200 protein-coding genes, 1 tRNA gene and 1 pseudogene (1 of these 202 running past the window's edge) are annotated in these 230,115 nt (G+C 63.1%); 102 read left to right on the top strand and 100 right to left on the bottom strand.

Annotation, left to right across the window (positions count from 1 at the left end):
- From DS839_RS09800 to DS839_RS09815, 4 genes are all read right to left on the bottom strand, one after another.
- Positions 1-941 carry the 5' portion of an ABC transporter substrate-binding protein gene (locus DS839_RS09800; RefSeq protein ID WP_119270129.1) on the bottom strand. It extends 88 nt beyond the left edge of the window, so only the first 941 of its 1,029 coding nucleotides appear in the window; its start codon is at positions 939-941; the stop codon falls past the left edge of the window.
- A gap of 89 nt (positions 942-1,030) precedes the next feature.
- Positions 1,031-1,768: a FadR/GntR family transcriptional regulator gene (locus DS839_RS09805; protein WP_162918420.1), complete on the bottom strand. Its 738-nt coding sequence runs from the start codon at positions 1,766-1,768 to the stop codon at positions 1,031-1,033.
- A gap of 6 nt (positions 1,769-1,774) precedes the next feature.
- Entirely contained in the window at positions 1,775-2,506 is a 732-nt protein-coding gene (locus DS839_RS09810; RefSeq protein WP_119270131.1) for an SDR family NAD(P)-dependent oxidoreductase, read from the bottom strand.
- Positions 2,507-2,514: 8 nt separating this feature from the next.
- On the bottom strand, positions 2,515-4,602 hold the full coding sequence (locus tag DS839_RS09815) for an oxidoreductase (protein ID WP_119270132.1): 2,088 nt from the start codon (positions 4,600-4,602) through the stop codon (positions 2,515-2,517).
- Positions 4,603-4,694: 92 nt separating this feature from the next.
- On the opposite strand from DS839_RS09815, the gene DS839_RS09820 reads away from it, so the two are divergent.
- Positions 4,695-5,069, top strand: a complete 375-nt coding sequence (locus DS839_RS09820) for a EutQ-related cupin domain-containing protein (RefSeq protein WP_119270133.1) — start codon at positions 4,695-4,697, stop codon at positions 5,067-5,069.
- Positions 5,070-5,072: 3 nt separating this feature from the next.
- Here DS839_RS09820 and DS839_RS09825 read toward each other — a convergent pair whose 3' ends face one another.
- On the bottom strand, positions 5,073-5,651 hold the full coding sequence (locus DS839_RS09825; protein ID WP_162918443.1) for a TetR/AcrR family transcriptional regulator: 579 nt from the start codon (positions 5,649-5,651) through the stop codon (positions 5,073-5,075).
- Between DS839_RS09825 and DS839_RS09830 the strand changes: the two genes are divergently transcribed.
- The 9 genes from DS839_RS09830 to yacG all read left to right on the top strand — a co-directional run bounded on the left by DS839_RS09830 (position 5,614) and on the right by yacG (position 10,843).
- Positions 5,614-6,645, top strand: a complete 1,032-nt coding sequence (locus DS839_RS09830) for a shikimate dehydrogenase family protein (protein ID WP_368911432.1) — start codon at positions 5,614-5,616, stop codon at positions 6,643-6,645. The two genes, DS839_RS09825 and DS839_RS09830, sit on opposite strands and share 38 nt — an antisense overlap.
- A gap of 32 nt (positions 6,646-6,677) precedes the next feature.
- Positions 6,678-6,830, top strand: a complete 153-nt coding sequence (locus tag DS839_RS36385) for a hypothetical protein (protein WP_162918421.1) — start codon at positions 6,678-6,680, stop codon at positions 6,828-6,830.
- Between the two features lie 133 nt (positions 6,831-6,963).
- Positions 6,964-8,256: a UDP-N-acetylglucosamine 1-carboxyvinyltransferase gene (gene murA, locus DS839_RS09835; protein ID WP_119270136.1), complete on the top strand. Its 1,293-nt coding sequence runs from the start codon at positions 6,964-6,966 to the stop codon at positions 8,254-8,256.
- 9 nt (positions 8,257-8,265) lie between these two features.
- Positions 8,266-8,688, top strand: coding sequence for a DUF2948 family protein (locus DS839_RS09840; protein ID WP_119270137.1), 423 nt, complete (start codon positions 8,266-8,268; stop codon positions 8,686-8,688).
- Positions 8,689-8,728: 40 nt separating this feature from the next.
- Complete coding sequence (locus DS839_RS09845; RefSeq protein ID WP_119270138.1) at positions 8,729-9,217, top strand: UPF0262 family protein; 489 nt, start codon at positions 8,729-8,731, stop codon at positions 9,215-9,217.
- Positions 9,218-9,226: 9 nt separating this feature from the next.
- On the top strand, positions 9,227-9,673 hold the full coding sequence (locus tag DS839_RS09850; RefSeq protein ID WP_119270139.1) for an arsenate-mycothiol transferase ArsC: 447 nt from the start codon (positions 9,227-9,229) through the stop codon (positions 9,671-9,673).
- Between the two features lie 95 nt (positions 9,674-9,768).
- Positions 9,769-9,987: a translation initiation factor IF-1 gene (infA, locus tag DS839_RS09855; protein WP_111197504.1), complete on the top strand. Its 219-nt coding sequence runs from the start codon at positions 9,769-9,771 to the stop codon at positions 9,985-9,987.
- A 14-nt stretch (positions 9,988-10,001) separates the two neighbouring features.
- Positions 10,002-10,640 carry a Maf family nucleotide pyrophosphatase gene (locus DS839_RS09860; protein WP_119270140.1) on the top strand — a complete coding sequence of 213 codons (639 nt, stop codon included), beginning with the start codon at positions 10,002-10,004 and terminating at the stop codon, positions 10,638-10,640.
- The gene (gene yacG / locus DS839_RS09865; protein ID WP_119270141.1) at positions 10,637-10,843 is read left to right on the top strand and encodes a DNA gyrase inhibitor YacG; all 207 of its coding nucleotides are present in this window, start codon (positions 10,637-10,639) and stop codon (positions 10,841-10,843) included. Before DS839_RS09860 ends, yacG begins: the two co-directional genes overlap by 4 nt.
- A 12-nt stretch (positions 10,844-10,855) precedes the next feature.
- On the opposite strand, the gene DS839_RS09870 is transcribed toward yacG, so the two are convergent.
- Both DS839_RS09870 and DS839_RS09875 read right to left on the bottom strand, forming a co-directional pair.
- Positions 10,856-12,223: a diguanylate cyclase gene (locus DS839_RS09870; RefSeq protein ID WP_162918422.1), complete on the bottom strand. Its 1,368-nt coding sequence runs from the start codon at positions 12,221-12,223 to the stop codon at positions 10,856-10,858.
- Positions 12,224-12,334: 111 nt separating this feature from the next.
- Positions 12,335-13,525, bottom strand: coding sequence for a fumarylacetoacetate hydrolase family protein (locus DS839_RS09875; RefSeq protein ID WP_119270357.1), 1,191 nt, complete (start codon positions 13,523-13,525; stop codon positions 12,335-12,337).
- Between the two features lie 147 nt (positions 13,526-13,672).
- On the opposite strand from DS839_RS09875, the gene DS839_RS09880 reads away from it, so the two are divergent.
- The 7 genes from DS839_RS09880 (at position 13,673) to DS839_RS09910 (ending at position 20,866) form a co-directional block, all read left to right on the top strand.
- A complete protein-coding gene (locus DS839_RS09880; RefSeq protein WP_119270143.1) occupies positions 13,673-14,569 on the top strand; it encodes a proline iminopeptidase-family hydrolase in 897 nt (298 codons plus the stop codon).
- 25 nt (positions 14,570-14,594) lie between these two features.
- Entirely contained in the window at positions 14,595-16,253 is a 1,659-nt protein-coding gene (locus DS839_RS09885) for an ABC transporter substrate-binding protein (RefSeq protein WP_119270144.1), read from the top strand.
- Positions 16,254-16,267: 14 nt separating this feature from the next.
- Positions 16,268-17,281 carry an ABC transporter permease gene (locus DS839_RS09890; protein ID WP_119270145.1) on the top strand — a complete coding sequence of 338 codons (1,014 nt, stop codon included), beginning with the start codon at positions 16,268-16,270 and terminating at the stop codon, positions 17,279-17,281.
- Positions 17,281-18,252 (top strand): ABC transporter permease, encoded by a 972-nt coding sequence (locus tag DS839_RS09895; protein WP_119270146.1) that lies wholly within the window; start codon positions 17,281-17,283, stop codon positions 18,250-18,252. The genes DS839_RS09890 and DS839_RS09895 overlap by 1 nt, the downstream gene beginning before the upstream one ends.
- Positions 18,252-19,205, top strand: a complete 954-nt coding sequence (locus DS839_RS09900) for an ABC transporter ATP-binding protein (protein ID WP_162918423.1) — start codon at positions 18,252-18,254, stop codon at positions 19,203-19,205. The genes DS839_RS09895 and DS839_RS09900 overlap by 1 nt, the downstream gene beginning before the upstream one ends.
- A complete protein-coding gene (locus DS839_RS09905) occupies positions 19,202-20,185 on the top strand; it encodes an ABC transporter ATP-binding protein (protein ID WP_119270148.1) in 984 nt (327 codons plus the stop codon). Before DS839_RS09900 ends, DS839_RS09905 begins: the two co-directional genes overlap by 4 nt.
- A gap of 126 nt (positions 20,186-20,311) precedes the next feature.
- The gene (locus DS839_RS09910; RefSeq protein ID WP_119270149.1) at positions 20,312-20,866 is read left to right on the top strand and encodes an AAA family ATPase; all 555 of its coding nucleotides are present in this window, start codon (positions 20,312-20,314) and stop codon (positions 20,864-20,866) included.
- On the opposite strand, the gene DS839_RS09915 is transcribed toward DS839_RS09910, so the two are convergent.
- The 5 genes from DS839_RS09915 to DS839_RS09935 form a co-directional block, all read right to left on the bottom strand.
- On the bottom strand, positions 20,859-21,782 hold the full coding sequence (locus DS839_RS09915) for a carbohydrate ABC transporter permease (protein ID WP_119270150.1): 924 nt from the start codon (positions 21,780-21,782) through the stop codon (positions 20,859-20,861). The two genes, DS839_RS09910 and DS839_RS09915, sit on opposite strands and share 8 nt — an antisense overlap.
- A gap of 1 nt (position 21,783) precedes the next feature.
- A complete protein-coding gene (locus DS839_RS09920) occupies positions 21,784-22,902 on the bottom strand; it encodes a carbohydrate ABC transporter permease (RefSeq protein ID WP_119270151.1) in 1,119 nt (372 codons plus the stop codon).
- Positions 22,903-22,986: 84 nt separating this feature from the next.
- Complete coding sequence (locus DS839_RS09925; RefSeq protein WP_438816510.1) at positions 22,987-24,597, bottom strand: sugar ABC transporter substrate-binding protein; 1,611 nt, start codon at positions 24,595-24,597, stop codon at positions 22,987-22,989.
- A gap of 143 nt (positions 24,598-24,740) precedes the next feature.
- Positions 24,741-25,673 (bottom strand): ribokinase, encoded by a 933-nt coding sequence (gene rbsK, locus DS839_RS09930; protein ID WP_119270153.1) that lies wholly within the window; start codon positions 25,671-25,673, stop codon positions 24,741-24,743.
- A 17-nt stretch (positions 25,674-25,690) separates the two neighbouring features.
- Positions 25,691-26,755: an ABC transporter ATP-binding protein gene (locus DS839_RS09935; RefSeq protein WP_119270154.1), complete on the bottom strand. Its 1,065-nt coding sequence runs from the start codon at positions 26,753-26,755 to the stop codon at positions 25,691-25,693.
- A 122-nt stretch (positions 26,756-26,877) separates the two neighbouring features.
- On the opposite strand from DS839_RS09935, the gene DS839_RS09940 reads away from it, so the two are divergent.
- Entirely contained in the window at positions 26,878-27,576 is a 699-nt protein-coding gene (locus DS839_RS09940; RefSeq protein WP_119270155.1) for a GntR family transcriptional regulator, read from the top strand.
- Positions 27,577-27,581: 5 nt separating this feature from the next.
- Here the strand turns inward: DS839_RS09940 and DS839_RS09945 are convergent, their stop codons facing one another.
- Complete coding sequence (locus DS839_RS09945) at positions 27,582-28,256, bottom strand: B3/B4 domain-containing protein (protein WP_119270156.1); 675 nt, start codon at positions 28,254-28,256, stop codon at positions 27,582-27,584.
- Between the two features lie 178 nt (positions 28,257-28,434).
- Here DS839_RS09945 and nanR point away from each other — a divergent pair, with 178 nt between their 5' ends.
- The 13 genes from nanR to DS839_RS10010 all read left to right on the top strand — a co-directional run bounded on the left by nanR (position 28,435) and on the right by DS839_RS10010 (position 44,663).
- Positions 28,435-29,172, top strand: coding sequence for a transcriptional regulator NanR (nanR, locus tag DS839_RS09950; RefSeq protein WP_119270157.1), 738 nt, complete (start codon positions 28,435-28,437; stop codon positions 29,170-29,172).
- A complete protein-coding gene (locus tag DS839_RS09955; protein ID WP_119270158.1) occupies positions 29,169-29,477 on the top strand; it encodes a putative quinol monooxygenase in 309 nt (102 codons plus the stop codon). Before nanR ends, DS839_RS09955 begins: the two co-directional genes overlap by 4 nt.
- A gap of 17 nt (positions 29,478-29,494) precedes the next feature.
- Positions 29,495-30,277: an HpcH/HpaI aldolase family protein gene (locus DS839_RS09960; RefSeq protein ID WP_119270159.1), complete on the top strand. Its 783-nt coding sequence runs from the start codon at positions 29,495-29,497 to the stop codon at positions 30,275-30,277.
- Positions 30,278-30,286: 9 nt separating this feature from the next.
- A complete protein-coding gene (locus DS839_RS09965; RefSeq protein WP_119270160.1) occupies positions 30,287-31,333 on the top strand; it encodes an NAD(P)-dependent oxidoreductase in 1,047 nt (348 codons plus the stop codon).
- 169 nt (positions 31,334-31,502) lie between these two features.
- Positions 31,503-33,158 (top strand): extracellular solute-binding protein, encoded by a 1,656-nt coding sequence (locus DS839_RS09970; RefSeq protein WP_119270161.1) that lies wholly within the window; start codon positions 31,503-31,505, stop codon positions 33,156-33,158.
- A 222-nt stretch (positions 33,159-33,380) separates the two neighbouring features.
- Positions 33,381-34,292, top strand: coding sequence for a carbohydrate ABC transporter permease (locus tag DS839_RS09975; protein WP_119270162.1), 912 nt, complete (start codon positions 33,381-33,383; stop codon positions 34,290-34,292).
- Positions 34,289-35,119 (top strand): carbohydrate ABC transporter permease, encoded by an 831-nt coding sequence (locus DS839_RS09980; RefSeq protein WP_119270163.1) that lies wholly within the window; start codon positions 34,289-34,291, stop codon positions 35,117-35,119. Before DS839_RS09975 ends, DS839_RS09980 begins: the two co-directional genes overlap by 4 nt.
- Before the next feature lie 9 nt (positions 35,120-35,128).
- Positions 35,129-36,217, top strand: coding sequence for an ABC transporter ATP-binding protein (locus tag DS839_RS09985; protein WP_119270164.1), 1,089 nt, complete (start codon positions 35,129-35,131; stop codon positions 36,215-36,217).
- Positions 36,214-38,172 carry a D-apionate lactonase family protein gene (locus DS839_RS09990; RefSeq protein WP_119270165.1) on the top strand — a complete coding sequence of 653 codons (1,959 nt, stop codon included), beginning with the start codon at positions 36,214-36,216 and terminating at the stop codon, positions 38,170-38,172. The genes DS839_RS09985 and DS839_RS09990 overlap by 4 nt, the downstream gene beginning before the upstream one ends.
- 399 nt (positions 38,173-38,571) lie before the next feature.
- Positions 38,572-39,585 (top strand): UDP-glucuronic acid decarboxylase family protein, encoded by a 1,014-nt coding sequence (locus DS839_RS09995; protein ID WP_119270358.1) that lies wholly within the window; start codon positions 38,572-38,574, stop codon positions 39,583-39,585.
- Between the two features lie 156 nt (positions 39,586-39,741).
- Positions 39,742-40,050, top strand: a complete 309-nt coding sequence (locus DS839_RS36390) for a hypothetical protein (protein ID WP_162918424.1) — start codon at positions 39,742-39,744, stop codon at positions 40,048-40,050.
- Positions 40,051-40,297: 247 nt separating this feature from the next.
- On the top strand, positions 40,298-41,398 hold the full coding sequence (locus DS839_RS10005; protein WP_162918425.1) for a glycosyltransferase family 2 protein: 1,101 nt from the start codon (positions 40,298-40,300) through the stop codon (positions 41,396-41,398).
- Complete coding sequence (locus DS839_RS10010; protein ID WP_162918426.1) at positions 41,385-44,663, top strand: DUF6212 domain-containing protein; 3,279 nt, start codon at positions 41,385-41,387, stop codon at positions 44,661-44,663. Before DS839_RS10005 ends, DS839_RS10010 begins: the two co-directional genes overlap by 14 nt.
- Positions 44,664-44,687: 24 nt before the next feature.
- On the opposite strand, the gene DS839_RS10015 is transcribed toward DS839_RS10010, so the two are convergent.
- The 4 genes from DS839_RS10015 to DS839_RS10035 all read right to left on the bottom strand — a co-directional run bounded on the left by DS839_RS10015 (position 44,688) and on the right by DS839_RS10035 (position 50,298).
- Positions 44,688-46,424 (bottom strand): SPASM domain-containing protein, encoded by a 1,737-nt coding sequence (locus DS839_RS10015; protein ID WP_119270169.1) that lies wholly within the window; start codon positions 46,422-46,424, stop codon positions 44,688-44,690.
- Between the two features lie 564 nt (positions 46,425-46,988).
- A complete protein-coding gene (locus DS839_RS10025; RefSeq protein WP_119270171.1) occupies positions 46,989-47,522 on the bottom strand; it encodes a hypothetical protein in 534 nt (177 codons plus the stop codon).
- A 227-nt stretch (positions 47,523-47,749) separates the two neighbouring features.
- Entirely contained in the window at positions 47,750-49,582 is a 1,833-nt protein-coding gene (locus DS839_RS10030) for an aromatic amino acid ammonia-lyase (protein WP_119270172.1), read from the bottom strand.
- 110 nt (positions 49,583-49,692) lie between these two features.
- Positions 49,693-50,298, bottom strand: coding sequence for a LysE family translocator (locus DS839_RS10035; RefSeq protein WP_438816507.1), 606 nt, complete (start codon positions 50,296-50,298; stop codon positions 49,693-49,695).
- Between the two features lie 67 nt (positions 50,299-50,365).
- On the opposite strand from DS839_RS10035, the gene DS839_RS10040 reads away from it, so the two are divergent.
- The gene (locus DS839_RS10040; protein ID WP_119270173.1) at positions 50,366-51,235 is read left to right on the top strand and encodes a LysR family transcriptional regulator; all 870 of its coding nucleotides are present in this window, start codon (positions 50,366-50,368) and stop codon (positions 51,233-51,235) included.
- 3 nt (positions 51,236-51,238) lie between these two features.
- Here the strand turns inward: DS839_RS10040 and DS839_RS10045 are convergent, their stop codons facing one another.
- On the bottom strand, positions 51,239-53,392 hold the full coding sequence (locus DS839_RS10045; RefSeq protein WP_119270174.1) for a glycoside hydrolase family 3 N-terminal domain-containing protein: 2,154 nt from the start codon (positions 53,390-53,392) through the stop codon (positions 51,239-51,241).
- A gap of 343 nt (positions 53,393-53,735) precedes the next feature.
- Here DS839_RS10045 and DS839_RS10050 point away from each other — a divergent pair, with 343 nt between their 5' ends.
- The 4 genes from DS839_RS10050 (at position 53,736) to DS839_RS10065 (ending at position 60,301) form a co-directional block, all read left to right on the top strand.
- Positions 53,736-55,562: an ABC transporter ATP-binding protein/permease gene (locus tag DS839_RS10050; protein ID WP_119270175.1), complete on the top strand. Its 1,827-nt coding sequence runs from the start codon at positions 53,736-53,738 to the stop codon at positions 55,560-55,562.
- An 89-nt stretch (positions 55,563-55,651) separates the two neighbouring features.
- The gene (locus DS839_RS10055) at positions 55,652-57,472 is read left to right on the top strand and encodes an ABC transporter ATP-binding protein/permease (protein ID WP_119270176.1); all 1,821 of its coding nucleotides are present in this window, start codon (positions 55,652-55,654) and stop codon (positions 57,470-57,472) included.
- A complete protein-coding gene (locus DS839_RS10060; protein WP_368911437.1) occupies positions 57,469-58,767 on the top strand; it encodes a glucoamylase family protein in 1,299 nt (432 codons plus the stop codon). The genes DS839_RS10055 and DS839_RS10060 overlap by 4 nt, the downstream gene beginning before the upstream one ends.
- Positions 58,768-58,981: 214 nt before the next feature.
- On the top strand, positions 58,982-60,301 hold the full coding sequence (locus tag DS839_RS10065; RefSeq protein ID WP_119270177.1) for a glycoside hydrolase family 15 protein: 1,320 nt from the start codon (positions 58,982-58,984) through the stop codon (positions 60,299-60,301).
- Positions 60,302-60,398: 97 nt separating this feature from the next.
- On the opposite strand, the gene DS839_RS10070 is transcribed toward DS839_RS10065, so the two are convergent.
- The gene (locus DS839_RS10070) at positions 60,399-64,670 is read right to left on the bottom strand and encodes a translocation/assembly module TamB domain-containing protein (RefSeq protein ID WP_119270178.1); all 4,272 of its coding nucleotides are present in this window, start codon (positions 64,668-64,670) and stop codon (positions 60,399-60,401) included.
- Positions 64,670-66,610, bottom strand: coding sequence for an autotransporter assembly complex protein TamA (locus tag DS839_RS10075; protein WP_162918427.1), 1,941 nt, complete (start codon positions 66,608-66,610; stop codon positions 64,670-64,672). Before DS839_RS10075 ends, DS839_RS10070 begins: the two co-directional genes overlap by 1 nt.
- A gap of 393 nt (positions 66,611-67,003) precedes the next feature.
- Here DS839_RS10075 and DS839_RS10080 point away from each other — a divergent pair, with 393 nt between their 5' ends.
- The 6 genes from DS839_RS10080 to DS839_RS10105 are packed head-to-tail and all read left to right on the top strand — an operon-like array spanning position 67,004 to position 73,077.
- Entirely contained in the window at positions 67,004-68,104 is a 1,101-nt protein-coding gene (locus DS839_RS10080) for an extracellular solute-binding protein (protein ID WP_119270180.1), read from the top strand.
- Between the two features lie 43 nt (positions 68,105-68,147).
- The gene (locus DS839_RS10085) at positions 68,148-68,972 is read left to right on the top strand and encodes an ABC transporter permease (protein ID WP_119270181.1); all 825 of its coding nucleotides are present in this window, start codon (positions 68,148-68,150) and stop codon (positions 68,970-68,972) included.
- Entirely contained in the window at positions 68,969-69,766 is a 798-nt protein-coding gene (locus DS839_RS10090; protein WP_119270182.1) for an ABC transporter permease, read from the top strand. Before DS839_RS10085 ends, DS839_RS10090 begins: the two co-directional genes overlap by 4 nt.
- Before the next feature lie 23 nt (positions 69,767-69,789).
- Positions 69,790-71,427: an amidohydrolase gene (locus tag DS839_RS10095; protein WP_119270183.1), complete on the top strand. Its 1,638-nt coding sequence runs from the start codon at positions 69,790-69,792 to the stop codon at positions 71,425-71,427.
- Positions 71,424-72,530 (top strand): ABC transporter ATP-binding protein, encoded by a 1,107-nt coding sequence (locus tag DS839_RS10100; protein ID WP_119270184.1) that lies wholly within the window; start codon positions 71,424-71,426, stop codon positions 72,528-72,530. The genes DS839_RS10095 and DS839_RS10100 overlap by 4 nt, the downstream gene beginning before the upstream one ends.
- Positions 72,520-73,077, top strand: coding sequence for a cupin domain-containing protein (locus DS839_RS10105; protein WP_368911439.1), 558 nt, complete (start codon positions 72,520-72,522; stop codon positions 73,075-73,077). The genes DS839_RS10100 and DS839_RS10105 overlap by 11 nt, the downstream gene beginning before the upstream one ends.
- Here the strand turns inward: DS839_RS10105 and DS839_RS10110 are convergent.
- A complete protein-coding gene (locus tag DS839_RS10110) occupies positions 73,074-74,036 on the bottom strand; it encodes an alpha/beta hydrolase (RefSeq protein ID WP_119270186.1) in 963 nt (320 codons plus the stop codon). The genes DS839_RS10105 and DS839_RS10110 overlap by 4 nt on opposite strands.
- Positions 74,037-74,532: 496 nt before the next feature.
- On the opposite strand from DS839_RS10110, the gene DS839_RS10115 reads away from it, so the two are divergent.
- On the top strand, positions 74,533-75,501 hold the full coding sequence (locus DS839_RS10115) for a transcriptional regulator GcvA (RefSeq protein ID WP_119270187.1): 969 nt from the start codon (positions 74,533-74,535) through the stop codon (positions 75,499-75,501).
- Positions 75,502-75,505: 4 nt separating this feature from the next.
- On the opposite strand, the gene DS839_RS10120 is transcribed toward DS839_RS10115, so the two are convergent.
- Positions 75,506-75,973 carry a cupin domain-containing protein gene (locus DS839_RS10120; protein WP_119270188.1) on the bottom strand — a complete coding sequence of 156 codons (468 nt, stop codon included), beginning with the start codon at positions 75,971-75,973 and terminating at the stop codon, positions 75,506-75,508.
- A gap of 151 nt (positions 75,974-76,124) precedes the next feature.
- Between DS839_RS10120 and DS839_RS10125 the strand changes: the two genes are divergently transcribed.
- From DS839_RS10125 to DS839_RS10150, 6 genes are read left to right on the top strand one after another with little or no spacing between them, the layout of a single operon-like run.
- A complete protein-coding gene (locus DS839_RS10125) occupies positions 76,125-77,180 on the top strand; it encodes an isopenicillin N synthase family dioxygenase (protein WP_119270189.1) in 1,056 nt (351 codons plus the stop codon).
- 26 nt (positions 77,181-77,206) lie between these two features.
- Positions 77,207-78,541, top strand: coding sequence for an O-acetylhomoserine aminocarboxypropyltransferase/cysteine synthase family protein (locus tag DS839_RS10130; protein WP_119270190.1), 1,335 nt, complete (start codon positions 77,207-77,209; stop codon positions 78,539-78,541).
- Positions 78,542-78,558: 17 nt separating this feature from the next.
- Positions 78,559-79,563: an ABC transporter substrate-binding protein gene (locus tag DS839_RS10135; protein WP_119270191.1), complete on the top strand. Its 1,005-nt coding sequence runs from the start codon at positions 78,559-78,561 to the stop codon at positions 79,561-79,563.
- A 5-nt stretch (positions 79,564-79,568) separates the two neighbouring features.
- Entirely contained in the window at positions 79,569-80,609 is a 1,041-nt protein-coding gene (locus tag DS839_RS10140) for an ABC transporter permease (RefSeq protein ID WP_119270192.1), read from the top strand.
- Positions 80,609-81,406 carry an ABC transporter ATP-binding protein gene (locus DS839_RS10145; RefSeq protein WP_119270193.1) on the top strand — a complete coding sequence of 266 codons (798 nt, stop codon included), beginning with the start codon at positions 80,609-80,611 and terminating at the stop codon, positions 81,404-81,406. The genes DS839_RS10140 and DS839_RS10145 overlap by 1 nt, the downstream gene beginning before the upstream one ends.
- Complete coding sequence (locus tag DS839_RS10150; protein WP_119270194.1) at positions 81,403-81,696, top strand: hypothetical protein; 294 nt, start codon at positions 81,403-81,405, stop codon at positions 81,694-81,696. The genes DS839_RS10145 and DS839_RS10150 overlap by 4 nt, the downstream gene beginning before the upstream one ends.
- Here the strand turns inward: DS839_RS10150 and DS839_RS10155 are convergent.
- The 12 genes from DS839_RS10155 to DS839_RS10210 all read right to left on the bottom strand — a co-directional run bounded on the left by DS839_RS10155 (position 81,689) and on the right by DS839_RS10210 (position 95,994).
- The gene (locus DS839_RS10155) at positions 81,689-82,792 is read right to left on the bottom strand and encodes an amino acid ABC transporter permease (RefSeq protein ID WP_119270195.1); all 1,104 of its coding nucleotides are present in this window, start codon (positions 82,790-82,792) and stop codon (positions 81,689-81,691) included. The genes DS839_RS10150 and DS839_RS10155 overlap by 8 nt on opposite strands.
- Positions 82,793-82,796: 4 nt before the next feature.
- Entirely contained in the window at positions 82,797-83,972 is a 1,176-nt protein-coding gene (locus DS839_RS10160) for an amino acid ABC transporter permease (RefSeq protein WP_119270361.1), read from the bottom strand.
- Between the two features lie 17 nt (positions 83,973-83,989).
- Positions 83,990-85,033: an amino acid ABC transporter substrate-binding protein gene (locus DS839_RS10165; RefSeq protein WP_119270196.1), complete on the bottom strand. Its 1,044-nt coding sequence runs from the start codon at positions 85,031-85,033 to the stop codon at positions 83,990-83,992.
- Between the two features lie 533 nt (positions 85,034-85,566).
- The gene (locus DS839_RS10170; RefSeq protein ID WP_119270197.1) at positions 85,567-88,239 is read right to left on the bottom strand and encodes an ATP-binding protein; all 2,673 of its coding nucleotides are present in this window, start codon (positions 88,237-88,239) and stop codon (positions 85,567-85,569) included.
- Between the two features lie 13 nt (positions 88,240-88,252).
- Positions 88,253-88,822 (bottom strand): potassium-transporting ATPase subunit KdpC, encoded by a 570-nt coding sequence (gene kdpC / locus DS839_RS10175; protein ID WP_119270198.1) that lies wholly within the window; start codon positions 88,820-88,822, stop codon positions 88,253-88,255.
- Positions 88,823-88,833: 11 nt separating this feature from the next.
- Entirely contained in the window at positions 88,834-90,888 is a 2,055-nt protein-coding gene (gene kdpB, locus DS839_RS10180; RefSeq protein WP_119270199.1) for a potassium-transporting ATPase subunit KdpB, read from the bottom strand.
- 14 nt (positions 90,889-90,902) lie between these two features.
- Positions 90,903-92,591 carry a potassium-transporting ATPase subunit KdpA gene (gene kdpA, locus DS839_RS10185; RefSeq protein ID WP_119270200.1) on the bottom strand — a complete coding sequence of 563 codons (1,689 nt, stop codon included), beginning with the start codon at positions 92,589-92,591 and terminating at the stop codon, positions 90,903-90,905.
- A gap of 25 nt (positions 92,592-92,616) precedes the next feature.
- Positions 92,617-92,706, bottom strand: coding sequence for a K(+)-transporting ATPase subunit F (gene kdpF / locus DS839_RS10190; RefSeq protein WP_119270201.1), 90 nt, complete (start codon positions 92,704-92,706; stop codon positions 92,617-92,619).
- A 263-nt stretch (positions 92,707-92,969) separates the two neighbouring features.
- The gene (locus DS839_RS10195; RefSeq protein WP_119270202.1) at positions 92,970-93,731 is read right to left on the bottom strand and encodes an SDR family NAD(P)-dependent oxidoreductase; all 762 of its coding nucleotides are present in this window, start codon (positions 93,729-93,731) and stop codon (positions 92,970-92,972) included.
- 20 nt (positions 93,732-93,751) lie between these two features.
- Positions 93,752-94,351 (bottom strand): dimethylsulfonioproprionate lyase family protein, encoded by a 600-nt coding sequence (locus tag DS839_RS10200; RefSeq protein ID WP_119270203.1) that lies wholly within the window; start codon positions 94,349-94,351, stop codon positions 93,752-93,754.
- Positions 94,344-95,198, bottom strand: coding sequence for an SDR family NAD(P)-dependent oxidoreductase (locus tag DS839_RS10205; protein ID WP_119270204.1), 855 nt, complete (start codon positions 95,196-95,198; stop codon positions 94,344-94,346). Before DS839_RS10205 ends, DS839_RS10200 begins: the two co-directional genes overlap by 8 nt.
- A 16-nt stretch (positions 95,199-95,214) precedes the next feature.
- Positions 95,215-95,994 (bottom strand): SDR family oxidoreductase, encoded by a 780-nt coding sequence (locus tag DS839_RS10210; protein ID WP_119270362.1) that lies wholly within the window; start codon positions 95,992-95,994, stop codon positions 95,215-95,217.
- A 278-nt stretch (positions 95,995-96,272) separates the two neighbouring features.
- Here DS839_RS10210 and urtA point away from each other — a divergent pair, with 278 nt between their 5' ends.
- The 5 genes from urtA to urtE all read left to right on the top strand — a co-directional run bounded on the left by urtA (position 96,273) and on the right by urtE (position 101,780).
- On the top strand, positions 96,273-97,529 hold the full coding sequence (urtA, locus tag DS839_RS10215; protein WP_119270205.1) for an urea ABC transporter substrate-binding protein: 1,257 nt from the start codon (positions 96,273-96,275) through the stop codon (positions 97,527-97,529).
- An 80-nt stretch (positions 97,530-97,609) separates the two neighbouring features.
- On the top strand, positions 97,610-99,208 hold the full coding sequence (urtB, locus tag DS839_RS10220) for an urea ABC transporter permease subunit UrtB (protein WP_119270206.1): 1,599 nt from the start codon (positions 97,610-97,612) through the stop codon (positions 99,206-99,208).
- Entirely contained in the window at positions 99,205-100,329 is a 1,125-nt protein-coding gene (gene urtC / locus DS839_RS10225; RefSeq protein ID WP_119270207.1) for an urea ABC transporter permease subunit UrtC, read from the top strand. Before urtB ends, urtC begins: the two co-directional genes overlap by 4 nt.
- Before the next feature lie 3 nt (positions 100,330-100,332).
- Positions 100,333-101,082, top strand: a complete 750-nt coding sequence (gene urtD / locus DS839_RS10230) for an urea ABC transporter ATP-binding protein UrtD (RefSeq protein WP_119270208.1) — start codon at positions 100,333-100,335, stop codon at positions 101,080-101,082.
- Entirely contained in the window at positions 101,079-101,780 is a 702-nt protein-coding gene (gene urtE / locus DS839_RS10235; RefSeq protein ID WP_119270209.1) for an urea ABC transporter ATP-binding subunit UrtE, read from the top strand. Before urtD ends, urtE begins: the two co-directional genes overlap by 4 nt.
- Positions 101,781-101,790: 10 nt before the next feature.
- Here the strand turns inward: urtE and DS839_RS10240 are convergent, their stop codons facing one another.
- Entirely contained in the window at positions 101,791-103,053 is a 1,263-nt protein-coding gene (locus DS839_RS10240) for an ankyrin repeat domain-containing protein (protein ID WP_119270210.1), read from the bottom strand.
- A gap of 269 nt (positions 103,054-103,322) precedes the next feature.
- Between DS839_RS10240 and DS839_RS10245 the strand changes: the two genes are divergently transcribed.
- Genes DS839_RS10245 through DS839_RS10260 form a run of 4 tightly spaced genes read left to right on the top strand, consistent with a single transcriptional unit; the run spans position 103,323 to position 107,280 of the window.
- Entirely contained in the window at positions 103,323-104,444 is a 1,122-nt protein-coding gene (locus DS839_RS10245; RefSeq protein ID WP_119270211.1) for an ABC transporter substrate-binding protein, read from the top strand.
- Positions 104,445-104,452: 8 nt separating this feature from the next.
- On the top strand, positions 104,453-105,379 hold the full coding sequence (locus tag DS839_RS10250) for an ABC transporter permease (protein WP_368911443.1): 927 nt from the start codon (positions 104,453-104,455) through the stop codon (positions 105,377-105,379).
- A gap of 4 nt (positions 105,380-105,383) precedes the next feature.
- On the top strand, positions 105,384-106,187 hold the full coding sequence (locus DS839_RS10255; RefSeq protein WP_119270213.1) for an ABC transporter permease: 804 nt from the start codon (positions 105,384-105,386) through the stop codon (positions 106,185-106,187).
- A 1-nt stretch (position 106,188) separates the two neighbouring features.
- Positions 106,189-107,280 carry an ABC transporter ATP-binding protein gene (locus tag DS839_RS10260; RefSeq protein WP_119270214.1) on the top strand — a complete coding sequence of 364 codons (1,092 nt, stop codon included), beginning with the start codon at positions 106,189-106,191 and terminating at the stop codon, positions 107,278-107,280.
- 1 nt (position 107,281) lies between these two features.
- Here the strand turns inward: DS839_RS10260 and DS839_RS10265 are convergent, their stop codons facing one another.
- Genes DS839_RS10265 through DS839_RS10295 form a run of 7 tightly spaced genes read right to left on the bottom strand, consistent with a single transcriptional unit; the run spans position 107,282 to position 117,055 of the window.
- The gene (locus DS839_RS10265) at positions 107,282-108,220 is read right to left on the bottom strand and encodes a choline ABC transporter substrate-binding protein (RefSeq protein ID WP_119270215.1); all 939 of its coding nucleotides are present in this window, start codon (positions 108,218-108,220) and stop codon (positions 107,282-107,284) included.
- Between the two features lie 24 nt (positions 108,221-108,244).
- Positions 108,245-109,072, bottom strand: coding sequence for an SDR family NAD(P)-dependent oxidoreductase (locus DS839_RS10270; RefSeq protein ID WP_119270216.1), 828 nt, complete (start codon positions 109,070-109,072; stop codon positions 108,245-108,247).
- Between the two features lie 7 nt (positions 109,073-109,079).
- Positions 109,080-110,660: an ABC transporter substrate-binding protein gene (locus tag DS839_RS10275; RefSeq protein ID WP_119270217.1), complete on the bottom strand. Its 1,581-nt coding sequence runs from the start codon at positions 110,658-110,660 to the stop codon at positions 109,080-109,082.
- Positions 110,661-110,688: 28 nt separating this feature from the next.
- Positions 110,689-112,206, bottom strand: coding sequence for a choline-sulfatase (gene betC, locus DS839_RS10280; protein ID WP_119270218.1), 1,518 nt, complete (start codon positions 112,204-112,206; stop codon positions 110,689-110,691).
- A 14-nt stretch (positions 112,207-112,220) separates the two neighbouring features.
- Positions 112,221-112,715: an acetone carboxylase subunit gamma gene (locus tag DS839_RS10285; protein WP_119270219.1), complete on the bottom strand. Its 495-nt coding sequence runs from the start codon at positions 112,713-112,715 to the stop codon at positions 112,221-112,223.
- A gap of 4 nt (positions 112,716-112,719) precedes the next feature.
- The gene (locus tag DS839_RS10290) at positions 112,720-114,915 is read right to left on the bottom strand and encodes a hydantoinase B/oxoprolinase family protein (RefSeq protein ID WP_119270220.1); all 2,196 of its coding nucleotides are present in this window, start codon (positions 114,913-114,915) and stop codon (positions 112,720-112,722) included.
- Between the two features lie 10 nt (positions 114,916-114,925).
- A complete protein-coding gene (locus DS839_RS10295) occupies positions 114,926-117,055 on the bottom strand; it encodes a hydantoinase/oxoprolinase family protein (protein ID WP_119270221.1) in 2,130 nt (709 codons plus the stop codon).
- 107 nt (positions 117,056-117,162) lie between these two features.
- Here DS839_RS10295 and DS839_RS10300 point away from each other — a divergent pair, with 107 nt between their 5' ends.
- Complete coding sequence (locus tag DS839_RS10300) at positions 117,163-117,945, top strand: helix-turn-helix transcriptional regulator (RefSeq protein ID WP_162918428.1); 783 nt, start codon at positions 117,163-117,165, stop codon at positions 117,943-117,945.
- Positions 117,946-117,948: 3 nt separating this feature from the next.
- On the opposite strand, the gene DS839_RS10305 is transcribed toward DS839_RS10300, so the two are convergent.
- Positions 117,949-118,554 carry a gamma carbonic anhydrase family protein gene (locus DS839_RS10305; protein ID WP_119270223.1) on the bottom strand — a complete coding sequence of 202 codons (606 nt, stop codon included), beginning with the start codon at positions 118,552-118,554 and terminating at the stop codon, positions 117,949-117,951.
- Between the two features lie 49 nt (positions 118,555-118,603).
- Positions 118,604-118,960: a hypothetical protein gene (locus DS839_RS10310; protein WP_119270224.1), complete on the bottom strand. Its 357-nt coding sequence runs from the start codon at positions 118,958-118,960 to the stop codon at positions 118,604-118,606.
- 160 nt (positions 118,961-119,120) lie between these two features.
- On the opposite strand from DS839_RS10310, the gene DS839_RS10315 reads away from it, so the two are divergent.
- The 7 genes from DS839_RS10315 to DS839_RS10345 all read left to right on the top strand — a co-directional run bounded on the left by DS839_RS10315 (position 119,121) and on the right by DS839_RS10345 (position 126,448).
- The gene (locus DS839_RS10315) at positions 119,121-120,290 is read left to right on the top strand and encodes an ROK family transcriptional regulator (RefSeq protein WP_368911445.1); all 1,170 of its coding nucleotides are present in this window, start codon (positions 119,121-119,123) and stop codon (positions 120,288-120,290) included.
- Between the two features lie 151 nt (positions 120,291-120,441).
- Positions 120,442-121,722: an ABC transporter substrate-binding protein gene (locus DS839_RS10320; RefSeq protein WP_368911447.1), complete on the top strand. Its 1,281-nt coding sequence runs from the start codon at positions 120,442-120,444 to the stop codon at positions 121,720-121,722.
- A gap of 281 nt (positions 121,723-122,003) precedes the next feature.
- On the top strand, positions 122,004-122,891 hold the full coding sequence (locus DS839_RS10325) for a carbohydrate ABC transporter permease (RefSeq protein WP_119270225.1): 888 nt from the start codon (positions 122,004-122,006) through the stop codon (positions 122,889-122,891).
- Positions 122,888-123,718 carry a carbohydrate ABC transporter permease gene (locus DS839_RS10330; RefSeq protein WP_119270226.1) on the top strand — a complete coding sequence of 277 codons (831 nt, stop codon included), beginning with the start codon at positions 122,888-122,890 and terminating at the stop codon, positions 123,716-123,718. The genes DS839_RS10325 and DS839_RS10330 overlap by 4 nt, the downstream gene beginning before the upstream one ends.
- A 35-nt stretch (positions 123,719-123,753) precedes the next feature.
- The gene (locus DS839_RS10335) at positions 123,754-124,671 is read left to right on the top strand and encodes an N-acetylglucosamine kinase (RefSeq protein WP_119270227.1); all 918 of its coding nucleotides are present in this window, start codon (positions 123,754-123,756) and stop codon (positions 124,669-124,671) included.
- Positions 124,668-125,672, top strand: a complete 1,005-nt coding sequence (locus DS839_RS10340; protein WP_119270228.1) for an SIS domain-containing protein — start codon at positions 124,668-124,670, stop codon at positions 125,670-125,672. The genes DS839_RS10335 and DS839_RS10340 overlap by 4 nt, the downstream gene beginning before the upstream one ends.
- 92 nt (positions 125,673-125,764) lie before the next feature.
- The gene (locus DS839_RS10345) at positions 125,765-126,448 is read left to right on the top strand and encodes a GNAT family N-acetyltransferase (protein WP_438816508.1); all 684 of its coding nucleotides are present in this window, start codon (positions 125,765-125,767) and stop codon (positions 126,446-126,448) included.
- On the opposite strand, the gene DS839_RS10350 is transcribed toward DS839_RS10345, so the two are convergent.
- Genes DS839_RS10350 through DS839_RS10365 form a run of 4 tightly spaced genes read right to left on the bottom strand, consistent with a single transcriptional unit; the run spans position 126,443 to position 130,808 of the window.
- Entirely contained in the window at positions 126,443-127,279 is an 837-nt protein-coding gene (locus tag DS839_RS10350; protein WP_119270229.1) for an N-acyl homoserine lactonase family protein, read from the bottom strand. The genes DS839_RS10345 and DS839_RS10350 overlap by 6 nt on opposite strands.
- Positions 127,280-127,291: 12 nt before the next feature.
- Complete coding sequence (locus tag DS839_RS10355) at positions 127,292-128,287, bottom strand: ABC transporter permease (protein WP_119270230.1); 996 nt, start codon at positions 128,285-128,287, stop codon at positions 127,292-127,294.
- Between the two features lie 12 nt (positions 128,288-128,299).
- Positions 128,300-129,838, bottom strand: a complete 1,539-nt coding sequence (locus tag DS839_RS10360) for a sugar ABC transporter ATP-binding protein (protein WP_119270231.1) — start codon at positions 129,836-129,838, stop codon at positions 128,300-128,302.
- Between the two features lie 25 nt (positions 129,839-129,863).
- The gene (locus DS839_RS10365) at positions 129,864-130,808 is read right to left on the bottom strand and encodes a sugar ABC transporter substrate-binding protein (RefSeq protein ID WP_119270232.1); all 945 of its coding nucleotides are present in this window, start codon (positions 130,806-130,808) and stop codon (positions 129,864-129,866) included.
- Positions 130,809-130,964: 156 nt separating this feature from the next.
- Here DS839_RS10365 and DS839_RS10370 point away from each other — a divergent pair, with 156 nt between their 5' ends.
- Positions 130,965-132,002 (top strand): LacI family DNA-binding transcriptional regulator, encoded by a 1,038-nt coding sequence (locus tag DS839_RS10370; protein WP_119270366.1) that lies wholly within the window; start codon positions 130,965-130,967, stop codon positions 132,000-132,002.
- On the opposite strand, the gene DS839_RS10375 is transcribed toward DS839_RS10370, so the two are convergent.
- The 3 genes from DS839_RS10375 to DS839_RS10385 are packed head-to-tail and all read right to left on the bottom strand — an operon-like array spanning position 131,974 to position 134,233.
- Positions 131,974-132,417, bottom strand: a complete 444-nt coding sequence (locus DS839_RS10375; RefSeq protein WP_119270233.1) for a MaoC family dehydratase — start codon at positions 132,415-132,417, stop codon at positions 131,974-131,976. The two genes, DS839_RS10370 and DS839_RS10375, sit on opposite strands and share 29 nt — an antisense overlap.
- A 2-nt stretch (positions 132,418-132,419) precedes the next feature.
- A complete protein-coding gene (locus DS839_RS10380; RefSeq protein WP_119270234.1) occupies positions 132,420-133,568 on the bottom strand; it encodes an acyl-CoA dehydrogenase family protein in 1,149 nt (382 codons plus the stop codon).
- Positions 133,565-134,233: a TetR/AcrR family transcriptional regulator gene (locus DS839_RS10385; protein ID WP_119270235.1), complete on the bottom strand. Its 669-nt coding sequence runs from the start codon at positions 134,231-134,233 to the stop codon at positions 133,565-133,567. Before DS839_RS10385 ends, DS839_RS10380 begins: the two co-directional genes overlap by 4 nt.
- 132 nt (positions 134,234-134,365) lie before the next feature.
- Between DS839_RS10385 and DS839_RS10390 the strand changes: the two genes are divergently transcribed.
- From DS839_RS10390 to DS839_RS10415, 5 genes are all read left to right on the top strand, one after another.
- Positions 134,366-135,466 carry a sugar ABC transporter substrate-binding protein gene (locus DS839_RS10390; RefSeq protein ID WP_119270236.1) on the top strand — a complete coding sequence of 367 codons (1,101 nt, stop codon included), beginning with the start codon at positions 134,366-134,368 and terminating at the stop codon, positions 135,464-135,466.
- Positions 135,467-135,771: 305 nt separating this feature from the next.
- A complete protein-coding gene (locus DS839_RS10400; protein ID WP_368911450.1) occupies positions 135,772-136,731 on the top strand; it encodes an ABC transporter permease in 960 nt (319 codons plus the stop codon).
- The gene (locus DS839_RS10405) at positions 136,731-138,242 is read left to right on the top strand and encodes a sugar ABC transporter ATP-binding protein (protein WP_119270238.1); all 1,512 of its coding nucleotides are present in this window, start codon (positions 136,731-136,733) and stop codon (positions 138,240-138,242) included. The genes DS839_RS10400 and DS839_RS10405 overlap by 1 nt, the downstream gene beginning before the upstream one ends.
- Position 138,243: 1 nt before the next feature.
- Positions 138,244-139,194 carry an ABC transporter permease gene (locus DS839_RS10410; protein ID WP_119270239.1) on the top strand — a complete coding sequence of 317 codons (951 nt, stop codon included), beginning with the start codon at positions 138,244-138,246 and terminating at the stop codon, positions 139,192-139,194.
- Positions 139,195-139,204: 10 nt separating this feature from the next.
- Positions 139,205-140,173: a M28 family peptidase gene (locus DS839_RS10415; RefSeq protein ID WP_119270240.1), complete on the top strand. Its 969-nt coding sequence runs from the start codon at positions 139,205-139,207 to the stop codon at positions 140,171-140,173.
- Here the strand turns inward: DS839_RS10415 and DS839_RS10420 are convergent, their stop codons facing one another.
- The 3 genes from DS839_RS10420 to ggt all read right to left on the bottom strand — a co-directional run bounded on the left by DS839_RS10420 (position 140,174) and on the right by ggt (position 144,587).
- Complete coding sequence (locus DS839_RS10420) at positions 140,174-141,187, bottom strand: aldo/keto reductase (RefSeq protein WP_119270241.1); 1,014 nt, start codon at positions 141,185-141,187, stop codon at positions 140,174-140,176. It abuts the gene before it with no gap.
- Positions 141,188-141,266: 79 nt separating this feature from the next.
- Complete coding sequence (locus DS839_RS10425) at positions 141,267-142,823, bottom strand: GMC family oxidoreductase (protein ID WP_119270368.1); 1,557 nt, start codon at positions 142,821-142,823, stop codon at positions 141,267-141,269.
- Positions 142,824-142,856: 33 nt separating this feature from the next.
- Positions 142,857-144,587, bottom strand: a complete 1,731-nt coding sequence (gene ggt / locus DS839_RS10430; RefSeq protein ID WP_438816511.1) for a gamma-glutamyltransferase — start codon at positions 144,585-144,587, stop codon at positions 142,857-142,859.
- A gap of 188 nt (positions 144,588-144,775) precedes the next feature.
- On the opposite strand from ggt, the gene DS839_RS10435 reads away from it, so the two are divergent.
- Together DS839_RS10435 and DS839_RS10440 are read left to right on the top strand one after the other, a co-directional pair.
- Positions 144,776-145,090 (top strand): hypothetical protein, encoded by a 315-nt coding sequence (locus DS839_RS10435; protein WP_119270242.1) that lies wholly within the window; start codon positions 144,776-144,778, stop codon positions 145,088-145,090.
- Between the two features lie 127 nt (positions 145,091-145,217).
- Complete coding sequence (locus DS839_RS10440; RefSeq protein WP_162918429.1) at positions 145,218-145,850, top strand: response regulator transcription factor; 633 nt, start codon at positions 145,218-145,220, stop codon at positions 145,848-145,850.
- Between the two features lie 53 nt (positions 145,851-145,903).
- Here the strand turns inward: DS839_RS10440 and DS839_RS10445 are convergent, their stop codons facing one another.
- The 6 genes from DS839_RS10445 to DS839_RS10470 all read right to left on the bottom strand — a co-directional run bounded on the left by DS839_RS10445 (position 145,904) and on the right by DS839_RS10470 (position 154,251).
- Entirely contained in the window at positions 145,904-147,781 is a 1,878-nt protein-coding gene (locus DS839_RS10445; protein ID WP_119270244.1) for a S8 family serine peptidase, read from the bottom strand.
- Between the two features lie 113 nt (positions 147,782-147,894).
- Positions 147,895-148,470 carry a hypothetical protein gene (locus tag DS839_RS10450; RefSeq protein ID WP_119270245.1) on the bottom strand — a complete coding sequence of 192 codons (576 nt, stop codon included), beginning with the start codon at positions 148,468-148,470 and terminating at the stop codon, positions 147,895-147,897.
- 219 nt (positions 148,471-148,689) lie between these two features.
- Positions 148,690-149,466, bottom strand: coding sequence for an ATP-binding cassette domain-containing protein (locus DS839_RS10455; protein ID WP_119270246.1), 777 nt, complete (start codon positions 149,464-149,466; stop codon positions 148,690-148,692).
- Positions 149,450-151,714 (bottom strand): ABC transporter permease, encoded by a 2,265-nt coding sequence (locus tag DS839_RS10460; protein ID WP_368911453.1) that lies wholly within the window; start codon positions 151,712-151,714, stop codon positions 149,450-149,452. Before DS839_RS10460 ends, DS839_RS10455 begins: the two co-directional genes overlap by 17 nt.
- Positions 151,715-151,823: 109 nt before the next feature.
- Positions 151,824-152,912, bottom strand: a complete 1,089-nt coding sequence (locus tag DS839_RS10465; protein WP_162918446.1) for a substrate-binding domain-containing protein — start codon at positions 152,910-152,912, stop codon at positions 151,824-151,826.
- A 346-nt stretch (positions 152,913-153,258) separates the two neighbouring features.
- Positions 153,259-154,251 carry a substrate-binding domain-containing protein gene (locus DS839_RS10470; RefSeq protein WP_119270248.1) on the bottom strand — a complete coding sequence of 331 codons (993 nt, stop codon included), beginning with the start codon at positions 154,249-154,251 and terminating at the stop codon, positions 153,259-153,261.
- Between the two features lie 299 nt (positions 154,252-154,550).
- Between DS839_RS10470 and DS839_RS10475 the strand changes: the two genes are divergently transcribed.
- The 3 genes from DS839_RS10475 (at position 154,551) to DS839_RS10485 (ending at position 157,103) form a co-directional block, all read left to right on the top strand.
- Positions 154,551-155,291: an ATP-binding cassette domain-containing protein gene (locus DS839_RS10475; RefSeq protein ID WP_119270371.1), complete on the top strand. Its 741-nt coding sequence runs from the start codon at positions 154,551-154,553 to the stop codon at positions 155,289-155,291.
- A gap of 23 nt (positions 155,292-155,314) precedes the next feature.
- Positions 155,315-156,313, top strand: coding sequence for an ABC transporter permease (locus tag DS839_RS10480; RefSeq protein ID WP_119270249.1), 999 nt, complete (start codon positions 155,315-155,317; stop codon positions 156,311-156,313).
- Positions 156,314-156,380: 67 nt separating this feature from the next.
- Positions 156,381-157,103 carry a FadR/GntR family transcriptional regulator gene (locus DS839_RS10485; protein ID WP_368911491.1) on the top strand — a complete coding sequence of 241 codons (723 nt, stop codon included), beginning with the start codon at positions 156,381-156,383 and terminating at the stop codon, positions 157,101-157,103.
- Positions 157,104-157,107: 4 nt separating this feature from the next.
- Here the strand turns inward: DS839_RS10485 and DS839_RS10490 are convergent, their stop codons facing one another.
- The 8 genes from DS839_RS10490 to ehuR form a co-directional block, all read right to left on the bottom strand.
- A complete protein-coding gene (locus tag DS839_RS10490) occupies positions 157,108-158,019 on the bottom strand; it encodes an acetamidase/formamidase family protein (RefSeq protein ID WP_119270251.1) in 912 nt (303 codons plus the stop codon).
- 66 nt (positions 158,020-158,085) lie between these two features.
- Positions 158,086-159,267 carry an ectoine hydrolase DoeA gene (doeA, locus tag DS839_RS10495; protein WP_119270252.1) on the bottom strand — a complete coding sequence of 394 codons (1,182 nt, stop codon included), beginning with the start codon at positions 159,265-159,267 and terminating at the stop codon, positions 158,086-158,088.
- Entirely contained in the window at positions 159,254-160,069 is an 816-nt protein-coding gene (gene eutA / locus DS839_RS10500) for an ectoine utilization protein EutA (protein WP_119270253.1), read from the bottom strand. The genes doeA and eutA overlap by 14 nt, the downstream gene beginning before the upstream one ends.
- Entirely contained in the window at positions 160,066-160,725 is a 660-nt protein-coding gene (gene ehuD / locus DS839_RS10505) for an ectoine/hydroxyectoine ABC transporter permease subunit EhuD (protein ID WP_119270254.1), read from the bottom strand. The genes eutA and ehuD overlap by 4 nt, the downstream gene beginning before the upstream one ends.
- Entirely contained in the window at positions 160,725-161,384 is a 660-nt protein-coding gene (gene ehuC, locus DS839_RS10510) for an ectoine/hydroxyectoine ABC transporter permease subunit EhuC (protein WP_119270255.1), read from the bottom strand. Before ehuC ends, ehuD begins: the two co-directional genes overlap by 1 nt.
- A 185-nt stretch (positions 161,385-161,569) precedes the next feature.
- Entirely contained in the window at positions 161,570-162,415 is an 846-nt protein-coding gene (gene ehuB / locus DS839_RS10515) for an ectoine/hydroxyectoine ABC transporter substrate-binding protein EhuB (protein WP_119270256.1), read from the bottom strand.
- Between the two features lie 64 nt (positions 162,416-162,479).
- Positions 162,480-163,265 (bottom strand): ectoine/hydroxyectoine ABC transporter ATP-binding protein EhuA, encoded by a 786-nt coding sequence (gene ehuA, locus DS839_RS10520; protein ID WP_119270257.1) that lies wholly within the window; start codon positions 163,263-163,265, stop codon positions 162,480-162,482.
- Positions 163,266-163,361: 96 nt separating this feature from the next.
- A complete protein-coding gene (ehuR, locus tag DS839_RS10525) occupies positions 163,362-164,747 on the bottom strand; it encodes a MocR-like ectoine utilization transcription factor EhuR (RefSeq protein ID WP_119270258.1) in 1,386 nt (461 codons plus the stop codon).
- A gap of 112 nt (positions 164,748-164,859) precedes the next feature.
- Between ehuR and DS839_RS10530 the strand changes: the two genes are divergently transcribed.
- Complete coding sequence (locus tag DS839_RS10530) at positions 164,860-165,909, top strand: alcohol dehydrogenase family protein (RefSeq protein ID WP_438816512.1); 1,050 nt, start codon at positions 164,860-164,862, stop codon at positions 165,907-165,909.
- A gap of 49 nt (positions 165,910-165,958) precedes the next feature.
- Here the strand turns inward: DS839_RS10530 and DS839_RS10535 are convergent, their stop codons facing one another.
- Together DS839_RS10535 and DS839_RS10540 are read right to left on the bottom strand one after the other, a co-directional pair.
- Positions 165,959-170,002, bottom strand: coding sequence for an FG-GAP-like repeat-containing protein (locus tag DS839_RS10535; RefSeq protein ID WP_119270260.1), 4,044 nt, complete (start codon positions 170,000-170,002; stop codon positions 165,959-165,961).
- Between the two features lie 192 nt (positions 170,003-170,194).
- Positions 170,195-172,501, bottom strand: coding sequence for an Orn/Lys/Arg family decarboxylase (locus DS839_RS10540; RefSeq protein ID WP_119270261.1), 2,307 nt, complete (start codon positions 172,499-172,501; stop codon positions 170,195-170,197).
- A gap of 165 nt (positions 172,502-172,666) precedes the next feature.
- On the opposite strand from DS839_RS10540, the gene DS839_RS10545 reads away from it, so the two are divergent.
- A complete protein-coding gene (locus DS839_RS10545) occupies positions 172,667-173,860 on the top strand; it encodes an N-acetylglucosamine-6-phosphate deacetylase (protein WP_119270262.1) in 1,194 nt (397 codons plus the stop codon).
- Here the strand turns inward: DS839_RS10545 and DS839_RS10550 are convergent.
- Together DS839_RS10550 and DS839_RS10555 are read right to left on the bottom strand one after the other, a co-directional pair.
- Positions 173,855-174,265: a MarR family winged helix-turn-helix transcriptional regulator gene (locus DS839_RS10550; RefSeq protein ID WP_368911457.1), complete on the bottom strand. Its 411-nt coding sequence runs from the start codon at positions 174,263-174,265 to the stop codon at positions 173,855-173,857. The two genes, DS839_RS10545 and DS839_RS10550, sit on opposite strands and share 6 nt — an antisense overlap.
- Positions 174,266-174,306: 41 nt before the next feature.
- Complete coding sequence (locus DS839_RS10555; RefSeq protein ID WP_119270264.1) at positions 174,307-176,610, bottom strand: cytochrome c3 family protein; 2,304 nt, start codon at positions 176,608-176,610, stop codon at positions 174,307-174,309.
- Between the two features lie 276 nt (positions 176,611-176,886).
- Here DS839_RS10555 and DS839_RS10560 point away from each other — a divergent pair, with 276 nt between their 5' ends.
- The gene (locus DS839_RS10560; protein WP_119270265.1) at positions 176,887-178,551 is read left to right on the top strand and encodes an arylsulfatase; all 1,665 of its coding nucleotides are present in this window, start codon (positions 176,887-176,889) and stop codon (positions 178,549-178,551) included.
- A 252-nt stretch (positions 178,552-178,803) separates the two neighbouring features.
- Entirely contained in the window at positions 178,804-179,304 is a 501-nt protein-coding gene (locus tag DS839_RS10565) for a hypothetical protein (RefSeq protein ID WP_162918430.1), read from the top strand.
- Between the two features lie 85 nt (positions 179,305-179,389).
- Here the strand turns inward: DS839_RS10565 and DS839_RS10570 are convergent, their stop codons facing one another.
- The 3 genes from DS839_RS10570 to DS839_RS10580 are packed head-to-tail and all read right to left on the bottom strand — an operon-like array spanning position 179,390 to position 181,366.
- A complete protein-coding gene (locus DS839_RS10570; RefSeq protein WP_119270267.1) occupies positions 179,390-180,499 on the bottom strand; it encodes a hypothetical protein in 1,110 nt (369 codons plus the stop codon).
- A 17-nt stretch (positions 180,500-180,516) separates the two neighbouring features.
- Positions 180,517-180,972 carry a hypothetical protein gene (locus DS839_RS10575; protein ID WP_119270268.1) on the bottom strand — a complete coding sequence of 152 codons (456 nt, stop codon included), beginning with the start codon at positions 180,970-180,972 and terminating at the stop codon, positions 180,517-180,519.
- 10 nt (positions 180,973-180,982) lie between these two features.
- Positions 180,983-181,366 carry a hypothetical protein gene (locus DS839_RS10580; protein WP_162918431.1) on the bottom strand — a complete coding sequence of 128 codons (384 nt, stop codon included), beginning with the start codon at positions 181,364-181,366 and terminating at the stop codon, positions 180,983-180,985.
- A gap of 147 nt (positions 181,367-181,513) precedes the next feature.
- Here DS839_RS10580 and DS839_RS10585 point away from each other — a divergent pair, with 147 nt between their 5' ends.
- Complete coding sequence (locus DS839_RS10585; protein WP_119270270.1) at positions 181,514-182,905, top strand: multicopper oxidase family protein; 1,392 nt, start codon at positions 181,514-181,516, stop codon at positions 182,903-182,905.
- A 20-nt stretch (positions 182,906-182,925) separates the two neighbouring features.
- Here DS839_RS10585 and DS839_RS10590 read toward each other — a convergent pair whose 3' ends face one another.
- The 7 genes from DS839_RS10590 to DS839_RS10620 all read right to left on the bottom strand — a co-directional run bounded on the left by DS839_RS10590 (position 182,926) and on the right by DS839_RS10620 (position 191,039).
- Entirely contained in the window at positions 182,926-184,287 is a 1,362-nt protein-coding gene (locus DS839_RS10590) for an MFS transporter (RefSeq protein WP_368911459.1), read from the bottom strand.
- A gap of 297 nt (positions 184,288-184,584) precedes the next feature.
- Positions 184,585-185,025, bottom strand: a complete 441-nt coding sequence (locus tag DS839_RS10595) for a hypothetical protein (RefSeq protein ID WP_119270272.1) — start codon at positions 185,023-185,025, stop codon at positions 184,585-184,587.
- Positions 185,026-185,367: 342 nt separating this feature from the next.
- Positions 185,368-186,483, bottom strand: a complete 1,116-nt coding sequence (locus DS839_RS10600; RefSeq protein WP_162918432.1) for a helix-turn-helix transcriptional regulator — start codon at positions 186,481-186,483, stop codon at positions 185,368-185,370.
- 769 nt (positions 186,484-187,252) lie between these two features.
- Positions 187,253-187,328 (bottom strand) — tRNA-Ile (locus tag DS839_RS10605).
- 56 nt (positions 187,329-187,384) lie between these two features.
- Complete coding sequence (locus DS839_RS10610; RefSeq protein WP_119270274.1) at positions 187,385-188,836, bottom strand: amidase; 1,452 nt, start codon at positions 188,834-188,836, stop codon at positions 187,385-187,387.
- A gap of 256 nt (positions 188,837-189,092) precedes the next feature.
- Positions 189,093-189,632 carry a cysteine hydrolase family protein gene (locus tag DS839_RS10615; RefSeq protein WP_119270372.1) on the bottom strand — a complete coding sequence of 180 codons (540 nt, stop codon included), beginning with the start codon at positions 189,630-189,632 and terminating at the stop codon, positions 189,093-189,095.
- 102 nt (positions 189,633-189,734) lie between these two features.
- The gene (locus DS839_RS10620; RefSeq protein ID WP_119270275.1) at positions 189,735-191,039 is read right to left on the bottom strand and encodes an adenylate/guanylate cyclase domain-containing protein; all 1,305 of its coding nucleotides are present in this window, start codon (positions 191,037-191,039) and stop codon (positions 189,735-189,737) included.
- Positions 191,040-191,087: 48 nt separating this feature from the next.
- On the opposite strand from DS839_RS10620, the gene DS839_RS10625 reads away from it, so the two are divergent.
- The 8 genes and pseudogenes from DS839_RS10625 to DS839_RS10660 all read left to right on the top strand — a co-directional run bounded on the left by DS839_RS10625 (position 191,088) and on the right by DS839_RS10660 (position 202,380).
- Complete coding sequence (locus DS839_RS10625) at positions 191,088-192,569, top strand: AMP nucleosidase (protein WP_119270276.1); 1,482 nt, start codon at positions 191,088-191,090, stop codon at positions 192,567-192,569.
- Between the two features lie 98 nt (positions 192,570-192,667).
- Positions 192,668-193,276, top strand: coding sequence for a TetR/AcrR family transcriptional regulator (locus tag DS839_RS10630; RefSeq protein WP_119270277.1), 609 nt, complete (start codon positions 192,668-192,670; stop codon positions 193,274-193,276).
- Between the two features lie 100 nt (positions 193,277-193,376).
- Entirely contained in the window at positions 193,377-194,453 is a 1,077-nt protein-coding gene (locus tag DS839_RS10635) for an efflux RND transporter periplasmic adaptor subunit (protein ID WP_119270278.1), read from the top strand.
- A gap of 240 nt (positions 194,454-194,693) precedes the next feature.
- Positions 194,694-197,834 (top strand): efflux RND transporter permease subunit, encoded by a 3,141-nt coding sequence (locus tag DS839_RS10640; protein ID WP_119270279.1) that lies wholly within the window; start codon positions 194,694-194,696, stop codon positions 197,832-197,834.
- Between the two features lie 69 nt (positions 197,835-197,903).
- The gene (gene ku / locus DS839_RS10645; RefSeq protein WP_119270280.1) at positions 197,904-198,737 is read left to right on the top strand and encodes a non-homologous end joining protein Ku; all 834 of its coding nucleotides are present in this window, start codon (positions 197,904-197,906) and stop codon (positions 198,735-198,737) included.
- Positions 198,738-198,740: 3 nt separating this feature from the next.
- Positions 198,741-201,201, top strand: a pseudogene (ligD, locus tag DS839_RS37195) (DNA ligase D).
- A gap of 72 nt (positions 201,202-201,273) precedes the next feature.
- Positions 201,274-201,996 (top strand): SIMPL domain-containing protein, encoded by a 723-nt coding sequence (locus DS839_RS10655; RefSeq protein WP_162918433.1) that lies wholly within the window; start codon positions 201,274-201,276, stop codon positions 201,994-201,996.
- A gap of 81 nt (positions 201,997-202,077) precedes the next feature.
- Entirely contained in the window at positions 202,078-202,380 is a 303-nt protein-coding gene (locus DS839_RS10660; protein ID WP_119270282.1) for a hypothetical protein, read from the top strand.
- 67 nt (positions 202,381-202,447) lie between these two features.
- On the opposite strand, the gene DS839_RS10665 is transcribed toward DS839_RS10660, so the two are convergent.
- Together DS839_RS10665 and DS839_RS10670 are read right to left on the bottom strand one after the other, a co-directional pair.
- On the bottom strand, positions 202,448-203,473 hold the full coding sequence (locus tag DS839_RS10665; protein ID WP_119270283.1) for an alpha/beta fold hydrolase: 1,026 nt from the start codon (positions 203,471-203,473) through the stop codon (positions 202,448-202,450).
- A 76-nt stretch (positions 203,474-203,549) separates the two neighbouring features.
- A complete protein-coding gene (locus tag DS839_RS10670; protein WP_119270284.1) occupies positions 203,550-204,872 on the bottom strand; it encodes a purine-cytosine permease family protein in 1,323 nt (440 codons plus the stop codon).
- Between the two features lie 294 nt (positions 204,873-205,166).
- Between DS839_RS10670 and DS839_RS10675 the strand changes: the two genes are divergently transcribed.
- Positions 205,167-206,132, top strand: coding sequence for a hypothetical protein (locus DS839_RS10675; protein ID WP_368911468.1), 966 nt, complete (start codon positions 205,167-205,169; stop codon positions 206,130-206,132).
- Here the strand turns inward: DS839_RS10675 and DS839_RS10680 are convergent.
- The 4 genes from DS839_RS10680 to DS839_RS10695 form a co-directional block, all read right to left on the bottom strand.
- Complete coding sequence (locus DS839_RS10680) at positions 206,105-206,404, bottom strand: antibiotic biosynthesis monooxygenase family protein (protein WP_119270285.1); 300 nt, start codon at positions 206,402-206,404, stop codon at positions 206,105-206,107. The genes DS839_RS10675 and DS839_RS10680 overlap by 28 nt on opposite strands.
- Before the next feature lie 3 nt (positions 206,405-206,407).
- Positions 206,408-207,043 carry a carbonic anhydrase gene (locus DS839_RS10685; RefSeq protein ID WP_119270286.1) on the bottom strand — a complete coding sequence of 212 codons (636 nt, stop codon included), beginning with the start codon at positions 207,041-207,043 and terminating at the stop codon, positions 206,408-206,410.
- 372 nt (positions 207,044-207,415) lie between these two features.
- Positions 207,416-209,353, bottom strand: coding sequence for a PhoX family protein (locus DS839_RS10690; RefSeq protein ID WP_119270287.1), 1,938 nt, complete (start codon positions 209,351-209,353; stop codon positions 207,416-207,418).
- A 169-nt stretch (positions 209,354-209,522) separates the two neighbouring features.
- Positions 209,523-210,218: an ArsR/SmtB family transcription factor gene (locus tag DS839_RS10695; RefSeq protein ID WP_119270288.1), complete on the bottom strand. Its 696-nt coding sequence runs from the start codon at positions 210,216-210,218 to the stop codon at positions 209,523-209,525.
- 134 nt (positions 210,219-210,352) lie between these two features.
- On the opposite strand from DS839_RS10695, the gene DS839_RS10700 reads away from it, so the two are divergent.
- Positions 210,353-211,273 carry a DMT family transporter gene (locus tag DS839_RS10700; protein WP_119270289.1) on the top strand — a complete coding sequence of 307 codons (921 nt, stop codon included), beginning with the start codon at positions 210,353-210,355 and terminating at the stop codon, positions 211,271-211,273.
- Between the two features lie 56 nt (positions 211,274-211,329).
- Positions 211,330-212,049, top strand: coding sequence for an oxygen-binding di-iron domain-containing protein (locus tag DS839_RS10705; protein WP_119270373.1), 720 nt, complete (start codon positions 211,330-211,332; stop codon positions 212,047-212,049).
- Between the two features lie 85 nt (positions 212,050-212,134).
- On the opposite strand, the gene DS839_RS10710 is transcribed toward DS839_RS10705, so the two are convergent.
- A complete protein-coding gene (locus DS839_RS10710) occupies positions 212,135-213,106 on the bottom strand; it encodes a DUF4424 family protein (RefSeq protein ID WP_119270290.1) in 972 nt (323 codons plus the stop codon).
- A complete protein-coding gene (locus DS839_RS10715; protein ID WP_368911469.1) occupies positions 213,107-213,565 on the bottom strand; it encodes a hypothetical protein in 459 nt (152 codons plus the stop codon). It abuts the gene before it with no gap.
- On the opposite strand from DS839_RS10715, the gene DS839_RS10720 reads away from it, so the two are divergent.
- A complete protein-coding gene (locus DS839_RS10720) occupies positions 213,552-214,424 on the top strand; it encodes an AraC family transcriptional regulator (protein WP_162918434.1) in 873 nt (290 codons plus the stop codon). The two genes, DS839_RS10715 and DS839_RS10720, sit on opposite strands and share 14 nt — an antisense overlap.
- A gap of 72 nt (positions 214,425-214,496) precedes the next feature.
- A complete protein-coding gene (locus DS839_RS10725) occupies positions 214,497-214,934 on the top strand; it encodes a VOC family protein (protein WP_368911471.1) in 438 nt (145 codons plus the stop codon).
- A 3-nt stretch (positions 214,935-214,937) separates the two neighbouring features.
- On the opposite strand, the gene DS839_RS10730 is transcribed toward DS839_RS10725, so the two are convergent.
- The 4 genes from DS839_RS10730 to DS839_RS10745 are packed head-to-tail and all read right to left on the bottom strand — an operon-like array spanning position 214,938 to position 218,807.
- On the bottom strand, positions 214,938-216,884 hold the full coding sequence (locus tag DS839_RS10730; RefSeq protein ID WP_119270292.1) for an oxidoreductase: 1,947 nt from the start codon (positions 216,882-216,884) through the stop codon (positions 214,938-214,940).
- A gap of 55 nt (positions 216,885-216,939) precedes the next feature.
- Entirely contained in the window at positions 216,940-217,461 is a 522-nt protein-coding gene (locus DS839_RS10735) for a GNAT family N-acetyltransferase (RefSeq protein ID WP_119270293.1), read from the bottom strand.
- Positions 217,462-217,471: 10 nt separating this feature from the next.
- A complete protein-coding gene (locus DS839_RS10740) occupies positions 217,472-217,825 on the bottom strand; it encodes a GFA family protein (protein ID WP_119270294.1) in 354 nt (117 codons plus the stop codon).
- 34 nt (positions 217,826-217,859) lie between these two features.
- Positions 217,860-218,807: a LysR family transcriptional regulator gene (locus tag DS839_RS10745; protein ID WP_119270295.1), complete on the bottom strand. Its 948-nt coding sequence runs from the start codon at positions 218,805-218,807 to the stop codon at positions 217,860-217,862.
- 107 nt (positions 218,808-218,914) lie between these two features.
- Between DS839_RS10745 and DS839_RS10750 the strand changes: the two genes are divergently transcribed.
- Together DS839_RS10750 and DS839_RS10755 are read left to right on the top strand one after the other, a co-directional pair.
- Positions 218,915-219,562 (top strand): FMN-dependent NADH-azoreductase, encoded by a 648-nt coding sequence (locus DS839_RS10750; RefSeq protein WP_119270296.1) that lies wholly within the window; start codon positions 218,915-218,917, stop codon positions 219,560-219,562.
- A 62-nt stretch (positions 219,563-219,624) separates the two neighbouring features.
- Positions 219,625-220,257, top strand: coding sequence for a UdgX family uracil-DNA binding protein (locus DS839_RS10755; RefSeq protein WP_119270297.1), 633 nt, complete (start codon positions 219,625-219,627; stop codon positions 220,255-220,257).
- Between the two features lie 5 nt (positions 220,258-220,262).
- Here the strand turns inward: DS839_RS10755 and DS839_RS10760 are convergent, their stop codons facing one another.
- On the bottom strand, positions 220,263-220,682 hold the full coding sequence (locus DS839_RS10760; RefSeq protein WP_368911474.1) for a secondary thiamine-phosphate synthase enzyme YjbQ: 420 nt from the start codon (positions 220,680-220,682) through the stop codon (positions 220,263-220,265).
- A gap of 57 nt (positions 220,683-220,739) precedes the next feature.
- Between DS839_RS10760 and DS839_RS10765 the strand changes: the two genes are divergently transcribed.
- Positions 220,740-221,201 (top strand): baeRF12 domain-containing protein, encoded by a 462-nt coding sequence (locus DS839_RS10765; RefSeq protein ID WP_119270299.1) that lies wholly within the window; start codon positions 220,740-220,742, stop codon positions 221,199-221,201.
- A gap of 76 nt (positions 221,202-221,277) precedes the next feature.
- Here the strand turns inward: DS839_RS10765 and DS839_RS10770 are convergent, their stop codons facing one another.
- Entirely contained in the window at positions 221,278-221,478 is a 201-nt protein-coding gene (locus DS839_RS10770) for a hypothetical protein (RefSeq protein WP_119270300.1), read from the bottom strand.
- Positions 221,479-221,535: 57 nt separating this feature from the next.
- Positions 221,536-221,838, bottom strand: coding sequence for an HlyU family transcriptional regulator (locus DS839_RS10775; RefSeq protein WP_119270301.1), 303 nt, complete (start codon positions 221,836-221,838; stop codon positions 221,536-221,538).
- A 188-nt stretch (positions 221,839-222,026) separates the two neighbouring features.
- Here DS839_RS10775 and DS839_RS10780 point away from each other — a divergent pair, with 188 nt between their 5' ends.
- The 4 genes from DS839_RS10780 to DS839_RS10795 all read left to right on the top strand — a co-directional run bounded on the left by DS839_RS10780 (position 222,027) and on the right by DS839_RS10795 (position 225,154).
- Positions 222,027-222,278 carry a type II toxin-antitoxin system ParD family antitoxin gene (locus tag DS839_RS10780; protein WP_119270302.1) on the top strand — a complete coding sequence of 84 codons (252 nt, stop codon included), beginning with the start codon at positions 222,027-222,029 and terminating at the stop codon, positions 222,276-222,278.
- A gap of 4 nt (positions 222,279-222,282) precedes the next feature.
- Entirely contained in the window at positions 222,283-222,615 is a 333-nt protein-coding gene (locus DS839_RS10785; protein WP_119270303.1) for a hypothetical protein, read from the top strand.
- Between the two features lie 34 nt (positions 222,616-222,649).
- Complete coding sequence (locus DS839_RS10790; protein ID WP_119270304.1) at positions 222,650-223,504, top strand: hypothetical protein; 855 nt, start codon at positions 222,650-222,652, stop codon at positions 223,502-223,504.
- A 243-nt stretch (positions 223,505-223,747) separates the two neighbouring features.
- Positions 223,748-225,154 (top strand): hypothetical protein, encoded by a 1,407-nt coding sequence (locus tag DS839_RS10795; RefSeq protein WP_119270305.1) that lies wholly within the window; start codon positions 223,748-223,750, stop codon positions 225,152-225,154.
- On the opposite strand, the gene DS839_RS10800 is transcribed toward DS839_RS10795, so the two are convergent.
- The 3 genes from DS839_RS10800 to dnaG all read right to left on the bottom strand — a co-directional run bounded on the left by DS839_RS10800 (position 225,048) and on the right by dnaG (position 229,901).
- Positions 225,048-225,518, bottom strand: coding sequence for an MbtH family protein (locus DS839_RS10800; protein ID WP_119270306.1), 471 nt, complete (start codon positions 225,516-225,518; stop codon positions 225,048-225,050). The genes DS839_RS10795 and DS839_RS10800 overlap by 107 nt on opposite strands.
- A 197-nt stretch (positions 225,519-225,715) precedes the next feature.
- Positions 225,716-227,785: an RNA polymerase sigma factor RpoD gene (gene rpoD / locus DS839_RS10805; protein ID WP_368911476.1), complete on the bottom strand. Its 2,070-nt coding sequence runs from the start codon at positions 227,783-227,785 to the stop codon at positions 225,716-225,718.
- Positions 227,786-227,939: 154 nt separating this feature from the next.
- On the bottom strand, positions 227,940-229,901 hold the full coding sequence (gene dnaG, locus DS839_RS10810; RefSeq protein ID WP_119270308.1) for a DNA primase: 1,962 nt from the start codon (positions 229,899-229,901) through the stop codon (positions 227,940-227,942).
- Positions 229,902-230,115 lie beyond the last annotated feature (214 nt).

A 230,115-nucleotide genomic window follows, 5' to 3' on the forward strand; every position in this document is an offset into this window, starting at 1 on the left:
TCGGCATGGCCGGGCGTGGTGATGAGGAACTGCTTGAGCACATCATTGGCGTTGGGCGTGGCCTGGTCATTGACCGGCGCATAGCCGACGAAGTCGGTTATCTTGCTTTGCGCCTCGGGGCTGATCGCTTCGGCGATCATCTTCATGCCGGTCTCGCGATGCTTGCTGCCTTTCGGCACCATAAGCACATCATAGGTGGCCAAGGGCTGCGTCCATACGGGTTTGAATTTGGCGCCGTTCTTGACGGCATTATAGGCACGGCCCGACCAGGAGACGACCATATCGACCTCGCCCCGTTCCATCATCTCCTGCATCTGCGCGCCGGTGTCGAAGAACACGAGGCTCGATCCGAGCGTATCGAGCTTCTTGAAGGCGCGGTCGTAATCGAGCGGGAAAAGCTGGTCGGGAGCGACGCCGTCGGCGAGCAAGGGGACCTCCAGCGTTCCCGCCCAGGCGGCATTGTACATCGCCCGCTTGCCGGGGAATTTCTCGGTGTCGAAGAAATCGCCCCAGGTCTTCGGCGGATTGTCTCCGTATTTCTCCGTGTTGTAGACTAGGAGGAAGGCGTACTGGAAGATCGGGACGGCGCAGTCGGATACCATCTTCTTCGGCAGATGGCTGACATCGACGACCGCCGTGTCGATCTTCTCGGCATAGGTGCCGCAGGAGCCGACCGGGAAGAACGGATCGGAATGGAAGACATCCCAGGTCACCCGGTCGGCGTCGACCATGGCTTTGATCTTCGCATAATTGCCGTCCATGACGTCCTGTTTCACGCCGACGCCGGTCCGTTGCGCGAAAGGTTCGATCATCACCTTGGTGAACATCTCCTGGCTCGCTCCGCCCCAGCCGACGAACGTGATCTCCTCCGCAGCGAGGCTCGCGCTCATTCCGCCCGCCAGGGCAAACGCTATCGTACTGGCCGCCAAAAATCGCTTCATCGTCTCTCTCCCTGTCGTTTTTGTTTCATACTTCCGAGTATCATGAAAGCATTGCGGCGATTTTCTGTCAACAGTCACGCGGTCTGTGATCAGGTTTTTTGCGGCTTTGCCGCCTCGCGATAGCGCTTGAGGCGCTCGGCGGAATTGCGCAGGTGGATGGCCGCGGCGGCGCGCGCGGCTTCCGGGTCGCGCCGTTCGATCGCATCATAGATAGCCTGATGCTCGGCCAGGACGTCGACCATCAGCCCGGCATAGCGCGCCGTATTGGCGCGCGCGGTGCGAATCAGCCGCCGCACCTCGTCTTCGAGAAATCTTCCGAAGCGCACGATGTGGCGGTTATGGCTGGCGCGGAGGATCTCATAGTGGAACTGCATGTCCTCATCGCTGCCCGAGCGCTGCTCGGCAACGGCATCCTTGAGGTCGTCGAGCGACATCTTGATCCGCTTGAGCTCGCCCGCCGTTCGCCGGCCGGCCGCCAGTGCCGTGTATTCGCTCTCGACCGAAATCAGGAACTCGATGAGCTGGGCGAGATCGTCGCGATCCTCGAAATCAGGATGCAGCCGGAAGCCCGGATGGTTGCGGGCCACCAGACGGCCATTGCGGCTCGCGACCACCAGGCCTTCGGCGCGCAGGATGTTCAAGCCGTCACGCACGGCTTTCAGACCGACGCCGAATTTCGTCGCGAGATCGCGGTCCTCCGGCAGGAGGCTGCCCGCTTTCACCCGTCCCGATTCAATGTCGCGGCGTAAAGCCACGGCGATGTGATCGGGCAGCGTGCTTGATTTCGGAAGCTTGGATCGACGGGTCACTGTCTCGGGCCTTTTCATCAGCACTCAACCTGCCATATGGAGACCGCCATTTACATGCAAAACTTCGCCGGTGATGAAGCTGGCGGCGGGGCTGCTCAAGAACAGAACCGCTTGCGCCACTTCGTCGGCCGTTCCCAGCCGATGGAGCGGCGTGTCCGAGACGAGGCGGGAAAGCTGGTCATCCGCCAATTGCCTGATCATCCTGGTGTCGATGAGCCCCGGCGAGACGGCATTGACGCGTATGCCTGGCGCCAGCTCGCGCGCGAGGCTGCGGGTCAAGGCCAGGACACCGCCTTTCGCCGCGGCATATTGCGCGTGCTCGAAGCTGCCGCGATGCGCCGCCATCGAGGCGACATTCACGATGCTGCCCGGCGAGCGCAAATGGGGATGAAGGGCCTTGAGCGTCAGGAAGACGCCGTCGAGATTCACCGAGATGCCGGCATCCCAGGTTTCCGGCCGCATCGCCCCGAACGGCGCGTGCTGATAGAGCCCGGCAGACGTCACGACGACATCGAAGCCGCCGAACGCAGCCGCGCCCTTGGCCGCGACATTCGTGGCGTCATCGAGCCTGGTCACGTCCTGGCGGAGGGCGATGATCCGGGCGGAAGCCTGAGCCTTGACCTCGGCGATGGCCGAGGGATCGAGATCCGTCAGCACGAGATTGGCGCCTGCTTGCGCGAAGCGCCGGGCGATCGCCATGCCGATCTCGCCGCCGGCGCCGGTGACGAGAACGGTCTTGCCGCTGAAATCCGCCATGCCGTCACTCACGGATCGGTCTTCTGCACTTCGCGCTTGACCATGATGCTCTCCGGGCTCTCGTCGAGCTGGCGTGCAAATTTGTGACCGGAATAGACCGACTGGGCTATGGTCGAGGGCGACAGGCAGTCGCCGATCCGGGTCAGCGATTTCAGTTGCGGCGGTACCTTCTCGTCGGACCCGACGAGTTCCCGATAGAGCCGGTCATCGGGGATGCGCGACGTCACCGGGATGAAGATCCTGGCTTCGATCTCCCGCCGCCGTCCCGTGAAGATGCATTCTGCCGTCACCGATCCATCGCCGATCGCCATGATGTCGGTATTGGGGACGATCTCTATCCCCGACTTGAGCAACCGCTCCTGGATGAAGCCCTGATCGCCGGTGAACATCGTCCAGCTCGAGGCCAGCGCCGCGGCGGTGACGAGCGTGACCGCATGTCCCTGCTTGACCAGCACTTCGGCAAGCGAGCCCCCCATGAAATAGTGATCATCATCGAAGATGACGACTGGTCCTGGCACCTCGGCGCCGTTCATGATGTCGTCGGGCGACATCACCACGCTCCTTTCATGTCGCGGCAAGGGAAAGGCATGGCGCCGGCCGACACCGTCGGCGCGCCACTGCGCGCCGGTGGCAAGGGCGACATGATCGAAACCGAATTCCAGGACCTGCCCGGCTGTGAGCTCGCTGTCCAGGAAGATCTCCACATTCGGCTGCTTCTGCACTTGCGACAATCGGTAATCGCGCACCCTGATCCATTCGCCGAGGCCTGGCAGCTTGGTGACTTTCAGCAAATGGCCGCCGAGCTCGCGGGAGGATTCGGCGAGCGTCACGGCATAGCCGCGCTTGCCGAGCGCCTGCGCCGCCTCGAGCCCGGCCGGTCCCGATCCTACGATGAGAACGCTGCTCGCCGAACGTGCGATGTTCATCCGTTCCGGATGCCAGCCGCGCCGCCACTCCTCCATCATCGTCGGATTCTGCGTGCATCGCACCGGCGTCACCATGAATTGGCTGGCGATACAGATGTTGCAGCCGATGCATTCGCGGATGTCTTCAGGCCTGCCTTCCTTGATCTTGTTGGGAAGAAATGGATCGGCGATCGACGGCCGGGCGGCGCCGATGAAATCGACCAGGCCACGCTTGACCAGCGACACCATGGTGTCGGGCGAAGTCAGGCGCCCGACCGACACGACCGGCTTGCTCGACACTTTGCGCACATGCGCAAGCCACGGTTCCATCCAGTTCTCCTCGGCGAAACGCGATGTCGGCCAGTCGATATAGCCGACCGTCAGGTCCCAGAGATCGGGAAGCTCGGCGAGCAATTCCATGGCATCGCGGGCCTCTTCCTTGCTCATGCCGCGGTCGGCAATGACTTCGTCGAGCGAGAACCTTATGGCGACCGCGCCGTCATCGCCGATTTCCTCGCGGGTCTCCTCGAGGATCTCGCGGATGAGCCGCGTGCGGTTTTCGAGGCTGCCGCCATATTCGTCGGTCCTCTGGTTGGTGCGCGGCGAAAGGAAATCATGCAGGATGCTGACGCCATGGGCGACGTAGAGATAGACGATATCGAAACCCGCCTGCCTGGCGCGGCGCACGCCCTGCCGGTGCCAGCTGCGGATTTCCTTGATCTCGGCCTTCGACACGGTACGTGAATGCGACGGGAAATCACCAAGCGGCGATGGCCTCGATGTCGGGCTGTAGGCGATCTCGCGACTGTCCCGGTTATGCGTATAGGCGCCCGTGAGTACGGTCTCGCAGCCGGCAAGCGAGCCGTGGCGGTGCACGGCATCGACCATCAGCGCATTCGCCCTGACATCATCGTCATTCCACAGCCTGGCATGTCCCGTCGGCGAAGGATCGCCCGCCGGATGGACCGAACAGAACTCGGTGCACACGACCGCCCAGCCGCCTTCCGCCTTCACGCCGCGCATGCCGGCGACCGTATTGGGATAGCGATAGCCGGCACCGTTGCAGTGCGGGACCTGATAGAACCGATTCCGGGCGATAAGCGGACCGATCTTCACCGGCTCGAACAGGATGTCGTAACGCGGATCGCGTCTCGCTTCGTGCTTCGGCTTGAGGGCGGCTTCGACATCCATTCGGCAGACTCCCGGCGTTCGATTGACCAATATCATACTCGGTAGTATGTACATCCCGCAAGCGTCAACATGAAGGAAAATGGAGAAGCTGGATGAGCGTCACCCTGTATCGCCGAGCCGAGGTCGATTTCACCCTCGTGGACCCCGCAGCGACGCCTGATGGCGAATATGCGCTGGCCCGGCTGATCGGCGTGAAGCAGAGCGCGACACTGGGCGGCGGGCTTGTGAAATTCGACAATTGCTCCATCGAATGGACGCTCCTCTACGACGAGATTCTGGTCGTGCTCTCCGGGCGGTTCCGGCTGCGCTATGGCGAGCAGCTGGAAAATACCGTGGAAGCGGGTCCGGGCGACGTCCTCTGGCTCCCCAACAAGACCCGCCTCGCTTATGAGGGAGAGAAGGCGGAGCTGTTCTTCGCCGTCTATCCGGGCAACTGGCGCACACTCAATGGCTATCCGGAGGTTTGAAACTCACTCCTTGTGCTTCTTCCATCCGGGCTTGGGCTCGAGCCCGAAGATCAATTGATTGACCACCGCTTCCGCGATGAACAGCCGATCGACATCCATTTCATTCGCCTTCGGGCGATACCAGTTGGAGACCGAGTCCAATCCGCCGATGAGTGTCTTGGTGGCGATCTCGACGCTCGGCACCAGCAGGCTTCCCTCGCGTGTGCATTCCTCGATGACGTGGGCGAACAGATGCTCGTAGCCCGCCCTGAGATTGGTCAATTGCCGCAAGGCGCTCCGTTGCTGCGGCGTCAGTGCCCGGTCGACATGCACATCGACCGCCTGCTTGATCACATGATGGTAGGACAGCGTGCGCATCAGGAGGAGCGTATGGGCGATCGCCATCGCCTTGAGACGGGCGAGCGGCGCGAGCCCGCTGCGGGCATGCGGCTGGACGGTGTCGCGGGCAAGCTCGATGCCTCTCTGATAGACGGCGAAGAACAGATCGATCTTGGATTTGAACTTGTAATAGATGAGGCCCTTGGTGGAATTCAGCCGCTCGGCGATGTCGTCGATCGTGGCGGCGTCGAATCCCGATTCCATGAAGCAGTCGGCGGCGGCGTCCAGTATTTCGATAATTCGATCGGAAGAGTCTTCGCGGCCGTTGGCATTGCCCCCTCGCCCGCCAGAACTTCTGCGTCCCCGCATTCCGCCTCGCTCATCTTGCCGACTGAACATACGACTGCGTATCATTACAATTAGGCCAATGAAAAGTCATCACCCAACCGGGACCATAAGCGGCGCGACCACGCTCGTCGGCATCCTCGCCGATCCGATCGCCCATATTCAAACGCCGCAGCGCCTGAACGCGTGGTTCAGGGACGAGGGCTGCGATGCCGTTCTCGTTCCGATGCATGTAACGGCGAACGACCTCGAGCGCCTGGTTGAAGGCGCGCGAAGGATCCAGAATCTCGGCGGCCTCATCGTGACGGTGCCGCACAAGGAATCGATGACCCGGCTGTGCGATCGGCTCGGCGAGGAGGCTGCGATGACGGGAGCCGTGAATGCCGTTCAGCGAATGCCCGACGGGCGGCTGCTGGGTGAAAACTTCGATGGCAAGGGCTTCGTCGGTGGCTTGCGAGGCAGAGGAATCGATCCCAAAGGCCATGACGTGCTGCTGGCAGGTGCCGGCGGCGCGGCGCGCGCGATCGGATTTGCGCTGGCGCGGGAAAGGATTGGCTCGCTCGTCATTGCCAATCGCAATCGGGATCGGGCGCAGGAGCTTGCCGATTCGATCCACAGGAATTTTCCGCAGCTGCCGATTGCCGCCACCCGTGACGAGGCGCCAGGGCCATTCTCCCTGATCGTGAATGCCACCACTCTCGGCATGAAGGAAAGCGATGAAATACCCGTGGCGGAAAGCCTGCTGCGGCCAGGCATGGTGGTGGCGGAAGCGGTCATGAAGCCGGCCCGGACGAAGTTGCTCGACAAGGCCGAACGTCATGGCTGCCACGTCCATGAGGGTCGCCACATGCTTGAAGCGCAAATCGAGCTGCTCGGCCGGTTTGTGCTGGGCAGCCGGCAATCCCAATCTTGACCGTGGGGCGTGCCCGACCCCATAGCTTCCTCATGGCCAAGCCGCCGCCCAAAATCACGAAGCCCGCCAGCCGCGCCGAGCGCCTCGCCGAGGCGCTCAGGGCCAATCTGAAGCGCCGCAAGGCCCAGGCCAGGAGCCGGGCCGACACCAAGACCCCGCCGGAACGGCCGAAGCCCCGCGGTTAACCAGGGTTCCCGTCAGGATTTGCCGCAGAGGTAAACAATGACGATGATTGCCCTGACCCTGCCATTATGCTTGTTAAACTTGATCTAGGGCCATAGCTGCCCTTAGGGGAATTTTTCAGGGGAAATCGCACGCATGGATCGCATCCGCATCAGGGGCGGCAATACGCTCAACGGCACCATTCATATCAGCGGCGCCAAGAATGCCGCTTTGCCCCTGATGATCGCAGCTCTCCTGACCGAGGACACGCTCACGCTACATCGCGTGCCGCGCCTCGCCGATGTGCGCCTCCTCCAGCGTATCCTGGGCAATCACGGCGTCGACATCACCGTTGCCGGCAAGAGGTCCGGCCAGAACGGCCGTGACGGCGAAACCTTGCGCATTTCCGCCAAGGTCATCGCCGATACGACCGCCCCTTACGAGCTCGTCTCCAAGATGCGGGCGAGCTTCTGGGTGCTGGCCCCCCTCCTCGCCCGCTGCGGCGAGGCCAAGGTCTCGTTGCCGGGCGGCTGCGCCATCGGCACCCGTCCCGTCGACCTGCACATCCTCGCCATGGAGAAGCTCGGCGCCGAGATCGCGATCGATGCGGGCTATGTCGTCGCCAGGGCCCCCAAGGGCCTGAAGGGCGGCCATATCGCTTTTCCGAAAGTGTCGGTGGGCGCCACCCATGCCGCCCTGATGGGGGCGGTCACCGCCAAGGGCGACACGGTCATCGAGAATGCCGCGCGCGAGCCCGAGATCGGCGATGTCGCCCAGTGCTTGGTGAAGATGGGCGCCGTTATCGAGGGCATCGGCTCGTCCACCCTCAAGATCAAGGGCGTTCCGCGCCTCCACGGCGCCGAGCATGCCGTGATCGCCGACCGCATCGAGGCCGGCACCTATGCGATGGCCGCCGCGATGACGGGGGGCGTCGTCAAGCTCGCCGGCGCCCGCATCGACACGCTGGACGAGGTGATGACCGTGATGCGCTCGTCGGGCGTCGATGTCGAAGCCGCTAATGACGGCCTCAAGGTGAAGCGCAACGGCTCAGGCCTCGCCCCCATCAAGGTCGAGACCGAGCCCTATCCGGGCTTCCCGACCGACCTCCAGGCCCAGCTCATGGCGCTCACCACCAGGGCCCGCGGCACGTCGATCATCCGCGAGACGATCTTCGAGAACCGCTTCATGCATGTGCAGGAGCTCGCCCGGCTCGGCGCCGACATCCAGCTCCATGGCGACACCGCCGAGATCCGCGGCGTCGACAGGCTGACCGGCGCCCAGGTGATGGCGACCGATCTGCGGGCTTCGGTATCGCTCGTCATCGCCGCCCTGGTCGCCGAAGGCGAGACGACGCTCCACCGCGTCTATCATCTCGACCGCGGTTTCGAGACGCTCGAGGACAAGCTCAAGGCCTGTGGCGCCGATATCGAGCGCCTGTCCAGCCATTGATAGAACGCCATGTCGAAGCTCAAGCTGAGCGCCCTTGATCCGGCCGATCTCGAGATCATTTCCGCCCACATGCAGGATGCGGTCATGACCATTGGCGATATCCGCTACCTGAAGCAGGAGCGCAAATTCGCCCTCATCGCCAACCGCTTCCTGTGGCAGACGGAGAAGCCGCCTTACGAGCGCCGCCGCGCCGGCCTGTCTTTCGACCGCGTTATCGAAGCGAAATCGCAGCGCATCCGCCAGGGCGCGAACGATGCCGTGCTCGAGCTCCTGGCGATCTCCTTCGTCCCCGGCGAGGAGCCGTCCGGCACGGTCGTGCTTGCTTTCGCAGGTGGCGGCCAGATCAATCTCGAGGTCGAATGCATCGAAGCGCGCCTCGAGGATTTGGGTCCCGCCTGGACGACCCCCAACCTCCCCTCGCATGACCGCTGATCCTCGCTTTCGGAACTGATCTCGCCTAATTTGCCGAATTATGACCGGGTCAGATCAAGCACGCCGCAACCGCCTGTCCGCCGTCGAGATCGATGAGAGCATCGGCTCGGGGCTCAGCGCCGACGTCGATCACGAGCGCCGGGTGGCCATCTACGACCTGATCGAAGACAACAGATTCACCGTGATCGGCCATCAGGCCGGTCCGTATCGGCTGCAGCTCTCGGCCGCCGACAACCGCATCATCTTCGACATCTGGAGTGAAGGCGAGGAGCGCGTGTCGATGATCGGTCTTTCGCTGTCGCCCTTCCGGCGCATCGTGAAGGACTATTTCATGATCTGCGAGAGCTACTACAAGGCGATCCGCACCGCGACGCCGAGCCAGATCGAGACCATCGATATGGCGCGCCGGGGCCTTCACAACGAGGGCAGCGATCTCCTCAAGGAGCGTCTCGAGGGCAAGGTCGAGGTCGATCAGGCGACATCGCGCCGGCTCTTCACCTTGCTCTGCGTCCTGCACTGGCGGGGTTGAGCGCGACAGATGACGGCGGATCTTCCCGGGGCCTTGCTCTTCGCCTGTACGCACAATGTCATCCGCTCGCCCATGGCGGCGGCCATTGCCAGGCATTTCTACGGCAAGCGGGCCTTCATCGCCTCTTGCGGGGTGAGGCCCGGCGAGCCCGATCCTTTCGTCGCCTCCGTCATGGATGAGATCGGCATCGATTTGCGCAAGCATCGTCCGCAGGGCTTTGCCGATCTCGAGGATTCGAGCTTCGACGTCGTCGTCTCGCTGTCGCCCGAGGCGCATCACCGGGCGCTCGAAATGACCCGCACCATGGCGATCGAGGCGGAATACTGGCCGACCTTCGACCCCTCGGCGACCGTCGGCAGCCGCGAGCAGATCCTTGATTCCTATCGCGATGTCCGCGACGGGCTGATGCGGCGCATCAGGGCCCGATTCGGCGCGCTCGGCGCTCGCGGTGTATGATCTGATTCGGCGTTTTCCGCCCGCCAACCGCAAGCTTGATTTTGCCGGGCAACCGGTTCATGGGTAGCGCCACCGCAAACCAGCCAGGGAACCATATGGCGAAGGAAGAATTGCTTGAATTCGAGGGCACGGTCACCGAGCTCCTGCCCAATGCTACATTCCGTGTGAAGCTCGACAACAATCATGAAATCATCGCCCATACCGCCGGCAAGATGCGCAAGAACCGCATCCGGGTCCTGGCCGGCGACCGCGTGATGGTTGAAATGACGCCCTATGACCTGACCAAGGGCCGCATCAACTACCGCTTCAAGTAGGGGGCCCAGGCGGCATGACGGACGCTCGTGTCAAGCTTGTGCTGGCCAGCGCCTCGCCGCGCCGGCTGGCGTTGCTCGAACAGGTCGGCCTCAAGCCCGACCTCCTGATGCCTGCCGACATCGACGAGACACCGCTCAAGCGCGAGACGCCGCGCCGGCTCGCCATCAGGCTTGCCAATGAGAAGGCGCGCACCGCCGGCGAAACGCTCCTCGTCAAGAAGCTCGGCAACAAGACCTTCATCCTCGCCGCCGATACCGTGGTCGGCCTAGGCCGGCGCATCCTGCCCAAGTCCGAGACCGCCGATGAGGCGGAAGCCTGCTTGTGGCTGCTCTCCGGCCGCTCGCACTGGGTCTATTCCGCCGTGACGCTGCTGGCGCCCGGCGGGCGGTCCTGGCGGCGCTGCTCGGAGACCAAGGTACGCTTCAAGCGCTTCTCGCGCGAGGATGTCGAGAGCTATCTCAAATCGGGCGAATGGCGCGGCAAGGCCGGCGGTTATGCCATCCAGGGTCGGGCCGAATCATTCGTGCGTTCGCTCAGCGGCTCCCATTCCGGCGTGGTCGGCCTGCCGCTCTATGAGGCGATCCACCTGTTGCAGGGTGCTGGCTACCCCGTGCATTACACTTGGGCAACCGCGCCGCTCAGCGGCGTATGACCGGCGAAACGCATCCCGTTCGCTTGCGGCCCAGGCGCCCCTGCCCGCTTTGCGGCAAGCCTTCGCAGCAGAAATATCATCCCTTCTGCTCGGCGCGCTGTGCTGATGTCGACCTCAACCGCTGGCTCGGCGGCCACTATGCCGTGCCGGCCGAGGAAGAGCCCGATCCGGGCGATGAGCCGCCGCCGGAGAAAGAGCCCTAACCCGGTACTCGGCTAATGTATGTTGAGCCATTTCGACGGGTGCGGAAAGCTGCCACGCGCTACCGTCTTGTGCTTCGGATTGTGGATGATCACTTGCCCGCGGCCTGAGTTCTTGGCGAGGTAGCATGCCTGGTCGGCCTCATGCAGAATGTCCTCAAGGCAGGCAGAGGCGTCGGTGATCATGGTGGCGCCGATGCTGGCGCCGATGCGGAAGAGCTGAGTCTCCCAGCGGAACTCGATATTGCCGATGGCATGCGCAATTTCGCTGGCGGTCCTTTCCGCCTCGCTCACCGTGCAGTCGCGAATGAGCACGGCGAACTCATCGCCGCCGAGGCGCGCCGGCACGTCCTTGCTCGAGCAGCTGAGCGCGATGATCTTGGCGACATGGGAGAGCAGCGCATCGCCGGCGGCATGCCCGCCGCGGTCGTTCACCAGCTTGAAACGATCGAGGTCGATGAAGCACAAGGCGTGCACCCGCCCTTCCTCGCGCGCCTCGACCAGGGCGACCGCCAGCTTCTCGATGAAGGCGCCGCGATTGGGCAGGCCCGTCAGCCCGTCATGCAGCGCGGAGCGCGCGACCTTTCGGCGATCCGCATTGATCTTGGTCAGGTCGTTGAAGACGGTGATCGAGCCCAGTATCCCCTCGGCCGTCCTCACCGGCGCCGCCGAGAGGCCGATATCGAATGCATCGCCCGTCCGGCTCAACAGGATCGTTCCGGCCTCGACGGTCAGCGCCCGGCGCTCCTCCATGCATTGATCGATCAGGTTGACGGGCGGCCTGCCGGACCGCTCGTCGATGAGATTGAAGACTTCCGCCGCCGCGCGGCCGGTGGCTTCGGCGACGGTCCAGCCGGTAAGCCTCTCGGCGACCGGATTCATGAAGGTGATCAGCGACTGGGTATCGGTGCAGATGACCGCATCGCCGATCGAATTCAGCGTGATGTTGAGACGCTCCTTTTCCAGAGCCATTTGCTTCAGAGGCGTGACATCGGTGATCAGATAGGCGAGCAGCGGCGGCTCGTCCCTCTCTCGGTCGCGGAACAGCGATATCGACCCTTTAGTCCATACCAAGCGCCCGTCTTCGCGCATATAGCGGCGCTCGAAGTCGAGACCCTTGGCTTCGTCTTTCATGAGCAGGCGGCGATCATCGCCGGCAGCTTCGCGGTCGTCGGGATGGAGGATTTCGTCAGCCTTGCGCGCGATGAGTTCAGCTCTCGCGCGCCCAAGCATCCGGCAACAGGCGTCATTGGCAAAGACGATTTGCCCGTCCAGCGCGACCAGCAGTACACTGATCAATCCATTTTCGAGAATGCGCGTCAGAACCGTGTCACGGTCGAGACGGCCAAGCACATCCGTCAATATCCGGTCAGGCCTTGCCATGGCCCGCTTATCGTAGGGGATATTTAAGACTTCCTCTAGGGCGGACATGCCGCACTGCAAATTTTCCCTGCGCGTAAAAGACGATTAAAATCTGTTCAATTCAACCTTTGTTCACCCTAACAGTCCGCGTTTCGCCAGATTACGCATCAGATGGCTGACGCCGAACGTCCAGGGCGGGCATTCATGGCTGCGCCGCATGCGATTGGTGAGGCTGCCGAGCTTCTCGGCGGCGATGGTGACGATATCGCCGTCCTTGTGGGTGAAGCCTTTGCCCTTGGTGTCGCGGTCTTCGACCGGCGCGAACATAGTGCCGAGGAAGAGCACGAAACCGTCCGGATACTGATGATGCTTGCCGATGGTCTGGCCGACGATGTCGGCCGGATCGCGGCTGATCATGGCAAGCGACGATGATCCCTTGAGGGTGAAGCCCTCTTCTCCCTCGACCACCAGGGTGACGTTCGCCTGGCGAACATCATCGAGGCTGAAGCCCTCATCGAAGAAGCGCAAAAAGGGTCCGACCGCGCAGGACGCATTGTTGTCCTTGGCCTTGGAGAGGAGAAGAGCGGAGCGCCCTTCCACATCGCGCAGATTGATGTCGTTGCCGAGCGTCGCGCCGACGATTCTGCCGGTCGATGCGACCGCGAGCACGATCTCGGGCTCGGGATTGTTCCAGGTCGAGATGGCATGGAGCCCGCCATCGGCGCCGGTGCCGACCGACGACATGACTTGCGCCTTGGTGAAGACCTCGGCATCGGGACCGATGCCCACTTCGAGATACTGGCTCCAGGCGCCTTGCGCGATCAGCGTCTCCTTAAGCTGCATCGCTTGCGGCGAGCCGGGCTTCAGCTTCCTGAGATCGTCGCCGACGAGCGCTTTGACTGTTTTGCGGATCTCCGCCGCGGCGTTGTAGTCTCCACGCGCGCGTTCCTCGATGACGCGTTCCAGCATGGATATGGCGAAAGTGACGCCGGCCGCCTTGATCGCCTGGAGGTCGATCGGCGCCAGGAGCCACGGCTCCGCTGTCTTGCGCGCATCGGCCGGCGTATTGGCGAGGATGGTTTTGAGCTTGCCGACCGGCTCGCCTTTGGCCGCCTTCAGAGCCTTTGCCGGTTCGGGCGCCTCGCACAGATCGCGCATGGTCGGAAATTCGCCGCTCACATCGAATAACTCGTCACCGCGAAGCGTAACGACAGATGGTCCTGCAAGCTCCGGCCGCCACAAGCGGCCGGCCAAGGTGGCGCTGTCGTAATCGACAGGCAGGACATTTTCCGGTTTCAGATGATCTTTGAGGGCGAGGGTCATGTGATCGAAGAGCAGCCTTTGTTTGAATGTCGGGCATTGTGCATATTTGCCAGACAAAAGAAACAATGTCGCATATGGTCTGAACTGCCGACCATTGCCACGTGATGGAAACCGCTATAGCGTCGCCGGACCGGGGAGACCGCTTGCATGCGCATATATACCAAGGACGGCTACGCACCTTTTCGCGATTATGTAACCTGGTACCGCATAACGGGTGACCCGTCCTCGGCCAAGCCGCCCGTGGTCATTCTCCATGGCGGGCCGGGTGCTGCGCATGATTATGTCGACGCCTACAAGCTCCTCGCCCGTCATGGCCGCCAGGTCATCCATTACGATCAGCTGGGTTGCGGCAAGTCCACGCTTCTGCCCGACAAGGGCGCCGACTTCTGGACGCCTCAGCTTTTCGTCGCCGAGCTCAACAGCCTGATCGATCATCTGGGCATTCGCTCCGCCTATCACGTGCTGGGCCAGAGCTGGGGCGGCATGCTCGGCGCCGAATTCGGCATCACGCGGCCTTCCGGACTCAAATCCCTGACCATCGCCAATTCACCGGCGTCGATGGAGCTGTGGGTTTCGGAAGCCAACCGGCTGCGCGGCGAGATGCCGGAGAAGATCCGTTCCGCCCTCGACCGGCATGAGAAAGCGGGAACCGTCACCGATCCCGAATATCTTGCCGCCACCATGGCCTTCTACGAGCGCCATGTCTGCCGCGTCGTCCCGTTCCCGCCGGAAGTGGCGCGGACTTTCGATCAGGTTGCCCGCAACCCGACCGTCTACAACACCATGAACGGCCCCAACGAGTTCTTCGTGATCGGCAGCCTCAAGAACTGGAGCGTCATCGACAAAGTGCATGCGATCAACGTGCCGACGCTTTTGATCTCGGGCCGCTATGACGAGGCGACGCCCAAGGTGGTGCAGCCCTTCGCCGACAACATCAAGGGCGCGCGCTGGGAAATCTTCGAGAAATCGAGCCACATGCCGCATGTGGAAGAAACCGGGAAATGCATGAAGACCGTCGCGGAATTCCTCGACGAGAACGACTAGAAACCAAACCCTAGGGAGACGTCCAATGAAGAAATGGTTGCTGGCAGGCGCCGCGGCCCTGCTTTTGACTGCAATGAGCGGCACATCCTTTGCCGAGTATAAAGCCGAGCATCGCGGCGGCACGATCCGTCTTCTCGCCAAATCTGCCGGCGGGTCGCTCGATCCGCATATCAACTACACTTTGCAATACTGGAGCCTCTATCAGCCGACCTATGACGGCCTCGTCACCTTCAAGAAGGCGGCGGGCGAGGAAGGCTTCAAGATCGTCGCCGATATCGCCGAAGAGCTGCCGGTGCCCGAGAACAGCGGCAAGACCTATGTGTTCAAGATCCGCAAAGGCATCAAATTCTCCGACGGCCGCGAGCTTGGCGTGAAGGATGTCGTCGCCTCCTTGCAGCGCATCTTCAAAGTCTCGAGCCCGACCTCGGGCTCCTTTTTCGCCGTCATCGTCGGCGCCGACAAGTGCCTGGCCGATCCCGCCAACTGCACGCTCGAAGGCGGCGTGATCGGCGACGAGGCGAAGGGCACGGTCACCATCAACCTCAACCAGCCGGATGCCGAGTTCTTCCAAAAGCTGGGTCTTCCGCATGCGGTGATCCTGCCGGCCGATGCGCCGACGAAAGATGCGGGCACCGAGATCATTCCCGGCACCGGGCCTTACATGTTCACCTCTTACGATCCCAACAAGGCCCTGGTCATGGAGCGTAATCCGCATTTCAAGGTGTGGAGCGAAGAGGCCCAGCCCGACGGCTATCCCGACAAGGTCCAGTATGATTTCGGGCTGAGCGAGGAAGCCGCGGTGACCGCCATCCAGAATGGCGAGGCCGACTGGCTGTTCGATGAAATCCCCGCTGACCGCCTGGGCGAGATCGGCACCAAGAACAAGGACCAGGTGCATGTGACGCCGCTCACCGCCTGGTGGTATCTGCCGATGAACACCAGGCTCGCCCCGTTCGACAACGAAAAGGCGCGCCAGGCCGTGTCCTATGCCATCGACCGCAACGCGCTGGTCAAGATCTTCGGCGGCCCGGTGCTCGCTTCACCCGTGTGCCAGGTCCTGCCCCCGGGCTTCCCCGGGCATGAGCCCTATTGCCCCTTCACCAAGGACCCGGGAACCAAATGGTCGGCGCCCGACATGGATAAGGCCAAGAAGCTGGTCGAGGAATCGGGCACCAAGGGCCAGAAGGTGACGATCATCGCCGAGGACAAGGCAATATCGAAGTCGATCGGCGTCTATTTGCAGAGTGTTCTGAATGAGCTCGGCTATCAGGCGGAGGTCAAGCCGATCTCGGCCAATATCCAGTTCACCTACATCCAGAACACCAACAACAAGGTGCAGATGTCGATCACCCAGTGGTACCAGGACTATCCTGCGGCCTCCGACTTCCTCTATGTGCTGTTCGGCTGCGAGAGCTTCCACGAAGGCTCCGATTCATCCGTCAACATCGCGGGCTTCTGCGACAAGGAGATCAACGACAAGATGAAGAAGGCGCTCGATCTCGGCGTCGAGGATCCGGCGGCCGCCAACAAGATGTGGGCCGAGATCGACAAGGCGGTGACCGACAAGGCGCCGGCTGCGGGCCTGTTCACGCCGAAGCATCTCGATTTCGTCTCCAAGCGCGTCGGCAATTTCCAGTTCAACTCGCAATATTACTGGATGGTGACGCAGTCCTGGGTGCAGTGATCCAGGATTGATTTATGACCGACGCGGTTGCGTCCGTGCGTTTTAGCCGTGGCCCCTGGGCCACGGCTCTGCGCAAGCTCTCGCGCGACAATGCCGCCATGGTCTGTCTCGCGGTTTTCTGCCTCATCGTCGTGCTCTGCCTCCTGGCGCCGGCCTACGCGTCCTTCGCCGATACCGATCCCTTCCGCTCGACGCTTGACGCCACCGTCGAGATCAACGGCCAGCAAGTGCCGGTGATGGAGCAGTCGACCGAAGGCTTGGGGCTAGGCTACACCCCGATCGGTCCCACCTGGCAAATCGGCAGCTACTTCCTCGGCGCCGACAATCAGGGCCGCGATGTCATGGCGCGGCTGCTTTATGGCGGGCGCAACTCGCTCCTGATCGCCGGCGCCTCCACCATCATCACGCTTGTCGTCGCCACGATCGTCGGGCTCGTCGCCGGCTTCTTCGGCGGCATCACCGACACGATCCTGTCGCGCATCCTCGATGTGCTCTGGGCCTTCCCGGTCTATCTTCTGGCGATCTCGCTCTCGATCGTGCTCATCGCCCACGGCATCGATCTCGGCCTCATCGTGCTCGAGGCGGGCAGCCTGTGGCTGCCGATCTTCATCATCGGCATCGTCTACATTCCCTACATAGCGCGCCCGATCCGCGGCCAGGTCCTGGCTTTGCGGCAGAGCGAGTTTGTCCTCGCCGCCATCGGCCTCGGCGTGCCCGAGCACCGCATCCTCTTGCGCGACATCCTGCCCAATGTGTCGACGACGCTCATCGTCTTCGCGCCCTTGATGCTCGCCATCAACATGCTGACCGAATCGGCGTTGTCCTTCCTGTCGATCGGCGTGCAGCCGCCCGATGCGAGCTGGGGCACCATCATCCAGGACGGCCAGGGCCTCCTCTATACGCGTCCCATGGTGGCGCTGGCACCCGGCATCGCCATCGCGCTCACCGTGCTCGTCCTCAATGTGCTGGGCGACGGGCTTCGCGATGCGCTCGACCCGCGCTCCAAGGTCAGGCTCGGGGGCGACTGATGCTGCTCGCCCTCATCCGCCGCTTCGGCCAGATGGTCTTCGTGATGTTCGGCATCAGCGTGCTGGTCTTCCTGATCTTCTTCGTGACGCCCGGAGCCGATCCCGCCTCTCGCATCGCCGGCCGCAACGCCTCGCCCGAGACCCTGGAGGCGGTGCGCAAGAGCTTCGGTTTCGATCAGCCGATCTGGGTCCAGTATTTGACCATGATGAAGAAGATATTCGTCACCCAGGACTTGACCTCCTTCGTCAATCGCGGCTGGAAGGTCGTGCCGGCGGTCTTCGACACCATCCCGGTGACGCTATCGCTGGTGATCGGCGCCGCGGTCCTCTGGGTCGTCTTCGGCATGCTGGTCGGCATCCTCGCCGCGGCGACGCGCGGCAGCATCATCGACAAGGGCCTCATGGCCTTCGGCCTCATCGGTTGCGCCATGCCGGTCTTTTGGCTGGGCGAGGTCATGAATCTCATCACCCAGAGCCGCTATCACGATACCTGGCTGTTCTCCTGGGTGCCGCCGCTCGGCTACAAGCCCTTGAGCCAGGATCCCGAGGGCTGGTTCCTGACGCTCGTCATCCCGTGGATCACGCTCGCCATCCTTTATATCGGCCTCTATGGCCGCGTCCTCAGGGCCAATCTCATCGAGGCGATGCAGGAGGATTATATCCGCACCGCGCGCGCCAAGGGCCTGTCGGAGACGCGCATCCTCCTGCGCCATGCCTTGCGCACCTCGCTCATCAGCTTCGTCACCCTGTTCGGCCTCGATTTCGGCGCCCTGGTCGGCGGCGCCGCCCTTCTGACCGAGGTCGTCTTCGGGCTGCAGGGTGTCGGCAAGCTCACTTATGACGGGCTGCAGAATCTCGATCTGCCGATCATCATGACGACCGTCATCTATGCGTCCTTCTTCGTCGTGCTCGCCAATGCGCTGGTCGACATCGTCTATATCGTGCTCGATCCACGCGTGAGGTCGGCCTGATGCTCGAGGTCAGGGATCTCAAGATCTCCTTCCGCACCGAGCATGGCCGCGTGCGCGCCGTCGACGGCGTCTCCTTCGACGTGGCGGAGAGCGAGATATTGGGCGTCGTGGGTGAATCGGGATCCGGCAAGACGATCTCGCTCATGGCCGTCATGGGCCTGATCAACGATCCCAATGCGGTGATCGAGGGCTCGATCAAGTTCCGCGGCCGCGAGCTCTTAGGGCTGAAACCGCGCGAGATGCGTTCGCTCCGCGGCCGCGAGATCGCGATGATCTTCCAGGATCCGATGACCGCGATGACACCGGTCTACACGATCGGCTGGCAGATCGCCGAGCAGATCATGGCGCATGAGAAGATTGGAAGGAAAGCCGCTCAAGCCCGCGCGATCGACCTCCTGGCGGAAGTGAATATCCCGAAGCCTAAGGAAGCCATCCACCGCTATCCGCACCAGCTTTCCGGCGGCATGCGTCAGCGCGCCGTCATCGCCATGGCGCTCTCCTGCAATCCGGCCCTCCTCATCGCCGACGAGCCGACGACGGCGCTCGACGTCACGGTGCAGGCCCAGATCCTCGACCTCATCCGCAAATTGCGCCGCGACCATAAATCGGCCGTCGTCTTCATCACGCACGACATGGGCGTGATCGCCGAGATGGCCGATCGCGTGATGGTGATGTATTCGGGCCGCATCGTCGAGCGCGGCACCAAGCCCGAGATCCTGCTCGAGCCCCGCCATCCCTACACCAAGGCGCTGCTCGATTCGATTCCGCCGCTCGAGGGTGAGAAGCCGCGGCGTCTCAGGTCCATTCCGGGATCGCCGCCTTCCCTCTTCAACCTGCCCAAGGGCTGCTCCTTCGCGCCGCGTTGCCCGTCGCGCTTCGAGCGCTGCGGCGAGAAGCCGGCGCTGGAAGGCGGCGCCCATGCCGCGGCCTGCTTCCTGAAGGCCGCCCCATGACCGGGGCCCCGCTGCTCGAGACCCGCAACCTGTCGAAGGAGTTCCTTATCGGCAGCCGCTTCTCCGCGCTCGGCATTCGCACCGTCCATGCCGTCGACAATGTCTCGCTCAAGATCATGCCCGGCGAAACCGTGGGGCTGGTGGGCGAGTCGGGCTGCGGCAAGTCCACGCTCGGGCGCTGCATGGTGCGCCTCTATGACATAACCGAGGGCGAGCTCTATTTCGAAGGCGTCGACATCTCGCACAAGAGCCTGCGCGAGATGCGGCCTTTGCGCCGGCGGATGCAGATGGTGTTCCAGGACCCTTACGCTTCGCTCAACCCGCGAAGGCGGGTACGCGATCTCGTCGCCGAGCCGTTGCGCGTCCATCTGCGCCTGAGCGAGCGGGAGATCCGAGAGCGCGTCGCGAGACTTCTCGACGTCGTCGGCCTCCTGCCCGATCACATGGAGCGTTTCCCGCATGAATTCTCCGGCGGCCAGCGCCAGCGCATCGGCATTGCGCGTTCCATTGCCCTCGAGCCGAGCCTCATCGTCGCGGATGAGCCGGTCTCGGCGCTCGATGTCTCGGTGCAGGCGCAGATCGTCAATCTGCTTGCCGATCTCCAGGAGCGCCTGAGCCTGACCTATGTCTTCATCGCCCATGATCTGAGCGTCGTGCGCCAGGTATCGACGCGCATCGCCGTCATGTATCTGGGCTCGATCGTCGAGCTTGGGCAGGCCGGCGACATCTTCGCCAAGCCGAGCCATCCCTATACCCAGGCCTTGATTTCGGCGGTGCCGCAACCGGATATGAAGAAAGCGGGCCAGCGCAAGCGCATCGTGCTGACGGGCGACGTTCCGAGCCCCATCGATCCCCCGCAAGGCTGCCGCTTCCATCCGCGCTGCATCTACGCGACCGACAAATGCCGCAACGAGCGCCCGGCTCTCTTACCCCTCGCCTCCGGCCGCACCGTCGCCTGCCACTATCCGCTGAACGTCTGAATTCTCCCTCCCGCTTGCGGGTACGCCCGGAGGGCGGGGGTGGGGTCTTCCCGCTGGAGAGAGCCCCACCCGGCGCTTCGCGCCACCCTCCCCCGCTTCGCGTGGGAGGGAGATCAAGGAGACCGCATGTCCCAGAACACCGATCGCTTCTTCATCGTCACCGGCGGACCAGGCGCCGGCAAGACGACACTGCTCGATGCCCTGGAGAAAGCCGGCTTCGCCCGGACCATCGAGGCTGGCCGCGCCGTCATCCAGGACCAGGTCGCGATTTCGGGCCCCGCCCTTCCCTGGCACGATCCAAGCCTCTTTGCCGAAGCGATGCTGGGCTGGGAGATGCGCTCCTATCGCCTGGCGCTCGAAGAGCCGGAGCTCGTCTTCTTCGACCGCGGCATTCCCGACACCATCGCCTATTTGCGCCTCATGGATCGTCCCGTGCCGGCGCATCTGACGACGGCGGCATCGGTCTTCCGCTACAATCCGCTGGTCTTCGTCGCCCCCTATTGGGCCGAGATCTTCGCCAATGATGAAGAGCGCAAGCAGACGCCGGAGGAAGCGGAACGGACCTGTCTGAAGATCGTGGAGACCTATCGCGAATTGGGCTTCGAGCTTGCCATGCTGCCGCTCGCCCCGGTCGACGAACGCCTGCGCTTCGTGCTCGACAGAACTGGCCTCGCTATTTGACCGCGCCCGCCGTCAGGCCTTTGACGATATAGCGCTCGAGGAACACGCCGATCACCACGAGCGGCGCGATCGCCGCGGTCGCGAGCGCCGCCATCGACCACCAGTTGATGCCTTGCGAGCCGGTCTGGCTCGCCACCATGACGGGCAGCGTCTTGGCATTGGTGCTGGTGAGGAGTGCGGCGAAGAAATATTCGTTCCAGCACAATATGACCGAGAGGATGAAGGCCGCCACCATGCCGGGGAGCGCGATCGGGATGACGATGCGCAGGAACGCGCCCCACACCGAGCAGCCGTCGACAAGGGCCGCCTGCTCGAGCTCGATCGGGATCGTGTCGAACTGGTCGCGCATGATCCAGATCACGATCGGCAGCACCATCAGCGTATAGATGAGGATGAGCCCGATGCGGGTGTCGAGCAGCGCCAGCTCCTTGTAGAGGACGAGGAACGGCATGGCGAGCACCACCGGCGGCAGGATGAGCTGCGACAGGAAGAAGAAGGAGATGTCCTTGTTGCGCATCCAGCCGAATTTGTAGTCGAAGCGGCTCAGGCCGTAGGCCGCGAGCGAGCCGATCACCACCGCCAGCGCCGAGGCGCCGAGCGAGGCGACGATGCTGTTCTCGAAGCGCTTCAGGAATTCATCGCGGACCGTCGAGATCTGGCCGATCGTGTCGGGCGACAGGCCGAGCGAGCGCCAGCCCTTCCAGTCGGGCGTGAAATCGACGAAGGGAATGAGATGGCCTTGCGTGACATTGACCGCGGTCTTGAACGACGTCGTCAGCGTCCAGTAGATCGGGAACAGCGAGATGAAGGTCCACAGGATGAGCGCGCCATAGATCAGGACGCGCGTCGAGATGCGCGCCGCATCGGCTGTGCCGCTCTGCGCGCGTTTCGCCTGCCTCTCCGCGACGGCGCTCATGTCAATTCGTCCTCTGCATGAAGCGGCTCACGAATTTGAGCAGCAAGGTCACGAAGATGATGATGATCACCAGATAGAATTCCGCCAGCATCGTGCCATAGCCGACATTGGAGCGGTCGCGATATTCGCGGAAGATGAAGCTCGACACCGTGTCGGTGGCCCCGCCCGGACCGCCCGCCGTCACGTTGATCACGATATCGGCAAGCTTGAGCTGGAAGATGACCTTGAGCACGATCGCCGTGACGCTGACCGGCAGCATGAGCGGAAAGGTGATCTGCCAGAAGGACTGCCACGGGCTGGCGCCGTCGACCTTGGCCGCTTCCTGCACTTCCTTCGGCAAGGCCTGGAGGCCGGCGAGCAGCAGGATCATGATGAAGGGTATCCACACCCAGGCATCCATGAGGGCGATGCTGAGGCGCGCGATCCAGGGCGTGGTGAAGAAGGCGGGATTGTCCCAGCCGAGATGCCGCGCCAGGGTCGCCGCCGGGCCGAAGCGGTATTCCATCAGCGATTTGCCGATCATCCAGCTCACCGCCACGGGGCTCAGCATGAACGGCAGGAGGAAGGCGACCCGGAAGAATTTGCGCGCCTTGATCTCGGCATTGAGGAGCAGCGCCAGGCCGAAGGCGATCGCATATTGGACGAGCACGAACAGCACGTAATAGACCATGTTGCGCAGCGCGTTCCAGAAATAGGCATCGCCGAGGAGTGCCCGCAGATTGTCGAGGCCGTTGAACTGAGGTCCCGCCAGCGAGCTCAGGTTCCAGTTCATGAAAGCGAGATAGAGACCGAAGAAGGTCGGGAAGATCACCATGGCGACGGTGAAGGCGACGGCCGGCAGCACGAAGAGCGCATGCTTGCCGCGCTCGCCACGGATGAGCACTTGCGCGGCGCCGACGGCCACCGCCCACAGGAGGAAGGCGTAAAGGACGGGGCGCCAGTTGTCGAAGCCCGTCGCCACCACTTGCGCCTTGAACAGAACCTGCCAGAGCACGATGGCGGCAAGGCCGAGCGAGGCCGCCCACAGAAGCGATCGCCCTAAGGGTGCGGCAGGCTCGACGGCGGCGCGCGGTGGCGGCTCATGCACCTTGCCGGCGGTTTCGGGCAGCGCTGTCGTCATGAAAACCAGAATATCCGAATGGAATAGGGAATTCTGGTGGCGCAGGCTGCGCCACCAGAATGATGCATGTCAAATGCGTGTGCTTCAGGCGCCGGCGCCGAGCGACGCCTTGTAGAGCTTGATCTGATTCTCGCGTCCGATCTGGTCGGTGATCTTCTCCCAGGCGGCCGCGATCGCATCGGCTCCCGCTTGCGCCGTGGCGCCGCCGGCAAAGATCTTGGCGAGTTCGTCCTCCGCGACGCTGTAATATTGGAAGATGCCGGGGATACGGGGCTCGATCGCCGCATTGGGATGATTGTAGGAGTCGGACTGCGACTTGAGATAGGACGAGATGAAGGCCTCGTCATAGCCCGCCGCCACCCATTCCGGGATGTTGAAATGGCTGTTGCGGTAGGGCTGGAAGCCCGACGGATAGGCGGCCGTCCACAGCGAGATGTCCTTGCCGCCGAGGTGGGCCGCGGCACTCCAGGCCGCCTTCTGCTTGACCGGATCGCTGTCGACTCTCGCCATCACATAGACGCCCCAGCCGATATAGGCCATGTTCGGCGCGAAATTCGGACCCGTTGACAGCTTGTCCCACTGGCCGGTCTTCGCGTTATAGACATCGTCCGAGCCCGGCAGGATGGAGAAGGCGACGGTGTCGCCGATGACCGAGCCGTCGCTGGTCTTGGCCATCGAGCCGACATCGCCCCACCAGGCGAGCATGGAGCCCGTTCCGGCGAGGAACTGCTGGAAGGCGGTCGTGCCCGGATCGGCATTGAGCTGGTCCGCAGGCTCGGCCGGCAGCGCATCGATCACATCCTGGATGGCGCGCACGAAGGCCGGGTTGTTGACGCGCGGCTTCATCGTGTCGATGTCGAAGAGCCAGGCCTTGTCGTCCGGATGCTTGGCGTAAGCCGTGGCGCGGCTTTCGAGGAAATAGAAGCCGAAGCCGCCCCAGCCCTTGGCCGGATCGAGATAGCCATAGGCGTCCTGCCCGGCGGCCTTCTTGCCTTTCAGGAACTTGGTGACCTCCTGCACCTTCTGCCAGGTATTGGGAACGGCCCATTCGCCCTGATGGCCTTCGTCCTTCCAGGCCTTGGCGAGCTCGGCATCGGAGAAGACGTCGGTGCGGTAATTGAAGGTGTGGCAGTCGCCGTCGATCGAGATGCGATAGGTCTTGCCGTTCCAGGTGCCGACCGGGGCTTTCAGATAGCCGACATAGTCGTCCATCTCGATCTGCGTCTTGACCCAGTCGGGCATCTCGGAAGCGAGGCCCTTGCCGCAGACATCGCCTTCGAACGGCGCTCCCATCTCGACAATGTCGAAATCGACCGTGCCGGTCGCGATCGATTGCTGGAGTCTCGCATTGTAGTCGGCCTGGGCGAGATCGATCCAGCTGATCTTGGCGCCGGTATAGGCTTCCCATGGCTTGAGGAAGCCGCGGAACAGGAGATTGTGCAGGTTCTGATTGTTGAGGCCCATGAAGGTGAGCTCGACGCCCTTGAACTCGCCCTCCTTCACATTGGCCTTGGTGGCGCCGAGGCACAATTCACCGACCTTCTGCCAGTCGGCATCGGTCGGCGATCCCTTGCCGACACCCGGAACCTTCAGGAGCTCGGTGCGCAGATCCGATTGCGCGAAAGCCGGGGTGCTGAGAGCGGTGACCCCGCCGGTCGCGGCGAGCGCCGACAGGGCGGCAGCACCTTTGAGCATGGTACGGCGGCTGGCTTGCAGCGCCAGCAGCGTTTCATATTGGTTGAGCTTCACGATAGTCCTCCCTTTGCAATCTGTTCTTGCCTAACATGTTAGTATGTGCAGCACGCCTGTCAATCGAAAGCGAGAACGGCGGCAGCGGATCAGATAGCTTTCTTCAGCAGCGCGTCGACTTCGTGGCGGCTCGGCATGGAAGGCGCTGTTCCCGCCCGCGTGACGGAAATGCCGGCGACCGCCGAACCGAAGCGTGCGGCTTCGAGCGCCGAGGCGCCTTCGGCGAGCGCCGCGGCAAGTCCGCCATTGAACGCATCTCCTGCCCCCGTCGTCTCGACCACGGGGCCCGCCTTGAACGCCGGCACCAGCACCGATTGGCTCGCCGAATGGAGATAGGATCCGGCCTCTCCCAGCGTGATCAACGCTGCCTTGGCGCCTTTCTTGAGAAAGACATCGCCGGCCTTGCGCGCGTCATCGGCGGTCCTGACGGTGATGCCCGTCAACAGGGTGGCTTCGCTTTCATTCGGCGTGACATAGTCGCATAGGCCATAGAGCGCATCGTCGAAGCGCTCCGCCGGCGCCGGGTTGAAGATGGTGATGGCGCCCGCGGCCTTGGCGATCTCGAGGCCGCGCCTGGCGGCCGCGACCGGCTGCTCGAGCTGGGTGATGAAGACCGACGCCTCGCGGATTGCACTTTCCGCCGCTTCGACGTCGCTCGCGCCGATCGTCGCCGCCGCCCCCGGCACGACGATGATGGCGTTGTCGCCATTCACCTCATTCACATAGATGAAGGCGGCACCCGTCGGCTGATCCGTCATCTCGATGACGCGCGGCGTGATTCCTTCCTTTTTCCAGGTGGCGAGCGCGATGGCGCCGAATTCATCGCGGCCGATCTTCGAGATGAAGGTTACTTGGGCTCCGGCGCGCGCCGCGGCGACCGCCTGGTTGGACCCCTTGCCGCCGGGACCGACCTTGAAGCCTGAGCCCGCGATCGTCTCGCCGATGCCCGGCAATCGCCCGGCGCGGAAAGCGAGGTCGGCGACGAAGATTCCGAGGATGGCGACGCCTTTGCGCTGGCCCATGGTCGCTTCGCGCGCGGTCAGTTGAGCCTGAGCCCGGTCTCCTTGTCGAAGAGATGGACGGATTTGGGATCGGGCGCCATCGGCAGGTCCTCGCCCGGACGCGCTGCGATGCGCTCGCGGAACACGCCGACGACCTTCTGCCCGCCGAGCTTGGCGAAGACCTGGGTTTCCGATCCCGTCGGCTCGATCACCGATACTTCCGCCTTGAGGCTCTGGCCGCCAAGCGCGAAATGCTCGGGGCGGATGCCGTAGATCGCCGGGCGGCCATCCGAATCGCGCGGCGCCGCGGCGAGCGGCAGGTCGAGGCCGTCATCGGTGACGAAGCTCGCTTTGCCGTTGACCTTGATCTTGCCCTTGAGAAGGTTCATCGCCGGCGAGCCGATGAAGCCCGCGACGAAGATATTGGCGGGGCGGTCATAGAGCTCGAGCGGCGAGCCCGACTGCTCGACGATGCCGTCATGCATCACCACGATGCGGTCGGCCATGGTCATGGCCTCGACCTGGTCATGGGTCACGTAAACGGTTGTCGTCTTCAGGCGCTGATGCAGCTCTTTGATCTCGGCCCGCATCTGCACCCTGAGCTTGGCGTCGAGGTTGGACAGGGGCTCGTCGAACAGGAACACCGCCGGATCGCGCACGATGGCGCGGCCCATGGCGACGCGTTGGCGCTGGCCGCCGGAAAGCTGGCGCGGATAGCGGTCGAGATAGGGCACGAGGTCGAGGATCTCCGCCGCCCGCTTCACCCGGGTCTCGATCTCGGGCTTGGGGGCGCGGCGCATCTTGAGCGCGAAGCCCATATTCTCGGCCACCGTCTTGTGCGGATAGAGGGCATAGGACTGGAACACCATGGCGATGTCGCGGTCCTTGGGCGGCAGGTCGTTGACCACTTTCTCGCCAATGCGGATGTCGCCCGAGGTGATGGGCTCGAGGCCGGCGATCATGCGCAGCAAGGTCGACTTGCCGCAGCCCGAAGGTCCGACCAGGATGACGAACTCGCCGTCCGATATGCCGATCGACACGCCATGGATCACTTCCTGGTTGCCATAGGCTTTGCGCACATCAACGACATCGACCGAAGCCATAAAGCTCCTCCCACGCATATTTTTTGAGCCCGCGAACGTTATTGCATCTTTTCCGGATGGTCCAGCACGGATCGCAGGGACCCGAGTGCCAACCTGCCCGCAAATCGCTAGACTGACGAATCATGGCCGGACCCGCCCCGAAGCGAATGATCATGCCGCCGACGCGCGCCTCGGCCGCCGCCGATGAATTGCGGCGCCGTATCCTCGAAGGCGAATATCCGGCCGGCATGCCTTTGCGGCAAGCGGTCCTGGCCGAGGAGCTCGGCATCAGCCGCATCCCCTTCCGCGAGGCCCTGATCCTGCTCGAGGCCGAGGGCCTGGTGCAGATGGAGGCGCATAAGGGAGCGGTGGTCGCCGGCTTTTCGCCCGAAGAGGTCGAGGAGCTGTTCGAATTCAGGGCGCTGCTCGAGCCGGCGCTCCTGGAGAAATCGGCGCCCCATCTGACCGATGCCGATTATGAGAAGCTCGACGCGATCCTCACCGAATATAGCGACGAGCTCAGGACCCAGAATCCGGGCCGCTGGGGCGCCCTCAATACCGAGCTCCACACCGTCCTCTATCGCCGCGCCAGAAGTCCGCGCATGCTGGCGACCGTCGATCAGCTGCTCACGAGCACCGACCGCTTCGCGCGCATGCAGCTGGCTTACACCGATGGGCGCGAGCGGGCCGAGCGCGAGCATCGCGAGATCGTGACCGAGTGCCGGGCGGGAAACGTAAAGAAGGCGTCGCGGCTCTTGCGCCAGCATATATTGGCGGCGGGAGACGCCCTGGTCAGGCTGCTGCGGGAGCGCCAGCAGGCCGCCGAACTCGCCAAGGCTTGATCCGTTCAAATGGGGAAAGACTGGCGTTCCATGACATGGACGCCGTTGATCCCGGTGAGCGCGGCTGCGACAGCGTCGATCAGACGCTCGACATCCTGCCTGCCCGTGGCATGCATCGCTTCGGCGACTATCAGCGCCGTTGCGGTCGTCGCGCGAATGGCGGAGCGGCCGCTTTGCCGGTTCGTCCACCGCCGGGCGTGGGCATTGCCGCCAGCATCGGCATAGATGACTTCCTCTGGCTCCGGATGCTCGATCGCGCCCGAGAAGCTTTCGTAGATCTCGGTCCCTTTGGCGCGGCGCACTTCGAGCCGGCCTGTCATCATGGCCATGTCGATGACGGCGACGGGAATTGCAAAAGCGAGCGAGATGGCGTTGCAGAGATCGACCAGTGGATGGATTCGGGGCAAGGCACCCTCCTTGCGCAACCGCCGCAGCAGGGCTTCCGAGGCGCAGCGATATTGTGTGGGCTTCAATCCCATCTTGGCGAAAGCGCGCCGCCAGGCCTGGATCTCCGGCAGATCGGATTCCGTTCGGGGGCCCAGGCGCTCAGTCGCCACTGCGGTAAAGCGGGAAAGCTGACCTGAGACCTCCGTGCCGGGCGTGATACCGCCGACCAGAAGCGCCTCCACCGCAAGCTCGGGGAAGTCCGCCCTGATCTCATCTGCATAGCCGAAATCCATGGGCCCTTTCCTCGCAAGGCCGAAGCTCGTCGTCTTGTACGAAATTGCACCGTCGCAACTTCCAGGATCACTTTCGCTTCTTCCCACAACTTCCTGAAAAGAATCATCGTTTCCGGTCCCGCGAGATTCCCGCTTTTGCGCTCTTGACGCCGTCCCGGCTTCGGTTAACGTAGCTGGTATGACAGGTATACCAGCCGAGAGCCGGCCCATACGCCCGCAGAAGCTCTATGAGCAGGTCGCGGCGCGGCTCGAGGCTCGCATCATCGAGAGGACCTATGACATCGGTGACCTGCTCCCGTCCGAACGCGACCTGATGCGCGAATTCGGCGTCGGCCGCCCCGCGATCCGCGAGGCCCTCGCTCACTTGCGCAATATGGGACTTGTCGAGCTGCGCTCGGGCGAGCGCGCGCAGGTCATCCAGCCGACCGCCGAGGTGGTGGTCGAGGCCTTGTCGGGCGTCGCCAAGCATATGCTTTCCGCGCATGACGGCGTGCGCAATTTCCAGAATGCGCGCCTCTTCTTCGAAGTGGGCCTCGCCCGCCATGCCGCTGCCCATGCGACGGAAGATGACATCGAGCAATTGCGCTTGGCGCTCGAGATCAATCATGCCGCTTTGAGCGACCTTGCCCGGTTCGAGAAGACCGACGTCGCCTTCCACTATGTGCTGGCGATCATCCCGCGCAATCCGATCTTTCCGGCGATCCATGCGGCCATCGCCGAATGGCTGGTGCAGCAGCGCCACATCACGCTCAACTGGCGCGGCCGCAAGGGCACGGCCGAGAAAGCCTACAAGGCCCACAAGGCCATCTATGAGGCGATCGCCGCGCGCGATCCGGAGAGGGCCGAGAGAGCGATGCGCGATCACCTCGCTCATGTCGAAAGCGTGTTCTGGGAAGCGATGGAGTCCGATGCATGACCGGCTATGTGATCCTGGTCGATTTCCTGCTGAAGCCTGGAAGCAAGGCGGAGTTCCGCCGCGCCATCGACGTCAATGCCCGGGCCTCCTGCGCGACCGAGCGCGGCTGCAGCCGCTTCGACGTGGTCGAGCCGCAAGGCGAGCCCGACCGCATCCTGCTCTACGAGATCTATGACGACCGCGCGGCCTTCGAGGAGCATCTGAAGACGCCGCACCTCGCCGCCTTCGAGGCGGCCAGCAATCATCTGGTGACGAAGAAGACGGTGATTGCCGGCGATCTCGTCTGTGAAGGTTCAAGAGAATAGATTTGGGAGGATAAAGTATGAGTGTTTCCGGCCTCAAGGCCATGGCCAAGACGAAATCGCCGAAATTCGGGCATTTCATCGTCGAATTCGCCACGCCGGGCATCGGCCATATCATGAAATCGGCGGGCTGCGACTTCACTCTTTTCGACCTCGAGCATTCGGGCTTCGGCTTCGAGACGGTGAAGAGCGCCTTGCGCTATTTCGAGGCCGCCGACCTCCCGGCAATCGTCCGCGTGCCGTCGCGCGAATACCATCACATCGCGCGCGCCATGGACATGGGGGCCGAAGGCCTCATGCTGCCCATGGTCGGCAATGTCGATGAGGTGCGCCACATCGTCAATTCGATGAAATACCATCCGCAGGGCAAGCGCGGTGTGGCGCTGCAGGTGGCGCATGACCGCTACCGCCCGGGCAGCGTTGCCGAGAAATTCACCGCCGCCAACAGCCGCACGACCCTGTTCTGCCAGATCGAGACGGCGGAAGGGGTCGAGAATGCCGAGAAGATGGCGGCGATCGACGGCGTCGACTGCCTGTGGGTCGGCCATTTCGACCTGTCGGTGTCGCTCGGCATTCCCGGCCAGTTCGACCACAAGGATTTCAAGCGCGCCATCGAGCGCACCATTGCCGCGACCAAGAAGCACAAGAAGGCGTTGGGCCGTCTGGTGCCCAATGTCGAGCTCGGCATCGACATCTACAGCCAAGGCTTCGATTTCGTCTGCTATTCGGGCGATGTCTGGCTGCTGCATGCGGCCCTCGAGGACGGCATCAAGAAGCTGCGCGCCGGTTGCAAGAAGAAATAGGAGGCATCGATGCCGGCACCTTTCCGCGTCGCACTGTCCGGTGATTTCAAGAAGGCCGACGGCTCGCCGACCTATCCCGATTTCGACCTGGGCCCGCTCACCTCGGCACCCAATGTCGAGATGGCCTTCCTCGAGCCGAAGAACCCCTTGCGCGCCGAGCAGCTCGAGGATTTCGATGCGCTGATCCTGCTCGCTCACCGTTTCACCCAAGACAGCGTGCCCAAATCGGGCCGCCTCGCCGCGGTGGCGCGTTTCGGCGTCGGCTATGACACGGTCGACGTGCCGGCCTTGAGCAAGGCCGGTATCGCCCTCGTCATCACGCCCGACGGCGTGCGCCGCCCGGTCGCCGTCTCGATCATCACCCTCATGCTCGCTCTGACCGGCAAGCTCATGATCAAGGACAAGCTGACGCGCGAGGCCGCGGCGGGCTTCGCCAAGCGCTCGGATCACATGGGTGTGGGCCTCGTCGGGCGCACTTTGGGATCGGTCGGCATCGGCAATATCGGTGCCGAGATGTTCCGCATGGCGAAGCCTTTCGACATGAAGTTCATCGCCCATGATCCTTTCGCCGACCGGCAGGTCGCGGCCGAGCTCGGCATCGAGCTCGTGTCGCTGGAGGATGTTTTCCGCAAGGCCGACATCGTCTCGGTGAGCTGCCCGCTGACATCCGAGACCCATCATCTGGTCAATGCCGAGCGCTTGGGCCTGATGAAACCCACGGCCTATTTCATCAACACGGCGCGCGGTCCCATTGTCGACCAGAAGGCGCTGACCAAGGTTTTGCAGGACAGGAAGATCGCCGGCGCCGGCCTCGATGTCCTGGAGCAGGAGCCGCCCGACGCGGACGATCCCATCCTCAAGCTCGACAATGTGATCCTGGCGCCGCATGCGCTGTGCTGGACCGACCAGTGCTTCGCCGGCAACGGTGCCGCCGATGTCAAGGCGGTGCTCGACATCCAGAAAGGCCTGGAGCCGCGCGGCATCGTCAACCGCGATGTGCTGAAGCATCCGGACTGGCAGCGGCGCCTCGCCGATTTTCGCAAGCGCTACGCATGATCCGGAAAAGTGGGTACCGGTTTTCCGAAAAGATCATGCGCAAGCAAATGGAGATCAATAAGAAGAAGAGTCGTTTTCAAGAAACTCATACCGGCCCAGCAGAAAGCCGGTTCGATCCAAGAAACACAGCGTGCCGAAACGGACACTCAAACTGGGAGGATTGACCATCATGAATGATCGCGAGAAACGTGATTTCGAAGCCGGCCTCAATGCCGAGGTCGACGCCTGGCTTCGCGGCGACAACACCCGCCGCAGCTTCATCAAGAAATTCGGCCTGATGACCGGGCTTCTCGCCACATCGGGCGCCATATTGAGTCCTTGGGCCGAGAATGCCCTGGCGCAGGCTGCCGTCGATCTGGCCGACCCTTCGACGCCTCTGGGCAAGGCGCAGGCCGCGGCGATGAAGGCCTCGACCGAAGGTCCGGCGGATGGCTCGGCCTATCGCGCCGTCCAGGCGGCCAAGCAATATGGCGGCATCACCCTCAACATGACCTATGAAGCGGGCCTTCAGGCGCTCGACCCGCGCAACTATTCAGGGCCTGTCTGGGAACAGCTCACCGGCATCAAGTCGAATGTCGTCGAGCTCTCCAACCCCGATCAATATTCGAAAGCCGTTGCCGAGCATATTGCCGGATCCGGCGCCTATGATGTGCTCGACATCTCGCCCGCCTGGACGCCGTCGATGGCCGATGGCGGCGTGATCGCGCCGCTTGATGACTACATCGCCAAATACATGAATCCGGCGGACCTCGAGGACTACCATCCGCTCTACAAGGCCTTGCCGACCTACAAGGGCAAGATCTGGGGCTTCTTCGACGACGGCGACATGTTCGCCCTCTATTATCGCAAGGACATCTTCGAGGATCCGAAGCTCAAGGAGGCCTATCAGGCGAAATTCTCGAAGGCGCTCGAGCCGCCCAAGACCTGGGAGGACTATTCGCAGGTCGCGCAGTTCATCACCGACAACCTGGCGCCAAATGTCTATGGCGCGGGTCATTTCCGCAAGGCCGGAAGCCCGGGCAACCAGTTCGACTTCCTGCAGCAATACCGCGCCAATGGCGGCGTGCTGTTCGGCGACGACATGAAGGCGGGTCTCGACTCCGATGCCGGCATGAAGACGCTGACCAACATGCTGGCGGCGAATGCGGCCTCGATCCCCGGCAATAACGAGCTCGATGCGGTCTCGCTGTGGGCGGCGTTCCTGCAGGGCAAGGTGGCGATGATCTATTCATGGCCGCCGACGGGACGCATGTGCGCGAACTATTCGCAAAGCGCCAAGGCCATCAACTTCATCCCGCAGTCTTCCATTGCGGGGAAAGTCGGCTATGCCGTGGTGCCGGGCAACCCCGAGCATGCGACGGGCTACAACAAGGCCTTGTCGGCGGATTCGCCCAATGCGGAAGCGGCCTATCTTTTCATGCAATGGGCGACTTCGCCGCCGGTGTCGCTCGCCCGCGTGATGCTGCCCTATGCGCTGCGCGATCCCTATCGCCTGTCGCATTTCAAGTCGGACCTCTATGGCGATCTGTTCCCGAGCGCCAAGGAATATCTGATCAACCTCAACAACTCGGCCAATGTCGGCCTGCTCGACATCATCATGCCGGGGGCCCAGGATTATTTCCTGAGCCTCGACCGTCTGTGCACGTCGGTCTGGGCCGGCACCGATCCCAAAGCGGCGCTGGCGACGGCTGCCGCCGAATGGGACCAGACGACGGAGCGCCTCGGCGTCGATCAGCAGAAAGCCTTCTATGCCGAGTTCAAGAAGCTTCCCGGCGCCACGGCCGACAATACGGTCGAGAAGCTCGGCATGGCCGTGAAGCTCTGAGGCTTCTCACAGTGAGCGAGCCCTCACCGATTTTTCCCCTCTCCCGTTGCGAAGCAATGGGAGAGGGTGCCCGAAGGGCGGGTGAGGGCTCTTCGTCTCAGCTGAGAATATTCGTCGAGATCAGAGCACACGGTACGAAAGAGCCCTCATCCGGCCTTCGGCCACCTTCTCCCACGCTGCGCGCGGGAGAAGGGAAATGATGGAGAGTGCGGGATAAGGTTTATGAACGACACCCACACCACCCACCTCGACTCCCTCTCCGAATGGTCCGACCGCCATTTCAAATGGCTCCTGGTCGCGCCCGCGGTGCTCCTGATCCTGGCGCTCTCGGTCTATCCCCTGCTGTTCTCGGTCTGGGTGCTGTTCGTCAATTACGACTTCACCGTGCCGGGCCACGCTTTCGTGGGCTTGCGCAACTTCACCCGGGTGCTTGCCGATCCGGTGGCGCGCTGGTCGCTGTGGGTGACGGTGCTGCTCTCCACCATCAATGTCGCCCTCGAATTCCTGCTCGGCCTCGCTCTGGCGCTCGCCATGGTGAAGAATTTCCGCGGCCGCGGCATCATCATGTCGCTTCTGATCATCCCGCTCTTCATCAGCCCGGTGATCGTCGGGCAGGCCTGGGCGCTCCTGCTGCAGCGGCCTTTCGGACCGACCAACTACATATTGAGTCAGATCCTCGGCTACGAAGTGACCATTGGCTGGCTCACCCAGGCGCCGTGGAACTTCATCGCCCTCATCCTGGCCGATGTCTGGCAGTGGACGCCCTTCATGTTCGTGATCCTCTTGGCCGGACTCACCGCCATCCCGCCCAATCTCTACGAGGCGGCCGAGCTCGACGGCGTCGATGGTTTTCGTGCCTTCTGGTGGATCACGCTCCCCTTGCTCGGTCCCATGATCCTGCTCGCCGTCACTTTCCGCATCCTCGATGCGGTGCGACTGTTCGACACGATCTTCGTCATGACCGGCGGCGGCCCCGGCACCAACACCTATACGAGCTCCTTCTATCTCTACACTCTGGGCTTCACCCAGTTCCATCTCTCGGAGGCGACCGCCGGCGCCTGGATCTTCCTCGTCCTCACCGCCATCCTCATCACCTTCCTGGTGCGGCGCCTGCTCAAGGCGGAGCCGACATGAGGAAGAGCTCGTTCACCCGGGCCAACATTGCAAGGACGCTGCTCCTGGGCGGCTTCCTCGCCTTCACCTTCGTGCCGCTCTATTGGATGTTCATCACCTCGATCAAGCCGAGCGATGATTATCTGGCCGTGCCGCCGGTGTGGTTTCCGACCGAGCCGACGATTTTGCATTACACCGCCGCCCTCTTCGCCTATCGCGGCTTCGACGGCCTGATCAACAGCATCATCATCTCGCTCGCCGCGACGATCCTGTCGACGGCGCTTGGAACACTGATGGCCTATAGCCTCGCGCGCTTCAACACCGGCGGGCAGCATCTTTCCTTCTGGGTGCTGTCGCAGCGCTTCCTGCCGCCCATCGCGACGGTGCTGCCGATCTTCCTGATCTACCGCGCGGTCGGTCTCCATGACACGCATTTCGGCCTCATCATCGCCTATACGGTCTTCACGCTCCCGGTGACGGTGTGGATGATGTTCGCCTACTTCCGCCAGATGCCGAAATCGCTGGAAGAAGCCGCGCTCGTCGATGGCTGCACGCGCTGGCAGTCGCTGTGGCGGGTCGCCATTCCCTTGGCCGCCCCCGGCATCGTCGCCGCCGCCGTCTTCGCCTTCATCGCCTGCTGGACGGAATTCTTCTTCGCCCTCATCCTGACGAGCCGCACCGCCTTCACGCTCCCCACCGTCTTTCGCGCCTTCCTGGGCTTCCAGGGCGCCCAATATGGCGAGGCGAGTGCCCTGGCCATGGTCTCGCTCGTCCCCTCGATCATCTTGGGAATCCTCGTCCAGCGCCATCTGGTGCGCGGGCTGACGCTTGGCGCCGTGCGCGGTTAGGAAAAGAAAATGGCTCACGTCACCATCAAGGGACTGCACAAGCACTTCGGCGCCGTCCATGTCGTCAAGGGCATCGACCTTGCCATTGCCGATGGCGAATTCGCGGTGCTGGTCGGTCCTTCCGGCTGCGGCAAGTCGACCCTGCTGCGCACCATTGCCGGCCTCGAGACGGCGAACGAGGGCACGATCGAGATCGGCGGCAAAGTTGTCAACGACATGCGCCCGCGCGACCGCGACGTCGCCATGGTGTTCCAGGATTACGCGCTCTATCCGCATATGACGGTGGCCGAGAATATCGGCTTCGGCCTGCGCGCCCGCAACTTTCCCAAGCCTGAGATCGAGACCCGGGTCAAGCGCGCCGCCAGGATGCTGAATATCGAGCAATTCCTCGAACGCCTGCCGCGCCAGCTCTCGGGTGGCCAGCGCCAGCGCGTCGCCATCGGCCGCGCCATCGTGCGCAATCCGCAGATCTTCCTGTTCGACGAGCCGCTGTCCAATCTCGACGCCCAGTTGCGTGACGAGATGCGGAGCGAGATCAAGCGCCTGCATCAGGAGCTCGGCGCCACCATGATCTATGTGACGCACGACCAGATCGAGGCGATGACGCTCGCCGATCGCATCGTGCTCATGAATGCCGGCCAGATCGAGCAGTCGGGAAGCCCGCTCGAGCTCTATGAAAGGCCGCGGACGCGCTTCGTCGCGGGCTTCCTGGGCTCGCCCAAGATCAATTTCATCAGGGCCACGCTGGCCGAGTCGGGCGTCGTCTTCACCGACGGCCAGACGCTCCGCCTGCCGCAGAGCGCAATCAACCGTTACAAAAATCATCTGGGCAAGGCGGTCGTTTTCGGGATAAGGCCACAGCATATCGATCGTGCGGGCGATGGCAGGACGGCCAGTATCACAAGCCGCATCGATCTCGTGCAGCCCACGGGCGCGCGCACCTATGTGACATTCGCGATAGGCCAGGAGCCCGTGATGGCGGAGCTTGACGCACATGATGCGGGCAAGCCTGGCGATGAGCTGAAGGTCGCCTTCGATCTCGATCACTTCATTCTGATCGAGCCGGAAAGCGGCAATGTGCTGGGGAATGGGTCATGAGCCAGAAAGAACCTTCGCGCGCGGTGCGCCTCTGCGGCACCGAGGAAGACGTCGCAGCCCCGCAGATCGTCAAGGCGGGTGAGCTAACCGCTGAATTCGAGGCCGGCAATCTGCGTTACATCAGATTTGCCGGCCTGGAGATGATCCGCGCGGTGTCCTTCATCGTGCGCGATCGCAACTGGGCGACCTATACGCCGCAACTCTCCAATCTCCTCATCGAGCAGGACAGCGACGGCTTCGCCATCAGCTACGACGCGGAGACGAAGGACAAGGAACAGGCCTTCCGCTATTCGGCGAAGATCACCGGCTCGGCCAAGGGCACAATCGAATTTGCCGCGGTTGGTGTCGCGGTCAGCGATTTCGTCACCAACCGCACCGGCTTCGTCGTCCTGCATCCGATCGCGGGCGTGGCCGGCGCACCGGCCGTGGTCGAGACGGCCGACGGCAAGAAGCTCGACACGAAATTCCCCGAGCTCATCTCGCCCTCGCAGCCGATCATGAACATGCGCGCCATCACCCATGAATTCGCGCCCGGCGCGAAAATCGTCTGCCGCATGGAAGGCGACGTCTATGAGATGGAGGACCAGCGCAACTGGATGGACGCGTCCTACAAAACCTATGTCCGCCCATTGGCGAAGCCTTGGCCCTACACGCTGAAGGCGGGCGAGCGCGTGGCGCAGAAGGTTTCGCTGAAGCTCGAGGGCAAGCTCCCAGCGCCATCCAGGCGGACGAAAGCCGTGCAGCTCAAGATCGGCAGGCGCATCGGCGTGGTGCCGCCGCTCGGCGTCGGCCTTAGCCCAGAGGATGCGGCGACGGCGCTCAAATCGGCAAGTACCTTAAGCAAGATCAAGCCGGCCTATGTCATTTGCCATTATGACACACGTCTCGGCCATGATCAGAAGTCCTTGAAGGACATGCTGAAGGTCGCGGCCGCCCTCAAGGCCGAGGCCTGGCTCGAGGCGGTGGTGACGACGGTCGACGGCTTCGAGACGGAGATCGCCAAGCTGGCCAAGATCGTCAGCCGGCTGAAGTCACCCTTCAGGGCGGTCTTCCTGTCGCCCGCTTCCGACATGAAGAGCACCCAGCCGACCGGGCCCTGGCCGCCCTGCCCGCCTTTGGCCGATATCTACAAGCTCGCCCGCTTGCTGTTCCCGGATACGCGCATCGGCGGCGGCATGATGAGCTATTTCACCGAGCTCAACCGCAAAAGGCCGCCGGCCGGATTCGCCGACTTCATCACCTTCACCAATTCCGCCCTCGTCCATGCGGGCGATGACCGCTCGGTGACCGAGGGCCTCGAAGCCTTGCCCGCCATGGCCAAGAGTGTCGGCGCTTTCGGCGGCGGCAAGCCTTTCGTTGTGGGTCCGAGCGCCATCGGCATGCGCTTCAATCCCTATGGTGCCGCTCCGCAGGCCAATCCGAAGGATGTCCGCCAGGCCATGAACCGCAATGATCCGCGCCAGCGCGGCCTCTTAGGCGCGGCCTGGAACCTCGCCTATTTCGCGCATTTCGCCCGCAATGGCGCGCAATCGGTAGCACTCGGCGGCCTCACCGGGCCTTTCGGCGCCGTTTACAGCAAGACGGCCTGGCCGCAGGCCTGGTTCGACGGGGTGAAAGGCGGCGTCTATCCCGTCTTCCATGTTCTGCGCGGGATGAGCCGGCTCCAGGGCGCCGATCTTTTTGACATCGGCATCAGCCGGCCGCGCGATGTCCAGGCGCTCGCCGCACAGCGCAAGGACGGCAAGATCGAGTTATGGATCGCCAACCTCACCGGCGATCCGGTGACGGTTGATCTTGGACGGAAATTTGTGGATAGCCGGGCCGCCGTGCTGGATGCCGAGCGCTTCGTTCGGGCGGCGGAAAAGCCGGAATTTCTCGACAGGGTCAATACCACGCTCGCGGTTCCGCGGATGGAACTCGGCCCCTATGCCGTCTGCCGGTTGATTTCACCTTGAAAACACGGGCTGTTTCAAAACCGGACATCTGGCAAGGATCGGCAAATCATTGTCCTAACGTTAGCTTTTCACAGCAAAGTTAATTAGTTTTTAGTAGAAAATTCGATTGACGTAGCGTAGCATGCATGTGGGATGGCGAGTACGTGCATGTGTTTTCTTTTTGGTCTGTTGGCCGTAGCCGAAAGCGTGGTCTTGCGCTGGGACACCTTTACCCTTCCGGCAAGACGATTGGCTCGGCGACGCCGGCCGAGTTCTTACGTTGCGCAAGAATGGCGCGACGATTGCATGGCGCTTCCCGTCGGACCTCGACTGATCCGAAACCGGATAACAGCGCGGAAGTAGCCCATGCTCGATCGCCCTTCAACTCCCCGGACTTCCGGCTGGTCACTCGGCAGCAAGATGCCGGCCCGGCTCGGCAACCTTCTGGTGCTCGGCGGCGCCGGCTTCGTCGGCTCGCATTTGTGCGAGAGGCTGGTGAGCGAAGGCCATCATGTGACCTGCGTCGACAACTTGGCGACCGGGTCGCTCGCCAATATCCGGCATCTGATGAAGACCAATCGCTTTTCGATGGTCCAGTGCGATGTCGCGAAGCCGATGAAGTTCTCCGGCAAGTTCAATCAGATCTACAACCTTGCCTGCCCCGCCTCGCCGCCTGCCTATCAGGCCGATCCGATCCAGACGGTCAAGACCAGCGTGCTCGGCGCCATCAACGTGCTGGAACTGGCGCGCGAGCATGATGCGCCGGTCTTCCAGGCCTCGACATCCGAGATTTATGGCGACCCGCTGCATCACCCGCAACATGAAGCCGACTGGGGCAATGTCAATCCGATCGGCCCGCGCGCCTGCTACGACGAGGGCAAGCGTTGTGCCGAGACCCTGTTCTTCGACTACCACCGCGTTCATGGCGTGAGTATCCGGATCGCCCGGATTTTCAACACCTATGGCCCGCGCATGGCCATCAATGACGGTCGCGTCGTGTCCAACTTCATCGTCGCCGCCTTGCAGGACAAGCCGATCACGGTCTACGGGACCGGTGCCCAGACCCGGTCATTCTGCTATGTCGATGATCTCGTAGACGGCATTGTGCGCCTGATGAATGCACCCGACGATGTGACCGGCCCGGTCAATCTCGGCAATCCGGAGGAGTTTACGGTGCGGGATTTCGCCGAGCTGGTGATCAGCCTCACCAATTCACGCTCCGAAATCGTCTATCTGCCGCTTCCCACCGACGATCCGCGCCAGCGCCGGCCGGATATCGGCCGTGCTGCGGAACTTCTTGGCTGGCGGCCCACCATCTCAGTCGAAGCCGGCGTCCGCCGGACGATCGCGTATTTTGACGCAATTCTGCAAAGGCCGGATCGAGCCTACTGCGTTAACCAGAGCAACGTCGAGTTGTCTCAGTTAAGCTACTGAAAAATAAAAAATATTTAAGGTATGGCGAATGTCTTTTCCTTTCTGAATTATTGACGACCTGTACCAAAATAGGCTATACTTACCCAACGGCAACCCCGCAACTGCCGACAAAAAAAGAAAGTGCGTTTTTGTTGTGCCTGACTGGTGGAGTGACAAATGACGGCGATTAGACACTGGCTTGCGACCCTGAGTGTTTTCGCATTCGGAACCGCAACACAATCCTATGTACAACCGGCTGAAGCCAAGGTGACTGCAGCTGAAATCGAGCGAGCCTGCGAGAAAGCCTTGCGGGCGAATACGATCGAAGCGCTGGAGCACTTTCTCCATAAGTATCCGCCCAGCAAGTATCGCAATGATGTCGCTTGCTATGCGCTTGCTTTGGATGCGCTTGGCGATTTCGAAGGCAGCAGCAACGGTAGCCGCAATCCTTCCGGTAACCGCGTCGACGGCGGTTATGGGAGCTGATCCGAGTTCGTAAACTCGGCTGATGTGGCAGGTTGGCTGGATCCCGACGCCATCGAGCGGTGGGAGTGAGGGATTGTTGTCGGGAACTTTCCGGCGCCCTAGATCTCGGGGCTTACTCCCCGGTTCGAGCAGTCTGACACATAGTCCGACTGCTGAGCTTTTTTACCATTGGCAACGATTGCAGTCCTATCCGATGCCTCTGATTTTGCTGGCATCTGAATTGCATTTATAAGAATGAGAATGAGGATTGCACCACCTTGCGTCGGAATATCCTTGGCCGCAGGCCGGTCGCACTCCAGTCATTCTACGAATTGAAACGACCGGTAGCCAGCATCAAATGCCGTCAATCTCGGTAATCATTCCGGTATTCAATACCCGTGCACACATAGACCGGTGCATTGCATCAATTCTGGAGCAGAGCTTTTCGGACTTCGAGGTCATTTTCATCGACGATGGCTCGAGCGACCGCAGCGGCCAGGTGGTGAGGCAGTTTGCCAGATTGGACTCGCGGATAATTCTACACGAGCACGCCGCAAACCTCGGTCCGGGGGCCGCCCGCAACACGGGAGTCGCCAAAGCGAGGGCGAGTTATCTCACATTCATCGACAGCGACGACTATGTCGATTCGAACTTTCTCAAAAGGCTGCATGACGCTTCCGACCGCGGATATTTCGATATCGTCGAATCCGGGTGCCGAGCCGTCGACGACGCCGATGAGATCCTATGGCAATACACACCAGATGTCGCCGAATTTAGGGATCTGCAATCCATAAGTGACAGCATCCTTCTTCTCAAGGAAACAGGAACGACGCAAAAATTGTGGAAGAGGTCGCTGTTCATTGAGAACCACATTCGTTTTCCGCAGGGCATGTTTTGGGAGGACATCGCCGTCGTGCCGGTTCTGGTGCTCTGCGCGCGCAGCCTCTCCAAAATCGATCTCGTCGGGTACAATTACCTGCAGCGCGCTCAGTCGATAACCAACACCCGCTCCGTCAAGCACGTCACCGATCTCTTCCGGGCGCACGAATATTTGCGGTCATTTCTCACAAGCCGGGGAATATATGAGAAGCATCGAAGCGCTTTTGAAAAGTCGGTGAACAGAAACGTCCAATACCTTCTCGAGCACATGCAGTCGCGCCATTCGTCAGGGCAGTCAAAAAAGCTTGCCCGCATTTGCGGTATCATGGCCAACGAGTACCTGACCGACAACGGCATCATAGAGCGCATTACCTCGGCCCGCCTGGACGCGATCGTCGAAGGCTTCCTGGCTCTCGACTTCAGCCAGCCGGACGCAACACTCAAGTCAGCAGCAAGACGTATTTGGGAATCCAACCGTGTCTATCAGTAACGCGAAAGAAACGACGCCCGCCAATTCGGTCTGTGTCATAACGACCGATATCGCCGTACATGACCTGCTCCAGGAAGCGTCCATTTCCATGATTGCATTGGCGCAAAAACTGGCGAGCGCGGGAAATGACGTCACCTTGCTCTGGGTACCGCCCGGCGGTCCCAAGCGAGCAGAAGAGGCGACAAAGGAAGTCGAATACTTCGCCGCCGTCCACGGCATCAAGCTCGAAATCTTCCGGCATGCCAGCGAGAACGTGAGTGAATTCTACGGTCCCGAGTATCGATCCTTCGGCATTTACAGATACCTGAAGCAAAACACGTTCGGCAGCGTCTATTTCCCGCTGGAAGGTGGCCTCCCCTACTATACCTTGCTCGCCAAGGAGACCGGTGTCTATCCGCACAGACCTCGTCTCGTCGTCGTAGCGCATTCACCGCTGCAATGGCAGGAAGGTGCGGATCGGTTTTTCCTCGCGAACACCGAGCAGGCAAAGATTGCCTTCATGGAAAAATACAGCGCGCAAGAGCCCGACAGGCTCGTCTGCGTTTCCGCCGAGCTGCAGAAGTGGTTTCGCGAAAGAAAATGGACGCTGCCACAGGACTGCAGGGTTGCACCGGCCCTCACGCCCTCCGAATGGCTGCGGACGGGAGAAGTCGCCGGCGGCCAGATCATCACACGCCCGCGCGAGTTGTTCCTGATCGCCAGTCATCGCTTCAGGGACGGCATGACCCTGTTCTGCGACATGCTGGACGAAATCGCCAGCCAGGGCATCGATGACCTGCGGATCACCGTGATCGGAGAGTTCGGTCAAATTCTTGGAGAACACACGGGCGGCATGTTCGTCCGGCGCGGAAGGCAATGGCGCTTTCCGATAAGATTTCGGCCGGATCTTTCGCTTCCCGACGGCATACGCCATGCCGGACGGCTTGGCGGGACCGCCATCATCCCCAACTTTGAAAGCGCGACGGGCTATTGTGTGTCCGAGTGCATTCGGCTCGGTGTGCCTTTCGTCGCGACCGCCGTCGGGGGCAATATCGAGCACGTCGCGCCCGACAACGCTGGAAAATGCCTGGCGCAACCCAGCGCAGCTTCATTGGCATCGACCTTGCTCAAGCAGATCAAGGAGCGGCCCGGCGGCGTACAACGCTGGGGCGCCCAGGGGAAGGAGGAGCAGTGGCTCGACAAGAGCGAGGACGCGAAGGCTGCGCCGCGAAAGAACGAGCCACGCAAGGCCGGCCGGAAAACCCATCCGCTGGTTTCCGTCATCGTCACCCATCATGATAGGCCGCAGTATCTGATGCAGGCGATCGCATCCGTGAAAGACCAGGATTATCCGAATTTTGAGGTGATCCTGGTCGATGATGGCAGCAAACTGCCGGAATCGCACACCGCGCTGGACAAGCTTGAAAAGGAATTCCGCCGAAAGAGCTGGAAGATCATCCGCAGCGAGAACAAATACGTGGGTGCGGCCCGCAATACCGGTGTCCGGGCTTCGCGCGGTGAGATGGTCGTGCTGCTCGACGATGACAATGCGCTGTATCCGGAAGCTCTGAGCACCTTTGTTCACGCCCTGGAGAGCTCGCGATCGGATGTATGTATGGCGTTGGCCAAGAGCGTATTTCAGTCGAACATTCCCGGCAGCGATCGCACGAGCTACCTCACGCATCTGCCTTTGGGCGGATGTCTCGATCTGGGCATGCTGGCCAATGTATTTGGCGACACGATCTCGATTTATCGCAGGGACGTGTTCGACAAAGTCGGTTTTCAAATGGAGAAGCGCAACTACCGCGTTGAGGACTGGGAGTTCTTCGTCAGGCTGACGCAAGCTGGACTTAAGCTGAGGCTGATCCCCGAATTCCTTTTCTGGTATAGGATCAGTACCGAAGGAAGATACAGGACGTCGCACTATCACGACAACCTGACACCCATAGTCGAGGTTATGGCGAAGCACGGCTTCAAGGGGCTCGAATATTTTCACCACATATTTGTGAGCCAGAATGTTTCTCAGTATCAACTGGACAGCGCCCGTTCGAACTTCTGGTACTCTCCTTCGGATACGCGGCACTTCGACTTGGCCAAGCTCGATCCGAACGCGCCGCAGGCGATCACCTTGCTCGCAAAAATTGCCGCGACCGAGAACCGCGAGGACACTGCCGTCGGCCTCTTGGCACAAGCAGGAGGCAACGATTTCGGCAACGCCGCCGCCGCGGCTATGGACGAGCAGCCGGACTCGCTGACCGCCGTCCGGCTCGCCGGCGCTTCGCTGACGGCCGATCGCCGGCTTACCGGCGATGAGCTTCTCGTCATGGAAACCTGGTCGACCGACCCGAACGTGACACCTATTTCCTATGTCGAGAAGCCCGATCGCCTCTTGCTCGAATCGAAAGGGGGCACTTTGACCGCGGCAGTTCTCGCTGCCGGCTGCCCGTCATCGACGATCTCCGTTATGAGCATGGTATCGCTGTCGGATTCTGCAAGCGGGCCGGCGGAATTCCTGCTGTTGCTCTGCCCAATGCATGAAGATCCCGTCATTGCCGCCAAGTCGGCGCTCAAGGCCAAAAAGGATGGTACGAGCGGCTGGGTGGAAGTCTCCGCGCCGTTCAAGCCGACCCTGCTGGAGGCGCATTTGGCGATTCCGAGTTCGGCCCCAATGAACCTCGTTCTTGCGGTTCGCACGCCGGCGACGAGCAAGGGAGGCGCCTTGGGCTGTTTTGCCGGGACCATCGTCAGGACCTCGGTGGAAGACCGTCTCGCCAGGCGGCCTCGCCTCGGACCGCCGCCGTTCAAGCGACGGGCTCGAATTTGGACGGACGAGGAGCGCCGCAGCGCGCAGCTGGCGACCAACTATCAAAGCGATTTGCCGCTTCTGCTTTTCCCGAAGGAGCTGGATGGCGGAATATTCATCAGGCCATCCACCGCGGGCCCGGTGGCGGCGGTGCTGTGGGGCGGATTTCCGGCGTTTGCCCGGGAAGTAATAGCCACAGTCGAGGTCGCGCATGACGAAGCCCCTCCTCTGGACTTCGCGCTGGCCTTGACTCTGCCCTCAGGAACTCTCGACTGGCGCAGCGAAGGGCCCATCAAGCCGATTGCATTCTCAGGCTGGACCAGGATTGAGCAGAAATTCAAACTGCACGAAATCAAACTGGCGGTACGCGATCTGATTCCGAACTCGCTGGCGGTAAGCGTCGCGGTGAGATTGCCGCGCGGGTCGAAACCGAGTCCGTCGAATGCTTTCTTCAGATCGCTGGCCTTCTCCTGGGACCAGTGACCCGGACGTCATGACCTTGACGTGCTATGCGGAGACGCGTGCGCGCGGCGTGCTGGAGACTCGGGCATAGCGCGTCTCGCTCGTCCACGGATAGCCGATCTCGCCGAACGAGCGATGAAGTTCGCTGTGCACATCGGCAAATTTCTGCGCGCGAGTGACGTCCAGATCATTGGTGAAGAGCATGAACCGCCGAATCGCTTCCGGCCGTGGCATGCCTTCTAGGGTCTCGAGGTGATCGGCGACACTGAGAACCTGGTGCAGATTTGCCTGCCGACACCCGTTGTCGGCATATTCACGAAGGCGCTCGGCCGCGAGAAGGCGCGCCGCGGGCGGCATGAGAGACAAGCGAAGCTGCTCTGGCCAATGCAGGATGTTGCTGAGCGTGAAATCCAGGCCAAGGTCATCGCAATAGCGGCAAAGGTCGGCGAGGTTCAACGCATTGTAGATCTGGACAACCGGAGTCACGCAAATAAAGGCATTCGGCAACTGTTGCAGAAGCCTGACGTTCTGATCCACGACCTTCCACTTGGCCGGGAATCTTATGTATTCATATGTGTCTCCAACACCGTCAATGCTCAAGGCGATGTTGAGGGAATCGAACCGGCCAAGCTTCTCCAGAATCTCGGAACTCACCTTCGTGCAGTTCGTGTTGAATTCCAACAGGATGTGGTTGTTCTTGGACTGAATAAGAAAGTCGACTATTTCCGTTACCCTCTTCATCAAGAGAGGTTCGCCACCGGTGATATACAAGCGATCGATCTTGCCGGGATTCCTAAACAACTCGCCGAATATGAACGAATCTTCGTTCTCCCACAGCGTTCGTCCCGGCAGGCGGCTATAGAGCATCCGATTTGGCAACTCGGTCGCGGCGGACGGCTGGCGGAATAGGCGTATTTCCTCGACCGCCATCCCTTTATGATCCAAAGCGGCCTTGCCACCTGGGCTGGTTACCCGGATTTGGACCTGCAACGCTCCACTGAGTTTCGTATGGCGCAGATCGATTTTCACCTGCCGGTTCCCACGCGTTGCGGATTGCCGCGCGTGGACGACGCCATTCACCAGTACATCGAACATCTGATCCCGTTGCCCGGCTTCGTTAAGTTTGATTTCGAGCCGATTGGGAATCGTGGCTTCATCAAGTTTGAGATCGATCCCGGCACAATCGCCGGTCCAGCAATAACGATGCTCGGCGGCTTTTTCGGTTGCAGAGAATCCGCTTTGCGACACACCCACCAGGGGATGCGGTCCGATGATTGCGGAGTCGGCGTTCCACACGACCAGAGGGATGCCGTCGAAACTCCAGCTGGGCGCCCAGCGGCTGTGCACAGGGTCTCGCTCGATCTGTGAGCTGGTCAAGGAGCCGCACATGCGGCATTCCAGATTGCACAGGCTTCCCAGCTCCAATTTGAAGAAGTTGGGCTGCTCGTCCACCCGGAATTCATTCGCCACGGTCTCCTTGCGCACTTCCTCGACCGGTCGATCCATCATGCTGGCAGCGACTGTCGTCCGATAGCTTTGTCCTGACGCTGCTTCGTTCTTGTAGCAGCCCTGGCAATCAGGCACCGCTTCTCCCGCAAGCATCGCTCGCCGAACATCGCGCATATAGTCGGAGTTCCAGGCCTCCTCCAGGCTATGGTGGTAGACGGACATGGGGGCGCCGCCTTCGGTCATGACCTTGTGCGCCATGCAACACAGCTTGTAAGCCCCTTCAGTGCCGACGGTCAGATGCTTCCAAGGCAGGATACAGAATTTATCGGCCACAGTGGGTTACCTCTTCCTATGCGGTTGCCGGTGAAACGGCGGTTACCGGTTTAGCCATTCGACTGAGAGCCACTGGGCTCGGCAGGCGAACGCACATCATCCAGCCCCTGACCATCAGGCTCTTCATTCAGAGGCGGCACAGCGAGCGCCGCACAAGCCGTGTTCCCATGGGTTGTGCTCTGCGGATACTTCCTCAGAAATTCTTCCAAGGCTTCGACGGTGTTCTGCCGGAGTGCTTCTTCGCAGGCGCACTCTTCGGACGCGCAGGACCGGGACGCGCTTTGTACCGAAATGGCACTGACGCTGACGCCCAGCCCTAAGGCACCGAGGGCCAGCACGAGCTGAGTGAATTTCATCGCCGTCACACCACTCACAATGGGACGAATTTTAACACTTCATTAACCTATAATCTACCCCTGGGTAAGATCATGGTTACCTGGCTTTCAGAGCAATTGTTGGGCCAAATTCCGCCTGGCAGGCAGCTGCGGTGGGATTTAATGATGCCAGAATGCAGTGGGGCCCCTCTTGGGGGCCCCTAATGCAAACTCAGGACGAGCGGATCGATCAGCCGTCGGCCGGCTGGCGTCGCGGAGACCCTCGTCTGGCAACGGCGGAGGTTCCGCACGGCTTGATGAACCGGCTGGCATAGCCGTAGCTCATCGTCTTGATGCTGCCGGACAGGCCGCCCCGGCTGCGAATCCAGGACCTCACCCAGCCGGGATAGTTCCGCATCATGAAAGCCTGTGCCACGCGGTTGCCGCGGCTCGAGGCGCCGAAAGGCGAATGGAAGCCGAAGGATGCGCCCGGGCTGATACAGGTCTGGCTCGACGCCAGTCCCAGATAGAGCGTGCAAGCCGACCGGCAGCTTCCGCTGAAGCGCACTTTCGTGCCGTTCTGCCGCCATCTCAGCATGCGCAGGCCGTAGTTGATCACCACGCCGCCGCTGTCGGAGCCGATCGATACGGCTCGCGGCGAATAGTCGTTGTTCGATGGCAGGCTGGCGAGCCTGACTTTCTTCCCGGCCAACGCGCCGTCGCCGCACACGGCGACCAGACAAGCCGTCAACAGCAAGGCGCGCACTGCTTTCGTGTTAATCATAAGCGAGATTCCCGTTCCCGAATATGACGCACAGTAATCGCGGACCTCACTGATCGGCGTTAGCAAAACCGCTACAATCCGAGACAACTTGCCAGCTGACTATTAGGTGCTTAATTGCGCATTGCTCAATACATTTAAGTTTAATGAAATTTTCCATCAAAATGACGAGCGTTTATCCGTAGCAATACGGAAACAGTAGACTCGAAGGGAAGCAGATCGCGGACGCTCTATTTCGGCAGCACGCCGGCTATGGACCTGGCTCTGCTTTCGGGCGGCTGCGGCCCGCCCGGATAGAACTTCGTCGCCGGATTCTCCTGCATGAAGTCATAGGCGACCATGCCCAGAGGCCGCTTCGGCCGGTCGGCCGGCGCCTGCCGCCAGGGGATCACCTGGCGCAGCGCCGCAAGCGCTGCCTCAGGCGCTGCACCGAACTTGCGCTCCGGCTTCTGGGCCTTGCGCACCTCCATCCAATAGCTCGCGGTCAGGAGGTCCTGGGCCAGGAGGTGGAAGGAGAGATCGACCGCCTGACGGGCGCGCTGCGTCTTGAGGCGGGTCTGCGCCTCGAGATCCTCGACCGTCGCGACGATCGCCTGGCCGTTGGGCGTCACCGGCGTTCCGAGCGCTGCCAGCTCCTGCCACAGATCGGTCGGCAGATAGCCGTCGAAGCTCGGGATTTCCTTGCGCAGCTCGGGCGAAAGCACGTCGGCGGGCTTGACGACCGTGAAGAAGGGATTGCGGAAGCGCTCGATGCGTTGCGCCACCGCCACGCCGAGATTGGTGAGTGCCAAGGTGAAGGCCTCCACCTGGTTCGCCATCGGATAGGGATCCCAATTGGCGTTGGAGAGGATATAGCCGGACTTTCCGTTACTTAAGGGGCCGCCCTTGATGTAATACTTCATGAATTGCGGTGTCGCGAGCTCCGGCGCGCTTTCGGGCGTCAAGCCCGGCAGCACCGCCGGATTGTGATCCGACGAATTGATCGACAGCAGCACCGAGTCCCTGAGTTCCGCCCAGGCCTGCCAGGCCGAGCCCTGGCGCTGGCTCGAGGCGCGCAGGCTTTCCGGATCCTGGATGATGCGGGCCGGATCATCATCGAACAGATAGCTGCCCTTGATCATGTCCATCACCCGCGCCGCATCCCAGGTCAGCCATTCATAGGGCCGCATCGCCTGCACCGGCGCCGCGATCGGCGTGACGCTGGAATTCATGCCGAGCAGGCTCATGGCATGGCTGAGATCGGTCCATTCGAGGAGCCGGCGCGCATCCGCGACGAGCAGCACGGCCTGCGCCTGGGCATAGGCGTTGGTGCTGATGAGGGCGGCCTGATCGGCGGCGAAGGGCTCGAGCGGCTTGAGCCCTGCTTCCGTGAGCGCCTGGGCGGCCGGCATGCGCACGCCTTTGTGATAGGCATCGCCCTCGCCCACCATGGCGGCGGCGATATTGCCCATGGTCGGCAGGTCGCCCTCGCCCAGCGTGCCGCGCGACTGCACCACCGGCGTCACCCGCTTGTTGAGCATGTCGACCAGCATATGGGTCAATTGCGGACTCGCCGCCTCATAGGACATGGTATTGGCGCGAATGGCCATAATGGCGCGGACCAGCGCTTCTTCTGAGAGCTCAGGCCCATAGCCCCGCGCGACGCCGCCCTTGAAGCGCTGGAGCTGCTGCTCGCTCAGGAGCTTCTTGTTCTCGGGCGATGTCGGATCGCCGGAGAAGATCACCGTCTCGCGCTGGTCGCCGGCGCCGCGGTTGAACCAGTAGATGGTGACGCCTTCCGCCGCCCCTTGCAGCAGCAGCCCATAGGCATCGGCCGAGCGCTGCAGCGCCTCGGCGCTGAGCTCGGCCTTGGCGCCGTTGCGCGCGACGTCGATCACTTGCTCGATGGTGAGATCACGCCCCGTCAGCGTCACCGTCTTGTCGGCCATCGTCTCGCTGATCGGCTGATAGATCTGTGTCGGCTCGAAGGCTGGCGCGACGGAAGGCGCCAGCAGGAGAGCCGTCGCCAAAGCGAGTGAAAGCAGCACAATCCTGGATTTGCGACACACGATCAGATCGCTCATGAGATGAGCCTCCCCGGCTGACCGTCCTCACGAGAGACTATCGACCGCAGAGCGCGCGTCAATCCTTGCACAGAGTGTGGCAGGTCTTCTTTGTCGTCATGACTTGCGTTTCAGGGCAGCCACATCGGGATGATCGACAGCGCGAGAAATGCACCGAGCAGCATGTTGGTCAGCCGCCATTGCCAGTCGGCGGTGAGAAACCGCGCCAGCAGCTGGCCGGCGACGCACCAGAGCGACAGCGAAAGGATGGCCGCCGCTCCGAAGGCCACGCCGAGCAACAGCGCCAGCGCGCTTGGGTTGTTGGCGAGCGCCGCAAAGGACAGAGCGGCGGCACTGGTCATCGCCCAGCCTTTGGGATTGACCCACAAGAGCCATATGCCGGTGATGAACCGCGTCGGCCGCGCCATTTCCTCGGCCAGACGCGGCGGTCCGCTCATGGCGATGCGCCAGGCGAGCCACAACAGATAGAGCGTGCCGATCGTCTTCATGGCGAGCTGCAGGGACGGCACCGCGATGAGCAGGCTCGCCAGGCCAATCGCGGCGGCGGCCGCCATCGATGCGAGGCCAAAGGCGATGCCGACCATCAAGGGCAGCGACCGGCGATAGCCGAAATGAGCGCCGGACGCGGTGGCGAGCGTCGTGGCGCCTCCCGGGGTCACGGTAGCCACGAGGGCGAAAAGGATGAGCGGCAGAAGCTGGTCCATGATCCATGGCATGCGGCATTCCCAGACATTAGGGAAATGAATGTTGAAAATGCCTGCCATTAGAGTTCATAATGCCGTCATGGCACGCAATCTCGACATCGACCTGATCCGGACCTTCATCGCCGTCGCCGATCATTCCAGCATGACCGCGGCCGGGAATGCCCGTTACCTGACCCAGAGCGCCGTCAGCCAGCAGATCCGGCGGCTCGAGGACACGCTGGGCCTTGCCCTGTTCGAGCGCGACCGGCGCGGCCTCAAGCTGACGCCCTCAGGCGAGCAACTGCTCGCCAAGGGCCGCAGGCTCATCGCCCTCAATGACGACATTTGGGGGGAAATGACGGCGGGCCATGTGCAGGGCAAGGTCCGCCTCGGCCTGCCCTATGACCTGGTCGAGCCCTGCATCGCGCCGGTGATCAAGGCCTATGCCTCGGCCCATCCGCAGGTCGAGATTTCGCTGACCTGCGCCGCCTCGCCCGATTTGATCGCAGGGCTCGCCGAAGGTGCCATCGATCTCGCCGTCGTCGAGGAGCCGCAAGGGCCGAGCGCCGGCGAATGCCTGCGGGTCGAGCGCCTGGTCTGGGTGGGCGCTCGAAATGGCGGCGCCTGGCTCAAGACGCCTTTGCCGGTTTCGATGGTCGCCGACACCTGCGCCTTCCGCCCGGCCGTGCTCGCGGCCCTGGAGCGGCAGGACCGCGCCTGGCGTACCGTCTTCGAGAACGGCAATATCGAGGCGACCACCGCGACGGTGCGTGCCGATCTCGCGGTCACGGCCTGGCTCGTCTCGACCGTGCCCGCCGACCTCGAGATATTGGGGCCCGACAAGGCGCCGACCGATCTGCCGCTCTTCGCCATCAATTTGCATCTGCCGAAAGGCGGCCTTGCCCGGCCGGCCGCGGAAATGGCGCGCTATCTGCGCGAGGGTTTCGCGCGCATGCACCACGCGGCGTGACGGTCAAACGACCACATGCACTTCGGCCTTGAGCAGATCCTCGTCTCGGGCCGACGGCCCGGCGAAGAACTCGATGACGCCGGGCTCGAGCCGCGGCGCATAGTCGGTCCCGGGGAAGGCGAGATCATCCGTCGACAGAGTGATCTCCACCGTCTTCGTCTGCCGGGGCTCGAGCCAAGCCTTGCCCATGCCCTTGAGTTCCAGCACCGGGCGCGACACGCTCGCCACCGGATCGCGCAGGAAGAACAGCACCGTCTCCTCGCCGGCAACCGGCCCGTCATTGCGGACGCTGACGGAGAGCGTGACCTTGGCGCCGGCGCGCAATTCGCTGGGACTCACATTGAAATCGCGATGCGTGAAGCGCGTATAGGAAAGCCCGTGGCCGAAGGGAAACAGCGGCTCGTTGGGCAGGTCGAGATATTTGCTCGAATAGCGGTTCGCCGGGGCCATCGGCCGTCCGCTCGGACGGTGCGCGTAGAAGACCGGGACCTGCCCTCGATCGGCGGGCCACGATACCGGCAGCTTGGCGGAAGGCGACCACTGGCCGGTGATGACGTCGGCCACGGCATGGCCGGCCTCGCTGCCGAGGAACCAGGTGGCGAGCACCGCCTGCGCCACTTCGAAGAGCCAGGGCACGATGAGCGGGCGGCCGGAGGAGAGGAGCACGATGACGGGCTTGCCCGTAGCGAGGACTGCTCTGGCAAGCGCTTCCTGATGGCCGGGAAGATCGGGCCGGGCGCGGCTCGCCGCCTCGCCGCTCATATAGCGCTCTTCGCCAAGACACAGGAGAACGATGTCGGCGCGCTCGGCAAAGCCGACGGCCGCCTCGATACCTTTGGTGTCGCCGCCTTCGATCGAGACGCCGGGTGCGTAGAGGATTTCGCTCTCGTGCCAGGCGGCCCGCATGCCGGGCAGGAACGGCACCATGTCCTCGATGAGCCCTGCCCCCGACCACGGGCCCAGCATCTCGGCCTGGGCATTGGCGAGCGGGCCCAGCATCGCGACGCGCCGCGGCGGCTGGGTGACGGGCAGGATATTGCCGCGGTTGCTGAGCAGCACGATCGAGCGGCGCGCCGCATCGCGCGCGATATCGCGATGCTCGACACGGCGCGCCTTGTGATCGAACTTGACCGCGGCATCGCGATAGGGGTCGTCGAAGAGGCCAAGCTCTTCCTTGAGCATCAGCACACGCTGGGCTGCCTGGTCGATATGCTCCATGCTGACCGCTCCGCTCTGCAGCGCCTTGGGCAGGCCCTCCACATAGGCCAGTCCCATCAGGTCGATATCGACGCCGGCTTTGAGCGCCAGCGCCGCGGCCTCGGTGACGTCGGCAGCGACCCCGTGCGGCACGAGTTCGTTGATGGCGGTGTAGTCGCTGATGATGACGCCTTCGAACCCCCACTGCCGGCGCACCATGTCGCGCAGGATCGCGACATGGGCCGTGAGCGGGATATTGTCCATGTCGGTGAAGGCCGGCATGATCGCCGCGACCCCGGCGGCGACCGCCGCCTCGAAGGGCGGCAGATAGACTTCATGCAGACTGCGCTCGGAGACCTCGACTTGAGCATAGTCGCGCCCCGCCACCGACGCGCCATAGGCCGCGAGATGCTTGGCGGTCGCGGCGATCGACAGCGGCGATTTGAGATCATCGCCCTGGAAGCCTTTCACCTTGGCGATGGCGAAACGCGCGGTGAGCCACGGGTCCTCGCCGCCGCTCTCGGCCATCCGTCCCCAGCGCGGATCGCGCGACACATCGAGCATCGGCGCGAAAGTGAGCGTCAGTCCTTCGGCCGCGGCCTCGAGTGCTGCGATGCGCGCGGTTCGCTCCCACAATGCTGGATCGAATGCTGAAGCTTCGGCCAAGGGGATGGGGAAGATCGTCCGGTGACCGTGGATGACGTCATAGCCGAAGATGAGCGGAATGCCGAGGCGCGTTTCCTCCACGGCAATGCGCTGCACTTCGCGCACCTGGCCGCGCCCGAAGAGGTTGAGCAGGCTTCCCACACTTCCCGCCTTGAGCGCCGCCATATAGTCGCCGGGCTCTCCGGGTCCCGTCACGACGAGTCCGCCCGAGAGCATGTTGAGCTGCCCGATCTTCTCATCGATGGTCATGGCGCGCATCAGCCGCGCGACGCGATCGGTCAATCTCGCTGACATAATTCCTCCGCAGGCTGACGGCTAGCGTGCCAAATCTCACAGCGCCTTCTCGCTCGAAAGAATATAAGCACACTCATGGAACTTTCCGTTCAGGCTCCATTCAGGCGATTCATGGCACGCTGTTTGCCTGACAATTGCTCATGTTCCAAGCGCGGAACTCGATCGGAACTGTGTCTTTGCCGTCACAGTTCCGGGAATAATGGGGGTTTTGGTCCCGTACAGCAAGTTTACATAAAGCGTTTACTGGCTGGGATCATCATCTTCGACTAACATGCTTGACTGCGAGATGGGTGAGAATCAAAAAGAAGAAGAAAGACGGAAGCAAAAGGGCTGTTCATAGCCAATGGAACTAGCTGATACAGCGTCGGATGAGGCACGTCCGGCGCACGGAAAACTCCGTGCCGAGACGAATGACGGCCAGTTCTGGGCGCAGGCACTGCCTTTGTTGCGCGCCCTCAACGCCTCGAGCTACCGCAACAAGCTTGCTTGGATGTTCGGCGGCATAACTCTCGTCATCATCACCAATACTTTCGGCCAGATCAAGCTCAATGCCTGGCTCGGCTCCTTCTATGACACGCTGGTCCAGCGCTCGCTGAGCACGCTGGCGCATGAGCTCCTCATCTTCCTGGTCATCGTCGGCGGCCTCCTGTGCCTCGTGGTGGCGCAGACCTGGCTGCAGGAAACCATGAAGGTCAAGCTGCGTGAATGGCTGACCCATGATCTGATGGACCAATGGCTGAAGCCGCGGCGGGCTTATCTTCTGACCCAGGCCGGCGAAGACGGCGCCAATCCCGATCAATATATCCAGGCAGACGCCAGGCATCTCGCCGAAACGTCGGCGAGCCTCCTCATCGGCCTGTTCCAGGCCACCTTGCTGCTGGCGAGCTTCATCGGCGTGCTGTGGGCGCTGTCGAGCCAGGTGGTCTTCACCTGGGGCGACAGCAGCTTCACCATACCGGGCTACATGGTTTGGTGTGCGCTCGCCTATGCGATCACCGGCTCCTGGCTCACTTGGCTCGTCGGTCATCCCCTCATCAAGCTCAATGCCGAGCGCTACGCCAAGGAGGCGGATCTGCGCTTCGCCATCGTGCGCATCAATGAGACCGCCGAGGCCGTCGCCCTGGGGCGCGGCGAGGCCGATGAGCGGCGCACCGCCGACAGCTCGATCACCAGCGTGATCGACCTCGGCTGCAAGCTCGCCAATGGCTTGTCGAAGCTCACCTGGATCACCTCGGGCTATGGCTGGCTCGCGATCATCGTTCCGATCCTGGTGGCGGTGCCGGGCTTCTTCTCCGGCAAGCTGACGATCGGCGGCCTGATGATGGTGGTCGGCGCCTTCAACCAGGTGCAGAACTCGCTGCGCTGGTTCGTCGACAATTTCCCCGCCATCGCCGACTGGCGCGCGACCTTGCTGCGCGTCTCGCGCTTCCGCAACGGCCTGTACGAGCTCGAGCCCAATCCCGAGACCGGTCCGAGCGGCATCACCGTCGGACCTCACCCCGCGGGCCAGATGAGCTTCGAAGATCTGTCGCTCGATCAGCAGGGCAGCACGGTATCCTTCGCGACCTCGCGCATCGAGGTGCGCCAGGGTGAGCGCGTCCTCATCGAGAACGCCCCTGATTGCGACAAGACCCTGTTCCTGCGCGCCATGGCCGGATTGTGGACGGAGGGCACCGGATCCATTCTGCTGCCGCCGGCGGAGAGCATCATGTTCCTCCCGGCGCGGGCGCATTTCCGTATCGGCACCTTGCGCGAGGCGATGACCTATCCCTCGGGAGAGGGCGTCTTCGATGACGCCATGGTTTCGGCCGCTCTCGTGCGCGTCGGCCTCATACATCTGGTCGAGCGGCTGGACGACAAGGGCCGCTGGGACAGGGCACTGCCCGCCCATGAGCAGCAGCGTCTGGTCCTGGCCCGCCTCGTCCTGCACCGGCCGGACTGGGTTCTGTTCGAGGATATCGCCACGACCGCCAATGAGCGGGATATCCCCCTCTTGCGCTCGGTCTTCACGCGCGAGCTGTCGGCTTCGGCGGTGATCGGCGTCGGTGACTCCCCGGCGCTCAACGGCTTCTTTGCCCGCCGTTTGCGGATGGCGCGGCATATGGACGCCGTCCCCCGCCCCAATGCGCCTGCCCCTGCGATAGGGCGCCCTCTCGAAGCGGCAGAATAACGCCTAAATCTCCTTGATAAATTCCCCTCCCGCTGATGCGGCAGGGGTGCGAGGATGCGCCTTGCAAAGATCGAGGAATCAGAACCGCGATGACAGATCAATCCGCTCAGCTCGCCGATGCCGCGACCGACATCGACGAAGCTGCCCATGCCGGTCTCGTGCCACAGCTTTCCATGATGGTCGGTGCCCTCTTCGCCTCGCCGGTGCGCAATACCCTATTGGCGCTGGGCGGAGGTCTCGTCGCCGTCATCCTGTTGACCGCCTATGGGCAGATCCGCCTCAACGCCTGGAATCAACCGTTCTATGACGCTCTGTCCCGCCGGGACCTCACCGATTTCATCGTGCAGCTCGGCGTCTTCGCCATGATCGCCGGCAGCCTCCTGGTGCTGAATGTCTTCCAGACCTGGCTGAACCAGATGATGAAGCTCAAGCTCCGGGAAGGACTTGTGCTCGACCTGGTTGGCCAATGGCTCATGCCGCTCCGGGCTTTCCGGCTGGCCAATGCCGGACCGATCGGCGTCAATCCGGACCAGCGCCTGCATGAGGACGCCCGCCACCTGACCGAGCTCTCGGCTGATCTCGGCATCGGTCTGTTTCAGGCGACGATTCTGCTCGTCAGCTTCATCGGCGTCCTGTGGGCGCTGTCGGCGGGCTTCATCTTCCATATCGGTGACCGCAGCTTCGACATTCCAGGATACATGGTCTGGGCGGCGCTCATCTATGCGGGCCTGGCGTCGCTCCTCAGCTACTGGGTGGGCCGGCCCCTCATCGAGCGCAATGCCGAGCGCTATCAGCGCGAGTCGGATTTGCGCTTTTCGATGATGCGGCTCAATGAGCACATCGACGCCGTGGCGCTCTTCGGCGGCGAGTCGGATGAGAAGCGGCGCATCGTGATCAGTCTCTATTCCGTTTTGGAAGCCACGCGCAGCATCCTCATGCGGGTCACCGGTCTGACCTGGGTCACGGCAGGTTACGGCTGGATCACCCTCGTAGCGCCGATCCTGGTGGCGGCGCCCGTCTATTTTGCCGGCAACCTGTCCTTCGGCGGCTTGATGGTGGCGGTCGGCGCCTTTAATCAGGTGCAGAATTCGCTGCGCTGGTTCATCGACAATTTCAGCGCCATTGCCGATTGGCGGGCCACGCTGTTGCGCATCGCCAGTTTCAGGAGCGCCGTGCTCAAGACCGATGTGCTGCACACGGTCGAGAGCCGCATCGAATTCGTCCAGGGCGAGAAGGGCAAGGTGCTCATCGAGGATCTCGAGATCGCCTCGCCTACCGGCTGCACCATGCTCAAGGAGAAGAAAGTCGAGATCAAGGCCGGCGAGCGCATCGTCATCGTCGGCGATTCCGGCACCGGCAAGACGCTCCTGTTCAGGACGCTTGCCGGTCTGTGGCCCTGGGGCGACGGCCGCATCTCCTGGCCCAAGGGGGAAAGCATCCTTCATATGCCGAGGACGCCCTATTTGCCGCCCGGCACTTTGCGCGAGGTCTTGGCCTATCCTTTCGCCGTCGACAAATACGAAGCGGCCGAATTTCCGGCCGCGCTGAAGGCGGTCGGCCTCGACGGCCTCCTGGGCAAGCTCGACATGCACAAACGCTGGGACAAGAAGCTCTCCGAAGACGAGCAGCATGCGCTCGCCTTTGCCCGCGTCAGGCTGCAGAAGCCCGATTGGCTCCTGGTTGACGAGGCTCTCGATTCGATCGAAGAGGCGACCCATCAACGGGTCGTGGAAATGCTGGACAAGGAATTGAAACACACGGGCGTCATCCATATCGGCAAGGCCGACGCCCATGATCATCTCTTCAGCCGTGTCTTTCATCTGATAAAGGATCCGGAGACTCATACTCTCGAGCGCAAGCCCATGCCGGATATCAGGCCCAAGGCACGCTTCCCGGAAACCGTCCGATGAACATGCCCCGTTCCCTCAAATCCAGGAAGGACGCCTCATTGCCCAATCCGAAGCTTGCGGATGACGAACTGCTCGAAGCCGTGCAGCGCCAGACCTTCCGCTATTTCTGGGAAGGCGCTCATCCGGTGAGCTTCATGGCGCGCGACCGCAGCTTCCAGACCTCGGATCCTCAGGACGACAAGGTCGCGATCGGCGGCACCGGCTTCGGCGTCATGGCCATCATCGTCGCGGTCGAGCGCCGATGGGTCACGCGCGAGGAGGCCTTGCAGCGCTTGAGCGGCATGCTCGACGTGCTGGAGGTCGCCACTTGCTATCACGGCGTCTTTCCGCATTTCATGCACGGCACGACTGGCGCCACCATTCCCTTCTGGCGCAAGGACGACGCCGCCGACCTGGTCGAGACATCGTTTCTCTTCCAGGGTCTTCTCTGTGCCAAGCAATATTTCGATCGCGACACGCCGGCCGAAAGGCGCTTGCGCGGCCGCATCAATTTCCTGTGGCTCGAAGTGGAGTGGAACTGGCACACACGGGACGGACGCAAGGCGCTCTACTGGCATTGGAGCCCGAACAATGGCTGGAGCCTCGGCCATGAAATCCGCGGCTGGAACGAGTGCCTCATCACCTATGTGCTCGCCGCCGCGGCGCCGCGGTACGGGATCGATGCGGATGTCTATCACGATGGCTTTGCCATGGGCCGCGACTTCCTGAACCGCCGGACCTATGACGGCATCGAGCTGCCTTTGGGCCCGGCCTTCGGCGGTCCCCTCTTCTTCACCCATTATTCCTTCCTGGGCCTCGATCCGCGCGGCCTCAAGGACCGTTATGCCGATTATTGGGAACAGAACCGCCGTCATGTCCGCATCAATTATGAGCATTGCGTGCGCAATCCGGGCGATCACGCGGGCTATGGCAAATCCTGCTGGGGCCTGACGGCAAGCGATGATCCCGACGGCTACAGCGCCCATGCGCCGGACAATGACAACGGCACGATCTCCCCGACCGCAGCCTTGGCGAGCTTCCCCTATGCGCCCAAGGAATCGATGCGCGCCTTGCGCCACTTCGTGAAGCAGGGCGACAAATTATGGGGACGCTTCGGCTTCATCGACGCGTTCAACGTTGAGCGCAACTGGTATGCCGACACGTTCCTTGCGGTCGATCAGGGCCCGATCATCGTCATGATCGAGAATTACCGCTCGGGCCTGTTGTGGAATCTGTTCATGAGCATTCCGGAAATCCAGGCGTCCCTGAAGAAGCTCGGCTTCATGAGCCCGCATCTCGAGGAACGGATCAGCTGATGTGCGCGAACTGCAAATGCCTGACTGTTTTCCCCTCTCCCGTTGCGAAGCAATGGGAGAGGGTGGCCGAAGGCCGGGTGAGGGCTCTTTGTCTCAGCAAGGAATTATCGTTGAGATCATGACACATTGCGCGAAAGAGCCCTCATCCGCCCTCCGGGCACCTTCTCCCACGCTCTGCGCGGGAGAAGGTGAAAGACGGCATGCGGGACGATAAATGCCGGACACACTCGATACCTGGATCGACCGGCAATATGGTCTTTCCGCCAAGGCGATGCTCACCGCCGTCTCAGCCGTCGGCATCGTCAAGACGCGGCCGGGCTTCGGCCAGACCGTCAGGCCCAGACCCGGCTCGATCGTCGCCTCTCCGGTGCTCGCATCCTGGGATCCCGATCCCGACTATTTCTTCCACTGGTTCCGCGACTCCGCCATCGTCATCGACGCGCTGCGTGTCCTCCATCAGGACGGGCCGATCGGACCGGAAGCGCTCACGCACTTTCGTGACTTCATCGATTTCTCCCTGTCGCTGCGCCGTCTCGAGGGCAAACCCTTGGTCGAGGACAAGTCCTGGCGCTCGCGCACCACCGCCCAATTCCAGCAGTATCTGCGATCCGACGAAGAGCTTGCCGCCGTAACCCCCGATACCGTGGTGGCCGAGACGCGCGTCAATCCCGACGCCACGCTCGATATCTCGCGCTGGTCCAGGCCACAGCATGACGGGCCGGCTCTGCGCATCCTGGTGGTGCTGCGCTGGCTCGGGGGCGGCATCGCTCTCGACGATGACTGCCGCAGATCGGCCGCCCTCCTCCTGCATGGCGACATCGACTTCATCCTCGCGCATTGGGACGAGCCCGATTTCGACATGTGGGAAGAGGAGAAGGGAGAGAATTACTACACCGACCGCCTCTCAGCCTCGGCCCTCGAACAGGCAGCCCTCTGGCTCGACCGGCAGGCGCGCAATGAGGACCGGCGCAAGGCGGCCGCTTGCCGGCATGCCGCTTCCCATATCCGCCGAAGGCTCGACGACTATTGGCTGGAAAGCGAAGGTTTCTACCGTTCGCGCCTCAGCGGCACGCCGTCGAAATATCTCGATATCTCCGTCATCTTCGCCATCATCCATTCGGGCGAAGACGGCGCCTCACATGGACTTCGCGATGCGCGCGTGCTTGCCACGCTGGCGAAACTCGAAGCGCTCTTTGCCAAGGACTATGCGATCAATCACGGGCGCCCCGAAGAGCGCGCACCCGCCCTTGGCCGTTACTCGGGCGATGTCTACTTCTCGGGCGGCGCCTATTATTTCTCGACCCTCGCCGCGGCTGAATTCTATTATCGCCTGGCGGCGGTTCTGCACGATCGCACCTACAGAGCGCGCGGCGATGCCTTCCTCGAAACGGTGCGCGCCTACACCCCTGAGAATGGTGAGCTTTCCGAGCAATTCGACCGCGTCACCGGCCGGCAGACTTCGGCGAAAAACCTGGCCTGGAGCCATGCCGGCTTGATCACCGCGGTCGCGGCGCGACGAGCGCTTGGCGCATGATCCGGAAAAGTGGGTACCGGTTTTCCGAAGAGATCATGCGCAAGAAAAAAAATAAAGCGCGATGGCGACTCGAAGAAAAGCCATCATGCTTTAGCGCTCAATAATCCCATTCGGCGCCGATGCCGACCTCGGTGCTGCCATCGGCGCCGGTCGCCCCTTGCGCCCTGATATTCTTGGTGATGTCGACATCGATCGTGACCTTGCTCGAATTGGGCTGCGCCCCCTGCTTCACCCCGAGATAGATCCGGTCATTGAGCCTCTTGCCCATGCCGACCTCACCGCCATTCTCGGTGCCGACATCGAGACTGTCGACGCCCAAGGATCTCCGCATCTTGTCGAGCACGCCCGGCCCCGATCCCGACAATTGCGCGACCGTCTGGGCGAGCTGTGCCGCCTGGCTGAGCGTCAATTCGCCGGCCCCCTTGTCGAACAGGATGCGCGCGATCACCTCGTCCTGCGGCAATTGCGGCGTCGAGGCGAAGCTGATCTTGGGCTCTGAGGCAGGGCCCGTGATGAGGATCTGGGCGGTGATGCCCTCGCTTTCGGTCTGCGCCACGAAATCGAGATCGGGATCGAGCGAGCCGTTGAAAGAGATCAGGCCCTTGGTGAGATCGAGACGCTTGCCGAAACCTTCGAACCGGCCGCGCTTGGTCGTAAAGCCGCCTTGCGAGCGGGGAGCCGCGCTCGTGCCGCGCACAGTGAGATCGCCGCCGAGCTCGGCCTCGACACCCATGCCGCGCACGAAGATGCCATTGGGCGCCGAAAGCGTCACGTCGAGATCGGCGATGAAGCCTGAGCCGGCCGCCGCATTCTCTTTCGCCTTCTTCGCCGGAGCGAGCTTGGCGCCGGCGAGCTTCTTGCCTTTGGGCGCCCCGACATGACGGACCTCGATCGGCTTGGTGGCACCCGACAGCCTGTCCGGCAGGTTGATGTCGAGCCGCTTGATGTCGACGCGCCCGGTGATCTTCGGGCGCGTCATGATGGGACCTCGCGTCTGCACTTTGCCATCGGCGATGAGCCGCGCCGTCTCGCTCGAAACCAGCGCCGCATTGGCGAAGGAGACATCGATATCGGCCGGGATGCCGGCATTGGGATCGATGGTGGCGCGTCCCGCGAGCGTGACGGTCCCGCCATTCACGGTCTGGCCGCGGATGTTCTGCAGGACGAGCGCGCGGCCGTCGCCGGCGATATCGCCATTGATCTTGGTGATGGTGACGCCATTGATCAAATCGTCGAAGCGCCCGTCGGAAAGCCGCACTGTTCCCTTGATCGCGGGCGCCGCAAGCTTGCCGGTTACCGTGGCATCGATCGCGGCCTTGCCCGCGAGACGATTGCCGGACGCGGCCAGGAATGCATTGGCGAGCGACAGGTCGACCGCGCCCTGCGCGGCAAGGTCGAGCGTCGACTGGGCCAGGGCGAGCGAGCCCTTGACCCGCATGTCCTGGAGCCGCGGATTCTTCATCACCATCGCAAGTCCCACACGGCCGCCTTTCACCTCGCCTTCGGCCGCGATGTCGAAGGTGCCGGCACCGCTGCGCACGATATCGGGATTGCTCAAGTTCGTGATCTTGAGATCATAGCGTCCGTCCGGTGTTTGCGGGCGGCCTGAGATCCTGATCGTTCCATCGAGCGTGCCCCCGATGTCATCCTCATAGCCACCGAGCCGGGCGAGCGACAAAGGCAGGCTCGCGAGCTTCACGTCGAGCGCGAGGGACTCAGGTCCGGCCCTGCCCGAAAGCGCAGCGCGACCTTTGCCGGTCGAAAGCGCGAAATTGTCGATGGTCACGGTGCTTTGGGCGAAGCGGATTTGCGAAGGCGCCACAAGCGCCGCGCGGATGCCGTCGCGCGCCAGGCTGAGGGCCCGGAGATCGAGCGATGTCGCTGCCTCGGCGATGGTGGCCTTTCCTTCGGCCTTGATGCTCGTGCCATCGACGAGCGCGTCGAGAGCGAGGTCGCTCTCACGTCCGGTGCCATTGGCGGTGAGCTTGGCGCGTTCGACCTTGACCCCGCCAGCCGCCATGTTGGCGACATCGAGATCGCCGATGAACAAGGGCACGCCGAATACGTCACGCAAGGTGCCGTCGACCGACGCTTTGCCAATGGCCTGGCCCGCAGCACGCAAACCCGAGGCCTGCGCCTTCACGGCGACATCCTGCTTGCCCTGCTCTGGTGAGAACGTGACATCGGCCGTAAGCTTGCCCGCCATCGGCATGAGCGCCAGCGCTGAAAGATCGGCGAGATCGTCCGCCGCGATCTTGAGCGTCCCGCCGATGAGGCCGCCCTCTACGAGCTCGAGCCCGCCCTTCGCCTTGTTCGCGCCGACGGTGAGATCGATGGTCTCGAAGCGATAGAAGTTCTGGGCCAAGGTCGCGAAACGCACGAGGCCTTTGGCCTCCTTGTCGGCGATGCGCCCGGCAAGGGTGAGATCGCCCGAAGGTCTGCCGGTGAGATCCTGGGCTTTGACGGTGACGGCGAGATCCTGGACGGGCTTGCCCATGGCGCGGCCGGCCGGCACGGTCAGCTCGGATACGAGGTTCAACTTGTCGAGCGTGCCCGAGAAGGAGGCCGTGGCCTTGGCCGCCCCGCTCACGCGCGCATCGATGAGAGCCAGATCGCTGAGCGAGAGATCGGCCTTGAGATCGGCGGCGCTGCGGTCGATGCGGCCGGCGACGGTCAGCGCCGCGTCCTTCGCCTTGAGGCTCGTATCCTCGACGATAATGACACCGTCGGCGCCGCGCTGGACACTGCCCGAGAGCTCGGCCGGCCCCTTGAGCAGCCCATCGACGGCGGCAATGCCGGTGATGACACCGATCGAGCTTCCACGGCCCGAGACGCGGATCAGCGTCTCGGTCATGTCGACATCGGCATCGAGGGAGACCTGGCCACCGAGCGGGCGCCCGGCGAGCGGCGAGAAGGCCGCGAGATCCAGCCGTCCGAGACGGAGCTTGCCTTTCACCGCTTCCGCTGCCGCGGCACCGGTGAATTCCGCGGCGAGCGGTGCCAGCTTGATCGTGGCTGCAGACAAGGCCGGCTTTCCGGCCTTGTCGATCAGCCCGGTGAGCGCGAAATCGAGAGTCTCGCCAAGCGCCGCCGCGACCTTGGGATCATCGGCGGTCAAGCCCTTGGCATTGCCATCGCTGGTGAGCGCGAAGGCGCCGTCGGCCTGCGGCACCATTTCCACATTGGCGCTCATCATCTGAGCGCCATAGCCTTGCGCCCGGGGCTCGGTCACCGTGATCGCCGCCTTGACCTCCGGCCGTTCGATGAGGCCGTTGAGCGTGCCGTCGACGAACCAGTCCTGCCACCGGGCTTGCGGGACCAGTTGGGCAAAGCGCTCGGCGGCGCCGCCGATCACCGTGTAGCGCAATTGCGCCTGGCGCGCTCCCGTATCCACCGTCCCCTTGAGCGTCGCGCCGATGCCGGCCGCCTCGAGCCTCGCATCTTCGATGGCGACGCGCTGGGCCGCATCGACGGTAAGCGCGGTGTTGATTTTCGTGGTCCCCTCGAATAGCGGCGCGGCGGCAGCCGGCAGCAGGCCTGCGATCTTACCGGCAAGGGCGAGCTTGACCGCATGGCCCTCGCCTGCGCGCTTAACACCGGCGTCGCCTTTCGCCTGGATGGCGGGACCAGCCGTAAAATTCAGTGATGCCGTGAAGTCGTCGAGCGATCCCTTGCCCTTCACCGCAAAACGGACCGGCGGCCGGCCGGCAATCTGGGCCAGCCCGGCAATAAGCCCGCCTTCGGGCTCGTCCGCGGCGACATCGATGTCGAGCGTTTGGGCCTCAGGCACGAAGATCACCTTGCCGGCGATTTTTCCGGCGATGTCGCGGCGGTCGAGCGCGAAATCGAGGAAGAGCCCCTCGGCAGGATCGGTGAGACGCGCCGAGCCCGCGAAAGACAACCGCATCGCCTGGCCGATCACCGGGTCCGCGATATCGATTTCAGCCACGGCAAGACGCTGGATGTCGAGACGCGGCAGTGCCGGGCTCGCCGCCGGCGTGTTTTCCGGCGCGGGCGGCAGCTCCGGCTGGCGCAGGACGGAGATTTTACGCGCACCGATCGCTTCGGCCGACACCATGCCGCTGGCGAGCGCCAGCGGGCTCCAGGATATCTCGAGCCCTTCGACGATGGCGAATGTGCCCTTGGCATCGGCGAGCGCGATGCGCCCGATTCCCATGCGGGACGGCACGAAACCTTCGATGTCGGATATCTGGATGATGAGGCCGTTGCCCGAAGCGAGCGTGCCCGCTCTGCTGGCGAGGAAGCTTTTGCCGGGTCCGGTCTGGAGGGCGCTGAAGGCGGCGGCGATGAGAAGAACCAGCCCCGCAAGGGCGAAGAGGAAATATCTTAAGACCTTGCGCAGCCGCATCAGAAGGCCTGTCCGATGCTGACATAGATGCCATAGCCGTCATCGTCGGAGCGTGGATTGAGCGGGATCGCCGCATCGAGGCGGATCGGCCCGATCGATGTGTAGTAGCGAAGCCCGAGGCCCGCCGCATAACGAAGGCCGGAGAAATCCGGCACCTCGTCCTCGAAGGCGGCCCCCATGTCGAAGAATGGCACGACGCCGATCGTGTCGGTGACCTTCACGCGCAATTCCGCCGACGCCTCGAAGAAGCTCAAGCCGCCGATGATGTCGCCGTTACTGTTGCGCGGGCTGACGGACTGGTATTCATAGCCGCGGATCGATCCGCCGCCGCCGGCATAGAAGCGCCGCGCCGGCGGGACATCGGTGATGTCGGCGCCGACCAGGCTGCCGCCCGCCACGCGGCCCGCGACGATGAAGCGGTCGCGCTCATCGAGGGCCTGGTATCCCGAGAGCGAGCCTTTGGCGAGCACCGGCCCCGCGCCGGCTTCGCCCAGGAACACGAAGGGCTCGACCCGGGCGCTGGCGCGGATGCCCTCGGTCGGATCGAGAAGCGAGTCGGTCGAATCATAGATGACGTCGACCGGGATACCGGCCACGAAATCATCGCGCTTGCCGAAACTGTCCTCGACGAAGGCCTGCTCGAAATCGACGCCCACTTGCACCGAGAGATGATCGTCGAAACGGTGCCGGACGCCCGCGGTCAAGGTGACGGCATCGCGCACATAGGCGTCCGTCACCTCGCGCAAGATGGCGGCCTCTGAGATGAGATCGTCATCGACGCTGAAGATGCCGGGCTTGCCGAAGCTCACGGTCAGCGCATAGCCGAAAGGATCGGCATCGGGCACTGCGTCGGGCTCGCCGCCAAACCACGACACCTGGCCGTCGATGCGCAAGGTCTCGGCCCCGCCGAAGAGATTGCGATGTCCCCAATAGGCGTTGGCCGCGGTGCCGTCGGTGCTCGAATATTTCGTGCCGAAGCCGAAATAGCGCGGCTTGCGCTCGCTGACCTCGACATCGACGGGAAGCAGGCCTGAAGAATCGAGCTGCTCCGCCTCTTTCAGCCTGACGCCGCCGATGATAGGATAGGAGGTAAGGCGCTTGCGCAGCTTTTCCAGGCGTTTCGGCGAATAGGGTTCGCCCTCTTCGACATCGATGCGGCTTACGACGAATTCAGGATCGAGGCCTTCGGTTCCCGACACCTGGAAGCGGCCGAAGCCGGCTCTGGGGCCCGCATCGACGAAGAGCGTCACATCGAGCCGCAATGTATTGTGGTCGGCCGCGACGTCTTTGCTGGCGATCTTCGCGAAGGGATGACCCTTGTGGCGCAAGTCGTTGACGATGATACGCTCGGCGCCGGCAATGGCAGGGCTCCGCGCCACCTCACCTTCGATGAGATCGCTATCTTCGATATCCGGCACATCCGGCATCGGCCGATGCGTCTTCGCATCCAGGATCCGCACCTTGCCGAAGCGGAATTGCGGGCCGACATCGACGGATATATCGACCGGCACGGCGCCTTTACGCCGCGCCTTCTCGGCGGCATCGAAGACCCGCATGTCGTCGACCGGCACGCCGGCGATGCGGATACTGGTCTCGCCGGCATAATAGCCGTTCTCATAGAGGATCGCGGTGATGCCCTCGTAATCGGCAAGTGCGCGCTGTACCAGCCCGGCGGCGCCAGGTGCGGCCTTGTCCTGCAATGTCACCAGGCTCGAGCCTTCCTCGATCTGCGATTTGAGATCGCTCTCGGCATGATCGACCCTGATCGAAACCCTATAGGCAAGCGCATCGGCCACGGGCTCATCCGTTTCTTCGCCCCCGAACCAGGAGAAGATGTCGTCAAGGACGGTCTTGCTCGCAACAGGCGTGGCGGTCAGGACTGAAAACATCGCCGCTGCGATGCCCATCACCCAGAAGCCACCCGCAAATCCCGAATCCACTCGCCGACGCACAACGCCCCACTACATTTCTCTTTGTGCAGTAAGAGCTTGCGGCAAAAATCCGGTTAAAATGTGTTCCCATTTACGCAATGTTCAAAACATTGCGGGAACATGGGTCCGCGTTTCATGAGTGAAACAGGCGTTCCATGCTCAAATATTCCCTAGAGTCAATCACTGTGCACGTAGCTGCCATCGCAAATCAGGGTCTTTGCGCAGCGGCACGATCTTGCGATACTTGCTTTAAGCAAGGCTTAAACTCGCCCTAGCGGCAGAGTTTCTAAAATGATCGAAAAAGGCAGCCGGATAATTTTATGTCCGACTGTATAATTATACTTGCCAGCCCTTGGCTTGTCGGTCAAGCTGCGCCCCAAAAGAGCAGCAAGGGAGCGCAAAATGACATCCATCCTTCAGGACAGCCTGTCGATCGTTGCGGAAAAAGTGCGAACGGGGCGGATGTCGCGCCGGCGCTTCCTGGAGGTTCTGGCGGCGCTCGGCGCGGTCGGCGCCCTGCCCGCCTGGCGCGAGGCTCATGCCGAGACGAAGGAGCTCGTCTTCTGCATGTGGGGCGGCGATGCCGAGGATGTCTATCGCAAGGCCTGGAACGAACCCTATGAGGCAAAGACGGGCATTGCCATCGCGCTCGACGGCTCAGGTCCGACCCGCGGCAAGATCCGCGCCATGGTCGAATCGAAGAATGTCACCTGGGACGTGTGCGACAGTGGTCTCGGCACCCAGTCGTCGCTCGGACCCGAGGGCCTGCTCGAGCCCATCGATTACGCGATCGTCGACAAGAGCAAGATCGTTCCGGGCCTCGCCTATCAATGGGGCTCGACCGGCTATATCTACAGCTCGGTCCTGACCTGGGATGCCCAAGCTTTCGGCGGCGAAGAGCCCAAGACCTGGGCCGATTTCTGGGACCTGAAGCGCTTCCCGGGCAAGCGCGTCCTGTGGAAATACATGGTAGGCGTGCTCGAGGCCGCACTCATGGCCGACGGTGTCGCACCCGACAAGGTCTATCCGATCGACATGGATCGCGCTCTCAACAAGATCAAGGAAATCAAGGATCATCTCGTGCTCTGGGACAATGGCGCCTCGAGCCAGCAGGTCTTCCGCGACGGAGAGGTCACCATGGGCCAGATCTGGCACACGCGCTCGACCATGCTCGGCGATGAATCGCAGGGCCGTTTCAAATACACCTTCAACCAGGGCGTAGTGCAGCCGGGCGTGTGGGTGGTGCCGAAAGGCAATCCCGGCGGCAAAGCGGTGTTCGATTTCCTCGCTTCGATGCAGGAGCCCGAGAAGCAGCTCATCCTCTTGAAGGAGCTGAGCCAGGGCCCGGCGAACCCCGAGACCGCCAAGCTCGCGCCGGAGCTCGCAGGCCGCAATCCGGCCTCGCCCGAGAACCTGGCCATCCAGGTCTTCCAGAACGAGGAATGGTACGCCAAGAACCACCAGGACGCCGAAAAGCGCTACCTCGACGTGGTGTCGTCGTAAAAAGTGCCGTCGCCCCGCTTCAGCGGGGAGAGGGTGAAAAACCATGATGTATTTTCTCTTCGTCCTGCCGGCGGCGCTCCTTCTGTTCTTTCTCTATCTGGTGCCGCTGGCGCGCATCCTGGTGATCAGCGCCACCGATGGCCAGGGCCTCATCGCCAATTACGGCGCGGTGCTGACCTCGGCGCCGATCCACCGCATGATGTGGACGACGGTCGAGATCTGCGTCATCACCACGGCGGCCACCCTCCTCATCGCCTATCTCATCGCCTATGTGCTGGTCCAGGCCTCGGAACGGGCGCGGCTGTGGCTCATGCTCTGCATCCTGGTGCCGCTCTGGGTGTCGGTGCTGGTCCGCGCCTTCGCCTGGATCGCCGTCCTCAACAACAGCGGCCCTCTCAACAGCCTGCTCGTCGCCTCAGGGCTCATCGACCAGCCAGTGCAATTCGTGCGCAACCAGTTCGGCGTGATGCTGGGCATGGTCCATTACATGCTGCCTTTCGGCATCCTGCCGCTCTATGCGGCGATGAAGGGCATCGATCCCAAGCTCGTCTCGGCGGCGCGCGCTCTGGGCGCCCACCCCTTCACCGCCTTCCGCCGCGTGTTCCTGCCGCTGAGCCTTCCCGGCCTCTACAGCGCCTTCGTCATCGTCTTTATCTTCTCGCTCGGCTTCTATGTGACGCCCGCCATATTGGGCGGCGGGCGCATCGTGATGATCGCCGAATATATCAGCCTTCTCATCCAGCAAGGCTATGACTGGGGCATCGCCGCGGCACTCGCCACCTTGCTGCTCGCGGTGGTGACGGCGGTCGTCTTCATCGCCGGCCGCTTCGCCGACTGGGATTCGGTGCTCGGAGGCTCGCGCCGATGAGGTGGCCCAAATCGCTCCCCGGCAACATCCTGCGCGGCCTCGCCTGGGCCGGTGTGCTGTTCCTCATCGCGCCCCTTCTGGTGGTGATCCCGGTCTCCTTCACGCCCGAGCGCTATCTCTCCTTGCCGAGCGATGCGCTGTCGCTTCGCCACTATGAGACGTTGATCTTCGATCGGCGCTGGTCCGGCGGCATCCTGACGAGCCTTCTCATCGCCAGCGTCACCACCTTGCTCTCGGTCGTCATCGGCACGCTGTGCGCCGTCGGCATGTGGCGCATCGGCGGGCGCAGCATGCAATTGCTCCGCCTCATGATCCTGGCGCCATTGATCGTGCCCTCGATCGTCCATGCGCTCGCCTTCTATCGCACCTGGATCGACCTCGGCTGGCTCGACACGGTGTGGGGCGTCATCGTCGCCCACACCACGATCTGCGTGCCCCTGGTGATGATCACCGTCTCGGCGGCGCTGTCGGGCTTCGATTACCGGCTCGAATATGCGGCGCGCTCATTGGGCGCGCGTCCCTTCACCGTGCTCTGGCGCATCATCCTGCCCAATATCGTGCCGGGCGTCGTCTCGGGTGGCGTCTTCGCCTTCATCACCTCATGGGACGAGATCATCACCGTGCTCTTCATCACCGCCCGCAAGGTCCGCACTTTGCCGCAGACCATCTGGTCGAGCATCATGGAAAGGGTCGACCCCGCGGTCGCCGCCGTTTCGACCGTCATGATCGCCTTGACCCTTGCCGCCGTCATCATCAGGCTCACGCTGGCGAAGCGTGCGCCGTCGCAATCTTGAGACCACAAGAAGAGGAGCGCCATATGGTCAAGAGCCGGCCCATCGAGAAGATCGTCATCAATGGCAAGATCGCCACCATGGAAGGCGACGGCCACTTCGTCGAGGCGCTCGCCATCCGCGCCGGCCGCGTGGCGGCGCAGGGCACGACGGCGGAGATGCGCGACCTCGCCCCCCATGCCGAGGTCATCGACTGCCGCGGCCGCACGGTCTTGCCGGGCTTCATCGACAGCCACTGCCATCCCGACATGCATGGCGCGAGGCTCGGCCGCTGGACCGACCTGTCGGAGGGACTTGCAAGCAAGGAAGACCTCCTCGCGCTCATCCGCAAATCGACCGAGGGCACACCTCGGAACCGCTGGTTCGTCGGCTTCCGCTATGACGATCTGCGCCTCGGCGGCTATCCGACCCGGGACGAGCTCGATGCCGCGGCGGGCGGCCGGCCCGCCTTCCTCTATCGCCGCGACGCGCATCTGGGTTTCGCCAATAGTGCTGCGCTCAAGCTCGTGGGCTATACGAAAGAAAGCCAGGATCCGCCTTTCGGCCGCCTCGACCGCCATCCCGAAACCGGCGAGCTCACCGGCCTTTTGCGCGAGACCGCAGCGCATGAGGTGGTGAACTACAACCAGGCCGATTTCTCTTCCGACGATTTCGCCCAAGGCCTCGTCAAGGTGTTCGCCGATTTCTCCACTTACGGCATCACCTCGGTCCATAACAGCCTGTGCTCCACGCACGGCATCATCGCCTATCAGAAGATGCGCGAGGCGGGCGATCTCAAGATGCGCGTCGGCCTCCTGGCCTCGGGCCGCGAGGACGAGCTCATCGAGGCGATCATCCGCTCCGGCTGGCGCACCGGCTTCGGCGATGAATGGGTGAGGCTGACCGGCGTCGAATGGTGCCCCGACTGCTCGACCAGCGGCCGCACCGCCGCCTATTACGACCCCTATGTCGGCCAGAAGGTCCTGGGCGAGCCCGACGACAATCGCGGCATGCTGCTCTATGAGCTCGAGGACTTCAAGCAGCGCGTGCTCAGGGCGCATCAGTCGGGCCTCCTGGTCGGCGCCGACGGTGTCGGCGACCGCGGCATCGATTTCGTGCTCGATGCCTATGAGCATGCCCTCCATCATCACCCCGTCGATGATCACCGCCTGAGGGTCGAGCATTGCTGCAACGTGACCCCTAAGATCCTTCAGCGCCTGAAGCGCCTCAAGGTGATCTGCTCCTCGGCCTCGGGCTTCGCCTATGACCTGGGCGATGCCTATCGCCGCAATCGCGGTGCTGAAGCCATGCGCTATATGTGGCCGCATCGCAGCATGATCGATGCGGGCGTCGTGGCGCCCGGCCATTCCGATTCGCCCGTCTGCCATCCCAATCCACTGCGCGGCATCCATTCGCTGGTCAATCGCGTCACCGACACCGGCGCCGATCTCGACCAGCGTGAGGCGATCAGCGTCTATGAGGCGATCGAGGCTTATACGACGCTCGGCGCCTATTGCGGCAAGGAAGAACATCTGAAAGGCGATCTCGGCCTCGGCAAGCTCGCCGACTTCATCCTCCTCGAGGAGGACATCTTCACCATGGACAAGAAGCGGCTCGACGGGCTGCGCGTCATGGAAACCTATATTGCGGGCGACCCGGTCTATCGGCGCGAGGCCAAAGCGTGACGGCAGGCTTTCTCGAGATCCGCAACCTGGTCAAGCGCTATGGTTCGGCGGCGGCCGTCGATGGCGCGTCGCTCTCGATCGGCAAGGGTGATTTCCTCACCCTTCTCGGCCCCTCGGGGTCGGGCAAGACGACGATCCTCATGGCGATCGCGGGCTTCGTGAAGCCGACCGAGGGCGAGATCGTGCTGTCGGGGCGCGATCTCGTGCCGCTCGAGCCCGAGGAGCGCGATCTCGGCATCGTCTTCCAGGGCTATGCGCTCTTTCCGCATATGACGGTCGCCCAGAATGTCGCCTTCCCGCTCGAATTGCGCAAATGGAAGGCGGAGGATATCCGTAAGCGGGTCGATGAGACGCTGGCGCTGGTCGATCTCGCCCGCTATGCCGACCGCCGGCCGGCACAGCTTTCCGGCGGCCAGCAGCAGCGTGTGGCCCTGGCGCGTTGCCTGTCCTACCAGCCCGACCTTCTGCTGCTCGATGAGCCGCTCTCCGCCCTCGACCGGCAATTGCGTGCCAGACTGCAGGACGAGCTCAAAGCCCTGCACCAGAGGGTCGGGGTCACCGTGGTCAATGTCACCCATGACCAGGACGAGGCGCTGTCGCTCTCGACCCATATCGCGGTCATCAATCACGGGCGCATCGTGCAATATGGCACGCCGGACGAGATCTATGAGAAGCCCAAGACCCGCTTCGTCGCCGAATTCATCGGCCGCAGCAATGTTCTCGCCGTCGAAGAGGTGGAACAGTCGGGCGGCGGGACGCGCGCCCGGATCGGCGGGCAATGGATACCGGTCGGCGCCGGGACGGCGCTCGATGGCCGGCACGCCTTCTCGCTGCGCCCGGAGATGATCGACATAAGGCCTGAAGGTGCCGCCTCAAGCGCCACCGGCGATCGGAATGTCGTCATGGACGCTCGGATCGAGAATTGTGTATATCACGGCAGCACCACGACTCTGGATATGCGCACCGCTATCGGGGCATTGCGGGCCGAGACGCCGACCAGCCGCTTGGGTCTGAGGCCCGCGATCGGCGGCGCCGTGCAGATTCTCTGGCCGGTGCAGGCGGGGCGCATCATCAATGAGGACGGCACACACCTTGATCAATAGCGATTTCGATGTCGGACAGACGCTCCGCCTGAAGCGCGAGCAGGCTGGTCTGTCACAAAGGCAGCTCGCGGAGCTCGCCGAGCTCACTCATGCGACCGTCGCCAATGTCGAGAACAACCGCACCGCGCCCTCGGTCGCGACACTGGCGCGGCTGCTCGATGTGCTGAAGCTCACCTTCTCGGAGTTCTTCGCGCCCGATCTGCCGAGCATGGAGAAGATCTTCTACCGCAGGAGCGACTTCGTGCAGCTCGCCGCCGGCGCCTGCGAGATCATGCAAGTGGGTCCGGGCCGCGGCATCGCCAGGCTGCAGGTGCTGCGCACCCGCTACAAGCCCGGGGCCGAGACGGGCCCCGAAATGCTCAAGCACGAGGCGGAGGAAGGCGGCGTCGTCATCTCGGGCGAGATCGAGCTCACCGTCGGCGATCGCACCGAGATCCTGAAGGCCGGCGACGGCTATCTCTTCCGCTCCAACCAGCCGCACCGCTTCCGTAATGTCGGCAATACGGATTGCGTCATGGTCGCCGCCTGCACGCCGCCCTATCTCTAGCTCTCCAGCCGCCGGATGGCGCGCTCGATCTGCTGCAGCGCCGCTTCGGCTTGCGGCAGCACCGCGCCCATAGTGAGAAAGCCGTGCAGCATCTCGGGGAAGTGGATTTCCTGGACCGGGACGCCGGCGAGCTCGAGCCTTTGCGCATAGGCCGAAGCCTCGTCACGCAAAGGATCGAAGCCGGCCCTGAGGATGATGGCCGGCGCGACATCCTTGAGGCCTGAAGCAAAGAGCGGCGAGATCCGCCAGTCGGTCGGATCGCGGTCCCCTATGTAGTTCCTGCGATACCAGCCATAGATCTCGCGCGTCAGCAGATAGCCGCTGCCAAGCGTGCGATGCGAAGGGTAGCTCGCGGTCAGGTCGAGGCAAGGATAGATCAGGATCTGGCGCTCGAAATTCCAGCCGAGCTCCGATTTGCGGTTGAGGAGCGCCAGCACGGCCGCGATATTGGCGCCGGCGCTGTCGCCGAAGAGCGAGATGCGGTTGGGATCTAGCCCAAGGCTGCCGGCATGGCTGAAGATGAAGCGTGCCGCGGCAACGGCATCATCGAGGGCGGCGGGATAGGGATGCTCCGGCGCCAGCCGATATTCGACCCAGACGATGTTGGCGCCGAGCCGGTTCGCCAGCCGACGGCACAGCGGCTCATAAGTGGCGAGATCGCCCAGCGTCCAGCCACCGCCATGGAAGAAGATGTAGGTGTCGCGCTCATGCGACAAGGGTGCCAGCGGCCGGAACAGGCGCAAGGCCGGCGTGCCGTCATGATTGCGCGCAATCGATGTGACATTGCCCACCGTATCGAGCGGCCAGACATAAGGCTTGCGCGCCAGGTTGTAGGCGCGCCGCGCCGTCGCCGGATCGAGCCTATCGACATCGCCCGCGAAGGTGAGCTTCGGGATCAACCGATAGGCACGCGGATCGAGGCGGGTTTGGAAATTCAGTTCGGCTGTTGCTGCGAGCATACAGGGCCTCCTCTCGAGCTCTAGCGATACGCGCAGGATTTGAGCATCGAACGAGTCGAAGCAAGCGAGCTAAACTTGCGGCTGCCGTTAGCTTTCCTGCCCCGCTAAAATAACTTTCCTTTGGTCATGATTTTTCTCAACGCCGGCCTGAGCGAAGGCTGCTAATCTTTCGGTCGTGGCAATGACCCCGGAAAATACTGCGGGGCAATTCTCCTCCTCGGCGCGTGATCAGGAAAAGTGGGTACCGGTTTTCCGTCCGATCACGCGCCAAACTATGAATCCGATCACGTTATCCCTTCAGATCGATTTCGATCTGAAGGGATCGTGATCTAGGACTTCACACCCGGTCAGACTGCTGGCCGGGTGCTTTTCCCATGTGTGGAGGAATATATCCCAAATCTGTTCTTTATTTCTTACAGAAAGTTCTTTACTTCGAACATTAATCATAGTTAGTCTATAAACATTATAGAGTTTAAAACCAACCGGGGAGCCTGCCATGACCCGCACCTTGCCGTCCTTGAACGCCTTGCGCGCCTTCGAAGCCGCCGCCCGCCATCTCAGCATTGCCGGCGCGGCGGATGAATTGCATGTCACGTCGGCCGCGATCAGCCACCAGATCCGTCATCTCGAGGATCATCTCGGCATGCCCGTCTTCCAGCGCAATGGCCGCAACCTGATCATGACCGATGCCGGCCAAGCCGGCCTGCCTTCGATCCGCGAGGGTTTCGCCCTCCTCACCGCGGCGATGGACGCGATCGATTCGCTGGGCGAAACCGGCTCGCTGTCGATCAGCGTCGCCCCCTCCTTCGCCACCAAGTGGCTTCTGCCGCGGCTCCACCGTTTCGAGGTGCTGCATCCCGAGATCGACATCAAGGTCAATGCTTCCATGCAGCTGTGCGACTTCGCCAAGGACGGCATCGATGTCGCCATTCGCTATGGCGCCGGGAGCTATTCCGATCTCATGTCGGAAAAGCTGATTCAGGAATCGCTGATTCCCGTTTGCAGTCCCGAATTGCTCGCCTCGGGCGCGCCATTGCGGCGGCCGGACGACCTCAAGAACCACACGCTCTTGCATGACGAGAGCCCCGACAACGATCCGTCCTGCCCGAACTGGGAGATGTGGCTGCGCGCCGCCGGCGTCCACGACATCGATGCGAGCCGCGGCCCTCGCTTCAACCAGTCGAGCATGGTGCTCGAGGCGGCCATGCTCGGCCGCGGCATCGCGCTCGCCAAGTCGACGCTCGCCGCAGCCGACATCGCCAGCGGACGGCTGGTGCGGCCGCTCCCCGGCCACAGCCCGGTCGGCTTCGCCTATTATCTCGTGGCGCCGAAGTCGAAGCTCAATCTGCCGAAGGTGTCGTTCTTCCGCGACTGGCTGTGGGAAGAGGTCGGCCGCAAGGACAGCGACGTGCCGCGCCTCGATCTCGGCCGGCCGAGCGTCACCTTGCACGCCCGCGCCAGCTGAGGCGCTATTGCTCCGTAGGCGGACGATGGATGGGATCGATCCACAGGACCGATTCCGGCTTCTCGATCGGCTCGATGTCGAGATTGACCACCACCGCCTCGCCGTCGCTGCGCACCAACACGCATTCCAGCACCTCGTCGGGGCTGGCATTGATCTCCTGATGCGGCACGAAGGGCGGAACATAGATGAAGTCGCCGGGGCCTGCCTCGGCGACGAATTCGAGCTTTTCGCCCCAGCGCATGCGGGCCTTGCCCTTGACCACATAGATGACGCTCTCGAGCGGCCCGTGATGATGCGCGCCGGTCTTGGCATTGGCATGGATGGTGACGGTTCCCGCCCATAATTTCTGCGCGCCGACGCGGGCGAAATTGATGGCGGCACGCCGGTCCATGCCCGGCGTCTGGGCCGTATTGGTGTCGAGCGATCCCGCCGGGATGACGCGCACGCCGTCATGCTTCCAAGGTGCTGGCATTTCTTCTCCTTTTTCTCGCTTAATTGTCGGCCAGATCGCCGGCACTTTCAACTTTCAAAAAATCTACAGCAAGCCTTTAGGATAAGTGCTTTGCCCCTTGGGCTCGGCCCATGCGATTCAACCGGCAACGCCCAATTGCACGAGGATCGCCATGGCGAGGGATCACCATCCGGAAAAACTTCCCGTTCTCGATCTGGCCGAGCTCGACAAGGCGGGAAGCCGCCAGGCTTTTCTCGATAACCTGCGCGCCACCGCGCATGGCATCGGCTTCTTCTATGTCACGGGCCACGGAATCCCGCAAAACCTGATCCGTGACGTGCTGGTGCAATCCCGTCTCTTCTTCGCGCTGCCGGAGGAAGACAAGCTCACCATCGGCATGGTGAACTCGCCGCAATTCCGCGGCTATAACCGCGCCGGTCTCGAGCATACGCGAGGCTTGCCCGACTGGCGCGAGCAGATCGATATCGGCCGCGAATTGCCGGCGCGCCCGATCGATCCGGCAGCGCCGCCCTGGACGAGGCTGCAAGGCCCCAATCAATGGCCCGCCGCTCTGCCTTCGCTCAAGCCGATCGTCCTCAACTATCTGGACCAGGTGACGGCGCTCGCCATCCGCATCACGCGCGCTTTCGCCGAGGCGCTGGAGCAGCCGGCGGATATCTTCGAGCCAATCTATAAACCTGCCCCCAACCAGCTTCTCAAGATCGTGCGCTATCCGGGCCGCGAGAAGGTCGACGGCGATCAAGGTGTCGGCGCCCACAAGGACAGCGGTTTCGTGACCGTCCTCCTCCAGGACGTCCAGTCGGGCCTCGAGGTCGAGGGCAAGTCCGGCTGGATCGCGGCGCCGCCGATCCCGGGGACCTTCGTCATCAATATCGGCGAGGTCCTCGAAATGGCGTCCAACGGCTATTTACGCGCCAATGTGCATCGCGTCGTCTCGCCGCCCGCCGGCGCCGACCGCCTCTCGGTGCCCTTCTTCTTCGGTGCCAGGCTCGACGCCACCATTCCCGTCCTCGATCTGCCGCCGCATCTCGCGCGCGCTGCGCAAGGCGTCACCCAGGATCCGCGGAACCCGCTCTTCCGCGATGTCGGCAAGAATTATCTCAAGAGCCGGCTCAGGTCCCATCCCGACGTGGCGCGTCGCCACCATGCCGACCTTCTCGAGCCCAAAGAGCGCGACGGCGCGCTCACGGTCGCCTCCGCTTATTGATCAGTCACGCACAGGGGAGAACTGAAATGACTGCCGACACCAAGCATCCCGAGACGCTGGCGCTGCATGGCGGCACCTATCGTTCGGACCCGGTCTCGGGCGCCGTTGCGGTGCCGCTCTATCAGACGACCTCCTACCAGTTCCAAGACACGGGCCACGCCGCCCGCCTCTTCGCGCTGGAGGAGATCGGCAACATCTATACCCGCGTCCAGAATCCCACCCAGGACGCCTTCGAGCAGCGCATCGCCGCGGTCGAAGGCGGTGTCGCCGCCTTGGCGCTGGCTTCAGGCCAGGCGGCCTCCGCCTATTCGGTGCTGAACCTCGCGCAAGCGGGCGACAATATCGTGTCCTCGACCGATCTCTATGGCGGCACCGTCACGCTCTTCTCCCAGACCTTGAAGCAGTTCGGCGTCGAGGTGCGCTTCGTCGCTCCGGCGGATCCCGAAAACTTCCGCCGCGCCACCGATGCGAAGACCCGTGCCTATTATGCCGAGTCGCTGCCCAATCCCAAGCTGCATGTCTTTCCGGTCGCCGAGGTTGCCGCGATCGGGCGCGAATTGGGCGTGCCGCTCATCATCGACAACACCGCCTCACCTCTGATCCTCAGGCCCTTCGATCATGGTGCGGCGGTCGTCGTTCATTCGACCACCAAATATATCGGCGGCCACGGTACCTCGATTGGCGGCGTCATCATCGATGGCGGCAATTTCCCCTGGGAAGCCCATGCCGAGCGCTTCCCGCTCTTGACCGAGCCCGACGCTGCCTATCACGGCGCCGTCTGGACCGAGGCCACAAAGCCCTTGGGGCCCATCGCCTATCTCTTGCGCGTGCGCGTCAAGCTCTTGCGCGACATCGGGGCCGCCGCCTCGCCCTTCAATGTCTGGCAGTTCATCCAGGGGCTCGAGACACTGCCTCTGCGCATTCGCCAGCATAATCAAAACGCGATCAGGGTCGCCGAATTCCTGTCTCATCACAAGGACGTCGCTCATGTGATCTTCCCGGGCTTGCAGACCGGTAAGCCGCGCCAGCGCGCCGACAAATATCTGAAAGGCGGCTATGGCGCGCTTGTCGGTTTCGAGCTCAAGGGCGGCATCGAGGCGGGCCGCAAATTCATCGACTCGCTGAAGCTCCTCTATCACGTCGCCAATATCGGTGATGCGCGCTCGCTCGCCATTCACCCGGCCTCGACCACGCATCAGCAGCTTTCGCCCGAAGAGCAGCTCGCCGCCGGCGTGACGCCCGGCTATGTGCGGCTTTCGGTCGGCATCGAGCATCCCGACGACATCATCGCCGACATCAGCCAGGCCCTCGACAAGGCGGGCCGGGCGGATGTCTCGCCCAAGGTTCCACGCGCTGCCTGACAACAAGGAGACATCGCATGACCATCTCTCGTCGCAAGCTTCTCAAGGTTTCAGGCGCCGCGGGTGCGGCTGCCTCTCTGGGTCTCGCCGGAGCCAAGCTCTATGCGCCGGCGATCGCCGGCCCCGCGCCCAAGGTGCGCCTCGCCTGGACCGAGGTCGCCGCCTGCCATTCGCCCTTGGGCTTCGGCCTGGCGAAGGGCTTCTATGCCAGGCACAATGTCGACGTCGAGCTCTTCTATCAGGGCGCCAGCGGCCAGACGCTCATCCAGGCGCTCGCCACCAACAAGGCCGATGTCGGTGCAGGCCTGGTGCTCGACTGGCTGAAACCGCTCGAGCAGGGTTTTGACGTGAAGCTTTTCGTCGGCTCGCATGGCGGCTGCCAGAGGCTCCTCGCCTCCCCCGCTTCCGGCATCACCGATCTCGCTGGGCTCAGGGGCAAGCGGATCGCGATCTATGATCCGGGCTCACCGCCCAAGATCGCCTTCGCGGTGACGCTCGCCAAGGCCGGCTTCGATCCCGAGCAGGATTTCACCTGGCAGGTCTTCCCCTTCGATCTCCTGGGTGAGGCGGTCAATCGCGGCGATGCCGATGCCGCCGCGCATCTAGATCCCTGGGCCTATGCGATCCAGAAGCAGCACAATCTCGTGCAGCTCGCCGACACTCAGACCGGTGTCTATGAAGGCCGCGTGTGCTGTGTCCTCGGCGCCAATGGGCCGTTCCTCGAGGCCAACAAGGACGCAGTGAGGCGTGTCGCCGCCGCCAATCTCGAGATCCACGAATATACCGCCAATCATCCCGATGAGGTGGCGCAATGGTATGTCGAGAACCTGAAGCCCGGCATCTCGCATGAGGATCTGACCAAGAACCTCTCGACCATCGTCTTCCACAACCACCCGGTGGGCAAGGAGCTCATCGAGCATATCCGTCTCTCGATCGAGGACCTGAAGCTCACCAAGGTGATCGAGCCCGCGACCGATCCGGCCGAGCTCGCCAACCGCATCACCCTGGATATCTTCGCCTGACGCATATGAGCGATGCGGTACAAACGATAGAGGAAGGCGCGCTGGCGCATCGGACCGAAACCGGACAATTCGATGCGCTCAACACACAGATCGAGCGTTCGCCGGTCTCTGCGATCTGGACGAATGGCCTGCTTGCGGCCGGCGCCTGGGCGCTGGCCGCGATCGTGACCTTGGCTCTTCCCGATGTCATTCCATGGGGCGGCACGCGTCTCTTCGCCATCCTTGTCGGTGTGGGCGCCGCTCTTCTGGCGATGCTGTCGGTCAGCGTCCATCATCTGGGCGCCGCCGGCCGCACCCTCATCCATTATGGGCCATGGTTCATCGCCCTTGGCCTGTGGTTCACCTTCTGGGAGCTCTCCACCGCCAAGCTCGGCTGGTTGCCGAAACCCTTCTTCTCGCCGCCGCAAGGCCTGCTCAATGTCTATGTGGTCGACTGGCAGCGCCTCCTCCTCTGCATCCTCTATACGTTGCGCCTGTGGGCCATCGGCTTCGGCAGCGGCGTCGTCATCGGCTATGTGATCGGCATCGGCCTCGGCTGGTCGAAGCGCTTCAGCTATTGGGGCATGCCGGTCTTGAAGCTCATCGGCCCGGTGCCGGCGACCGCCTGGATCCCCTGCACCTTCTTTTTCTTCCCCACCACCTTCGCCGCGAGCTGCTTCATCGTGGCGCTCGCCTCCGGCATCCCGGTCGCCATCCTCACCGCCTCGGGCGTAGGCTCGGTCAATCGCGCCTATTATGATGTCGGCCGCATCCTCGGCGCCAAAAACTGGTATCTCATCCGCCAGATCGCGATTCCCGCCTCGCTGCCGCATGTCTTCGTCGGCCTGTTCATGGGCCTCTATTATTCCTTCGCGGTCCTGGTCGTCGCCGAGATGCTCGGCGCCAAATACGGGCTCGGCTGGTACATCCAGTTCCAGACCGCCTATTCGGCCTATGCCAATGTCTATGCCGCGCTCCTCATCATGGCCTTCCTCTGCGCCTCGATCGTCCGGCTCCTCTTTTTCTCGCGCGACCGCCTGCTCGGCTGGCAGAAAGGCTTCATCTGATGTCGCTTCCCGAAAGACGCAATATCGCCGTCGATATCCACAAGGTGAGCCACCATTTCGATCTCGAAGGCGAAGCCCTTCCGGTCCTCGAAACGATCGACCTCACCGTGGCGCCGGGCGAGTTCATCGCTTTGCTCGGCCCATCCGGCTGCGGGAAATCGACCTTGCTCAGGCTCCTCGCCGGCCTCGAAAAGCCGGCCCGCGGGAAAATCCATGCCGATGGCCGGCCCATCTCGGCCCCCGATTGCTCGCGCATCCTGGCCTTCCAGGACCCGACCTTGTTTCCCTGGCGCACCGTCTGGAAGAACGTCGCCACCGGCCTCGAGGCGCAAGGGATTCTCGATGAGCAGCGCGGGCGCGTCGATGACGCCCTCGCTCTGGTGCGGCTGGAGGATTTCGCTTCCGCCTATCCGCATCAGCTCTCGGGCGGCATGGCGCAGCGCGTCGCGCTCGCCCGCGCTCTGGTCAACGAGCCCAAGCTCCTGCTGCTCGATGAGCCCTTCGGCAAGCTCGATTCCTTCACCCGCATGGCCATGCAGGCGGAATTGCTGTCGCTCTGGCAGCGCCAGGCCTTCACCGCCATCCTCGTCACCCATGACATCGAGGAAGCACTTCTCCTCGCTTCGCGCGTGATCCTGTTGAGCGACCGGCCGGCGCGCCTTGTGCATGAGGTGCGCGTCGATCTCGATTATCCGCGCCGGCGCGACCAGCCGACAATCATCAAACTGCGCCGGCAGATCGCGCAGGAGCTCGGCCTCGATGACCTGGCCATCGTGGAAGACCGGGTCCCGTCGTGACCGGCAGACGGGTCTCGCTCATTCTGGCGGCGCTCGGCCTCGCGGCGCTCATTCTCGCCGCCGCCTGGTGGTGGGTCGTCTTCCGGCAAGTGATCGCCAATGGCTATATGGGCTGGAGCCAGGCAGTGGTCTGCGCCGGCAGTAAATCGGCCATTTGCGATCTCGCCATGGCGCTCTGCGGCGCCAGGCACCCTTTCGGCATCGACACCTATTCGGCGAGCCTCTTCTGGCTGGCGCTGGCGAGCCTCTGCGGAAGCCTCGCCACCAGCGCCTATTCCCGCGTCAACTGACCGTCTGCAGCCTTTGCGCCACCGATTCGACGCTCGCCCGCGAATCCTTCTCTTTCTCCACCGTCAGCGGTCGAAGATAAGCCTCGAGCCACAGGCTGTAGCGCGAGGCAGCGTAAGCAAAGGCGAAATAGACCGCGGCCGTCACCGCATAGGCCTCGTGATAGAAGCCGAGCCACTGCGTGTCGGTCGTGGCTACCCGCGCGGTGTTGAGGAAATCGAAGAGCCCGATGACGCTCACCAGCGAGGTGTCGAGGAAGATGCCGATGCCGAGCGTCACGAAGGCCGGAATGACCGCGCGGAAGGCCTGCGGCAGGACCACCAGGCGCAGCGTCCGGGCCGCCGACAGGCCGAGCGATTGCGCCGCCTCATATTGGCCGTTGGGGACCGCCTCCAGTCCGGCCCGGACGATCTCGGCGATATAGGCCGAGACGAACAAGATGAGCGCCACCTGGACGCGCAGCAGCTTGTCGATCGAGGCGCCGGCCGGCAGCATCAGCGGGAACAGCAGGGTCGAGACATAGAGCACGGCGATGATGGGGACGCCGCGCATCGCCTCGATGAAGCCGATCGAGAGCATGCGCACGCCCCCCATCCGTGAGCGCCGGCCGAGGGCGAGCAGGACGCCGAGCGGAAACGCTCCGGCAAAGCCCAGGACGGCGAGCAGCAAGGTCAGCGGAAAGCCGCCCCAGAGCTGGGTCGAGATCGACGAGCCGGAGATCCAGCCGGACATGAGAACGATGGCCGAAACGATCGACAGGAGCCAGAGCGTCAAAAGCTGCCGATGCCAGAAGCGCGGTATGGCGGTTGCGACCACCGGCAGCGCGATGAGGAGTGTCGCGGTGATGGCCTGCCACTGGCGCTCGCGCGGATAGAGGCCGAAAAGCATGAAGCGGAATTTTTCGCCGATGAAGGCCCAGCAGGCGCCGGTGCCGGCGGCACAGGTCTCGGCCGTTCCCGTCCAGGTCGCATCGATGAGCGCCCATCGCAGGAGCGGCACGGCGATCAGCACCAGTGCGGCCGAGACGGCGACGGTGATGGCGGCATTGAGCGGCGTGCCGAAGAACTGCCGGGCGAGCGGCTTCGATTGATCGATCATGGCGTCAGCGGGTGATGAGGGCGTGGCGGGCGTGATAATGGTTCATCAGCAGCGACACCGTGAGGTTGATGGAGAGATAGATCGCCATCATGATCAGGATCGCCTCCAGCGCCTGGCCGGTCTGGTTGGCCGTCGTGTTGATGATGCTGACCAGGTCCGGATAGCCGATGGCGACGGCGAGGCTCGAATTCTTGGTGAGGCTCAGATAGTTGGAGGTGAGGAGCGGGATCATGATGCGGAGCGCCTGCGGCAGCACGATGAGCCTGAGGATCTGGCCCTGATGCAGGCCCATGGCGCGCGCCGCCTCCGCTTGCCCGTTGGGCACGGCCTCTATGCCGCTGCGCACGATCTCGGCGATGCCGGCCGAGGCATTGATGGCGAGCCCGAACAGGAGGGCGGCGAATTCAGGCGTGCTGGATAGCCCGCCCGTGACATTGAAGCCTTTCCTTTCCGGCCACTCGATGGTGAGGCCGCCGGCGAACGCGACCAGCACGAGCCCCGCCAACGCGGCAAGCAGCAACATGATCCGCCCCTTCAGCCTTTGGCGCGGATTGTCCTTCAGGCGATGACTGAGCAAAAGCCAGCAACCCCCGAGAATGACTCCGAAAATGGCAAGGGCGACAGTCCAGCCGCCGGTCGCCGAGGTGAGCGACGGCAGGAACACGCCGCGATTGCTGAACAGCACGCCGGGCAGCGGCTCGAAGGCGCGGCGGATGGCCGGCAGGGACTGGACCGTGGCGCTCCAGAAGAAGAGTTGTAAGAGGAGCGGCGTGTTGCGGACCGCCTCGACATAGGCCTTGACCAGACCGGCAAGCAGCGGATTGCCGGAGAGCCGCGCTATGCCGAGCATCAGGCCCAGCGCCGTCGCGAAGACGCAACCTGCGAAAGAGGCCATGAGGGTGTTGAGGGCGCCGACCAGGATGGCGCGGCCAAAGCTCATTTGCGAGGAATAGGCGATCAGGCTCTCGCCGATCTCGAAATTGGCCGGCCGCCAGAGGAAGCCGAAGCCCGGCGTGATCCCGACGCGGTCCATATTGCTGATCAGGTTGTGGCCGAGATAGGCTGCGAACGCGATCAGGACGGCGAGACCGCCGAGCTGCAGCAGTGGCTTTTGGCCGAGCCAGGCACGAAAAGATGAAAGACCGGGCGGTGCACCGCCCGGTCGCCCCCTCGATGACATGAAAGCCCGCGGCACGATCAGCGGAACGGCGGCGAATAGAGCAGGCCGCCCTGGGTCCAGGGCTGGTTATAGCCGCGCTCGAAGCCGACCGGCGTCGCCTTGCCGATATTGCGCTCGAAGATCTCGCCGTAATTGCCGACCGCCTTGATGATGTTATAGGCGAATTTGGGATCGAGGCCGATCGCTTCGCCGAGCGAGGGATCAGTGCCGAGGAAGCGCTTGATCGCCGGATCCTCGCTCGCAAGGAAGCTGTCGACATTGTCCTTGGTGATGCCGAGCTCTTCCGCCTGGATCGTCGCATAGACCGTCCAGTTGACGATCTCGAGCCACTCGTCGTCGCCGCCGCGGATAGCCGGCACCAGCGGCTCCTTGGAGAGGCGCTCGGGCAGCAGCACATACTCGTCGGGTTTCGCGAGCTGGGTGCGCTTGATGGCGAGATCGGAGGCGTCCTGCGTCAGGGCGTCGACGCGGCCGGTGTCGAGCGCCTGGATGAATTCCTTCGTGTCCTCGATGACCACCGGCTTGAAGGTCTTCTTGGTCTTGCGGAAGAAGTCGGCGATGTTGAGCTCACCGGTGGTGCCGCTCTGGATGCCGATGGTGGCGCCGTCGAGATCGGTACCCTTGCTGACGCCGAGCGACTTGTTCACCAGGAGGCCCTGCCCGTCATAGAAGACGACCGGGCCGAAATGGAAGCCGAGCTTGAAGGCGCGGGTGATGGTCTGGGTGACGCCGGACAGGAGGATGTCGAACTCGCCCGCTTGCAACGCCGGCAGGCGCTGCTGCGGCGAGGAGGAGGTGAACTCCGCCTTCTCCGGATCGTTGAAGACCGTGACCGCGAGCGCCCGGCCGAAATCGACGAAGAAGCCGTTCCAGCGGCCATTGCTGTCGGGCGCGAAGAAGCCCGGCGACGTGCCGACGCCCACCTTGATCGTGCCGCGCGCCTTGATCTTTTCCAAGGTCTCGCCGGCAAAGGCAGTGGAGCCGAGGGCGAGGCTCAAGCCTGCCGTCAACGCGGCGAGTCCCGCCGCGCGTGCAAAATTCCGTGTGATCGATGCCAACATGTCCCATTTTCCTTTCGCATCGCATCGCCGGCGCTGGCGTCAAGTGCGGCGGCCGGCTGCGTTGAGGCAAATGGGTAAACCGAGAGCCGACGCCGCAACCATTGAGGTTTTCGGCATCGCGGAATGAGAAATACTAAACCCGGTCTTGAGCCAGGGAGCCTCGAAGCCAACTTCCCTCTTGCTATCGCGGGCCAAGCCGTGGGATTTGGGAAATATCAGCGTGAGAAACTATGTATCGGAAGTCACGGCAGCATGCGGACACTAGCGAGCTTCAAAAAACATAAGACTTTGAATGCGGGCGATAGGAAATCTTGCAATGCTGGAAACGATCAATGACGGTCCCGCGAATTCCCTGCTTTTCCCTGCTCCGACGCGCTAACTTATTGGTATTGCTTGAGCGAGATTCTTTTTTTCAAAATTCCCTGAAAATCCCTGCAAATCCCTGAATCCGGGTCTCCACCGACCTCGATGGCCCATGAGAATTGTTCCCTTCTCCAATCCTTTTACCGCCCGATCCGGGACCGGCGTGAGCTTCAAGCCTTGCCCTCGCCCGCCGGCAGCGGCAGGCGGATGGTGATGCGTGTGCCGCGCCCGCTCTCGGTCGGACTTGCCGCGCTGATGCTGCCGCCCAAGGCCGTGATGATGCCGCGGCAGATGGCGAGGCCGAGGCCGACGCCGGCGCCGCGCCCGTCATCCTGCTTCACCCGGTAGAACTTGTCGAAGACGCGCTCGAGATCTTGCGGAGGTATCCCCTGCCCTTCATCGCTCACCGAAACGACGATCTCGGATCCATATCGGTTGGCGGTCACCTTCGTGGGCGTTCCGGCCGAAGAATATTTGTTGGCATTGTCGAAGAGGTTGAACATGACCTGCTCGAGGAGCGCAGCATCGCCATGGACGAGTGGCAGGCCCGCCTCGATGGTGATCTCGATCGTGCGCTCGGGCCAGGCGGCGCGCGCCCGCGCCGCCGCCGCCCTGACGACATCGCCGAGATCGACCCAGTCGCGCTTGATCTCGAGATGAGGGCCTTCGATGCGCGTCATGTCGAGGAGATTGGTCACGAAGCGCGACATGCGCCGCGTCTCCTCCTCGATCGCGGCAAGGAGCTCGTCACGGGCTTCGCCCGGCATCTTGCCGCCGAGGCTCCTGAGGCTGGTCACGGATCCGAGGATGGTCGCGAGCGGCGTGCGCAGGTCATGCGAGATCGAGGACAGCAAGGCCGAGCGCAGGCGCTCGCTCTCGGCCGCGGCCTCGGCGCGGGCTGCGTCGCCGACCAGCAGCGTGCGCTCGATCGCGATCGTCGTCTGGTCGATGAGCGCTTCGACGACACGCTCGTCCTCGGCCGAAAGCCCGTCGGCGCCGGGCCTCAAGCCGATCACGCCGACGACGCCGCGCGGCGTCGTGAGCGGCCGGAACATGAAATGCGCATTGGGCAGCGTCGTCGTCCTGAGGCCCGCGGGCTCGCGGTGCGTGAGCGCCCAGCGCGCCGCCGTCCATTCGCTGGCGCCCATCGTGTCCTCGGGCGGAAACGCGGCCTTGATGACGAGTTCGCCGTCTTCGGCAAGGAGCACGATCGTCTCGCCCTTGATCGCGGATGCCGTCTGCGAAGCGACCGCCCACAGGACGTCGTCGAGCGTCGCGGTCCCTGAGAGCTTGCGCGAGAAGTCGAACAGCATCTGGGTCTGGAAGATGCGCCGGCCGGCGGCGTCCGACTGCTCGCGCACCCGGCCCGAAAGCCCGCCGGTAATGATGGCGACCAGCAGGAAGACGGTGAGCGCCAGGAGCTCATGCGGGCTGGCGACGGTGAATGTATAGGTGGGCTCGATGAAGAAGAAATTGTAGGTGAAGAAGGAGAGTATGGACGCGATGAGCGCGCTGCCGGTGCCGAAGCGGTTGGCGCAGAGCAGAACCGCGGCGAGGAAGAACATGGAGATCGCCGGCGCCTTCAGCCAGTTCGCGTGCAACGTGTAAAGACCGAGACCGACCGCCAGCGCCACCGCGCCCAGAGCGGCGAAAAGTGCTGCGGCCTGGATCATCGGGCGCGGCCAGCGGAAGAACGGCACCTTGCCCTTGGGCGGCGTCACGATGTGGATGGCGATGCCTTCCGCCTGCTTGGTGATCTCGTCCGACAGCGACCGTCCGAAGAGCCGTTTCAGCCACGAAGCGCGCGAACGGCCGAGCACGATCTGGGTGATGTTCTGGCGCTTGGCATAGCGCAGGACCTCACTCGGAAGGTCGCGCGCCGAAAGCCGCGAGATGTCGGCGCCGAGCCGGGCGGCGAGCTTCAGCGCCTCCTCGACGCGCCTGACCGAGTCCGGATCGCGCGGCTCGCGCCCGATGTGGTCGAGATGGGCCGCGACCCAGCCGGCATTGAGCCCGCTGGCGAGGCGGCTCGCGGCCCGGATGACGGTCTGCGATTGGAGATCGGGTCCGACGCAGACCAGGATGCGCTCCGCCGTCGGCCACGGTCCTTCGATGGCGTTCTGGCGCAGATAATCGACCATCTCGTCATCGACGCGGTCGGCGGTACGCCGGAGCGCCAGTTCGCGCAAGGCCGTGAGATTGCCGGGCTTGAAGAAATTGTCGGCGGCGCGGCGCGCATTCTCCGGCAGATAGACCTTGCCGTCCTTCAGTCGCGCCAGCAATTCATCGGGCGTGATGTCGACCACGACGACTTCCTCGGCCTTCTCGATGACCGTGTCCGGCACCACTTCCCGCACGGTGATGCCGGTGATGCCCGAAACGACGTCCGACAGGCTCTCGACATGCTGGATATTGAGCGCCGTCCATACATCGATGCCGGCATTGAGCAGCTCCTCGACATCCTGGAAGCGCTTGGGATGCCGGCTGTCGGGCGCGTTGGTGTGGGCGAGCTCGTCGACGATGATGAGGTCGGGCCGCCTCGCCAGCGCGGCATCGACATCGAACTCCATGAGGGTGCGGCCCTTATAGGCGACCGGCCGGCGCGGCAGGACCTCGAGCCCTTCGAGAAGGGCCGCGGTATCGGCCCGGCCATGGGTCTCGACGAGCCCCACCACCACGTCGCGCCCCTCCGCCTTGAGGCGCCTCGCCCCCGACAGCATGGCGTAGGTCTTGCCGACGCCCGGCGATGCGCCGAGAAAGACCTTGAGCTTGCCGCGCGCGCCCTTCCCGGCGAGCTTCAACAGCGCATCGGGTGACGGACGCAGTTCAGGGTCTTGCGGCATTTGAACCTATGTTCTACCCGGGTGCCACGGCGTCAAGGGCCCTGTTGAGCTCGAGCACATTGACGCGCGGCTCGCCGAAAATACCCAGCACGGGCTTTTTTACCTGCGCCTCGACCAGGGCCTTGACCTTGTCCTCGGGGATACCGCGCGCCTTGGCGATGCGGCTCGCCTGGATGAGCGCGTAGGCCGGCGATATGTCGGGATCGAGGCCGCTGCCCGAGCTCGTGACCGAGTCGGCCGGGAGCGACGAAACGCCATCCGCCGCTTTCAGTCGCTGGGCATCGGCGGCGATCCGGTCGAGAAGCTTCTTCGACGTCGGGCCGAGATTGGCGCCGGAGGAGGCGCCGGCGTCATAGCCCGCGCCTGCGGCCGAAATACGCGGCCAGAAATATTTGTCGGCGGCGAAGCTCTGGCCGATGAGCTCGGAGCCGCGCACGACATTGTTGTCGACGACGAGGCTGCCATTGGCGCTCGACGGGAACAGGAGCTGCGCGCCGCCGGTCATGGCAAAGGGGTAGACGATCCCCGTCACAAACATGAGGAAGGCGAACAGGACGAGACAAGGACGCAGTTGCGAAAGCATGGTCTATTCCTTCACACGAGATGCAGGGCCGAGACGACGATGTCGACGACCTTGATGCCGATGAACGGCACGATGATGCCGCCCAGGCCATAGATGAGAAGATTGCGGCGCAGGAGCTCGCTCGCACCGACGGCGCGATAGGCGACACCCTTGAGGGCGAGCGGGATGAGTGCCACGATGATGAGCGCGTTGAAGATCACCGCCGAGAGAATGGCGCTCTCGGGCGAAGCGAGCCCCATGATGTTGAGCGCGCCGAGCTCCGGGTAGGTCACGACGAACAGCGCCGGGATGATGGCGAAATATTTGGCGACGTCATTGGCGATCGAGAAGGTGGTGAGCGAGCCCCGCGTCATCAGGAGCTGCTTGCCGATCTCCACGATCTCGATGAGCTTGGTGGGATTGGAATCGAGGTCGACCATGTTGCCGGCCTCGCGCGCCGCTTGCGTGCCCGATTGCATGGCGACGCCGACATCGGCCTGCGCCAGCGCCGGCGCGTCATTGGTGCCGTCGCCGCACATGGCGATGAGCCGGCCCTTGGCTTGTTCGGCGCGGATATAGGCGAGTTTGTCCTCGGGCGTTGCCTCGGCGATGAAGTCGTCGACGCCCGCTTCCGAGGCGATGGCGGCGGCGGTGACAGGGTTGTCGCCCGTCACCATCACCGTCTTGATGCCCATGTGGCGCAAGGCGTTGAAGCGCTCCTTGATGTCGGACTTGACCACGTCCTTCAAATGGATGACGCCGATGAGCTTGCCGTTCTCGGCGACGGCGAGCGGCGTGCCGCCGGTGCGCGAGATGCGGTCCACCGCGTCGCGGAAGGCCTGCGGCGCTGCATTGGCGGCGATCTTCACATGCTTGAGCACGGCATCGACGGCACCTTTGCGGATGATGCGGTCGCCCAGATCGACGCCCGATATGCGGGTGACGGCCGAGAAGGCGATGGGGACCGCCTTGGTGCCGGCAAGCTTCGGCTCGGCGACGTGATGATTGCCCTTCGCCAGCGCCACGATCGAGCGCCCTTCCGGCGTTTCATCGGCGAGCGAGGCCAAGAGCGATGTCTCGGCAAGCGCCTGCTCGCTGACGCCGGGCACCGGCAGGAAGGCCGTCGCCAGGCGGTTGCCGAAAGTGATGGTGCCGGTCTTGTCGAGGAGCAGCGTATCGACGTCGCCCGCCGCTTCGACGGCGCGGCCCGAGGTCGCGATGACATTGAAGCGGATGAGCCGGTCCATGCCGGCGATGCCGATCGCCGACAGGAGGCCGCCGATCGTCGTCGGGATGAGCGTCACCAGGAGGGCGGCCAGCACGGTGATCGACAGGAAGGTCGCCGAATAGCCGGCAATGCCCCACAGCGACATGACGACGAACATGAAGATGAGCGTCATGCCGGCGAGCAGGATCGACAGAGCCAACTCGTTCGGCGTCTTCTGGCGCTCCGCGCCCTCGACCAGCGCGATCATGCGGTCGAGGAAGCTCGAGCCGGGCGCGGCTGTGACTTTCACCTTGATCCAGTCCGACAGCACGGTCGTGCCGCCGGTAACAGCCGAGCGGTCGCCGCCAGATTCGCGGATGACAGGTGCGGACTCGCCGGTGATCGCCGATTCGTTCACCGAGGCGATGCCTTCCAGGATCTCGCCGTCGGCGGGGATGACCTCACCGGCCGAAACCATCACCACATCGCCCTGGCGCAGCTCGAGAGCGGAAATCTTCTCGAAGAGATCGTTGCGCTCATCGGGCTGCAGCAGGCGGCGCGCCACCGTGTCGGTGCGGGTGCGGCGCAGGGCATCGGCCTGCGCCTTGCCCCTGCCCTCGGCCACCGCTTCGGCGAAATTGGCGAAGAGCACGGTGAACCACAGCCAGGCGGCGATTTGCCCTGAGAACAGGGCGACACCGTTCCCCACGATGAAGTCGCGCAGCCACATGGCCGTCACCAGGGCGGCGACGACGGCGGTGACGAAGATCACCGGGTTGCGGGCGAGGTGCTTGGGGGAGAGTTTGACAAACGCCTGCTTCATCGCTTCGAGCGTGATCTTGCGATCGAACAGCGAGGGGTTTGCGTGTTTCTTGGACATGGAGAAGACTCCGATTAGAAGGTCTTGCCGGCGAGCATGGCGAAGTGCTCGACGATCGGGCCAAGGGCGAGAGCGGGGAAATATTGCAGGCCGCCGAGGATCAAGATCACGCCGATAAGGAGGCCGATGAAGAGAGCGCCATGCGTGGGGAAGCTGCCGAGCGTGGTCGGAATCTTCTTCTTCGCGGCAAGTGATCCGGCGATTGCCATCACCGGCACGACATAAGCGAAGCGGCCGAGCGCCATGGCGATGCCGAGGGTGGTGTTGAACCAGGGTGTGTTGGCGTTGAGGCCGGCAAAGGCCGAGCCGTTGTTGCCGGCGCCCGAGGAGAAGGCATAGAGGATCTCGGAGAGGCCGTGCGGGCCGCTATTGGCGAGACTCGACAGGGCCATGGGCAGCATCGCCGAGGCGGCGGTGAAGCCCAATATGACGAGCGGCAGGACGAGGATGGCGAGCACCGCCAGCTTCATCTCCTTGGCTTCGATCTTCTTGCCGAGATAATCGGGCGTGCGGCCGACCATGAGACCGGCGACGAACACGCTGATCAGCGCCATCACGATGATGCCATAGAGGCCGGAGCCGACGCCGCCGGGCAGGATCTCGCCGAGCTGCATGAGGAACATCGGCACGAGGCCGCCGAGCGGGGTGAGTGCCGCATGCATGGCATTGACCGCGCCGCAGGAGAGGCCCGTCGTCACCGCCACATAGAGGGCGGACATGGCGAGGCCGAAGCGCACTTCCTTGCCTTCCATGTTCGCTACCGAGTCTAATCCGAACTGCGAAAGCAGCGGGTTGCCATAGGCTTCGGCCCAGTAGACGGCTGCGGCCCCGGCGCCGAGCATAACCAGCATGACGATGAGCAACGCCCTGCCCTGGCGCATGTCGCCGACCATCCGGCCGAACATGACCGGCATGGCGGCCGAGACCACCAGCATGGCGAAGATCGACAGATAATTCGACCAGGCATTGGGATTTTCGAAAGGATGCGCGGAATTGGCATTGAAGAAGCCGCCGCCATTGGTGCCGAGCTGCTTGATCGCTTCCTGGCTCGCCACCGGGCCGAGGGCGATGGCCTGCTTGGCGCCTTCGAGCGTTGTCGCTTCGACCGAGCCTTGCAAGGTCTGCGGCACGCCGAGAAGGATGAAGGCCGTAGCGACGATGATCGCCAAAGGCAGCAGCACATAGACGGTCGAGCGCGTGAAATCGACCCAGAAATTGCCCAAGGTTTTGGATTCGGAGCGGGCAAAAGCGCGCGTCACCGCGACGGCAAGCGCGATGCCGGTCGCGGCCGAAAGGAAGTTCTGCACGGTAAGGCCCGCCATTTGCACGAAATGGCTCATCGTCGTCTCGCCGCCATAAGACTGCCAGTTGGTGTTGGCGACGAAGCTCCACGCCGTGTTGAAGGCGAGATGCTCGCTGGTGCCGGCGAAGCCCCGCGGGTCGAGCGGCAAGTAATATTGCACGCGCTGCAGGAGATAGAGCACGATGAAGCCCAAAAGGTTCACCGACAGCATGGCAAGCGTGTAGCTCGCCCAGCTCTGCTCCTTGCGGGCATCGACGCCGGCAACACGATAGAGGCCGCGCTCGAACGCCAGGGGCTCGGCGCGCGTGAACAATCGCGCCATGCCGATGCCGAGCGGCCAGGCCGCGGCGATGACGATCGCGAAAACGAGAATGATCTGCAGCCAGCCGGCAAGGATCATGGCATCACCTGATGAGATAGAAGTTTCAGAATTTTTCGGGATGGACGAGCGCGTAGACGAGATAGGCGATGAGGCCGCCTGCGACGATCAACCCGATGAAGGCTTCAGACGTCATGGGAATGGCCCTCAGATGCGCTCGCACAGGCGCACATAGGCCGCGAGCCCTGCGAAGATGAGAACGCCTAAGCCGAGATAAAGGATATCGAGCATGATTGCCTCCTTGTCGGAGGCTAGATCGCGCTTAAGGCATCAAAATTCCATTCGTGAAACAGGGGCGCCGTATAAGTTTTCCATAAAGTCACCCTCGCTCGTGCCCAGTATCCCCTTCTCCCGCTTGCGGGAGAAGGTGCCCGAAGGGCGGATGAGGGTGTCTTTTAACTAAAACTGAATACCCCGCGTCAGCGCGCCGTCGATCACCAGGTTGGTCCCCGTGGTGAAGCTCGAAGCCGGGCTCGCCAGGAACACGATGCCGCGGCCGATCTCTTCCGGCGTCGCCATCCGTCCGGTCGGGTTGAGCGCCAGCGCCTTGCTGAAGAGATCGGGTATGTTCTTCTCTATATGTTCCCACACGCCACCGGCGAAATAGGTGTTGCCGGGCGAGACGGCATTGACGCGGATCATCTTGGGCGCAAGCTCGAAAGCCATGCGCTGGGCGTAATGGATGAGCGCCGCCTTGAAGGCGCCATAGGCGGGGCCGGTGAAATCGACCTCGCGGCCCGAGACCGACGAGACGACGACGATGGAAGGCGACTTGGACTTTTCGAGATAGGGCAGTGCCGCATTGACGGCGCGCACCGTGTGCAGCATGTCGACCTGGAACTGCTTCTGCCAGGCCTCTTCGCTCTGATCGACCGCGAGTGCCGAGACATTGGCGACCAGGATGTCGATGCCGCCCAGCGCCGAGGCTGAGGCCGCGATCCAGCTCTCGAGCTCCGCCTTGTTGCTCACATCGATCGCCTGGCCGAAGCTCTTGACCTTCTTCTTGCCGAGATCGGCGACGGCGGCGTCGACCTCGCCCTTGTTGCGGGCGCAGACCGCGACATTGGCGCCTTCATCGGCGAAGATATCGGCGGCGCGCCGGCCGATGCCTTTCGTTCCGCCGGTCACCAGCGCGTTCAGTCCTTTGAGGCCAAGATCCATGATGCGTCTCCCTTTGAAATCTATGTGGCCGGCGCCAGGCACCAGACGGCGAAGAGCGGTGTGCTGCCGGATGCCATCGCATGCTTGATATGGGGCGTGTTGTAGAAGCTGCCGCCGATGCTGGGCTCGAACCAGTCGTCCTCGCCTTGCCGGAACCTGCCCTTCGACAGCACGAGATAGACTTCCTCCGGCGCATGATGGTGATCGGGATAGCGTACGTCCGGAGCGAGCAGGCTGACCCCGACCCAGACATCATCGCGCGGCTCATAGCCATTCGGGCCGACGATCATCGCATTGGCATGGCCGTCGGTGAAATTGGCGCTGGCCGTCTGATCGGCGCTGGCGCGCCGCGTCCAGGTGAGATGCGGCTCCAAGGCGGCGAAGGCATCGGCGATCTTCGCCAGCGACGGACCGGCCGCGCGGGCCGTCGTCAGCGCGTCGCCCAGATAGGCGCAGGCCGGCAATCGGGCCGGCGTTTTCGCCGCGACTGGGCGAGCCCGGTCCAAGGCGTCGAAGACGCGCCACAGGCAGCGCCCGGCGGCCGCTCCCCATTGCCGCTGGCCGATCTCGCTGCGCAGCGACGCGAGGAAGTCCTGCAGGGCCTCCGGCCGCTCAGCCATTGCGGCCTCCCGGCGGCTCGTTGAGGAACCGCGTGAAGCCCTCGCCATAGTCCGGATGCCAGCGCGACAAAGGCGGCCGGTTCTCGATGATGTCGCCCGCAGCCCAAGCGATGCGCTTCTCATCGGTCGGGCGCGCCACTTCATTATCGGGACATAATATATAGAAGTCGCCGCGCTCGAGGCTCGCCAGCATGAAATCGACCGTCTGCTCGGGCGTCCAGGCGCCGGCCGGCTTCTCGCTGCGACCCTTGGCGGTCAGGCCGGTGAAGACGAAGCCCGGGATCAGGAGATGCGCCTTAAGCTTGCAGTCCTTGAGCGAGCGAAGCTCATGCTGCAGCGCCTCGGTGAACACCTTCACCCCGGCTTTGGAGACATTATAGGCCGGATCGCCCGGCGGCGTGGTGATGCCCTGTTTCGAACCGGTATTGATGATGAGGCCGGGCGTGCCTTGCGCGATCATGTTGGGCGCGAAAATGCGCGTGCCGTTGATGACGCCCCACAGATTGACGGCGATCACCTGATCCCAATTGGCATAAGGACCGAACATCTGGCTGCCGGGCTGGATGCCGGCATTGTTCATCAGCACGTCGATCTGGCCGAAATGATCGCGCACCGTCCGTTCCAGCTTCTTCAGATCCTCTGGCTCGGCGACGTCGCAAGGCGCCACGATGCAATTATCTGCCGCGGCGAGCGCGCCACTGGCCTGCATCAGCCGCTCCGCATCCTTGTCGGCGATGCAGACCTTGAGGCCGCGCTCGAGGAAGCTCTTGGCGGCGGCGAGTCCGATGCCGGACGCGCCGCCGGTGATGACGGCGACATGGCCTTGCTTCAGCGCTTCGACGGTCATCGGCGGCTCCTTTCCATCACATTACGCCCGGATAGGCGCCGCCGTCGATCAGCAGATTCTGACCCGTGATATAGCCCGCATGCGCCGAACACAGGAAGGCGCAGGCCTTGCCGAATTCGCGCGGCGTCCCGAAGCGTTTCGCCGGGATGGCCGCCTCTTCCTCGGCCCGGATCTTGTCGATCCCCACACCTTGCGCCTCTGCCGCCTTGGCGAGCCCGTCATTGAGCCGGCGCGTGTCGAAGGAGCCGGGCAGCAGGAAATTGATCGTGACATTGGCATGCGCCACCGAGCGCGCCACGCCGGCGAGGAAGCCGGTCAGCCCGAGTCGCGCACCGCTCGACAGATCAAGGCCGGCGATCGGCGCCTTGATCGAGCCCGAGGTGATATTGACGATGCGTCCGAAGCGCCGCTCCACCATCTTGTCGATGACCGCCTGGATGAGCTCGATCGGGCTCACCATGTTGTTGATGAGGCCCGCGAGCTGGGCCTCGCGGTCGATCTGCCGGAAGTCGCGGTAAGGCGGGCCGCCATTATTGTTGACCAGAATATCGACCTGGGGAACGGCACCGAGGATCCTGGCCTGGCCTTCCTTCGTGCCGACATCGGCAATGACCGGGATGACCTTGGTGCCGGTGCCGGCCTCGATCTCATGCGCCGTTTCCTCTAGCGCCGTCTTGTCGCGGCCATTGACCACCAGCGTGCAGCCGGCTTTCGCCAGCTCGAAGGCGCAGCCCTTGCCGAGCCCGCGGCTCGATGCGCAAACAATCGCCGTGCGTCCGGCAATGCCCAGATCCATCATCGTCTCCTTTGCGGATGTCGCCCAAAGACTGGGCACATCGAGATCATCCTGCATAACTTTATCGCAGTGCAACAATATTAGGCGACCTTGCACCGACCGCGCAAATGTCAAATCGCTCAATCACAGCAAGGTCTTGATGAATTTGCAGAAGCAGCCAGGCCAACTGGCACGCAGCTTGCGCTGCGTCGCAATGACGGGGCGATAATCATAAGGGGAGACGCATGAACAGACGTGACTTCGTTAGACGGGGCAGAGGACTTCTCGTCGCTGCCGCCATGGGGCCAATGATGCTTGCCGCCTCACCGGCCTTCGCCGAGGAGACGATCAAGGTCGGCATCCTGCATTCGCTGTCGGGAACCATGGCGATCTCGGAGACGACGCTCAAAGACGTGATGCTGATGCTCATCGAAGAGCAGAACAAGAAGGGCGGGCTCCTCGGCAAGAAGCTCGAGGCGGTGGTCGTCGATCCGGCGTCCAACTGGCCGCTCTTCGCCGAGAAGGCGCGCGATCTCCTCGCCAAGGACAAGGTCGCCGCGGTCTTCGGCTGCTGGACCTCGGTGTCGCGCAAGTCGGTGCTGCCGGTGTTCGAGGAGCTGAACGGCCTCCTCTTCTATCCTGTCCAATATGAGGGCGAGGAAAGCTCCAAGAACGTCTTCTATACCGGGGCCGCGCCGAATCAGCAGGCGATCCCGGCCGTCGATTATCTGATGAGCGAGGATGGCGGCGCGGTGAAGCGCTGGGTGCTGGCCGGCACCGACTATGTCTATCCGCGCACCACCAACAAGATCCTGGAAGCCTATCTCAGGGCCAAGGGGGTCGCGGCCGAAGACATCATGATCAACTACACGCCCTTCGGCCATGCCGACTGGCAGACCATCGTCTCCGATATCAAGAAATTCGGCTCCGCCGGCAAGAAGACGGCCGTCGTCTCGACCATCAATGGCGATGCCAATGTGCCTTTCTACAAGGAACTGGGCAATCAGGGTGTGAAGGCCGAGGACATCCCGGTCGTCGCCTTCTCGGTCGGCGAAGAGGAGCTTGCCGGCCTCGATACTGCGCCCCTCGTCGGCCATCTCGCCGCCTGGAACTATTTCCAGAGCGTCGATGCGCCGATCAATGCCGAATTCATCAAGACCTGGAAGACCTTCATCAAGAACGACAAGCGCGTGACCAACGATCCGATGGAAGCGCATTTCATCGGCTTCAACATGTGGGTCGAGGCGGTGAAGAAGGCAGGCAGCATCGATCCCGATGCCGTCGGCGACGCGATCATCGGCGTCAGCGTTGCGAACCTCTCGGGCGGCACCTCGACCATGATGCCGAACCATCACATCACCAAGCCGGTGCTCATTGGCGAGATCCAGGCCGACGGGCAGTTCCAGACCGTCTGGCAGACCTCGGGCACCGTCGTCGGCGATGAATGGTCGGACTATCTCGAGGGCTCGAAGGACCTGATCTCCGACTGGCGCAAGCCGCTCGGCTGCGGAAACTTCAATGTCGCCACCGGGAAATGTGGCGGCCAGGGCAGTTAACCCCTTCTCTACTGCCTTGAACCGCACAGAGAGGCGGGCTCGTTGAGAGTCCGCCTCATTTAACCCGATCCGGAGTGCCAATGACGGGACGCGCCTGGACTGTCGTCATGGGGATCATGCTCTGCATGGTGCTCCTGGCCTCGCGTGGCATGGCCGCGGATCTTGCGGTCGAGATCAAGGGACTCGACACAGCAAGCTTTCCCCAGAAGGAGAAAGCCATCGCCGCCATTGCCGGGACCGGCGACATGAGGGTCGCCGCGGTCTTGACGGCGCTCAATGACAACAAGCTTCTGATCCGCAAGAGCGATCGCCTGGTCGTCATCGCGGAAGGCAATGTCATCGAGAATGCCGCGACCGGCGAGGAGCTGGGCGAGGCTCAAGCAACGGATCTCGACAAGATCGCCATCAACAACAAGATCAGGCGACAGCTCAAGGTGATCCTCGGCAACCTGACCTTGTTCTCGGACGATCCGGCCGTGCGGCTGAAGGCGGCCCATGACATCTTCCGCTCGCGCGATCTCTCCGCGATGCAGCCCTTGAAGGATGCCTTGGCCAAGGAACAAGACCCGCGGGTGAAGCTCGTCCTGGAGCAGGTCATGGCAGCCTTGACGCTCGTCTCCGACGCACCCGAAGCGGAAAAGCTTGCTGCCGTCACCATCGTCAAGGCGCGCGGCGACCAGGATGCGCTGTCCCTCTTGGCATCCGTGGCCGCGGGCTCGGGTCCCGTCGCTCGCGCCGCCACCGAAGCCCTCTCCACCCTCGAGCGCATGCGGGCATTCTGGGAGGCCGCGCAAAATACCGTCTATGGCTTGAGCCTCGGCTCGGTTCTGCTGCTCGCGGCCATCGGCCTCGCCATCACCTTCGGCGTGATGGGTGTCATCAACATGGCGCATGGCGAGATGGTGATGATCGGCGCCTATGTGACCTTTCTGGTGCAGGAGATCATGCGCAATTCGGCGCCCTGGCTGCTCGATCAATCGCTCTTCATCGCCATTCCGCTCGCTTTCCTTATCACCGCTTTCATCGGGATCCTGATCGAGAGAAGCATCATCCGTTTCCTCTATGGCCGCGCGCTGGAGACGCTGCTCGCCACTTGGGGCCTTTCGCTGATCCTGCAGCAGGCCATCCGCAGCCTCTTCGGCCCGACCAACCGCGAGGTCGCGACACCGTCCTGGATGTCGGGCTCGCTCGAGCTCGGTGGGATCGCTCTTACCGCCAACCGCCTCGCCATCATCGTCTTCGCCCTCATTGTCTTCGTGGGCCTCCTCGTCATCCTGCGCCACACGCGCTTCGGCCTCGAAATGCGCGCCGTCACCCAGAACCGCCAGATGGCGAGCGCCATGGGCATTCACACCGCCCGCATCGATGCCTTGACCTTCGGCCTGGGCTCCGGCATCGCCGGCATAGCCGGCGTGGCGCTCAGCCAGATCGACAATGTCAGCCCCAATCTCGGCCAGTCCTATATCATCGACAGCTTCATGGTCGTCGTCTTCGGCGGTGTCGGCAATCTGTGGGGAACGCTGGTCGCCGCTTTGACGCTCGGCATTGCCAACAAGTTTCTCGAGCCCTTTGCCGGCGCGGTGCTCGGCAAGATACTCGTCCTTGTCTTCATCATCCTGTTCATCCAGAAGCGGCCGCGCGGCCTGTTCGCGCTCAAAGGCCGGGCGGTGGAAGCATGATCGCGAGGCTCTTAGGCAAGGACCGTGGCGTGCTGATCACGCTGGCAGTGATCCTCCTCATCGCCATCCTCGTTCCGGCCCTTCATCTGCTGACGCCGCCTGCGAGCCCGATCCACATCCCGGCCTATGCCATGGCGCTCATCGGCAAGTATCTCTGCTATGCGATGCTCGCTTTGTCGCTCGACCTCATCTGGGGCTATTGCGGCATATTGAGCCTCGGCCATGGCGCCTTTTTCGCCCTCGGCGGCTATGCCATGGGCATGTATCTGATGCGCCAGATCGGCAGCCGCGGCGTCTATGGCAATGCGGAGCTGCCGGATTTCATGGTCTTCCTCAACTGGACCGAGTTGCCATGGTACTGGCATGGCTTCGATGGGTTCGCCTTCACGGCCCTCATGGTGCTGCTCGTCCCGGGCCTGCTCGCCTTTCTCTTCGGCTTCTTCGCCTTCCGTTCGCGCGTGAGCGGCGTCCATCTTTCGATCATCACCCAGGCTCTGACTTTCGCCTTGATGCTCGCTTTTTTCCGCAATGACATGGGTTTCGGCGGCAACAACGGCCTCACCGATTTCAAGGACATTCTCGGCTTCAGCCTGCAATCGAGCGGCACCCGTGCCGCCCTCTTCGCCGCCACCTGCTTGGCGCTCGGCGCAAGCCTCATGCTCAGCCTCGCCATCATCCGCTCGCGCCTGGGCGCGGTGATGACGGCGATCCGCGATGCCGAGAACCGCACCCGCTTTCTCGGTTATCGGGTCGAGTCCTTCAAGCTCTTTGCCTTCACCGTCTCGGCTTGCATCGCGGGCCTGGCGGGCGCGCTTTATGTGCCGCAGGTCGGCATCATCAACCCGGGTGAATTCGCGCCCGCCAATTCGATCGAGGCGGTGATCTGGGCGGCCGTCGGCGGCCGCGGCACATTGTTCGGCCCGATCCTCGGTGCCGTGCTCGTCAATTTCGCCAAGAGCTGGTTCACCAGTGTCCTGCCCGAGCTGTGGCTGTTCGCGCTGGGCGGCCTCTTCCTCGCGGTGACCCTTTTCCTGCCGAGAGGCCTTGCCGGCCTGTTCGATCGTAAAGCCGCCGGCGGCAAGCAGCCGGTGCCCGCCGCCCAGCCCGAAGCCGCGGAGTGAGACATGGACAAGGCCGCCAATTCCATCCTCTATCTCGACGACGTCAATGTCAGCTTCGACGGCTTCAAGGCGCTGAAAGCCCTCTCCCTCATCATCGAGCCGGGCGAGATGCGCGCCGTCATCGGACCGAACGGCGCCGGCAAGACGACGATGATGGACGTCATCACCGGCAAAACGCGGCCCGACACGGGGGATGTTCTCTTCGCCGAGACGCGCGATCTGACCCGGCTCGACGAAGCGGCCATTGCCGAGCTCGGCATCGGCCGCAAATTCCAGAAGCCGAGCGTCTTCGAAAGGCTCACCGTGGCGGAGAACCTGGCGCTGGCGCTCGCCGGCAATCGTTACGTGCGCGAGGCGTTGTTCTGGCGAATGTCCGCAGGCGAGAGGAACCGTCTCGATGAGCTTCTCGAGATCATCCGGCTCGGCGCGCAGAAGGACATGCTGGCCGCCCGGCTCTCGCACGGCCAGAAGCAATGGCTCGAGATCGGCATGCTTCTGGCGCAGGAGCCGAAGCTGCTCCTGGTCGACGAGCCTGTCGCCGGCATGACCGACGCCGAGACCGAGACGACCGCAGCCCTCCTCAAATCCATTGCCGGCGAGCGGTCGGTCATTGTCGTCGAGCATGACATGAGCTTCGTGCGCGAGCTCGGCGTCAAGGTCACGGTCCTGCATGAGGGCACGGTCCTGGCCGAAGGCTCGCTCGATCATGTGAGCGCCGATGATCGCGTCATCGAGGTGTACCTCGGACGATGACAGCCCTTGCGGTCACCAATCTCGATGTGTTCTACGGCGCCGCCCAGGCGCTGCGCGGCGTATCGCTTAGCGTCGAGACGGGAAAGGTCTGCTGTCTCCTCGGCCGCAATGGTGTCGGCAAGACGACGCTTCTGCGCACCATCATCGGTCAGCTCAAGCCGAGGCGCGGCCAGGTCATGCTGGAAGGCCGTGACATCACGGGCCTCAAGCCCTTCGAACGTGCCAAGAGCGGCATCGCCTATGTGCCGCAGGGCCGCGAGATTTTCCCCTTGCTGACCGTGAAGGAGAATCTCGAAACCGGTTTCGCCCATTTGCCGGGAACTCAGCGCAATCTCCCGCCCGAGATCTTCGAGCTGTTTCCGGTCCTCGCCACCATGCTGGGCCGGCGCGGCGGCGACCTTTCCGGCGGCCAGCAGCAGCAATTGGCGATTGCCCGCGCCCTGGTGATGCGGCCCAAGGTCATCGTGCTCGACGAGCCGACGGAAGGGATACAGCCTTCCATCATCAAGGATATCGGGCGCACCATCCGCTTTCTGCGCGAGCGCGGACAAATGGGCATCCTCCTGGTCGAGCAATATTTCGATTTCGCCCATGAGCTCGCCGACACGATCGCCGTCATGACCCGAGGCGAGATCGTCGTCTCCGGCGCCGCGGCCGATCTCGAGGCCGCGGCGATCACGCGTCATCTCACGATCTGACAGCGCAGGCTCAGCCGCTGCTCTCCTCCAGCGCTGTCCCATCGGCAGCTCCCGTCGCCTCGCTGCCCAGGCGCAGCCGGTGGCCATCGAGGTCCTCGACATTCATCTCGCGCAGACCCCAGGGGAAATTGGTGGGCGCCTGGCGGATGATCGCGCCACTCTTCTTATAATCGTCGTGTAGCGCATCGACGTCATTGATGAAGATCGAGATCCATGTGCCGGAAGCGCCTTGCGCGCCTTCGCAAAGGAAAATCCGGACCGAGTCGCGGAAGACGCAGCCGAAAGTGGGTGGCGTGCCCCAGTCCCATTCCTTGTGGAAACCGAGCTTGTCCACATAATAGGCGATAGCGGCGGGGACATTCTTCACATTGAGGATCGGCACGGCGGAGTCGAAACGGTTCTCGCTCTGCTCGGTCGGATGAGCACCGGCCTTCACCAGATAGTCTGCGATCCGCCTGTCCGTCTTCGCCGAGGCGTGATTGAGCGGCGTCCTGCCGCGGTCATCCTTGGCGTGGGGATCGGCCCCGAGCTCGAGAAGCAGGTCCACCATCTCCGGCCGGTTCTTGCACACGGCGAAATGCAAGGGCATGCGGCGATTCTCGAAACGGCTCATCTGTTGGCCGAGCACTCTTCTGTCCTTCGCGACAAGGCTGCGCAGCAGATCGGCGCGGTCGAGCGCGATCGCGGCAAAAATCGTCGGCCTGGCGCCATGCGCCAGCAGATAGTCGGCAACGTCCCGATTGATCCTCTGAAAACTCGTCGCCCAGCCGATCACATTCATTTCGTGATCGTCGCCCTCGCCGTCGACATCGCCGCCCACGGCGATGAGGCGCTTCACGACATCGAGATGTCCCCCGCTCGCCGCCCAATGCAACGCATAGGCCTTGTCGAACTTATCGCGCCGGTTCACGTCGAAGCCGAGCCTGAGCAGCAGATTCACGCAATCGAGATGGCCGCCCTGCGCGGCAAGATGCAGAAGCGGCATGCTCCATTGCCCGCCGGTGATCGCGATCTTGGCCGGATGCTCGGCGAGCAGGCGCTCGAGCTCGCTTGCTTTGCCATTCACCGTCGCAGCGATGATCTGGCCGTCGATGCTCACCTTGTCGACATGCGCCTTGAGCGCGCGCCAGCTCGCAAAGCCATAGTCACGCGCAAGGGCGAGCTGGGCTTCATGCAGCTTGGCGTCCGGATTGCCGGCGCGCAATGCCTTGAGCCGCTGCTTGGCGGTCTTCTTCAGCCAATCGAGATCGGGTTGTGCGGGAAGCGTCGTCATTGAACACCTTCTTTCATGAGGCCCGCTGTCCGCGGCTCGGGCCGGAAAGAAGATGTGGATCACATCGAAGATGGAGGCGGGTTCAACCCTTCACGCGGACCGTCGGTCGCCTGCACGACCGTGCCCAGACTAAAGGCAAGCAATAGCGAAAGTCAAACAGGACCTTCCCGCGTTCGCTATTCGCACGTGCTGCGGACAATCTGTTCATATGCTAAGGAAATGGCGGGGTGCCCGTGAATCGTAGAAAAGAGATAGGGGAGAGGAACATCATGCAGCGCATCAAATTCATCGACAGAATGGCTTCAGGAAAGCTCAGTCGCCGTGCCATGTTGCGTGGGGCCAGCGCCTTCGGCGTCGGCCTTGTCGTGCTGCCGCGCTTGCCGCAGGCCGCCGAAGTGCTCACTTGCCTCGAATGGGCGGGCTACGACGCGCCCGGTTATTTCACGAGCTATGTCGGCAAGCATGGCGGCGCGCCGAATTTCTCGATCTTCTCGGGCGAGGAGGATGCGCTCGCCAAGGTGCTGGCCGGCTTCAAGGCGGATGTGATGCATCCGTGCAATTATTCGGTGAACCGCTTCGTCGATGCCAAGGTCGCGAGCGAGATCGACACCGCGAAGCTCTCGAACTGGAAAGACGTCTTTCCCGCTCTGCAGACGGCGAGCGGCGTGGTCATGGGCGGCAAGGTCGTCATGGCGCCTGCCGACTGGGGCAATTCCAGCATTGCCTACCGCACCGACCTCGTCGATGCCGATTTCGCGAAGAACGAAAGCTGGAGCATTTTCTACGACGACAAATACGCCGGCAAGGTATCCATGACCGACAACGAGGTCGCGATCGCCATCGGCATGATGACGACCGGCGCCAAATATGAAGACGCAGCCCAGGTGACCGGCGAGACACTCCTCGCGGCGGCGAAGAATTGGGGCGTCAAGGCGGTGAAGAACAGCCGCTTCCTGTGGAACGATCCTTCCGAATTGCAACAGGCCTTGGCCTCGGGCGAGGTCGTCGCCGCCTATGCCTGGAACGACGTCTACAGGAACGTCAAGCGCGAAGGTGTTCCCATTGCCTATGCCAAGCCCAAGGAAGGCTATTTCACCTGGTTCTGCGGCTTGACGCTGCTCAACACCGGCAAGGCCGATCCGGCCCTTGCCTATGATTTCATCGATGCCTGGCTTTCGCCCGAAACCGGCAAGCTCTTGATCGACGAGTCGGGCTATGGCCATGCCAACATCAAATCCTTCGCGCTCGCCGACAAGCAGGCCGTCGCCGATATGGGGATCACCGATCCGGCCGAGCATATGAAGAACGGCACGCTCTTCATCCAGGTCAGCGATGCCGTGCAGAGCGAATGGAACAAGGCCTGGGGAGACGTCAAAGCGCTCAAGCAATAGAGCCCGCTTTGCCTCGCCTTCCTTCAACGGCGCCGCCCTGGCTCATCGGCTATGGCCTCCTGTCGCCCGCGATCGCCATCATGACCGTCATGATGGCGGCACCGCTTCTCGCCATGGTGGTCTTGAGCTTCTGGACCCAGACCGGCTTCGACATCGACCGCAGCTTCACGCTGGCGAACTACTGGACCCTGGTCGAACCCGCCTCGGAGCCCACTGTCTGGATGGGCGTACCCTTCCCGTTGGAATATCCGGTTCCCGCCATCCTGCTGCTCAAATCCATCGTCATGTCGCTCATCATCACCATCGCCGTCATCGCGATGGCCTATCCGATGGCTTATTTCCTGGCCTTCCGCGTCACGCGCAGCAAGGCCTTGTGGCTCGTGCTCCTGACCATTCCCTTCTGGACGAGCTATCTCCTGCGGGTCTTCGCCTGGAAGATCGTGCTGGGCTTCAACGGCGCCATCAATTCGGGGCTGAAATCACTCGGCCTCATCGCCGAGCCCCTGTCCTTTCTCCTCTATAATCCGCTGGCGGTGATGATCACGCTTGTCCATGCCTGGGTCGCCTTCGCCGTCCTGCCGATTTACGTCTCGCTCGAGAAGATCGATCGTTCCCTGCTCGAGGCGGCGACCGATCTGGGCGACAGCCGGTGGCGGCGCTTCATGCGGGTCACGCTGCCGCTCTCGGCCCCTGGCGCTATTGGTGCCGCCCTTCTCGTCTTCATCCCTACTGTCGCCGACTATGTGACGCCGACTCTCGTCGGCGGCCCCGGCGGCACGATGATCGGAAACCTCATCCAGGAGCTGTTCCTCAAGCAGAACAACGCGCCTCTGGGCGCCGCCGTCGCTTTATGCATGATGCTGACGGTCGGCGCGGCCGTGGCGCTTTTCCTGTGGCTCATAGGCTTCCGCCGGCTCAGATCGCGGACCGGGTGACTGCATGAGATCCCGATCCCGCCTTCTCTTCTTCTATGCCGCTCTCTTCCTGCTGTTCCTCTATGGCCCGATATTGCTGGCGCCGTTATTCTCCTTCAATGACAGCACCTTCGCCACCTTCCCGCTCAAGGGCCTGACCTTCCGCCACTATGCCGAGATGGCCCGGAATACCGGCCTCCTCCAGGCCCTGCGCAACAGCCTGATCGTCGCCACGGCAACGGCGGTCATCGCCACCGCCGTCAGCCTGCCTGCCGCCATCGCCCTGACGCGTTACAAGCTCCCCGGCGCCGGCGCCATCCTCACCGCCATGTCGGCGCCGCTCATCATTCCCTCGATCGTCTTCGGCGTGGCGCTTCTCATCATCATCCTGCGCTTCCTCGACCTGGAGCTCAGTTTGTGGACCATCGCCGCGAGCCATGTCTTCATCTGCATTCCCTTTGCCATGACGGTGCTGATGTCGAGGCTCGAGGGTTTTGACAAAAGCCTCGAGGAGGCATCCCGCGATCTCGGCGAAGATGCCTGGATGACGTTTTTGCGCGTGACGCTGCCGCTGGCCAAGTCCGGCATCGTTTCGAGCCTGCTGCTCTGCTTCGTCACCTCTTTCGATGAGTTCGTGCTCGCCTTCTTCCTGTCCGGTACCGAGCCGACTTTGCCGGTCTATCTGTTCGGCCAATTGCGCTTTCCCAACAAGCTCCCCGGCATGCTGGCGCTCGGATCCACTATCCTCTTCTTCTCGGGCCTCATCGTGATACTGGCCGAGATCCTGCGCCGCCGCGGCGTCCAGTCCAATTCCCCGGGAGACATCTGACATGGCTGAGAGTGGCGGCGATGTGATCGATATCCGTGGCGTCTCCAAGCATTTCGGCACGGTGGCGGCCGTCGACGGCGTCTCCTTCTCGATCAAGCGCGGTGAGTTCTTCTCTCTCCTCGGCCCATCGGGCTGCGGCAAGACCACTCTCCTGCGCATGCTGGCGGGCTTCGAGCATCCGACCCTAGGCGAGATCCTCATCGACAGCCTGCCGATGACCCATGTGCCGGCTAACAAGCGCCCCACCAACATGGTGTTCCAGAGCTACGCCATCTTTCCGCATCTGAATGTCGAGGAGAATGTCGGCTATGGCCTGAGGAACCGTAGGATGAGCAAGGACGAGATCCGCGCCAGCGTTGCCGCGGCCCTCGAACTGGTGAAGCTCGGTGGATTGGGCAAGCGCGGCGCGCATCAGCTTTCCGGCGGCCAGCGCCAGCGCGTGGCGCTCGCCCGCGCCTTGGTCTGCCGGCCCAAGGTGCTGCTGCTCGATGAACCCTTGGGCGCCCTCGACAAGAAGCTGCGCGAGGAGATGCAGCTCGAACTGCGCCAGTTGCAGCGCAATGTCGGCATCACTTTCGTATTCGTGACGCATGACCAGGAGGAGGCGCTGACGCTGTCGGACCGCATCGCCGTCATGTCGTCCGGCAAGGTATTGCAGATCGCACGCTCGAACGATCTTTATGAGAACCCGAATTGCCGCGAGGTGGCCGAGTTCATCGGCAACATGAACCTGTTCGAAGGCAAGGTCGCTTCCTTCTCGCAAGGCAAGGCCGCGATCGACACGACCGCCGGCCGGTTCGTGGCCCCGACGGCGCAGCCGCTCACGACGGGCGTGCCGGTCTATCTCGCCGTGCGCCCTGAGAAGCTGATGCTCTCGGTCGAAAAGCCGGCAGCGGATGTCAATGCGGTCAAAGGCCGGATCATGGCCGAGACCTATCTCGGCGCTCGCCGCCAGTTTCTCGTGAAGCTCGACAGCCAGGCGAAACCGGTCACAGTTTCGCAGCAGATCTCGGGAGCTGAATCGCATGTCCCGGCGAGCGGCGAAGTCTGGGTTGCCTGGTCTCCGCCGCTCGGCCGGCTTCTGACGGAATAGCTTAGAGGCCGAGCTTCGTTTTGACCGCCGCTGCGGCGTCACCGCCATCGAAAGTCGTAACCCCGGCAAGCCAGGGCGTGACGGCATCGGGATGCTTCTTCAGCCACTCGCTCGCCGCCGCCTTGGGATCCTTGCCTTCATCGAGGATGGCGCCCATCATCTCGTTCTCCATATCGAGCGTGAAGCGCAGATTGGCGGCGAGCTTCGCCGCATTGGGACATTCCGTCCCATAGCCGCTGCGGATATTGGTGAGCACCTCGGCGCCGCCGTAATTGGGACCGAAATAGGCGTCACCGCCCGAGAGATAGTCGATCTTGAAGCGGGTGTTCATCGGATGCGGCGCCCAGCCCAGGAACACGATCCACTTCTCCGCTTTGACCGCGCGCTCCACCTCGGCCAGCATCCCCTGCTCGGACGATTCGACCACCTCCCAACCCTTCAGGCCGAAATCGCCTTTGCCGATCATGTCGAGGATCATCCGGTTGCCGTTGTTGCCGGGCTCGATGCCATAGATCTTCTTCTCGAAGCGGTCGGGGAATTTCTGCAGATCGGCGAAATCCTTGACCCCGGCATCGGCGACATATTTCGGCACCGCGAAAGTATATTTGGCGCCGGTCAGATTGGTCGCCACGACCTCGATCGACTTGTCGTCGAGATAGGGCTTGCGGTCGGCTTCCATGCTGGGCTGCCAGTCGCCCAGATAGACATCGACATCCTTGTTCTTCATGCTCGCATAGGTGACCGGGATCGACAGCACCTGCGTCTCCGGACTGTAGCCCAGCGCTTCCAGGATGACCGAGGCGGTGGCGGTGGTCGCGGTGATGTCGGTCCAGCCGACATCGGAGAAGCGCACCTTCTTGCAGGTTTCGCTCTCGGCGGCCAGCGCATGGCTGGCGCAGAGGAGGCTCAATCCGGCGCAGGCAAATAGAAGTCTCTGCATGTTTCTCTCCCTAGTTGTTGTTTGCTACCAGAGTGCACCCCCGGTGATCTGGATATTCTCCGCGGTAATGCCGCGCGCTGCATCGCTGCACAGGAAGGCGGCCAGCGCCGCGATCTCCTGCGGCTGGATGATCCGCTGCTGCGGATTCTGTTGGGCGATATCGGCCATTGCCTCTTCCAGCGTCCGTCCCTTGCCCTCGCGCGCGACGACCTGGGCCACATTGCGGCGCATGAGCTCGGTCTCGACCCAGGTCGGGCTGATCATCACGCAAGCGACGCCATGCGGCGCCCCTTCCAGCGCCACGCAGCGCGTGAGGCCGAGCAGGCCGGACTTGGAGGCGCAATAAGCCGGATTGTCCTTCCAGCCGACCGTTGCCGCGGTCGAGCCGATGTTGATGATGCGGCCCCAATGGCGCCCGATCATGCCCGGCAGGAGCTTGCGCGTCATGCGGAAGGCGCCATTGAGATTGGTGTCGATGATCTTGAGCCACAGCTCGTCCGAATGGCCCGAGACCGGCTGCTCGGCAGTCGTGCCCGCGGCATTCACCAGTATGTCCGCTGGCCCGCAGGCTTTGTCGGCGGCGGCGATGAACTCATCGATCACCTTAAGGTCACGCACATCGAGATGACCGGCGAAGACCTTGGCGCCAAAATCCTGCAGCGTCTCGCGGACCGCGGTGATCTCTTGCGGATCCGGATAGGCCGCGGCATCGCCCCGCCGCCCGCTCGCTTCACTGACATAGGAGCCGACGGCGACATGGGCCCCGGCCTCCGCCAAAGCCTTGGCGATTTCGAGCCCCTGTCCCGTCAGCCCGCCGGTGATGACGGCGCTGCGCCCCTGCAGCGGCTTCATGCCGTCCTCATGCGAACCACCAGCGTTGCGCGATCTTCATGCCGTCGACATCGTAATTCGGCGCGACCGGGCCATGCGCGAGCTTGTCGGAATGGACATTGACCAGGTTGTTGAACATGAGAACGAGCGCGCCGCCATCCTCGGCCACGAGGTTCTGCAGTTCGGCATACATCCCCGCGCGCTTGTTGGCGTCGAGTTCCGAGCGCGCCGCCGCCAGCATCTTGTCGAAACCCGCATTCGACCAGAAGGTGTCGTTCCAGGCCGCACCCGTGACATAGGCCGTCGTGAACATGGCATCGGCCGTCGTGCGGCCGTTCCAATAGCAGAAGCACCAGGGCTTCTTCAGCCAGACATTGGACCAGTAGCCGTCATTGGGCTCACGCACCACGTTGATGTCGATGCCGGCCTTGGCCGCCTGCTCCTTCATCAGCAGCGCCGAATCGACGGCGCCGGCAAAGGCGGCATCGGCGGTCGAGAGGTCGACCGCCAGGGATTGCAGCCCTGCCGCCTTCAAGTGGAATTTAGCCTTGTCCGGATCGTAGGCATGCTGCTCCTTCGGATCCGCATGGAAGGGCACGCCCTTGGCGAGCGGGTTGTCGTTGCCGATGGTCCCGTGGCCGAGCAGGATCTTGTTCACCAGCTCCTGGCGGTCGACGGCATATTTGAGCGCCAGCCGCACATTCTTGTCGTTGAAGGGCGCCACGGTGCAGTTCATCGGCGCCGTGTAATGCGCGAATCCGGCGATCTCCGAGACCACGACGCCCGGATTTCTCTGCAGCATGGGCAGCGTCTTGAGGTCGGCGCGGTCGGCGAAATCGATCTCGCCGGTGATGAGCGCGTTCATGCGCGCCGCGACATCGATGATGGACAGGACCTCGATCTCGTCGAAATAAGTCTGCCCGTGATAATTGGCGTAGCGCTTGCCTTCAAAGCGCGCGCCGGGCTCGTAGCGCGATTTCACATAAGGTCCGGTGCCGATGCCGGACTCCCAGTCGACCTTGCCGTCGGCGGCCGGCATGATCGGGATATGGAAGTCATAGGTCACGAAGGGAAAGTCGGCATTGCCGTTGGACAGCGTGAACACCACCGTGTCCTTGCCATCGGCCTTCACCTCGGTGAGATCGGCCAGCAGGGGCTTCGCCGCCGACTTGGAGTCGGCGCCCAGATGATATTGGAACGACGCGACCACGTCATTGGCATCGACGCTCTTGCCATTGTGGAACTCCACACCTTTGCGCAGCTTGAACACCCACTGTTTCGCATCGGGTGAGGATTCGAAGCTCTCGGCGAGATCGGGAACGATCGTGCCGTCCGCCGTGACGTCGGTCAGGCTCGAGCGCAAGGCGCCCCAGGCGACGACCTGGTTGAACGTATCGGGAATGCTGCCGGGATCGAGCGTGTCATTGGTGGAACCGCTGCCGAGCCCCATGCGGAACCGCCCGCCCTTCTTGGGCTCGGCCCGCGCCATGGCGGTGAACAGGCCCTCGGCCGCGGCCACTGTGATGCCGGCGGCGATAGCCTGCTGGATGAATTCGCGCCGCGACAGGCGGCGTGTTCTGGTGAGCGTCTTCAACCGGTCAAGCGTCATCTGTTTCCTCCTGTTGTCTGTCGTTGACTCAATCGCGCAGTAAATCTCTCTGTTCGGCTTCATGATAGGACCGCGAGCCCCGGTAATAGCGCTTGGAGGCGTCCTGCCAGGGCTGGTAGTCCCAGGGCGTGACCTCGCCGACTTTAAGCGCCTGATAGACCAGGCGCCGCCGGCGCTGGCTGCGGACGATCTCGTCCTTGAGCTTGCCCAGATCCCAGCGCCGCGCCAGTTCGGCGCGGAAATCGGCGATCACCGGCGCATAGGCCGGATCCGCCGCAAGATCGGCGATCTCGTCGGGATCCTGCTCCATGTCGAAGAGCTGCGGCGGATCATGCTCGACGAAAGTGAACTTGTAGCGGCCCTTGCGGATCAGCACATAAGGGGCCGCGACCCCTTCCGACATGAGCTCGCTCACGGCGACGCGGTCCGCATCGTCCGCCGTGAACAGCGGCAGCAGGCTCTGGCCGTCGGGCGGGTCGGGATAGCCCGGCCAATTGTCGCCGGCGGCGATCTCGACCAGGGTCGGCAGGATGTCGACCAGCGAGCAATTGGCCTTGATGCGGTGCGCCTTGCTGATGCCAGGCCCCGCCATGATCAGCGGCACGCGCGCCGACCAGTCATAGAAGCTCATCTTGTACCAGAGGCCGCGCTCGCCGATCATGTCGCCGTGATCGGCGCAGAAGATCACGATCGTGTCGTCCAAGAGCTTCGAGCGCCGCAGGGCGTCGATCACCTCGCCGATCCGCTCGTCGACATAGGAGATGCTGCCATAATAGGCATGCCGCGCGGTGCGCACGTCCTCCTCGGTGATGCCGATATCGCCGCGGTCATATTGCTCATAGAGGCGCCGGCTGTGCGGATCGCGCTTCTCCGGCGGAATGAAGGGCACGCGCGGCAGGTCGATCTCGTCATGGCGATAGAGGTCGTAGAAGCGCTTCGGCGTGACATAGGGATCATGCGGATGGGTGAAGGAGCTCACCAGCAGGAAGGGCCGCTTGTCGGGATCGCGCGCCAGGTCGAAAATCCAGCGCGAGGCGCTATAGGCGACTTCCTCGTCATAATCCTGCTGCAGCGAGCGTTCGGCTATCCCTGAATTCTTGACATTCTTCATGTCGTGGAACCAGTCCATGGTGCGCCATGGATCGTCCCAATCCGCCGTCCAGTTGAAATCCGAGGGACAGATGTCGGTGGTGACGCGCTCCTCGAAGCCGTGCAGCTGGTCCGGCCCGATAAAATGCATCTTGCCGGAAAGGCAGGTGCGATAGCCGAGAAGGCGCAGATAATGCGCGAAGGTCGGGATGTCCGAAGGCAGCTGCGCGGCATTGTCCCAGGCCCCGATGGTGGAGCAGAGCCGCCCGGTCATGAAGGCAAGCCGCGCCGGCGCGCAGAGCGGGAAGTTCGAATAGAAATTCTCGAACACCGTCCCGCGTCCGGCGATCCCGTCGATATGGGGAGATTTGACCAAAGAGTGACCATAGGCCGCGAGCGCCCGCGCGCTCATCTGATCGACCATCAGGATGAGGATATTGGGCCGTGCCTTGGTCATGCGCTCTCCTTGTTCTAGGGGTCCTTAAGCGGTTTCTTCAGCCAGTCGCGATAGAAGCCCTCGAGATCGGGCTCGAAATCATGCACGATCGGATAGCCCGGCGCCGCCGCCTCGACCTCATGCAAAGTGCCGCAGCTCGGACAGATGAATTCGCGGATCTCCATCCATTGGGGATCGGGAATGTCGCTGTTCGGATAGATCTCGGCCAGCGCTGTCTCGCTGTTGCGGACATGGATATGCGCTGCAAGCTTCCAATTCTTGCGGTAGTCGCCGAAGCAATGGCCGCATTCGCATTTCGTCACCCGTTCCTCGCCGCTCTGGCAGATGAACAGATGGTCACTGATCGGCAGCAGGATGGGGTCCTTCCAGCGCACACGGTCCTGCAACACCGCCACATAGGTGAAGAAGCGGGTGTCGTCCTTATAGGCGCTCATGATCCGCTTGGTCTGGCGCCAGGGCAGCGTGCCGGCCACGAGATCGCTGATGACGTCCTTGCTGTATGAGGTCATGGGCCTACTCCGCCGCCAGGGTGAATTGGGGATCGAGCTGCCAGAAGTCGCGGAACTCCCTGGCGAAGCGCGGTGAGAGCTTCATGGCGCTGGCATACATCTTGCGCACTTCCGGCGCGAAATCCTGATCCGCTACGCGCTTGCGCTCAGCAGCGATCCACGCCGTCACCGGCACCGCCTTCTCGAGCCGGGCCTTGCGCATCTGGGCGCGGCGCTCATTCGTCGCCTTGAGATCGGCGACCGGATAGCCGTCATCGTCGTCTTTCAGGATGATGCCGAAGACCTGCTCCGCCGCCTCGCGCGTGAGGAAGCCGTTCTCGACGTCCGATGCGGTCTTGACCGGATCGCGCTCCAGCACATCGCCATAGCCGCCGCCGCCATTATAGGAATGGGTGAAGATATCGCCCGATTTGTGCGGAGCGGTGATATAGGGTCCTTCGACGATCTCATGCTTGCCGCCGATGCGCTTTTCGAGCTCGGACTTATGCGGATCGGTGCCCGGCGCATGCGCCAGCGGCAGCCTTTTCTCGGCCAGCTCCTGGATATTGGAATTCCGCACCACGCGGTGCTTCTGGCAGGTGGGTGCGGGATAGCCGCCGCACATGCCGGCATTATCGAAGACGCGCGAGGAATGTTCCGAGGTGACGAGGCGCAGATGCGCCGTCTTGTTGATGAGCCAGGTCGAGACGAAGGAGCATCCGCCGCGATATTTGCCGGCGCCGCCCGAATTGGCAACGATGGAACGGCCGATATAGACCATCGGCATGTTCTGTTCCCAGATCTCGATATTGCCCATGTCGGATTCGGGATTCCAGCCGACATAGGCGGTATCGAGCCCGTCCTTGATGGCAAGCGCGCCCGAGCCCGCCGCCGCGCATTCGAAATGGGCCATGCCGAAGGGCGTGCCATACTGGCTCTGACCGCCCATCTCGATCATCGGGCTGTTGACCTGGCCGACGAACACTTCCTCGATGAAGCCGCGGGCCAGGAAGCCGCGCGACAAGAGGCGCTGGAACACGCCATAGGCGGGCAGCAGCAGCGCCCAGGAGGTCGCGGTCGCCACCATTTCATTGTCGGGATTGGTCCAGGTGCCCTCGGGCAGCTTGAGCTCGGTCGCCATCCAGGCACCGTCATTCACCAGGCCCTCGAAGTTCATATGCTGGGTCAAGGTCACGAACATGCCGCCATCCATGCCGGCGGGCGTGCAGTTCATCGAATGGTAGCCCCAGGGCTGGGTGCCCTCGAAATCCATGGTGATCTTGCCGTCGGTCGTGATCTCCATCTCGATCGGCATGTTGTAGAGCCAGTTCGGATCGCCGAGCGGCTGGAAGCCCGGCTTGCCCTCGGTGACATGGCCGTAGAAAGTATGGCCGCGATATTTGCCGGGCACGGTGAGCTGGCGCGTGCGGGCAAGCTGGGCGCGGCGCCCCTCTTCGATGAACTCCTTCGACACCCGCATCCAGTAATCGAGTCCGACTTCCTCGATCAGGCTTTTGACACTTTCGCGCATATCGATGCAGGACGCGACCTTGGCCTTCTCGTCCAGCACCCAATAGATCGGCATGCGCAGATTGCGCTCGCAGCGGATGATGTAGTCGCGGCGCAGTTCGTCATTCTCGCCGACCTTCTCGGCGCAGACGAAGAGCCCCTCGGTGAAGCGCTCCTGGGCCAGGCACACATCGCCGCCCGGCGTAATGCCGCCCGCTTCGAGCTCATGGCAGACGGCGCCTGCCCAGCCAACGAGCTTGCCTTCATGGAAGATCGGCACGACGTCCATGACGTCCGGCACCTGCACCGTACCGATGAAGGCATCGTTATTGGCGAAGATGTCGCCGTCGCGGATGCCGGGATTGTCCTCATAGCCGTTGCGGATCATCCATTTGATGAAGCGGCTCATGGTGTGGACATGGACCATGATGCCGTTGGAAAGCGCTATGGCATCGCCTTCCGGCGTATAGATCGCGACCACCATCTCGCCCACTTCGCGCACGCCGGGCGATGCCGAGATGCGCCGCGCCATCTCGCGCGCCGAGACGCAGAAAGCCCGGAGCTTGGTGTGCAGCGTCTCGAATTTGAGCGGGTCGCGGGCGCGCAGTTCGAGCTTGGTGATGCCGTCGTAGCAGCCCGTCTCCTCCATCAGCCGCTCGGAGTCGATGAGCCGTTCACGCAGGCGCGAAGGAGAAGCTGGCCGGTTCAACATGGGTCTCTCCTTAAGCGTGGCTGTAGTGAAGAAGGGTCCACTCATCGATCGTCACCCGATCCTTTGGATGGACGACGAGCGTGGTAGCGGGATGTTCGATGATGGCTGGGCCGATGACCTCATGGCCCGGCTGCAGAAGGTCCATCTCATAGAGATCGGCTTTGTGCCAGCGCCCGCCGATATAGGCTTCGCGCACGCCCTTGTGGGCGGATGCCGGATCGGACTTGCCCATCGGCCGCTTGACCAGCACCGGCTTCACCTTGTCGGCGGTCGCGATCAGGCCGAGCTCGGTGATCGAGAAGCCGGCTTCGCCATAGCGCGAGACGCGGTGATTGACCTTGGCATAGACGGTTTCGAATTCGGCGATCACGCGGCGCATGTCGTCGGCCGATGTGACCGCGGCCAAAGGCGCCATCACCTCGACATCCTCGAGCTGGCCGGTATAGCGCATCATGAGGAAGGGCGTGGTCGTGATCTTCGCGCGCGCATGACCGTCGGCGATCATTTCCTCGACCGCGGCCTTGGTGAGATCGGCCCAGACCGTGCTCACCCGGGCGCCGAAGGCTTCGAGCGCCGCATCGTCCGCTTTCGCCTGAATGTCGATCTGGGTCGAGACCGAGTGGCGGCGCATGTAATCGGCCGTGGTGCAGCCGAAGGCCGAGAAGGCGGCGGCGAACTGGAAGGTGATGATGTCGCGGAAGCCGATGCCGCGCGAGCAGCCGGCGAGGTGCAAGGGGCCCGAGCCGCCATAGGAGAGAAGCGTGAATTCGGAAGGATGGATGCCCTGCCCCGAGATCACCCGGCGCAGCGCGTTGTTGGCGTCGGTCTCGAGCATGTTGATCATGCCCTCGGCCGCCTCTTCGAGGCCGACGCCAAGTATGTCGGCGCATTTCTGCTTGAAGGCCTGGCGCGCCTTCTCGACCTTGAGCTTGACCTTGCCGCCGAGGAAGTAATCCGGATTGAGGCGGCCCAGTATGGCGTCGCAATCGGCGATGGTGGGCTCGGTGCCACCCTTGTCGAAGCAGATGGGCCCCGGATCGGAGCCGGCGCTTTCGGGACCGAGGCTTACTTTCCGGGTCAGGGGATCGACTTTGAGGATCATGCCGGCACCGGCGCCGATCGTGTCGAGATGGAGCGTCGGCACATTGAGCTTGAAGCGGTCCATCAGGGGCTCGTTCTCGATCCGCGTCTGGCCGCGGGTGATGACGCCCATGTCGAAGGAAGTGCCGCCCATGTCGGAGCAGATGAGCGAGTCGTTGCCGATGAGCTTGCCGACATAGGCGGCCCCCAATATCCCGCCGATGGGGCCTGAGATCATCGTCTCATGCAGCCGCGGATGGTTGATCGAGGTCAGGCCGCCGAAGGACAGCAAGGTCTGCACGCCGTATTTGAAGCCATATTTGCGCGAGGCGTCCTCGATGCCCTTGAGCTGGCGGCGTCCGCGCGAGGTGGCATAGGCCTCGATCAGCACGCTGTTGAGCCGCGACTGCTCGCGGATGACCGGGCGCACCTGGTGGCTGGCATAGACCAGGATGTCGGCTTTGGCTTTGGCGATCTCGTCGCGGCAGATCTCGGCGATGCGCCTCTCATGCGCCGGATTGACATGCGAGAAGATGGTCATGATGCAGATCGCCTCGACCTTGTCGCGGATCAGCGCTTGCGCGGCCTCGACCACCTCATGCTCATAGAGGGGAAGGACGACATCGCCGAACTGGTCGATGCGCTCGGTGACGCCATGGGTGCGGCGCCGCGGCACCAGGGCGTCGGGATGGTGATGGGTTACGGCATGGAGCCGGTCGGCATAGGAATAGTCGGCCCAGGCCTGAAGCCCGCGGCCCATCAGGATCATGTCCTCGAGGCCCTTGGTGGTGATGAGGCCGAGCTTGCGTCCCGTGCGCGACAGGAGCGTGTTGATCATGCCGGTGCCCGAATAGAGGACGACATTCACGCCCGAGAACAGGTCGTCGAGCGAGATGCCCCAGGCCTCGGCCGCATCCGCCGCTGAGGCGATGAAGCCTTCCGCCTCGTCGCGCGGTGTCGTCGCCGACTTGCCGATCTTGAAATGTCCGTGCTGGTCGACAAGAATGGTATCGGTCATGGTGCCCCCGGCATCGATGCCGATCACGATGGGATTTTCCATGGCCAGACACTCCATTGGTCTTGATTTCGGGCGTCAGGCTATTGGCCGAGGGGGAGAAGCGCCATATGCCAAAAGACACAATGACGGCCGGGCCGAGCGAGGCTCGAATGGATGACGTTATGGCCGACTTCTGGCAAAGCCTGGCGGAGGCGATCGCGGCGACCGGCAGCGCGGAGCATGTCGATCGCCTGATCGATGTCATCGGCTCGGCCGTTGCCCATGACCTCATCACCGTCACGCGCTATTCGGCGACGAGCAAGCCCGAATTCGTCAAGCATCGGCGCTTTTCCGACGAAATGGTCCGCCGCTATCTCGAAAGCTACTATGTCTACGACCCCTTCTATGCCCGCTGGCGCGAACGGCGGCAGCTCGGCATCGTGCCGCTCAAGCATCTGGCAGACGAGGATCTGAAGCGCGGCAAATATATTGCCGAATTCCTGGCCCAGTCGGAGATCTGCGATGAGGTCGGCATCCTGCTCGAGGACGGCGGCGACTGGTGCCTGGGGATTTTCCTCGACCGTGCACATCAGCCCTTCAAGGATGCCGAGATCGCCCTCCTGGTGCAGCGGCTCCCCGTCTTCGCCGCTCTGCATGCCCTGGACATCAAATCGCGCCAACCGGATTTCCGGCGGACCACGGCGCCTTTGGGCAAAGGTGGCGCGCCGCAGCGCGAACCGCGTATTCCGGAGGGTCTGTGGCCCGAGCTTTCCGCACGCGAGAAGGAGCTCGCCGAGCTCATCTTGAGCGGGCATCCCACCGCGACGATCGCCGAGCGCCTCGGCATCACTGTCGGCACCGTCAAAAACCACCGAAGGCGCATCTATGAGAAGCTCGACATCACCACCGAGCGCGAGATGTTCCTGCAGTTCTTCCAGTATCAGGCCGGATAGGGTTCATGTCTCAGTGCGGCGGTCATGCGCGTGCCCGGCGAGCGCTCCGGAGAGGCGCCTCGTCACCTCGACCATCAGGTCGGGCGTATTGCGATCGAGCCCATAGACCCATTCCGGAAAATTGAGCGGCTTCTGCACGGCCCAGATTTCGTCATGCCGGTCGGGAGACAGGATTTTCGCCGGATCGCCGACGGCCACCCAGCCGATCGGCACCATGGCGCCGGCCTCGAGTCGCGTCCGCAAATGCACGATGGCATGCACGCGTATCTCCGATCCTGCCCCCACTTGTGCGCCGTGGAAGATCGCAGCCCCGGTCGCGACGAAGACTTGGGCACCGAGCACCGCGCCCGTGACATGGGCATTGGGGCCGATCAAGCAATGATCGCCGATGCTGCAAGGGTGGCGCGGGCTCGCCCTCACCACCGCATTCTCCATGACGATGCAGTACTGGCCGATCGTGATGGTGCCTCCGCCCTCCCCGACGATGCGGGCGCCATGCATCACACGTGCGCCCGGCCCGACCGTTACATCGCCACAGATCGTCGCGTCGGGCGCGACCCAGGCCGACGGGTCGACTTGCGGAGATTTGCCGGCATGTTCGATCAACATCGTTCGTTTCCTTTACGTGGGGGCATGCATGCCCTCGCGGCCAATAGCTTTACCCTTTCAATATCCTTTCGATATCCCTTTCAAATACCCTTTCAATAGGGTTGCGTCGGGCTTTTTCGTGAGAGAGCTTGATAGCCATCATGACGGCCCGCTCGAAGTCGGGCGAGCGCTTGCGCGCAGGGATGTCGAGCGCGCTTACCGCAGGCCGCAGGAAGCCCGCTTTGTGGCGCAGCAGTGGGGCCTCCCGGCAACAGGCGCTGAGCTCATGCAAGATCGTCAGGATGGTTTCGACGATAGTGGTGAAGAACGCCGCGATCGTCGCCGCGTTCAAGGCGTTCTGGTCATGTGACGGTTCCATTTTGGGGAGCGAATTAAAAAGCAACGTGCCCGGATCAAGTCGGGCCATGAACTTCGGGCACACTTTCCAATTCTGATATTTTCCAAACTACGCTTTGGCCCGCGATGTCAAGGGCAGCGCTTCAGGGGGCAGAGTCCTGTTGCTGTTTGCTCTATCAAATCGCTTCCTGTATGACGTTAGTAAGGTCACTTAACTTACAAGGTATCGCGTGAAATCAGCCACGCTCAGCGAAACCGACATCCGTGCCGGATTCACCGCGAGCGCCCGCGCGGTGTTCCGCAAGCTGTTCGCCGACGGCCCGGCGACGCGGCCTCAGCTCTGTGCGGCGCTCGATCTGTCGCGTCCGACCATGTCGTCTTCGATCGCCGAGCTCGACCGCGTCTTCTATGTCGAGAAGATCGGCGAGATTCAGGGCGCTCTCGGCCGCAAGGCCGGCATGTACAGGCTGGGTCCGGGGGCGGGCCATGTCATCGCGGTCGATGCGGGCTCGACCCATGTGCGCCTCAGGGTCTCGACCCTCGACAAGCGCTTGCTGCATCATCGCGTGTATCGTCTCGCCTCCCACCAGCGGCAATTGAGTGACGAGATCAGCCAGGCGGTGGCGGATGAGGTCGAAGCGGCGCGCGCCTTGACCGAGAAGAGCTGGGGCAAGTTGCGGGCGCTCGGCATAGCGCTTCCTTCGCGCGTGGTGGCGGACGAGGCGCAAAAGGCCGAGACTGGCCAGGAACGGCTCTTCAGCCATTTTACGCCGCCCAAAGGCATTCCCCTGCTGCTCGAGAACAATGTGAATTGCGCCGCGATCGCCGAGCAAAGCCACGGCATCGCCAAAGGCCGCAGCGATTTCGCCTATGTGCAGATCGGGGTGAAGATCGGCGCCGGCCTGGTGCTGGGCGGAAGGCTCATCCGCGGCAAGAGTGGCGGGGCGGGCGAGATCAGCCACCTCCCCTATCCCTGGGCGCCGGGCCTCACGCCCGAAAATGTCGCGCTCGAGAATTATATCGGCGCCGATGCGCTCCTCGCCCGCGTGAAGGCCGCCTGGCCGAAGCGCGGCAAGCCGCCCGCGGACACGGCGGAGCTCTTCGCCCTCGCCGAGCAAGGCAATGAAGCGGCCCTCGATCATGTCCGCCGGCATGCCGAGGATGTCGGCGCCATCGTCGCCGCCTGTGTCGGGCTCATCGATCCGGGGCTCATCGTGCTGGGCGGCGGCATTGGCGGCAATGCGCTGATGCTGCCCTTGATCCGCGCGACGGTGAACCGGCTGAGCTATCCGACCGAGATCGCTGCGAGCGTGCTCGGGCCCGATGCCACGGTTCTCGGCATCGAGAAGATCGCCGCCGACCACGCCTGCGAGCTGCTCGTCGGTTCCCTTCCGGCCTGATCCCGTTACCTGTCGGCACATGCGAAAGACGATTTGCCCCTTGCGCATCCTATTTTGTTTGTTAAGCTGCCTAACTTAATGAGGCCGCGGCGTCGGGAGCTCGGATGCCGGCATTCGGCGTTGAACCCATGAGCTATCACGGGAGGTTTTAATGACAAGAAAAACGATGCGTTGGGCGGGCAAGGCGTCGCTGATGGCGCTTGCCCTTGTTATGACCATGGGCGGCGCGCGCGCCGAGGACCCGGTCACCCTCGAATACTGGGTCTATTCCGATTTCGCTCAAGGAGAGGCGCTCAAGCTGCAGCAGGCCTTCATTGAGGAGTTCAAGGCCAAACATCCCAATGTCACGATCAACATCACCGGCAAGGGCGATGACGACCTGACCACGGGCCAGGTCACGGGCGCGGCGAGCGGCACGCTTCCCGATGTATTCATGAACGGCGTCGCGGTCGGGGCCCAACTCGTCGAAGCGGGCGCTCTCAACAACATCTATGCCGACTTCATGGCCATGCCGCAGGACTATCGCGACAGCTTCGACCCGGCCCTGATCGCCATGTGCACGCCCAAGCCCGACACTATGTATTGCCTGCCCTATACCGGCTATGGCTCCTTCATGTTCCGCAACCTGACGGTGCTCGAGGAAGCCGGCATCGATCCCGCGAAACCGATCAAGGACTGGGCCGACTGGCTCTCGCAGATGGAGAAGATAAAAGCCAAGGGCAAATTCGCCGTGCCCGACCAGACGCAGACCTGGCAGTCGATCGTCGATACCTATGCCGGCGTCGCCACCAAAGATGAATGGGGCGTCGATTTCGCCGCCAAGAAGACGAAGATCAATCCGGAGAAATATGCGCAAGCCCTCCAGATGTTCGTCGATATGAAGCCCTATAACAGCGGCACCAGCCGCAACGACCAGGCGACCAAGGACCTGTTCATCTCGAACCAGCTCGCCTTCCATCTGGTCGGCCCGTGGGTCAATCCGACCTATGCCGAGGCCGCCAAGACGTCGGGGCTCAAATATGATTTCGTGCTCTCGCCCGGCAAGACGGAAGGCGATTATGCCGGCATCAAGGGCTATGAGTTCATCGGCGTGGCGCCCGGCAAGAATGCCAAGCTCGCTTTCGAATTCGCAAGCTATGTCACCGCGAAGGAGCAGATGCTGCGCTGGGCCAAGCTCTTGTCGCGCTATAATGCGAGCGCTGCTGCCATGAGCGATCCCTCGCTCGCCGGCGATCCCTTGATCGCCATCACCAACAAGGCCGCCGCCAAGGCGATCGACGGCATGCCGCCCTATTTCGTCGGCGCCTATCCGAACTGCTATCGCTCGATCCTGGGCGACAATGCCCAGGCCGCGGCCGACGGCAGCATCACGCCGGCAGATGGCGCGAAAGAGCTGGTGAGCGAGCTCAACGAGTGCCTTGCGGGGAATTGACACAGATCCCCTCTCCCCCTGCGGGGGACACGGCTGTCGCATATGAGGATTTACAATACGCGAGACATCTCCAGAATTTCCCCCTCTCCCGTTGCGAAGCGATGGGAGAGGGTGCCCGAAGGGCGGGTGAGGGCTCTTTGTCTCGGCAGGGGATACTCATTGAGATCGTTGAACGCTGCACGAAAGAGCCCTCATCCGGCCTTCGGCCACCTTCTCCCACGCTGTGCGCGGGAGAAGGGAAACGATGGAGGAGCTTCAGTGATAGTCAAACACTGCGCTGCATGATCGAGAAGAAGCACATACCGCACCTTCTGATGGTGGCGCCCTTCATGCTGCTCTTCGCGGTATTCTTCCTCTATCCGATCGCGAGCGGCTTCTTCTACAGCTTCTTCGACTGGAACGCGACGACGTCTCGGCACTTCGTGGGTCTTGGCAACTACCAGAAAATCATTGCCTCGCGCGACTTCAGCAAGGCAATGTGGAATCTCTCGACCTACATCGTCATCACCGTGCCGCTCGGCATCGTGACCGCCTTCTGCCTGGCGCTCCTCGTCAACAGCTTCAGAGGCTTCTGGTCGAACTTCTTCCGCAGCGTCTACTTCATGCCGGTCATCCTGCCGATGTTCCTGGCGGCCACCATCTGGCGCTGGATCTACACGCCGAATTTCGGCCTCCTCAACATGATCCGCGGCTGGTTCGGCCTGCCGTCGGTGCAGTTCCTCAACGATACCTCGACGATGCTCTATTCGCTGATCGCCGTCGATGTCTGGGTCTCGGCCGGCTTCAACATGGTCATCATCCTGGCCGGCCTCAAGAACATTCCCGCCCAGTATTACGAGGCAGCGCGGCTCGACGGCGCCAACAAGCTGCAGGAGGTGTTCCACGTCACCATCCCGATGCTCTACCCCGTGCTGTTCTTCGTCACCACCTATGGCGTGATCTCGGCGCTCCAGGTCTTCGATATGCCCTGGCTTCTCGCCGGCTCCTCCTTCTCCGACTATGGCGGGCGCCAGAAGGCCCTGCTCTTCCCGGTGATGGACATGATGGGCCGAGGCTTTGGCGAGCTCAAATTCGGCCAGGCCTCGGCCTATGGCTTCATCCTCACCGCCATCATCGTGCTGGTGACCGCCGCCATGTTCGTCTTCCGCCGCAAGGACTACGACCGATGAGCCTCTCCGCCTGGACAGTGCTCAAATGGATCGTCGCGATCCTGATCACGATCGTCGCAGTCTTCCCCATCGTCTGGATGGTGAACGTCGTCTTTGCCGAGCCCGGCATTCCCGTCTCCATCAATCCGCGGCTCTTCCCGACATCATTCAGCTCCGGCATTGCCAAGATCCAGATGATATTCACCGAGACGCCCTATTTGCGGGCCTATTTCGTCTCCATCGCCTATGCCCTGCTGACGATCGTCGGCGTGATCCTGGTCGGCTCCATGGCCGCCTTCGAATTCGCGCTCTTCGATTTCCCGGGCAAGAGCTGGATGTTCGCCATCGTCATGCTGTCGCTGATGGTGCCGACGGCGGTGACGCTCATCCCGACCTATCTCCTCACCGCCGATCTGGGCTGGCTCAACACCATGCAGGGCCTCGTCGTACCGGGCCTCGCTTCCGCCTTCGGCCTCTTCCTGCTGATCCAGTTCATGAAGTCGTTGCCAAAGGAGATGATCGAGGCGGCGCGGCTCGACGGCGCCAATCATTTCCAGATCTATTGGCATATCGCCTTGCCGCTGTCGCGCAATGCGCTGGTAACGCTTGCCATCCTCACTTTCATGAAGACCTGGGGCAATTTCATCTGGCCGTTGATCGTGGCGCCGAGCCCGCAACTCTATACCGTGGGCCAGGTGGTCGGCCTCTTCAACGCGCCCTTCTCGCATGTGACGGTCGATGTGGTCATGACCGCCAATCTCCTGGCGGCATTGCCACCTCTCATCTTCTTTCTCCTCTTCCAGAGGCAGATCGTCGAAGGCATCGCCATGTCGGGGACCAAGGGATAGCCGGAACAGACAACAAGAGCAGCCGGAGACGTGAAGTGACTGTATTGCGCGTAGGGATCGATATTGGCGGCACCAAGACGCATATGCGTGCGGCCGGCGCCGGCGCTCCCGCTGATCTCATCCTTCCGACAAATGACTGGCGGGTGCGCGAGTGGGAGAAGGATGCCATATCTCTCTTGGAGTTTGTCCGGCGTTTCGCCGGCAAGGACGATATCGCCGCCCTGGCGATCGGCGCGCATGGCTGCGACAGCCAAGCCGAATGTGATGCGTTCGAGCGGGCGCTGGCGCAGCATGCTTCGTTCCCGGTCCGGGTGGTCAACGATGCCGAGCTCCTGCCGGCGGCGCTCGGCCTCGAGCACGAGATCGGCCTGGTCGCGGGCACGGGCTCGATCGCCGTCTGCCGCTCGCCCGCGACCGGCATGCTGGTGGCGGGCGGCTGGGGCTGGGTGATCGGCGATGAAGGAAGCTCGGCGGGCCTCGTGCGCGAGGCGGCGCGCGCCATCAGCCTCCATATCGACAAGGGCGGAGCCGAGGACGAGCCTCTGATCAACGCGCTCATCGCCTCGCTCGGCATCGACAATGCCGGCCGCATCGGCCGCGCCATCGTCAAGCCGGGCGGTGCCGCGGAGCTCGGGCGCCACGCTTATGCTGTGTTCGAGGCGGAAAAACAGGGCTCGCTGCTGGCGCGCCAGGTCATCATCGAGGGCGCCCGGCATCTCGTCGATCTGGTAGCGCGCCTCAAGGCCAATGGCGCTCAGGCGACGATCGTCGTCGCGGGCGGCGGCGTCATCGCCGGCCAGCCGCGCCTGGCCGATGCTTTCCTCGACGAACTCGCCCGGCGTTTCAACGGCGAGGTGACCGGGCGGATCTTCGCACGATCGCCGGTCGAGGGCGCCTGCCGCCTCGCCGAGGACCTCTCCCCCGACCTGAGTAAACTGGAAAGACAATCATGAGCTATCGTTCGACCATCGCCCGCCAACCGGAATCGATCGCCGCCTGCCTTGCGGCGGCGCAGGCCGAGGTCGCAACCCTCGATCTTGAAGGGCTGGCCTCCGGCCAGATCGCCGTCACAGGCATCGGCGCGAGCTTCGCTGCCGCGACCGTGATCGCCGGCGAACTGATGCGCCGCGGCCGGCGCGCGGTCGCCATGCGCTCCGTCGACCTGATCGATGCGAAGGATGCGGCGGACGCCATCATCGCCCTGTCGCATCGTGGCCGCAGCGTCGAAACGGTGGACTCGCTCAAAGCCCAAGCCACGGCAGCGAAGCTCGCCATCACCAATGACGGAGCGAGCCCTCTGGCCCAGGTCGCGGACCGTCATATCCGTCTCGACAATGGATCGGACGCGACGCCGTCGAGCACCGGCTATACCGGAACGCTCGCCGCGGCGGCGGTTCTCGCCGAACGTTTATGCGGCGCGACCGCCACGGACTGGCAGGGTCTGCCGGGGACGGTCTCTGAAACCCTGGCCCGCGCCCAAGAAAAAATGCCGCGCCTCGGCAAGCTGTTCAAGGATCGCCGCGCCATCGATTGCGTCGGCGCCTGCTCGTCGTTCGGCACCGCCGATGGCGCATCCCTCCTCATTCGCGAGGCGGCGCGCATCCCGGCCGCAGCCACCGACACGCGCCATTACCTGCATGGGCCGATGGAGGCGATGGACGATCGCACCGGCGTGGTCGTCTTCGGCGACGGGCGCGAGGTGGAGCTGGCGCGGCAGTTGAACAAGATCGGCTGTCCGGCGCTCCTCGTCACGGCGAATCCGGATGTGGAGGATGAAGGCCTGCTCACCGTCATCCAAGTGCCGGCTCAGGAGAACCGCATCGTCCGTGGCATCATCGACATTCTTTCAGCCCAGCTCCTGGCGTCCGAGCTTTCGGATGCGGCTGGCCTCACCGACACGAAATTCCGCTATCCGCAAACCGATACGAAGCTGAAGCCCACAACCGCGAGCTAAAAGTGGTCCGCTTGCCTTTCGCAAAAGGGGACCTTACTCCCGCAAGGCTCATTGGGCACAGTGACGGCCGTTGAACCACGGCGGAGATTGACGTGCCCGATATTGCGCCTGCGAGCGACCTGTCGAACTGGCAAGGTGTGTCGCGTCCCGAACGCGTGGTCCTGGACGGGCGCTATGCGCGCCTCGAGCCTTTGGACCCGGTGCGGCACGGCGCCGATCTCCTGGCCTCGGGCCGGGCGCCCGGCGCCGAAGACCGGTTTCGCTATCTTTTCGAGGAGCCGCCGACCGACAAGGCCGCCTTCACGGCTTGGCTCGAAAAAATCGCGGCCTCGCCGGATCCGATGTTCTATGCCGTCATCGACAAGAGCACCGGCCGGGCGGAAGGCCGCCAGGCGCTGATGCGCATCGATCCCGTCCACGGCGTGATCGAGGTCGGCAACATCCTCTGGGGTCCTAAGATCGCGCGCACCCGTGTGGCCACCGAAGCGCTCTATCTCTTTGCCGGCCATGCCTTCGACACCCTCGGCCATCGCCGCTTCGAATGGAAATGCAACAATCTCAACGAGCCGTCGAAGCGGGCGGCCTTGCGCTTCGGCTTCGCTTTCGAAGGCGTCTTCCGCCAGCATATGGTCACCAAGGGCAAGAACCGCGACACGGCGTGGTTCGCCATGACCGACCGGGATTGGCCCGTACTCAAGGCCGGTTACGAGAAATGGCTCGATCCCGCGAACTTCGACGCGAACGGGCAGCAGCTGGCCAGGCTCGCGCTATCATGATGCCTTGGCGATGCGGAAGCCCTCGATCTCGCGCAAGGTTGGGAATTGCGCCCAGCGCTCGGAGTCATGAAGGATGACGAGGCGTTTTAGATCGCCGCCGATCTCGCTATTGATGCGGTCCATCGTCTTGAGCTGTTCCCATATGCTCCCGACCCCATTGGCGAGCGGCACATAGACACCGTCATGCTTGTGGCCGGTGAGGTTGCGCGCTCCATAGACACAGTCGCCCGATACGACCAGGCGCCCGCGCCCCGTTTCCAGGATGACGAATTGCTGGCCGAGCGTATGGCCTTCGCCAAATCGCACATGGATGCCGGGGAGGACGTCGTCGCGATCGCCATCGAGCAGCGTCAGGCGATGCTCGACCGACGCATCGAACGCATTGCGCAGATCGTCGGGGTTGATGATGGCGGTCAGGAAGCCGAATTTGGGCGGCAGCGCCATCGCCTCTATCCAGGAGAGGATCTCGCGCTTCTGGATCCAGATATGCGCTTTGGGGAATTTTCCGATCGAGCCCATATGGTCGAAATGCGCATGCGAGACGATGATGTCGGTCACCTGCTCCGGGCCGACGCCGAGCTCGGCCAGCATCCTGAGCGGTGATATCCAATGAGGAATGCCGAATCTGACGCTCATCTCCTCGCCGATCCCCTCGCGCATGAAGCCCGTGTCGATGAGCGCGATCCGCTCGCCCCGCCGCGCCATGACGAAGGAAAACGGAAGATCGATGACGCCCGCGTCATGGGCACCATTGATCAGCCCATCCACGGGCTGGTCCTTGGAGCGGGCAAACTCGATGACATAGACGTCCCAATGCGGCGCATCCGCCATGCATAGCCTCCTTCAGTTTTCGGCCATCTGGCGGCCGAGGCTCGACAGGCCGACCGCGACGATGAGAATGGCACCTTGGAAGATATATTGTGAATAGGTCGGCGCGCCGAAGATATTGAGTCCGTTGAAGCCGAAGGCGATGATGAGGGCGCCGACGAAGGTGCCGATGATATGGAATTCGCCGTCGCGCAAGGTCGCCGAGCCGAGGAAGACGGCGGCGAAGGCCGTCAGCAGATAGCTGTCGGCCGCACTCGTCGTGCCGCTGCCGAGACGCGATGCGAGGAGAATGCCGGTCAGCGCCGCGCATATCCCTGAGACGACGAAGCCGAGGATCTTGATGCGGTCGACATTGACGCCGGCGAGCCGCGCCGCGGCGGCATTGCCGCCGACGGCCTGGATCTCCTGGCCGATGGCGCTCTTTTCGACGATAAGCCACAGCCCGCCCAGCACCACCGCCATGATGACGATGTTGTTGGGAATGCCGGCGAGCCATCGGCCGAGCGAGATCTGCAGAAAGGCCTCCGGCACGCCGGCGACGATCGGCGCTCCGCCGGAATAGGCAAAGGAGAGGCCGGTAAGAATGGTGCCGACGCCAAGGGTCGCGATCACCGAATTGACCTTGATCTTGGTGACGATCAACCCGTTGACGAGGCCGATCAGCGCCCCGGCCAGGAGGATGAGCACGATCGCCGCCGGAATGGGCAGGCCGTTGCGGACGATGAGCCCGGTGACGAGGATGCCATGCAGGCTCGCGGCAAATCCGATCGACAGATCGAGCTCGCCGATGATCACGGCCATGGTGAGCCCGCCCGCGATGATCATCGCAAGCGACGCCTGGTTGATGACATTGGTGAAGTTTCCGAGCGTCGGGAAGGCCTTGGGCGACAGGATCGAGAAAGCGAGGATCATCGCCACGAGCCCGACGATGGTGGCGTAACGCGCGAAGATGCCGAGCGCCTGTTTGGTCGATGGCGACATGCGGCGGTTGGTCAGGACAATGTCGGTCATGCGCTTTTCTCCTTACGCAGCCTTGTCGGCATAGCTTGCGGCAACGATCGATGAGCGCGAGATGCCTTGCCCTTCGAGCTCGGCGACGATGCGGCCGTCGGCCATGACCAGGACGCGGTCGCAGAGATCGGGCAATTCGTCGGACTCGGACGAGATCACCAGGACGGCCATGCCCTTGCCGGCAAGCGCGCGGATCAGCCTATGGATCTCGGCGCGGGCGCCAATGTCGACGCCGCGCGTCGGCTCGTCGAGAATGAGGATTTGCGGCGCGCGCCTGAGCCAGCGGCCGATGACGACCTTTTGCTGGTTTCCGCCGGAAAGCCGTCCGACCGGCGCGTTGATGCCCGCGGTCTTGATGGCGAGCTCGCGCACCGTGTCCTGCGCCAATTGGTTGCGCTTCTTCGCGCTGATCACCGGCAGCGCCGATGAAAAACACAGGCTCGCGAGATTGGCGAGCGAGAGATTGAAGGCGACGCTCTTGGTGAGAAGCAGGCCTTCGGCCCGCCGCTCCTCCGGAACCAGCCCGATGCCGGCCCTGAAGGCATCCGTCGAATGGCGCGGCGCGAAAGCCTTGCCATTCATCGTCATGGCGCCGGAATCGATGCGGTCGGCGCCATAGACGAGGCGCGCCAGCTCGCTGCGCCCGGAACCAACGAGGCCGCCAATGCCCAGCACTTCGCCCTGATGCAGCGTGAAGGATACGCCATTGACCTTCGGCTGGCGCGTGAGGCCCGACACCGACAGGACCGGCGCACCTTTGGCGCTCTTACGCTCGATCGACGGGGCCGAAGCCTCGCTATGGCCGACGATGGCCTCGACCAGCATCTCGCGGCTGAGCTTGGCCCGCTCATGGCAGGCGACCGAGGCGCCATCGCGGAAGACGCTGACGCGCTGGCAGAGGCTGAGTATCTCGCTCAAGCGGTGCGACACATAAAGGACGGCGACGCCCGACGCGGCAAGATCCCTGATGATGGCGAACAGCCGCTCGCATTCGCTGGCCGAGAGCGAGGCCGTCGGCTCGTCCATGACGATGAGGCGCGCTTTGTGGACCAAAGCGCGGCAGATGCTGACCAGCCAGCTTTCCGCCGTCGACAGGTGGCGCACTTTCACATCGAGAGGCACTCTGAGGCCGACCCTCTCCGCGATCGGCTTCACATCACCGGCGATCGCCGGCCAGTCGACCAGCCCGAAACGCGTCTTCTTGGGCAAGCCCAGCATGATGTTCTCGATGACCGTCATCGTCGGTACCAGCGCCAGGTCCTGATGGATGAAGCTCATGCCGAGCTGGCTCGCGCGATGTGGGGTCTCGATCGAGACCCGAGTGCCGTCGATGCGTATCTCGCCGCCATCCGGCTGGACGAGGCCGGCGAGGACACGGATCAGCGTCGACTTGCCGGCGCCATTGGCGCCGACAAGACCATGCACTTCCCCGTTTCTGACCTCGATCGAGACGCCTTTCAGCGCCTGGGCGCCGCCAAACGCCTTGCTGATGCTTGCAGCCGACAGGAACGGCCGTGCCGCCGATGCTCCCGCATGAGAACTATCAAACATCGCGGCAGGCACTCTCCCTCGATCTCTACTTGATGGCGTCCGGATGATCCTTGAGGAACTGCTCGACGGTGTCCTTGGTGACGACGACGGCGGGGACCTCGGCGGCCTTGGGCTGCCAGCCGTCACCGGCCTTTTTGATCTCGTCCAGCATCTTCACCATGTTGTAGCCTTCGGAAAAGCTGTCCTGCCAGGCGGTCGCCGTCATATGGCCGTTCTTGATGTTCTCGAGCGCCTGGGCATTGCCGTTGATGCCATAGACCTTCACATCGTCGCGTCCCTGGGCGCGCAGCGATCCGATGGCGCCGATGGCAGGATCGTCCCAGCAGCCCCAGATGGCAAGCGCCTCATCGCCTTGCGGATGCGAGGTGAGCCAGGCATTGGCATATTGCGCCCCGTCCTCGAAATAGCCAGGTATGCGCACTTCGTTCTTGGTGACGGTGATGTCGGGATGCTTCTTGAGAATCTCGTCCATCACTACTTCGCGGTTCCGGCAGACTTCGCCGGTGCGATAGGTGAGTGCCAAGAGGCCGCCCTTGCCCTTCATCTCTTCGACCATCATCTCGACGATCGGCGTCGCCATCGGTCCGCCCGAGCCATTGGTGGCGGCAACCGTACCGCCGAGGCCCCCACCCCAGGTGACGACGGGAATGCCGGCACTCTTCGCCGCATCGAGCCCGGCGCCGATCGAGGACACTGGAAACACCATGTCGATGATCGCGTGGGCGCCGCGCTGGGCAAAATTCTGGATACCGGCGTTGGCCTGGTCGGCACTGCCGGCGGCGTCGATGACCGACACTTCCCAGCCGAGCTCGCCTGCGGCTTTCTCGGCACCTTTGATGTAGCGCACATTGTTCGCTTCGGTCGCCGCGATCGACACGATGCCGATCAGCGGCTTGTCGGCCGCCGCCAGATGAGCCGTTCCCCATCCCAGGCCCAAGGCAAAGGCGCACAGAGCAATCGTCTGTCTCATTTTATCCTCCCATACGGCTATCGTTATTGAGTCAGCAAACGTTACCTAACCGTTTCGATAGAATTCCCGATCCATCGACGGCGATCAAGCAATATTTTGCCTAGACAAGCCATTTTTAATCGGCACAATGCAGCTAAACGATTAGTTGAGTGGATGATGGCAACGATCAGGGATGTCGCGAAGGCTGCCGGAGTATCCACAGCGACCGTCTCGGCCGTTGTGAATGACTCAGCCTATGTGAGCCCCGAGCTCAGGGCCCGCGTCGAGGCCGCCGTGCGCGAGCTCAACTATGCGCCCTCCATGGTGGCGCGAAACCTGAAGCGCGGCAGAAGCCAGCTCATCGCCATTGTCGTCGCGGATCTGGCCAACCCGTTCTTCAGCCGCATGGTTTGCCTTGCCGAGGCCGCCGCCGCGGCCTGGGGCTACTCGCTTGTCGTCTTCAACAGCGACGAGAAGCCGGAAGCCGAGAAAGGTATCCTGTCGCGCATCCGCATGCTGTCCTGCGACGGCATCGTGCTGGTGCCGGTCGGCGAGACGGCGCCGCCCATGCGCGATCAAGGCGGCAAGGCCATACCCACCGTGATGTTCGGCCGCACCGTCGACGACCGCCGCTCCGACACAGTGACGATCGACAATGTCTCGGCCGGGCGCCAGGCCACGAATTATCTGCTCGATCTCGGCCACCGCCGGATCGGCTCGATCACCGGCCCCTTGCAGCTCACGACCGGGCGCGGACGCCATGACGGGATGATGCAGGCCTTGCACGCGCGGAATGTGACACCGCTTCCCCATCACATCCGCTCCGGCGAATTCCGCGAAGGCACGGCCTATTCCGTGGCGCGCGAGATATTGGAGGGCAAGGACCGTCCGACCGCTCTCTATGTCGCCAATGGCGTGATGGCCTTGGGACTGATGCGCGCTTTGTCCGATCTGGGCCTCCGATGCCCGGAGGATATTTCGATCGCCTCCACCGACACCATTCCCGGCATCGGCGGCTTGCGCCCGCGCCTCACCCGCACCGAGCATCCGCTGGGCGACATGGTCAACGAGGCCTTCCGGCTCCTTCTCGACCGGATCACCAACGGCATGCCGCCCGCACCGCGCAATGTCGTGTTCCAGCCCACTCTCGTCGTCGGCGAAAGCTGCGCGCCGGTGCTGTCGCATGTCATTCCCGGCGTACCAGCCACTTCATGATGTGGATGGCAGCGGCAACCACTTCCCCTTGCTCGTTCAGCACCTCGACCGTGGCCGTGGTCCGGCTTTTCTCGATTTCACAGCCCGTGACGGCATAGGTCACCGTGATCGTATCGCCGATGAACACCGGCTTCAGGAACCTGACCCGGTCATAGCCGAGCGAGACGGGATAGAAGCCCGCATCATCGCCCGTAATTTTTTCGGCGATCATGGTCGAGGCGCGCGACATATAGCCGACCAGCAAGGCGCCATGCGCGATGCGCCTCCCATACTGTGTTTGGCGCATGAACTGCTCATCGACATGGTTCGGCGCGAAGTCGCCGGTAATGCCGGCAAAGAGATAGACATCGCTTTCCGACACCGTCTTGCGGAAGGAGACGCGCTGCCCGACCGCGGCCTCGAGCTCCTTTTCCATCGTCAGGCCTTCAGCAACTCGCGCGCGATGATCGTGCGCTGGATCTGGTTGGTGCCTTCATAGATCTGGGTGATCTTGGCATCGCGATAGAGCCGCTCCACTTCGAAGCCGCGGATATAGCCCGAGCCGCCGAAAACCTGCACCGCATTGGCGGCGTGCTGGACGGCGATATCGCCGGCGAAGCATTTGGCGATGGCGCAGTCCATCGTGGCGGGAAGACCCGCATCCATCGTCATGGCGGCGCGCTGCACCAAAGCGCGCGCCGCGGTGATGTCCTTCTTCATGTCGGCGAGCAGCCATTGCAGCCCCTGGTTCTCGACGATCGCCTTGCCGAACTGCTTGCGCGTCCGCGCATAGTCGACCGCGGCCTCGAGCCCCGCTTGCGCGATGCCGATGGCGAGCGCTGCGATGCCGATGCGCCCCTTGTCGAGCACGCTCATCATGATGTGGAAGCCGCGGTTGAGCTGGCCCAGAAGCGCATCCTCGGCCAACGCCACCTCGTCGAAATGAAGCGCCCCGACCGGCGAGGCGCGCTGGCCCATCTTCTTTTCCTTCTTGCCGCGCGAGACGCCTTTGGCGCCGAGATCGACGATGAAGATCGACATGCCGCGATTGCCGGCTTGTGGATCGGTGCGCGCCAGCACATAGGCGAAATCGGCGACAGGCGCATTGTGGATCCACATCTTGGTGCCGGAGAGCCGGAAGCCCGCACCGTCGCGCCGGGCTGTCGTCTTGATACCCGACACATCGGTGCCGGCCTCGGCTTCGGTGATGCAATAGGCGACGCGCTTGCGCGCGGCGAGCACGTCGCCCAGATACTTCGCGCGCTGCGCTGCGCTGCCATGAGCGGAAAGCAGCGTGCCGATGAGCTCGACCAGGCCGCATTGATCGGCGATCGAGGCATAGCCGCGCGACAGTTCTTCCATCACCAGCGCATAGGAAAGCGTATCGAGCCCGGCGCCGCCATAATCGGCCGGGACCGTGATGCCGAACAGGCCGAGGCTTGCCATCTCCTCATAGAGATCGGCGGGGAAGGCTTCGCTCTCATCGAGGTCGGCCGCGCGCGGGCGTATGCGGTCATCGGCGAAGCGCCGCGCCGTTTCGCCGATCTGCGCATAGACATCGGCCTCGAGCCGGGGGGTCAGGATCATGGCATCCTCCGCACCAGCCTCAGGATCGTCTCGAGATTGAAGGCAAGGCGGGCTTCGAGATTCTCGGGCGCCATGAAATCGCGGTCGAACAGGATCGAGCCGGTGAAGCGGTTGGTGAGATAATAATAGCCGATGGCCGCGATGGTGATGTTGAGCTGCACCGGATCGATGTTTTCGCGGAACTCGCCGGCGGCCACGCCGCGATCGAGGATCGATTTCACCATCGGCACGAATTTCCCGCTCACCTTGCGCAAGGCCTCCGACGTCTTGAGATGCCGGGCACGATGCAGGTTGGCGCTGTTGACGAGCGACAGGAATTCGGGATGTTCGAGATAATAGCTCCAGGTGAAGCGCACCAGGGTTGTGAGCGCCTCGGTCGGCTTAAGCGCGTCGAGATTGAGCCTCTGCTCGGCGGCGCGGATATCGGCATAGGCCGCTTCGAGCACCGCGGTGAACAGCAATTCCTTGCTGCCGAAATAATGATAGATCATGCGCTGGTTGGATTTGGAGCGCCTGGCGATCTCATCCACCCTGGCGCCGCCCAGGCCTTTGCGGCCGAACTCGGCGGTGGCGGCGGCGAGGATCCGCTTACGCGTCAGATCCGCATCGCGCGGCCGAGGCGCCGGCCGGCTCGCCGCGGCGGCCTCAGCGGTTGGCGTAATCATCGATAACATCCTGTAACAAAACACTTATTTCAAGCATCGCCGTCCTGGGCGCTGGTCTTCAGCAGCGCCTTGACTCCATCGTAGAATGCAGTAACTATTTAGTGCAGTAAAGCAAGAAATGGGAGGATTGGAATGACTGCCGGGAAACCGTATTCGTCTTTATTGAAGCCGCGTCTCGATCGCCGTTCTGTGTTGAAGGGAGCCCTGGGTGCCGCCGCTGTGGGCAGCCTGGGAAGCGCCTTCCCGATGCCGGCCATCGCCCAGGAGACGACCTGGACTCTCGCCAACTCCATGCGCTCGGTCGCCAATCCCTATCATGCGACCTTCGCCAAGGGCGGCGAGGAGTTCGCCAAGACGATCGGCGCCAAATATGAGACGCTGGTCACCGAGGGCAATTCCGAGAAGGGCATTTCCGACATCAAGGCCCTGCTCCAGCGCACCGGCGGCAAGCTCATCCTCAATGTCGATCCCAACGACTCGCCCGATGCCCGCGTCATCGTCGAGGAAGTGAAGAAGGCGGGCGGCTTCGTCGTCACGCAATGGAACAAGCCGGACGATCTCCACCCCTGGGACTTCGACCCGAACTACGTGGCGCATATGTCCTTTGACGGCGTGCCGACGGCGGAAGCGATCGCCACCGAGCTGTTCAACGCTTTCGGCGGCGAAGGCGGCATCGTGGCCTTGGGCGGCATCCTCTCCAACGTGCCCGCCATCGAGCGCAAGCTCGGCCTCGACAACGCCATCGCCAAGACCAACGGCAAGGTGAAGCTGCTCGACTTCCAGCCGGCCGACTGGAACGAGCAGAAGGCTTTCGACATCACCCAGGCCTGGATCACGCGCTTCGGCGATGAGATCAAGGGCATCTTCGCCGCCAATGACGGCATGGGCATGGGTGCGCTCGAGGCTTTGCGCCAGAACAGCCTCGCCGGGAAGGTGCCGGTCGTCGGCATCGACGGCATCGATGCCGCGGTCAAGGCGATCGAGGCAGGCGAGTTCGCCGGCACGGTCGCCTGGGATCCCTTGTGGACGGGCGGCATGGGGCTAGCCATCCCCTACGCCCACGTCACCGGCAAGATCGACATCACCAAGGAGCCCAAGGAACATCGCGAGTTCTACGGCACCGGCATCATCGTCACCAAGGCGACGGTCGCCGATTACAAGGCCAATCCGCCCAAGGTCGATTTCAACGACCTGTGGGGCAAATCGACTGGCCAGATCCAGTATCGCAGCTGAACGTGTTACACGTAGCAAACATCTAACCAGTTCCCCCTCTCCCGTTGCGAAGCAATGGGAGAGGGTGGCCGACCTTGCTCCGCCGAAGCGAGGAAACTATGCTCCGCCGAAACGAAGCTTGAGCTTCGCGAAGGCGAGAGGCCGGGTGAGGGCTCTTTGCCTCAGCAGGGAATACTCGTTGAGGTCAGAGTGCAATTGCACGAAAGAGCCCTCATCCGCCCTTCGGGCACCTTCTCCCACGCTGATGCGCGGGAGAAGGGGGAAACCTTGTGGGAGAGGGAAAGCGTTTGAGGACTGCTGCTTCGTTGAATGGCGGCCTTTTCGCGCAATGGCGCAAATGGGCACCGCTCGCGGTGCTCCTGGCGCTGTGCATCCTCATCAGCCTGTTCAACGGCAATTTCCTCACCCTCGGAAATTTCATCCGCCTGCTCAATTCCGCCGCCATCCCGCTCGTGCTGTGCATGGGCGCTACCTTCATCATCCTGATGGGGAGCATCGATCTCTCCGTCGAAGGCATCGTCGCCTTGACGGCGGTGATGGCGAGCCTTCTCGTCGCCAATGATATCAGCCCTTACGCCATCGGCCTCTTCGCCGTTCCGATCGCCGTCGCGGCGGGCGGCGCCATGGGCTTCCTCAATGGCCTCTTGCATGTGAAGCTCAAGACGCCCTCCTTCATGACGACCTTGGGCGTGGGCTTCGCCGGGGTCGGCATCGCCATGGCCGTGCTTGCCGGCGACACGGTGCGCATATCCGACCAGACCTTCCGCTTTCTCTCGCTCGGCCGCTTCTTCGGCGTGCCGATGGCGGTATGGATCGCGCTCTTGGCCGTAGCCTGCGCCTTTGTCATCCAGGAGCGCACACGACTCGGCCGTTGGCTCTATGCCATTGGCACCGACGAGGTGACGGCCCGCCATGCCGGCATCCCGATCGAGCGCACCCGCATCGTCATCTTCACCGTCGCCGGCTTGTTCTATGGCTTGGGCGGCGTGCTGTCGGCGGCGCAATTCGGCCAGGGCCACGCGCTCATCAGCCAGGGCCGCCTCTTCACCACCATCACCGCCGTGGTCGTCGGCGGCACCGCGCTTTCGGGCGGCGTCGGCTCGGTGCTCAATTCCGTCATCGGGGTGCTGATCGTCGTCGTGCTCTCCAACGGCCTGGTGCTCATGGGCGTCGAGCCGTATGTGCAGCAGGGCGTGCAGGGCCTTCTCATCATCGCCGCCGTGGCGCTCGCCCTCGACCGCTCGCGTCTCGATGTGGTGAAGTGATGCAGCCTGTCCTCGAACTGCGCCAAGTCTCGAAATCCTTTCCGGGGGTGAAGGCTCTCGACAATGTGTCCATGGCCATCGGCAAGGGCGAGGTCTTGGGGCTGATCGGTGAGAACGGCGCCGGCAAGTCGTCTTTGCTCAAGGTGCTGAACGGCATCTACCAACCCGATGAAGGCGAGCTGCGCGTCAATGGACTGCCGGTGAAAATTACCTCGCCGCGGCGCGCCTTCGATTCGGGTATCGCCATGGTGTTCCAGGAGCAATCCATCCTGCCGACGCTCACGGTCGCCGAGAACATCTTCCTGGGCCGCGAAGAGGAATTCATCCGCTATGGGCTCATCTCCAAGGCGCGCATGAACGAGGCGGCGGCCGTCGAATTGGCGAAGGTCCGGCTCGACTGCCATCCGGCGACGCGCTCGGCCGATCTCTCCTTCGCCGACCGCCAGATGGTCGAGATCGCCAAGGCGCTCTCCCTCGACAGCCGCATCAAGGGCGACATCACCATCCTGCTCGACGAGCCGACCTCGGTGCTCGAGAAGAAGGAGGTCGACCTCCTGTTCGAGATCGTGAAGGACCTGAAGCAGCGCGCCTCCATCGTCTTCATCTCGCATCGCCTCGAAGAGGTGCTCGAGATCTCCGACCGCGTCCATGTCATGCGCGACGGCAAGGTGGTGAAGGAGCTCGCTGCCGGGGAGGCGACGGTCAAGGACCTGCATCAGCATATGGTCGGCCGCCAGCTGCATCATGAATATTACCGCGAGGCGCGCCAGGCTCGAGCCTCCGCCAAGGCCGTCCTCGAATGCCGCGATCTCGGCAAGGACGGCGCCTTCCGGAATATCAGCTTTGCGCTGCATGAAGGCGAGATCATCGGCATTGCCGGGGTGATCGGCTCGGGCCGCGAGGACCTCGCCCGCTGTCTCGCGGGCCACGTGCCCGCCGATGAGGGAACGCTTGCCGTGAATGGCGGGGCCGTCCGGTTCAGCGCCGCTCATGACGCGACCGCCAAGGGCATCGGGCTTTTGCCGAGTGAGCGCAAGATCGAAGGCCAGGTCGCGGTCTTCAGCGTCGCCGAGAACATGACGCTCGCCGCACTGCCCAAATTCGTTTCAGGCGGCATCATTCGTTTCGATGCCGAGCGCGCCGTCGCCCGGGACTGGATCGGCCGGCTCAAGATCAAGACGCCGTCCACCGCCACGATGGTGGGCAGCCTGTCCGGCGGCAACCAGCAGAAGGTGGTCCTCGCCAAGTGGCGCATCGCGGGGGTGAGGGTGCTGATCCTCGACCATCCGACGCGCGGCATCGATGTCGGCGCCAAGGAGGACGTCTATGAGCTCATCCGCGACATGACGGCTGAGGGCCTTGCCGTCATCCTGCTCGGCGACACGCTCGAGGAGGTGATCGGCCTCTCCAACCGCATCCTGGTGATGCGCGACGGCGAGGTGACCGCCACTTTCGAGGCCCCGCCCGGCAACAAGCCGGCGCAGGTCGATCTCATCCGGCACATGGTGTGACATGACGGAGAAGCACCAGGCCGCGCTCCAGACCTTCCTGCCGCTCATCGTGCTGGCGGGCCTCGTGCTCGCGGTCGGCGCCTATGATCCGACCTTTTTCTCCATCGGCAATCTGATGACGGTGACCGCCGATACCATGACGCTGTTCCTCATGGCGTCGGGCGTCACCATCGTCATCATGATGGGCGGCATCGACCTCTCGGTGCAGGCGGTGGCTTCGATGACGAGCTGCATCCTTGCCGCCTACTTGCAGCATTACGGCGTCCTCGCCATTCCCTTGGCCGTGCTGGGCGGCATGATCGCCGGCTTTGCCGGCGGCATCGTATCGACCAGGCTGCGCATCCCGTCCTTCATCGCGACGCTCGCGGTGAGCGGTGTCGTGACCAGCGCCGGCTATTGGTTCTCGGGCACGCGCTCCATCAACATCCCGGCCGAATTGCGCGACAGCTATCTCGGCTGGGCGGTCGGCGACACGCTGGGCGTGCCGCATGAGATCTGGGTCGGCGCCTTCTTTCTCATCCTGCTCAGCGCCATCCTGCAATTGACGCCTTTCGGCCGGCTGGTGCGCGGCATCGGCGCCCAGGAGCGCGCGGTCATCGCCTCCGGCATCAATGTCGAGCGCACCAAGATCCTGGGCTACACGCTCTCCGGCACCATGGCCGGCATTGCCGGCATCGTCATGGCGGCCCGATTGGGCTCGGGCTCGCCGACCTTGGCCAGCGAATTCCTGCTGCCGGCCATCGCCTCGATCGTCGTCGGCGGCACCGCCATCACCGGCGGCGTCGGCTCGATCTGGCGCACCTTCGTAGGCGCACTCATCGTCCAGGTGGTGCGCATCGGCATGACCTTCATGGGCGTCTCGGTCTTCGCCCAGCAGATCGTCTTCGGCTTCATCCTGGTGGCCGCGGTCGCCATCACCATGGACCGTGCTAAGGTCCTCGTCATCAAATAGGATGACTCGGATGAAGACGGCTTTCTTCGCGGCAATGCTGGTCATCGCATTGGCATTGCTTGCGCTCTACTGGATTACGACTCAGCCGCTGGTGCGGCCGATAGCGCTGACCGCACCTTCGGTGTCGGTTGAGCGTCTGCAAGCTCATGTACGGATGCTGAGCCAGACCTTGCATCCGCGCAGCATCGAGAACCTGGCGAATCTGGAAGCCGCGGCCGACTATATAAGCAAGGAGTTCACCGCTTCCGGCGGCAGTGTCGGCGACCAATGGTTCGAAGACCAAAGCGAAAAGTTTCGCAATGTGATCGCCCGCTTCGGTCCCGACGAGGGACCGCTCTTGGTCATCGGCGCCCATTACGATTCATTCGAGGCGACGCCCGGCGCCGATGACAATGCCAGCGGAGTCGCCGGCCTGATCGAGCTGGCCCATCTGCTCGGCCGCCACCCTCCGCTCCGGCCGGTCGAGCTCGTCGCCTATACGACGGAGGAGCCACCGCATTTCCGCAATGAGTCGATGGGAAGCGCCCAGCATGCGCGATCGCTCAGGGCCGTCGGCCGCGAGGTCTCGCTCATGCTCTCGCTTGAGATGATCGGCTGGTTCGATGACACGCCGGACAGCCAGGCCTATCCCCTTCCCGGCATGAGCCTCCTCTATTCCGACCGGGGCGATTTCATCGCCATCATCGGCCGCTTCGGCGATTGGGCGCAGGCCCGCAAGGCGAAAGCGGCGATGCTGGGCGCAAGCGACCTGCCGGCATTCTCGATGAACACCTCGGTCTTGATTCCGGGCGTCGACCTCTCAGACCATCGCAGCTACTGGAACGAGGGCTATCCTGCGCTCATGATCACCGACACGGCCTTCTACCGCAACCCGCATTATCACGGGGCCGGTGATACCTATGACAAGCTCGACTACCGTCGGATGGCGCAAGTGGTGCAAGGGGTGTTCGCCGTGGTTCAATCCTATTCAGGCCGGTGATCAGGGCGTCGGCGCGTCCTCACGCAGAAGCCGCGCTTGCTTCAGCTCCTGCCAGAACTCGCTTGGGACCGGATGGCCGATCCAGGCGATATTCTGCTCCATTTGCGCGACGGTGCGCGTTCCCGGCACATGTACGGCGATGGCCGGATGGGCAAGCAGGAACTGCAAGGCCGCCGCCGGCAGCGGCACCTTGTGGCGGGCGCAGACCACTTCGATCTGCGCGACCTTCTCCATGATCGGCTGCGGTGCCGGCGCATAATTATATTTGGCGCCGGGGACGGCGCCAGTCGCGAGGATGCCGCTATTGAGCCCGCCGCCGATGACGACCGCCGCATTGCGCTTCTCGCAAAGCGGCAGGAACGCGTCGAGCGATTCCTGCTCGAGCAGCGTGTAGCGCCCGGCGAGGAGGAAGCAGTCGAAGTCGCCCTGCTTCAGCGCCTCGTGGCAGACCTGCCATTCATTGACGCCGACCCCGATCGCCTTGACGACGCCCTCCTCGCGCAGCTTGAGCAGTGCCCGATAGCAGCCTTTCATGGCCTCCTTGAAATAGATGGCCTGCTGCTTGGCGCCGTGCGTGAACACGTCACAATCATGGATGAAGGCGATGTCGATCCGCTCGATCGCCATGCGCTGCAGCGTGTTTTCGAGCGAGCGCATGGCGCCGTCATAGGAATAGTCGAATTCGATCGCGAAGGGGGCCGCATCGACCCAGGGCGCAAAATCGATGCTTTCGCGGGGCGCAGGCTGCAGCAGCCGTCCGACCTTGGAGGAGACGACATAATCCTTGCGGTTCTTCCAGCGCAGCGCCTGGCCCAGGCGCAATTCCGAAAGCCCGTGGCCGTAGAGCGGCGCCGTGTCGAAATAGCGGATGCCCGCGGCCCAGGCCCGTTCGATCATGGCGGCCGCCGTCTCCTCGCTGATCGGTTTCAGGAAATTGCCGATCGGTGCCGCACCGAACCCCATGTCGGTGACGGTGAGATCGGCGCGCCCGAATTTGCGCTGCTTGATGGCCATCTTTGCCGGTCCTCCTGCTTCCCTCTCTCCACGCTAGTGTAAGTAACTAGATGGTGCAATAGGAACCGGTTTACTGCGGCTACTTTGCGCCCGCCGCCATCGCCTGGCGCGCGAAGGTCTCGGCAATGGCGAGGATAGCGGCGTGGATCGGGCCCGCCGTCAGGCTCGGGATGACCGACCCGTCGACGATATGGAGATTGTCCAATCCCCTGAGCTTCAGATCGGCATCGACCACCGAGCGCTGGTCGCGCCCCATGCGGCACGTGCCGCAGGGATGATGATGGGTGATGGCGGCCTCGGCGATGAAGCGATCGATGTCCGCCTGTGTCGCGAGCGGACCAGGCAGCACTTCGCGCTCGCGCCAATCATCGAGTTCGGGCCGGTGACCGATCTCGCGCGCGGCGGCAAGCGCCTTGCGGAACAGGCCGCGGTCGTGCTCGGTCTGCAGATAGGCCGGATCGATGCGCAGCCGGTCGCTAGGCTCCGGCCCCGTTACGCTGAGGCTGCCGCGGCTCGTGGGATTGGTCACGCCGAAGAGAAGCGAATAGGCCGTTCCGGCAGCCATCGGCGTGAAGCGCTCCGATACGATCGGCGCGATGCCACAGCCGACGACGATCTCCGGACGCCCGCCGCCTGAGAAATCGCCTTCATGCATATAGGCCATGGACTCGGAATGCTGCAGCCTCGACGCCGGCACTGCGCGCCGCGCGGCATAGAGATTGCCCGCCCCCAGCAAGTGATCCTGCAGATTGCGGCCGAGATCCGGCGCGGCGATCCGGCAGGCGATGCCGGCTTCGGTAAGGACATCGGCCGGCCCTATCCCTGAGCGCATGAGCAGCGCCGGGCTTTCGATCGCCCCGGCACTGAGGATGACCAGGTCCGCCGCGATCTCGGCGGGCCCGTCCGGGCCAGTCGCTTCCAGCGCCGCGACGCGGCTTCCCGCAAGCTTCAGGCGCCGGACGAGAACGCCTTGGAGGATCGACAAATTTTTCCGCTGGCGCACCGCAGGCGTCAGCCAGGCATCCGCCACGGTCACGCGCCGGCCGTCGCGGATGGTGAGCGCGTTCGGCGTCACGCCGACCATTTCACCGGTGTTGTGACCGGAGATCCGCGGCAGGCCAAGTGCCGCCCCCGCCGCGATGAAGGCGCGTGCGACGGGACTTACTTCTTCATCCGGCAGAAGCACCGGCAGCGGCCCGCCTTTGCCATGCACGCCGTCGCCGCCGAGACTGTGGTCCTCGATCGCCATGAAGACCGGCAGAAGCCCTTCCCAGCTCCAGCGCGCATCGCCGGTCGCCTCGACCCAAGCGGCGAAGTCCGCCGGATGGCCGCGCATATGGCCCATGGCATGAAGGCAGCTCGACCCGCCCAGCACGCGCCCGCGGGGCCAGGCATGGCTGCGCCCGGCCGTGCCGGCTTGCGGCTCGGTGCGATAACTCCAGTCGTAGTCGCGCCCCTGCAACAACGGCCATGCCGCAGGCTTCCAGATGTCGGGATCGGTGGGCTCGCCGCCGGCTTCGATCAGCGCCACCTGGCGCGCCGGGTCCTCGCTGAGGCGGGCGGCAAGCAAAGCGCCGGCGGAGCCGCCGCCGACGATCGCCACATCATACCGAATCGTCGGACTGCCGCTTGTCATCACCGGCCATATCGCCGTCTTGGCACGGCCCAATCAATAGCCGATGGCTTCTCCGGCCAGAGCGCGGCTGTCGATCGCGCCATTATAGCGCGCACCGCCCCCCTTCCCGATCTCGCCCAGGCTTTCGCCGCCGACCAATATGCCGGCGGCTTGGCCCCAGACCTTGCCTTCCGCGGCGATGTCGAGCTTGTAGCCCATCTGGCTCAGCATCTTCAGCGTGTCGGGCGAGAGCCCATGGTTCTCGACATAGACCGTGTCGGGCAGCCATTGGTGATGGATGCGCGGCGCATCGATCGCCTCCCTTATGTCCATGCCATGGTCGATGACATTGATGATGGCCTCGAGCGTGATGGTGATGATGCGCGAGCCGCCCGGGCTGCCGATGACCATGAACGGCTTGCCGTCCTTGGAGACGATGGTCGGGCTCATCGAGGAGAGCGGCGTCTTCAAAGGTGCGATGGCATTCGCCTCGCCCTGCACCAGGCCATAGAGATTGGGAACGCCGGGCTTCTGGGTGAAGTCGTCCATCTCGTTGTTGAGCAATATGCCGGTGCCGTCGGCGACGACGCCGGCGCCGAAGGAGCCGTTCAGCGTATAAGTGACGGCGACCGCATTGCCGGCATCGTCGATGATCGAATAATGCGTGGTCTCCTTGCTCTCGCCGAAATCCTTGGGTTTCAGATCCTTGGAGACGCCGGCCCGGTATCGGTCGATCTTGTCGCGGATCTCGGCTGCATAGGTCTTGTCGGTGATCTTCCCGACCGGGTTCTCGACGAAGGCCGGATCGCCCAGCGCCGAATTGCGGTCGACATAGGCGAAGCGCATTGCCTCGACCATCAGATGGACGGTGTCGGCCGAGCCGAAGCCCAGATGGGAGATCGGATAGCCCTCGAGCACATTCAGGATCTCGCAGATGATGAGGCCGCCCGAGCTCGGCGGCGGCGAGGAGACGATGTCGAAGCCCCGGTAGTTGCACGTAACGGGTGCCAGCTCGCGCACTTTATATTGCTCGAAATCGGGCTTCGCCAGGATGCCGCCTTTGGCCGCGCTCGCTTTGACGATCTGATCGGCGATGGCGCCCTTGTAGAAAGCATCAGGCCCCTTCTCCGAGATTCGCGCAAGCGACGCGGCGAGATCGGCCTGGACCAGCCGGTCGCCCGCGCCATAGGGCTTGCCGTCCGCCTTGATGAAGATCGCCGCCGCCGCCTTGTCCGCTGCGAGCCGCTTGGCGCCGCCCGCGAGGATCGTGGCGTCGCCCTGCCCCAGCACGAAGCCGTCCTTGGCCAGGCGGATGGCGGGCTCGAGCACTTGCTGGCGGGTGAGCGTGCCATATTTCTCGCGCGCCATTTCGAAGCCCGCCACCGATCCCGGCACGCCGACCGCGAGATAGCCATCGAGGCTCGCCCCCTTGATCGGATTGCCGTCCTTGTCGAGATACATGTCCTTGGTCGCGGCCAAGGGCGCCCTTTCGCGGAAATCGAGGAAGGTCGACTTGCCGTCCTTGAAGCGGATGGTCATGAAGCCGCCGCCCCCGATATTGCCGGCCGAGGGATAGACGACCGCCAGCGCATAGCCGACGGCGACCGCGGCATCGATCGAATTGCCGCCTTTCTTCAGCACCTCGACGCCGATCTCGGAGGCGAGACGCTGCGCCGTCACCACCATGCCATGCTCGCCCTTCACCGGCGCCGGTGAGGCGGCGAAGCTCTCGGCGGCAATGGACAAAATGAAACCGAAGCTGATGACGACGGTTCTCAGGCGCATCATGGGCATGATCGCTTCCCCTTGGATCAATCTATAGTGCCGTCCAGCCCTATTCTCCACCGGCCGTGGCGGAAGCGCGATATATTTCTGAAGCCTTGCGATTTTCGCTGGCATTTCCTGGCGTTCTGGATTTAGATGACGTTGCGTCAATACACAAAGTGCCACTGAACCATTCAAGGAGCATTTTGATGAGATTGTTGACCCGTCAAATCTCGATCCTGCTGTTTTTGGGCGCGGCTCCGATGGCCGCTCATGGCGCAGAGCCCTTGAGCAAATCGGACTCATCCACGGTCAAGATCGAGAGAATCGGCACTCTGGGCCTGGAGAAAGCGCAGAAAGGCGATGGCGCGATCGCGATCTTCACGCCGCTCGAGGCAAAGGTGATCACCTGCAGCGGCTCATGCGGTGGCCAGCCCGTCGGAAGCTGGACATGCCCCGCCGACCAGAGCTGCTCGCTCGATTGCACGACGAACCCGCCGACCAGGTCCTGCTATACGCCATAAGTGAGAGGCGCCGATGTCCGGCGCGCCGCCACATAAATGTCAAAGGTGCGGGATATATGTGTCGCTCCTGCCCGACAGCCTTCTTGTCGAAACGGCTCAGCGTTGGGAATCGGTCCGGAGGTCACACGTGCCGATTAAGCTCTTTATATTGGGCGCCGTGCGCTTGCATCGCGACGGATTAGCCCTTCAACTTGAACGCTGTTCGAATGTGCAGGTCATCGGCACAGGCATGTTGGACGACGCGATACGGTCGCTTCGATCGGTTCCTGCTGATGTTGCATTGCTCGATACGGTCCAGCTTGAAATCACCGCGGTGGTTGATGCCTTGCGGCAATCGCTCCGGCAGCTCCGGATTGTCGCGATCGGCGTGCGCGAGGTCGAAAGCGAGGTGCTTGCCTGCGCGGCCGCCGGCGTTGACGGCTACGTGCGGAGGGATGCCGCGGCCGACGAAGTCGTCACCGTTGTTGAAAGCGTCATGCACAACGAACTGATTTGCTCGCCCAAGGTCGCCGCGTCGCTGTATCATTCGGTTGCTGCGCAGGGCGCCAATGGCGGCGCTGCACTGACGGTTCGCGAGCTTCAGGTCGTCGAGTTGATGGGTCGCGGCCTATCCAACAAGGAGATCTCCCAAAATCTCCACATCGAGACCTGTACCGCCAAGAATCACGTCCAGAACATATTGCAGAAGCTCGGCGTCCACCGTCGGAGCCAAGCGGCGGCAAAGGTCAGAAGTTCGATCAGCCGGCAGCGTTTCGGCTGACCTTTGGCACACACCCGCTGGTTTTTTGTCCGTCCACTGTTTTTTTGTTTGGTCTAGACCAGTCCGGCGGCGTGCAGCCGCATCAACGCCATGGCGCTGACGGGATGCGCCGGCGGGATGCCGGCCAATGCGAAACCTTCGCCGACGCCTTGCTTCGCGCCCGCAAGGACGCCGAGATCCTGCATTGTCTTGATCCACGCATCGACGTCCGACGCGCCCAGCATCGCCACTTTCCGAAAATCCGGCAGTCCGGCGCCGACGCGAGAGAGATCGAGGACAGGACGTACCGCTGAACCGAGGACGAGCTCGAACAGCGCATTGACCCTCTGTTCGCCCCGACTAGCATGGACGCCTTTGAACAGCGGGTGATGCCCCAGGATCAAAGCCGCAAAGCCGACGACATGGGCGGACGCAATTGCGGCGCCGTCGCGGGCCGCCAGTCCACCGCCCGGAACGCTCGAAATGACGGCGACGCCCGGCGCGCAGACCCCGAGTTGGGGGCCGGCGCCGCTGAAATTCGTCGCGAATATGCCGGAGGGACCGATCAATTCGGGAACCGCTGTCAACGCATGACGCGTGTCGGCCGGAAATGCTCCAACCCTGCCGACTGCCGAGACGCAAAGTACGCCCGGGACCGTGCCGGGAAATCGTACTGGACCGCCTTCATCCCCCGATGTCGCAATGCAGGCGACGCCCCTGAGCCGGGCTTCGACGATCTTGCGGGCGACAAGCTCCGAGACCTGATTGGCGCTGACACCGATATGGACGATATCGATCTCGCTCTCGATACATTGATCCAAGGCCTCGATCAGATCGCTGAAACGGCCGCCCGGAGATAGTTTGAACACATGGATCTCGGCGCCGGGCGCAATGCCCAACACGCCTATTGCCGCATCGCCGGTGCCGGCGATGACGCCTGCGCAATGCGTGCCTTGGCCGATCTCGTCCCGGGTCCAGTCCTTGGCGCCGCTGCCACCGGTCAGGTCCACGCCCTTCGCCACATGGCGAAGCAAGGGGTGGCTGTTGTCGCAGCCCGAATCGATCAGGCCAATCCTCACGCCGGTGCCTGTCAGCCCGGCGGCGAGTTGGTCGAGGCCCATTGATTCCCGTCCCCAGGCGGGCCCCTTTTCGCCCGCCGGTTTGGCGGTGTCGGCAGGGGACAGCGGACGGAGGCGGACGACATTTGGCCCGGCCGGATCGAGGACTGGACGCTGCATGAAGCATTCCCAATGATCGGCTGCCGGCTGCACATAGACGGCACCGACGTCATCGAGGTCGGCCTCGGCATCGAGGATCGTGACGCTGGCCGCTCCCGCCTGATCGGTGATGGCGAGGGCGCCAAAATTGCGGCCAAGAACGGTGACGCTTGCGCCGGCGAGCGGCTGATCGCGCTCGCCAAGAACCTGGAATTGGACCTCTCGGCGCTGCCGCGGTGTGGGAGCCATCCGGCTCGACCGCGGCGCAGCAAGAGATGCCGGGAACTTCGACAGCCCGGTTTCAATGCGCGCATCCTCTTCAATCACGACATGCGGCGGAGCGCTCTGCCGCATGGCTTCGGCGCGCTGATCATCCATCCGCGCGACGATGATTTCCTGAGCGCCAGGCTGGGCGGTCGCGCCCGGTCCCTTTGAACCCTTCGGACGCAACCGGCGAAGGACTTCAACATCCTCCATCCGCTTCAGGCTTTCATGGATCGCATTGCTGGGCGATGCGGCAAGGTCTGCAAGCATTCGGGGGGCGACCAGATATTGCCGCTTGCGGCGCGCGAGCACGCCTGCCGTGCCACGGTTGGCTTCGGACGCTTCGCTCCATGTCTTGTTGACGCTCGATGTCTCGCTGGGACCTGCCGACGTCTGGGCCGCGGCTTGCGTCCGTTTCGATCCGCCTGATCTCCCCGCGTGGTCGCCATTCTTCGGGTGCTGCTCGGCCATGACATGTCACTCCTTGGACAATGGATATTGCGACCCCATTGATGGGCGGGCCTTCGGGTCGCCGAGGGAGGGCAACCCGAAGGCCGCTAGGGGCTCGGAATCAACCTACCTACCTAATGGACCCATCCCTGGCGGAACTGCTCCGGCTGCTGCGCTGCCAGATACGGTGCAAGCTGCGTCATCGCCTGTTGCTGCGGCCCTGGATTGATCGCGGTCTGCCCGCCCCATCCATAGGATTGGGGAATGGCCTGGCCGATCTGACCGGCGGCGAAGACGCCACCCATGCCTTGGCCAATCTGCGGCTGCCAACCCATTGCCGGTTGCGCAAATTGCTGAGCCGCCAGGTGCTGAACGATCTGTTGCAGCGCCTGTGCGCACTGGACCGCGTGCGCGGCTTGTCTTGCCGCAATCTGCTGGGCGGCCTGGACGGCCGACTGAACCGGGTGGAGCACCTGCTGCTGCGGCGTGTTCAGTTGCGAGAGATACGGCGCCGCCCATGGGTTCTGCTGCGCGAAGGCTGCGTAAGGAACGGCACCGCTGCCTAGGCTGCCATAGCCTGTGCCGACCGCTCCGCTGCCGACGGGGCCGAAGACCCCGGGGTTGAACTGGCCGCCGACGGCCGGATTGAACTGCTGGGCGAGGTAGGGTTCATAGTTTCCGTAAATCCCACTGGTGTGAAACGCTGTCATATCGGCTCTCCGTATTTGCTGCGTTAAGGTGGTGATGCCGAAAAGCGATGCATCGGCGATGTGTGTGTCTGCATCGCTCCGACTGAGGCGAGGCTAGGCTCGGTGCCGATTGATGTGAATGAGCCAAAACGGGCCCCGAAACGACTGTTGCACACGGGCCGAATGGCCTGATCCGAATGGCTCAGATCGCGAGGATGTCGTTGCTCCGCAAAGGCAAACCTATGTGGTATGCGCAGCCGGGATCTTGACCGGCCTGCCGGCGACGATCAACTGCAGCACGTCATGCTCGTTGGTCTCGGCGATCACCCTTTCCCCGACATTCTCACCACGCTTCAGCACCATGATGCGGTCGCCGACGGCGAAGATATCCTGAAGCCGGTGCGAGATGATGATCTGGGCGACGCCGTGCTTCTTCAGCTCCAGCATGGTCTCGAGCAATCGCTGCGTGGCCGTCACCGAAAGATTGGCCGTCGGCTCGTCGAGGATGATGACGCGCGGGTCGAATGAAATGGCGCGCGCGATGGCGACCGACTGCTGACGGCCGCCCGACAGGCTCTCGACTTTCTGATGCACCGAATTGACGTCGACCTTGAGGCGCTTCAGCACGCCATCGGCCTCTTCATACATCTTCCTGCGGTCGACGAACCAGCCTTTGACGGGCCAGCGCCCGAGAAAGATGTTCTGCCCGACATCCATGTTCCCGCAGAGCGCGAAATCCTGGTAGATCATCTCGATGCCGGCGGCGCGGCTCTCATGCGGTCCGCGGAAATTGGCTGGGCTTCCGCCGACGATGATCTCTCCCGAATCGCGGTGATAGGCGCCGGTCATGATTTTCATCAGCGTCGATTTTCCGGCGGAGTTATCGCCGACCAGCCCCAGGATCTCGCCAGGATAGAGCTTGAGATCGACGCCGCGCAGCGCCTGCACGGCGCCGAACGCCTTGCTGATGTCGCGCATCTCGACGATGGGCGCTTGCGGCTCAGCCTGCCTTGCCATGTTCGCCCCCTTCTTCCTGCTGCGTGCGTTGCCAGAGCTGTCGGAGTCTTCCGAAAATATTGGCTTGCCGGAGCCAGATGTCGATCAGCACCGCGGCGATGAGGATGAGCCCGATGAAGACATTGACCCAGTGCTGCGGCAGCACGATCGAGCGGCCGTCCGCGGTGATGATGTTCAATTGCAGAAGCGCCCGCACCAGCGTGATGACGGCGGCGCCCGCGAGCGATCCGATGATCGTGCCATAGCCGCCGAAGATCGATCCGCCGCCGATGATCACCGCGGCGATCGCGTCGAGCTCGCGGAATTGCCCCGCCACCGGATTGAAGCTGCGAAAATAGGCGACATTGATGATGCCAGCCATGGCAGCGCAAGCGCCGGCAAGGACGAGCGACAGGAATCTGACGCGGCCCGTATGGATGCCGGCATAGGCGGCGGCGCGCAGATTGCCGCCGGTCGCCAGCACCTGCTGTCCGAAAGGCATGAGACCAAGGACGATGCCGGCAATGACCGCGACGAACAGCGTCCACAGGGTCTGCACGCTGACCGCCTCCGCCAGGGAGCGCATCAGCCCTTCCGGCAATTGCACACCCCAGTAGTAAAGGATGTCGCCGATCTTGCGCCCGAGCAGGTTGAACTTCTCCGGGAAACCGGTGAGCTGCTGGCCGGCGGTGATCCAGGCGGCGAGCCCGCGCGCGATATAGTACATGCCGAGGGTGGCGATGAAGGAGGGCAGCCCGAAACTCACCGTCAGCACGCCATTGGCGACGCCGGCGCCGACGCCGGCTAGCATCCCCAGGGCCACCGCCGTCATCGGGTCGGCGCCCAGCACTTTCAGACTATAGGCGGCGGTACTGCCGGCGAGTGCCAGGATGGCACCGACCGAGAGATCGATATCACCACAGGCAATGACATAGGTGAGGCCCACCGTCAGCAGGGCGACCTCGGTGAAATTGAGCAGAATGGCAAAGGTGTTGGGCAGGTTCCACCAGTAATCGGGCCTGAGATAGAGGCCGACGAGCCACAGGACCACCACCAGGACGATCGCCAGCGCATCGCGGCGGGCGAAGAATTTTCCAAGCCCGCGCGCCGTGAGCGCCTTGTCGCTGGCGATCGTGCCGCGGGTCTGGATGCCTTCCATGGCGACGCCGCCGCTTTCGAAGGGCGGCGGCGGCGGCTTGCCGGTGAGCCAGGCCCAGAAGCGGGCCGGAAGCTGGCGCCGCAGGACGAAGGGCTCGATCAGCACCGCGATCACCAGGATCAGGCCGAGGAATGCCGGCACCGCGCCCGCCGGCAACTGGCTGGTCGCATTCACGGTGACGTCGACACCGTCGATCTTGACGATCCGGGTCGTCGGCCAGCCTTCGCGCAGCACCTTGTTGATCAACACGGTCAGCACCGCGCCGAGGCAGCTTCCCGCGATCCGCCCCCTGCCGCCGAGGATCGATGCCCCGCCGATGATCACCGAGGCAATGACGATCAGCTCGGCGCTGAGGCCGAATTGCGACGTGACGCCCTTGTCCTGGGCGATCGCCATGAGGCCCGCCAGCGTCGCCGACAGCGCCGAGAACAGATAGGCGCGGATGCGCACCCAGCGCGTCGGGATGCCGGCATAGATCGCTGCCTGCTCATTGCCGCCCGTGGCGAAAGTCTCATAGCCCCAGCGGGTCTTGGCGAGGACGACGGCGCCGATCACGGCCACCACGATGAAGATCACGATCTGGTTGTTGAAACCGAGGTCGTTGGTCTCGCTGATCTGGAAGAAGGACTTGTAGATCTGCGCCTTGGCTGGATAGGCGATGTTCTTGCCGCCGGTGAGGCCCAGCACCAGGCCGCGGCCGATGAGCAGCATGGTGAGCGTGGCGATGAAGGCCGGCACCCGCAAGACCGTCACCAGCACGCCGTTGATCAGGCCGATCGCCGCACCGAGCAGGATGCAGAAGGAGAGCGCCGGAACCAGGCCGAGATTAAAGTGGGTCGGCGAGAACAGGATCGAGAAGGCGACGCCGACCAGGCCATAGATCGAGCCGACCGACAGATCGAGATCCTTGTTGACGATGACGAAGGTCATGCCGACGGCCATGACGCCGTAGCGGGCGGAGTCGCGTAGAAGTGCGTGCAACGCGTCCGGCGTTCCGAAGAAGGCCGGGTTGATCAACGCACCGCCGATATAGAGAAGCGCCATCAGCGCCAGCAGGCCCACTTCCCAGCTGCCGAAAAACTGCCGCGGATGGCGGATTTGAACGGTCACGGCGCAGAGCACACCAGCATTGAGGTCATGTCATCCGCGCGCTCGTGACGGGTCGCGGGAGGGTCCATGCCCTCCCGCTTCTACCAGATACTCGTACCGTGCGGCAGGGCTAGTTTTCAAAGCGCTTGCCGATATTGCCGACGGTGTCCTTCGTCACCAGCTGGGCACGTGTATCGAGATTGGCCGCCGAGATGCCGCGGTCGATCTGCAGGTAGAGCTGCATCACCGGCCAGAAACCCTGCAGGAAGGGCTGCTGGCCGAGCGCGCCGGTGAGATCGCCGCTCTTCATGCCCTCTTGCTGAGCCGGACCCAGATCGAAGCCATAGGAGCAGATCTTGCCGCCCATCTTCAATTGCGCGATGGCCTTGACCAGCGCCGGCGTGAAGACGTTGTTGGCGGCGAAAGCGCCCACCACGTCGCCGCGCTGCTCGATGAGACCGATGATGCTGTTCACCGGATCATTCGCATCCGCCGGGATGCCGACGCTTTCAGGCCCGGCATCGACCTTGAAATTGTCGAGCGTGCCGGCGGCCTTCAAAGCGGCGACGGTCGCGCCATAGGCCGATGTCACCCGGTTGTTGACCTCGATATTGCCCATGCCGGTGTCGTTCGGGAAAATGATCGATCCCTTGGTGATTTTGTTGTCGGCAAGGCATTGCGCCAGGGCCTGGCCGGCGATCGCCGCCGCGGACGCATCCTGCCCGGTATGGCTGAGGCCGAGGCGGTTATGGATCTTGGGATCGAAGGAGTTGGTCGTCGCCACCGGGATGCCGTTCTTCTCTGCGGTCTTGACGATGTCGTCATAGGCGCCGACTTGCGGCGTGGTCAGGATCAGGCCGTCGATGGTCGGATCCTGGATGACCTGGTTGAGGATCTCGATCTCACGCGCCGGATCGTCGGTCGGCGATTCCGAGCCGAGCAGCAGGATCTTGGCGCCGATCATGTTGCCGGCGACGGTCGCGCCGACATAGACCGGATCGAAGAAGCCGTTGCCCGCGGTATGCGTGACGATGGCGAAGGTCAGATGGCCGTCGGCGGAATGGAAGTTCTTGGTGCCTTCCGCCTCCTTGGCGGCGTCCTCGAAACTGTAGCCGCCGACAGCCTTGGTGATGGTGCCGGAGTCCTGGGCTCCGGCGCTCGCGGACATCAGCACCGCCAGCGACAATGCGCTTACCGACACGAGCAGCGTCTTCATGATTTCCTCCCATATGTTGATTTGTCTTATTTGTCTGACTATTACAACGAGGCACAATAATCCACTCGGGGATATGCCGCAAGGGGAGGAAAGTCGAACCTCAGAACTTGCCGGCATTTCAGGGCGGGAGAAGGGAAACCTGCTTCCACCAAACAAAAAGAGAGAGCCGCCTATGTGGAGGTCACGGCCACTCTCTCCTGCCCGTTGCAATCACCGGTGCCGGCCTCGAGCTTCGCCGACGAAATCCGGCACGGGCGGCATCAGCCTCAAGGCAGCGAAGCCGGCGTCTGTCGTGGCCTGACGGCGGCCCGGGAGACCGCCGTCAGGGGCGCAGGCGCCTCGGCCTCTCCTATTTGGCGATGCACGTCGCCGCTGTTTCCTGCGTGCATTCATCGAGGCCGGTATAGATGACGGGCTCCACCGCCTTGCCGGCGATGAGATCCAGCATCACGGCGGGCGCGCGATAGCCCATCTCGAATGGCCGCTGGCCGACCTGCACATGGCTGTAGCCCGACTTGAGCGCCTCCATCTGTGGCGGCAGCGTGTCGCCGGCTACGATCACCAGCTTCTTGCTCGCCATCTTGTCCTTCACCTGCGTCGCCACTTGCGAATAGGCCTGCGGCGCGAACTGCGCCCAGCCGCCCTCGAGCACGAAGGCATCGAGATCGGGATTGGCGGTGAAGGTATCGGCCATTTGCTGGTTGGCGAGATCGGCCTGATCGTTGGTGAACACCGGACAGCCGGCGATTTCGGTCCAGCCGTTCTGCCCGGTCAGGCGCTCGGTGCCCTTGGCGCCGCTGAGCGTGTCGCGCGTGCCGGCGGCGCGCGCATTGATATTGTCGGCGGCGACATTGCCGAGCTGCAGGCAGATCGTGCCGCCTTTGGCTTTCAGCTTCTGCAGATGCTCGGCGAATTTGACCCCCATCAGATAATTGTCGGTGCCGAGATAGGTCTTGCGCAGTGCTGCGTCTTCCTTGCCGAGATCGGCATCGATGGTCATGATCGGTATCGTAGGCTTGCGCTCGCGCAGGAGCTTCGCCATCAGCGGCGCATTGGACGGCGATATGGCGATGGCCGCGATATCGGGCTTGTTCAGGAGATCGTCGACGATCTGGACTTCGCCAGCCTCGTCTGCGCTCGACGCCGGGCCGGTATAGAAGCAGGTATAGCCCTTGCCGGCATTCTCGGCATTCCACTTCTCGCAGCCCAGATGGATCTGCTCGAAGAACGGGTTGTCGAGACCCTTGACCACGATCGCGAGAACCTTGTCGGCCGCCGGCGCCGGACTGGCGAGCAGTCCCAAGGCCGCGGCGGCAAGCAATCCGAGTGATAGCTTCCTCATTTCATCCTCCCAGAGGTTTCATTGGCGGCGCGACCGGTGCGGCGCTCCGCATTTCGTCTCGGGGGCTTCGCCCTAATGGCCCGAACCCGGCCCTGGGCCGCTGGACCCCGCGAAAAACCTACCGCCATCGTCCGGTCATCGTCAACTTATTTGTCCGACAAATATGATAATACCGATCAAAGGACAAATAGCCATTGCGTCTTTACCGATGTGGTGGAATCCTGCGGCAGCGCATGATCCGGAAAAGTGGACGCCGGTTTTCCGAAAAGATCATGCGCAAGAAAAGACCGGAGTTCGCCATGGCGATCTTGCAATTGAATGGAATCTCCAAGAATTTCGGCGCCATACAGGCGCTCGACGGCGTGTCGCTGGAATTGGCGAGCGGCGAGATCCTGGGGCTGATGGGCGACAACGGTGCCGGAAAATCGACGCTGGTGAAGATCATCGCCGGCAATTTCAAGCCGACCAGGGGCACGATCACGATCGACGGCGAGGCCGCGGAGTTCCATCGCCCGGTCGATGCGCGCAATCGCGGCGTGGAAATCGTCTATCAGGACCTGGCGCTCTGCGACAACCTCTCGGCCGCCGTCAATGTGTTCCTCGGCCGCGAGCTGACGACGGGCTTCGGTCCCTTCCGGATCATGAACTACGCCGCCATGAATGCGAAAGCGGGCGAGCTGTTCAAGGAGCTCAAATCGGAGACCCGGCCGCGCGATCTCGTCCGGGTCATGTCCGGCGGGCAGCGCCAGGCGGTCGCCATCGCCAGGACCCGCCTCTCCCGGGCGCGGATCCTCTTGATGGACGAGCCGACCGCGGCGATCTCGGTCCGCCAGGTGGCCGAGGTCCTCAATCTGATCCGCGAGCTCAAGAGCCAGAACCTCGCCGTGATCCTGATCAGCCACCGCATGCCCGATGTCTTCGCCGTCGCCGACCGGATCGCCGTGCTGCGGCGCGGCAGGAAAGTCGCCGACAAGCCGGTGCACCGCACCTCGCCCCAGGAAATCACCGGACTCATCACCGGCGCCATCGATGAAGCCTGAACCCGCCAAACGGATTTGCCCCCATGACCGCCACCCTCGATGATGCCATCAAACGCGAAACCCACGGCCTCTCCAGCTGGATCGCGTCGCGCCCGGCCTTCTGGGTCTTCCTCGCTGCCGTCCTCTCTTGCCTGGTCTTAAGCCTGCTCACCGACACATTCGCGACACCGCAGAATCTCTTCAACGTCACGCGCAACTTCGCCTTCGTCGCCATCATCGCGCTCGGCATGACGGTCGTGATCATCTCGGGCGGCATCGATCTGTCCGTGGGCTCGACCTTGTGCATTTCCGCCATGGTGCTGGCGATCATCATGAATGCGGGCTTTGGCCTGGCCTTGGGCATCACGGCGGCGCTAGCGGCGGCGATGCTGGTCGGCGCCATCAACGGCTACCTCATCGCCTATATCCGCATTCCGCCTTTCGTGGTGACCCTCGGCATGCTGTCGGTCGCCAGGAGCGCCGCGATGGTCCTCTCCAACAACCGCATGATCTATCAATTCGGGCCGGACGAGAAAGCCCTGTTCTGGCTGGGCGGCGGCTCGACCTTCGGCATAGCGAACCCCGTCATCGCCTTGGTTCTGCTCGCTATCATCACCGGCCTGATGCTCAAATGGACGCGCTGGGGGACCAGGGTCTTCGCCATCGGCAGCAACCAGCATGCGGCCCTCCTCACCGGCGTCCCGGTCCGCCGCCTCAAGGTCAGCGTCTATATGTTTTCCGCTTTGACGGCCGGTATCGCCGGCGTCCTCGAGGCCGGCTGGCTTGGCGGCGTCACCACCAATCTCGGCCAGTCCATGGAGCTCAGCGTGATCGCGGCAACCGTCATCGGTGGCGCCAACCTGATGGGCGGGGCGGGCACGGTCTTTGGCGCGGTGGTCGGTGCCGCCCTCATCGAAGTCATCCGCAACAGCCTGACGCTTCTCGGAATCAGCAGTTTCTGGCAAGGCACATTCGTCGGCAGCTTCATTGTGCTCGCCGTGGCCTTTGACAGATTGCGGACGGATCGCGAATTGGAAGAGTAAGATGCGCGCCAGAAAACCGGCAGCTACGCCGAAGAGCAGACCCGATGCGGTGGCGGGACCCTTCCGCATGCCGGTGCCGACCCTGCCCCGGGGGCGCGGGCACATACACACATCGATCGCCGAGGCGATCGGCAGGAGCATCGTGCAGGGCGAGTTTCCGCCCGGGACCATCCTGCCCAATGAGGCGAAATGGGCCGCCGATTTCAAGGTCAGCCGCTCCGCCGTGCGCGAGGCGATCAAGATCCTCATGGCCAAGAACCTGATCGTCTCCCGGCCCAAGATCGGCAGCCGCGTCGAGAGCAAGGACCGCTGGTCGCTGCTCGATCACGACGTCCTGTCCTGGTACGCCACATCGCCCGAGCGCGCAGGCTTCCTCAAGTCGCTGCAGCAGTTTCGTCACATCGTCGAGCCCGAGGCCGCGGCACTCGCGGCGCAGTATCGCAGCGAAGCGCAGATGCATGAGATCTCGGCCGCCTGCCATGACATGGCGACGGCGCCGACGCTCTCCGACCGCACCAAGGCCGACGTCCGTTTCCATCTCGCCATCCTCAAGGCATCGAACAACGAGCTTCTCGTGCCCATGGGCGTCATCATCGACTCGGCCCTTGACAATCTCTTCGTCTTCATCACCCGCGAGGCCAATGACCTGCATTTCGCGCAGGACCTGCACAACAACATCGAGCGCAACATCCGCCTGCGCAAGGTCCAGGGCGCCCGCCTGGCGGTGAAGCGGCTGCTCAAGCATTCGGATGACTTCATCCGCCGGCACCTGCCGGCAAGTCAGCGCTGAGATCCTATTTTCGCGGTAACCATCGCTTTTCGATGCGGCAAACCATTGTGTAGGCCGGATCGTAGACATTGCCCACATCGTAGCGGACAACCTGTCCCATGAGGTGGCTGGCGGCGGTCGGGCTCAAGCCGTAGTCGCCGGTCAGCCAGTTGAACATGTCGGTCGTCGCATGCTGCAGGGCCTGGTCGAGCGGCCGCGCATTGCCGAGCGAGAAGATATCGGTGGCGTTCTCGCCGCGCGGCCAGACGAGCGCGCGCCCTTTCTCGACCGTCAGGCGCACCTCCACCTCGAAGCTGGTCTCTATGCCGGTGCCGACAATCTCGCCATCGCCCTGTGTGGCATGGCAGTCGCCGAGAAAGAACAAGGCGCCCGGCACGGCCACGGGAAACCATACTGTGGCGCCGGGACCGAAGCCCCGATAGTCCATGTTGCCGCCATTCTCGGCGCTGGTCGCGGTGGAGAACGCCTGTCCCAAAGCCGGCGCCACGCCGAAACAGCCGATCATCGGTTCAACCGGCAGGACGAAATCCTCGAGGCCAGGCACGGCGGGATCGAGCATCACCGTCAGCCCTTGCCGGTCGATCCGCCAGTTCACCTTGTCGCGTGGCGGCAGGCCGCGGACGAATTCCGGGTCGACGACATTGCCGGCAAGCGCTGCACGGGTCCAGCCGGTGGCGCGGATGGGCGTCATACGGAGGATGTCGACCTTGAGCGCATCGCCCGGCTCCGCGCCCGTCACGAAGATCGGGCCGTTCATCGGATTGGGCTCCGGAGCGCGTTGCACGCCATCCTTGTCGAAGCCATGGGCATCGAGCGTTTCAGTGATGACCATATCGCCCGATGCGACGGTGAAGGCCGGAGGCAAGGTGCCCAGCACATTGTGCCAGCTGGTGGCGCTGAAATGGTGTGTCGTCATGGGTGAAGGCCTAGCCGAGCACCGCGATCGGAGCAAGCCGTCGTGTGGATCGGCAAGCGGTGCCGCTCAGTCCTTCACGAACAGCTTGCGCGGCACGTTGGCCAAACATTCGACACCGGTCTCGGTGATCAGGATCGACTCCGTGATCTCGAGCCCCATCGTCTCGAGCCACAGCCCGGTCATGAAATGAAAGGTCATGCCGGGCTCGAGCTCGGTGCGATCCCCCGGCCTGAGGCTCATCGTGCGCTCGCCCCAGTCGGGTGGATAGGACAGCCCGATCGGGTAGCCGGTGCGGTTGTCCTTGACGATGCCATGCTTCTTCAGCACGGCGAAGAAGGCTTTGGCGATGTCCTCGCAGGCATTGCCAGGCTTGGCCGCAGCGAGCCCGGCTTCCATGCCCTCGAGCGTCGCCTTCTCCGCATCCAGGAAGGCCGGCGTCGGCTTGCCGAGGAAGACGGTGCGCGACAGCGGGCAGTGGTAGCGGTTGTAGCAGCCGGCAATCTCGAAGAAGGTCCCCTCGCCCCGCTTCATGGGCTTGTCGTCCCAGGTGAGGTGCGGTGCCGAGGCATCGGCGCCCGACGGCAGCAGCGGCACGATCGCCGGATAGTCGCCGCCGATGCCGTCGACGCCACGCGTGCCGGCATCATAGATCTCGGCCACGAGGTCGCATTTGCGCATGCCCACCTCGATCTTCTCGACGATGCGCCGGTGCATGGCCTCGACGATCCGGGCAGCCTTGCGCATGTAATCGAGCTCCGTCTCGCTCTTCACCGCGCGCTGCCAGTTGGTGAGCCCCGTGGCATCGACGAAGCGAGCGTTCGGCAGGTGCCTTTGCAGTGACGCAAAGGCGGCGGCGGAGAACCAGTAGTTGTCCATCTCGACGCCGATGGTGAGCCGATCCCACCGCCGTTCGGCGATCACCTGAGCGAGGAAATCCATCGGATGGCGCTCGCTCGACTGCACATAGTGGTCGGCATAGCCGATGATGTTGTCGTGGCCGAGATAGGCGGTGCGCTTGGCGCCATTCGCGTCCTGGCCGCGGCCGTACCAGATGGGCTCGCCCTCCGGCGGCACCAGCACGGCCTGATGCACATAGAAGGACCAGCCGTCATAGCCCGTCAGCCACGCCATGTTGGAGGGATCGCTGACGAGGAGCAAATCGATGTGCTTTGCCGCCATGGCGCGGCGCGTCTTGGCCAGGCGTTCGGCATATTCCGCGCGCGTGAACTTCAGGTCAGGCATGGTCATGCTGGTTCATATCCTCGTCATTCATTGGCATCGTCATCAGCCGCCCGAGCTCCGGCCGTGGGGCTGCATCGCGCAAGAGCCGCAAGCAGTTCCACGCCGTCGCCTGGTTCGAGGTGACGACCGGCCGGCCGATCGCCAACTCGATCTCATGAGCCACCGATGCCGCCCTGAGCGCGGTGCAGGAGATGAACAGCGCATCGGCATCAGCGGCAGTCGTGTCGCGCGCCAATTCCACCAGGCCTGAGGGCGCGATCCGCGCCATCTCGCGGTCGTCGGTGAAACCGAGACAGGTCGAGCTCGCAATCTCGAAGCCATGTGCGGCAAAATAGGCAAGCATCGGCCGGGTGGTTTCGACCGTATAAGGCGTCAGCACGCTGATGCGCTTCGCTGCCAGCGCCTTCAGGCCCCGTGCGGCAGCGAGCGGCGGCGTCACCACCGGCACGCCCGGTTTCCCCTCATGGATGGCCGCCGCGACCTCCGCATCGCCGATCACCGCGCTCGCGGCCGTGCAGGCGTAGCAGATCACATCCAGCGTCTCACCAGGCAGGATCAGGCCCGCGCCCTCGGCGAGCCCGGGCTGCATCTTTCTCAAATTGTCCGGCGTCGTCGGGTTCGCATAGGCGATGCGGGCGACATAGACACCGACATGTTCGCTCGCGACCATGCGGCGAAAATCGGGCTCGGTGGTGTGATCGGTCGCCAGGATGATCAAGCCGACCCGCTTCGCCAGCGGCCGCGCATCGAGCGGCGGTCGCCCCGGGTAGACGCGGATTTCCGGCAGCGCCGTGGGCGCCCCGCTCATCGCTCGATCCTCCCATAGCGGCGCTCGAGCCAGCGCAGCAGGAGGACGGAAGCGAGGCTGATCACGAGGAAAAACGCGCCGACCAGGGTCATCGGCTCGATGTAGCGGTAATAGCTGTTGGCGACGCTCTTGGCCTGGTTCATCAGCTCCAGCACGGTGATGGCCGAGAGCAGCGGCGTCTCCTTGAACATCGCGATGAAGTAGTTGGCGAGCGCCGGCATCATCGGCGGTATCGCCTGCGGCAGGATGATGCGCGTCCATGTCTGCTGCGCCGTGAGATTGCAGGCCTTGGCGGCTTCCCATTGTCCGCTGGGCACGTTGTCGATGCCGGCCCTGTAGACCTCGGCCGCATAGGTGCCGTAATGCAGCCCGAGCCCGATCGTGCCGGCGACCAGCGGCGGCAGCAGGATGCCGATGTCGGGCAGCACGTAGAAGATGAAATAGAGCTGCACCAGGAGCGGCGTGCCGCGGATGAATTCGGCCGCGAAGCCGACCGCGCGCGCCAGCGTCTTGTTGGCGGATCGCCGCGCCAGCGCAATGGCAAGCCCGACCACCGCCGCGAGTGCCGAGCCGAGGATCGTCGCCAGGATGGTGATCTTCACGCCGGCGATGAGCGTCGGCATGATCTGGCGGACGAATTCCCAGTCCCATTCCATCAGACGCGCACCCCGTCGAGGCCGCGCGCCATGCGCCGCTCCAGCGCCCGCACGCCGAGCGTGATGAGCCCCGCAAAGACGAAGTAGAGCACGAGGATGGTGACGAACGGCATGAAGGTGCTGCCGGTCTGCGAGCGCACGACCTGCGCCTGGAAGGTCATGTCGGCGAGTGAGATCAGCGACACGACCGAGGTCGCCTTGAGCAGCTCGATGGCGTTGTTGCCGAAGGTCGGCAGCATGAGGAGCAGCGCCTGCGGCAAGATCACGCGGCGCATGCATTGCCAGCGGCTGAGATTCAGCGCCACGCAGGCTTCGTACTGCTCCCTGCCGATCGCCAGGATCGCGCCGCGCACCACCTCCGCGCCATAGGCCCCGACATTGAGGCCGAGGCCGAGCACGCCGGCCTGGAGCGGCGTCAGCGATATACCCATGATAGGCAGCACGAAATAGACGAAGAACAGCTGCACGAAGATCGACGTGCCGCGGAAGAACTCGATATAGGTGGTGGCGAGCGCGCGCACCGCGAAATACCGTGACACGCGGCCGAGGCCGGCGAGGAAGGCGACGATGAGCGCCAGGATCGAGCCCATGATGGTCAGTTCGACCGTGACGATCGCCCCCTGCAGGATCAGGTTGAGATAGCCGAAAGTGTCGCTCATGGCGTGTTCCGCACGTTTTACCCTCGCCCCCTACGGGGGAGAGGGAGGGGCCCATTGCACAGCAATGGGAGGGTGAGGGGGAACGGGCGGCTAAGCTTGTTGTATTTCAGCAAAATCTCACCGCCGCTTCCCCCTCACCCTAACCCTCTCCCCCGCAGGGGGAGAGGGAATGTCCACGATCTCGTCTACTGCGCCGCGCAGAGCTTGTCGCGGCTGGTCGACATCGCCGCCGCGGCCGAGAAGCCGTAGGGTTCGATGAGCTTCGCGAATTCGCCCGACTGCTTCATCTTGGCGAGCTCGGCGTCATAGGCGTCGCGCAGCGCCGTATCGTTCTTGTTGAAGGCCGTGCCGTCGCAATAGACCGGCGCGCCGACGACCGGGGCCACCACCTCGATCGTTTCATCGCCCGACTTCTTCTTGAGATCGTTGAGCGAGAGCACCGGCAGCGAATAGACGTCGATGCGGCCATCCTGCAGCATCTTGAGCCCGCTCTGGCCGTCCGGCACCACGATGACCCGCTCGCGCGGCACCCCCGCGTTCAGCGCCAGCTTCTCCTCGGTGCCGCCGCCCGGCGCGCCGACGGTGGCGGTCGTGTCCTTGGCGATGTCCTCGTAGCTCTTGAAACCCTTCGGATTGCCCTTCTTTACCAGGAAGGCCTCGGCATCGCAGAGGATCGGCTCGGAATAGGCTACCGCCGAGCAGCGTTCGGGCTTCATGAACAGGCCCGCGGTAATGGCGTCGAAACGATGCGCCTGGATGCCCGGAATCATGGCGCCGTATTCGGAAATCGAGGCGACGATGTCCGGCACGCCCAGGCGCTTGAAGACCTCGCGTGCCACATCGGGTGCCGCACCCGACACCTTGCCGTCGGCGGCGACCGCCGTATAGGGCGGCTCGTTGGCGATGGCGACGCGGGCGAACCCTTGCGCCTTCAGATCCTCGAGCTTGTCGGCGGCCGCCATGCCCGTTGCCGCCAGCATCGCTACGCCTGCCGCAAAAACGGGCCCGGCCAAAACTGCAATCCTTCTCATCGTTTCCTACTCCTGTGGTTTCTGGCTCTTGTCGTGAAAGCGGCAGCTCGCCGCGGCATGGCGGTCAGACACGATGTCCGGCCGCTATGATCTTGCGCAGGAAGGTCTGCGTCCTCTCCTGCTTGGGGTGGCGGAAGATCTCGTCCGGCTTGCCCTCTTCGACGATCTTGCCACGGTCGAAGAACAGCACGCGGTCGGCGAAGTCGTGGGCAAACCCCATCTCGTGCGTGACGAGCAGCATGGTCATGTCGGTCTCGGCGGCAAGCTTGCGCATGACGTTGAGCACCTCCTCGACGAGCTCGGGGTCGAGCGCCGAAGTGACCTCGTCGAACAGCATGATCTTGGGCTTGAGTGCCAGCGCCCGGGCAATGGCCACGCGCTGCTTCTGGCCGCCCGAAAGCTGCGCCGGCATGGCCTTGGCCTTGTCGGCCATGCCGACCATGTCGAGGAGCTCCATCGCTCGCTTCTCGGCTTCGGGCCGCGCCACGCGCTTGGTCAGCATCGGCGCCAGCGTGATGTTGTCGATCACGCACATATGGGGAAACAGGTTGAACAGCTGGAAGACCATGCCGATCTTCTGGCGCATGCGCGTCAGATGCTTCTCGTCGGCGGCGACGAAGGCGCCGTTGCGCCTGATGTGATAGAGTTCCTCGCCGTCGATCTGGATGTGGCCGCCATCGATACGCTCGAGCGTCATCAGGATGCGCAGGATCGTCGTCTTGCCGGATCCGGAAGGCCCGATCAGCGCCAGCTTCTCGCCGGGCATCACGTCCATCGAGAGCTGGTCCAGCACCCGGAATGCCCCAAAACTCTTGCTGACACCGTCGATCCTGATGATCGGTTCGGGCATGCCTTTCTCCATCGGAGTGGCGAAAACGCCTGGACGATGGAGAAGTTGCTAAATCATGTCAATTCTAAAATAATCTCATGACATTTTTTGCGTTGTCTAGATCGCCAGCAGCACCGGTTCCGGATCCGCGAGCAGCAGCCTGGCGATGACGGCGAGGCCCGCTCGAAACTCGGCTTCGGTGGTCGAGCCGACCGAGATGCGCACCGCGGGCTGCCAGGGCGCGTCCGATATGCGGAACGATGTGCCGGGCGCGATCGCGACACCTTGCAGCCGCGCCTGCGCGACGAACCCTTCCTCGGTGCGTGCACCCGGCAGCGGCACCCAGATATGCAGGCTGTCGCGATGGCCGAGATACTTCACTTTCGCCAGCACCTCGGCGGCAATGGCGTGTCGTCGCCGCAAGGCGGCGCGCTGCCACTCCAGGAGCTCGACGGCCGTGCCGTCAGCCACCCACTTTGACGCGATCTCCGCGACCATCGGTGTCGCCATCCAGTTCGAGACGAGATGGCGGTTGGCGACGGCGGCGACATAGCGGTCCGGTGCCGCGAGATAGCCGATCCTGAGGCCCGGCACGATGATCTTGGTGAAGCTCGTCACATAGAGCGTGCGCTCCGGCGCGAAGGCCGCAAGCGGCGGCGCCCGCCCCTCGACCAGGGGGCCGAGCACGTCGTTCTCGATGATGGCGATGTCGTGCTTGCGCGCCACCCGGGCGATCTCCTGGCGCCGCTTCTCGCTCATCAGCGTCGCCGTCGGATTGACCACCGAGGGCTGCACGAAGACGGCGCGGATCTGGGCATCGCCGCAGGCCTCGTCGAGGGCTTCCGGCACCAGCCCATTCGCATCGATCGGCAGGCCCTTGAGATGGATTCCGAGATAGGCGGCGAGCGGCACCAGCGTATGATGCCCGATCGCCTCGGTGACCACCGTCGATCCGGGCGGCGCCGCGCTCATCAAGGCGACCGTCATCCCTGACGTTGCGCCATTGGTGAGGCTGATATTGAGCGGCGAAGCGGCGACACCGCAGAGCTTCAGCCAGTCGACCGCGACGGCGCGGTGGCGAGGGAACACCATATTGGGCCGGAAGGACAACGCCGAACTCGCCGGGAGTTCCGTTGCGAGCCAGGCGAGCGCCTGCTTGAGCCGCTCGAGATGCAGGGGCTCGCAGACGGGCTTCAGGATCGAAAGGTCGATTACCTCGCCCGGACGCTCGGGCAGAAAGGGCGGATCCGGCTCTTTACGATGAGTCTGCACGAAGCTTCCGCGCCCGATCTCGCCCGAGATCAGGCCGCGCCGGATCAGCTCCTCATAGGCGCGGCTCACCGTCTGGACGGAGAGCTTGAGCTCGTCCGCCAGCTTGCGGTGCGGTGGCAGGCGCGTGCCGGAGGCCAGGCGCCCGTCGTGGATGGCGTGCGCGAATTGCTCCGCCAGGGAAAGATATGCCGGGCGGCGAAGGGAAGCTGGATCTGGACGCCACAATGTCATGATTTATTAGAGATCGAAATCAGTTCAATTGGCAACCAAAATAAGGCATCGTCATGATTCCCGAAACCAGTCTCTGCGAGGAATGAATCACGTGGCTGCCCTTCCCTCCACGATGGCCGCCGTCCTGCTCACCGGGCATGGCGGTCTCGACAAGCTCGTCTATCGTACCGACGTCCCCGTGCCGCGGCCGGCCCGTGGCGAAGTGCTGATCCGGGTCAGCGCCTGCGGAATGAACAATACGGACGTCTGGGTGCGCCAGGGCGCCTACGGCACCGAAGACGATCCCTCTGCCGTCTCCACCTGGCGGCGGCAGGGAAATACGCTGACCTTCCCGCGCATCCAGGGGACCGATACGGTCGGCTGCATCGTCGCGGTCGGCGAAAGCGTGTCCCCTGCCCGTATCGGCGAGCGCGTCATGGTGGATTTTTCCATCTACAACCGCGACGACGACAGCCTCGCCGATATCGACTATATGGGCCATGGCCGGGACGGCGGCTACGCCGAGTATATGACGCTGCCGGCCGAGAATGCCCACCTCGTCGACACCGACCTCACCGATATCGAGCTCGCCACCTTCTGCTGCGCCTATCTCACGGGCGAGCACATGCTCGAGCGCGCAGGCCTGAAGGCGGGCGAGCGCGTTCTGGTGACCGGCGCGTCGGGCGGCGTCGGCTCAGGCGTAGTCCAGCTCGCACGCGCGCGCGGCGCCGTACCCTTCGCCGTGGTCGGGCCGGGCAAGGAGCAGGCGCTCCTGGATATCGGGGCCGAGGCGGTGATCACGCGTGGGGCGGGCGATCTTTTCACTGCCGTCGAGAAGGCGACCAACGGTGCGCCGATCGACGTTGTCGCCGATCTCGTCGGCGGAGCGATGTTCAACGACCTGCTCAAGATCCTGCGTCCCGAGGGCCGCTACACGACCGCCGGCGCCATTGGCGGGCCGGTCGTCCAGCTCGATCTCAGGACCATGTATCTGAAGCAGTTGCAGCTCCATGGCTCATCGCAAGGCAGGCGCTCCGACTTCAGGCGGCTCGTCCGCTATATCGAGGAGAAGAAGATCCGGCCGCTCGTCGGCGGCGTCTACCGGCTTTCCGATTTTCACCGGGCGCAGAGCGACTTCATGGCCAAGGGTTTCGTCGGCAAGCTGGTCGTCGTGCCGGACTGATCCAGGGGCAACGGTCTTGCCGCCCACGACCCTTCGAGGCCGGAGATCCCTACCACGGCGCCGCGCAGTGCACCGGCGAGTCCGCTTGATGCGCCACCAGCACGGTGCAGGCATCATGTGCCAGCGTCTTCCAGTCATCGTAATTGTTGTAGACGAGATCGCTGATGCCGTCGGCATGCGGGCGGAAGAAGATCCTGTCCTGCGGGGGCATGTTGTTGGGCTGGACGGCCGATGTGAAAGCGGCGCGCAATGCCCCGCCGTCGCTCGGCGTGACCAGCGACATGCCATAGGCATAGGCCCAGACATTGTCGTAAAAAGAGGCGAGGCCGATCCTGAGCTTGCCCGTCGCCCGATCGATATAGGATATGGCCATGCGCATCGGATTGACCGGATAAGGGTGGCCCGCCGGCGGCGCGTCATATCTGGTGAACAGAATATAGAGACGCCCATAGGTCGTGGGCGGCGCGCTGGCCGTGCTCGCCTCGGTCAGAATGACACTGTCTCCCGAGCCGCCGGTCCAGGCCATGGCCGGCCGCCCGACGACCGAGCTCATGCTGTCATAGGGGATGTCGATGAGCCCCCATTTGTTGCCGGGGAACTGCGGCGTCATAAGCTGCAGGCGCCCTTGCGGATCGACGAAGGCGCCGATCAGATGCTCGCCTTGCGCCGTGACGCCCATAGGCAAGGCGGCATAGACGAGCGCCGGCGAGCTGTTGGGATGCATCGCAATGGGCTGCCCCCCGACCAGCGGCCTTGACTCCGCGGCCCAGCCCTGGGCGGAACGGAAGCGCAGGACGGCCTTGTTGTCACGGTCCTTGTAGGATAGTGCCAGCTTTGATCTCTCGTGATTATTCGCGAGCGACGGTTCCCCGGCAGCGGGCGAACCGGCAAGGGCTTGAGGCGCGCTCCACATCTGCGCACTGCCCGCCATGGTGAGTGTCGTTTCGATCAGGGAGCCATCGGGCCGGATGCCGACAACGACAACCATTTCCTGCCCATTGATCCGCATCGTCTTGGCGTCGAGCGCGTCGAGCCCGCCGAGATCGCGCGTTTCGACCGGCGTGAACTGCGCCGCCGGGCAGGCATCGATATTGTTCGCCGCGCAGTTCCATGCCGGCGCTGCGCGGGTGAAAGCGAGCTTGCCGTCGAGATCCACCGCGAAGGTCCAGATGGTGTTGGCGAAGCGCACGATCGCCGGGCTGCGCTTGCTCTTGATGCCCATGTCCTGGAGGCCCTGCCGGGTGAACTCGCAATTCCCTCCCGGCTGGTAATTGGCATAGGCACGGACCGTCGTCCCTGCGGGCGCGAATTGTCCGTCGCGATTCCAGTCGACGCTCCCGGCCGCGCGATCAACCTTGTATCTGAAGGTGTTCTCCAGCGCATTGAGAAGAGACTGGTTGGAGGGATCGACGGCAGCCGTTTCCGTCAAGGCGTGGTTGTTGAAATTGGGAAAGTTGCGGCCGTCGGAAAACTGCCGGTATCCGCCGTCGAGATAGGCATAGTTCATCAGGCTCGGATAGTTCGGCTTGCAGTTTGGTTCGTCTACGCCATAGGGGCCAACGTGATGCAAGCCGAGCGTGTGGCCGAATTCATGCGCCGAATTGCCGACGTCATTCATGTTGAAGCCGCAGGCGATGCCGCCGCCGCAAGAGCCGCCGCCCGTCGTGTAGCCCATCACATAATGGAAGATCCCGCGCCGTCCCGGACTCATCTGCTGATGCCAGACCACCTCCGGCTTCTGCGGGACATATTTGTCGGCGCCGAAATTGCCGTTGACGAATTGCGGCGGCGCGAAGCCGCCACTCATCGCCAGCGCCGTCCACACGCCGCCGTCGCCGAAGCCGACGATATCCGCCATGCCGTCATTGCTGATATCGCCGGCCAGGCGGACGTGCTTGTCGTTGCGCCAGCCCTGGTCATAGCCGAAATCGGCCAGCGTGAAATTCGCGTTGACGAAGCCGCCGTCGCCGCTTGCCGTCGCCGTCCACACGCCGGCGTCGCCGAAGCCGACGACATCCGCCATGTCGTCATTGTTGATGTCGGCAAGGAGCCGCACATGCTTGTCATTCCGCCAGCCCTGGTCGTAGCCCAGATTGGCCACTACGAAATGCTCCGCGGCGAAACCGCCGGCTCCGTTCGCGAGCGCGGTCCACACGCCGGCATCGCCGAAGGCGACGATGTCCATCATGTCGTCATTGTTGATATTGGCGAGAAGCCGCACATGCTTGTCGCTGCGCCAGCCCTGGTCGTAACCGAGATTGGCGAGCACGAAGCCTTCCGGGTGAAACGCACCCGTCCCGTTCGACAGCGCGGTCCACACGCCGGCATCGCCGAAGGCGACGATATCCGCCCTGTCGTCGTTGTTGATGTCGCCCATGAGCCGGACATGGTTTTCATTGCGCCAGCCCTGGTCATAGCCGAAATTCGCCAGCACGAAATGCTCGGGCCCGAACCCGCCGTCTCCCGTCGCCAGCGCTGTCCACACGCCGGCATCGCCGAAGGCGACGATATCCGCCATGTTGTCATTGTTGATATCGGCGAGAAGCCGCGTGTGCCTTTCGTTGCGCCAGCCCTGGTCGTAGCCGAAATTCGCGAGGACGAATTTTTCCGGCGCGAATTTGCCGCCTCCCGTCGCCAGCGCCGTCCATGTGCCGGCATCGCCGAAGGCGACGATATCCGCCATGCCGTCGTTGTTGATATCGGCGAGGACGCGTACATGCTTTGCCGGGTCCCAGCCCTGGTTCGGACCGAAATTGGCGAAGGCGAATTGCTCGGGCGCAAAGCTGCCGTCGCCCATCGCCAGCGCGGTCAAAACACCCTTGTCGCCGAAGCCGACGATATCGGCCTTGCCGTCATTGTTGATGTCGCCGATGAGACGCTCATGCAGCGCGGGATCCCATCCCGGATCGTTCGGATCGGGTGCCGCATCGACCGCATTGTAGCCGCCCCAGTCGCCATAGATGGTCGCATCCTCAAGCCGTTCCGGCGCAACGCCGGTGTCGAGATGCAGGCTGATCCCCGGCAGCCGGTCGGGATTGTCCATGCTGACGGCATGCGCCGCCTTGAGGAAGAAATCCGTCGTCGCCGCATCGCCATAGGTCGCCGCCATCTGGCGCGCGGTTTCCGGAGGCATGTGGTGCGCGACGCCCGCCAGGTTCTCCTTGTAGTCGAGACGGCGGAAATCGATCTCGATGAATATGTCCTTGTGGCGCGGATTGGCGCCCCAGGCCGGCAAGGCCAGATGGCCCGTCGTGGTCACATTGCCGTCCTGGTACTTATAGTCCTTGCCGAGCACTTCCCAGCCATCCTGCAGGCCGTCGCCATCGGTGTCGCGCGGGTCGGCGATCTCATTGCAATTGGCGCCGGCCACCGAGCCCGAATTCGTGGCACAGGTGCCGAGCGCGCCTTCCAGCTGGTCGCCCAGGCCGTCGCCGTCGCGGTCGCGCGCCGCGTCATTGCGATAGATGCGCAGCGACCCCCTGACCGAAGGCGTGTTCGTGGCATAAACGGCAAACACGTCGCCGGTCGTCGATGGCGAGAGAGATGTTTGAACACCTGCCGCGCGCTTGAGGATTTTCAGCCCGTCAAGGCTCATGAGATAAGCAATGTGGCCGGGAGGGCCGAGCGGTCGGCGAACGCCCATGACCTTCTCGTTGCTGGCCAGCCGGTCGAAGCGAAAAACCTGCCCTGCGGCATAGGCGACATCCGTCTTATGCCGGCCATCGACCCACAGCTCTCCCCTTTGCATCGATGGCGCCGTCCGGGAGCGCACCACGGCACGGAAAGTCCCCGACAGGTTCCCCGGTACGTTGAGGACAAGCTGCCCGTCGCGGGATATGGCGGAACCGACCTGACCTCCATCGAGATTGAGAAGGTGAACGATCGGATCGGCACCCTGATCGAAATTGCGCAGCTCGATCCGGTGCGAGCCCGGCACTGATGAGAACGTGACGATGACCTCGGCCACGGGCTGATTGAGCTCGAAGTCGATGCTCCGCGTCGCGGCGACGGATAGCGAATGACCGCTCACCAGAAACAGAATTGTGAGGAGGATAAGAAGAGGACGGGCGTAGCCGAGATGAAAGCGCTTCATGGCTCCCTCCGTGTCACGATACGGAATCCATGCCCACTCGCATATCGCTCATATCATGTCTGTGGCGTTTCGCACACAAGCACTGCGCACTCCGCGCTCTGCTTCGCTCCAAGCGTGGTTGTTCTTCGCTGCACGCACAGAATTGACGAATGCATGGCGATTCTCATCATAAAAATGCGAAGCGCTCTTGCCTTACTCCTTGAGCGCCCAGGCCTGATAGGCGCCCTCCACCACCACCGTCCCTTCCACTTCCTTCTCGAAGCCCGGAAAGGTCCTGCCCCAGTCCTCGAGCGCGCGGACATAGGAGAGCCATGGCCCGTCGGCCGGGCCGAAATTCTCGCCCGGCATGACGATCGGAATGCCCGGCGGATAAGGAATGATGCCGACGCCCGAGACGCGGCCCGCGAGCTTTTCGACCGGCAGCAACTCGGCATCGCCCGCCATCAGCATGCCATAGGCGCGGCGCGGCAGCATTTGCGGCCTGGGCAGCGCGCAGAAGGCCTCAGCCTGCAGCCGGTCCATGTGGCTTTCCTTCATATGCTTGAACATCCGGTCGGCAAGGTCCCTGAGGCCCATGCCGGCATAGGCCGCCGGCGCCTCCGCCACCAGGTCGCCCAGGCATTGCTCGAGCGGCCGGTTGGCGTCGTAGTCGTCCTTGAAGTCGAGCAGCACGCTCATCAGCGTGCCCCATTTTCCCTTGGTGATACCGATCGAGAACAGGCACAGCACCATGAAATCCGTGGTGCGCGAGGGAATGATGCCGAAGTGATGCAGATAGGCGGACAGGACCGGCGCCGGGATGCCCTTGCCTTGCATCTTGCCGTCATCGCCCATGCCCGGCGAGACGATGCCGACCTTGATCGGATCGAGCATGCACCAGCCATCCGGCAAGCCGTCGAAGCCGTGCCACTTGTCGCCCGGATGAAACACCCAGCAGTCGGAATCGGTGGCGAGCTGCCGGGGATCGGCATCGGCGAAGTCGACCTTCTTTCCCGTCTTGCGGTCCTTCACCTTGGGCGCGTTCCACGGTGAGAAGAACCACTCCTTCTTGGCCGTGAATTCCCGGTGAGCGCGGGCCAGCGTCTGGCGGAAGGTGATGGCCTCCTCGATCACCTCATCCGTCAGTGCCTTGCCGCTCGGCCCGTCCATCATCGAGGCGCCGATCTCGTTGGAGGCGATGAGCGCATAGAGCGGCGAGGTCGTCGTCTGCGCCATGTAGCTGACATTGAAGCGGCTGTGCTCGATCGGGTTGCGGCCGTCGCGGACATGGATGTAGGACGCCTGCGACAGCGCCGCGAGCAGCTTATGCGTCGACTGCGTCGCGAAGACGGTCGGATCGCTCGGGCCATGCGCCTTGGGATCGCCGCGCATGGCGAAGCGGTTCTCATAGATCGGATTGAAGCGGGCATAGCCGTACCAGGCTTCATCGAGATGGATGCGGTCGACGCTTTTGCCGAGCAGCTTCTCGACTTCAGCGGAATCGTAGCACAGTCCGTCATAGGTCGAGTTGGTGACGACCGCATAGACGGGATCCTTCTTCGCCGCATGCTGCTTCAAGGGATGCGCGTCGAGCTTGGCGCGGATGGCCTTGGGCTCGAACTCCTGCGGCGGGATCGGCCCGATGATGCCGTAGCGGTTGCGGGTCGGCACCAGGAAGGCCGGAATGCCGCCCGAGGCGATCAGCCCCTGCTCGATCGACTTGTGGCAGTTGCGGTCGCAGAGCGCGAACTCGCCGTCGCCGACGGCCGCGGCGAAGATGGCGCGGTTGGAGCCCGAGGTGCCGGTGAGCCCGGAATAGCTGCGATGCGCGCCGAAGACGCGCGCCGCATAGGCCTCGGCCTCGCCGATCGGCCCTGAATGCTCGGCAAGCGAGCCCAGCCCGCCGCGTTCGATCCCGGTGTCCGAGCGGAACAGGTTCTCGCCGAAGAAGTCGAAGAAGACGCGCCCCGCCGGCGTCTTGGTGAAGGCGACGCCGCCCTGGTGGCCGGGGGCCGCCCAGGAATATTCGGCGAGGTTCATGTAATTGAACAGCGCCTTGTTGAAGGGCGGCAGGATGTTGCGCTGATAGCGCTGGATCCCCGCCACGACGCGGCTGGCGATGAAGGGAATGGTGTCGGCATGCAGCCAGACATATTCATCGGACAGCTGCATCACCTCGACGGTGAGGCCATCGCGGCTGACGTGATCGGCCATGAGCATCACCGGCACGGTGGCATTGCGGCTGCGGATGGTTCTGAGCAGGTCGAGCGCCTCGGCCCGGCTCAATTTGCCTATCCGCTCTTCCGACCAGTCGATCAGGATCGCATCGATCGCGGCATCGGAGATGATCACCGAGCGGCCGTCGTGATAATTCACCGCCTCGATGACTTCGATGTCGCGCGAGGTGAGCTCGTCGGCGAGCGCCCGGACCGCCCGGCCGCCGACGCTTTGCGGCAAAGCCAGCTTCTCGTCGATGATGAGGACTTCGTGCTTCTGAAGCTTGACTGTTCGTTCAAGCATGGTCCCTCGCAGTGGACAGGTCGGGTGTGACAGGAAGATGATGAAGGCTCATCGACGCTATGGCGAGTCCTCGCGCCAGTCAAACGGGGAATGCTTGGCGAGGGCCCAACAAACATCATAATATCAATAGATTAGAAGCCCCGCGAATCTCTTGGAAGTGTCACGATGGACGCCCGTCTCACCCTCAAAGGCAATCTCGTCTTACCGGATCGCATCCTCGAGGGTGCGGTGGTCAGATGCGAGAACGGCCGTATCGCCGCGATCGAGGATGGATCATCAAAACCGGAAGGCGAGATGATCGAACTCTCCGGCCATTTTATTGCGCCGGGCTTCGTCGACGTCCATGTCCATGGCGCAGCCGGCGCCGACTACATGGACGGCACGCGCGAGGCGGTCCGCATGACGAACAGCGCGCATGCGGCGCATGGAACGACATCGATCTTTCCCACCACCACGACCGGGTCCTTCGCCCAGCTCGACGACATGATCAGGTCCTGCGAGGAGGTTCAGGCGGGCTGGAGCGTCGATGACGGCGCCAGGATCGCCGGCATCCATTTCTATGGTCCCTATTTCGCTTCCAACAAGGTCGGCGTCCATTCGCCCAAAGGACGCCGCGATCCGGTCCGCGAGGAGTATGAATATTTCCTGGGCAAGAAGATCGTGAAGATCGCGACCTGCGCCGCCGAATTGCCGGGTGCTGAGGAGTTCTACGAATACGCCCGCCGGCAAGGCTGCCTCGTCACCTGCGGCCATTCGAATGCCTGCTGGGCCGAGCTCGACGCGGCCTTCGCCGCCGGCATGCGCCATGTCGATCATTTCTGGTGCGCCATGAGCTCGGTCTCGTCCTTGCGCGGGCGGTTCGGCACGCCGATGCAGGGCAGCATGGAGCAATATGTGCTCTATGAGGAGCGCATGAGCACCGAAGTCATCGCCGACGGGATCCACCTGTCGGACGATCTCTTGCGCTTCGCCTTCAAGATGATCGGCAGTGACCGGACCTGCCTCGTCACCGATGCGAACCGCGCCATGGATGCACCGCCCGGCCGCTATCGCTTCGGCCCTGAAACCGACGGCACCTGGGTCATCAGCGACGGTGAGAGTGTGCGCGGCGAGGATGGCAGCCTCGCCAGCTCCATGTGCGGCATGGACACGATGGTGCGCACCATGGCGCGCGCCGTCGGCAACGACCTGCCTTCCGTCATCCGCATGGCCTCGTTGACGCCGGCGCGACTGACCGGGATCGATCGCGATGTCGGCAGCATCGAAACAGGCAAGCGCGCCGATTTCGTTATTCTGACGCCTGATCTTGAAGTGAGGCAGGTCTTCATCGGCGGCGACGAGGTACCGAAAAACTCATGAATAGCGCTGCAGGATCTCCTGCAGCATCGGCTTGATCCGGTTGAGCTCATCGAGATGAGCGCCCGAAAGCTTGGCGAGATGCCGCTCGGCGGCGCCGGTCAGCTGCAGCAGCACCCGCCGTTGATCCGCACCGTCCTGGATGCGCTCGACCAGGCCGCTTTCCACCAGGCGGTTGACGAGCTCGACCGCCGTGTTGTGGCGGATCTTCAACCTTTCGGCGAGATCACCGATTGTGATCGGCTGGCCGCGCCGGTAGCCCTTGATGACGAGAAGCGCCTGGTGATGCCGGGGCGTGAGGCCGGCCCGCTTCGCCTCGTTCTCGCTGAATTCGAGGAAGCAGCGAATCAGGTAACGGAACTCGGCGAGCGCCGTATAATCGTCCTGCGTCAAACCGGATTGTGACATGCGCATCCACCTCGCGACTCGCCTTTGGCGCCAACCTCAAACTAGGGCGCGGTGAGTATCTGTTCAATTTCTGCCGGCAGAATAACAGAGGGATCCAGAGCGCGCGCTCGTCTGACATCCTCCATCACGCGTGTTCGATCGCCCAGCGCATAGGCCACGATTGCCGATATGATCAGCGCATTCGCCTGTGGTGGCTGCAGGTTCCGCAGCGTGTTCGCCGCATCCAGGGCAAGACCGGAGTTGCGCATGCGCAAGGCCGAAAATGCAAGCCCTTCCAGGGCATTCACCTGGGCGGGTTCGATTGTCAGGATGCGGCGGTACCAGTCGACAGCCTCGGCGTCATTGCCGATGCGCGTTTCGGCCTCGGCGCGGGCCAGCAGCAATTCGATGCTCCTGGGGGACTTGGCAAGACCGGCCTCAAGATAGCCGCGCGCGCCCGCCTCATCGCCAAGCGCCGAGCGAAGGCGTGTGAGCATGATCCAGGCGTCCGTGAGCTGTGGGTCGAGGCGGGCTGCCTCCTTGAACGATGCTTCTGCGCCAGCCCAGTCGCGCTGCGTAAGCGCCAGCCCTGCAAGCGCCATTTGACTTTCCGGCGTATCGGCGAGAGCTTCCCGTGCCGCACGATATTCGCTCAGCGCGCGTTCGAATGCGGTCCGGGTTTCTTGGTTTATGATCGTATCGCGGTCGCCGGCAAGCTCCACCGCCGCTGACTGGCGCACGCTCCGCACGGGATCAAAGAGCAATGGCGTGAGCAACGCAAGACGCTTGGCGGGATCCGCCACGCGTGTCGCGGAGGCGGCTGCCGCGCGTACGACTTCACTTCGATCGGAAAATACCGGCGTGAGCTTTTCCACGAGCGCTGCATTCGCGTACCTGCTGATCCTGTCGACGGCGCTGGCGCGCACGATCGCCGGATGATCGAGCTGGAGGGCATAGTCCACGAGCGCCGCAAGCGACGCCTCGGTGACTTCTTCTTGATCAAACTTCAGGAATGCCGCGCGATCCTGCCACGAGCGATCCAGGCGAGGGAACCATTCCTGGATCTGCCGAGCTGCCCAGTCCGGCGTCCTGTCCCTGTGACAGCCAGTGCACGCATCGGGCGCATCCGCCGCACTCGACTGGAGCGGGTCCGGCCTGCGGAAGAAATGATCGCCCCGCTTGTCGATTCCCATATAGGTCCGCTCCGGCATATGGCAACTCACACATTGGGCGCCTGCCGTGCCGGACTTGTGATGATGATGGACCGGCGTGTCGTAGTTCGCCTTGACGAGCGAGGGGAAATCCTGCCGCCCCGTCGCATTGTGACACTGGGTGCAAATCGCGTCGCCCGCCGCTGTGAGCTTGGCACTGTGCGGGTCATGGCAGTTGGAACAGGTGACACCCTTCGCCATCATCTTGGATTGCATGAAGGAGCCGAGGACATAGACCTCATCCTGCTGCTGGCCATCCCCGAAATAGAGACCGGGTGAGATAAGTGACAGATTGTAGTGGTCGCCCAGAACCGCGCCGGGAGGCGTACCGTCTCCGGTAAAGGCAGCGCGTCTCGCATGACATGGTCCGCACACACTGAGCTCATTGGGCTGCTGGCCTGCGCCGAGCTTCAGAACACCTCGCATTGGATCGGCCGTGCCTGAACGCGCCGGATCGTTTGCCCATTCAACATGACTCTTGGCGCTTCCGTGGCACGACTCGCATGATATGGTCAATTCCGCCCATCTGCTCTGGTAGCTCTTGGTTTGCTGATCGTAACCCTTGGTGAATCCGGTCTGGTGGCACTCGGCGCAACGGGTCTGCCAATTCTTGTAGGTGCCCGTCCAGTGCAGGCCGTTGCCGGCGGACACATCGGTTGAGGGATAAAGGTGATACCAGGACTTTTTTTCAGCATCCCATGCTATGTCGAGAACCTGCAGGCGCCCTTTGTCGATTTCGACTAAATATTGCTGAAGCGGAGCGATGCCGACAGCGTAGCGCACTTCAAATGTAGTCATCCGTCCGTCGGCGCCATCGGTTTCGATGAAATACTTGCCATCCCTTCGGAAAAAGCGGGATGTGATATTGTTGTGGGTGAATGTCGCATCTTTGAAATCGCCTATTACATTTTCTGGCTTCGCCTCCCGTAGCGCCCATCCGTGATGCGAGTCCAGCCATGCTGCGGACTCGGCCTTGTGGCATCCCGCACAAGAGGCACTGCCGGCATAACCGCCATCCGCCGCGTAACAAACGGCCGGCAGGGAGAAAAAGATAAGCCATATGGCAATAAAGGCCCGCGCCCCCGGCAGGTGGGAGTAAAACCAGCTATGCAGCATCCAGGTCAAAGTTGGCTGTTTCGTTGTCTTTCGGTCCATCAAGCCCCTAATGCCTTCGCCAAGCAAGAGGAGTCGACCAGCCTTGGCAAAAACTTATCGTCGGACCTCGGCGCATTCACAATGTTCCCCAAAGGCCAATATCGCTGCATTTGGAAAGCTGTCAGAGTTCAGCAACGCTGGGCGTTGTGGCAATGGAATTCTCAGCTCAGGCTCTTTTCACATCGGGCTCCCCTGGAGCCCATGCAAGCTCTCTGTTTGCTCAAAAAGAAGTTCCTTGCTTTCAGTCTCGACGGCAGAGAATTAGAGGGAGATGCCATGAGAACTCGAAATTATCGTCACCTTCGTGCACTGTTCTGCGGCTTGGCACTGACGCTGGCGGCTGGAGCCGCGCAGACGCAAGAGCCGGCCAAGCCAAACATTCTCTTTATAGTGTCCGATGACACCGGATACGGTGACCTCGGACCGTATGGCGGCGGCGAGGGGCGCGGCATGCCGACACCGAGTATTGACCGACTTGCTGCCGAGGGCATGACGTTCTTTTCGTTCTACGCCCAGCCGAGCTGCACGCCCGGCCGAGCCGCCATGCAGACGGGCCGGATCCCGAACCGAAGCGGAATGACTACCGTTGCTTTCCAGGGTCAAGGCGGCGGCTTGCCGGCTGCTGAATGGACCCTTGCATCCGTGCTGAAACAAGGCGGCTATAAAACATACTTCACCGGGAAGTGGCACCTCGGCGAGGCCGACTATGCGCTGCCAAATGCGCAAGGCTACGACGTGATGAAATATGCGGGGCTGTATCACCTCAACGCCTATACCTATGCCGATCCGACATGGTTCCCCGACATGGATCCGGAACTGAGGGCCATGTTCCAGAAGGTGACGAAAGGCGCGCTGTCCGGCAATGCCGGAGGCGAAGTGAAGGAGGACTTCAAGATCAACGGCCAGTACGTCGACACCCCTGTGATCGACGGCAAGGAAGGCGTCGTCGGCATCCCCTTCTTCGATGGCTATGTCGAGAAGGCGGCGCTGGAGTTTCTTGACGATGCAGCAAAGAACCCGAACACCCCGTTCTTCATCAACGTGAACTTCATGAAGGTTCACCAGCCGAACCTTCCGGCACCGGAATTCGAACACAAGTCACTTTCCAAGTCAAAATATGCAGACTCAGTCGTCGAGCTTGACACTCGCATCGGGCGGATCATGGACAAGCTGCGGGAGCTCAAGCTCGATCAGAACACGCTCGTATTCTACACGACCGACAACGGCGCGTGGCAGGACGTCTATCCCGACGCAGGTTACACGCCTTTCCGCGGCACCAAAGGCACGGTGCGCGAGGGCGGCAACCGCGTCCCCGCCATCGCGGTCTGGCCTGGCAAGGTCAAGGCGAACACAAAAAATCATGAGATAATCGGGGGTCTCGATCTGATGGCGACTTTCGCATCTGCAGCTGGCCTCAAGCTGCCGGAGAACGATAGAGAGAACCAGCCGATTATCTTCGACAGCTACGACATGACGCCTGTGCTGGCGGGTACCGGGCCATCTCCCCGCAAAGCCTGGTTCTATTTTACTGAGAACGAGTTGACGCCCGGCGCTGCACGTGTCGGCAACTACAAGGCCCTCTTCAACTTGCGCGGCGATGATGGGCGGGCGACGGGTGGACTGGCGGTCGATTCAAACCTCGGCTGGAAAGGCCCCGAGAGCTATGTGGCGACAGTTCCGCAGGTCTTCGACCTTTGGCAGGATCCGCAAGAGCGCTACGACATTTTCATGAACAACTATACAGAACGGACCTGGACCATGGTGACCATCTCGACGGCCATCAAGGACCTGATGAAGACCTATGTCAAATATCCTCCGCGCAAGTTGCAAAGTGAATCCTACAGCGGACCTGTCACGCTCACGAACTATCAGCGCTTCCAATGGGTGCGTGAGACCCTCGGTAAGGACGGCATCACTCTACCGATGCCCACGGGCAACTAACACACGATGACACCCTTGTGGCAAATGCCACAGACGGCTCCATCGGCCTGACGATAAGATGCCTGCGCTTCTCTGGTAGAGGCTAAGCCTCGGAGAGTCGTATCCCGGTGTACTTGCAAGCGTTGCTGTGCCGGCCGGACGACGCACATGCATGCAAGCCCTCATCACCCCAAAACCTTCAGGAGGTTTGAGATGGCTATGAAGCAAACGCGTTCAAGAACTGAGCGGCCAACCCATGAGCGGCCGACCCACATGCTGCTCGAGAAACTCGGCGCCAGAGCGGCCGCAGCCCAGATTTTCGGATACAGCGTGAAGATCGTGTGCGGTAAACAGACCGGTTCAGACTGCTGTTGTGTCGCAGGCACCCGGCCTGGCGTGTACGCGACCGAAGTCAACATTCAAAATCCCAGTCTCAAGCCCGCGCCAATTGTGAAGGCCGTCCTGCCGCTGATCAACATGGGCGCTGTCGTTGGGCGTGAGCCCAACTTCGCCGACACTGCCGATGCGAAGGTCGACGTCATCACGCTTCCCCCGCTGGCGGCGACGATGGACGATTGTTGCCGCATCGCGGAATTGCAGCTGGGCGCGGAGCCGAGCGGCGAAACGGGGCTCACCATCGCCATCCTGACGATCCTGAGCCTGGTCGAGTTGTCCGTTTCCGCGGTTTACACGGCGAGCCCGTTGAGCGGGGATGGCGTCAGCATCGACGTCGAGTACATTCCGTCGTGGCGACTGGAATTTGGCGGCGATTAATAGCGTCTAAAGCGCGGACCAGGAAAGCCTGGCGGAGCTGGAACAGCTCCGCTAGGCATGCGTGCCAGTGCCGAGTTACCGGCTTTCAACGCCGCCGCATGGGCGCGCGCGGACTGGACAAGAGCAGATGTTTCATCACTTCCCGTGCATAGCCGTCCCACGGCCTGATCGCTTCCAGGAAACGGTCGCCATACAGAAAGCGATAAATGCAATAGTTCCTGAAGTCCACTGGCGGGTGCGTTTGCGAGATCATTGCATGGGCGGGATCGCGATAGTTACGATAAACGTGGTGAAAGAGCCGACCCAGGGCAGACATATGAATGCCCATCCGGATCCATCCTGCGGCGTCGGCCTCGGCCTTGAACAAGCTGATCTGGCTCAGATACTCGATTGCCAGATCTGCGCCGATGATGTCGGCGATGATCTCTTCCATCCAGGCGTCATAGACGGCATCGAGCCGGTCTTTGCTCAGTCTTCTCAATCCTATGCGGTTGTCGGGATCGTGCTGCGATGAGGATATCAGTTTCTCGAATGCCCCGCTCAATCGCGCTTGAGCGAAAGCCGCAAAGGGCGGCATTCGACCTTGCCTGCTGCAGTCGTTTATCACGACATGACCGAACTCATGGCAGATGGCGAACATCAGGCCACTGAACTGCGCCGCCGAGTGCATCAATCCGTATTGATGGCCGATCTTGTTTTCGCTATCGGATATGACGTGTTTGTCGATGAACCCTTCGAGTATCGCACCAAGGGCCGCCCCGAGCTCCTGCTGCGAGAACCGCGCCTTGTGAGTCGTTGAGCCATCCATGGCGGAAATTCCGAGCCCACCCATCAAGAGCTCGATCACGCGTGCGTTGTATAGACATAGGTTGGAGGACAAGTAGATATGATATGGCGGATCCGTTTCGACTTGCGCGTTTAGTCGCCAATCAGTCTCGACATTTACGACGAGATATTTGCTGTCGTTCAATTGCGGATTGCCCTGCCGATCTGCCACCAACCTTCTGATTTCGGCAGCCCCGATGACCAGCACATGGAGGAGTATCGGCACTCTCGTCTTGAGCAGCCGTGGGTCGTCTCCCACGCGCTTCATTATCTCGTCCAGGATAGCGCGCCCCTTCTTATCTGCCAGGAGGCCGTGGCGCTGAACCTGCAGGAAATCAAAAAACGTCCTGTCTTCCCTGGGTATCTCCATTCCCCCTCCTGACGGGGTCAACGACCACCCGCAGGCGCCGGCAAGGCAAATGTCGAAACAACAATTGCGGTCCCGGCCAGGACGCCGGCCGCCAACGCTACCAGCGACCAGTGGCCGTAGACTCGTCTTCGGGCAATGATCGCGGCACGCTGCGCCTCGATCTCCTCGGGCAGGTCGAGCGAGAACGATCCTACGCTCGGCATGTAGCCGATGACGGCGAGTACAGCTCCGATCAGATAGAACGTGGCCGGTATGACAAATACAATGCCGGTGCGCAAATCGCCCTGGTAGCTTTTGGGCAATCCCAATTGCAGCAGCGAAAGGTAGATCGGGATCGCTGAAAAGCAGGTCGTGATCATCGTCTTGCAAAACTCGCGGCCCACGTCGACTGAGTCGATCAAAAGTTTCTTTCCTGCCTCATACAGGGCTTCGTTGTGCGGTGTAGCCGGCTGTGGGTTGACGACGTGGGCCATCGCGATCCTTTCACTTTTTCCCGCGGCGATCGACCGGCGACGCTTTTTTGTTTGGCTTTTTTCTTGTCTTCGATTCCTTCACTTTCAGCCGCGGCGATCGGCTGACGACGTCCACTGACCTGACCTTTTCCCCGGCATTTTCAGTGAGCTTCACTTCAGCTTGAAAGCGGCTGTTTGTCGTCGCGCAGATGAAGAGCCTGACGAATGATCTTTCCTGGGTGCTCCGGTCACCATAGTCATAGGCGACGACCTTGGAGCGCTCCACTTCCAGAAGGTATTTGTGCGCTTTGCCGCAAAGGGGGCACGGAACGCGAAGCGCTTCTGTGCTTATTGTCACAGTCGTTTGCCCTGTCTGTCCGCCGGTCAGCATAGCTCCACTTGCAGCCTTCGTCACACGCCCTTTCTCGACCTGCCGGAAGCCACAGGTGCTGCCAGGGAAAAAGCGAGGGCGGAGCTCGCAGTCTAAATTTCGCTGCCGGACTGCCTAGTCACGAACCTTTCCGGCTTATATACTTAACCTTGTATCGGGGGAGCTGCTACGATGTCTCTGTCACGCCGAGCCGTTCTTGCAGGCGCCGCGACCGTCGCCGCGGCCGCAATTCCACTTGCCGCCCATGCGAGCCCGGGGCGCACGGTGTTGCGCTTGCAGAAGCGCCAGATCGAGGTCGCCGGAAAGCCCGCGACACGCTACCGGGTCGTACAGGACTCCGGCGCGTTCGGACTGACGCTCGACGGCGACATATTCGATGTCCGGCTGGTCAACGACCTCGACGTACCCTCCGGTCTTCACTGGCACGGGCTGACGGAGCCTTGGGCGCAGGACGGCGTCCCTTATCTTTCCGGTCCGCCGATCCTGCCCGGCGCCGCGCGCGACTTTCACTTCCCTGCCACGCCGCCAGGCACGCGCTGGATGCATTCCCATTTCGGCCTGCAGGAGCAGAACCTGCTGGCGGCGCCGCTGATCATCCGTGACGCCGATGCCCGGCGTGACGATGCGCAGGAGGTCGTCCTGTTCCTCGAGGATTTTGTCTGGGCGAGCCCGGAGAGCGTGTTCGCGGGGCTGCGCAAGCCGCCGGCGGCCGGGATGGCCGACATGAAGATGGACTCCAGCACCTCGGCGCCCGACCTGAACGACGTGGAATACGACGCCTACCTCGCGAACGAGCGGACGCTCGACGATCCCGAGGTCGTCCAGGTCGAGCGGAACGGCAAGATACGCCTTCGCATCATCAATGCCGGTGCATCCTCCAACTTCACCATCGACCTCGGGAACATCGAAGGGACGCTGATCGCGGTCGACGGCAATCCGGTCGCGCCGCTTGCCGGCAAGCGCTTTCCGCTGGCGATCGCACAACGTGCCGACATCGTGCTCAGCATGCCGCCCGACGGAAGCGCCGTGCCGGTCCTGGCCCTTGGCGAAGGGCGGCAGATGCGCGCCGGCATCATTCTGCAGCCGCCCGGCGCTGCGGTTGCGAAGCTCGCGACGTCCTCAGGCGAAATGGGACCGCAGGTGGGGCTGGATCAGGAACTGAGGCTCGCGGCGGCTGCCCCGCTGACAGCCAGACCGATCGACCGCTCGATCCCGGTCGATCTCACGGGCAACATGATGGGCTATGTCTGGGGAATGCCGATCAACGGCCAGGGAGGTCTGCCCGCAACGGTTGCGCGCGGCGAGCGCGTCGAGATCGTATTCCGCAACACCACCATGATGTCCCACCCCATGCATCTGCATGGGCACGAGTTCCAGGTGACCGAGATCGATGGCAAGACGATCGCCGGAGCCATCCGCGACTCTATCCTTGTCGCCCCGCGCGCGACGGTCAAGGTGGTGTTCGACGCCGACAATCCCGGACTATGGGCGTTTCACTGCCACAATCTCTATCACATGGCTGCGGGCATGTTCTCCACGCTCGTCTATCGCGGCTTCGCCTGACAGGACCACGCATGGGGCCGTCAGGCCATAACCGGCGCCGGAACTCCCCTCTCGCCATCCCCTAGGCTGCGACCGGTCGCCCTGATCGCTCGCGTCAACAGCAGGGCCGTTGCGATGCCGGTGGCTCCCATCAGGAAAAAGGCCGACGCGAACCCGCCCCAGCTATAGGCGGTAAGCACGAACAGCGGCGCCGCGGCCCCGCCTATGTGTCCAAGGCCATCCGTCAGGGCCACGCCTGTCGTACGCGCCTCGGTGGAGAAATGCTCCGCCGTCAGCGTATAGAGGATCGGAACGATCAGCCCGATGGTCGTTGAGGCGATGAACCCAAACAGCACGATGACCCAGGGCGTCGGAAAGAATCCGATCATCAGCAACGCCAACCCCCAGACCACGGCGATCCAGGCCGCCGAAACTTTGCGCTCGATGCGATCGCTGAAGCGCGTCGCGGCATAGGCGCCAAGCACATAGCCCAGCCCCGATATCGCGATGAAGCCGGTGCTGCGGGCCAGCCCGTACCCATTCTCGACGAGAAGCGTCGGAGCCAGGGTCAGCCATGCGTAATTGCCAAGGTAGTAGACAGTCCAGATCGCGACCAGCAACACCAAGCGTCCCAGATATGGCGGCCTCAGCAGGGCAAGCGTTGGAAAGCCGTCGGCCGGATCAACCTTCCCGGCATCCTGGACGGGCGGCAATTCGCTTTTCAGCCGCGACGCCGCGCGAGCCTCGGCGGCGCTGACCACCGCCTCGGCTTCGGCTTGCCGGCCTTTCGCGAGCAGCCAACGCGGCGATTCGACCAAATGACGTCTCATCAGCATGATCACAAGGCCGCCGAGCGAACCGATAAGGAAGAGCGCCCTCCAGCCCCAATCGAAATTCGGAACGAGCGCGAGCGCCACAAAGGGCGCCACGGCGACACCGGAAAACCCGGCAGTTGTCGCCCAGCTGGTATAGCGTCCACGGATGCGCGATGGCGAGACTTCGCCAAGATAACTGGATACCGAGGCAATGTCGGCCCCAATGCCAACGCCAACCACGAAGCGCCAAAGCGCGAGCCAGAACAGGCTGGTGCTGAATGCCGACAGCAGCGACCCGAGCGCAACGATCGAAATCGCGATGGTCAGGCCGGTCTTTCTGCCCCACAGATCCGCCACCGTGCTGTTGAGATAGGCTCCGACAATGTAACCAACTAGGCCGGTGGTGATCGTTACCGCAGCGGCGTCGGTCGAGACGCCGAACTGTTGGGCGACAACAGGCAGGGCAACGCCGATCGTAATCACGTCGAACAGGGCGAAGAAGAAACCTGCTCCGACCGCGACGAGCGCCCGGTAGGGATACGGCCATACCGGCAAACGGTCGAGCCTGGCGAGAAGATCGGCCCCCATTGACTGCATCCAACTCCCCCTGGTCGAACGAACAACCGAATGCGCGCGACGCATTCGTCCAGTACAGCTTGATCGAACTAGGATTCCATGCCGGTCCAAGCCAAGTCAACTGCTACAGTTGAGACAAGACAGTGCAGCTTGGAGGCGAACTGAAAACTACGGACGGGGGACCGTGCAAGACAAAGCACAGAAAAACTCCCCTCTCGAGTCGCAGCTGCCTTTCGAAGTTCCGCAATTGAGCTGGCGAACCGCGACGGCCGCCACCTGAAATGCGACGCGCGAACTTCCTATGCTGTGTTACTTCGCGGCGCTCGCGGCGCCAAGCAGGTAGCCGCCGTCCCAATGCCAGATTTGCTTCTCATCGACCGTGACTTTGGCGATCGCCTGGAATCCGGCGAGAGAGCCGCTTCCGGCGTGGAATGCGCACATGCCTAGCGGAGGCTTGGCAGTGTCATAGACGACGCAATAGCCGACAGCCGAGTCTCCGGGACCGACCGCAAGTACCACGCTGCTGCTGGAGAACAACGGACTACTGGTAACCGGCCCGTAATAGAGGATTTTTGTTCCCGTCGGTATCGCCGCGACGTTCGATTCCGTGACCGTGCAGAAACTCGGAGTTTCGCCAGAAAACTGACTGCATTCCTTTGCAATTTTAAGAGATTCCATTGCCGGGCCGGCGAGCACCGCCGAGTTCAATGTTAGGACGGCTCCGATTGACAAGATCGACAGTGTGCGCATGACTCGCTCCTTAGCTTCTCGTTCGACTAGAGCATGAAAATTGGTTTTGAAATGTAGCGGCGTAGGCCCAAGGCCGCTTCGATGAACGTCCGCTCATTAACGCATACGCCGTTTGCGCGGCAGAACATGAGCTGATCGGACAGTGCATTTTTCGAAGAACTCTCGTCCGTCACCGGCCACCTCACATTGCCAGATCCCGAGTTCCATTCGGCTGCGGCGAGGCACTCGTTTGTGACTGGCTGGCGGCGCGGAGGCCGCCCGCAACCCCACAGCGGCGTGCATCTCTGTGCGCTTTTACTCTGCTTGGTTGAAGCTCGGTATCCCCCGAACGGGGGATGGCGCCTACGGGATGCGGGTCACCGTTGCAGTCGCCAGTAAATGCGCCAGCGCACTCTGGCGATTGACTCCGGTCTTGGCATAGATGCGCTTGAGGTGCGTGCGCACCGTCTCCGGCGCGAGTCCCAACGTATTGGCGGCGCTACCGATGCTTGCTGACCGCGCGATCAACCAGGCGACGCGCGCCTCTGTCGGACTGAGCTTGTACAGCGCCTGCAGATGTTCGGTTGAAGCGAGAGCATGGCGTTCGGGATCGGAAAGGAAAACCGCAGCGGCGCCCCGCCGACCTGGGGCTGCAAGGGACACCGCGAGCGTGCCGACAAGGGGTGTGACGAGCGCGGACACGGGAAGCCGGCGCAAGGGAGCGCTCAGCAGAAGCGAGCCGCCGGGCCCTCCCGCGATGGCGGATCCGACGAGCCTTCGGAAGACGTCGCTTTGCTCTCGTTGTCGAGGGTTGACCGTCCCGTTATTCAGGACCAGCACGTCCCGCGCTGCGGCGATCTCTTGTGCTGCCATGTTCGCAAACAGTACACGCGCGTCGCTGTCGACGATCAGCACCCCTGCGGCAAGCTTGTCGAGCGTTTCCAGCGCCAGCTTTTCCTGCTCGCGGCTGCGTTCGAGGAGAAGCCGCAGCTGCATCGCCCGCCGCAAATGGGGAAGCAGCTCTTGCGAGGCCGCAAGCTCTGTCGGCGTGAACGGTCCGCGCGCGCTCGAGCGGTGGATCGTCATTGCGACGTGGAACTTCGGCGTATTGTCGACGACGAACAAGGCGCCATGCCCGATGTCCCAAGGCTCGAGTATTTCACTGTAGAAGTCGGTGCGGCGCACCTGATCGAACGAGACGAATGAGTCGCTGGCAGCTGGGATTCCCACTGGCAAAGTCACCATATGCTGTCGCCAGGCATTGTTGAGATGGCGCGCGTTGAGCGTCGGCATCAAAGCAGCGTCAAGGCGAAAGAGTAGAGCAAAGGGCAGCGGCCCAGGGGTCTTCATCAAGATCCCCAGTATGCCGTTCTCCCCGCCGATGCGCTCGCACAGTCCCGACAGAACATCCCGCAGCGCGTCGACGTCGTCTACCGCGTCGTAGATTCGCCGAATGGAAAACCCAATGTCGCGCTGCATGTTCGCTGCTCGCTTACTGACCCCCATTTTCGGCCGGCAATCGGGACTGGAACCTACGGTGAGGCTCAACAATCAGAGGATTGCGCGATGTTGAATGCGACACCCCCGTAGACAACGGCTGATCGATCGTCCCTGCATCCTTTGCTTTCTTACGTCCTCTACTTGTGGATGTTTACATTACGATACGTAATATGCAACTCCGAGTGGAGCGCAGGACTTTTCGCATTCCCAGACACTTGGCTGTGGAAAGCGGCTCTTCGAAACAGACGGGCGGAGTGGTCTCATCCGGCACCCAAATAGCCCGGTTTTCAACCAAGTGTTTTCAAAAATGCCGGTCTAGGTCGCGGAAATACCGCGGCCATTTCTTCAGCTCCGAGAACGTGTCTCCACTGAGAGGAATTGGTGGCCTGCCAGCCGTAGCTCGCGGCAACAAGCCCGCCTTCGCCCTTCGGACTCCAGCGCGGCAGCCTTCGCACGCTTCGCGAGCGAAATGCTTGGATGGCTTGCCAGGCGTAGCTCGCGGAGAGAGGCCCGCCTTCGCCCTGCCAAGCCGAAGCTCGTGGCAACAAGCCCGCCTTCGCCCAAGAGGGCTTCGGCGTGGCAGCCTCGCCCGCTATGTGAGCGAAGGCTGGGCTCCGGCGCGGCAGCCTTCGCACGCTTCGCGAGCGAAATGCTTGGATGGCCTGCCAGCCGTAGCTCGCGGAGAGAGGCCCGCCTTCGCCCTTCGGGCTCCGGCGCGGCAGCCTTCGCACGCTTCGCGAGCGAAGGCTGGTGGGCCCGGAGGGACTCGAACCCCCAACCAGACGGTTATGAGCCGTCAGCTCTAACCATTGAGCTACAGGCCCCACTCGGGGCGGATGGCTACAGCAATTCGCCCGGCAATTCCAGCGACTTTCGCGGCTTAAAGCCCGAGCTTCTCCAGAAGCGGCGGCCAGGCGTCGCGCCAGGGCTTGGCCTCCTCGAAGGCCGCCGCGGCCCTGAGCACCGTCGGGTCGTCGAGATGGCGCCCGACGATCTGGAGCCCGATCGGCAGGCCGTCGCGGCTGAAGCCCGCGGGCACCGTCGCCGCCGGCTGGCCGGTGAAGTTGAACGGGAAGGTGAACACGAGCCAGCGGAACGGATGCACGATATGGCCGTCGATCTTCTCCGGTCCCTGGATATGGACCGGGAAGGGCGGCACGGCCAGCGTCGGCGTCAGCAGCAGGTCGTATTTCGCCATGAAGCGCCACATCTTGTTGGCGACCGCCTTGCGCGTCATCAAGGCATTGGTGAAGTCCTCCGCCGTCCATGGCCGCATGATGAAGTCGACCAGATGCGGCGTCATATGGGCTCCGTGCTTCGCCACCATCTCGCGCATGCCGCGCAGATCCGTCTCCGCTGCCACGATGGCCCAGAAGGCGCCGTAAGGATCCTCGAAGCCGGGGTGAGCCACCTCGACCTTGCAGCCGAGATCGCGCTCGAACACCTTGACCGCCTCGCCCACGACGCGGCGCACTTCGGGATCGACCTTGGCATAGCCCCAGTCCGGACTATAGGCGACGCGCAGGCCCTTGATGCCGCCTCTCAGCACTTTCATCCAATCGAAGTCGGCTTTGGGCAGGCTCAGGCGGTCACGCGCATCGGGCCCTGAGATCACCGACAGCATCAAAGCGCTGTCCGCCACCGTGCGGCTCACCGGTCCGATATGCTCGAGGCTCTCCCAACTCGACACGCCCGGATAGCGCTCGTCCTTCGTGCCGGGATAGAGCGGCACGCGTCCCATCGACGCCTTGACGCCGACCAGGCCCGAATGCGCCGCCGGTATGCGGATCGAGCCGCCGCCATCGCTCGCGATGGCGAAGGGACCGACGCCCGAGGCGACCGCGGCCCCCGATCCGGCACTCGAGCCGCCGGGCGTCAGCGCCAGGTTCCAGGGATTGCGCGTCGTCTCGAAGACCGGATTGTGGCCGACGCCGCTATAACCGAATTCCGGTACATTGGTCTTGCCGATGATGACGGCGCCCGCCTCCTTGAGGCGCTCGACGACGACATCGTCCTCGTCCGGCACGAAATCCTTATAGGCGATCGAGCCCGACACGGTCCTGACGCCCTTGGTGCAGACGAGGTCCTTGATCCCGATCGGCACGCCGGCGAGCGGTCCCACCTCCTCACCCTTGGCCAGGCGGCGGTCGATCCTCTGCGCGGCCTTGCGCGCGAGATCCGGTGTCGGCGTGCAGAACGCATGGATATGGGGCTCGAGCTTCTCCATGCGGGCGAGCACGGCTTCCGTCACTTCCTTGGCCGACACTTGCTTCTTGCGGATCATTCGCGCCAGCGTCACGGCGTCGGTTCTGCCAATCGGTTTATGCTGCATGTCCTCTCTCCCTGGCTCGGCCCTGAAAATGAAAAAGCCCCCAAGGCCGATCACGCGGATGATCGATCTTGAGGGCTTTTTCGCCGGATGTTCGCGGCATCGTCGCCGCGGATTATGGCTGCTGAAGAAGCCTATGACCCGGCTACCCGCCTGTCAATGAAGGGGAGCCATACCGCTCGACTCGATCCATACCCTGCACGATCAGACGAACCTGCTCGCCGGTTCTTGCCATGACTGCATCTGACTTTCGGGGCAGTCAGACGAGTTCCAGATCGGAGCATGGGCACACCATCGCAGATCCACGAGGAGCGATGAAGCTCGCCCAGATGGCGTTGTGGTGTTCAATGATCTTTTCAGCGGGGAGATGAACTCTGTTCATCGTCGTGTGGCCGTCCGAGGGGACAATAGTCGAATAGCCGCGCGCCAGCGCGCTACGCACGGTAGTGTCGACGCAATAATCGGTGGCACAGCCGGTTATGATCAGGCGTTCGATCGAATGGGATTGAAGGAATTCTTCGAGGCGTGTGTGCAGAAATGCATCGCATGACTTCTTTCGAATGATGGCGTCCTTCGAGCGCGCATCCAGCGTCGGAAGCAACTTCCACCCTGGCAGGTCCGGATGATGAGGATCGCTCTCGGGGCCGTCATGCTGAACGAAGATGACGGCGCCATTTCTTGTTCGCACGGCATCAGCAAGGCTGTTCAGTCGGTCAACGAGACCTGTTGCATCATGCCTGGGTGTTGCCTCGGTAAACGACCCCTGCTGCATGTCGATAATGATCAGGGCATGCTCCATCGTGCAGGCACCTATCGAGTTGATCCCAGGCAACCTATACCATGCAGGCTGGACACGGGCCAGGTAAACAGTCGGATTGTCATGGCGCTTCCGCATGAAGTTTCAGGCCGGGAAGCCCATGATGTGGAGCGGCTCGGCCCTGCCCCGCAATTCGGCGTAACCGAGATCGCGCCAGAGTGCCGGGTCTTCGCCCGCCGCTTTCACCGTGTCGGCCGAGGCGATGAGCATCACGTGATGGATTTTCGTCGCCTGCTCTAGCCGGTTGGCGATATTGACCGTGTCGCCGAGCACCGTGAATTCGAGCCGCGTGTCGTCGCCGATGGCGCCGATGAAGGCCTCGCCCTCATGCACGCCCATGCCGACCGTGATCGGATCGTCATCCGCCGCCACGCGCGCTTTGTTCCATTCCGCCAGCGCGCCGAGGATCGCCTTGGCGCAGGCGATGGCGCGCTTGGCATCGTCGGCTTGCGCATCGGGAACGCCGAACACCAGGAAGGCGCCATCGCCGATGAACTTGTCGACGATGCCGCCATGCTTCTCGGCCGCCATGCGGATGCGGGTGCGGAATTGGCCCATCACGGCGGCGAGCCGGGCCGGATCGAGCGCCTCTTCCATGGCGACCGAATTGCGGATGTCGATGAAGAGCAGCGCCACCCGGGCACGGCGGCCGGATTTGAGCTCGCTGACATTGCCGGAGGCGAGGATGGGTGCGAGCTCGGTCGGCAGATAGCGCACCAGGTTGCTGCGCCGCGCCGTCTCTTCGAGGCCGCCGCGCAGCAGCTTCTGGCCGCGCGCCGCCGCCGCGATCAGGACGAGGCCGAAGAGCACGACCATCGCGAGCCTGGCGATATTCGCCGTCGGGCCGAAGAATTCGTAGATATGAAGGCCGACATCACTCTCCTCGCTGCCGGACCTCATTCCCTCGACACTGAAAGCGAGGCCGAGGAAGCCCAGCATCAGCACGAGGCTGTAGACCTGGACGGCGGGCCTGAGGCGCAGAGAACCGACCGCGAGCACGAGCAGTGCCGCAACCGCGCCCGGAAGGGCCGCGGCGAAGCGGCCCGGCAATCCCATTTCGGCGAGATCGCCGACGATAAAGAGACCGATGACGAGTATGTCGATGGTCACCGTGACATAAGCGAGCCAGCGCGACCAGAAACCGAAACGCAGGAGCGCATAGGTCACGCCGCCGGTGAGGAACAAGACGCCGATGACGATCCGCGCCCCCATGCGTGTCTCGATGAGGCCCATATTCGGCATGGGCATGGGCCCGCGGGTGAAGGCGAACTCGACCGCCAGGAACAAAGCGAGCGCCACCAGCATGCGCGCCACGGCCACGAACCTTTCCGTAGCGATATCGGCTTCGCGCAAGAGGGCTTCAGGGGCGCTTTCGGGCAGTCGCGACATGAGGGCGTCCAGCTACTGGGATTCGGCGGTTCATGCTATAGCACCGGCATGAATCGCCCGGAAAACCTTGCAACTACGGATTCACTGACACCCGAGGCCGCCGTCGAGCGCCTGATCGCGCTGCATGAGGAAGCGGTTGAGGCGCTGCGCCAGGCGCTCGAGCGCTTCTTCGCCAAGGGCCTGCCGCCCTCCTCCAAGGAACGCGCCCGCTTCCGCTATCCGGAACTGCGCCTCGTCTATGGCTCCGGACAAGCGCAGCCGTCTCTCTCCCGCGCCTATGCGAAATTCGAGAGCCCCGGCATCTATGCCACGACCATCACCCAACCCCGCGCCTTCCGCCATTATCTCATCGAGCAGCTCGAGCTTCTGGTCGCCGACTATCCGACCACCATCGAGGTGAGCCGCAGCGACGAGGACATCCCCTATCCTTATGTCCTCGACAAGGGCGACGAGCTCGGCCGCGACAACATCTCGGCCGCCGAGCTCGCCCGCCACTTCCCGGCTCCCGCACTTTCCGCGGTCGGCGATGAGATCGCCGACGGCCTGTGGACGCCGCCCAAGGGCGAGCCCATGCCGCTCGCTCTCTTCGACGCCACGCGCACCGATTATTCGCTGAAGCGCATTGTCCACTACACCGGCACCGACTGGCGCCATGTCCAGCCCTGGATCCTGCTCACCAACTATCATCGCTATGTCGACCAGTTCGTCACCTGGGGCATCGCGCAGATCAGAGGCGACAGTCCCTATGACGCGCTGGCGCTGCCGGGCGGCATCACCATCGGCCGCGACGGCATGGCGATCCAGGAGTCGGAGATGGCCATCACCTCTTCGCCCTGGCATCGCTTCCAGATGCCGGCCTATCACTTGCTGCGCAAGGACCGCGAGGGCGGCGTCAGCCTGGTCAATATCGGCGTCGGCTCATCCAACGCCAAGAACATCACCGACCATCTCGCCGTGCTGCGCCCGCATTGCTGGCTGATGATCGGCCATTGCGGGGGCCTGCGCCAATCGCAGCGCATCGGCGACTATGTGCTGGCCCATGCGTATTTCCGCCAGGACCGCATCCTCGACGGCGCCGTGCCGCCCGACATCCCGATACCGGCGCTGGCGGAAGTCCAGGTCGCGCTGCAGGAAGCGGCCGCCAATGTGACGGGCGACCGCCGCGAGGCGCTGAAGGCGCGTTTGCGCACCGGCACCGTCGTCACCAATGACGACCGCAATTGGGAATTGCGCTGGTCGCAGGAGCGCCGGCGCATCAACCTGTCGCGCGCCATCGCCGTCGACATGGAATCGGGCACCGTTGCCGCGCAAGGCTACCGCCTGCGCGTGCCCTACGGCACCTTGCTCTGCGTCTCCGACAAGCCGCTCCATGGCGAGATCAAATTGCCGGGCGCCGCCAATGCCTTCTATGACAGGGCCGTCGGCGAGCATCTGATGATCGGGCTCGCCGCCGTCGACCTGTTGCGCCGCGAGCTCAAGCAGCTCCATTCGCGCAAGCTCAGGAGTTTCGACGAGCCGCCGTTCAGGTAATGGCTTTCATTACCTGACGATTTACGATTTTCGTCACTTTTTACCTTGACTCAAACTTTGTGACGGTTTACGATTTTCGTCACCTTTCAGAGGCGTGAATGACTGTTCAGACAAAAACCAAGCCCGACGACACAAGAGCGCGGATCATCGAGACCGCGGAGGCTCTGTTCCGCCGGATGGGCTTTGCCAAGACGGCGGTCGCCGATATCGCTGCCGAGCTGGGCATGTCGCCGGCCAATATCTACCGCTTCTTCTCGTCCAAGCACGCCATTGTGGAAGCGATCTGCCAGAAGGCCCTGGCCGAGCTCGAGGCGGAGGCTTGGGCGGTCGCCCGTTCGCCCGGCCCCGCGAGCCAGCGCCTCGAAGATCTCATCATGGCGACTGTGAACTACCATAAAGAGAACTTCCTGACCGAGCGGCGCGTCCATGACATGGTTCTTGTGGCGATCGAGCACAGCTGGGATGTCATCCGCGCGCATAAGCAAGTGATGCATTCGATCGCCGAGCGCATCTTGCGCGAAGGCATCGCGGCAGGCGAGTTCGAGCCGGTCGATCCGGCCCAAACCGCAAGGCATATCATGCGCTCGCTCGTCGCCTTCTTGCATCCGGTGCTGATCGTCCAGTGCCTCGAGGACCACGAGGATCTCGAGACCGAGCCGCGCGCCGCCTTGCGCTTCCTCCTCCGTTCCATCACGCCCAGGCGCTGATCCCATGAAGCACCATCCTTTCAGCTCTTGGCGCGCCCAAAAACTGACGATCTATGCATTTCGTCACTCATCATTGTTCAGTCGATTGTGGAGTACCGCCATGCCCAGCTCTTTGCTCCAGCCTTTCGCCGCTCTTGCTTTGCTGATCGTTCTCGCCGGCTGTGACGCCCAGACCGCACCTGCGCCCAAGGCCGGACGGCCGGTACAGGTGCAAGCGGTCAGCTTCAACAACGAGGCCATGTCCCGCGACTTCGTCGGTGTCGTGCGGGCGCGCTATGAATCGGACCTGAGCTTCCGTGTCGCCGGCAAGATGATCGCCCGCAAGGTGAATGTCGGCGACCATGTCCGCGCCGGTGACATCATTGCGGAACTCGACTCGCAGGATCTGCAGCTGGAAGCGCAATCGGCCGAGGCTGAATTCGCCGCTGCCACATCGAATCTCGATCAGGCCGCGGCCGATCTGAAGCGCTACACGAAACTGAAGGAACGTGGCTTCGCCTCCAATGCCGACTACGATCGAAAGAAGGCGGCGAATGACGAGGCGGAAGGGCGGATGGAGCGCGCCAGGCGTTCCCTCGACCTCGCCCGCAACCAGCTCGCCTATGCCGAGCTCAAGGCCGACGCCGATGGCGTGATCACCGCGACGCTTGCTGAACCGGGTCAGGTCGTCGCCATCGGCCAGGGCGTGGCGCGGCTTGCACGCGATGGCGCCAAGGAAGCTTTGGTCGCCCTGCCCGAAACCTGGCTCGGCGAGGCACGCAACGCGCAGGCGACGGTTCGCCTGTGGACCGATCGCGACAAGATCTTCGCCGCGCATCTGCGCGAGCTTTCGCCCCAGGCCGACGCCGCGACCCGCACCTATGCGGCGCGCTTCGATATCGAGGATGCGGACTCGACCGTCGCCTTCGGCATGACCACCACCGTGACGCTGTCGCGGGCGAGCGATGAACGGGCGGCGAGATTGCCGCTCTCGGCCATCCTCAATCGCGGCAAGGGCCCTTCGGTATTTCTGGTCGATGCCTCGGACACTCTGGAGCTGCGCCCGGTGACGGTCGCCTCCTTCACGGAAGATGCGGCGGTCGTGACCTCGGGCATCAGCGATGGCGACAAAATCGTGACGCTCGGTGTCCAGAAGCTCGAAGCGGGCGCCAAGGTCCGCGTCGTCGAAGCCGAGTAGAACGGGGCCGTTGCTCATGAGAATTCACCAGGATTCCCCCTCTCCCGTTGCGAAGCAATGGGAGAGGGTGCCCGAAGGGCGGGTGAGGGCTCTTTGTCTCAGCAGGGAGTACTCGTTGAGAGTAGAGCACGCTGCGCGAAAGAGCCCTCATCCGGCCTTCGGCCACCTTCTCCCACGCTGCGCGCGGGAGAAGGGAAGCAAAACTTCAAATGCGACGGCAGCGGAGATCGGGAGAGCGCCATGAAAGGGATCAACCTGTCCGAATGGGCGATCACGCATCGGGCGCTCGTTCTGTTCCTGATCATCCTGCTTGCCGGTGCGGGCACCTATTCTTACCTCAATCTCGGGCGCGCCGAGGATCCCTCCTTCACCATCAAGACCATGGTGGTGAGCGCCGCATGGCCCGGCGCCACGGCCGGCGAAATGCAGTCCCAGGTCGCCGACAAGATCGAGAAGAAGCTGCAGGAGCTTCCCTATCTCGATCGCGTCGAAAGCTATTCCAGGCCCGGCGTGTCCTTCATCCGCGTCTTCCTCACCGATCAGACACCACCGGCCGAGGTGCAGGATCTGTGGTACCAAGTCCGCAAGAAGATCACCGACATCCGCGGTGACCTGCCGGCCGGCATTGTCGGCCCGAGCTTCAACGACGAATATGGCGATGTCTATTCCGCCCTCTATATGCTGACCGCCGACGGTCTGAGCCCGGCCGAGCTGAAGTCCCGGGCCGAAGACATCAGGCAGCGTCTCTTACGCGTTCCGAACGTGAACAAGGTCGACCTCATCGGCGAGCGGCCGCAGCGCATCTTCATCGAATTCAGCCATACTAGGCTCGCGACATTGGGCGTGACACCCCAGCAGATCTTCGACAGCGTCGCCCGGCAGAACGCCGTCGTCTCGGGAGGCGCCATCGACACCACCGCCGACCGCATCAATCTCCGGGTGACCGGCGCATTCACCGGCACCGAAGCCATTGCCGCGGTGCCGATCGAGGCCGAGGGCCGTGTCTTCCGTCTTGGCGACATTGCGACCGTCACGCGCGGTTATGAGGATCCGCCGGGCTTCATCGTCCGTGAAGGCGGCAAGCCGGCGCTCGGCATCGGCGTCTCGATGGCGGCCGGCGCCAATATCGTAGCACTCGGCCATGATCTCGATCATGAAATGGCGGCGATCGTCGCCGAGCTCCCGGTCGGGATCGATGTCACCCAGATCGCCGATCAGCCGCATATTGTCGATGAGTCGGTCTCCGAGTTCATCCACACCTTCGCGGAAGCTTTGGGCATCGTGCTCGTCGTCGGGTTCCTGTCGCTCGGCTGGCGTACCGGCATCGTCGTCGCCTTGTCGGTGCCGCTGGTGCTGGCGATCGTGTTCATCGTCATGTACGCGGCCGGCCTCGATCTTCACCGGATCACGCTGGGCGCGCTCATCATCGCGCTGGGCCTCCTGGTCGACGATGCGATCATCGCCATCGAGATGATGGTGGTGAAGATGGAACAAGGCTGGGACCGGGCGCGCGCCGCCACTTTCGCCTGGACGTCGACCGCCTTCCCGATGCTGACCGGAACCTTGGTCACGGCGGCGGGCTTCCTGCCGGTAGGCTTTGCGCGCTCGAGCTCCGGCGAATATGCCGGCGGCATCTTCTGGATCGTCGGCCTCGCTTTGATTGCTTCATGGATCGTCGCCGTGGTGTTCACGCCCTATCTCGGGTTCAAGCTCTTGCCCGACTTCGCCAAGCATTCCGCGCACCATGATCCAGGCGCGATCTATGACACGCGGCTTTATCGGCGCCTGCGCGCGCTGATCGCCTGGTGCCTGAGCTGGCGCGTGACCGTGGTCGTGATCACCGTGGCGATGTTCGCTGTCTCCATTGCAGGCTTTGGTCTGGTGCAGCAGCAGTTCTTCCCGACCTCCACCCGTTCCGAGTTGTTCTTCGAGATGCGCTTGCCGGAAGGAACGGCAATCGGCGTCACCGATGCAACCGCGAAGAAGGCGGAGCGCCTCCTGGGCGGCGATCCCGATATACTGACCTACACGACCTATGTCGGCCAGGGTTCGCCGCGCTTCTGGCTGGGTCTTAATCCCGTATTGCCGAATACCAACTTCGCCCAGATCGTCATCGTCACCAAGGATCTCGAAGCACGCGAACGCGTCCGGACGCGCCTCGACAAGGCCGTGACCGAGGGCGCCCTGCCCGAGGCGCGTGTCCGCATCGATCGCTTCGTGTTCGGGCCGCCGGTGGGCTTTCCGGTGCAGTTCCGCATCATCGGGCCCGATCCGCTCAAGGTGCGCGACATCGCCGAGGAGGTCCGCCAGGTCATGGCGGCAAATCCCAAGATCATCGAGCCCCAGCTCGATTGGGGCGAGCAGGTGAAGTCGATCCGCCTCGAAGTGGATCAGGATAGGGCTCGCGCCCTTGGCCTTACGCCTGAGGATGTCGCTCAGACCCTTCAGACCCTGCTTTCAGGCCATACCGTCACCCAATACCGCGAAGGCATCGAGAATATCGACGTCGTGGCACGCGCCGTCCCCGCCGAGCGTCTCAAGCTCGACCAGCTTCCGGCGCTGACGATCGCCACGCGCAACGGCATCGCCGTGCCCCTGTCGCAGATCGCCCGCCTCAATTTCGAATATGAAGAGCCGATTCTGTGGCGGCGCAATCGCGATCTCGTGCTGACCGTGCGTGGCGACATCATCGACGGGGTCCAGGCCCCCGATGTCAGCACCGAGATGCTGCCGAAACTCGCAAGCATCAAGGCTGACTTGCCCTATGGATACCGCATCGAGACCGGCGGCTCGATCGAGGAGAGCGCCAAGGCGAATGCCGCACTTGTCGCTGTTTTCCCGGTGATGGCGATCGTCATGCTGGCGCTGCTGATGATCCAGCTGCAGAGCTTCTCGCGGCTCGCTCTGGTGTTCGTGACCGCGCCGCTCGGCATCATCGGCGCCACCGCCGCCCTTCTCGTCGCCAACAATCCGTTTGGTTTCGTGGCGCTGCTTGGCTTGATCGCTCTTGCCGGGATGATCATGCGCAACACCGTCATCCTGGTCGACCAGATCGATCACGATATCGCCGAAGGCCACACGCCTTATCAGGCAATCATCGATGCGACGGTGCGCCGTGCCCGCCCGGTCGTGCTGACGGCACTCGCCGCCATCCTCGGCATGATCCCGCTGGCGCGCAGCATCTTCTGGGGACCAATGGCGATCACCATCATGGGCGGCCTGCTCGTCGCGACGGTCCTGACCCTGCTCGTCGTGCCGGCTCTCTATGCCCTGTGGTTCCGGGTTCCGCGCCGCGCATCCGCCGCGGCACCTGAAGCACCCCGGCAACCTCCCGTTCCGGCGCGCGCCCCTTTGCTCTTCGCGCCGGATCCTGCCGAGTAGTGCTGGAGCATCGACCTATACTCAAGGAGGGTGTTCGGGAACATTTCCCTTGCGCTATCGTTTCCTTTCATGCGCGCTTATTGGAAGGGACATTTGCGGCTTTCGCTGGTCGCCATCGCGGTCGAGCTCCATGCCGCGACCACATCCGCGTCCCGTCTGGGCCTGCACCAGCTCGACAAGAAGACCGGCAAGCGCATCCGTTATGAGAAGATCGTGCCGGGAAAGGGCAAGGTCGCCGACGACAATATCGTCAAGGGCTTCGAGCTCGGCTCCGGCAAGCATGTCATCCTGACACCTGAGGAGCTCGAGCACATCAAGCTCGAGACCAAGCACAGCATCGATCTGGCGCAGTTCGTCGATTACTGCGACATCGATCCGCGCTATTTCGAACGGCCCTATTATCTCGTCCCCGCCGATGAGGTGTCGGCCGAAGGCTATGTCGTCATCCGCGAAGCGCTGAAGGCAACGAAGAAGGCGGGCATCGGCCAGATGACCATGCGCGGCAAGGAGAACCTGGTGGCGGTGAAGCCTTGCGGCGACGGGCTCCTGCTCGAGACGCTGCGCTACAGCGATGAGTTGCGCAAATCCGACAAGATATTCGACCGCGTCCCGAACAAACGCCCGCAAAAGGACATGATCGAGCTCGCCGAGGAGCTGATCGAGCGCAAATCGGGCCCGTTCAAGCCTGAGGTCTTCAAGGACCACTATGGCAACGCGCTCAAGGCCCTGGTGGCCGAGAAACGCAAGAAGGGCAAGGTCACAGAGGCCGAGGAGGAGGAATCGCCGCGGCCCAAGGGCGACAATGTCATCGACCTGATGGAGGCCTTGAAGAAGAGCGTCAGCGGCAAGGCAAAGAGCGCCGCCAAGCCGCGCAAGACGGCCCGCAAAAGAGCAAGGCGGTGAGCCATGGCCAGCTCGCGAACGGCCCTCACCTCTTATCATCACAAGCGTAATTTCGCCGCGACCCCCGAGCCCAAGGGCCGCATCGCGCGCAAGCAAGGTCGTTCCTTCGTCATCCAGAAACATGATGCATCGCGGCTGCATTTCGATTTCCGTCTCGAGCTCGACGGCGTCCTCAAGAGCTGGGCGGTGACCCGGGGCCCGAGCCTCGATCCGAGCGAGAAGCGGCTCGCGGTCCGGGTCGAGGACCATCCGCTCGACTATGGCGGCTTCGAAGGCACCATCCCCAAGGGGGAATATGGCGGCGGCACCGTGATGCTGTGGGACAAGGGCGAATGGGAGCCGGAAGGCGATCCGCATGAGGGCTTGCGGAAAGGCAAGCTGAGCTTCGTCTTGAAGGGCAAGCGCCTCAAGGGTGCGTTCACCTTGGTGCGCATGCGCAAGGACCGCAACGGCAAGTCGCGCGAGAACTGGCTCCTTATCAAGCAGCACGATCAGGCAGCGAGCGAAGAGATCGATCCGGTCGAGAAATGGCAGAGAAGCGTCACCACGCGGCGCAGCATGGAAGGCATCGCCAAGGCGGATGGGCGCAGGCCATGAAGCGCGGGAAATCGCGCAAGGCCGCCCTGCCGCCTTTCGTGGCGCCGCAGCTTGCTTTCCTCAAGGACCAGCCGCCCGAAGGATCGAACTGGATCCACGAGATCAAATATGACGGCTATCGCGTGCTCGCCGCCGTCGGAGGCACAGAGGCGCGGCTCTATACCAGGAGCGGCCAGGACTGGACGGAGAAATTCAAGCCCATCGCGGATGCCTTTGCCAGGCTCGACATCGAGGCGCTGATCGACGGCGAGGTGGTCGTCTTCGAGAACGCGGGGCGCACCAGCTTCCAGGCCTTGCAAGAGGCCTTGTCCGAGCGCCGCCACAGCGATCTGCGCTATGTCGCCTTCGATCTCCTGAACGAGAGCGGTGAGGATTTGCGCAAGCAGCCGCTGGTCGAGCGCAAGAAGCGGCTGAAGAAGCTCTTGGGCCGAACGAAAGCGCCGTTGACCTATGGCGATCATATCGAGGGCGACAGCGACAAGGTCCTGGCCGAAGCCTGCCGGCTCGGCATAGAGGGGCTCGTCTCCAAGGACAAGACCAGTACCTATGTGTCGGGACGCGCCTTGACCTGGATCAAGAGCAAGTGCCTGGGCCGCTCCGAATTCGTCATTGGCGGTTTCCGACCCTCCGACAAGCAAGGGCGCAGCTTCGCCTCGCTCCTCATCGGCGAATTCAACAAGGGCGATCTCATCTATAAGGGCCGCGTCGGCACCGGCTATGACGAGGCCACCTTGCGCTCGCTCGGCGCCAAGCTCAAAGCCCGCCTGATCGACAAGCCGCCCTTCAAGGCCGTGCCGCGCGACATCCGCAGCCGCGCCCGCTGGGTGAAGCCGGAGCTCGTCGCCGAGATCGCCTTCACCGAAAGGACAAGGGATGGCATCTTGCGCCACCCGGTCTTCCTGGGCTTGCGCGAAGACAAGCGTGCGCGTGATGTGACGGGTGCGGACCGTATGGAGGCTCTTGCATGAGCAAAGAAGAAGACGAAGTCGCGGGCGTCAGGCTCACCCATCCCGACCGGGTGCTTTATCCCGACCAGGGCCTGACCAAGCGCGAGCTCGCTTTATATCTGGCGGGCGTCGCCAAGCACATGCTGCCATTCGCGGCGAAGCACCCCTTGAGCCTGGTGCGCTGCCCGGACGGCATCGATGGCAAATGCTTCTTCCAGAAGCATCTGACCGCCAGCATGCCCAAGGGCTTCAAGACGGTGACGATCCGCGAGAAGGATGGCGACAAGGCCGATTATCTCTATGTCGAGGATGTGTCGGGCATTGTCGGCGCGGCCCAGATCGGCGCCCTCGAGCTCCATGTCTGGGGTGCGCCCAATGATGATCTCGAGCATCCCGACCGTATGGTCTTCGACCTCGATCCCGATGACAGCGTGGGCTTTGCCGAGGTCAAGGCGGCAGCCGGCGATCTGCGCTCGGTCCTCGAGGCGTCAGGCCTTCAGACCTTCGCCATGGTTACCGGCGGCAAGGGCATCCATGTGATCGCCCCGCTTTCCGGCCGCAATGACTGGGACGAGGTCAAGACCTTTGCCGCAGGCCTCGCCCGAAGCTTTGCGGATCGCGATCCCGACCGGTTCATCGCCACTGCCAGCAAGGCCAAGCGCAAGGGGCGCATCTTCATCGACTGGTTGCGCAATGAGCGGGGCGCCACCGCTATCCTCCCTTATTCGCCCAGGGCCCGCAAAGGCGCTCCCGTCGCCGTGCCGGTCGGCTGGAGCGAGCTTTCCCGGCTCAAGAGTGCCGCGGCCTTCGACACGGTTGCCGTTCTCAAACGACTGAAAGGTCCCAAGCGCGATCCCTGGCCTGGCTACCGAAAACGGCAGCATCTTGGCAAAGAAACGATCGAAGCCGTCGCATCTTAACGAATTATTTCCTGCCACAGCGCCGCCGCAATCGGCTCCCATCTGATGGCTGGTTTCCACTGGGAGTCTTTCATGGACCGCCGCTCTCTCGCTGCTCTGGGCCTCACCGGCCTTGCTGCTGCCGCTCTCGCCACCCCGTCTCTAGCTCAGGAGTCCAAATCTATGCCGCGCCTCATCTCACTCAACGGACATGGCGAGGTGAAAGCCAAGCCCGACATGGCGGTCGTCAATGTCGGCGTCACGACCCAGGCCCAGACGGCGCGCGAGGCCCTGACCCAGAACACCGCCGCCATGGAGAAGGTCTTTGCCAGCCTCAAGGCGTCCGGCATCGAGGCCAAGGACATCCAGACCTCCAATTTCATGATCAATCCGCGCTATCAATATGACCAGAATAATGCTCAGCCGCCGCGCGTAATAGGCTATGACGTGTCGAACACCGTGACCGTCTCGGTGAAGAAGCTCGACACGCTGGGTGCGGTGCTCGACAAGGTGGTGGGCGAAGGCTCGAACCAGATCAATGGCGTGATGTTCGCCATTGCCGATGACGAGAAGTTCAAGGACGAGGCGCGCAAGCTCGCGGTCGCCGATGCCGAGCGCAAGGCGAAACTCTATGCCGAGACGACGCGTATCTCGCTTGGCCAGATCATGTCCTTGAGCGAAGGCAACTACCAGCCGCCGCAGCCTGTCTATTATGGCAAGGCGGTCAGGGCCGACGCGGCGCCGAGCGCCGTGCCGATCGCCGAAGGCGAGCAGACCGTCGCGATCGATGTGAACATCGCGTGGGAGATCAAGTAACGGCTGTAAACCGTTGATTTGACTCCCACATCAAAGGCCGGCGGAGCGGTTTTCCGCCGGCCGTGAAGGAGAGTGTGGATCATGGGTTTGCGTCATCTCATCATCGCCGCGATGCTCGCGGGCTTCGCGCCGGCGCACCTGCCCCTTGTCACGATCGACAAGGCCGAAGCCGCCCAGACATCCCAGACCGTGAAGAAGAAAAAGAAGAAGGTGGTCGAGAAGAAGCCGCAGCAGCCGCGGGTGAAGCAGAACTTCCGCGCCCCCCGCCCCGGCGAGCCCAATGCCGGCTGGACCGACGACTGCCTCTTCTACTATAACGTCTATGGCAGGCTGCCGAACTATTGCCAACCATATGGCCGCGGCTTCCGGATGTGGGACTGGTAAAGGCGAAGCATGACCCTCTCCAATCCTTCGGACGGGAGAGGGGAAATGTTGAGGCAGCCTCGAAGCGCTATACCGGCGTGTTGAGCAGCTCCTTCACATATTTGTCGAGGAACTTCACATCCTCAGGATTCGTCCCGGGGCCGCCGGCGAAATGGCCCCAGATCGAGGGCATGGGAATGAGCTTTGCATTCGGCATGTGCTTGACCTCGATGGCGCTGTCCTCCGGCGGGAAATAGAGGTCGGTCTGGCCGGGCATCACATAGGCCTTGGCCTTGATGGCGCCGAGCGCCTTGCGGAAATCGCCCTTGTAAAGCTCGTTCTTGCTGATGTCGCCATTCTGCCAGGTCCACAGCATGGTGAGCAGGTTGTTGGCGTCCTTGGGCAAAAAGAAACCCTCCCAGAAGGCGACAAGGAAATCCTCGAGGGATGCGAAGCCGAGCGTCTTGAGATCGAGCTCTTCGCGATAGAAACTCTGCGAGAAGCCCCAGCCGGCATAGACGCGCGCCGCCGCGCGCAGGCCCTTGGCCGGCTTTTCCTTGTACCAGCCGTTGTTCCAGGCGGCATCGGCCGTCAGCGCCGCCTTGACGCCTTCGAGGAAGACGAAATTGTGCCTCGAGCATTTGGCCGAGCCGCAGAAGGGCAGGATGCGCTCGACCATGTCGGGGAAGAGCGCACCCCAATGGAAGGCCTGCAGCGCCCCCATCGACCAGCCGATGACCAGCTTGACACGCTTGATGCCGAGCTCGTCATGCACCAGCCGGTGCTGCAATTTGACATTGTCATAGGGCGTCACATCGGGGAAGCGCGACGCATTATAGGGCTCGGGCATGTTGCTCGGCGAAGAGGAGAGACCGTTGCCCAGCATGTTCGGGATGATGATGAAATATTTTCCGGGATCGAGCCCCATGCCTTCGCCGACGAGCCATTCATTGTCGTAATGCTGGCCGGAATACCAGGTCGGATAGACGATCACATTGTCCTTCTTGGCATTGAGCTTGCCGAAGGTCTTGTAGGCGAGTTTGCAGTCGCGCAGCGCCGCGCCCGATTGCAGCACCACGGTGCCGGCATCATAGATCGAATAGTCTTGTGGCATGGTTCATCTCTCCCTCAAATTGCGAGAGGCCAGTGTCCTGGCCTCCCTCTTTCGATACTCTTCTTGCGCGAGATCTTTATGCCTCGCGCATCACCTTGGAAATGGCAAAATAGACGATTGCCGCGACGAGGAAAGCCGAGATCGCGGTCGACCATTCCGGCGCCTTGAACTCGACCAGAAGGGCTACCGCCGATCCCGCGGCCCAGGCGATGAAGGCGGTGGTCCGCCAATCCGCCGAGGCTTCGGAATTCTTGCGGACGATATACTGGTCGACCAGGATGATGGCGCCGATGGGCGGCACCAGGATGCCGAGCAGCGACAGCCACTCGATGAAGAAGGCCCAGATATTGCCGGCGGCGACCAGGATGCCGATGGCGCCGAGGATGATGGCCATCAGTCGCATGTTGCTCGAGAGAATGCGCGACCAGCCGGTCGCCGCATTATAGAGACAGTGGGCGCAGACCGATCCCAGATTGCAATAGAGGAAGAGGAAGGCGAGCACCGAGAGCCACGCGGCCTGCTTGCCATTCATATAGCCGAACATGTTGTCGACGCCGAACGGATTGGCATTGGGCACCGCCAGCGCCGCCGTCATGACGCCGCCGACCAGCATGGCGATGAGATTGGCGAAGGGAAAGGCGCTGAAGGTCGAGATGAGCGAGCTTTTGCGATCGGCCGCCCAGCGGTTGAAGTCGGCGGTCACGGTGCCTGCATCGACGAACAAGGTGAGCACGATGGTGAGGCCCACGCCCATCGACATGGTGGCGATGCCATTGTTGCCGGGATAGGCCATGATGGCGCTCCAGCTCGTCGTGCTTGCGGCATCGAGAGCGACCCAGATGCCGAGGATGACGAAGAGCGGCACCGAGATGAGGCCGATCCAGTGCAGGCCGCGCACGCCGATGAAGGTGATGGCGATATAGAGAATGCCCGCGACGATCGTCATCGCCACATAGTTCAGACCGTAGGTGGAGCTGATCAGGGCGCCGGTGATGCCGGTCTGCACCGCATACCAACCGAGCAGCAGCGTCGACAGAAGGCCCGAGGCGAAGACATAGCCCTTGCGGCCGAATACGATGCTGGAGAGAAGGGCGAAATTCATGCCGCGGTCGGTGCCCAAGAGCCCCAGAAGCCCGACATAGGCGAACATGATGAGATTGCCGATGATCATCGCCTTGAGCGCGTCGGCAAAGCCCATGCCGAGCACGAGGATCGATCCGGTCATGGCGCCGGTGATGATCATCGGAAAGCCGATCCACACCATGGTGACCGAGAACAGGCTGCGGCGGGCTTTCGCCGGCACCGGCGTGTGCTCGTACTCTTCACCTAAGAGATGATCGGCTTCCGCCTCGAGCTCGGTCAGAGACGAGGCGCGAGCCCGCTGTTGATTGTCTGTCATGTGCGTTTCCTCAAGTCTGTTTCTTGGTCTAGGCACGAAGCGACGCAACGCATGTGGAGCAAGTCCAAATGCAAAAACAAAAGCCCCCACCGAGATCTTTGAGGATCTGCAGATGGGGGCTTCAAAGCCTGGATTTTTCGGCAATGGCGCCGAGATAACAGGTTAACTATAGCGCAAGCGGGCGCTTTGTCTACATGGAATCGACAGGAGCTGTAACCGAAACGGTTGCTGACTCGTATTGTCACGAGAATGGTGTAGCTCGCGATCCCGAGGCAACGATGCTAGAGTCCACCCATGCCCGTCTGTGAAGCAGACCCCTGGCGCTTGCAGTATTTCGAAGCCGTCCCCTGCCCGGCCGATGTCCTGATACCGACCGAGGATTGCGACGCTTGGGTCTGGTATCCGCGCGCCAACTGGATCTATGACAAGCTGCGCATCGCCCAGAGCCAGGGGCTCGATTGCGGCCCGCACGGCATAGTCCCCCAGCGCTTCCCGGTCTTCTCCAAGCCGATCTTCAATCTGAAGGGCATGGGCGTCGGCAGCGGCGCCTTGCGCTCGCTCGCCGAATATGAGGCGAGCTATACGCCGGGACATTTCTGGACCGAGCTCTTGACGGGCGACCACCTGTCGACCGATTGCGCCGTCGTCGAAGGCGAGGTGCGCTGGTGGCGGCACACGACCGGCAAGCCTCTCGGGTCGAACGGCATGTTCGATTACTGGACGATACACGGCGAGGGCCGCCCGGCGCTCGAAGACTATGTCGGCTCATGGGTAGGCCGGCATCTTGCCGACTATACCGGCATGCTCAATGTCGAGACCCTGGGCGGACGCATCATCGAAGCGCATTTGCGTTTCGCCGATCAGTGGCCTGATCTCTATGGCAAGGGCTGGGTCGAAGCGCTCGTCCGGCTCTATGCCGGGAAGCGCTGGGATTTTCCCGAGGAAGGCCAGCGCCGCGACGGCTATTCCGTCGTGCTCTTCGGCCGGCATGGCCGGCATTTTCGCCACCCGCCGGCCGATCTGCAGCGCGCCGTGCGCGCCATGCCGGGCGTGATGAGCCTCCAGATCACCTTCCATGAGACGAAGCCGCCGGAAGACCATGCCGCACCGCCAGGCGGCTTCCGGCTCGCCATCGTCAACACCCATGATCTCGAAGCGGGCTTTGCCGCGCGCCGGCGGATCGCCGAGGCCTTCGCGCCCGAAGACCTGCTGTGGCCCGAAGGGGCCCGTCCTCACGCACTCGCGACCGGCGCGCTATAATGCTCGACCAGCGGGAAGGGCTCATAGAAATGATGCAGAAGGCGCTTCCATTCGCCATAGCGCTCTGAGCCGCGAAAGCCATCCGTGTGGGCTTCGAGCGTATCCCAGGCGACCAGCAGCAGATATTTGCCTTTCGCTTCGATGCAAGGCCTGACCTCGAGCCGGAGGAAGCCCGGCGTCGCGGAGATGAGCGGCAGTGCCTCGCGCATCGCCTGCTCGAAGGCACTCTCTTGTCCCGGCTTCACCTGCAAGAGCGCGTGTTCGAGGATCATCGCTCACACCACCGTCCAGCGGCGCTCCGTCTCGGCATAGACATTGAGCTCGCCCTGCGAGATGTCGAACCATGCGCCATGGAGCGTGAGCTGGTCCTTGCTCTCGCGCACCCTGATCCAGGGAAAGGTGCGCAGATTGGCGAGTGAATGCTCGACCGAGGCCTGCTCGACCGCCGTCAGCCGTTCCGCCGGGCCGTGATCATGGTCATGCTCGACGACGGCGGCCACATCGCGCACCCCGGCGAGCCACTTGCCGATGAAGTCGCCAGTGCTCAAGGGATCGCCCGGCTCCATGATCGCCCTGATGCCGCCGCAGCGCCCGTGGCCCATGATGACGATATGCTGGACGCCGAGCTGCAGCACGGCGAATTCGAGCGCCGCACTGGTCGAATGGTGCCTTCCGTCCGGCGCATAAGGCGGCACCAGATTGGCGACATTGCGCACGACGAAGATCTCGCCCGGCCCCGCATCGAAGATCGTCTCGGGGGCGGCGCGCGAGTCGCAGCAGGCGATCATCATGATGGTGGGTTTCTGCTGGCCCTGGCCGAGGCGGCGGTAGCGCTCTTCCTCCGCGGCATAGCGTCCGGCGCGGAAGCTGGCATAGCCGTCGAGAAGCCGTTGCGGGAAATTGACGCCCATGCCACCACCCTCACATTATGATAGGGTGAGCTAAAGCAAAAAGGGGCCGGCGCCGCAAGCGCTGGCGGCATGACAAAGCGCCGCCCCTGGCGGGACGGCGCTCTCAAAGCATGATCCGGAAAAGTGGATACCGGTTTTCCGAAAAGATCATGCGCAAACAAACGGATAAAGCGTGATGGCGATTCAAGCCATCACGCTTTTATGTCCTGCCCCTCATTCCGCAAGCTTACGCAACGCCGCCGCGAAACGAGGGCTCTCTTTGAACCTGGGCCATCATTGCCTGCCTTGACGACAGGGCGATGTCAGTTTGACGAAATCGTTTTTGAATCTGATTTCAACCTCTTAGGGAGAAAGCTTGAATCAATTTGACAGCTACCCGCCGATCGGGCCGCCGCCATCGCGAGTGATTACCACGACCGACGGCCGCGGCGGGATCTTGTCGTCGAAATCGGGCCACCGCGTGGTCGGCGCCTCGATCGTCGGCGAGCCCTCGGCCGGATGCTGGACCGAGACGAACATCGTCGCCCCGTCGGGCGTGAAGGCGGGGCCCGTCGCTTCCGCATCCGTCGGGCAGCAGAACAGCGCCTTGGGCAGGGCCCGCGCCGGCCCGTCGGTATCGACCGCGAAGATGCCGTCGGCGAGGTCGAAGTCGTTCATGCCGTCGGTCGCCACGAACATCCGGCCCTTGGGGTCGAAGGCGATATTGTCGGGCGTCATGAAGAAGCCGTCGGCCGTGGTGTCGGGATGGAATTTGGCGCCGGTCTCGGGCTTGGAGGGATCGCCGCACAGCATGAGGATGTCCCACTTGTATTGGGCGGCGGTGTGGTCGGCTTCCTTGCCCTCGCCCGGCGGGATCAATTCGACGATATGGCCCCATTTGTTTTCCGGCCGCGGATTGGCGGCATTGAGATTCTCGGGCTTGCGCTTATTCGACTTGGTCAAGACCGCATAGACCCGACCCGAGACCGGATTGGTCTCGAAATCTTCAGGCCGGTCCATGCCGGTGGCGCCGAGCTTGTCGGCGGCAAGTTGCGTCTTGATCAAGACCTCGCCCTGATCGGCAAAGCCGTTCTCGGGCGTGAGCGGACCCTGGCCATGGACCAGCGGCAGCCAATTGAGCGTGCCGTCGGCCTCGAATTTGGCGACCGCGAGCTCGCCTTCGTCGAGCAAACCAATATTGGCCTTGCGGTCGCTCGCATTGAAGGGCTTCGCGGAGACGAAGCGATAGAGATATTCCTGGTGGTCGTCATCGCCCATATAGACGGCGACGCGGCCGTCCTTGTTGACGACGACGGTCGCCCCTTCATGGCCCATGCGGCCGAGCGCAGTGCGCTTCACCGGCACCGAATCCGCTTCATAGGGATCGATCTCGACCACCCATTGGAAGCGGTTCATCTCATTGGGCTCCTTCTCGACATCGAAGCGGTCGTTGAAGCGGGCAAAGCCATAGACGTCTCCGGGCTCATAGCCGACGCGCTCGGCGATCTCCTTGTTCGCCGTCTTGGCGGCATCGCCGCCGAAGAATTCATAGGCGAATTCCTCGCAAGTGAGGATCGTGCCCCAGGGCGTGTAGCCGCCGCCGCAATTCGCCATGGTGCCCTTGACCTTGGTGCCGGTCGGATCGGCCGACGTCTTGAGCTGCGCATGGCCGGCCGCGGGCCCGGCGATCACCATTTCGGTTTCGGCCGTGATGCGCCGGTTGAGCGGCGAATTGGCGACGAGCCGCCATTTGCCGTCCTTCTTCTCGATCTCGGCCACCGTATGGCCGATCGCCGCCTTCAGCACCTCGACCTGGTCCTGGCTCAGGACCTTGCCCACGCCCTCGTCCTTGACGATGAGGGTCGGGAACATGATGTGCGGGCTGGGATATTCGTGATTGACGCAGAGCAGGCCATGCTCGGAGGAATTGGAGCCGAAGGGCAAGGGCAGATAGCCGACGAAGTCGTTGTTATAGCCGAACTGCCGCGCCTGCGAGGTGGCCGACTGCTGGGCGGGATCGAACTCGGCCGCATCCGCTGTCAGCTTGTCGCCCCAGCGCAGCAGCACCTCGGCGGTGAAGCCTGGCGCCACGTGATGGGTCTTGTCATAGACGCGCTTGAGCTCGGTGAAGGTGAGCGATGACTGGGTGCCGCCCGCCATGGCCTCGCCGCCGAAGATCGAGCCGGCGAAGCCGGGCACGATGGCGGAGGCCGCGGCGGCCGCGGCCCCGCTGCGCAACAGGTCGCGGCGCGACAGTCTTTCGGCGAGCACGCTGCGGAAATTGGGGGATGTCGTCTTGGAGCGGATATGATCGGGATCGTGGCGCGTCATCTGTCGTCTCCTGGGTTCGCAAGCCTTGGGGTCAGGGCGCAAGCTCGGCTTTGCTCATGGAGGCCGGATGACGATTTTACGACAGCGCGATGTCAGCCCACCGCAAAAATTTCCGATTCCGTTTCAAGACGTTAGAGTCTTCGCTTGAATCATTTTGCGAAGATGGACGTCACGGCATGGAGATGCCGAAGGTCTCGCGGAAGCCCGCGATTCCCTTGGGCGTGAAGGTGACGGCGCGGCTGTCCTTGCCGCGCTTGATCCAGCCGAGATCGAGGCTCCTTTGGCAAAGCGCGGCGCCGAGCCTTCCCGCGAGATGCGAGCGCCTTTCGCTCCAGTCGAGGCAGGTGCGGCAAAGCGGGCGTGTGCTCTTGCCGCCGTCGAGATCGAGGCCGAAATCGCTGAAGAAGCGGTAGCCATCCTCGGTGATGGCGGCGGCACCGTCGGACAGGATGATGAACTGCCGCGCGCTCAGCCGGTCGGCGAGAGCGACGGCGAGCCTGCCGGCCAGATGGTCGTAGCAGGTGCGCGCGGTGCGCATCGCCTCATCGCGGGGCCCCGTCGGGCGGTGGCGCTTCGGCCCATTGGCGGCGACCAGCATCAGGGCCTCCATGGCCTCGGCGACTTGCGGTGACGCCAGGCGGAAATAGCGGTGCCGGCCCTGCTTCTCGAGCGCGATCAATTGCGCATCGGCGAGCTTGGCCAGATGGCCGCTGGTCGTCTGGGCGCTGACACCGGCATGCCAGGCGAGCTCACCCGCCGTCAAAGCGCGGCCGTCGGCGAGCGCCTGGAGGATATTGGCCCGGGCCGGATCGCCGATCAGCGCCGCGACCTCGGCCAGGCTGTTGCCGGAAACGAAATTCGTCATGGCCCTGACTATAGGCCTGGCACTCTTGCCGGTCAGCAGCAAATGCTTCGGCCGCGGCCGAAGCGTTGGGATGCGACTCTGTCAAGCCTTCATGTCACAGATGGCGCCCATCACAGGCATTAAGGATGACTGCCATGGCCCCCTCTTCCTCATCTCGTTCACTCGGTTTCGAGCTCCTGCTTCTGGCTCTCCTGGCAACGCTCTGGGGCGCGTCCTACACCTTCATCAAGATCGGCGTCGAAACCATTCCGCCCGTCACCTTCATCGCCTTGCGCACCCTCATCGCGGGCCTCCTGCTGCTGCTGGTGCTGAGGCTGCGCGGCCTCAGTTTGCCGCGCGATCGGGCGAGCTGGCGCCTCTTCGCCATCCAGGCCGCGATCAACAGCGTCCTGCCTTTCACCCTCATCGCCTGGGCCGAGCTCACGCTCGATGCCGGCCTCGCCGCCATCCTCAATTCGACCACGCCGATCTTCACCTTCCTCATCACCATCGCCATCACCCGGCATGAGCCCGCCACCTGGCGCAAGGCCTTCGGCGTGATCGCCGGCATGGCGGGCATCTGCCTCATCATCGGCGTCGAGGCGCTGAACGGCGTCGGGCGCGAGCTTATGGCCCAGCTCGCCATCATCATCGCCACCATAAGCTATGGCTGTGCCTCGATCTTCGGGCGCAACTTCAAGCATATGGATCCGATGATGCCGGCGGCAGGCTCGATGCTGGCGGGAGCGGCAGCACTCGTCCCCTTGAGCCTCGTCATCGACCAGCCCTGGACGCTCGCCCCCTCCTCCTCATCGCTCATGGCGCTGGCTGGCCTGGCCGTCTTCTCGACCGCCCTCGCCTTCTGCATTTTCTTCCGCCTCCTCCACACGCTGGGCTCGGTCGGGACCACCGCGCAGGCCTACTTGCGCGTGCCGGTCGGCGTCGCCATTGGCGCCTGGTTCCTGTCGGAGCGCTTGAGCGACACCGCCTGGATCGGGCTCGTCTGTGTCGTCATCGGCGTCGCCGCCATGACCTTGCCGGGCCGCAAGCGCGCTTTCGCCCACAAGCCGGCATAGGAATAGGGCCCGTTCCATGCGATGTTCCCCAAGGGAATCATATGCAGGATGGTGCCATGGCTACTGTCGATGAAATCGCGCCCGATCTTTTCCGGATCTCGCTCTATATCCCCGAGCTCGACATGCAGTTCAATCACTTCCTGGTGCGCGACGACGAGCCGCTGCTGTTCCATGCCGGGCTCAAGGGCATGTTCGAGGACCTGCGCGCAGCCATCGGCCGCCTCATCGATCCGGCGAAACTGCGCCATGTCGCCTGGAGCCATTTCGAATCGGATGAATGCGGCGCGCTCAATGACTGGCTCACGCTTGCGCCCCAGGCCGTGCCCGCCTGCACCATGGTCGGCAAGATCGTGAATGTCGATGATTTCGCGCTCAGGCCGGCGCGCGGCATGATGCCGGACGATGTGCTGGAGACGGGCAGATACCGCTATCGCTTCTACCGCTCGCCCCATATCCCGCATGGCTGGGACGCGGGCGTGCTGTTCGAGGAAAGCACCAGGACCTTGTTCTGCTCCGATCTCTTCCATCATTTCGGCAATGGTGCCGCTTTGACCACCGCCGATCTCATCGGCCCGACCCGCGCGGCGATGGCGCTCCTGGCGCAAGGTCCGCTTGCCGGCTACATGCCCTATACCAGCCAGACGGCGGGGGTGCTCAGGTCTTTGGCCGACCTCGCGCCCGAGCGTCTCGCCGTCATGCACGGCTCGTCCTTCGAAGGCGCCTGCGGCCCGATGCTGAATGATCTCGCCGGCGTCATCCAGGAAGCCTTCGATTAGCTAGAGCATCGGACCGAAAAGTGCGATGCGGTTTTCGGATAATCCGATGCGCAAACAAAAATAGAGCGCCGAGGAACGCGGCGCTCTATTCTGGTTCCTGGAACGTATAGAAGACGACGCTGAGGTCGGCCTTCGGCGTGAAATCCTTGGCCTGCCATTCGAAGCGGGTCGGCGACACCTTCTTCGCCTCGGGCGGGCAGAAGGCGGCGAGCGCCGCCGCATCAGGCTTCTCGACGCTCAGATTGAAGCGGCGAATGGGCCCCTTCCAATATTTGGCCGTGGTCAGCACATAACCGACGGTCGCGACCTCGTAATAGGCCGTTCCCTTGGCCTTGCGCTTGGCGAGCGCCGCTCGCACCGCGGCATCGACACAGGCCGCTTCCGCCCATTCGCCCTTCTCATAGCTGTCGCCGATATCGGCCGGATAGCCGGCGAGCGGCACATAGGAGATCGAAACCTTGGTCTCGCCGGGGCGGAAATCCTGCTGCCATTCGAAGGCGACCTGACAGTCCCATTGCGGCCAATAGGCGGGCTCGCCATAGCTCTCGCCTTGGCCGACGGCGCCGAGCGCCACCAGTTCGTCGAGCTCTGGCTTCGGTACTTTCTTGAGCAGCGCATTGGCGTCATCGACCAGCATATGGAGCGGCAGTCCGGCCTGGGTGATCTTCTCCGTCACGTCGCGGTCATTCACCAATGCGCGGGCGAAGGGCTCGGCCTTGACTTCCTTGCCGTCGACCCAAACCTTGAAGCCCATGTAGTTTTCGGGCGGCGAGCCCTCCGGCAGGGTCTCCCGCAGCGAGCCCGGATCGTCGTTGACCGGAATGCCCGGCATCGGAAAGGCGATGGTGACGGTCTGCGCCGCCGCTGCTGCCGACTTGTAGAGATAATCGACCGTGATCTTGTGGAGCGACACGCTGAGATCCTCGCGCAGGATCGACACGGTGTCGGATTGCTTGAAAACGAGGCCGCCGGTCTTGCGCTCGGCGATGGCGCCATTGGCGAAGGCCGCCGTCGCGGTGATTGCCAGCCAGAGAGCGGCAGATAAGAGTCTGTTCATCTATTTCTTCCTGACTTTCGCCGCGGCCTCATCGTCCTGGAGATGGAACCTGTGCAGCATGCGATGATAGAGCGGCGCCAGCGCGATGCCGGCAATGCCGAAGATGACGATGCCGGAAATGATCGCATAGACGCCGGCGAAGATCTTGCCGCCCACCGTGTTGAGCGGCTGCACCGGTCCCATGCCGGAGAGGATCATTGCCGCATTGACGAAGGCGTCGACGGTGCTCATGCCTTCGAAGCCGCCATATCCGGCCATGCCGACGACGAGCCAGATGAAGACGATGCCGGCGCACCACAAGGCGTTGCGCATGAGCCGCAGGGCGAAGCTGTTCGGAGCGGCGAGCGGCTGTCCTTTCGATTCGAAATGGAAGAGATTGCGCATGACCGGACGCTCGCATGAGGCATGGATGGCGTCAATCGCCGGCCATGCTAGGATGCGGCCGATGATTGAGAACATCCAGGACCGCCGGATCACCCGCCTCGCCTATGAGGGCGAAGCGGGAAGCTGGGAGATCTGGCGTGCTTTGCCGCATCCGTCACTTGTCCCGCATGTGATCGACTATTCGGGCTACCGCGAAACGGGCGGCAAGCCGGTCTGGCGGCGCGAATTGCCGTCGAGCTTCATTCCTCTGATCATCAATTTCGATGCGCCTTTCACCTTGCGCGACGGACGCGCCGCCGAGACGCGCTATGAGAGCTTCGCCGCCGGCATCTATTCAGCGCCGGTCATCGTCGGCTCGGCCGGCAGCGCGCACTGCCTGCAAGTGAACTTCTCGCCCCTCGGCGCTTTGCAGTTCCTTGGCGTGGCCCAGTCGGAGATCGCCGGACGCACGCTGGCGCTCGCCGACCTCCTGGGCCCAGGCGCCGGCCGCTTCATTGCAGAGTTGCACGACACCCCTGATTGGCCGCGGCGTTTCGCCTTGCTCGACCGCTTCATCGCTGCGCGTTTCGCTGCGGCGCGGGCGCCCAACGACACGGTGCGCCAGGTCTGGCACGGGCTGAAGCGGAGCAAGGGTGCTGCTTCCATTGCCGGCCTCGCCGAGGATGCGGGCGTCAGCCGCCGCCATCTCGCCAAACTGTTCCGCACCGAGATCGGCACGACTCCCAAGACCATGGCACGCATCCTGCGCTTCGAGCATGCCCGTCACATGGCGGGAACCGTGCCGCGCCAGGGCTGGGCCGATATCGCCTATGAAGCGGGCTATGCCGATCAGGCCCATCTCACGCGCGAATTCCGGGAATTGTCGGGCCTGTCGCCGAGCGAGCTCTTGCGCAAGGACCGCGCCGAGACGGGCGTTCTCGAAGGCGTCGCTTGAGGTCACATTTCTTCAAGACGGGAGGAACTTCGGGATGCGATGATCGCTTCAACAGACAAAGGAGTTTCGATCATGGCCGACATGCCGACCACCCAAAGCCCCATTCTCTATCCCACCATGACTTATCGTGATGCCGCGAAGATGATCGACTGGCTGGAGAACGCCTTCGGCTTCCGCAAGCATGTCGCTTACTCAGGCGAGGACGGAAAAGTCATACATGCCGAGCTCGCTTTCGGCGACAATCTGCTGATGCTGGGCACCGCCAAGCCTGACACCGCCTTCGGCAAGCTGGTCAAGTCGCCACAGGATATCGGCGGCACGACCCAGGCCGTCTATATCGCCGTGCCTGATGCCGATGCGCTATTCGCCAAGGCCAAGGCGGCAGGTGCGGAAATCGTCATGGAGCTGACCGATCAGCCCTATGGCAGCCGCGACTTCATCTGCAAGGACCCGGAAGGCCAAGTCTGGTGCTTCGGCACCTATGCGCCGAAGGTCCCGGCGGGCGATTGAAGTTTACACGGCCATTCCCGCCTTGAGGCCTTCATAGACCGCCTCCTCGGCGGTGCGCGCCGCGAGGCAATCGCCGATGAGATAATGCTCGAAGGCCTCAGCCGTGCGGGTGAGCGAATCTTCCGGCGCATTGGGACAGGCGAGCACGATCGTGTCGACCTCTTCCAGCACCACCGGCTCCTGCGCCGCGGTATGGAGGAAATAGGCGGTCGTCGCATCCGCCCCATAGAGCCGCATCAGCGGGATGATCTTGACGCCGAGACGATGCAGCCGCGCCAGATGCGCATCGCGGGTGTAGTTCTGGATCGCCATGCCGGCGCTGAGCCCGTTCACGGCGAGCCGCACGTCGACGCCCTCGCTGGCGAGCTTCTCGGCGACCCCGAGGCCGATCCAGTCGGCGAGCCAGTCATAGATCACGACGCGGCTGCCCGTCTTCTCGCCCTTCAGGACATCGACGGCATGGATCACATGCGCATCATCGCCGATCTCGGCCGGCGGGCGCTGCGGCAGCGACCCCGATGCGAGGATCACCGCATCCGGCGCCTCGCTCGCGACGAAGTCGGGCGTGACCGTCTTGCCCTTGACGATACGGACGCCCGATCGTTCCGCTTCGCGCGTGAGATTGGTGATGATGCCGCCGAATTCGGCGCGGGCGGGGAGAAGCTGGGCGAGCCGCGCCTGGCCGCCGAGCTGCGTGTCCTTCTCATAGAGCGTCACCTGGTGGCCGCGCTCGGCCGCGACCGCCGCCGCCTTGAGGCCGGCGGGCCCGCCGCCCACCACCATCACGCGCTTCGCCCGCGCCGCTTTGGGCTTCACGCCATAATCGAGCTCGCGCCCGGTCTCGGGATGCTGGATGCAGGAGATCGAGAGCCCGAGCTGGAAATGGCCGATGCAGGCCTGGTTGCAGGCGATGCAGGCGCGGATGTCGTCGGTGGCGCCGGCTTTCGCCTTGTTGGCCATTTGCGGATCGCAGATCATCGCCCGCGTCATGCCGCACATGTCGGCCGCGCCTTCGGCGATCACCTTTTCCGCCTCATGCGGCTGGTTGATGCGCCCGGCCACGAAGACGGGCTTGCCGATCGCCTGCTTGAGCTTCCGCGCATAGGGCGCCACATAGGCATTCTCGATCAGCATCGGCGGCACGATATGGATGGCGCCGCCTTGCGAGGCCGACGTCCCGGCGATGACATTGAAATAGTCGAGATCGTCCTTGAGCAGGCGGCAGGCGGCGAGCGTCTCGTCCTCTTGCAAGCCATCGGCGTCGAGCTCATCGCCCGAGAGCCTGAGGCCCACGATGAAATCGGCCGGCACTTTCTTGCGCACGGCTTGGGCCGCCTCGCCGATGAAGCGGATGCGGTTCTCGAGTCCGCCGCCGAAGCGGTCGTCGCGGCGGTTGACGCGCGGATTGAGGAACTGCGCCGGCAGATAGCCATGGCTGCCGACGATCTCGACGCCGTCGGCGCCCGCTTCCGCCATGCGCCGGCCCACCTCGCCATAGCCCGTGATGATCTCCTCGACCATCGCCAGCGACATCGGCCGGGGCGCGGTGCGGAAGCGCTCGGAGGGCGAGAAGGAGGGCGCGTAGGCCGCCTGCGCCACACCTTCGGGCCGGCCCAGAAGCTCGCGCCCGGGATGGAAGAGCTGCACGAAGACTTTCGTGCCTTCCCTGTGGATGGCCTCGATCATCTTGGCGAAGGGCTTGATGCAGGCATCCTCGGTGCCCATCAGCAGATCGGTCGTGTAGCGCGCCGATTCATGCACCCCCACCACTTGCACGATGATGAGCCCGGCCCCGCCCTTGGCGCGCGCCACGTGATAGGCGGTGAGCGCTTCCGACGGCAGGTAGTTCTGGGGCAGATAGGTGTCGTGGCCGGTCGAGAATATCCGGTTGCGGAACTCGGTACGCTTGACCTGGTACGGGGTGAAGAGATGGGTAAAGAGCTTGGACATGAAGGGAACTAAGCAAAAAGCGCGCCTGCGCGAAAGAGCGCGGGCTTGCGACTTCTTAGCCGTTCAGCCGCTCGAGCAGCAGCACCGCATCGCCCATGAAGGTGGCACGGGCATATTCGCGAAAGCCGTTCTTGGCGGCGAGGCGGAGCGAGGGCTGATTGGCGGGATCGATGATGCAGACGCTGCGGCCTTGCTTTTGCTTATCGAGCCATTCGAGCGCCGCCGCGACCGCTTCCGAGGCATAGCCTTTCCCATGGAAATCGGGACCGAGGACCCAGCCCACTTCCGGCACGCCGCGGATCGAGGGCTCGATCATGCGGTGGAAATCGGCGAAGCCGACATCGCCGGCGAAGCGGCCCGACGCCTTTTCCTCGACCGCCCAATAGCCATAGCCCAGAAGCGGCCACAGGCCGCGATAGCGCAAGAGCCTGGTCCAGCATTCATCGGGCCGCATCGGCTTGCCGCCGATATAATGCGTCACCGCCTCTTCCGACCACATGGCCATGAGCGCCGGAAAGTCATCGACCGTATGCGCCCTCATCCTGAGGCGCTCGGTCTCCAGAACCGGTACATTCATATGGCTGGCTTTACCTGCTGCGGCCGTCGAATGGCTTGATCTTCGCTTGACCGGGCTCGAAACCTTCGACGCAGCGCATATTGATCGAAGCCATGGCGATGCCGTTCGGCGCCTTGGCTTCGCCGAAGGGGCCGATGCCGCAGGTCGGGCAGAAATGATGGCGGATGCGATGCGTGTTGAAGGTATAGGTCGCGAAATCCTTCTCCGGCGTCTTCAGGACGAACTGGTCGCGCGGCACGAAAGCCAGGAGATGCGCGCGCTTCGCGCACAGCGAGCAATTGCATTCGATCACTTCCGCGACCGGCGCCTCGGTGTCGAATTCGAAGGCGATCCGGCCGCAATGGCATCCACCGCTGTAATGCATGACTGTGCTCCTGCAACTTTTCCGGTCCCTTAGCCTATCGCGCAGCCAAAGGCGAATGTTCCTTTGCCAACACCTCGTCCGGCGCATATTCGTTGAAGCAGCCGAGATGCTGCTTGAATTCGCCGATCAGCCATGAGGCTGCGGGCCCCGGATTGCGGTCGTTGCGATGCATGGCATAGAGGGGTCCTCGCGCTTTGCTGAAGGATTCGAGCTCGAGCTCGACCAGCCGTCCCTGCGCCAGGTCATCGGCGATCATCCAGGGCGGCAGGCTGCCCCAGCCGACGCCGGAGCGTAGCATGAGATGCTTGGTATGCATGTCGGTCAGCCGCCAGGTGCGATAGGCGAAGACGCCGAAATCCTTGCCCGCCGTGCGCCGCGACTGGTCGATGACGACGAGCTGGACATGGTCGCGCAATTCCTCTTGCGCCACCGTTCGCTTGAGACGGGCGAGCGGATGATCGGGTGCGGCGACCGGCACCAGCGTCACATCGCCGATCTCGATCAGCCGCACATCGGCATCGGTGATACCGCCGACGCCGATATCGGCCTCGCCCTTCACCACCTGATCGACGATGAGCCCGAGCGTGCCGACGCTGAGACGCAGCGTGACCGTCGGAAACTTCGCTTCGAAGGCCTTGAGCACGGCGATGAGCACCGGCGCCGGCAGCGTCACGTCGATCGAGAGGGCGACCTCGCTTTCGAGCCCTCGGGCGTGGTGCTCGACGCGCGAGCGGATGCGCTGCAGCACCCCGCTCATGCGCCGCGCATCCTCGAGCACCGCCTTGCCCATCTCGGTGAGCTGCGGCTCGCGGGTCCCTTCGCGCTCGAACAGCTTCACCCCGAGTTGCGCCTCGAGATTGGCGATGGTGTAGCTGATGACCGATTGCGCCCGGTTCAGCTTGCGCCCGGCGGCCGAGAAGCTGCCGGTCTCGGCTACGGCGAGCAGCACCTGGAGCTGGTCGAGGGTCGGGTTGGCCTGCATAACATATCCATTTTATAGATGGAACAGATCGATATTATAACAGTTTTTCAGATGGATGGACAGGCACATATTCGTAGGCGTCAGTCAACCCAACGCGGAAACCCATCATGTCCATCCTCCTCATCACTTCGAGCCCGCGCGGCTCGGCCTCTCACTCGACCCGGATCGCGACCGAGCTCGCTCACAGGCTCGAGGCCGCCGATCCCGAGGCCACCCTGACGGTCAGGGACCTCGCCGCGAACCCCTTGCCCCATATCGATTCCGATTATTCGGCCGGCATCTACACGCCGCCCGAGAAGCGCAGCGACCGCCAGGCCGAGCTGGTCGGCGTCTCGGATGAGGCGGTCGATCAGCTCTTCGCCGCCGACACGATCATCCTCGCCACCGGTCTGATCAATTTCAACATTTCCTCGACGCTCAAATCCTGGATCGATCATGTCGCCCGCGCCGGACGCACCTTCTCCTACGGCAAGGACGGGCCCAAGGGCCTGGTGACCGGCAAGAAGGTCTATGTCGTGCTGGCGTCGGGCGGCGTCTATTCGGAAGGGCCCGCCATTCAGCTTGACCATGCCATCCCCTATTTGCGCCACATGCTCGCTTTCATCGGCCTCACCGATGTGGAGGTCATCCGCGTGGAAGGTGTCGGCATGGGCCCGGAGGCCACTGACGCCGCGTTGAAGAAGGCGACGGACCGGGTCAATGCCCTGGCCTTGGCATCGAGGACATCCGGCCTCGGCGCCGCCGTCGCCGCCTGACCTGCAGCATGTGAGAGAAAACGCCGTTCCGGCACTTTTGGGCCGGAGCGGCGTTATCTTGCATGGCGAAGGAACCCGAAGACCATTCCGACGCGTCGAGCCTTGCCGAATTGCGCCGCGAGGCGGCCGATTGCCGGCGCTGCCCCCTGTACAAGAACGCCACCCAGACCGTCTTCGGCGAAGGCGCCGCCCATGCGGCCATCGTCTTTGTCGGCGAGCAGCCGGGCGACCAGGAAGATCGCCAAGGCAAGCCTTTCGTCGGTCCGGCAGGCAAGATCTTCGACCGCGCTCTGGCCGAAGCCGGCATCGAGCGCAAGGACACCTATGTCACCAATGCGGTCAAGCATTTCAAATTCGAGCCGCGCGGCAAGAAGCGCTTGCACAAGCGGCCCGATCGCAGCGAGATCGAAGCCTGCCGCTGGTGGCTCACGGCCGAGATCGCGCTCATCCGACCCAAGGTCATCGTCGCTCTGGGCGCCACCGCGGCGCGCGCCTTGAGCGGAAAGGCGCTGACCATCGGCAAACTGCGCGGCGAGCCGCTCGAGCTCATGGGCCATGCGGGCTTTGTCACCGTCCATCCGTCTTATCTCTTGCGCGTGCCCGACCAGGCGGCGCGCCGGCTCGAATACCGCAAATTCGTTGCCGATCTCCGCCTCATCGCGCGCCATGCCGCCGCGAAGCGGATCGCCGCCTGATCCTGTTATTCCCCGAGGAGATGCAGCAGGATCTGGCGCCGGTGCGGCCGGTCGCGATGCTCGAACAGATAGATGCCTTGCCAGGTCCCGAGCGCGAGTTGGCCGTTTGCAACAGGAATGGTGAGCGACACTTGCGTCAAAGCCGTTCTTATATGGGCCGGCATGTCGTCAGGGCCTTCACTCCTATGGCTGATCCAGGCGGCATTTTCCGGCACGACGCGGCGGAAGAATTCGACGAGGTCGCGGCGTACGTCCGGATCCGCATTCTCCTGGATGAGCAGCGAGGCCGATGTGTGCTGCACGAAGAGCGTGAGCTGGCCGATGACGATGCCGCTTTTCTCAATGAAATACTGTACGTCGCGGGTGACCTCGTAGAGGCCCTGCCCTCGCGTTGCGACGCTGATCTCGTCCTGGAGCTGGCGCATGCCGGAAACCATCCTGAGCTTCACGCGTTATTCTCGGCTATCGACGGGAGGATGTGAATGGCTACGGACCGTGTAAACCACAAGGATTGGGTTGTCGTGACCGATGGCGGGCGGGCGCTCGTGCTCCGCAATGACGGCGATGCGGGCAATCTGCTGCTCACCGTCTTGCGCAAATATGACCAGAACGTGCCGCCGACGCGTGATCTCGGCACCGACAAGCCCGGCCGCACCCATGCGCGCGTCGGGCCCGGCCGTTCATCGATGGAGCCGACCGACTTCCATCAGCAGGAAGAGGATCGCCTGATGGCGGAAGTCGCCGCCGATCTCGCCGAGGATCTGCGGCGGCAGAAATTCTCGACCCTCGTCGTCGCCGCCGCGCCCGCGGCCCTCGGCGCCTTGCGCAAGGCGATGAGCGCTGAGTTGCGCAAAGCCGTCGTCGCCGAGCTGCCCAAGGATTTCACCAACATGAATCTGGTAAAGCTCGGCCTCGCTTTGAGCCAGGCCTTGGAAGCCGCCTAAAACCCTCGCCCCGCTTGAGCGGAGAGGGAGGGGCCCATTGCGCAGCAATGGGAGGGTGAGGGGCCAATCGCCAGATTCACACCGGCTGCCGCCCCCCGGCCGTGAACCCCAGATAGGCTAGGAACCCGGCGATGAGCGCCGCGATCCAGCTCGGCCAGACGGGCATGATCTCGCCGCCGACCGCGATCTCGAAGCCGCTGATGGCGCGCAGGAGCTGCAGCAGCGCGATGATGGCGAAGATGGCGGCGGCCAGGCGCGAATAATGCTGGGCGGTCATGCGAGCCTCCTGTAACGCGGGATCCGACTAGGCACGGCCCTTCTAAGGCGGGCGACCTTAGCCCTTGCCGAACATCCTTTCGCCCTGCTCGTCGATGATCTGGCGGCCTTTCGACAGAGAGAGGTCGGCCGCCTCCTCGATCGTCGAGAACCGGTCGGCGCGGACGAACTTGTATTCCTTCATCTCGCCTTCGATCTCCTTCACGATCGTGCCGGCCGTCTGATACTGGCCGCCATCCTTGTAGGGCGTCGCGCGGATGATGAAGCCCTTGTGCTCGGCTTCCTTGGCGGTGGCGGCGGGACCGCCCGACGCCTCTTCCTTACTGCCGCCAAGACCGAAGAGCGATTTGAGAAAGGACATGGGATTCCTCGTGATTGATGGGCCGCAGATTGGACCATGGGAGCCCTCCTTGCAATCTTCTTGAAGTGGTCGGGTTCGAGCCCCGAATGGCCTCACCGCGTCCAAGATCGCCGGTCATAGCGATACATGCATTGCCTCGACGACCGAGCCGTGCCACCAATAGATTCCGTCGCTGAGGATACGCAGCAATGAAAAGCACTTCGGTTGTGCTCGGCAAGGCGCAGATGGCTTTCATAAGGAGGCAGGTGCGCAAAGGGCGCTTTAGCTCGGCGAGCGAGGCCGTGCGCGCTGGTCTGGAATTGCTCCAAAAGCAGGACCTTCGGATGAAGCAGCTGCGCGCAGCATTGCGTGAAGGTGAAATGAGCGACGAACCTGTATCCTTCGATATAGAGGGATTCATTGCAAAGAAGAAAGCCGCCGCACGAAAACCACGGGCATGATCTGATGACGGGCGACATCGAGGCTGAAGGCGAGCGCTTTCTGAAGGAATTCAGCACCGGCGATGCGGCCGCGCGCAGCGCGCTTCGTCCGAAGGGCCAGGAACTGGCGCAGCGCATCCATTCCGCCGCCGTCCATCTCGGTATGGCCAAGGCGACCGAATTCTCGCCCCACATCCCCAGGCTGTTTCTCCTCGCCGCCAAGATCGCCTTCCTGGCCTTTGGCGCCGGCGCGCCCGAACTCGAGCCTTTCGAGCGCGACGTCCGCTACTATGCCAATTTCCACCCGCCCGATCCCATCGTCGCCGCTTATGATGCCTTCACGCGGACGACGCCGTGACGGCGGCAAACGCTTGCCCTTGACTGGAGCTTCCATGCGCCGATTTCTCGCCGTCCTCCTCTGCATCCTATTGGCAGGCATCGCTCAGACGGCTTCTGCCCGCGAGCAGTCGGACGCGCCCGATATCGAGATCATCGGCTTCTCGCCCGATGGTCGCTATTTCGCCTATGAGCAATATGGCTTCGACCTGGCGGCGGGCGCGCTCGACGCGGCGGTCTTCGTCGTCGATCGCCGGACCAACAAACAGGCCAAGGGCTTTCCCTTCGGCTTCATCGCCAGCGAGCTCGACGATGACGGCGAGCCTTTGCGGGTCGGCGGCCATGACATCGATCTCAAGAAGCTTCAGACTGAGGATGGTGATCCCGATCTCGCCAAGATCAGGAAGCGCGTGCGCGAAAAGGCGGCAAAGAAGCTCGCGGTGCTCCATATCGGCGCCCAGGGCCGCAGGATTGCCGGCCTGCCCATGACCCAGCGCTCGACCTTGGGCGATAAGGCGACGCCGCTCAAATTCGTCGTCTGGCCCACCATACCGAGCGCCATTCCCGACCAGCAACTCGTCTACAGCATTGATGCGACGGTGAAGGACACGATCGAGGATTGCGTCAATGCCGCGCCGCCCAAGCGCGACGTGCCGGTCACGTTCGAGATCATTGCCGAGCGCACATATCCCGAGACCAAGACCGTGGCGAAGAAGGAACACGCTTTCCCGATGCCGCTCGCCAAGGATGATTGCCCGGCCGGCATCTGGATCAGCGACATCATCGCACCGCCTGATGTGGCCGGCGAGAAACCGGTGCTGATGATCGTCTTCCTCGGCACGGCATGGTCATCCGCCGCCGACAGCGCCCGATATCACGCCACCTTCATCGAGATGCCGGAAGGGGAGTAAGCCTGACTGGACCGGCTATTGCCTTGGCGGCAAGAAAACCAGTTGTCATAACGTCAAATTTGCGTCATCTTGAGTGTGGCTCAAAAAACCGCTCGATAGCTCTGGTCTACACGAGTGGCAGCAGCCGAGACCTTTCGCTGAGGTTATATTGAACCTCGTCAAGAGAGGTATGGGCGGAAGCGCCTTGGGCGCTTTCGCCTCTCTTTTGCCGGGCCCGGAACGATGAGCTAGGCGATCTCCTTCATGCTGGTGCACGCTCAATTTCCGATCGTCGACTTTCGCTCATTCTCCGAACGCATACGCCTGCCGACGCCCGGATGGCCCGCGCCATTGCCCTATGAAGAGTTCATACGCGGCGCCGGGACCATCCAGCAAAGACCGTCGGGCGGGCTTTCGGGATGGATCGCCGAGGACAAATATTGCGACGTACGCCGCGCCCTCCGCCTCGACGTGAGCAAATTGCAACGGGATGGTCTTCCCCCGTTCCGGCTCGCCGTCGCCTTTCGCCGGTTCTATTTCGACGGCGTTGCGGTCGGAAAACTGGAGGTCGGCTTTTCATTGGAGAAGCTCCAGTCCGCGCCGCCCCTCGAAAAGCTGCTGGACGCCCTGATGAAGCTGCCGACGCGCATCCCGGCGCCCGTCCATGCCCCCAAACCCGCGACCCATCCTCCGGTCGAAGCTCCCCTCCTCGACGCCGGCGACGCCTTCGCGAAATTCTATGTCTGGACGACGACGAAGCATGGCGAGGCGGTGAACGATGACGATGTTTGCGCCGGCCCGCTGAGCATCTTCGTCACCGCGCCGGCCTCGGAGCTCGGATCCAATGACCTGCCGAAGATCGCGCGCCGCATCGAGCTCAAGGAGCCGGGCCTCGATCTTTACCACTGGTGGGACCGGGCGAGCGGTCAGCAGATCCATATCTGGGCATGCCTTCATCAGGCAACCGTGGAAGATTCGAAACTGCGCAATCTTCGCGTCTATCTGCTTCGGATGAACGCCGAGAGCCATGCCTTGAGCCGAGTGCTGAAGGCCATTGCCAAGGATGAGATCGCGCCGGCCGCGCAGACGCCTCCTGGCCAGATGCTGCAAGCCTATCTCAACAACGCGACCAGGAACATTCTCGGCCTCACCGCCAAGACCCGCCAGTTCGCGCAGGATGAAACCTTGCTGGCGCAGATCGCTCTCGTTACCGAGAGCGTCTTCTCCAAGGCCGAGCGCGATGCATTGCGGACGAAAATGGAGCAGCTGTCCTACCGCAAGAATATCGTCGGCAAGGCGCTCGATTATGCGAACCAGGATGAGCTGCCGCCGGGACATGGGCCGGAGCGGCCGGTCGTCAATATCTCACTGATCCACAACTTGGTGATCAACATGAACCAGCAAACATCCGCCATTCTCGCCTTCATTTTCGGGGTGATCTTCGTGGCCGTTCTCTTGGCGGTCAACATCCTCATTCCCAACCCGACGCCTACTCAATATGAGACGTTCCGCATCATCCTCGCTCTGGCTGCCGGAGGCGTCGGCGCAATGATCCCTGGGATACTCAACTTGAAGATGAGCACCGGCTCGAATTTTCTGCTGCGCGCCGGCGGCGCCCTCGCGGTCTTCGTGATCGTCTATTTCTTCCAGCCCGGCCTGCCTCCGACGTAACCATCCAGCTGTTGGCCTTCGCGCGCTCTTCTGGATTGGACGAGCTTCCCTCTCCCGGGAGTTTGCTCTCGTCGGGTTGTCGGTCGGGCGTCCCGGCTTCATCGCCCTGCAACGCGGTGCGTAGGCTCTTCGGCCGCATGTCGGTCCAGTTGCCGTCGATGAAGTCGAGGCAAGCTCGGCGACTGTCCGCCGGGTGAACGATCCGCCGCCCGGCCGGAACATCAATATGAGCCGGCCAGAGCGAATACTGCTCCTCCTCGTTCAGCAATACGAGAAACGTGCCGCTTTCACCGTCGAAGGGGTTGGTCGTGAGACTTCCGCATCGGTCGGTTCGCGCCCCAATATGAAGCGCCGACCGAGCCATGTGTCTTGTCGGAGTGATTTCGGGCTTAAGCCAGCTCAGCCTCAGTCGGCTGTTCGACCCAATAGGACATCACAACCGCGTATTCGTCGGCAACAATGAGCGGATGGGGCGCGCCCGGAGTGATCGCGGGCCACTCCTCGATCTGGATGACCGTGTCTTTCCCGACAGGATAGATTTTTGTCCTCCTGTGGCGAAACTCAGTTATCCAGGAAGCTCCTGAGCTTCCGGCTCCGGCTCGGATGCTTGAGCTTGCGCAGCGCCTTGGCTTCGATCTGGCGGATGCGTTCGCGGGTCACCGAGAACTGCTGGCCGACTTCTTCGAGCGTGTGATCGGTGTTCATGCCGATGCCGAAGCGCATGCGCAGCACGCGCTCTTCGCGCGGCGTGAGCGAGGCCAGCACGCGGGTGGTCGTCTCGCGCAAGTTCGCCTGGATCGCCGCATCGATCGGCAGGATGGCGTTCTTGTCCTCGATGAAGTCGCCGAGATGCGAGTCTTCCTCATCACCCACCGGCGTCTCGAGCGAGATCGGCTCCTTGGCGATCTTCATCACCTTGCGCACCTTCTCGAGCGGCATCGAGAGTTTTTCCGCCAGCTCCTCCGGCGTCGGCTCGCGGCCGATCTCATGCATCATCTGGCGCGACGTACGCACGATCTTGTTGATCGTCTCGATCATATGCACCGGGATGCGGATGGTGCGCGCCTGGTCGGCGATCGAGCGGGTGATCGCCTGCCTTATCCACCAAGTGGCATAGGTCGAGAATTTGTAGCCGCGGCGATATTCGAATTTGTCGACCGCCTTCATCAGGCCGATATTGCCTTCCTGGATGAGGTCCAGGAACTGCAAACCGCGATTGGTGTATTTCTTGGCGATCGAGATCACGAGCCTGAGGTTCGCCTCGACCATTTCCTTCTTGGCGATGCGCGCCTCGCGCTCGCCCTTCTGCACCATGGCGACGATGCGGCGGAATTCCGGGATCTGCAGGCCCGTGGCGGTGGCGAGCTCGTGGATCTCCTCGCGGATGACGCGGATCGATTCCTTCTCGTCATTGGCGAATTTCTTCCAGCCGAACTTGGCGAGCCGGCCGACGCGGCGCAGCCATTCGGGATTGAGCTCCTCGCCCTGATACTCCTTCAGGAACACATCGCGCGGCACCTTGTAGGTCTCGGCGAGGCGCATCAGGCGCCCCTCGAGAGCGTTGAGGCGCTTGTTGATGTCATAGAGCTGATCGACGAGCGCCTCGATGCGCGCATTGTTGAGCGACAGCGACTTCACATCGACGATGATCTCGTCGCGCAATTTCTTGTAGCGGCGCTCCTGCGAGGGCGACAAGGCGGTCTTGTCGCCGACCTCTTGATCCTGCAGCTTGCGCAGCGACTTGTAGGTCTTGGCGATGCGGTCGAAGGTCTCGAGAACCTGGGGCTTGAGCTCGGCTTCCATGGCCGAGAGCGAGACGCCCGGATCATCGTCGCCTTCGTCGTCCTCTTCCTCGACCTGCGGTTTGTCGAAATCCTCCGGCGACAGCACATCGCCATATTCATCGTCGCGGCGCATGGCGCGGCGCGGCTCGGGCTTCTTGATCGGCTCCGGCTTCTTGGGCTCGGCGAGCTTCTCGTCCGACATCACCGGCTGCTTGTTCTTGGCATCGGGGCCGGCATAGGTCGCTTCGAGATCGATGATGTCGCGGAGCAGGATCTTGCCTTCATTGAGCTCGTCGCGCCAGATGATGATCGCCTGGAAGGTGAGCGGGCTTTCGCACAAGCCCTGGATCATCGCCTCGCGGCCGGCCTCGATGCGCTTGGCGATGGCGATCTCGCCCTCGCGCGACAAGAGCTCGACCTGGCCCATCTCGCGCAGATACATGCGCACCGGATCGTCGGTGCGGTCGGCCGGCGTCTTCTCGGCCTCGACCTTGATGGGGAGGTTCTCGGAAGGCTCGGCCTCTTCTTCCTTGGCGGTCTTGGCGGTGTCGTTGCCCTCTTCCTCGCTCTCGACGACATTGATGCCCATTTCGTTGAGCATCGACATGATGTCTTCGATCTGCTCGGGGCTCGTCTCGTCCGAGGGGAGGACGGAATTGAGCTCGTCCAGCGTGACGTAGCCGCGCTGCTTGGCGGCCCGGATCATGCGCTTCACGGCCGCATCGGTCAGATCGAGAACGGGGGAATCCTGGCCCTCGCCCGGGGTTTCCTGGGCTTCCTGCTCTTCAGCCGGCGGCGGAGCTTCGTTCTCTTCGTTCTGCGGTTCGCGCATCTGGGCTCGGGCCATGCGTCGCCTATCCTTCTCGTCTCAACTGATTCGGGGGCCGTCTGCGGTTTTATCCGCCGGCCCCTTAACCTGTTCCTAACCGTACCGGCACGGGGGTCAGGAAAAGCTCGATGCCGGTCTTCCTCACCATACGCGCCACGACCAAATGTCTGCCCTAGAGTGGGGTCGCATCGCGCCCCGAGGCCTCGCCGAAGCCCTCGACATGGGCTTCCATTCCGGCGTGAGACGCTAGCTCTTCGCGTATCTGGTTGAGCACGCTGAGCTTTTCCTCCGTCGGATCGGCGGCGAATTGGGCCTCGGCAGCTTGCAGCTCCCGATCAAGGGTCACGCTTTTCCTATGCAGGGCGAACATCTGACGAAGCGCTGTCCGGGCGTCCGCAGACGCAGCACCGGGGTTCAGGAACCATTCGTTCAGACGTACCGCCTGACTTTCAAGGCGGGCCAAAACCGGCCCAAAACCTTGATCGTTCAAGTGGTCCTTGACAGCCGATCCGTCAAGACCCTCCGCCAAGGCGGCCATATCTATGATTTGCCGCTTGAGCGAGTCAAGTTCGGGGGAAGAGAACTCCGCTGCGGCATAATCGTCCAGAAAATCGTGCAGAAGCTCGGGGTGGTTGACGATCCCTAGGAGTAAAAGCCGCTCCCGGCGTTCCTGCTCCTGCTGGCGGCTGCGCTGCGCCAGGGGACTGGCCCTGAGCGCCTGGCTGGGCGGTGCCGAATAATCATGCGGCAAGGGCCTCGCCCGGGGTCCGCGCCGTGCCTTGATCATCGGCTTGGCGGGCGAGAAATTCGACCGGCCGCGGCCGAAGCCGCGCAAGGAGGGCCCGCCCTGCGGCGCCAGGTGCCGGGCGAGCCGCGCCTTTAAGTCCTCCCCATAATAGCGCCGCACCGTCTCATCGCCGATCTCGCGCACCAGGCTCGACAGCCTCACCTCGAAGGATGCCCGTCCGTCCGGCGTGTCGATGCGCGCCTGATCGGCCTCGCGGTTCCACAGGATGTCGGCGAGCGGCCGCGCCTCGGCGATCACCGCCTTGACCGCATCGGCCCCGCTCGTCTTGAGGAGATCGTCCGGGTCCTGGCCCTCCGGCAGGAGCGCGAATTTGAGCGAATGGCCGGGCTTGAGCAGCGGCAGAGCGAGGTCGAGGGCGCGATAGGCGGCCTTGAGTCCGGCCTCGTCGCCATCGAAGCAGAGCGTCGGCTCGGGCGCGATGCGCCACAGCAGCGCCAGCTGGTCGCTGGTCAGCGCCGTGCCGAGCGGCGCCACTACATGGCCGAGCCCCGCGCGATGCAGCGCGATCGCATCCATATAGCCTTCGACCGCGATGATCTCGCCCGACTGGTGGGCGAGCGCGCGCGCTTTGTCGAGATTGTAGAGGACGAAGCCTTTATGAAAGAGCGTCGTCTCTGGAGAATTCAAGTATTTGGCGAGCGCGTCCTTGGAAAGCGCCCGGCCGCCAAAGGCGATCACCCTTCCACGCGGATCGCGGATCGGGAAGATCACCCGGTCGCGGAAGCGGTCATAGGCGACGGGCACGTCGTCGCCGCTGACGACGAGGCCCGCTTCCGCCATCTGCTCGACGGTGACGCCCTTGTCGGCAAGCCTGGTGCGCAAAGCCGAGCGGTCGTCCGGCGCATAGCCTAGACGGAACTCCTGCTGGATGGCGACGGAGAGGCCACGGTCGGCCAGATAGCCGCGCGCTTTGGCGCCCTTGGCGCTCTGCAGCATCTCCTCGAAGAATTTCGCCGCGAGCTCCATCACGTCATAGAGCGTGGTCCTGAGCTTCTCGCGCCGCTCGTCCTCTTCCGAGATTTGCGGCATGGGAAGGCCCGCTTCCTGGGCCAGGCGCTCGACCGCTTCCGGGAAGCTCACCCCTTCCTTCTCGGTCAGGAAGGTGAAGATGTCGCCCGAGGCCTTGCAGCCGAAGCAGTGATAGCGGCCCTTGCGGTCATCGACATGGAAGGAAGCCGTCTTCTCATTGTGGAAGGGGCAGCAGGCCCAGAAATCGCCGCGCCCGAAATTGGATTTGCGCCGGTCCCATTGCACCCGCTTCCCCACGACGGACGAAGCCGACACGCGGGCGCGGATCTCATCGAGGAACGTGGGCGGAAATCTCATGGTCCGGTCTAACAACCACAAAAGCCGAAAGTGGGCTTTATCTCAAAAGCCGAATCAACAGGCTTTCAACAGATAATAACGACGACCTAAGGGTGAAAACTTGGCTTTCTGCTCCAATCCGTCACCCCGGCGAAAGCCGGGGCCCATTAAATTGGTGATGTCAGAGCAGCACCACCCGGTTGTTCCTATTCAGGGGGCCCCGGCTTTCGCCGGG

Source organism: Taklimakanibacter deserti, from assembly GCA_003574785.1.

Excerpts from the sequence above, each read along its gene's own strand:
- DS839_RS10385 (WP_119270235.1), bottom strand. The coding sequence starts at position 134,233 with ATGATTACGCCAACCGCTGAGGCCGCCGCGGCGAGCCGGCCGGCGCCT.
- DS839_RS10630 (WP_119270277.1), top strand. The coding sequence starts at position 192,668 with ATGACTGTTCAGACAAAAACCAAGCCCGACGACACAAGAGCGCGGATC.
- DS839_RS10170 (WP_119270197.1), bottom strand. The coding sequence starts at position 88,239 with ATGCCGCAAGACCCTGAACTGCGTCCGTCACCCGATGCGCTGTTGAAG.
- DS839_RS10735 (WP_119270293.1), bottom strand. The coding sequence starts at position 217,461 with ATGAATGTACCGGTTCTGGAGACCGAGCGCCTCAGGATGAGGGCGCAT.
- urtE (WP_119270209.1), top strand. The coding sequence starts at position 101,079 with ATGACAGCCCTTGCGGTCACCAATCTCGATGTGTTCTACGGCGCCGCC.
- DS839_RS10695 (WP_119270288.1), bottom strand. The coding sequence starts at position 210,218 with ATGACGAATTTCGTTTCCGGCAACAGCCTGGCCGAGGTCGCGGCGCTG.
- DS839_RS10530 (WP_438816512.1), top strand. The coding sequence starts at position 164,860 with ATGGCCGCCGTCCTGCTCACCGGGCATGGCGGTCTCGACAAGCTCGTC.
- DS839_RS10165 (WP_119270196.1), bottom strand. The coding sequence starts at position 85,033 with ATGTTGGCATCGATCACACGGAATTTTGCACGCGCGGCGGGACTCGCC.
- DS839_RS09860 (WP_119270140.1), top strand. The coding sequence starts at position 10,002 with ATGACGGACGCTCGTGTCAAGCTTGTGCTGGCCAGCGCCTCGCCGCGC.
- DS839_RS09810 (WP_119270131.1), bottom strand. The coding sequence starts at position 2,506 with ATGGCGGATTTCAGCGGCAAGACCGTTCTCGTCACCGGCGCCGGCGGC.
- DS839_RS10310 (WP_119270224.1), bottom strand. The coding sequence starts at position 118,960 with ATGGCCCGACTTGATCCGGGCACGTTGCTTTTTAATTCGCTCCCCAAA.
- ggt (WP_438816511.1), bottom strand. The coding sequence starts at position 144,587 with ATGCGCCTGAGAACCGTCGTCATCAGCTTCGGTTTCATTTTGTCCATT.
- DS839_RS10090 (WP_119270182.1), top strand. The coding sequence starts at position 68,969 with ATGAGGTGGCCCAAATCGCTCCCCGGCAACATCCTGCGCGGCCTCGCC.
- DS839_RS10625 (WP_119270276.1), top strand. The coding sequence starts at position 191,088 with ATGAATCGCCCGGAAAACCTTGCAACTACGGATTCACTGACACCCGAG.
- DS839_RS10535 (WP_119270260.1), bottom strand. The coding sequence starts at position 170,002 with ATGAAGCGCTTTCATCTCGGCTACGCCCGTCCTCTTCTTATCCTCCTC.
- ku (WP_119270280.1), top strand. The coding sequence starts at position 197,904 with ATGCGCGCTTATTGGAAGGGACATTTGCGGCTTTCGCTGGTCGCCATC.
- DS839_RS09900 (WP_162918423.1), top strand. The coding sequence starts at position 18,252 with ATGCTCGAGGTCAGGGATCTCAAGATCTCCTTCCGCACCGAGCATGGC.
- DS839_RS09995 (WP_119270358.1), top strand. The coding sequence starts at position 38,572 with ATGCCGGCCCGGCTCGGCAACCTTCTGGTGCTCGGCGGCGCCGGCTTC.
- infA (WP_111197504.1), top strand. The coding sequence starts at position 9,769 with ATGGCGAAGGAAGAATTGCTTGAATTCGAGGGCACGGTCACCGAGCTC.
- DS839_RS10260 (WP_119270214.1), top strand. The coding sequence starts at position 106,189 with ATGGCTGAGAGTGGCGGCGATGTGATCGATATCCGTGGCGTCTCCAAG.
- DS839_RS10800 (WP_119270306.1), bottom strand. The coding sequence starts at position 225,518 with ATGGCTCGGTCGGCGCTTCATATTGGGGCGCGAACCGACCGATGCGGA.
- DS839_RS10435 (WP_119270242.1), top strand. The coding sequence starts at position 144,776 with ATGAGATTGTTGACCCGTCAAATCTCGATCCTGCTGTTTTTGGGCGCG.
- DS839_RS10045 (WP_119270174.1), bottom strand. The coding sequence starts at position 53,392 with ATGTCAGCGAGATTGACCGATCGCGTCGCGCGGCTGATGCGCGCCATG.
- DS839_RS10055 (WP_119270176.1), top strand. The coding sequence starts at position 55,652 with ATGACAGATCAATCCGCTCAGCTCGCCGATGCCGCGACCGACATCGAC.
- DS839_RS10305 (WP_119270223.1), bottom strand. The coding sequence starts at position 118,554 with ATGTTGATCGAACATGCCGGCAAATCTCCGCAAGTCGACCCGTCGGCC.
- DS839_RS10540 (WP_119270261.1), bottom strand. The coding sequence starts at position 172,501 with ATGCTTGAACGAACAGTCAAGCTTCAGAAGCACGAAGTCCTCATCATC.
- DS839_RS10705 (WP_119270373.1), top strand. The coding sequence starts at position 211,330 with ATGGCTACTGTCGATGAAATCGCGCCCGATCTTTTCCGGATCTCGCTC.
- DS839_RS09820 (WP_119270133.1), top strand. The coding sequence starts at position 4,695 with ATGAGCGTCACCCTGTATCGCCGAGCCGAGGTCGATTTCACCCTCGTG.
- DS839_RS10040 (WP_119270173.1), top strand. The coding sequence starts at position 50,366 with ATGGCACGCAATCTCGACATCGACCTGATCCGGACCTTCATCGCCGTC.
- DS839_RS09910 (WP_119270149.1), top strand. The coding sequence starts at position 20,312 with ATGTCCCAGAACACCGATCGCTTCTTCATCGTCACCGGCGGACCAGGC.
- DS839_RS10770 (WP_119270300.1), bottom strand. The coding sequence starts at position 221,478 with ATGACCGCCCAGCATTATTCGCGCCTGGCCGCCGCCATCTTCGCCATC.
- DS839_RS10665 (WP_119270283.1), bottom strand. The coding sequence starts at position 203,473 with ATGCCACAAGACTATTCGATCTATGATGCCGGCACCGTGGTGCTGCAA.
- kdpB (WP_119270199.1), bottom strand. The coding sequence starts at position 90,888 with ATGTCCAAGAAACACGCAAACCCCTCGCTGTTCGATCGCAAGATCACG.
- DS839_RS10275 (WP_119270217.1), bottom strand. The coding sequence starts at position 110,660 with ATGACGCTTGACCGGTTGAAGACGCTCACCAGAACACGCCGCCTGTCG.
- DS839_RS10655 (WP_162918433.1), top strand. The coding sequence starts at position 201,274 with ATGGACCGCCGCTCTCTCGCTGCTCTGGGCCTCACCGGCCTTGCTGCT.
- DS839_RS10585 (WP_119270270.1), top strand. The coding sequence starts at position 181,514 with ATGTCTCTGTCACGCCGAGCCGTTCTTGCAGGCGCCGCGACCGTCGCC.
- DS839_RS10730 (WP_119270292.1), bottom strand. The coding sequence starts at position 216,884 with ATGTCCAAGCTCTTTACCCATCTCTTCACCCCGTACCAGGTCAAGCGT.
- DS839_RS10135 (WP_119270191.1), top strand. The coding sequence starts at position 78,559 with ATGACCATCTCTCGTCGCAAGCTTCTCAAGGTTTCAGGCGCCGCGGGT.
- DS839_RS09845 (WP_119270138.1), top strand. The coding sequence starts at position 8,729 with ATGACCGGGTCAGATCAAGCACGCCGCAACCGCCTGTCCGCCGTCGAG.
- DS839_RS10205 (WP_119270204.1), bottom strand. The coding sequence starts at position 95,198 with ATGACCGTCGAAGCGCTGAAGCAAGGCCATGTCGCCGTCATCACCGGC.
- DS839_RS09870 (WP_162918422.1), bottom strand. The coding sequence starts at position 12,223 with ATGGCAAGGCCTGACCGGATATTGACGGATGTGCTTGGCCGTCTCGAC.
- DS839_RS36390 (WP_162918424.1), top strand. The coding sequence starts at position 39,742 with ATGACGGCGATTAGACACTGGCTTGCGACCCTGAGTGTTTTCGCATTC.
- DS839_RS10550 (WP_368911457.1), bottom strand. The coding sequence starts at position 174,265 with ATGTCACAATCCGGTTTGACGCAGGACGATTATACGGCGCTCGCCGAG.
- DS839_RS10245 (WP_119270211.1), top strand. The coding sequence starts at position 103,323 with ATGCAGCGCATCAAATTCATCGACAGAATGGCTTCAGGAAAGCTCAGT.
- DS839_RS09955 (WP_119270158.1), top strand. The coding sequence starts at position 29,169 with ATGACCGGCTATGTGATCCTGGTCGATTTCCTGCTGAAGCCTGGAAGC.
- DS839_RS10485 (WP_368911491.1), top strand. The coding sequence starts at position 156,381 with ATGCCGGTGCCGACCCTGCCCCGGGGGCGCGGGCACATACACACATCG.
- DS839_RS10725 (WP_368911471.1), top strand. The coding sequence starts at position 214,497 with ATGGCCGACATGCCGACCACCCAAAGCCCCATTCTCTATCCCACCATG.
- DS839_RS10160 (WP_119270361.1), bottom strand. The coding sequence starts at position 83,972 with ATGTCATCGAGGGGGCGACCGGGCGGTGCACCGCCCGGTCTTTCATCT.
- DS839_RS09895 (WP_119270146.1), top strand. The coding sequence starts at position 17,281 with ATGCTGCTCGCCCTCATCCGCCGCTTCGGCCAGATGGTCTTCGTGATG.
- DS839_RS10070 (WP_119270178.1), bottom strand. The coding sequence starts at position 64,670 with ATGCGGCTGCGCAAGGTCTTAAGATATTTCCTCTTCGCCCTTGCGGGG.
- DS839_RS09985 (WP_119270164.1), top strand. The coding sequence starts at position 35,129 with ATGGCTCACGTCACCATCAAGGGACTGCACAAGCACTTCGGCGCCGTC.
- DS839_RS10690 (WP_119270287.1), bottom strand. The coding sequence starts at position 209,353 with ATGACGCGCCACGATCCCGATCATATCCGCTCCAAGACGACATCCCCC.
- betC (WP_119270218.1), bottom strand. The coding sequence starts at position 112,206 with ATGACCAAGGCACGGCCCAATATCCTCATCCTGATGGTCGATCAGATG.
- DS839_RS09975 (WP_119270162.1), top strand. The coding sequence starts at position 33,381 with ATGAACGACACCCACACCACCCACCTCGACTCCCTCTCCGAATGGTCC.
- DS839_RS10095 (WP_119270183.1), top strand. The coding sequence starts at position 69,790 with ATGGTCAAGAGCCGGCCCATCGAGAAGATCGTCATCAATGGCAAGATC.
- DS839_RS09815 (WP_119270132.1), bottom strand. The coding sequence starts at position 4,602 with ATGGATGTCGAAGCCGCCCTCAAGCCGAAGCACGAAGCGAGACGCGAT.
- DS839_RS09970 (WP_119270161.1), top strand. The coding sequence starts at position 31,503 with ATGAATGATCGCGAGAAACGTGATTTCGAAGCCGGCCTCAATGCCGAG.
- kdpC (WP_119270198.1), bottom strand. The coding sequence starts at position 88,822 with ATGCTTTCGCAACTGCGTCCTTGTCTCGTCCTGTTCGCCTTCCTCATG.
- DS839_RS10610 (WP_119270274.1), bottom strand. The coding sequence starts at position 188,836 with ATGCAGCATAAACCGATTGGCAGAACCGACGCCGTGACGCTGGCGCGA.
- DS839_RS10685 (WP_119270286.1), bottom strand. The coding sequence starts at position 207,043 with ATGGGCGTCAATTTCCCGCAACGGCTTCTCGACGGCTATGCCAGCTTC.
- DS839_RS10575 (WP_119270268.1), bottom strand. The coding sequence starts at position 180,972 with ATGGCCCACGTCGTCAACCCACAGCCGGCTACACCGCACAACGAAGCC.
- urtB (WP_119270206.1), top strand. The coding sequence starts at position 97,610 with ATGACGGGACGCGCCTGGACTGTCGTCATGGGGATCATGCTCTGCATG.
- DS839_RS10555 (WP_119270264.1), bottom strand. The coding sequence starts at position 176,610 with ATGGACCGAAAGACAACGAAACAGCCAACTTTGACCTGGATGCTGCAT.
- DS839_RS09940 (WP_119270155.1), top strand. The coding sequence starts at position 26,878 with ATGGCCGGACCCGCCCCGAAGCGAATGATCATGCCGCCGACGCGCGCC.
- DS839_RS10780 (WP_119270302.1), top strand. The coding sequence starts at position 222,027 with ATGAAAAGCACTTCGGTTGTGCTCGGCAAGGCGCAGATGGCTTTCATA.
- DS839_RS10680 (WP_119270285.1), bottom strand. The coding sequence starts at position 206,404 with ATGATCCTCGAACACGCGCTCTTGCAGGTGAAGCCGGGACAAGAGAGT.
- DS839_RS10065 (WP_119270177.1), top strand. The coding sequence starts at position 58,982 with ATGCCGGACACACTCGATACCTGGATCGACCGGCAATATGGTCTTTCC.
- DS839_RS09920 (WP_119270151.1), bottom strand. The coding sequence starts at position 22,902 with ATGACGACAGCGCTGCCCGAAACCGCCGGCAAGGTGCATGAGCCGCCA.
- DS839_RS10300 (WP_162918428.1), top strand. The coding sequence starts at position 117,163 with ATGGATGACGTTATGGCCGACTTCTGGCAAAGCCTGGCGGAGGCGATC.
- dnaG (WP_119270308.1), bottom strand. The coding sequence starts at position 229,901 with ATGAGATTTCCGCCCACGTTCCTCGATGAGATCCGCGCCCGCGTGTCG.
- DS839_RS10785 (WP_119270303.1), top strand. The coding sequence starts at position 222,283 with ATGACGGGCGACATCGAGGCTGAAGGCGAGCGCTTTCTGAAGGAATTC.
- DS839_RS10380 (WP_119270234.1), bottom strand. The coding sequence starts at position 133,568 with ATGATCCTGACCCCCCGGCTCGAGGCCGATGTCTATGCGCAGATCGGC.
- DS839_RS10195 (WP_119270202.1), bottom strand. The coding sequence starts at position 93,731 with ATGGATCTTGGCCTCAAAGGACTGAACGCGCTGGTGACCGGCGGAACG.
- DS839_RS09945 (WP_119270156.1), bottom strand. The coding sequence starts at position 28,256 with ATGGATTTCGGCTATGCAGATGAGATCAGGGCGGACTTCCCCGAGCTT.
- DS839_RS10390 (WP_119270236.1), top strand. The coding sequence starts at position 134,366 with ATGACTGCCGGGAAACCGTATTCGTCTTTATTGAAGCCGCGTCTCGAT.
- urtD (WP_119270208.1), top strand. The coding sequence starts at position 100,333 with ATGGACAAGGCCGCCAATTCCATCCTCTATCTCGACGACGTCAATGTC.
- DS839_RS10265 (WP_119270215.1), bottom strand. The coding sequence starts at position 108,220 with ATGCAGAGACTTCTATTTGCCTGCGCCGGATTGAGCCTCCTCTGCGCC.
- DS839_RS09935 (WP_119270154.1), bottom strand. The coding sequence starts at position 26,755 with ATGGCTTCGGTCGATGTCGTTGATGTGCGCAAAGCCTATGGCAACCAG.
- DS839_RS10035 (WP_438816507.1), bottom strand. The coding sequence starts at position 50,298 with ATGCCATGGATCATGGACCAGCTTCTGCCGCTCATCCTTTTCGCCCTC.
- DS839_RS10290 (WP_119270220.1), bottom strand. The coding sequence starts at position 114,915 with ATGTTGAACCGGCCAGCTTCTCCTTCGCGCCTGCGTGAACGGCTCATC.
- DS839_RS10375 (WP_119270233.1), bottom strand. The coding sequence starts at position 132,417 with ATGGAAAAGGAGCTCGAGGCCGCGGTCGGGCAGCGCGTCTCCTTCCGC.
- DS839_RS10130 (WP_119270190.1), top strand. The coding sequence starts at position 77,207 with ATGACTGCCGACACCAAGCATCCCGAGACGCTGGCGCTGCATGGCGGC.
- DS839_RS10740 (WP_119270294.1), bottom strand. The coding sequence starts at position 217,825 with ATGCATTACAGCGGTGGATGCCATTGCGGCCGGATCGCCTTCGAATTC.
- DS839_RS10350 (WP_119270229.1), bottom strand. The coding sequence starts at position 127,279 with ATGGCGGATGCGCCGCATTGGGACGTCTATGTCATCGAGTTTGCCCGC.
- DS839_RS10675 (WP_368911468.1), top strand. The coding sequence starts at position 205,167 with ATGCCCGTCTGTGAAGCAGACCCCTGGCGCTTGCAGTATTTCGAAGCC.
- DS839_RS10600 (WP_162918432.1), bottom strand. The coding sequence starts at position 186,483 with ATGCAGCGCGACATTGGGTTTTCCATTCGGCGAATCTACGACGCGGTA.
- DS839_RS10595 (WP_119270272.1), bottom strand. The coding sequence starts at position 185,025 with ATGCGCACACTGTCGATCTTGTCAATCGGAGCCGTCCTAACATTGAAC.
- murA (WP_119270136.1), top strand. The coding sequence starts at position 6,964 with ATGGATCGCATCCGCATCAGGGGCGGCAATACGCTCAACGGCACCATT.
- kdpF (WP_119270201.1), bottom strand. The coding sequence starts at position 92,706 with ATGACGTCTGAAGCCTTCATCGGGTTGATCGTCGCAGGCGGCCTCATC.
- ehuA (WP_119270257.1), bottom strand. The coding sequence starts at position 163,265 with ATGCCCGAACCGATCATCAGGATCGACGGTGTCAGCAAGAGTTTTGGG.
- doeA (WP_119270252.1), bottom strand. The coding sequence starts at position 159,267 with ATGACCATGCCTGACCTGAAGTTCACGCGCGCGGAATATGCCGAACGC.
- ehuC (WP_119270255.1), bottom strand. The coding sequence starts at position 161,384 with ATGAGCGACACTTTCGGCTATCTCAACCTGATCCTGCAGGGGGCGATC.
- DS839_RS10125 (WP_119270189.1), top strand. The coding sequence starts at position 76,125 with ATGGCGAGGGATCACCATCCGGAAAAACTTCCCGTTCTCGATCTGGCC.
- DS839_RS10490 (WP_119270251.1), bottom strand. The coding sequence starts at position 158,019 with ATGACGACACACCATTTCAGCGCCACCAGCTGGCACAATGTGCTGGGC.
- nanR (WP_119270157.1), top strand. The coding sequence starts at position 28,435 with ATGACAGGTATACCAGCCGAGAGCCGGCCCATACGCCCGCAGAAGCTC.
- DS839_RS10200 (WP_119270203.1), bottom strand. The coding sequence starts at position 94,351 with ATGGCTGAGCGGCCGGAGGCCCTGCAGGACTTCCTCGCGTCGCTGCGC.
- DS839_RS10030 (WP_119270172.1), bottom strand. The coding sequence starts at position 49,582 with ATGAGCGATCTGATCGTGTGTCGCAAATCCAGGATTGTGCTGCTTTCA.
- DS839_RS09890 (WP_119270145.1), top strand. The coding sequence starts at position 16,268 with ATGACCGACGCGGTTGCGTCCGTGCGTTTTAGCCGTGGCCCCTGGGCC.
- DS839_RS09880 (WP_119270143.1), top strand. The coding sequence starts at position 13,673 with ATGCGCATATATACCAAGGACGGCTACGCACCTTTTCGCGATTATGTA.
- DS839_RS10360 (WP_119270231.1), bottom strand. The coding sequence starts at position 129,838 with ATGTTTGATAGTTCTCATGCGGGAGCATCGGCGGCACGGCCGTTCCTG.
- DS839_RS10775 (WP_119270301.1), bottom strand. The coding sequence starts at position 221,838 with ATGTCCTTTCTCAAATCGCTCTTCGGTCTTGGCGGCAGTAAGGAAGAG.
- DS839_RS10795 (WP_119270305.1), top strand. The coding sequence starts at position 223,748 with ATGCTGGTGCACGCTCAATTTCCGATCGTCGACTTTCGCTCATTCTCC.
- DS839_RS10615 (WP_119270372.1), bottom strand. The coding sequence starts at position 189,632 with ATGGAGCATGCCCTGATCATTATCGACATGCAGCAGGGGTCGTTTACC.
- rpoD (WP_368911476.1), bottom strand. The coding sequence starts at position 227,785 with ATGGCCCGAGCCCAGATGCGCGAACCGCAGAACGAAGAGAACGAAGCT.
- DS839_RS10080 (WP_119270180.1), top strand. The coding sequence starts at position 67,004 with ATGACATCCATCCTTCAGGACAGCCTGTCGATCGTTGCGGAAAAAGTG.
- DS839_RS10425 (WP_119270368.1), bottom strand. The coding sequence starts at position 142,823 with ATGACAAGCGGCAGTCCGACGATTCGGTATGATGTGGCGATCGTCGGC.
- DS839_RS10700 (WP_119270289.1), top strand. The coding sequence starts at position 210,353 with ATGGCCCCCTCTTCCTCATCTCGTTCACTCGGTTTCGAGCTCCTGCTT.
- DS839_RS10210 (WP_119270362.1), bottom strand. The coding sequence starts at position 95,994 with ATGGATCTGGGCATTGCCGGACGCACGGCGATTGTTTGCGCATCGAGC.
- ehuR (WP_119270258.1), bottom strand. The coding sequence starts at position 164,747 with ATGACATTGTGGCGTCCAGATCCAGCTTCCCTTCGCCGCCCGGCATAT.
- DS839_RS10760 (WP_368911474.1), bottom strand. The coding sequence starts at position 220,682 with ATGCGCCAGCTCCAGGACGAGATCAGCGTCGCAACGCGAGGGCAGGGC.
- DS839_RS10060 (WP_368911437.1), top strand. The coding sequence starts at position 57,469 with ATGAACATGCCCCGTTCCCTCAAATCCAGGAAGGACGCCTCATTGCCC.
- DS839_RS10475 (WP_119270371.1), top strand. The coding sequence starts at position 154,551 with ATGGCGATCTTGCAATTGAATGGAATCTCCAAGAATTTCGGCGCCATA.
- DS839_RS10365 (WP_119270232.1), bottom strand. The coding sequence starts at position 130,808 with ATGAGACAGACGATTGCTCTGTGCGCCTTTGCCTTGGGCCTGGGATGG.
- DS839_RS10620 (WP_119270275.1), bottom strand. The coding sequence starts at position 191,039 with ATGTCGCGACTGCCCGAAAGCGCCCCTGAAGCCCTCTTGCGCGAAGCC.
- DS839_RS10570 (WP_119270267.1), bottom strand. The coding sequence starts at position 180,499 with ATGGAGATACCCAGGGAAGACAGGACGTTTTTTGATTTCCTGCAGGTT.
- DS839_RS10155 (WP_119270195.1), bottom strand. The coding sequence starts at position 82,792 with ATGATCGATCAATCGAAGCCGCTCGCCCGGCAGTTCTTCGGCACGCCG.
- DS839_RS09850 (WP_119270139.1), top strand. The coding sequence starts at position 9,227 with ATGACGGCGGATCTTCCCGGGGCCTTGCTCTTCGCCTGTACGCACAAT.
- DS839_RS10640 (WP_119270279.1), top strand. The coding sequence starts at position 194,694 with ATGAAAGGGATCAACCTGTCCGAATGGGCGATCACGCATCGGGCGCTC.
- DS839_RS10445 (WP_119270244.1), bottom strand. The coding sequence starts at position 147,781 with ATGGCCGAGCAGCACCCGAAGAATGGCGACCACGCGGGGAGATCAGGC.
- DS839_RS10320 (WP_368911447.1), top strand. The coding sequence starts at position 120,442 with ATGACAAGAAAAACGATGCGTTGGGCGGGCAAGGCGTCGCTGATGGCG.
- DS839_RS10285 (WP_119270219.1), bottom strand. The coding sequence starts at position 112,715 with ATGACCTCATACAGCAAGGACGTCATCAGCGATCTCGTGGCCGGCACG.
- DS839_RS10025 (WP_119270171.1), bottom strand. The coding sequence starts at position 47,522 with ATGATTAACACGAAAGCAGTGCGCGCCTTGCTGTTGACGGCTTGTCTG.
- rbsK (WP_119270153.1), bottom strand. The coding sequence starts at position 25,673 with ATGGGCCAGCGCAAAGGCGTCGCCATCCTCGGAATCTTCGTCGCCGAC.
- DS839_RS09980 (WP_119270163.1), top strand. The coding sequence starts at position 34,289 with ATGAGGAAGAGCTCGTTCACCCGGGCCAACATTGCAAGGACGCTGCTC.
- DS839_RS09915 (WP_119270150.1), bottom strand. The coding sequence starts at position 21,782 with ATGAGCGCCGTCGCGGAGAGGCAGGCGAAACGCGCGCAGAGCGGCACA.
- DS839_RS10325 (WP_119270225.1), top strand. The coding sequence starts at position 122,004 with ATGATCGAGAAGAAGCACATACCGCACCTTCTGATGGTGGCGCCCTTC.
- DS839_RS10370 (WP_119270366.1), top strand. The coding sequence starts at position 130,965 with ATGGCAACGATCAGGGATGTCGCGAAGGCTGCCGGAGTATCCACAGCG.
- DS839_RS09885 (WP_119270144.1), top strand. The coding sequence starts at position 14,595 with ATGAAGAAATGGTTGCTGGCAGGCGCCGCGGCCCTGCTTTTGACTGCA.
- DS839_RS10340 (WP_119270228.1), top strand. The coding sequence starts at position 124,668 with ATGAGCTATCGTTCGACCATCGCCCGCCAACCGGAATCGATCGCCGCC.
- kdpA (WP_119270200.1), bottom strand. The coding sequence starts at position 92,591 with ATGATCCTTGCCGGCTGGCTGCAGATCATTCTCGTTTTCGCGATCGTC.
- DS839_RS10140 (WP_119270192.1), top strand. The coding sequence starts at position 79,569 with ATGAGCGATGCGGTACAAACGATAGAGGAAGGCGCGCTGGCGCATCGG.
- DS839_RS10565 (WP_162918430.1), top strand. The coding sequence starts at position 178,804 with ATGCTGCTCGAGAAACTCGGCGCCAGAGCGGCCGCAGCCCAGATTTTC.
- DS839_RS36385 (WP_162918421.1), top strand. The coding sequence starts at position 6,678 with ATGGCCAAGCCGCCGCCCAAAATCACGAAGCCCGCCAGCCGCGCCGAG.
- DS839_RS09925 (WP_438816510.1), bottom strand. The coding sequence starts at position 24,597 with ATGCTCAAAGGTGCTGCCGCCCTGTCGGCGCTCGCCGCGACCGGCGGG.
- ehuD (WP_119270254.1), bottom strand. The coding sequence starts at position 160,725 with ATGGAATGGGACTGGGAATTCGTCCGCCAGATCATGCCGACGCTCATC.
- DS839_RS10085 (WP_119270181.1), top strand. The coding sequence starts at position 68,148 with ATGATGTATTTTCTCTTCGTCCTGCCGGCGGCGCTCCTTCTGTTCTTT.
- DS839_RS09965 (WP_119270160.1), top strand. The coding sequence starts at position 30,287 with ATGCCGGCACCTTTCCGCGTCGCACTGTCCGGTGATTTCAAGAAGGCC.
- eutA (WP_119270253.1), bottom strand. The coding sequence starts at position 160,069 with ATGAGCGGGGCGCCCACGGCGCTGCCGGAAATCCGCGTCTACCCGGGG.
- DS839_RS10670 (WP_119270284.1), bottom strand. The coding sequence starts at position 204,872 with ATGACAGACAATCAACAGCGGGCTCGCGCCTCGTCTCTGACCGAGCTC.
- DS839_RS10790 (WP_119270304.1), top strand. The coding sequence starts at position 222,650 with ATGCGCCGATTTCTCGCCGTCCTCCTCTGCATCCTATTGGCAGGCATC.
- DS839_RS10115 (WP_119270187.1), top strand. The coding sequence starts at position 74,533 with ATGACCCGCACCTTGCCGTCCTTGAACGCCTTGCGCGCCTTCGAAGCC.
- DS839_RS09825 (WP_162918443.1), bottom strand. The coding sequence starts at position 5,651 with ATGGAATCGGGATTCGACGCCGCCACGATCGACGACATCGCCGAGCGG.
- DS839_RS10470 (WP_119270248.1), bottom strand. The coding sequence starts at position 154,251 with ATGAGGAAGCTATCACTCGGATTGCTTGCCGCCGCGGCCTTGGGACTG.
- DS839_RS10635 (WP_119270278.1), top strand. The coding sequence starts at position 193,377 with ATGCCCAGCTCTTTGCTCCAGCCTTTCGCCGCTCTTGCTTTGCTGATC.
- DS839_RS10420 (WP_119270241.1), bottom strand. The coding sequence starts at position 141,187 with ATGGCCATCAAGCAGCGCAAATTCGGGCGCGCCGATCTCACCGTCACC.
- DS839_RS10720 (WP_162918434.1), top strand. The coding sequence starts at position 213,552 with ATGATTGAGAACATCCAGGACCGCCGGATCACCCGCCTCGCCTATGAG.
- DS839_RS10755 (WP_119270297.1), top strand. The coding sequence starts at position 219,625 with ATGGCGAAGGAACCCGAAGACCATTCCGACGCGTCGAGCCTTGCCGAA.
- DS839_RS10750 (WP_119270296.1), top strand. The coding sequence starts at position 218,915 with ATGTCCATCCTCCTCATCACTTCGAGCCCGCGCGGCTCGGCCTCTCAC.
- DS839_RS10455 (WP_119270246.1), bottom strand. The coding sequence starts at position 149,466 with ATGGCAAGGCAGGCTGAGCCGCAAGCGCCCATCGTCGAGATGCGCGAC.
- DS839_RS10295 (WP_119270221.1), bottom strand. The coding sequence starts at position 117,055 with ATGGAAAATCCCATCGTGATCGGCATCGATGCCGGGGGCACCATGACC.
- DS839_RS10355 (WP_119270230.1), bottom strand. The coding sequence starts at position 128,287 with ATGACCGACATTGTCCTGACCAACCGCCGCATGTCGCCATCGACCAAA.
- DS839_RS10405 (WP_119270238.1), top strand. The coding sequence starts at position 136,731 with ATGCAGCCTGTCCTCGAACTGCGCCAAGTCTCGAAATCCTTTCCGGGG.
- DS839_RS10330 (WP_119270226.1), top strand. The coding sequence starts at position 122,888 with ATGAGCCTCTCCGCCTGGACAGTGCTCAAATGGATCGTCGCGATCCTG.
- DS839_RS10545 (WP_119270262.1), top strand. The coding sequence starts at position 172,667 with ATGGACGCCCGTCTCACCCTCAAAGGCAATCTCGTCTTACCGGATCGC.
- DS839_RS10715 (WP_368911469.1), bottom strand. The coding sequence starts at position 213,565 with ATGTTCTCAATCATCGGCCGCATCCTAGCATGGCCGGCGATTGACGCC.
- DS839_RS10480 (WP_119270249.1), top strand. The coding sequence starts at position 155,315 with ATGACCGCCACCCTCGATGATGCCATCAAACGCGAAACCCACGGCCTC.
- urtA (WP_119270205.1), top strand. The coding sequence starts at position 96,273 with ATGGGGCCAATGATGCTTGCCGCCTCACCGGCCTTCGCCGAGGAGACG.
- DS839_RS10710 (WP_119270290.1), bottom strand. The coding sequence starts at position 213,106 with ATGAACAGACTCTTATCTGCCGCTCTCTGGCTGGCAATCACCGCGACG.
- DS839_RS10415 (WP_119270240.1), top strand. The coding sequence starts at position 139,205 with ATGAAGACGGCTTTCTTCGCGGCAATGCTGGTCATCGCATTGGCATTG.
- DS839_RS10410 (WP_119270239.1), top strand. The coding sequence starts at position 138,244 with ATGACGGAGAAGCACCAGGCCGCGCTCCAGACCTTCCTGCCGCTCATC.
- DS839_RS10745 (WP_119270295.1), bottom strand. The coding sequence starts at position 218,807 with ATGCAGGCCAACCCGACCCTCGACCAGCTCCAGGTGCTGCTCGCCGTA.
- DS839_RS10110 (WP_119270186.1), bottom strand. The coding sequence starts at position 74,036 with ATGCTCGCAGCAACAGCCGAACTGAATTTCCAAACCCGCCTCGATCCG.
- ehuB (WP_119270256.1), bottom strand. The coding sequence starts at position 162,415 with ATGAGAAGGATTGCAGTTTTGGCCGGGCCCGTTTTTGCGGCAGGCGTA.
- DS839_RS10145 (WP_119270193.1), top strand. The coding sequence starts at position 80,609 with ATGTCGCTTCCCGAAAGACGCAATATCGCCGTCGATATCCACAAGGTG.
- DS839_RS09805 (WP_162918420.1), bottom strand. The coding sequence starts at position 1,768 with ATGAAAAGGCCCGAGACAGTGACCCGTCGATCCAAGCTTCCGAAATCA.
- DS839_RS09990 (WP_119270165.1), top strand. The coding sequence starts at position 36,214 with ATGAGCCAGAAAGAACCTTCGCGCGCGGTGCGCCTCTGCGGCACCGAG.
- DS839_RS10660 (WP_119270282.1), top strand. The coding sequence starts at position 202,078 with ATGGGTTTGCGTCATCTCATCATCGCCGCGATGCTCGCGGGCTTCGCG.
- urtC (WP_119270207.1), top strand. The coding sequence starts at position 99,205 with ATGATCGCGAGGCTCTTAGGCAAGGACCGTGGCGTGCTGATCACGCTG.
- yacG (WP_119270141.1), top strand. The coding sequence starts at position 10,637 with ATGACCGGCGAAACGCATCCCGTTCGCTTGCGGCCCAGGCGCCCCTGC.
- DS839_RS10590 (WP_368911459.1), bottom strand. The coding sequence starts at position 184,287 with ATGGGGGCCGATCTTCTCGCCAGGCTCGACCGTTTGCCGGTATGGCCG.
- DS839_RS09830 (WP_368911432.1), top strand. The coding sequence starts at position 5,614 with ATGTCGTCGATCGTGGCGGCGTCGAATCCCGATTCCATGAAGCAGTCG.
- DS839_RS09960 (WP_119270159.1), top strand. The coding sequence starts at position 29,495 with ATGAGTGTTTCCGGCCTCAAGGCCATGGCCAAGACGAAATCGCCGAAA.
- DS839_RS10450 (WP_119270245.1), bottom strand. The coding sequence starts at position 148,470 with ATGACAGCGTTTCACACCAGTGGGATTTACGGAAACTATGAACCCTAC.
- DS839_RS10270 (WP_119270216.1), bottom strand. The coding sequence starts at position 109,072 with ATGAAGCCGCTGCAGGGGCGCAGCGCCGTCATCACCGGCGGGCTGACG.
- DS839_RS10050 (WP_119270175.1), top strand. The coding sequence starts at position 53,736 with ATGGAACTAGCTGATACAGCGTCGGATGAGGCACGTCCGGCGCACGGA.
- DS839_RS10240 (WP_119270210.1), bottom strand. The coding sequence starts at position 103,053 with ATGACGACGCTTCCCGCACAACCCGATCTCGATTGGCTGAAGAAGACC.
- DS839_RS10120 (WP_119270188.1), bottom strand. The coding sequence starts at position 75,973 with ATGCCAGCACCTTGGAAGCATGACGGCGTGCGCGTCATCCCGGCGGGA.
- DS839_RS10560 (WP_119270265.1), top strand. The coding sequence starts at position 176,887 with ATGAGAACTCGAAATTATCGTCACCTTCGTGCACTGTTCTGCGGCTTG.
- DS839_RS09875 (WP_119270357.1), bottom strand. The coding sequence starts at position 13,525 with ATGACCCTCGCCCTCAAAGATCATCTGAAACCGGAAAATGTCCTGCCT.
- DS839_RS10765 (WP_119270299.1), top strand. The coding sequence starts at position 220,740 with ATGGCTACGGACCGTGTAAACCACAAGGATTGGGTTGTCGTGACCGAT.
- DS839_RS09840 (WP_119270137.1), top strand. The coding sequence starts at position 8,266 with ATGTCGAAGCTCAAGCTGAGCGCCCTTGATCCGGCCGATCTCGAGATC.
- DS839_RS10255 (WP_119270213.1), top strand. The coding sequence starts at position 105,384 with ATGAGATCCCGATCCCGCCTTCTCTTCTTCTATGCCGCTCTCTTCCTG.
- DS839_RS09905 (WP_119270148.1), top strand. The coding sequence starts at position 19,202 with ATGACCGGGGCCCCGCTGCTCGAGACCCGCAACCTGTCGAAGGAGTTC.